This window comes from Spirosoma aureum (assembly GCF_011604685.1).
GTDB classification, from domain to species: domain Bacteria; phylum Bacteroidota; class Bacteroidia; order Cytophagales; family Spirosomataceae; genus Spirosoma; species Spirosoma aureum.
The window spans coordinates 7,323,775-7,554,460 of record NZ_CP050063.1 but is presented as its reverse complement, the minus strand read 5'-3'; the positions used below and the strand labels follow the sequence as shown (position 1 = coordinate 7,554,460).

The 230,686-nt window shown below is 47.2% G+C and carries 208 protein-coding genes, 1 tRNA gene and 2 pseudogenes (2 of these 211 running past the window's edge); 90 read left to right on the top strand and 121 right to left on the bottom strand.

Features of this window, described 5'->3' with window-relative positions; all coding sequences use genetic code 11:
- The 3 genes from G8759_RS30195 to pth form a co-directional block, all read right to left on the bottom strand.
- Positions 1 to 3,021 carry the 5' portion of a putative Ig domain-containing protein gene (locus tag G8759_RS30195; protein WP_167216662.1) on the bottom strand. The gene continues 822 nt to the left of window position 1, outside the view, so the window shows 3,021 of its 3,843 coding nt (coding positions 1-3,021); its start codon is at positions 3,019 to 3,021; its stop codon lies off the left edge, out of view.
- Between the two features lie 812 nt (positions 3,022 to 3,833).
- Positions 3,834 to 4,274, bottom strand: a complete 441-nt coding sequence (locus G8759_RS30190; protein WP_167216660.1) for a hypothetical protein — start codon at positions 4,272 to 4,274, stop codon at positions 3,834 to 3,836.
- Positions 4,275 to 4,515: 241 nt separating this feature from the next.
- Positions 4,516 to 5,079: an aminoacyl-tRNA hydrolase gene (gene pth, locus G8759_RS30185; protein WP_167216658.1), complete on the bottom strand. Its 564-nt coding sequence runs from the start codon at positions 5,077 to 5,079 to the stop codon at positions 4,516 to 4,518.
- A gap of 105 nt (positions 5,080 to 5,184) precedes the next feature.
- On the opposite strand from pth, the gene pyrR reads away from it, so the two are divergent.
- Positions 5,185 to 5,724 (top strand): bifunctional pyr operon transcriptional regulator/uracil phosphoribosyltransferase PyrR, encoded by a 540-nt coding sequence (gene pyrR / locus G8759_RS30180; RefSeq protein ID WP_162387908.1) that lies wholly within the window; start codon positions 5,185 to 5,187, stop codon positions 5,722 to 5,724.
- 121 nt (positions 5,725 to 5,845) lie between these two features.
- Positions 5,846 to 8,419, top strand: coding sequence for a DUF5686 and carboxypeptidase-like regulatory domain-containing protein (locus G8759_RS30175; RefSeq protein ID WP_167216656.1), 2,574 nt, complete (start codon positions 5,846 to 5,848; stop codon positions 8,417 to 8,419).
- A gap of 58 nt (positions 8,420 to 8,477) precedes the next feature.
- On the opposite strand, the gene G8759_RS30170 is transcribed toward G8759_RS30175, so the two are convergent.
- Entirely contained in the window at positions 8,478 to 9,218 is a 741-nt protein-coding gene (locus G8759_RS30170; protein WP_167216654.1) for a class I SAM-dependent methyltransferase, read from the bottom strand.
- Between the two features lie 175 nt (positions 9,219 to 9,393).
- Between G8759_RS30170 and G8759_RS30165 the strand changes: the two genes are divergently transcribed.
- Positions 9,394 to 9,774 (top strand): c-type cytochrome, encoded by a 381-nt coding sequence (locus G8759_RS30165; RefSeq protein ID WP_167216652.1) that lies wholly within the window; start codon positions 9,394 to 9,396, stop codon positions 9,772 to 9,774.
- Positions 9,775 to 9,835: 61 nt separating this feature from the next.
- On the opposite strand, the gene G8759_RS30160 is transcribed toward G8759_RS30165, so the two are convergent.
- The 4 genes from G8759_RS30160 to G8759_RS30145 all read right to left on the bottom strand — a co-directional run bounded on the left by G8759_RS30160 (position 9,836) and on the right by G8759_RS30145 (position 14,628).
- Positions 9,836 to 11,416 carry a tail fiber domain-containing protein gene (locus tag G8759_RS30160; RefSeq protein WP_167216650.1) on the bottom strand — a complete coding sequence of 527 codons (1,581 nt, stop codon included), beginning with the start codon at positions 11,414 to 11,416 and terminating at the stop codon, positions 9,836 to 9,838.
- Between the two features lie 15 nt (positions 11,417 to 11,431).
- Positions 11,432 to 11,911 (bottom strand): T9SS type A sorting domain-containing protein, encoded by a 480-nt coding sequence (locus G8759_RS30155; RefSeq protein ID WP_167216648.1) that lies wholly within the window; start codon positions 11,909 to 11,911, stop codon positions 11,432 to 11,434.
- A 522-nt stretch (positions 11,912 to 12,433) separates the two neighbouring features.
- Positions 12,434 to 13,261, bottom strand: coding sequence for a 23S rRNA (guanosine(2251)-2'-O)-methyltransferase RlmB (gene rlmB / locus G8759_RS30150; protein ID WP_162387915.1), 828 nt, complete (start codon positions 13,259 to 13,261; stop codon positions 12,434 to 12,436).
- Positions 13,234 to 14,628, bottom strand: coding sequence for a GWxTD domain-containing protein (locus G8759_RS30145; protein WP_167216646.1), 1,395 nt, complete (start codon positions 14,626 to 14,628; stop codon positions 13,234 to 13,236). Before G8759_RS30145 ends, rlmB begins: the two co-directional genes overlap by 28 nt.
- A gap of 318 nt (positions 14,629 to 14,946) precedes the next feature.
- On the opposite strand from G8759_RS30145, the gene G8759_RS30140 reads away from it, so the two are divergent.
- Both G8759_RS30140 and G8759_RS30135 read left to right on the top strand, forming a co-directional pair.
- Complete coding sequence (locus G8759_RS30140; RefSeq protein ID WP_167216644.1) at positions 14,947 to 15,729, top strand: class I SAM-dependent methyltransferase; 783 nt, start codon at positions 14,947 to 14,949, stop codon at positions 15,727 to 15,729.
- Positions 15,730 to 15,955: 226 nt separating this feature from the next.
- A complete protein-coding gene (locus G8759_RS30135) occupies positions 15,956 to 17,257 on the top strand; it encodes a sensor histidine kinase (RefSeq protein ID WP_232074004.1) in 1,302 nt (433 codons plus the stop codon).
- Here G8759_RS30135 and G8759_RS30130 read toward each other — a convergent pair.
- Positions 17,229 to 19,520, bottom strand: coding sequence for an FdhF/YdeP family oxidoreductase (locus G8759_RS30130; RefSeq protein WP_167216642.1), 2,292 nt, complete (start codon positions 19,518 to 19,520; stop codon positions 17,229 to 17,231). The genes G8759_RS30135 and G8759_RS30130 overlap by 29 nt on opposite strands.
- A 1-nt stretch (position 19,521) precedes the next feature.
- Positions 19,522 to 20,595 carry an App1 family protein gene (locus G8759_RS30125; protein ID WP_167216640.1) on the bottom strand — a complete coding sequence of 358 codons (1,074 nt, stop codon included), beginning with the start codon at positions 20,593 to 20,595 and terminating at the stop codon, positions 19,522 to 19,524.
- 48 nt (positions 20,596 to 20,643) lie between these two features.
- Between G8759_RS30125 and G8759_RS30120 the strand changes: the two genes are divergently transcribed.
- Entirely contained in the window at positions 20,644 to 21,507 is an 864-nt protein-coding gene (locus tag G8759_RS30120) for a diacylglycerol/lipid kinase family protein (RefSeq protein ID WP_167216639.1), read from the top strand.
- A gap of 102 nt (positions 21,508 to 21,609) precedes the next feature.
- Here the strand turns inward: G8759_RS30120 and G8759_RS30115 are convergent, their stop codons facing one another.
- A complete protein-coding gene (locus G8759_RS30115; RefSeq protein WP_167216637.1) occupies positions 21,610 to 22,596 on the bottom strand; it encodes a c-type cytochrome in 987 nt (328 codons plus the stop codon).
- Between the two features lie 434 nt (positions 22,597 to 23,030).
- On the opposite strand from G8759_RS30115, the gene G8759_RS30110 reads away from it, so the two are divergent.
- From G8759_RS30110 to G8759_RS30085, 6 genes are all read left to right on the top strand, one after another.
- The gene (locus tag G8759_RS30110) at positions 23,031 to 23,483 is read left to right on the top strand and encodes a hypothetical protein (RefSeq protein ID WP_167216635.1); all 453 of its coding nucleotides are present in this window, start codon (positions 23,031 to 23,033) and stop codon (positions 23,481 to 23,483) included.
- Positions 23,484 to 23,896: 413 nt separating this feature from the next.
- On the top strand, positions 23,897 to 24,220 hold the full coding sequence (locus G8759_RS30105; protein WP_167216633.1) for an ArsR/SmtB family transcription factor: 324 nt from the start codon (positions 23,897 to 23,899) through the stop codon (positions 24,218 to 24,220).
- 6 nt (positions 24,221 to 24,226) lie between these two features.
- Complete coding sequence (locus G8759_RS30100; protein ID WP_167216631.1) at positions 24,227 to 24,718, top strand: SRPBCC family protein; 492 nt, start codon at positions 24,227 to 24,229, stop codon at positions 24,716 to 24,718.
- Positions 24,702 to 25,085: a DoxX family protein gene (locus G8759_RS30095; protein WP_167216629.1), complete on the top strand. Its 384-nt coding sequence runs from the start codon at positions 24,702 to 24,704 to the stop codon at positions 25,083 to 25,085. Before G8759_RS30100 ends, G8759_RS30095 begins: the two co-directional genes overlap by 17 nt.
- 72 nt (positions 25,086 to 25,157) lie before the next feature.
- Positions 25,158 to 25,733, top strand: a complete 576-nt coding sequence (locus G8759_RS30090; protein ID WP_167216627.1) for a DUF4256 domain-containing protein — start codon at positions 25,158 to 25,160, stop codon at positions 25,731 to 25,733.
- Positions 25,734 to 25,761: 28 nt separating this feature from the next.
- Positions 25,762 to 26,343 (top strand): YdeI/OmpD-associated family protein, encoded by a 582-nt coding sequence (locus G8759_RS30085; RefSeq protein ID WP_232074328.1) that lies wholly within the window; start codon positions 25,762 to 25,764, stop codon positions 26,341 to 26,343.
- Positions 26,344 to 26,534: 191 nt separating this feature from the next.
- On the opposite strand, the gene G8759_RS30080 is transcribed toward G8759_RS30085, so the two are convergent.
- Positions 26,535 to 27,206 carry a hypothetical protein gene (locus G8759_RS30080; protein WP_167216625.1) on the bottom strand — a complete coding sequence of 224 codons (672 nt, stop codon included), beginning with the start codon at positions 27,204 to 27,206 and terminating at the stop codon, positions 26,535 to 26,537.
- A 5-nt stretch (positions 27,207 to 27,211) separates the two neighbouring features.
- A complete protein-coding gene (locus tag G8759_RS30075) occupies positions 27,212 to 27,718 on the bottom strand; it encodes an RNA polymerase sigma factor (protein ID WP_167216623.1) in 507 nt (168 codons plus the stop codon).
- A gap of 285 nt (positions 27,719 to 28,003) precedes the next feature.
- On the opposite strand from G8759_RS30075, the gene G8759_RS30070 reads away from it, so the two are divergent.
- Complete coding sequence (locus tag G8759_RS30070; protein WP_167216621.1) at positions 28,004 to 28,372, top strand: nuclear transport factor 2 family protein; 369 nt, start codon at positions 28,004 to 28,006, stop codon at positions 28,370 to 28,372.
- A 284-nt stretch (positions 28,373 to 28,656) separates the two neighbouring features.
- Here the strand turns inward: G8759_RS30070 and G8759_RS36505 are convergent, their stop codons facing one another.
- Entirely contained in the window at positions 28,657 to 28,908 is a 252-nt protein-coding gene (locus G8759_RS36505) for a DUF1348 family protein (protein WP_394353336.1), read from the bottom strand.
- Between G8759_RS36505 and G8759_RS30060 the strand changes: the two genes are divergently transcribed.
- The 9 genes from G8759_RS30060 to G8759_RS30020 all read left to right on the top strand — a co-directional run bounded on the left by G8759_RS30060 (position 28,888) and on the right by G8759_RS30020 (position 39,994).
- Entirely contained in the window at positions 28,888 to 29,499 is a 612-nt protein-coding gene (locus G8759_RS30060) for a Crp/Fnr family transcriptional regulator (protein WP_232074003.1), read from the top strand. The genes G8759_RS36505 and G8759_RS30060 overlap by 21 nt on opposite strands.
- 76 nt (positions 29,500 to 29,575) lie before the next feature.
- Positions 29,576 to 29,959, top strand: a complete 384-nt coding sequence (locus G8759_RS30055; RefSeq protein WP_167216619.1) for a DUF4267 domain-containing protein — start codon at positions 29,576 to 29,578, stop codon at positions 29,957 to 29,959.
- 106 nt (positions 29,960 to 30,065) lie between these two features.
- The gene (locus G8759_RS30050; protein WP_167216617.1) at positions 30,066 to 30,677 is read left to right on the top strand and encodes a hypothetical protein; all 612 of its coding nucleotides are present in this window, start codon (positions 30,066 to 30,068) and stop codon (positions 30,675 to 30,677) included.
- Between the two features lie 91 nt (positions 30,678 to 30,768).
- Positions 30,769 to 31,605 carry an MBL fold metallo-hydrolase gene (locus G8759_RS30045; protein ID WP_167216615.1) on the top strand — a complete coding sequence of 279 codons (837 nt, stop codon included), beginning with the start codon at positions 30,769 to 30,771 and terminating at the stop codon, positions 31,603 to 31,605.
- Between the two features lie 84 nt (positions 31,606 to 31,689).
- Entirely contained in the window at positions 31,690 to 32,469 is a 780-nt protein-coding gene (locus G8759_RS30040; protein WP_167216613.1) for a patatin-like phospholipase family protein, read from the top strand.
- A 365-nt stretch (positions 32,470 to 32,834) separates the two neighbouring features.
- Positions 32,835 to 36,110 carry a SusC/RagA family TonB-linked outer membrane protein gene (locus G8759_RS30035; protein WP_167216611.1) on the top strand — a complete coding sequence of 1,092 codons (3,276 nt, stop codon included), beginning with the start codon at positions 32,835 to 32,837 and terminating at the stop codon, positions 36,108 to 36,110.
- Between the two features lie 32 nt (positions 36,111 to 36,142).
- Complete coding sequence (locus G8759_RS30030; RefSeq protein WP_167216609.1) at positions 36,143 to 37,921, top strand: SusD/RagB family nutrient-binding outer membrane lipoprotein; 1,779 nt, start codon at positions 36,143 to 36,145, stop codon at positions 37,919 to 37,921.
- A gap of 73 nt (positions 37,922 to 37,994) precedes the next feature.
- Complete coding sequence (locus G8759_RS30025) at positions 37,995 to 38,675, top strand: hypothetical protein (protein ID WP_167216607.1); 681 nt, start codon at positions 37,995 to 37,997, stop codon at positions 38,673 to 38,675.
- Positions 38,676 to 38,749: 74 nt separating this feature from the next.
- On the top strand, positions 38,750 to 39,994 hold the full coding sequence (locus tag G8759_RS30020; RefSeq protein WP_167216605.1) for a monooxygenase: 1,245 nt from the start codon (positions 38,750 to 38,752) through the stop codon (positions 39,992 to 39,994).
- A gap of 24 nt (positions 39,995 to 40,018) precedes the next feature.
- Here G8759_RS30020 and G8759_RS30015 read toward each other — a convergent pair whose 3' ends face one another.
- Positions 40,019 to 40,387 (bottom strand): redoxin domain-containing protein, encoded by a 369-nt coding sequence (locus tag G8759_RS30015; RefSeq protein WP_232074002.1) that lies wholly within the window; start codon positions 40,385 to 40,387, stop codon positions 40,019 to 40,021.
- A 602-nt stretch (positions 40,388 to 40,989) separates the two neighbouring features.
- On the opposite strand from G8759_RS30015, the gene G8759_RS30010 reads away from it, so the two are divergent.
- The 7 genes from G8759_RS30010 (at position 40,990) to G8759_RS29980 (ending at position 54,573) form a co-directional block, all read left to right on the top strand.
- A complete protein-coding gene (locus G8759_RS30010; RefSeq protein WP_167216601.1) occupies positions 40,990 to 44,259 on the top strand; it encodes a SusC/RagA family TonB-linked outer membrane protein in 3,270 nt (1,089 codons plus the stop codon).
- A 92-nt stretch (positions 44,260 to 44,351) separates the two neighbouring features.
- Positions 44,352 to 45,995, top strand: coding sequence for a RagB/SusD family nutrient uptake outer membrane protein (locus G8759_RS30005; RefSeq protein WP_167216599.1), 1,644 nt, complete (start codon positions 44,352 to 44,354; stop codon positions 45,993 to 45,995).
- A gap of 342 nt (positions 45,996 to 46,337) precedes the next feature.
- Positions 46,338 to 49,319 (top strand): SusC/RagA family TonB-linked outer membrane protein, encoded by a 2,982-nt coding sequence (locus G8759_RS30000; RefSeq protein WP_232074001.1) that lies wholly within the window; start codon positions 46,338 to 46,340, stop codon positions 49,317 to 49,319.
- A gap of 5 nt (positions 49,320 to 49,324) precedes the next feature.
- The gene (locus G8759_RS29995; protein WP_232074000.1) at positions 49,325 to 50,728 is read left to right on the top strand and encodes a RagB/SusD family nutrient uptake outer membrane protein; all 1,404 of its coding nucleotides are present in this window, start codon (positions 49,325 to 49,327) and stop codon (positions 50,726 to 50,728) included.
- Between the two features lie 29 nt (positions 50,729 to 50,757).
- The gene (locus G8759_RS29990) at positions 50,758 to 51,684 is read left to right on the top strand and encodes a Calx-beta domain-containing protein (protein ID WP_167216595.1); all 927 of its coding nucleotides are present in this window, start codon (positions 50,758 to 50,760) and stop codon (positions 51,682 to 51,684) included.
- Between the two features lie 20 nt (positions 51,685 to 51,704).
- Positions 51,705 to 52,199 carry a hypothetical protein gene (locus G8759_RS29985; protein ID WP_167216593.1) on the top strand — a complete coding sequence of 165 codons (495 nt, stop codon included), beginning with the start codon at positions 51,705 to 51,707 and terminating at the stop codon, positions 52,197 to 52,199.
- 4 nt (positions 52,200 to 52,203) lie between these two features.
- On the top strand, positions 52,204 to 54,573 hold the full coding sequence (locus G8759_RS29980; RefSeq protein WP_167216591.1) for a M43 family zinc metalloprotease: 2,370 nt from the start codon (positions 52,204 to 52,206) through the stop codon (positions 54,571 to 54,573).
- A gap of 108 nt (positions 54,574 to 54,681) precedes the next feature.
- Here G8759_RS29980 and G8759_RS29975 read toward each other — a convergent pair whose 3' ends face one another.
- Positions 54,682 to 55,233, bottom strand: a complete 552-nt coding sequence (locus G8759_RS29975; RefSeq protein ID WP_167216589.1) for a hypothetical protein — start codon at positions 55,231 to 55,233, stop codon at positions 54,682 to 54,684.
- Positions 55,202 to 57,469, bottom strand: a complete 2,268-nt coding sequence (locus G8759_RS29970) for a type III secretion system effector protein (RefSeq protein ID WP_167216587.1) — start codon at positions 57,467 to 57,469, stop codon at positions 55,202 to 55,204. The genes G8759_RS29975 and G8759_RS29970 overlap by 32 nt, the downstream gene beginning before the upstream one ends.
- 468 nt (positions 57,470 to 57,937) lie before the next feature.
- On the opposite strand from G8759_RS29970, the gene G8759_RS29965 reads away from it, so the two are divergent.
- Positions 57,938 to 59,986, top strand: coding sequence for a PAS domain-containing sensor histidine kinase (locus G8759_RS29965; RefSeq protein WP_167216585.1), 2,049 nt, complete (start codon positions 57,938 to 57,940; stop codon positions 59,984 to 59,986).
- Between the two features lie 18 nt (positions 59,987 to 60,004).
- On the opposite strand, the gene G8759_RS29960 is transcribed toward G8759_RS29965, so the two are convergent.
- From G8759_RS29960 to G8759_RS29950, 3 genes are read right to left on the bottom strand one after another with little or no spacing between them, the layout of a single operon-like run.
- Complete coding sequence (locus tag G8759_RS29960; protein ID WP_167216583.1) at positions 60,005 to 60,577, bottom strand: biliverdin-producing heme oxygenase; 573 nt, start codon at positions 60,575 to 60,577, stop codon at positions 60,005 to 60,007.
- Complete coding sequence (locus tag G8759_RS29955) at positions 60,574 to 61,005, bottom strand: response regulator (RefSeq protein ID WP_167216581.1); 432 nt, start codon at positions 61,003 to 61,005, stop codon at positions 60,574 to 60,576. Before G8759_RS29955 ends, G8759_RS29960 begins: the two co-directional genes overlap by 4 nt.
- Positions 61,006 to 61,008: 3 nt before the next feature.
- Entirely contained in the window at positions 61,009 to 63,246 is a 2,238-nt protein-coding gene (locus G8759_RS29950) for an ATP-binding protein (protein ID WP_167216579.1), read from the bottom strand.
- Between the two features lie 329 nt (positions 63,247 to 63,575).
- On the opposite strand from G8759_RS29950, the gene G8759_RS29945 reads away from it, so the two are divergent.
- A complete protein-coding gene (locus G8759_RS29945; RefSeq protein WP_167216577.1) occupies positions 63,576 to 64,460 on the top strand; it encodes an SMP-30/gluconolactonase/LRE family protein in 885 nt (294 codons plus the stop codon).
- Positions 64,461 to 64,487: 27 nt separating this feature from the next.
- Here the strand turns inward: G8759_RS29945 and G8759_RS29940 are convergent, their stop codons facing one another.
- Complete coding sequence (locus tag G8759_RS29940) at positions 64,488 to 64,874, bottom strand: hypothetical protein (RefSeq protein WP_167216575.1); 387 nt, start codon at positions 64,872 to 64,874, stop codon at positions 64,488 to 64,490.
- 508 nt (positions 64,875 to 65,382) lie between these two features.
- Between G8759_RS29940 and G8759_RS29935 the strand changes: the two genes are divergently transcribed.
- On the top strand, positions 65,383 to 65,904 hold the full coding sequence (locus G8759_RS29935) for a hypothetical protein (RefSeq protein WP_167216573.1): 522 nt from the start codon (positions 65,383 to 65,385) through the stop codon (positions 65,902 to 65,904).
- Positions 65,905 to 66,461: 557 nt separating this feature from the next.
- On the opposite strand, the gene G8759_RS29930 is transcribed toward G8759_RS29935, so the two are convergent.
- Positions 66,462 to 66,674: a hypothetical protein gene (locus G8759_RS29930; protein ID WP_167216571.1), complete on the bottom strand. Its 213-nt coding sequence runs from the start codon at positions 66,672 to 66,674 to the stop codon at positions 66,462 to 66,464.
- Positions 66,675 to 67,095: 421 nt separating this feature from the next.
- Between G8759_RS29930 and G8759_RS29925 the strand changes: the two genes are divergently transcribed.
- The 7 genes and pseudogenes from G8759_RS29925 to G8759_RS29895 form a co-directional block, all read left to right on the top strand.
- Positions 67,096 to 68,487, top strand: coding sequence for a hypothetical protein (locus G8759_RS29925; protein WP_167216569.1), 1,392 nt, complete (start codon positions 67,096 to 67,098; stop codon positions 68,485 to 68,487).
- A gap of 352 nt (positions 68,488 to 68,839) precedes the next feature.
- Entirely contained in the window at positions 68,840 to 69,454 is a 615-nt protein-coding gene (locus tag G8759_RS29920; protein WP_232073999.1) for an RNA polymerase sigma-70 factor, read from the top strand.
- 57 nt (positions 69,455 to 69,511) lie between these two features.
- Complete coding sequence (locus G8759_RS29915) at positions 69,512 to 70,522, top strand: FecR family protein (RefSeq protein WP_167216564.1); 1,011 nt, start codon at positions 69,512 to 69,514, stop codon at positions 70,520 to 70,522.
- A 10-nt stretch (positions 70,523 to 70,532) separates the two neighbouring features.
- Complete coding sequence (locus G8759_RS29910) at positions 70,533 to 73,949, top strand: SusC/RagA family TonB-linked outer membrane protein (RefSeq protein ID WP_167216562.1); 3,417 nt, start codon at positions 70,533 to 70,535, stop codon at positions 73,947 to 73,949.
- 24 nt (positions 73,950 to 73,973) lie between these two features.
- Positions 73,974 to 75,443, top strand: a complete 1,470-nt coding sequence (locus G8759_RS29905) for a RagB/SusD family nutrient uptake outer membrane protein (RefSeq protein WP_167216560.1) — start codon at positions 73,974 to 73,976, stop codon at positions 75,441 to 75,443.
- Positions 75,444 to 75,468: 25 nt separating this feature from the next.
- Positions 75,469 to 76,890, top strand: a complete 1,422-nt coding sequence (locus G8759_RS29900; protein WP_167216558.1) for a sulfatase family protein — start codon at positions 75,469 to 75,471, stop codon at positions 76,888 to 76,890.
- A gap of 204 nt (positions 76,891 to 77,094) precedes the next feature.
- A pseudogene (locus G8759_RS29895) lies at positions 77,095 to 77,355 on the top strand (sulfatase-like hydrolase/transferase); the annotation flags it as partial.
- A gap of 67 nt (positions 77,356 to 77,422) precedes the next feature.
- On the opposite strand, the gene G8759_RS35725 reads toward G8759_RS29895, so the two are convergent.
- The 4 genes from G8759_RS35725 to G8759_RS29880 form a co-directional block, all read right to left on the bottom strand.
- Positions 77,423 to 77,692, bottom strand: coding sequence for a cyclic nucleotide-binding domain-containing protein (locus tag G8759_RS35725; RefSeq protein ID WP_197933056.1), 270 nt, complete (start codon positions 77,690 to 77,692; stop codon positions 77,423 to 77,425).
- Positions 77,693 to 77,704: 12 nt separating this feature from the next.
- Positions 77,705 to 78,004: a Crp/Fnr family transcriptional regulator gene (locus tag G8759_RS35720; protein WP_197933055.1), complete on the bottom strand. Its 300-nt coding sequence runs from the start codon at positions 78,002 to 78,004 to the stop codon at positions 77,705 to 77,707.
- Positions 78,005 to 78,342: 338 nt separating this feature from the next.
- Positions 78,343 to 79,188, bottom strand: a complete 846-nt coding sequence (locus tag G8759_RS29885; RefSeq protein WP_167216554.1) for an SDR family oxidoreductase — start codon at positions 79,186 to 79,188, stop codon at positions 78,343 to 78,345.
- Between the two features lie 140 nt (positions 79,189 to 79,328).
- Positions 79,329 to 79,673: a winged helix-turn-helix transcriptional regulator gene (locus tag G8759_RS29880; RefSeq protein WP_167216552.1), complete on the bottom strand. Its 345-nt coding sequence runs from the start codon at positions 79,671 to 79,673 to the stop codon at positions 79,329 to 79,331.
- A 105-nt stretch (positions 79,674 to 79,778) separates the two neighbouring features.
- Between G8759_RS29880 and G8759_RS29875 the strand changes: the two genes are divergently transcribed.
- Positions 79,779 to 80,522: an SDR family NAD(P)-dependent oxidoreductase gene (locus tag G8759_RS29875; protein ID WP_167216550.1), complete on the top strand. Its 744-nt coding sequence runs from the start codon at positions 79,779 to 79,781 to the stop codon at positions 80,520 to 80,522.
- Positions 80,523 to 80,983: 461 nt separating this feature from the next.
- Here the strand turns inward: G8759_RS29875 and G8759_RS29870 are convergent, their stop codons facing one another.
- The 11 genes from G8759_RS29870 to G8759_RS29820 all read right to left on the bottom strand — a co-directional run bounded on the left by G8759_RS29870 (position 80,984) and on the right by G8759_RS29820 (position 90,828).
- A complete protein-coding gene (locus G8759_RS29870) occupies positions 80,984 to 82,381 on the bottom strand; it encodes an FG-GAP repeat protein (protein ID WP_317166739.1) in 1,398 nt (465 codons plus the stop codon).
- A 306-nt stretch (positions 82,382 to 82,687) separates the two neighbouring features.
- On the bottom strand, positions 82,688 to 82,984 hold the full coding sequence (locus tag G8759_RS29865) for a hypothetical protein (RefSeq protein WP_167216548.1): 297 nt from the start codon (positions 82,982 to 82,984) through the stop codon (positions 82,688 to 82,690).
- Positions 82,985 to 83,635: 651 nt separating this feature from the next.
- Positions 83,636 to 84,457: an IS3 family transposase gene (locus G8759_RS29860; RefSeq protein WP_232074327.1), complete on the bottom strand. Its 822-nt coding sequence runs from the start codon at positions 84,455 to 84,457 to the stop codon at positions 83,636 to 83,638.
- Between the two features lie 17 nt (positions 84,458 to 84,474).
- On the bottom strand, positions 84,475 to 84,771 hold the full coding sequence (locus G8759_RS29855; RefSeq protein ID WP_167216546.1) for a transposase: 297 nt from the start codon (positions 84,769 to 84,771) through the stop codon (positions 84,475 to 84,477).
- Between the two features lie 285 nt (positions 84,772 to 85,056).
- A complete protein-coding gene (locus G8759_RS29850; protein WP_232073998.1) occupies positions 85,057 to 85,698 on the bottom strand; it encodes an IS630 family transposase in 642 nt (213 codons plus the stop codon).
- A gap of 20 nt (positions 85,699 to 85,718) precedes the next feature.
- Positions 85,719 to 86,198: a helix-turn-helix domain-containing protein gene (locus G8759_RS29845; protein WP_167207802.1), complete on the bottom strand. Its 480-nt coding sequence runs from the start codon at positions 86,196 to 86,198 to the stop codon at positions 85,719 to 85,721.
- 30 nt (positions 86,199 to 86,228) lie between these two features.
- Positions 86,229 to 86,417 (bottom strand): hypothetical protein, encoded by a 189-nt coding sequence (locus G8759_RS29840; RefSeq protein ID WP_167216544.1) that lies wholly within the window; start codon positions 86,415 to 86,417, stop codon positions 86,229 to 86,231.
- A 340-nt stretch (positions 86,418 to 86,757) separates the two neighbouring features.
- Positions 86,758 to 89,448, bottom strand: a complete 2,691-nt coding sequence (locus tag G8759_RS29835) for an ABC transporter permease (RefSeq protein WP_167216542.1) — start codon at positions 89,446 to 89,448, stop codon at positions 86,758 to 86,760.
- A 15-nt stretch (positions 89,449 to 89,463) separates the two neighbouring features.
- Positions 89,464 to 89,802 carry a PadR family transcriptional regulator gene (locus tag G8759_RS29830; protein WP_167216540.1) on the bottom strand — a complete coding sequence of 113 codons (339 nt, stop codon included), beginning with the start codon at positions 89,800 to 89,802 and terminating at the stop codon, positions 89,464 to 89,466.
- Positions 89,803 to 90,181: 379 nt separating this feature from the next.
- Complete coding sequence (locus tag G8759_RS29825; protein WP_167216538.1) at positions 90,182 to 90,493, bottom strand: hypothetical protein; 312 nt, start codon at positions 90,491 to 90,493, stop codon at positions 90,182 to 90,184.
- A 17-nt stretch (positions 90,494 to 90,510) separates the two neighbouring features.
- Positions 90,511 to 90,828 (bottom strand): DMT family transporter, encoded by a 318-nt coding sequence (locus tag G8759_RS29820; protein WP_167216536.1) that lies wholly within the window; start codon positions 90,826 to 90,828, stop codon positions 90,511 to 90,513.
- A 423-nt stretch (positions 90,829 to 91,251) separates the two neighbouring features.
- Here G8759_RS29820 and G8759_RS36500 point away from each other — a divergent pair, with 423 nt between their 5' ends.
- Positions 91,252 to 91,503, top strand: a complete 252-nt coding sequence (locus G8759_RS36500; protein WP_167219340.1) for an erythromycin esterase family protein — start codon at positions 91,252 to 91,254, stop codon at positions 91,501 to 91,503.
- Positions 91,504 to 91,636: 133 nt separating this feature from the next.
- Here G8759_RS36500 and G8759_RS29810 read toward each other — a convergent pair whose 3' ends face one another.
- Positions 91,637 to 92,041, bottom strand: coding sequence for a VOC family protein (locus G8759_RS29810; RefSeq protein WP_167216534.1), 405 nt, complete (start codon positions 92,039 to 92,041; stop codon positions 91,637 to 91,639).
- Positions 92,042 to 92,321: 280 nt separating this feature from the next.
- Positions 92,322 to 94,733, bottom strand: coding sequence for an ABC transporter permease (locus G8759_RS29805; RefSeq protein ID WP_167216532.1), 2,412 nt, complete (start codon positions 94,731 to 94,733; stop codon positions 92,322 to 92,324).
- A gap of 891 nt (positions 94,734 to 95,624) precedes the next feature.
- Here G8759_RS29805 and G8759_RS29800 point away from each other — a divergent pair.
- The 5 genes from G8759_RS29800 to G8759_RS29780 all read left to right on the top strand — a co-directional run bounded on the left by G8759_RS29800 (position 95,625) and on the right by G8759_RS29780 (position 101,963).
- Positions 95,625 to 96,491: a helix-turn-helix domain-containing protein gene (locus G8759_RS29800; protein WP_167216530.1), complete on the top strand. Its 867-nt coding sequence runs from the start codon at positions 95,625 to 95,627 to the stop codon at positions 96,489 to 96,491.
- Positions 96,492 to 96,638: 147 nt separating this feature from the next.
- Positions 96,639 to 97,781: an epoxide hydrolase family protein gene (locus tag G8759_RS29795; protein ID WP_167216528.1), complete on the top strand. Its 1,143-nt coding sequence runs from the start codon at positions 96,639 to 96,641 to the stop codon at positions 97,779 to 97,781.
- A 156-nt stretch (positions 97,782 to 97,937) separates the two neighbouring features.
- Positions 97,938 to 99,089, top strand: coding sequence for an epoxide hydrolase family protein (locus G8759_RS29790; RefSeq protein ID WP_232073997.1), 1,152 nt, complete (start codon positions 97,938 to 97,940; stop codon positions 99,087 to 99,089).
- A 662-nt stretch (positions 99,090 to 99,751) separates the two neighbouring features.
- The gene (locus tag G8759_RS29785) at positions 99,752 to 101,119 is read left to right on the top strand and encodes a GAF domain-containing sensor histidine kinase (protein ID WP_167216526.1); all 1,368 of its coding nucleotides are present in this window, start codon (positions 99,752 to 99,754) and stop codon (positions 101,117 to 101,119) included.
- A gap of 451 nt (positions 101,120 to 101,570) precedes the next feature.
- Positions 101,571 to 101,963, top strand: a complete 393-nt coding sequence (locus G8759_RS29780) for a response regulator (protein WP_232073996.1) — start codon at positions 101,571 to 101,573, stop codon at positions 101,961 to 101,963.
- Positions 101,964 to 102,236: 273 nt separating this feature from the next.
- Here G8759_RS29780 and G8759_RS29775 read toward each other — a convergent pair whose 3' ends face one another.
- The 8 genes from G8759_RS29775 to G8759_RS29740 form a co-directional block, all read right to left on the bottom strand.
- A complete protein-coding gene (locus G8759_RS29775) occupies positions 102,237 to 103,808 on the bottom strand; it encodes a TolC family protein (RefSeq protein WP_232073995.1) in 1,572 nt (523 codons plus the stop codon).
- Positions 103,805 to 105,157 carry an HlyD family secretion protein gene (locus tag G8759_RS29770; RefSeq protein WP_167216524.1) on the bottom strand — a complete coding sequence of 451 codons (1,353 nt, stop codon included), beginning with the start codon at positions 105,155 to 105,157 and terminating at the stop codon, positions 103,805 to 103,807. Before G8759_RS29770 ends, G8759_RS29775 begins: the two co-directional genes overlap by 4 nt.
- A complete protein-coding gene (locus G8759_RS29765) occupies positions 105,150 to 106,154 on the bottom strand; it encodes an ABC transporter ATP-binding protein (protein ID WP_167216522.1) in 1,005 nt (334 codons plus the stop codon). Before G8759_RS29765 ends, G8759_RS29770 begins: the two co-directional genes overlap by 8 nt.
- A gap of 710 nt (positions 106,155 to 106,864) precedes the next feature.
- Positions 106,865 to 107,134 carry an outer membrane protein assembly factor BamB family protein gene (locus G8759_RS29760; protein WP_167216520.1) on the bottom strand — a complete coding sequence of 90 codons (270 nt, stop codon included), beginning with the start codon at positions 107,132 to 107,134 and terminating at the stop codon, positions 106,865 to 106,867.
- 112 nt (positions 107,135 to 107,246) lie between these two features.
- The gene (locus G8759_RS29755; RefSeq protein ID WP_167219336.1) at positions 107,247 to 107,540 is read right to left on the bottom strand and encodes an outer membrane protein assembly factor BamB family protein; all 294 of its coding nucleotides are present in this window, start codon (positions 107,538 to 107,540) and stop codon (positions 107,247 to 107,249) included.
- A 573-nt stretch (positions 107,541 to 108,113) separates the two neighbouring features.
- Positions 108,114 to 108,938, bottom strand: a complete 825-nt coding sequence (locus G8759_RS29750; RefSeq protein WP_167216518.1) for a helix-turn-helix domain-containing protein — start codon at positions 108,936 to 108,938, stop codon at positions 108,114 to 108,116.
- Positions 108,935 to 109,738 (bottom strand): alpha/beta fold hydrolase, encoded by an 804-nt coding sequence (locus G8759_RS29745; RefSeq protein WP_167216516.1) that lies wholly within the window; start codon positions 109,736 to 109,738, stop codon positions 108,935 to 108,937. The genes G8759_RS29750 and G8759_RS29745 overlap by 4 nt, the downstream gene beginning before the upstream one ends.
- A gap of 355 nt (positions 109,739 to 110,093) precedes the next feature.
- Positions 110,094 to 110,603, bottom strand: a complete 510-nt coding sequence (locus tag G8759_RS29740) for a hypothetical protein (protein ID WP_167216514.1) — start codon at positions 110,601 to 110,603, stop codon at positions 110,094 to 110,096.
- 440 nt (positions 110,604 to 111,043) lie between these two features.
- On the opposite strand from G8759_RS29740, the gene G8759_RS29735 reads away from it, so the two are divergent.
- Entirely contained in the window at positions 111,044 to 111,433 is a 390-nt protein-coding gene (locus G8759_RS29735; protein WP_167216512.1) for a hypothetical protein, read from the top strand.
- Positions 111,434 to 111,461: 28 nt separating this feature from the next.
- Here G8759_RS29735 and G8759_RS29730 read toward each other — a convergent pair whose 3' ends face one another.
- The gene (locus tag G8759_RS29730; RefSeq protein ID WP_167216510.1) at positions 111,462 to 112,691 is read right to left on the bottom strand and encodes an exo-beta-N-acetylmuramidase NamZ family protein; all 1,230 of its coding nucleotides are present in this window, start codon (positions 112,689 to 112,691) and stop codon (positions 111,462 to 111,464) included.
- A 693-nt stretch (positions 112,692 to 113,384) separates the two neighbouring features.
- Between G8759_RS29730 and G8759_RS29725 the strand changes: the two genes are divergently transcribed.
- Positions 113,385 to 113,747, top strand: coding sequence for a hypothetical protein (locus G8759_RS29725; RefSeq protein ID WP_167216508.1), 363 nt, complete (start codon positions 113,385 to 113,387; stop codon positions 113,745 to 113,747).
- A 1,090-nt stretch (positions 113,748 to 114,837) separates the two neighbouring features.
- Positions 114,838 to 116,763: a glycoside hydrolase family 97 protein gene (locus G8759_RS29720; RefSeq protein ID WP_167216506.1), complete on the top strand. Its 1,926-nt coding sequence runs from the start codon at positions 114,838 to 114,840 to the stop codon at positions 116,761 to 116,763.
- A 589-nt stretch (positions 116,764 to 117,352) separates the two neighbouring features.
- On the opposite strand, the gene G8759_RS29715 is transcribed toward G8759_RS29720, so the two are convergent.
- Positions 117,353 to 118,369: a ligand-binding sensor domain-containing protein gene (locus G8759_RS29715; protein ID WP_167216504.1), complete on the bottom strand. Its 1,017-nt coding sequence runs from the start codon at positions 118,367 to 118,369 to the stop codon at positions 117,353 to 117,355.
- Between the two features lie 82 nt (positions 118,370 to 118,451).
- Here G8759_RS29715 and G8759_RS29710 point away from each other — a divergent pair, with 82 nt between their 5' ends.
- Together G8759_RS29710 and G8759_RS29705 are read left to right on the top strand one after the other, a co-directional pair.
- Complete coding sequence (locus G8759_RS29710; protein WP_167219335.1) at positions 118,452 to 119,105, top strand: acyl-CoA thioester hydrolase/BAAT C-terminal domain-containing protein; 654 nt, start codon at positions 118,452 to 118,454, stop codon at positions 119,103 to 119,105.
- 143 nt (positions 119,106 to 119,248) lie between these two features.
- Positions 119,249 to 119,821: a putative glycolipid-binding domain-containing protein gene (locus tag G8759_RS29705; protein WP_167216502.1), complete on the top strand. Its 573-nt coding sequence runs from the start codon at positions 119,249 to 119,251 to the stop codon at positions 119,819 to 119,821.
- Between the two features lie 207 nt (positions 119,822 to 120,028).
- On the opposite strand, the gene G8759_RS29700 is transcribed toward G8759_RS29705, so the two are convergent.
- From G8759_RS29700 to G8759_RS29675, 6 genes are read right to left on the bottom strand one after another with little or no spacing between them, the layout of a single operon-like run.
- Complete coding sequence (locus tag G8759_RS29700) at positions 120,029 to 120,955, bottom strand: glycerophosphodiester phosphodiesterase family protein (protein WP_167216500.1); 927 nt, start codon at positions 120,953 to 120,955, stop codon at positions 120,029 to 120,031.
- Between the two features lie 48 nt (positions 120,956 to 121,003).
- Positions 121,004 to 121,606, bottom strand: coding sequence for a histidine phosphatase family protein (locus G8759_RS29695; protein ID WP_167216498.1), 603 nt, complete (start codon positions 121,604 to 121,606; stop codon positions 121,004 to 121,006).
- Between the two features lie 10 nt (positions 121,607 to 121,616).
- Positions 121,617 to 123,053 carry an FGGY-family carbohydrate kinase gene (locus G8759_RS29690; protein ID WP_167216495.1) on the bottom strand — a complete coding sequence of 479 codons (1,437 nt, stop codon included), beginning with the start codon at positions 123,051 to 123,053 and terminating at the stop codon, positions 121,617 to 121,619.
- The gene (locus G8759_RS29685) at positions 123,053 to 124,522 is read right to left on the bottom strand and encodes an FGGY-family carbohydrate kinase (protein ID WP_232073993.1); all 1,470 of its coding nucleotides are present in this window, start codon (positions 124,520 to 124,522) and stop codon (positions 123,053 to 123,055) included. The genes G8759_RS29690 and G8759_RS29685 overlap by 1 nt, the downstream gene beginning before the upstream one ends.
- The gene (locus G8759_RS29680) at positions 124,512 to 125,516 is read right to left on the bottom strand and encodes a 2-hydroxyacid dehydrogenase (RefSeq protein ID WP_167216493.1); all 1,005 of its coding nucleotides are present in this window, start codon (positions 125,514 to 125,516) and stop codon (positions 124,512 to 124,514) included. Before G8759_RS29680 ends, G8759_RS29685 begins: the two co-directional genes overlap by 11 nt.
- A gap of 46 nt (positions 125,517 to 125,562) precedes the next feature.
- The gene (locus G8759_RS29675; protein WP_167216491.1) at positions 125,563 to 126,825 is read right to left on the bottom strand and encodes an MFS transporter; all 1,263 of its coding nucleotides are present in this window, start codon (positions 126,823 to 126,825) and stop codon (positions 125,563 to 125,565) included.
- Positions 126,826 to 127,306: 481 nt separating this feature from the next.
- Between G8759_RS29675 and G8759_RS29670 the strand changes: the two genes are divergently transcribed.
- Positions 127,307 to 128,062 carry a DeoR/GlpR family DNA-binding transcription regulator gene (locus G8759_RS29670; protein ID WP_232073992.1) on the top strand — a complete coding sequence of 252 codons (756 nt, stop codon included), beginning with the start codon at positions 127,307 to 127,309 and terminating at the stop codon, positions 128,060 to 128,062.
- A 697-nt stretch (positions 128,063 to 128,759) separates the two neighbouring features.
- Here the strand turns inward: G8759_RS29670 and G8759_RS29665 are convergent.
- Both G8759_RS29665 and G8759_RS29660 read right to left on the bottom strand, forming a co-directional pair.
- Entirely contained in the window at positions 128,760 to 129,044 is a 285-nt protein-coding gene (locus G8759_RS29665; RefSeq protein ID WP_167216487.1) for a hypothetical protein, read from the bottom strand.
- Between the two features lie 127 nt (positions 129,045 to 129,171).
- Complete coding sequence (locus G8759_RS29660; protein WP_167216485.1) at positions 129,172 to 129,708, bottom strand: DUF6252 family protein; 537 nt, start codon at positions 129,706 to 129,708, stop codon at positions 129,172 to 129,174.
- 334 nt (positions 129,709 to 130,042) lie between these two features.
- Between G8759_RS29660 and G8759_RS29655 the strand changes: the two genes are divergently transcribed.
- Positions 130,043 to 130,753: a hypothetical protein gene (locus G8759_RS29655; RefSeq protein ID WP_167216483.1), complete on the top strand. Its 711-nt coding sequence runs from the start codon at positions 130,043 to 130,045 to the stop codon at positions 130,751 to 130,753.
- 596 nt (positions 130,754 to 131,349) lie between these two features.
- A complete protein-coding gene (locus G8759_RS29650) occupies positions 131,350 to 132,120 on the top strand; it encodes an isocitrate lyase/PEP mutase family protein (RefSeq protein WP_167216481.1) in 771 nt (256 codons plus the stop codon).
- Positions 132,121 to 132,220: 100 nt separating this feature from the next.
- Here the strand turns inward: G8759_RS29650 and G8759_RS29645 are convergent, their stop codons facing one another.
- A complete protein-coding gene (locus tag G8759_RS29645; protein WP_167216479.1) occupies positions 132,221 to 133,036 on the bottom strand; it encodes a helix-turn-helix transcriptional regulator in 816 nt (271 codons plus the stop codon).
- Between the two features lie 153 nt (positions 133,037 to 133,189).
- Here G8759_RS29645 and G8759_RS29640 point away from each other — a divergent pair, with 153 nt between their 5' ends.
- Together G8759_RS29640 and G8759_RS29635 are read left to right on the top strand one after the other, a co-directional pair.
- Positions 133,190 to 133,690 carry a hypothetical protein gene (locus G8759_RS29640; protein ID WP_167216477.1) on the top strand — a complete coding sequence of 167 codons (501 nt, stop codon included), beginning with the start codon at positions 133,190 to 133,192 and terminating at the stop codon, positions 133,688 to 133,690.
- 284 nt (positions 133,691 to 133,974) lie between these two features.
- Positions 133,975 to 134,427, top strand: coding sequence for a VOC family protein (locus G8759_RS29635; protein ID WP_167216475.1), 453 nt, complete (start codon positions 133,975 to 133,977; stop codon positions 134,425 to 134,427).
- A gap of 554 nt (positions 134,428 to 134,981) precedes the next feature.
- Here the strand turns inward: G8759_RS29635 and G8759_RS29630 are convergent.
- Positions 134,982 to 135,335: a TerB family tellurite resistance protein gene (locus G8759_RS29630; RefSeq protein ID WP_167216474.1), complete on the bottom strand. Its 354-nt coding sequence runs from the start codon at positions 135,333 to 135,335 to the stop codon at positions 134,982 to 134,984.
- A 75-nt stretch (positions 135,336 to 135,410) separates the two neighbouring features.
- Positions 135,411 to 136,388 (bottom strand): hypothetical protein, encoded by a 978-nt coding sequence (locus G8759_RS29625; protein ID WP_167216472.1) that lies wholly within the window; start codon positions 136,386 to 136,388, stop codon positions 135,411 to 135,413.
- 680 nt (positions 136,389 to 137,068) lie between these two features.
- Between G8759_RS29625 and G8759_RS29620 the strand changes: the two genes are divergently transcribed.
- On the top strand, positions 137,069 to 137,248 hold the full coding sequence (locus tag G8759_RS29620; RefSeq protein ID WP_167216470.1) for a hypothetical protein: 180 nt from the start codon (positions 137,069 to 137,071) through the stop codon (positions 137,246 to 137,248).
- Positions 137,249 to 137,342: 94 nt separating this feature from the next.
- Positions 137,343 to 138,026, top strand: a complete 684-nt coding sequence (locus tag G8759_RS29615; RefSeq protein ID WP_167216468.1) for an MCP four helix bundle domain-containing protein — start codon at positions 137,343 to 137,345, stop codon at positions 138,024 to 138,026.
- A 746-nt stretch (positions 138,027 to 138,772) separates the two neighbouring features.
- On the opposite strand, the gene G8759_RS29610 is transcribed toward G8759_RS29615, so the two are convergent.
- The 10 genes from G8759_RS29610 to G8759_RS29565 all read right to left on the bottom strand — a co-directional run bounded on the left by G8759_RS29610 (position 138,773) and on the right by G8759_RS29565 (position 147,828).
- On the bottom strand, positions 138,773 to 139,687 hold the full coding sequence (locus tag G8759_RS29610) for a helix-turn-helix domain-containing protein (RefSeq protein WP_167216466.1): 915 nt from the start codon (positions 139,685 to 139,687) through the stop codon (positions 138,773 to 138,775).
- A 23-nt stretch (positions 139,688 to 139,710) separates the two neighbouring features.
- The gene (locus tag G8759_RS29605; RefSeq protein WP_162388194.1) at positions 139,711 to 139,983 is read right to left on the bottom strand and encodes an MSMEG_0570 family nitrogen starvation response protein; all 273 of its coding nucleotides are present in this window, start codon (positions 139,981 to 139,983) and stop codon (positions 139,711 to 139,713) included.
- Positions 139,984 to 139,986: 3 nt separating this feature from the next.
- Positions 139,987 to 140,940: a sll0787 family AIR synthase-like protein gene (locus G8759_RS29600; protein WP_167216464.1), complete on the bottom strand. Its 954-nt coding sequence runs from the start codon at positions 140,938 to 140,940 to the stop codon at positions 139,987 to 139,989.
- 3 nt (positions 140,941 to 140,943) lie between these two features.
- A complete protein-coding gene (locus tag G8759_RS29595; protein ID WP_167216462.1) occupies positions 140,944 to 142,209 on the bottom strand; it encodes an MSMEG_0569 family flavin-dependent oxidoreductase in 1,266 nt (421 codons plus the stop codon).
- 40 nt (positions 142,210 to 142,249) lie between these two features.
- Positions 142,250 to 142,834, bottom strand: coding sequence for an MSMEG_0567/Sll0786 family nitrogen starvation N-acetyltransferase (locus G8759_RS29590; protein WP_167216460.1), 585 nt, complete (start codon positions 142,832 to 142,834; stop codon positions 142,250 to 142,252).
- A 33-nt stretch (positions 142,835 to 142,867) separates the two neighbouring features.
- The gene (locus G8759_RS29585; RefSeq protein WP_167216457.1) at positions 142,868 to 143,977 is read right to left on the bottom strand and encodes an MSMEG_0568 family radical SAM protein; all 1,110 of its coding nucleotides are present in this window, start codon (positions 143,975 to 143,977) and stop codon (positions 142,868 to 142,870) included.
- The gene (locus G8759_RS29580; RefSeq protein WP_167216456.1) at positions 143,974 to 144,945 is read right to left on the bottom strand and encodes a Nit6803 family nitrilase; all 972 of its coding nucleotides are present in this window, start codon (positions 144,943 to 144,945) and stop codon (positions 143,974 to 143,976) included. The genes G8759_RS29585 and G8759_RS29580 overlap by 4 nt, the downstream gene beginning before the upstream one ends.
- Positions 144,946 to 144,966: 21 nt before the next feature.
- The gene (locus tag G8759_RS29575; protein ID WP_162388200.1) at positions 144,967 to 145,449 is read right to left on the bottom strand and encodes an MSMEG_0572/Sll0783 family nitrogen starvation response protein; all 483 of its coding nucleotides are present in this window, start codon (positions 145,447 to 145,449) and stop codon (positions 144,967 to 144,969) included.
- Between the two features lie 658 nt (positions 145,450 to 146,107).
- The gene (locus tag G8759_RS29570) at positions 146,108 to 146,626 is read right to left on the bottom strand and encodes a DinB family protein (protein ID WP_167216454.1); all 519 of its coding nucleotides are present in this window, start codon (positions 146,624 to 146,626) and stop codon (positions 146,108 to 146,110) included.
- An 881-nt stretch (positions 146,627 to 147,507) separates the two neighbouring features.
- Positions 147,508 to 147,828: a hypothetical protein gene (locus G8759_RS29565; RefSeq protein ID WP_167216452.1), complete on the bottom strand. Its 321-nt coding sequence runs from the start codon at positions 147,826 to 147,828 to the stop codon at positions 147,508 to 147,510.
- A gap of 136 nt (positions 147,829 to 147,964) precedes the next feature.
- On the opposite strand from G8759_RS29565, the gene G8759_RS29560 reads away from it, so the two are divergent.
- Positions 147,965 to 148,222 carry a hypothetical protein gene (locus tag G8759_RS29560; RefSeq protein ID WP_167216450.1) on the top strand — a complete coding sequence of 86 codons (258 nt, stop codon included), beginning with the start codon at positions 147,965 to 147,967 and terminating at the stop codon, positions 148,220 to 148,222.
- Between the two features lie 7 nt (positions 148,223 to 148,229).
- On the opposite strand, the gene G8759_RS29555 is transcribed toward G8759_RS29560, so the two are convergent.
- From G8759_RS29555 to G8759_RS36075, 4 genes are read right to left on the bottom strand one after another with little or no spacing between them, the layout of a single operon-like run.
- Positions 148,230 to 148,502: an integrase core domain-containing protein gene (locus G8759_RS29555; RefSeq protein WP_232073991.1), complete on the bottom strand. Its 273-nt coding sequence runs from the start codon at positions 148,500 to 148,502 to the stop codon at positions 148,230 to 148,232.
- Positions 148,417 to 148,767 (bottom strand): DDE-type integrase/transposase/recombinase, encoded by a 351-nt coding sequence (locus tag G8759_RS36495; protein ID WP_394353269.1) that lies wholly within the window; start codon positions 148,765 to 148,767, stop codon positions 148,417 to 148,419. Before G8759_RS36495 ends, G8759_RS29555 begins: the two co-directional genes overlap by 86 nt.
- Positions 148,700 to 149,167: an IS3 family transposase gene (locus tag G8759_RS29545; RefSeq protein WP_167209195.1), complete on the bottom strand. Its 468-nt coding sequence runs from the start codon at positions 149,165 to 149,167 to the stop codon at positions 148,700 to 148,702. Before G8759_RS29545 ends, G8759_RS36495 begins: the two co-directional genes overlap by 68 nt.
- 51 nt (positions 149,168 to 149,218) lie before the next feature.
- Entirely contained in the window at positions 149,219 to 149,470 is a 252-nt protein-coding gene (locus G8759_RS36075; RefSeq protein WP_232074308.1) for a transposase, read from the bottom strand.
- Positions 149,471 to 149,676: 206 nt separating this feature from the next.
- Between G8759_RS36075 and G8759_RS29535 the strand changes: the two genes are divergently transcribed.
- The 8 genes from G8759_RS29535 to G8759_RS29500 all read left to right on the top strand — a co-directional run bounded on the left by G8759_RS29535 (position 149,677) and on the right by G8759_RS29500 (position 158,714).
- Positions 149,677 to 150,414, top strand: coding sequence for a hypothetical protein (locus tag G8759_RS29535; RefSeq protein WP_167216448.1), 738 nt, complete (start codon positions 149,677 to 149,679; stop codon positions 150,412 to 150,414).
- A gap of 435 nt (positions 150,415 to 150,849) precedes the next feature.
- Positions 150,850 to 151,434: a DUF4082 domain-containing protein gene (locus tag G8759_RS29530; protein ID WP_167216446.1), complete on the top strand. Its 585-nt coding sequence runs from the start codon at positions 150,850 to 150,852 to the stop codon at positions 151,432 to 151,434.
- Between the two features lie 500 nt (positions 151,435 to 151,934).
- Positions 151,935 to 153,977 carry a PKD domain-containing protein gene (locus G8759_RS36325; protein WP_167216444.1) on the top strand — a complete coding sequence of 681 codons (2,043 nt, stop codon included), beginning with the start codon at positions 151,935 to 151,937 and terminating at the stop codon, positions 153,975 to 153,977.
- 255 nt (positions 153,978 to 154,232) lie between these two features.
- Positions 154,233 to 154,565 (top strand): type II toxin-antitoxin system HigB family toxin, encoded by a 333-nt coding sequence (locus G8759_RS29520; RefSeq protein WP_167216442.1) that lies wholly within the window; start codon positions 154,233 to 154,235, stop codon positions 154,563 to 154,565.
- 1 nt (position 154,566) lies between these two features.
- Complete coding sequence (locus G8759_RS29515; RefSeq protein ID WP_167216439.1) at positions 154,567 to 155,013, top strand: helix-turn-helix domain-containing protein; 447 nt, start codon at positions 154,567 to 154,569, stop codon at positions 155,011 to 155,013.
- Positions 155,014 to 155,437: 424 nt separating this feature from the next.
- Positions 155,438 to 156,001 carry a TetR/AcrR family transcriptional regulator gene (locus G8759_RS29510; protein WP_232073990.1) on the top strand — a complete coding sequence of 188 codons (564 nt, stop codon included), beginning with the start codon at positions 155,438 to 155,440 and terminating at the stop codon, positions 155,999 to 156,001.
- Positions 156,002 to 156,079: 78 nt separating this feature from the next.
- The gene (locus G8759_RS29505) at positions 156,080 to 158,275 is read left to right on the top strand and encodes a hypothetical protein (RefSeq protein ID WP_232073989.1); all 2,196 of its coding nucleotides are present in this window, start codon (positions 156,080 to 156,082) and stop codon (positions 158,273 to 158,275) included.
- Between the two features lie 58 nt (positions 158,276 to 158,333).
- Positions 158,334 to 158,714: a hypothetical protein gene (locus G8759_RS29500; RefSeq protein ID WP_167216434.1), complete on the top strand. Its 381-nt coding sequence runs from the start codon at positions 158,334 to 158,336 to the stop codon at positions 158,712 to 158,714.
- A 208-nt stretch (positions 158,715 to 158,922) separates the two neighbouring features.
- Here G8759_RS29500 and G8759_RS29495 read toward each other — a convergent pair whose 3' ends face one another.
- The 7 genes and pseudogenes from G8759_RS29495 to G8759_RS29470 all read right to left on the bottom strand — a co-directional run bounded on the left by G8759_RS29495 (position 158,923) and on the right by G8759_RS29470 (position 162,007).
- A complete protein-coding gene (locus tag G8759_RS29495) occupies positions 158,923 to 159,309 on the bottom strand; it encodes a helix-turn-helix domain-containing protein (RefSeq protein ID WP_167216432.1) in 387 nt (128 codons plus the stop codon).
- Between the two features lie 12 nt (positions 159,310 to 159,321).
- Positions 159,322 to 159,618, bottom strand: a complete 297-nt coding sequence (locus G8759_RS29490) for a type II toxin-antitoxin system HigB family toxin (protein ID WP_167216430.1) — start codon at positions 159,616 to 159,618, stop codon at positions 159,322 to 159,324.
- Between the two features lie 356 nt (positions 159,619 to 159,974).
- Entirely contained in the window at positions 159,975 to 160,505 is a 531-nt protein-coding gene (locus G8759_RS29485) for an integrase core domain-containing protein (RefSeq protein WP_317166794.1), read from the bottom strand.
- Between the two features lie 63 nt (positions 160,506 to 160,568).
- Positions 160,569 to 161,291, bottom strand: a complete 723-nt coding sequence (locus tag G8759_RS29480) for a transposase (RefSeq protein WP_167216428.1) — start codon at positions 161,289 to 161,291, stop codon at positions 160,569 to 160,571.
- Entirely contained in the window at positions 161,200 to 161,595 is a 396-nt protein-coding gene (locus G8759_RS36060) for a hypothetical protein (RefSeq protein ID WP_232073987.1), read from the bottom strand. The genes G8759_RS29480 and G8759_RS36060 overlap by 92 nt, the downstream gene beginning before the upstream one ends.
- 30 nt (positions 161,596 to 161,625) lie before the next feature.
- Positions 161,626 to 161,841 (bottom strand): annotated as a pseudogene (locus G8759_RS36490) (phage integrase SAM-like domain-containing protein); the annotation flags it as partial.
- A gap of 92 nt (positions 161,842 to 161,933) precedes the next feature.
- Positions 161,934 to 162,007 (bottom strand) — tRNA-Ala (locus G8759_RS29470).
- A 152-nt stretch (positions 162,008 to 162,159) separates the two neighbouring features.
- Between G8759_RS29470 and G8759_RS29465 the strand changes: the two genes are divergently transcribed.
- On the top strand, positions 162,160 to 162,414 hold the full coding sequence (locus G8759_RS29465) for a GIY-YIG nuclease family protein (RefSeq protein ID WP_167216424.1): 255 nt from the start codon (positions 162,160 to 162,162) through the stop codon (positions 162,412 to 162,414).
- 88 nt (positions 162,415 to 162,502) lie between these two features.
- On the opposite strand, the gene G8759_RS29460 is transcribed toward G8759_RS29465, so the two are convergent.
- The 5 genes from G8759_RS29460 to G8759_RS29440 all read right to left on the bottom strand — a co-directional run bounded on the left by G8759_RS29460 (position 162,503) and on the right by G8759_RS29440 (position 167,348).
- Entirely contained in the window at positions 162,503 to 163,132 is a 630-nt protein-coding gene (locus G8759_RS29460; RefSeq protein WP_167216422.1) for a C40 family peptidase, read from the bottom strand.
- A 61-nt stretch (positions 163,133 to 163,193) separates the two neighbouring features.
- Positions 163,194 to 165,317, bottom strand: coding sequence for a Tex family protein (locus tag G8759_RS29455; protein WP_167216420.1), 2,124 nt, complete (start codon positions 165,315 to 165,317; stop codon positions 163,194 to 163,196).
- A 153-nt stretch (positions 165,318 to 165,470) separates the two neighbouring features.
- A complete protein-coding gene (locus G8759_RS29450; RefSeq protein ID WP_018620078.1) occupies positions 165,471 to 165,662 on the bottom strand; it encodes a cold-shock protein in 192 nt (63 codons plus the stop codon).
- A 180-nt stretch (positions 165,663 to 165,842) separates the two neighbouring features.
- Entirely contained in the window at positions 165,843 to 166,073 is a 231-nt protein-coding gene (locus tag G8759_RS29445) for a hypothetical protein (protein WP_167216418.1), read from the bottom strand.
- Between the two features lie 180 nt (positions 166,074 to 166,253).
- Positions 166,254 to 167,348, bottom strand: coding sequence for a Gfo/Idh/MocA family protein (locus G8759_RS29440; RefSeq protein WP_167216416.1), 1,095 nt, complete (start codon positions 167,346 to 167,348; stop codon positions 166,254 to 166,256).
- A gap of 141 nt (positions 167,349 to 167,489) precedes the next feature.
- Here G8759_RS29440 and G8759_RS29435 point away from each other — a divergent pair, with 141 nt between their 5' ends.
- The 6 genes from G8759_RS29435 to G8759_RS29410 all read left to right on the top strand — a co-directional run bounded on the left by G8759_RS29435 (position 167,490) and on the right by G8759_RS29410 (position 173,625).
- Entirely contained in the window at positions 167,490 to 168,362 is an 873-nt protein-coding gene (locus G8759_RS29435; protein WP_167216414.1) for a carbon-nitrogen hydrolase, read from the top strand.
- A 103-nt stretch (positions 168,363 to 168,465) separates the two neighbouring features.
- Positions 168,466 to 170,088, top strand: a complete 1,623-nt coding sequence (locus G8759_RS29430) for a hypothetical protein (protein ID WP_167216412.1) — start codon at positions 168,466 to 168,468, stop codon at positions 170,086 to 170,088.
- Between the two features lie 25 nt (positions 170,089 to 170,113).
- Positions 170,114 to 171,052: an ROK family protein gene (locus G8759_RS29425; protein ID WP_167216409.1), complete on the top strand. Its 939-nt coding sequence runs from the start codon at positions 170,114 to 170,116 to the stop codon at positions 171,050 to 171,052.
- A gap of 228 nt (positions 171,053 to 171,280) precedes the next feature.
- Positions 171,281 to 172,264 (top strand): OmpA family protein, encoded by a 984-nt coding sequence (locus G8759_RS29420; protein ID WP_167216407.1) that lies wholly within the window; start codon positions 171,281 to 171,283, stop codon positions 172,262 to 172,264.
- Positions 172,265 to 172,336: 72 nt separating this feature from the next.
- Positions 172,337 to 172,822 carry a hypothetical protein gene (locus tag G8759_RS29415; protein ID WP_167216405.1) on the top strand — a complete coding sequence of 162 codons (486 nt, stop codon included), beginning with the start codon at positions 172,337 to 172,339 and terminating at the stop codon, positions 172,820 to 172,822.
- Positions 172,823 to 172,911: 89 nt separating this feature from the next.
- Positions 172,912 to 173,625, top strand: a complete 714-nt coding sequence (locus tag G8759_RS29410) for a hypothetical protein (protein ID WP_167216403.1) — start codon at positions 172,912 to 172,914, stop codon at positions 173,623 to 173,625.
- Positions 173,626 to 173,745: 120 nt separating this feature from the next.
- Here the strand turns inward: G8759_RS29410 and G8759_RS29405 are convergent, their stop codons facing one another.
- The 6 genes from G8759_RS29405 to G8759_RS29380 form a co-directional block, all read right to left on the bottom strand.
- On the bottom strand, positions 173,746 to 174,468 hold the full coding sequence (locus tag G8759_RS29405; RefSeq protein WP_167216401.1) for an endonuclease III domain-containing protein: 723 nt from the start codon (positions 174,466 to 174,468) through the stop codon (positions 173,746 to 173,748).
- Positions 174,469 to 174,544: 76 nt separating this feature from the next.
- Complete coding sequence (locus G8759_RS29400) at positions 174,545 to 174,934, bottom strand: rhodanese-like domain-containing protein (protein ID WP_167216399.1); 390 nt, start codon at positions 174,932 to 174,934, stop codon at positions 174,545 to 174,547.
- Complete coding sequence (locus tag G8759_RS29395) at positions 174,931 to 175,638, bottom strand: SIR2 family NAD-dependent protein deacylase (protein WP_167216397.1); 708 nt, start codon at positions 175,636 to 175,638, stop codon at positions 174,931 to 174,933. Before G8759_RS29395 ends, G8759_RS29400 begins: the two co-directional genes overlap by 4 nt.
- Positions 175,639 to 175,708: 70 nt before the next feature.
- Complete coding sequence (locus tag G8759_RS29390; RefSeq protein ID WP_167216395.1) at positions 175,709 to 177,994, bottom strand: glycoside hydrolase family 20 protein; 2,286 nt, start codon at positions 177,992 to 177,994, stop codon at positions 175,709 to 175,711.
- Between the two features lie 210 nt (positions 177,995 to 178,204).
- A complete protein-coding gene (locus G8759_RS29385) occupies positions 178,205 to 178,774 on the bottom strand; it encodes a dihydrofolate reductase family protein (protein ID WP_167216393.1) in 570 nt (189 codons plus the stop codon).
- A 32-nt stretch (positions 178,775 to 178,806) separates the two neighbouring features.
- Complete coding sequence (locus tag G8759_RS29380; protein ID WP_167216391.1) at positions 178,807 to 179,232, bottom strand: VOC family protein; 426 nt, start codon at positions 179,230 to 179,232, stop codon at positions 178,807 to 178,809.
- A gap of 380 nt (positions 179,233 to 179,612) precedes the next feature.
- On the opposite strand from G8759_RS29380, the gene G8759_RS29375 reads away from it, so the two are divergent.
- Positions 179,613 to 180,602: a GlxA family transcriptional regulator gene (locus G8759_RS29375; RefSeq protein ID WP_167216389.1), complete on the top strand. Its 990-nt coding sequence runs from the start codon at positions 179,613 to 179,615 to the stop codon at positions 180,600 to 180,602.
- 158 nt (positions 180,603 to 180,760) lie between these two features.
- Here G8759_RS29375 and G8759_RS36255 read toward each other — a convergent pair whose 3' ends face one another.
- A complete protein-coding gene (locus G8759_RS36255; RefSeq protein ID WP_262890632.1) occupies positions 180,761 to 180,889 on the bottom strand; it encodes a hypothetical protein in 129 nt (42 codons plus the stop codon).
- Between the two features lie 572 nt (positions 180,890 to 181,461).
- Here G8759_RS36255 and G8759_RS29370 point away from each other — a divergent pair.
- The gene (locus G8759_RS29370; RefSeq protein WP_167216387.1) at positions 181,462 to 182,109 is read left to right on the top strand and encodes a carbonic anhydrase; all 648 of its coding nucleotides are present in this window, start codon (positions 181,462 to 181,464) and stop codon (positions 182,107 to 182,109) included.
- Positions 182,110 to 182,681: 572 nt separating this feature from the next.
- Here the strand turns inward: G8759_RS29370 and G8759_RS29365 are convergent.
- Positions 182,682 to 183,110: an OsmC family protein gene (locus tag G8759_RS29365; RefSeq protein WP_167216385.1), complete on the bottom strand. Its 429-nt coding sequence runs from the start codon at positions 183,108 to 183,110 to the stop codon at positions 182,682 to 182,684.
- 179 nt (positions 183,111 to 183,289) lie between these two features.
- Here G8759_RS29365 and G8759_RS29360 point away from each other — a divergent pair, with 179 nt between their 5' ends.
- The 4 genes from G8759_RS29360 to metK all read left to right on the top strand — a co-directional run bounded on the left by G8759_RS29360 (position 183,290) and on the right by metK (position 187,825).
- Positions 183,290 to 184,075: a hypothetical protein gene (locus tag G8759_RS29360; RefSeq protein WP_162386814.1), complete on the top strand. Its 786-nt coding sequence runs from the start codon at positions 183,290 to 183,292 to the stop codon at positions 184,073 to 184,075.
- A 136-nt stretch (positions 184,076 to 184,211) separates the two neighbouring features.
- Positions 184,212 to 185,090, top strand: a complete 879-nt coding sequence (gene lipA / locus G8759_RS29355; RefSeq protein WP_167216383.1) for a lipoyl synthase — start codon at positions 184,212 to 184,214, stop codon at positions 185,088 to 185,090.
- Positions 185,091 to 185,178: 88 nt separating this feature from the next.
- Positions 185,179 to 186,333 (top strand): lycopene cyclase family protein, encoded by a 1,155-nt coding sequence (locus G8759_RS29350; RefSeq protein ID WP_167216381.1) that lies wholly within the window; start codon positions 185,179 to 185,181, stop codon positions 186,331 to 186,333.
- Positions 186,334 to 186,547: 214 nt separating this feature from the next.
- Entirely contained in the window at positions 186,548 to 187,825 is a 1,278-nt protein-coding gene (gene metK, locus G8759_RS29345) for a methionine adenosyltransferase (protein ID WP_167216379.1), read from the top strand.
- Between the two features lie 69 nt (positions 187,826 to 187,894).
- Here the strand turns inward: metK and G8759_RS29340 are convergent, their stop codons facing one another.
- The 11 genes from G8759_RS29340 to G8759_RS29290 all read right to left on the bottom strand — a co-directional run bounded on the left by G8759_RS29340 (position 187,895) and on the right by G8759_RS29290 (position 198,884).
- The gene (locus G8759_RS29340) at positions 187,895 to 188,275 is read right to left on the bottom strand and encodes an HPF/RaiA family ribosome-associated protein (protein WP_167216377.1); all 381 of its coding nucleotides are present in this window, start codon (positions 188,273 to 188,275) and stop codon (positions 187,895 to 187,897) included.
- A gap of 215 nt (positions 188,276 to 188,490) precedes the next feature.
- Positions 188,491 to 189,852, bottom strand: coding sequence for a cytochrome P450 (locus G8759_RS29335; protein WP_167216375.1), 1,362 nt, complete (start codon positions 189,850 to 189,852; stop codon positions 188,491 to 188,493).
- 118 nt (positions 189,853 to 189,970) lie between these two features.
- The gene (locus G8759_RS29330) at positions 189,971 to 190,846 is read right to left on the bottom strand and encodes a glycosyltransferase family protein (protein WP_167216373.1); all 876 of its coding nucleotides are present in this window, start codon (positions 190,844 to 190,846) and stop codon (positions 189,971 to 189,973) included.
- Positions 190,847 to 190,908: 62 nt separating this feature from the next.
- Complete coding sequence (gene xrtN / locus G8759_RS29325; RefSeq protein WP_167216371.1) at positions 190,909 to 192,012, bottom strand: exosortase N; 1,104 nt, start codon at positions 192,010 to 192,012, stop codon at positions 190,909 to 190,911.
- Positions 191,999 to 194,653 carry an XrtN system VIT domain-containing protein gene (locus G8759_RS29320; RefSeq protein ID WP_167216369.1) on the bottom strand — a complete coding sequence of 885 codons (2,655 nt, stop codon included), beginning with the start codon at positions 194,651 to 194,653 and terminating at the stop codon, positions 191,999 to 192,001. Before G8759_RS29320 ends, xrtN begins: the two co-directional genes overlap by 14 nt.
- Positions 194,654 to 194,762: 109 nt before the next feature.
- Positions 194,763 to 195,059 carry a winged helix-turn-helix domain-containing protein gene (locus tag G8759_RS29315; protein WP_167216367.1) on the bottom strand — a complete coding sequence of 99 codons (297 nt, stop codon included), beginning with the start codon at positions 195,057 to 195,059 and terminating at the stop codon, positions 194,763 to 194,765.
- A complete protein-coding gene (locus G8759_RS29310) occupies positions 195,056 to 195,703 on the bottom strand; it encodes a hypothetical protein (protein WP_167216365.1) in 648 nt (215 codons plus the stop codon). Before G8759_RS29310 ends, G8759_RS29315 begins: the two co-directional genes overlap by 4 nt.
- 110 nt (positions 195,704 to 195,813) lie before the next feature.
- Positions 195,814 to 196,185, bottom strand: a complete 372-nt coding sequence (locus G8759_RS29305) for a diacylglycerol kinase family protein (protein WP_167216363.1) — start codon at positions 196,183 to 196,185, stop codon at positions 195,814 to 195,816.
- Positions 196,186 to 196,291: 106 nt separating this feature from the next.
- A complete protein-coding gene (locus G8759_RS29300; protein ID WP_167216361.1) occupies positions 196,292 to 197,014 on the bottom strand; it encodes a DUF1361 domain-containing protein in 723 nt (240 codons plus the stop codon).
- A gap of 252 nt (positions 197,015 to 197,266) precedes the next feature.
- On the bottom strand, positions 197,267 to 197,863 hold the full coding sequence (locus tag G8759_RS29295) for a hypothetical protein (protein ID WP_167216359.1): 597 nt from the start codon (positions 197,861 to 197,863) through the stop codon (positions 197,267 to 197,269).
- A gap of 334 nt (positions 197,864 to 198,197) precedes the next feature.
- Positions 198,198 to 198,884, bottom strand: a complete 687-nt coding sequence (locus G8759_RS29290; protein ID WP_162386800.1) for an ABC transporter ATP-binding protein — start codon at positions 198,882 to 198,884, stop codon at positions 198,198 to 198,200.
- Positions 198,885 to 199,167: 283 nt separating this feature from the next.
- Between G8759_RS29290 and G8759_RS29285 the strand changes: the two genes are divergently transcribed.
- Together G8759_RS29285 and G8759_RS29280 are read left to right on the top strand one after the other, a co-directional pair.
- Positions 199,168 to 199,869: a head GIN domain-containing protein gene (locus tag G8759_RS29285; RefSeq protein ID WP_167216357.1), complete on the top strand. Its 702-nt coding sequence runs from the start codon at positions 199,168 to 199,170 to the stop codon at positions 199,867 to 199,869.
- Positions 199,870 to 200,037: 168 nt separating this feature from the next.
- Positions 200,038 to 201,132, top strand: a complete 1,095-nt coding sequence (locus G8759_RS29280) for a 5-(carboxyamino)imidazole ribonucleotide synthase (protein WP_232074325.1) — start codon at positions 200,038 to 200,040, stop codon at positions 201,130 to 201,132.
- Positions 201,133 to 201,258: 126 nt separating this feature from the next.
- Here G8759_RS29280 and G8759_RS29275 read toward each other — a convergent pair whose 3' ends face one another.
- Genes G8759_RS29275 through lepA form a run of 3 tightly spaced genes read right to left on the bottom strand, consistent with a single transcriptional unit; the run spans position 201,259 to position 203,732 of the window.
- Positions 201,259 to 201,474: a hypothetical protein gene (locus tag G8759_RS29275; RefSeq protein WP_162386797.1), complete on the bottom strand. Its 216-nt coding sequence runs from the start codon at positions 201,472 to 201,474 to the stop codon at positions 201,259 to 201,261.
- Positions 201,449 to 201,940 (bottom strand): DUF6932 family protein, encoded by a 492-nt coding sequence (locus G8759_RS29270; RefSeq protein WP_167216353.1) that lies wholly within the window; start codon positions 201,938 to 201,940, stop codon positions 201,449 to 201,451. Before G8759_RS29270 ends, G8759_RS29275 begins: the two co-directional genes overlap by 26 nt.
- A gap of 4 nt (positions 201,941 to 201,944) precedes the next feature.
- Complete coding sequence (lepA, locus tag G8759_RS29265) at positions 201,945 to 203,732, bottom strand: translation elongation factor 4 (RefSeq protein ID WP_167216351.1); 1,788 nt, start codon at positions 203,730 to 203,732, stop codon at positions 201,945 to 201,947.
- A 489-nt stretch (positions 203,733 to 204,221) separates the two neighbouring features.
- Between lepA and G8759_RS29260 the strand changes: the two genes are divergently transcribed.
- The 4 genes from G8759_RS29260 (at position 204,222) to G8759_RS29245 (ending at position 207,391) form a co-directional block, all read left to right on the top strand.
- The gene (locus G8759_RS29260; RefSeq protein WP_162386794.1) at positions 204,222 to 204,701 is read left to right on the top strand and encodes an Lrp/AsnC ligand binding domain-containing protein; all 480 of its coding nucleotides are present in this window, start codon (positions 204,222 to 204,224) and stop codon (positions 204,699 to 204,701) included.
- Positions 204,702 to 204,854: 153 nt separating this feature from the next.
- Entirely contained in the window at positions 204,855 to 205,394 is a 540-nt protein-coding gene (hslV, locus tag G8759_RS29255; RefSeq protein ID WP_162386793.1) for an ATP-dependent protease subunit HslV, read from the top strand.
- A 97-nt stretch (positions 205,395 to 205,491) separates the two neighbouring features.
- Positions 205,492 to 206,973, top strand: coding sequence for a sensor histidine kinase (locus G8759_RS29250; protein WP_232073986.1), 1,482 nt, complete (start codon positions 205,492 to 205,494; stop codon positions 206,971 to 206,973).
- Positions 206,927 to 207,391 (top strand): response regulator, encoded by a 465-nt coding sequence (locus tag G8759_RS29245; protein WP_167216349.1) that lies wholly within the window; start codon positions 206,927 to 206,929, stop codon positions 207,389 to 207,391. Before G8759_RS29250 ends, G8759_RS29245 begins: the two co-directional genes overlap by 47 nt.
- Before the next feature lie 74 nt (positions 207,392 to 207,465).
- On the opposite strand, the gene dacB is transcribed toward G8759_RS29245, so the two are convergent.
- Positions 207,466 to 208,995, bottom strand: coding sequence for a D-alanyl-D-alanine carboxypeptidase/D-alanyl-D-alanine endopeptidase (gene dacB / locus G8759_RS29240; protein ID WP_167216347.1), 1,530 nt, complete (start codon positions 208,993 to 208,995; stop codon positions 207,466 to 207,468).
- Between the two features lie 143 nt (positions 208,996 to 209,138).
- Between dacB and G8759_RS29235 the strand changes: the two genes are divergently transcribed.
- Positions 209,139 to 210,584: an MBL fold metallo-hydrolase RNA specificity domain-containing protein gene (locus G8759_RS29235; protein WP_167216345.1), complete on the top strand. Its 1,446-nt coding sequence runs from the start codon at positions 209,139 to 209,141 to the stop codon at positions 210,582 to 210,584.
- A gap of 97 nt (positions 210,585 to 210,681) precedes the next feature.
- A complete protein-coding gene (locus G8759_RS29230; protein WP_167216343.1) occupies positions 210,682 to 211,635 on the top strand; it encodes an acetyl-CoA carboxylase carboxyltransferase subunit alpha in 954 nt (317 codons plus the stop codon).
- A 74-nt stretch (positions 211,636 to 211,709) separates the two neighbouring features.
- Here G8759_RS29230 and G8759_RS29225 read toward each other — a convergent pair whose 3' ends face one another.
- From G8759_RS29225 to G8759_RS29210, 4 genes are all read right to left on the bottom strand, one after another.
- A complete protein-coding gene (locus G8759_RS29225) occupies positions 211,710 to 212,786 on the bottom strand; it encodes an AI-2E family transporter (RefSeq protein WP_167216341.1) in 1,077 nt (358 codons plus the stop codon).
- 68 nt (positions 212,787 to 212,854) lie between these two features.
- Positions 212,855 to 214,237: an L-serine ammonia-lyase gene (locus tag G8759_RS29220; RefSeq protein WP_167216339.1), complete on the bottom strand. Its 1,383-nt coding sequence runs from the start codon at positions 214,235 to 214,237 to the stop codon at positions 212,855 to 212,857.
- Between the two features lie 100 nt (positions 214,238 to 214,337).
- Entirely contained in the window at positions 214,338 to 215,147 is an 810-nt protein-coding gene (locus tag G8759_RS29215) for an oxygenase MpaB family protein (protein WP_167216337.1), read from the bottom strand.
- 297 nt (positions 215,148 to 215,444) lie between these two features.
- Positions 215,445 to 216,782 carry a phosphatase PAP2 family protein gene (locus G8759_RS29210; RefSeq protein ID WP_167216335.1) on the bottom strand — a complete coding sequence of 446 codons (1,338 nt, stop codon included), beginning with the start codon at positions 216,780 to 216,782 and terminating at the stop codon, positions 215,445 to 215,447.
- A gap of 380 nt (positions 216,783 to 217,162) precedes the next feature.
- Between G8759_RS29210 and G8759_RS29205 the strand changes: the two genes are divergently transcribed.
- The gene (locus tag G8759_RS29205; RefSeq protein ID WP_197933054.1) at positions 217,163 to 218,086 is read left to right on the top strand and encodes a sensor histidine kinase; all 924 of its coding nucleotides are present in this window, start codon (positions 217,163 to 217,165) and stop codon (positions 218,084 to 218,086) included.
- Positions 218,079 to 218,771: a LytR/AlgR family response regulator transcription factor gene (locus G8759_RS29200; RefSeq protein WP_167216331.1), complete on the top strand. Its 693-nt coding sequence runs from the start codon at positions 218,079 to 218,081 to the stop codon at positions 218,769 to 218,771. Before G8759_RS29205 ends, G8759_RS29200 begins: the two co-directional genes overlap by 8 nt.
- An 80-nt stretch (positions 218,772 to 218,851) precedes the next feature.
- Here the strand turns inward: G8759_RS29200 and G8759_RS36055 are convergent, their stop codons facing one another.
- From G8759_RS36055 to G8759_RS29165, 8 genes are all read right to left on the bottom strand, one after another.
- Positions 218,852 to 219,001, bottom strand: a complete 150-nt coding sequence (locus G8759_RS36055; protein ID WP_232073985.1) for a DUF5989 family protein — start codon at positions 218,999 to 219,001, stop codon at positions 218,852 to 218,854.
- 72 nt (positions 219,002 to 219,073) lie between these two features.
- Positions 219,074 to 221,029 (bottom strand): GDSL-type esterase/lipase family protein, encoded by a 1,956-nt coding sequence (locus tag G8759_RS29195; RefSeq protein ID WP_232073984.1) that lies wholly within the window; start codon positions 221,027 to 221,029, stop codon positions 219,074 to 219,076.
- Between the two features lie 30 nt (positions 221,030 to 221,059).
- On the bottom strand, positions 221,060 to 222,865 hold the full coding sequence (locus G8759_RS29190) for an SGNH/GDSL hydrolase family protein (RefSeq protein ID WP_167216329.1): 1,806 nt from the start codon (positions 222,863 to 222,865) through the stop codon (positions 221,060 to 221,062).
- A 281-nt stretch (positions 222,866 to 223,146) separates the two neighbouring features.
- Positions 223,147 to 224,463, bottom strand: a complete 1,317-nt coding sequence (locus G8759_RS29185) for an enolase C-terminal domain-like protein (protein ID WP_197933173.1) — start codon at positions 224,461 to 224,463, stop codon at positions 223,147 to 223,149.
- Positions 224,464 to 224,582: 119 nt separating this feature from the next.
- Positions 224,583 to 226,769: an outer membrane protein assembly factor BamB family protein gene (locus G8759_RS29180; RefSeq protein ID WP_167216325.1), complete on the bottom strand. Its 2,187-nt coding sequence runs from the start codon at positions 226,767 to 226,769 to the stop codon at positions 224,583 to 224,585.
- A 32-nt stretch (positions 226,770 to 226,801) separates the two neighbouring features.
- On the bottom strand, positions 226,802 to 227,788 hold the full coding sequence (locus G8759_RS29175; RefSeq protein ID WP_167216323.1) for a hypothetical protein: 987 nt from the start codon (positions 227,786 to 227,788) through the stop codon (positions 226,802 to 226,804).
- An 88-nt stretch (positions 227,789 to 227,876) separates the two neighbouring features.
- Positions 227,877 to 229,607, bottom strand: coding sequence for a RagB/SusD family nutrient uptake outer membrane protein (locus G8759_RS29170; protein WP_167216321.1), 1,731 nt, complete (start codon positions 229,605 to 229,607; stop codon positions 227,877 to 227,879).
- A gap of 43 nt (positions 229,608 to 229,650) precedes the next feature.
- Positions 229,651 to 230,686: the end of a TonB-dependent receptor gene (locus tag G8759_RS29165; RefSeq protein WP_167216319.1), read on the bottom strand. The gene runs 2,426 nt beyond the window's last position; 1,036 of the gene's 3,462 nt are visible here — the last part of the coding sequence; its start codon lies off the right edge, out of view; its stop codon occupies positions 229,651 to 229,653.

Below are 230,686 nucleotides of genomic sequence, written 5' to 3'. Positions count from 1 at the left end.
ATTGTTTTCATGGGTATCCGTCTGACAGGAAGCCCGCCAGTTGTAACTGAAACGCGTTTCAGCATTCCCCGCCTGATTAGCTACCAGCGTAATGATTGGATTATCTGTATAGAGTTTTAATGTATAAGGAGCCGGAGCCATTGTGGGGGATAGTTCATTGACCACTGAAAAACTAATCGGATTGGCGTTCCGACCCGCGTACTGGGGTGTAAATTGAACCTGATAGCCACCTTTTGTATCGTCAATGAGCTGGCAGCTGACCATCAGCACCTCCGTAATGGCAAAACCGCTGGGTATGATTTGCAAACTAAGGGGAACAGAAGCTTCACTGGTACAGCTTCCCACCCTACAAGTGGCAGAGAGGGTGTAGTTCCCTGGCTGAGTAATGGAATAAACCGAGCCATTGGCCAGACCATTACCCCCTAATAGAGCCCAGTTGATTGTGCCATCAGGACAGCCATTGGCCGTTACCGAGATAGGCTGATTGGTCATTAGAGCACTGGCTGCTAGTGTCGGAGCCGGAGGAGTGTCCCTCTGATCCTGTACTGTAGCCAAAGCCGTTGCGCTGCAACCCATAGCGATTTGGGCAACAACTGAATAGCTGCCCGGCTGATTAACCGTGGCTGTGTTTAGGTTAGTACTTTGAATGCCTGGGCCTGAAAAGCTGATGGTGGCAGATTCAGCATAGCCAACAGCAGTTAGCGTAACGCTGGTAGTCAGACAATTAAGCGGGCCGCTCACTAGTAAACTTAGCGATTGGGGAGCGCAGGCCGTTATCGATGTAATGGTAAACGTGGTAACGGCCGATAACCCGCCGGGATCGGTCGCCGTAAGAGTGACCTGACTGACTGCACTTGCCAAGGGCGTACCGGAAATGATCTGGGTAACAGGGTCAAAATTCAGCCCATTGGCGGGGTCGATGCTGGCCGAATAGGTTAGGCTGTTGGGTGTTTCTGTGTCGGTGAATGCGTTTGCCGAGAACGAGTAAACCTTACCTACCGTAGCTGTCTGACTGACGATGGCGGTGGGTTGCGGGGGTGTGTTGGCCGGAGCGCAGCTACCTGTACGGTCAGCACAGAAAGCCGCAAAGTCTCCCCCGCCTGGTAATGCTGGATTGTTAGAAAAAGCTGAATTTATATTGTTTATGCCACATAAAGCTGAGAGAGATGCAGGAAAGCACCCACTTAACTGGTTTCTGGATAAGTTAAGGGTCTGTAATTTCGTTAAAGCTCCTAAGCTCTCAGGAATAGTACCGCTCCAGATGCTGGAGCTAAGATTTAGATATTGCAGCTCTGTCAGCGCCCCTATGTTACTCGGTATACTTCCCGGCAATCCATTTTCCGATAAATCCAGGTATTTCAGATGGGTGAGCTCACTCAGGCTAGCGGGTAAGGTCCCACTCAATTGATTAGATTTCAGATCCAGTGAAACGACTCGGCCGTTATTGTCGCAGGTCACGCCAAACCAGTTACACGGGCTGCATCCACTCATCCAATTAGCGCTCCGTCGCCATTTATCACCATTAGTCGCTATGAAAAGTGCTGCTAAAGGGGCATAATCCTGACTGACAGTATTTGGCTCCCCTTGAAACTCATAAGCACCCATATCAATCGTGCGGACCTGGCGCGGATTGCCAGCAAAGTCGGTATCGGGGCCAGTGTAAGCGGCAGTCTCACCGGCATCGATGGCTGCTGAGCAGGACTGAAGTCGCAGGTCGCCGTTGGCCGGATCGACAAATGAAGGACTGAGGCCCGAACTGCCCTGGCTATCAACGACATATGGATAACCTTTGATCAGGCTGTGGCGTGCTATTATAGAACCTTCAAAGACTGGCTTAGGTGGATTGCTGTCTTCGTAGCCCTCTTCCGCTGAACGTCTCCAGACAATACAATTGATTAAGGTTGCCTTTCCAGAATGAACGCTTATTCCCGTGGCTCCACTTGTAAACGGTGCGTTCTCGGCTAAAATAGTGCAATTAGTCAGGATAGGCGTCCCTGTTACTAGTATGCCTCCCATAAACCAGGCGGTATTTCCTATGAGCGTGCAGTTTGTTAGCGTTGGACTTCCTCGCCCAAGACTCATCGCTCCCCCTGTAGTTATGGCATCGTTGTTAAGGAAGCGACAGTTGGTCAGAGCTGGACTTGCATCCTGGGTATACATCCCACCACCCTGACAGCCATCGTAGTTAGTGCTGTTTTTTATGAAATTACAGTTAATCAGGGTCGGGCTACTTTTCTGCATGGCCAGCCCTCCTCCGTGACCGCCACTCTTATTTCCTATAAAGTTGCAGTTAGTCAGAGTTGGATTGCCGTTCAGAATTGCCAGCCCACCCCCGCCAAAGGAAGCCGATGTCTGGGCACCGCCAGCCACGTTTTCTATAAAGTTACAGTTCGTGAGGGTTGGACTGCCGTTCAAAATATACAACCCACCTCCCGAAGCTAGTATTACGTCACCAATGTAGGCCTTGTTTTTTATGAAACTACAGTTAATTAGAGTTGGACTACCATTCCTGATGAACATCCCAGCCCCGTTACCGTAATTAATTCCATCGCTAATGGTCAGGCCATCGAATCGAGTTTGATTGGTTGCCCCATCAGTTGTGCTGACCACATGGAACTCTTGTTGATAAGGATCGGTAATAATGCTATTGGCACCACTCAATGTGGTTGATGAAGGTTGGTCGGTAGCGATGGGCGGACGCTCCGCAATCGTCGATTCTGTTCCTTCAAAACCACCGTATAGCCCCACTCCATTCGGCACTTTAAAACCAGCCTTTAGGTTACTTTCGCTCAGTGGTGCAGGCATGTATATCCCTTTAGCCACCCACACCTGCTCAACACCTGGCACATCCAACATAGCCTGTAAATTGCCTGAGGCATTTTGCCAGCTCGTGCCGTCACCCGTTGCGCCTTGTTTGACCCACCGGATCGATTGTGCCAGTGTAGGGGTAATGAGACTATAAATTAGTAGCCCTACGGCCATTAGTCGCCAAAGGCGTCGGAAGTAAAGATGAGAAGCCAATGTAGAAATATTTTTATTATCCCGCTTTTGTTACTATTATCGAATAAATATAAATATTATGTTTAGTATATTTCTTTAATATGAGAATTTTTCTTAATAAATTAATAGCTCGTAGTATGTAATAGGGCCAGGCGATCGAACTGAAAGGTAGTATGGGAAAATTAAGAAGCTGATCTTGCAACGTATGGGTCTAACTAACAACTTGACCGGCTCGTGACTTAGGTTAAAAAAAACTGGATTTCCGGTCTTCCATGTGAAGGTTTCAAGGCTCTGGTTGAAAAACGGATAAAGGCGAACAGGGGAGATGTAGCAGGTATTACCTGTACTAATCAACCAAAGAAATAAATGGAGAAGGGGACTGGCAAATAACCGCAATAGCCGGATTGGCGTCCTGACTATTGCGGATTATGCTGCAATTTTAAGTTAGGTTAAGAAAACGCGAAAGTCATGCTCTGTTTGTTGTATGGCTTTTTTTGTTATCTGCCAGTAATATACAGCGCTGTTCGCATATTTACCAAAATCTATTCTACCCGGTTAAAATCTGATCGAGTCAGATAGGATAGCTGGAGAAGCGATTTCGACTGGCTCCCTTTGGACTGAAAGGTCATCCAGCAAACGGCGCTTGAACGCAAAATCTATACGACAACTGCCTAACCAGAAGCTCCGTAGGCTATAAAAAAAGATAAGGTTCCCTGATCTTAGCAGAGAACCTTATACTGACTATTCCTAAACCCTTAACCTTTTCTACATGAAAAACTAACTTTTACCCTTTTCTGTTCCAAATACTCGACGAATTCAGTATTTAATTTAACTTACTGAATGTCAGAGTTTTCGCTAAGAGACTGATTCGCGTTCCAGAGGAAGTTGATCATCCGGGCCGTATGGTTGGCCTGGTTCATCCAGCGACTGGCTTCAGCATTGTTTTGCTTAACCAGTTGAGTATTGACTTGAGCGGCTGCTTCGTTAAACTTAGCACGGTCGGCGGGGCTGAGATTCAGCACAGCGGCCGGGCTTTGGTTGTAAAGCGAGATAACGCTCATAAAATTTTTCCAATTGGTGTTGCGCACCGACTTGGTAATGTGTTGTTCGTAATAAGAAGCAAATTGCTTTTCCGAACCATTAACAAGCAGGGCACTTGCCGGCTTGGTGGCTGCCGGGCTATCATCAGTGTTGGTGGTGGTAGCCGCGTCTGCCTGAGATGTCATCAATCCTAATCCAAGAATCAACGACGCAAAGATAACACGCGATTTCATTGTTTTGTTCTATTTTCGTTTCAGTTAATCAACGCACAAATGTCCGTAGAAGTTCTGAAAGTGCAAAACATATATAGGGGGCTATTCGGAATATTATTCCGAATTTACTATTGTTTAATTTTTAATTTATCGTTTTTGACTATTAGAATCTAATCGGAGCGGAATTATATTTGCATGTTTTGGTGGTAAAGACATAGAAAATATTCTTTTGAAAAAATGCAAAATTCTTTAAAAATTTATACTATTGGTTGTAATTGTTCATAGCAAATTGTATCCCCATAGTACAAAAAGCAAGCACTGCATTGCCGGCACGGTCCAAATAGTCGGGTAATTGAATCATTTCGTCTTCAGGAAACTGCCCCAATACGAAGTCAACCTGCTTTCCTTTAGAGAAACTATTGCCTATTCCTACCCGTAAGCGGGCGTATTCCTGGGTAGCCAACACTTCGTCAATATTTCGCAATCCATTATGACCGCCCGGCGAACCTTTAGGCTTCAAACGCAGCTTGCCAAAAGGCAGGTCTTTATCGTCAGTCACAACAAGAATATTCTCGACCGGAATATTTTCCTGTTTCATGTAGTAGAGTAACGCCCGCCCACTTAGGTTCATGTAGGTTGTCGGCTTTATGAAAAAGATTTGTTTTCCTTTGTGTTGCCATTTGGCCGTATAGGCCAGACGAGTCATTGTAAAGTCAAAATCATGTTGAGCGGCCATTCGGTCCAGAACCATAAAGCCGGCATTATGCCGGGTTAGTGCATATTCAGGGCCAATGTTGCCAAGGCCAACGATCAAAAATTTAGTCATTCGTTAATAACCCGTAGGCTTCTATAGTATAACGCCCACAAAAATAGTGAGCTAAAACCAGTGAGGAACGGCTGATGACTGCTAACTGAAGACTATTTTTACTCCATGAACCAACAACGCCTGATTCTTTCCAGTCCGCTGCTCGAAATTGTGATCAGCCGACTGGCGCAGCAACTAATCGAAAATCACCAGGATTTTGCCGATACGGTTATTTTGGGGATGCAGCCACGAGGTATCTATTTTGCCGAACGCGTCGGACGTGAGCTGAACCGAACACTGGGTTTTACTGTACCACTCGGTTATCTGGATGCAACTTTTTACCGGGATGATTTTCGTCGGCGCGATTCTCCATTGCAGCCTAATGCAACCCATGTGCCCTTTATTATTGAAGATAAGCGCGTAATTCTGGTCGACGATGTGCTGGCAACGGGCCGAATGGTACGGGCTGCCCTTGATGCGATGACCGCGTTTGGAAGGCCTCGAAAAGTGGAACTACTGGTTCTGATCGACCGGCGCTATAACCGCGATTTGCCAATCAAACCCGACTATACCGGTAAGCGCGTAAATACGCTTGAATCGCAACGTGTATTGGTCGAGTGGACCGAGCAAGGGGCCGATGCAGATCGGATTTGGCTGGTGGGCTGAATCTCTGTATCCAGTTAATAACAAGCTTTTGACACTTAGCTACTTATTTATGACATTTGAACAATATGTATGCTCCGGATTGGCGGGATTTTTGTAATTTCGCTGTCCGTAATTATACGTAATGAAACCTCTACAGAAACTACTTATACTTTTATTCTGCTTTATACTTGCCAGTAACCATAAAGAGGCCAGCGCGCAGACCATTTATACCGTTACCGGACTGGTTACAGATGCCCGTACGGGCGAACCTGTGCCGTTTGCCAGCGTCGCTCTTGTGGGCCGTCGGGTTGGGTCGCTAACCGACGAGCGGGGCCGATATACCATAAGCGCCAAGATCCTGACCGATTCGATTGCTGTAAGCTCCCTTGGATACGTTACCCAGCGCCAATTTATTGATCGCGAACGAACAACGCAGGCTGTTGACATCAAACTGATATCGGGTGGTGCCTCGCTTCAGGAAGTAACCGTCCGTGCTGGTGAAAATCCGGCGTTTCGCGTTTTGCGGCAGGTACGCAAAAACCGCGTTATCAATGATCGTAAGCGGCTGCTGGCCTACGAAAGCGATAATTATGTTAAAACACAAGTTGCTCTCAGCCACGTTTCGGACCGAATGCGCCGAAATCCGTTGATCAAGCGGATTAACGAATCGCTGAGCAAACATGATTCCATCATTGATAGCGAAGGCCATCGATTACTGCCGATTTTAGTCTCGGAGTCGGTGTCGCGTTATTACTACCGGGATAATCCGCAACGCAAACGCGAGGATGTGCGTAAAACCCGGATTAAAGGGGTGGCCGTCGATGATGCCGGACTGAGTTCGCAGTTGCTGGGAGGGACTAATCTGGTCAGCCAGAATTTCTATGACAACTATATTCCAATTTTAGGAAAGGATTTTGCTTCGCCCATTGGCGATAACTGGAAAAACTGGTACGAGTTTTTTCTGGCCGATACAACACAGATTGGTGATCATATCTGCTATGAAATTCAGTTTGACCCGAAGCGGCCCGAAGATCTTGTGTTTACTGGGAAAGCCTGGATCGACACGACTACGTTTGCCTTGTGTCAGATTGAAACACATATTGGTAATGGAGCTAACCTGAACTATGTGCGCAGACTGACCATTGAGCAGGAACTGGAGCCAACAATGGATACGACCACCGGGTCGTCGGGCATGGCTGGCTGGTTGCCTACTAAAATCCGGCTGCTGGCCGATTTGACGGGCGTGGGGAAGCAATCGCTTGGTTTGCGGGCCGAGGTGACACTTCGCAGCAGTAACATAGTCGTCAATAAGCCACACCCGATGTTGTTCTATGAGCAGCCCATCGAGCCGAGCGATACGGTGGCTACTGCCAATGAGGCCTACTGGCATGCCGTACAGGGCAGCCTTGCCGGTGCCGATTCGCTCAATAAAGACGATCTGAAAGCCCGCGAGATAATCGATAAACTCAGAGCAGTACCTGCCGTGAAAACCGCCGAAGGTATCGGTCAGGTTCTCGTGACCGGATTCTATAAACTCGGTGGCATCGATTTAGGACCCTACCCGTATCTGTTTGCTGTCAACACCGTTGAGGGATTGCGGACGAGAATTGGTTTCAAAACAAACGATGACTTTAGTCGTAACTGGATTTTTCGGGCTTACCTCGCCTATGGTACCTACGATCGCCAGTTTAAGTACGGTGGAGAAGTCAATTATCTCTTTTCGCGCCAACACTGGACATTAGCGGGCGTTAAGGTTGCCAATGACCTGGAGCGTTTAGGACTAACACCCGAATTAATCGGTGGAAATCGAATCTTCTATGCACTGAGCCGCTTTGGCCGTTATCGGGGTGCTTACCGGAGTATGCAGAAAGAGTTGTTCTTTCGCACCGAGCCTGTTCGGGGTATTTTACTGACCGCTACGTTAGGGAGCCGGACGTTTGATCCTATTTTCCCGTTTCATTACCGCATTGATCCCGATATGGGTGACCTGTCGCCCCTAAAATCGACTATTTTCGATGCCTTCTGGTCGATTGAAGCCCGGTTAGCCCGGAAAGAAAAGTACATTATGGATGGGAATGACCGAATTACACTCGGAACGAAACGGGCTCCTGTTCTAACAATTCGTTATACCCGAGGACTCAAGTCTTTAGGTGGCGATTTTAATTATGACCGGCTCACCCTGCGGGCGCAGCAGTCGTTGCGGCTTGGGCCACTTGGCCGGATGACGTACTTGCTGTCGGCTGGATTTACGCCGTCGACGCTGCCTGCACCGCTCCTGTTTCCACATATTGGCAACCCTACACCATTGTTGACGAACAATACGTTCAACAGAATGCAGTTTTATGAATTCGTGAGCGACCGATTCGTTGCCATTCATATTCAGCATAAGTTTGAAGGGTTATTGTTTAACCGGTTGCCGGGAATTCGGAAGCTCAACTGGCGATTGGTAGCCAATATCGATGCATTATGGGGTAGCCAATCGAAGGAAAACCAAGATGTTGAGACGTTTAAACCTCTGCCAGGAGGCATGAAGCCCATTCATTTTGGCACGCTCGATGGCGCTAAACCGTATCTGGAAGTTGGCTATGGAATCGATAATATTTTTAAACTGGTCCGTATTCAGGCCATTCACCGGCTAACTTACCTCAATGGTGGTCCTAATGGAATACCTATTAGTCCATTTGCCTTAAAGGCTTCTGCTTCGATTAATTTTTAATGGGAATAAGCTGTGTTTCGCGCCAATATTCGTGAAACACAACTTATTCTCTAGGGTATTAATTGACCTGGCCAATTCGTAAAAATACGGGGAAGGTAAGCTCCCGTTCGACTTCGCCCCAGATCGGCTTCAATTGCTCGCCAAAATCGGTTACAGGATCTTCTTCATTTTCGTGAATATACTGTCGTACGGCCGACCACGTTCGCAGGTAGTTGAGGAAACGGTCCAGTGACCACGTTCGATGGATTATAAATTCTTTGTATTGCGCATTCGCAAAGGGGAAGGGTAGGGTTCCATACGAATTATCGATATGAACCCGCTGCGGGTCCCAGTAGGGGCCAATACGATTCCGGTAGAAATCAAGTAAGATTGGGTCAAGGTCTTGGCCGAGTTTAACCAGGCCGTATCCCCATTCGGCGAGTATCGCGCCGGGTTTAGAAACGCGCCTGACCTCCTGGTGAAACGTATCGACCGAAAACCAATGCAACGCCTGGGCTACAGTAATGAGGTCGAAGGACTGATCGGCAAAGGGCGTTTGTTCGGCCTGGCTAAGCTGGTACCGGATATTCGGCTTCTTCACGGCCAGCACCAATTGCGTTTCGCTGATGTCTGTTGCTTCTACCTGCTCGAAAAAATCAGCCAGTACACCCGCTACCTGCCCGTTTCCGGTTGCGCAATCCCAGGCCAGGTGCCGCTCATTAACAGATGAGAGTACAAAATCATAGAGATCAGGAGGATAATCGATTCGAAACTGAGCATAGAGATTGGCGTGTCCCGAAAAGCGGTCGAGGGGCATCATACGGATTTTGTTTTAACAAATTTTAAACGTTTTTGAAGAACAATTGTCCAACGATTGGTTTAGTAGGAAAAACCGAAGCAAAATTGGGTTATAACCAGGAACCGTCTATTTTTGCGGGGTTGGTCTATAGCCGGTTATCAATTTGTTCCGTTCATTTATCGCTTACCCGATTCTCATGAAAAAATCGTTTGGATTTCTCTTTGCTGCGGCTGCCCTGGCCCTGGCTTCATTCGATGTCAATGCTCAGGCTCCGACCGCTGACATTCCAGCGGATATGAATGCCCTGATGAGCAAATATACGTGTATTGCCTGCCATCGCCCTAATCAAAAACTGGTTGGCCCTGCCTACGTAGATGTAGCTAAGAAGAAGTATTCTAACGAGGAAATCGTTAAACTGATCTACACGCCTGTACCGAGTCACTGGCCAGGTTACCCTCCAATGGCTCCAATGACACAGGTTCCTAAAGAAGATGCGCTGAAGCTGGCTACGTGGATCAATTCACTCGATAAGACCCCCGCTAAAAAAGGCGGCAAAGGAAAAGGCAAGAAAGCCTAACGCAAAAAAGCACCGGCCGAAACCCGGTGCTTTTTTATTGCCTTACATCTGATCGCACTATTTATAGGCCAGGCAGATCTACAGCCTGTAAAGCTGTAGACCTGGCAATGCTCCTTTTCTGGATCGTATTAGATTGAGTGCGATTTGGGTTCCACCGGCTGAAGGCATTAACTGCACTCTGATTCCCTTCGAGCCGGGTCAGTCGGGAAGCGAGTTGGCGAATCTCCTGCTGCAACGTTTTATTTTCCTTTTCGGTCTGTTCCATACGCTGCAACAAGGCTTGTGTGGCACTGATGTTTAGCATCGAGAGGGCATCATAATCGACTACCCGAAAATCGTCGACTTCCCGACCATATACAAAAAGTTTATCCGTCGATTCGATCCCACGTGCCGAAATACAGAAGGTTTTTTCATCAATAAGTTGACTGACTTTTTCTATGAATTCACCTCGCTGAGCATGAATCAGTTTTACTTTATCCCCTGCTTTTAACCCATGCGTTTTTTCAAGTTTTAAAATGAAGCCTGAAGGCGATTCATCGACTCTGGCTACCGCGTAAATATCGGGTATAAAGTCAGTTCGTTTCTGGACAGCCTGCGGATAAACACGCTCTACTTGCTGAGCAATTACTTTCTTCTGCGGGCTGTTTCCCTGTTTTACCACATCTTTGAAGGTATAGTTGGTCACGTCAATCTGACGGAGCGTTTCTAAGTCCCGTTGTTTATTGGACGTCCCGACAATGTTTTTAATACGGGCGTCTGACGTAGTAACTGTTTGCGTTGAAACAAGGGTATTGTTGGTTACGACATCATTTTCAACAAACAGTCCCATTCGATAACCATTTCCTGAGGCAAGCACAGTTGAGGCTGTGTTATAATTGAAAAACCGGGCGGATGTTGTAAAATTATACAGGGCTGATCCTGCCACATGCAGCGGGGCTTTCGGTGAACTGGTTCCAATACCCAGGGTCGCCGATGTAGTAAAAATTCCATTGGCTCCTACCCAGGGCGATGCATCGCCTTTAGGCCCCTGCGGTCCGGCAACGCCTGCATCCCCTTTAGTGCCTTGGGGTCCGGCAGGTCCAGTTGGACCCGGATCACCTTTTGCGCCCTGAGGACCAGCATCTCCTTTGGGACCGGCGGGTCCAGAATCACCTTTGGGGCCTGCCGGACCTATTGCGCCCGTATCGCCTTTAGGCCCCTGTGACCCTACATCACCTTTGGGACCAGTGGGTCCAGGAGTACCACTATTTACGGCGTAAAGGGCAAAGGGAACACTCTGTAACTGACTGACGCCCATATTCTGGTAATTCGTGGAGCCATCGAAGGCCACATCTACGCCCATAAACTTGAGACCGCTGTTCCAGGTAATGTCTTTAAAGGCTCCTTTCTCCGCGTTTCCTGCGCCAATTGTGAGCGTAAACAGACCAAAGGCATTGGTTGAGGCTTCCTGCGACTCCGTATACTGAACAGTGCCGCTGGGCGTACCATCAATGATCGACAGCCGGACTTTAATGGCTTTGCCTGCCAGCACATCGCCAGTAGCATTTCGAGCGACGGCCTGATAGCTGAAGCCCTGAGGTGGCTGTGCCTGGGCAACTAGTGTTAGAAATAGCCAGAGTGAAAAAAACGTAATGGTTTTCATTGCAGAATAGTGTGGTTAGCGTTGTAACACAATTCGGGTTGACTGGTTAATCTGAGACGTCTGGACATGCAGCAGATAGACGCCATCGGCAAAATCGTGCAGGTCAATCAAGAGCGGTTTGCCATCACTGCGACCCTGCCAGCGGGGTCGGCCCAGCACATCTGTTAGGGTTAGTATTGCAGCCTCGCCTTCAATCTGGAGATAGGCACGGGTCGGATTAGGAAATATGCGTAATGCAGAAGCCGGCAAAGGGCTAATAGCCGTTATCACATTGACGACATTGACTTTAAACGACTGCTGGAAACCCTGCGACAGAGAGCCACTCGCCCCGGAGAGCATGGTGGCTATGGGCTGCCCTACGGTGAATGCAAGACTATTGGTACTTACAGAAGCAAATCCACCAGCTGAAGCAATCAGTTGAGGGCTAAGGCTTTGTGCCTGAATAGCGTTAGCAAAGCCTACAAGGAACAGGAATTTGAAACCAAAGTGATACATAGGCGTAAGCATTAAGAAAATATAGTCTGATAGCTTACTTCTCGCCAAATGAGTCGTTTTAAGTCGTCCGAGAAGTTACGTGCTTTTGATTGGCAAGAGCATGTACAGTTAATTCTTTGATTTCAATGTATTCGACGTCAATCGTTAACAGACCTTCTGCCGCGCTCTAACCAAGTATTTTTCTATGCGATTTTTCAAAATCTATATCCAGAACCTACTATCATCGTGTTGCGCACGATTACGAAATAATCGGAACGCTATCGGGGTGTTGCTCTGGTTCTTAATATTCCCTCTGTCTATACAAAACTATTGCATAACTATAAATACGAATTACCGATAACTAAATGATAGTCAGTATATTGAATTAAAATTTAATTAATGGCCGAAACGTATTGATTGGGCAATTTCAGGCATACTAAAAACCCCGCCATGTCGACATAGCGGGGTACGGATTATTGGTTAGTCAGAGTTGTCTCAGACGGAATTTGAACAGGATTTGGGTAGCTTGGCGATTAGTCCTACTTACTCGTTAGCAGCCACAATCAGGCTCCGTTGCCGAACCGCTTCGTACAAGACCACGCCGGTTGCTACCGATACATTCAGTGAACCAACTGCACCGAGGAGGGGAATTTTGACGTGATTGTCGGCCATGCGCAACAGTTCGGGCGAGATGCCATCTTCTTCTGATCCCATAATGATCGCTAACGGACCCGTTAGATCGGTACTGCGCTCATAAAGATCGCGACTTGATTTTTCCGTACAGGCGACCACAGTAATGCCCGATTCCTGCAAATATTTTACGGTCTCCGATAACTCTGGCTCGCGACAGACAGAAATGTGGTTAAGCGCACCCGATGACGTTTTCATGGCATCGGAGTTGATGGCCGCTGCTCCGCGACCAGGAATCACAATGCATTGAATACCCGTGCACTCGGCCGTTCGTGCGATAGCACCGAAGTTCCGAACGTCGGTAATCCGGTCGAGAAGTAGAAAAAAGGGCGTTTCGCCCCGCTCATAGACATCGGCGATGACATTAGACAATTTAACGTACTGAACCTGAGAGATAAGGCAAACAACACCTTGATGGTTTTTTCGGGTCAGCCGGTCAAGTCGTTCGACGGGAACACGCTGGATGGTAACTCGTTTTTGAAAGGCCAGATTCTGGATGTCGGGATTACTTAATCCCTTTTCCATGTATAGTTTATCAATCTGCTGATCAGACTTGAGTGTCTCGATCACGGACTGAATACCGAACACCATTTCGTCAGGCTCCGGGCGGAATTGAGGTCTTGAATTGTTATTTCGGGTATGATTCGGGCGATTTACTCGCGGATTGCGCCGGTTCTCCATGCTTCGACAATCGGGTACCAAATCGGCTGATACTCAATGTAGCGCACCAGTTCGTAATGATCCTCGACAAATTGATTCGGTTTCTTCGTAAAGGTAAAATTAACTTCCGAGACGTTAGCCCGGCGATTGTAAACCCATACTTCGCGCTCGCGGTTCCGTTGCACACGATCGGGCGCACCCAGTACGATGTAAATCATACCTTTATCGGTCTTCCAGCCTTCTTTATAACTCGTAAACAGTCGGTTCGCTTCTTCTACGCGATCGAAATACGCTTTAAGTGTTTTTCGGGCTACTTCCTCATTGCCCGACATCAGACTTAGCCAGTAACGATCAAACGCTTTTTTTGTATCCTGAGCCTGGTTGAGTTCCCCAATCTCAGTGCTGGTACTCATATACAGCACTGGCTTAATGAGCTTTTCGGGGCGAGTCATTTTCGGAAAGCGTTTGTCGGCTACAACCAGACCAATACCCGACTCGGCCGTTGTATCTTCCACAAAATAATAAAGACCTTCGCGGGGAATGATAAACGGCTGGTTTGTGGTAATGGTCAGGGTTGAATCGACAGTTAGGGATTTAGGCGTCGGTTTTGCCGAAGTATTCATCGGCGACGAAGCTGCGTCGAAATCATGACGGTAACGAAAACCGAACAATGGTTTGCTGGTACCATTAACATCCCGAATAATAATAGTATCGCCAACGTTGGCGTAATTTCGCAATTGAGGTTTCTTGCCGGTTTTATCAAATAGCGAGAACCGGTCGCTTAGCTTTGCTGCTTTAAAGCGTAACGATAGGTCATTACGCGCTTTGGTCCCAGTATTTGTTTCCGTAATCTCCGTTAACAAAACAGCGTTAGCTACCTCTTTTGGCCGTTTTACCTCAAATGTGAGCGTCAGATAGTCGCCTTCGACACTAACGTTTTGTGTTGTCAGCTGAATATTCCCATACCCTAACCGTTCGCGGTTGTTGTAGTCGGGATACATGACGTACGCGATCTGAAAATGCTCAATAAAATCGGTCGGATTTAAAACGGGCTCACCTTTGGGCGTCTTTGCGGTCAGGTTCATATAAACCTGAACGGACGTGGTATCGGTAGCCAGAAATTTTCCTTTAATGGATGTAACGACCCATTCACCAACCTGTTTGGGACCCGCGTTAGGAGTCGTACCTGGTGTAGTGGCCGGGCCATCGTTTATTTTGACCGGTGCAGCGGTGGCTGGTGCTGCCGGACGGGAATCCCCCTGAGTTGAATTGCGCCGGGCTTCGGTACGAGCCTCATAGGCAGCAGTTGCCCGGTCCTGCTGCGTTTTTTTACTGGTTGAGCAGGCCGACAGAAATGTAATAAGCAGTAAAGCAGACAGAATACGCATAAACAATAGTAATCTCGCGTGTTTCGGATAGGAAATTCTTCAGATCACAGGGCTTTTAATTACCCGCTATAAAACGATTCTCAACCGTTCGAATGACATGTTCCATAGCATAAAGCAAAAAGCTTGTCGTTAATAACGAAAAAATAGCAGCGTTTGGGTTACGGGAACCATTCATTTTTCTTTACTTCATTACAAAAGACTAATTTTGTCGATTGAATTGCAAACGAAGATGCTGGATAGCAGACATTAGATACTGAATTTACGATCAATAAAGACAGTCTGATAACCCAAATTCACAATCCAGTATCCTGAAACGATATGTACAAAACCACCGAAATCACCTCTGCTGAAATCGCATCCGACAATCCCGTTCACCAGCGATTGTTGTTTCCGTACGTTGAAGCGGCTACCCTAGTGAGCGGTAAAGTGCTCGAAATCGGTTGTGGCTGGGGCCGGGGTCTTGAGTTGCTCACCCATGCCGCTGATCACTACACAGGTATCGATAAAAATACTGAGCTGATCGCTGCGCTTAGTGCAGAATATCCATCATCAACATTTATTGCTGCCAATATTCCGCCCCTCAAGGGTGCTAATGGCCTACCGCTTCCTGACAATACGTTCGATTACATTGTAACGTTTCAGGTGATTGAACACATCGAAAACGACGATTTGTTTATCCGGGAGGCCCATCGCGTTCTGAAACCCGGCGGTAAGCTGCTGCTGACAACCGTCAATAAAACGTTTTCGCTGACCCGCAATCCCTGGCATGTTCGGGAATATTACGCGGATGGATTAAGAAATCTTATTGGGCGATACTTTCCAAAAGTCGATGCCAAGGGCGTTCACGGAAACGGCAAAGTAATGACCTATTATGAGCAGAATAAAGCATCCGTAAAAAAATTGACACGGTTCGATATTTTTAATTTACAATACAAATTACCACGGCGGCTTTTGCAGGTTCCTTATGACCTGATGAATCGGCTAAACCGTAACCGGCTCCTCAAAGCCGACGGTATTGCGGCCGAAATCAACTATACCGATTACCTCGTCAGCACCGATCCTGCCGGAAGCCTCGACTTCTTTTATATCGCAACGAAATAAAAGCGAGCCGTTTCTGGAATTTACGTTTAAACAGCCTGAGGCATCAACTTAAGTCTTCTAAAAGGCTACATGAGTTGATGCCTATAAGCCTTACCAAAGGGCTGTGAGTTCTTACCTTTACTCAGAATAACGTGCCGTTGCAGGCCAGAGCGGGAAGCGTTCAATCGGGTAATATCTAGCAAGGTGATTTTATGACCTTTGATATTTGGGGTTATGTTTTGCCGGAATGGTAACATCCATTTTACTGCTGAACATTATCCAATGGATTACGTACAGAACGCGCATCTATGGGTTATACACCCTGTATATGCTGGCGTGGTTTTTACGAGTGCAGACATTTGGCGATTGGCTGCCACCCCAGGTATCTTATTTTGTACGCGCTACGTCATCGATGATTGCCTTCTACATTTATTTTGATTTTGCGGATGCCTTTCTCAACATTCGGCAACGGTTACCTGCTCTGTACAGGTTGTTTGAGTACATTAAAAGTTGCCTTCTGGTTTATATTGGTTTTCAGGCTGTTATATGCTTTGTACTAGCTGATTGGCACCCCGCTATTTATGAGGCTGCCTTCTCGATCATACGGGCACTTCTGGCCATAGCTGGCTTTTACGCTATCTATGAACTGCTGAAATTGAAGGATATCGTTTCCCGTTATTTTGTAGCCGGAACGCTGTTCATCCAGATCGGTTCGCTCATCAGCCAGGCATTCTCATTAATCAAACCCGTTGATGATCTTACGGGGCCGTTCTGGACCATTTCGCTGGCTTATTTGCAGCTTGGTGTTGTATTGGAATTGATCTGTTTTTCGCTGGGTCTTAGCTATGGGCAACGCCAGATAGCCATCAGGCATGCCATTATGGAGCAGGAACTGGCTCGTGAGCGCGAACAACGTCGTCGCGAACACCTCGAAGCCGAGTTGTCGGTCCAGCGTCTGGAGCAGGAAAACACGGAAGTCCATATCCGGGCCTTACAGGTACAGGTAAATCCACATTTTCTGTTCAACAGCCTGAATGTCCTTGATTCGCTTATCGACGATGACCCGGAGCAGGCTCGCGTCTTTCTGGAAGAATTGAGCACGGTTTATCGATACCTCCTTCGCTCCAATAAGGAACAACTGACCGATCTGGCCAGTGAACTGGCGTTTATTCAGTCGTATTTTAACTTACTCAGAACCCGACACGGTAGCGGATTGCAACTCTCGGTACAGGTTGATGAAGCGTATCTGACCTACCAGCTCCCTCCATTGACACTCCAATTACTGGTCGAAAATGCCGTCAAGCACAATAGTGTACTGCCCGATCAGCCACTCGTTATCGCTATTGCTACTGACGAAGAGGCTCAACTGTCGGTGCGCAATAACATTCAGCGTAAAACAATACGGGTAGCCTCCAATGGAGTAGGGCTGAGCAATATTCTGGCTAAATACCAGATGCTTGGCCAACCGGTACCGATTATTCAGGAAATCGATGGGCAGTTTGTGGTCACACTGTCGTTGATCAGTTCGTTGGAGTTACGGTCACAATAATTGATTTCGACGTTGGTGTGTGGCTCTTTTCGGCAACCGAATCGATCGGGATCAATACGTTTGTTTCGGGAAAGTAAGCCGCTGTACAGCCACGGGGAATGCTGTAGGGAACAACGATAAAGCGATGAGCTGTCCGCTGTTGACCACCATACTGGCTGTGCAGATCTACAACCTGTTTTTCCTGTAAACCTAAGTTGGCAATATCGTCGGAATTCATAAACAGTACCCGCCGTTCATTATAAATACCCCGGTAACGGTCATCGTTGCCGTATACGGTTGTATTGAACTGGTCGTGACTACGGACGGTCATCAACAGCAATTCGCCGGGTTGTAGCTCGTGCTGCGTGGGTGTATTGATCGTGAAATGCGCTTTGCCGTCTTTTGTCTTAAACGTCCGGACTCGTGGCCCGTTTGGAATATAAAATCCACCCGGTTTGCGAACCTGTTCGTTATACTTGTCGAAACCTGGAATGGTCTGCTCGATGAGGTCGCGAATAAGGTCATAATTTCCAGAAAGGCTGTCCCAATCTACAGTTGATTTGCCGTTCAGTGTTGCCTTCGCTAATTCGGCCACGATCGCTACTTCGCTTTTTAGGTGAGTCGAAATTGGATCAAGCACCCCGTGCGACTGTGCTACTACGCCGGTTGTACTCTCGCAGCTAATAAATTGCTCGCCGGTTGCCTGCCTATCGCGGTCGGTGCGACCAAGGCAGGGAAGAATCAGGGCCGTTTCGCCATGAATCAGGTGACTGCGGTTCAGTTTAGTGGAAACATGAACCGTTAGCTTACATTTTTTCAGGGCTTCGGCCGTATAGTTTGTGTCTGATACGGCCATCGAGAAGTTTCCGCCCATACCGAAAAATACTTTTGCCTTTCCTTCATGCATGGCCTGAACGGCAGCAACCGTATCATACCCATGCTGACGAGGTGGCTCAAAGTTAAAAACCCGTTGTAGCGAGTCTAAAAATTCGGGTTTGGGCTTTTCCCAAATACCCATCGTACGGTCGCCCTGAACATTACTATGGCCCCGAATCGGGCTGGCACCACCCCCTTCAATACCAATGCTGCCCTTCAATAACAGCAGGTTAATGACCTCATTGATCGTATCGACGGCGTTGCGATGCTGGGTCAGCCCCATTGCCCAGCAGATGATCAGCTTTGGCGTATATTTAAATAGATCGACCGCTTCCTGAATCTGGCCGACGGTTAGGCCACACTGGGCCGCCAGCTCGCCCAAATCGAAATGATCCAGACTCTTCACAAACGCGTCATAGCCTGCTGTATATTGCTTAATAAAGTTCTGATCCAGCACTTTTCCGGGTGCCGCTTTCTCTTCCTCCAGCAGAATTTTGCACATGGCCTTCATCAAAGCCAGATCGGAATTGATGCGTACCTGAAGGAACAGATCGGTTAATTTTTCTCCGCCAAATAGCACATCCCGAACGCTTTGCGGGTATTTGAAAGCTAACAGCCCTGCCTCATGCAACGGATTGACAGCTATGATTTTGCATCCGTTTCGTTTCGCCTGTTCCAGCGGGGTGAGCATTCGGGGAGCATTGGTGCCCGGATTCTGGCCGATTATCATAATGACATCCGCCTTCTCATAGTCATCATATTTGACCGATGCCTTTCCCAGACCAAGGGTTTCGGCCAGGGCTACACTGGTCGATTCGTGGCACATGTTCGAGCAGTCGGGCATGTTGTTGGTGCCAAACATCCGAACAAATAACTGGTAGAGAAAAGCCGCTTCGTTGCTGGTGCGGCCCGATGTATAGAAAATAGCTTCGTCGGGAGAATCGAGCGCATTGAGCTGATTACCGATTAGCTGAAAAGCATCTGTCCAGCTAATTGGGGTATAATGAGTCGCTCCCGGACGGAGAATCAAGGGTTGGGTCAATCGGCCCTGTTGCCCCAGCCAGAGGTCATTTTTTTCGAGCAACTCAGCCACTGAGTATCGTTGAAACAGCACAGGCGAGGCTGTATGTTTGGTCATTACCTCATCGGCAACCGCTTTGGCTCCACTTTCGCAATACTCGGCCACGCTGGACCGCTGACCGTCGGGGTCGGGCCAGGCACAGGAGGGGCAATCGAATCCATCCTTCTGGTTCAGATTAACAAGGGCTTTCCAGCCACGAGCGAGGCCGGTGCCTTGCAGAACATGCTCAAACGATTTGACGACAGCCGGTATACCAGCGGCTTCCGTATAGGGTTTACCGATTTCGAGGTCGCCGGTGAGTTCTTCGGGGGGCGTGTTCGGGTTCATATTAAGAGGGAATTAATCCAATTTTTACGGAATGCTGATGCGCTTCGCTACTGTTAGAAAAATAGCAGCAGGATACACCCATCGCTTCAATTTTATCGACAAGAGCCTGTGTCTGAGGCTGTTTTTTAGGACGAATTCGCCGAATATATACACAACGGATCTGTGCCGGAAAATGCCTTACGATCGACTCATAAATTACCGGGTCCTGCTGCGAATCATCTCCAAGTAAAATAAACTGTTGAACCGGATATGTTTCGATAATTCGCACAATTCGTTCAAATTTTGTCAGATGTTTGGTTTTTCCAGTTTGTAATACCTGCGCTAATTGCTTGAGCTGGCTCAATAGATAAACTCCTTCGGGAAGGCCGTTTTTTCGGGAAAACTCCAGTATGTAATCGTATAGATTCCATTCACTGCTCGACACATAAAAAAATGGGTTTGTGGCTTCAGGGCCGCTGTCCGCTTCGCCCAATAACTGGTAATGAGCCACAACGCCCTCAAAAGGCTCCCGGCTGTGTGCATTTTCGGTCAGAAGTACCATCAGCCGCTTGGTGATGGTGGCTGAATGTGAAATCAGAAACGTATCGTCGATGTCGGAAATGCAGATGAAACGGGTTGGGTGTGGAATCAGCACTTTGCCATCACCTTCGGCCAGAACTGTTTCGGGCGAAATCATTTGTGACAGCAGTTCTGCCCGAACTGGGTGCCAGCCGGGCGATAGTGGTTGTTGTAAGGGCAGATCGAGCCTGAAATAGCCGTCGGGATCTGTTTGTATCTGAGCCGTCTGCTCTCCATAATGAACCCGAACGGTTGCTCTGGGATATGGTTTTACCAGAAATAACCGGATGACTGCCAGGAGATTCACCAGCGGACTATCCCTGAATTTTTTTCGGGGGATGGCACTCCGCCGAAATACGTGGCCGTGAATTATTAACTTGTGATCATTACCAAAACCACGATAAATCTTCACAACGGGTTGATCGGTTAACCGGAGCCAGGTTAAGAATTGCCGATTTATCTTACCCTTCAGGCTTAAATTTTGTTTACTACTTGCTGGATGTCGATTCCTGTTCATAACGTATCAGTGATACACGCCACTTATAACCTGTAATCTGCTCAGAAGTTGGTCTTTTTATTCGCAATTAATCCAGTTTCTGGTGGCAAAGCCAAAACGGACTGGGAAACTGGTATTAATAATTACTTCACGAATTCATCCCACGATGCTGAACTTTTGTATCTCGATGGAAAAACCGATGAGGATAGATTACGTCAGAAACTTAATCAGCTAAAACCCGACCGTGTGGTTGCGGTGGGTGGCGATGGGACGATTAAATTCGTGGCCGAACAATTACTGGGAACAACAATTCCGCTGGGTGTTTTGCCCGCAGGGTCGGCCAATGGAATGGCCCGCGAACTTGGCATTCCGCCCGATATTGAGGGGAGCCTTAACGTACTTGTTGACGGGGTGCTGAAACCGACCGACGTTATTGCCGTGAACGGTGATATCTGTCTGCATCTGGCCGATATCGGCCTGAATGCACAATTGGTTAAACATTATCAGCAATATAATCTTCGCGGCAAGCTCGGCTACCTGCGTGGTGTCGTGAATGTATTGCAAAAGCGTCGATTACTTCGGGTTGAGATTAACCTGGGCGATGAGTGTATTTCGCGGGCGGCTTTCATGATTGTGCTGGCCAATGCACGAATGTATGGAACGGGAGCCGTTATTAACCCCGATGGCGACCCCTTCGACGGGCAGTTTGAGGTCGTTATTTTTCGGCGTTTGTCCTTCTGGGAAGTCCTGAAATTGTTCTGGCGGTATCAGCCTTTCGATCCGAAAAAGATTGAAATTTTACCGGCTACATCCATAACCATTGCAACCCACCGAAAAGCCTATTTTCAGATCGATGGTGAGTACATTGGCCGGATAACCGAACTGAAAGCTGAAATCCGGCCGGGCGTGCTGACGTTGATTGTACCGGAATAAAAACCGTTAAACGTTGTAAGTTCCGTCCCAATAGCAAGATGCTTTTGGGGCGGAACTTACAACGCAATAGATAGCTTTCTGTCGTCAATCAAATCGTTGTGTTTACTTCTCCGCCAGCTGAACTTCGGCCTGTTTCTGGGCTATGTTATTATTTAGCCGGGGAATGGTTTTTAAATAATCGTAGATGGCCGCTATTTCACGATCGCTTAACGAGAGGCGTGGCACCATAGGGTAGCGAAATATGGTTCCATCGGGCCGAACACCGGTTTTTACGGCTCGAATAAACTGTTCTTTGGTATATTTTTTACCAATTCCGGTCTGCTCATCGAACGTCAGATTGGCTGAAAATATCGTTTTCCCTGCCTCATCGGTAAATTTACTACCTCCGGCAAAATAACCCTTCGTACGTTCCGGATGTACCTTATCGAGGTCTAAATAATCGGCTGAGTGACAGCCATAACAATCAGCAACGGCCGTTGCTACATAGCGACCTACAGCCACCGGTTTTGTGCTGTCGGGCATCGGGATGGACTGGTTCGGAAAATCGCCCGGTTGAAGAATTGTCCAGGCCAACATTTTGGCTACAAAACTATATTCAGCAGGCGGAGCTTCCGTTTTAGAGGCTTGTACAGGAAACCGGTCTGACCGCAACCAGGCCACCACTGATTTCATATCTTCGTCGGCCATCAGGTTGTACTGAGGCATGAAAGCGGTTGTACCATTAGGCCGGATTCCTGTTCGTAAAAAATAGATAAGCTGGCCGTCTGTCCAGTTGCCTATGCCTTTTTCTTTATCCTTAGTGATATTGCGTGAATAAACTTTCCCGAAAATAGCGGGTAACTCATCCAGTCGTTTGCCGGTTAGCCGATTGTTGTTGTCAGCGTGGCAACTAATGCATTGCAGGTGGGCGATAACTTCCCCGCGTTGAATCCTGGCTTCTGTCGATTCGACGTGGATGTTGGGCGCAACAGGTGGATCATAAGTGCGGGGTGGGGTTACAGCGACGTAGGCGCAGAAACCACCAACCAGGAGCAGGATAACACCGAGTCCCTGTCCGATTCGTTTAAGGATTTTTTTAGCCGTTTTCACAAGATGTCAATCGTATTGTTCGATGCCGGAGCAGTTGTTTACTGCCCGAAATTCATGACCGACACTCGTTGGACAAGTGCCATTGGGGCTGAAACGACACGAAAGGCTGACAAAACGAAAAAAAGCTGCCTTAAAACGGACGTATAAATCATCGTCGGAGATTCATTCAATGACTTCGCTCGATTTAGCTAACAGAAACGATAAAAGTTGATTTAACGCTGACCCCAACACAAATGCACCTTTGCATGATAGAAAGGGTATTTGTGTACATGGGCAATAAGTCAGCAAGGGATAAACGGTCATCTTTATAGGCCCGCGTTTTGTCTTTTGTGATTTGAAGCGCGGAGAATGTAGTGCATTTCTGCTTTGTTAATGGGACCATTACTAAATCCAGAAAGACCCGTCTATTTTTTAGCTGTCAGAAATTTGATACCATGAACGTCAAAATTGTACTTAGTGTGATTGGGGCTATGGCCACCTTGTATGCTTGTAATACGAAGGAAACGACTTTGCCCATTGTAGGAACCTGGGAGTTAGTGTCGGCTACGACTACAGAAAAAGATACAACGTTTTCTACGTTTGACCCGAAGCACAAAATGATTAAAATCATTAACTCGACGCACTTCGCTTTCTTAAATCACGCTATAAATCCAGGTAAGGATTCTACGGCTGGTGAGTTTACCGCAGGAGGAGGAAAATACACGTTAGTCGACAGTGTTTACACAGAACATTTGGAGTATTTCAGTGATAAAGCCTGGGAGAATAATAAATTCCGGTTTGCGGTAAAAATTGCCGGGGATACGCTGATTCAAAAAGGCGTTGAAAAGGTTGATAAACTTGGCATCGATCGCATCATTATTGAAAAATATAAAAGAGTTACGGACTAACTTCATCCAATTGCAGGCGACGGAAACTAGTCTGGTTATCAGCGTATAAGCTTAATAAGGCTGTTCGGCAACTATAGACGTAAACGTCATTAATACGTAACAGGCTTATTCGCGAGCCAATGTAAGCCGGTAGGAGCGACCCTGCTGGCTTATTTATTTAAATCATTAATCCATCGAGACTCCAACCTGGTTCTGCCGAAACAAAACCGGCTACTCTACTTTTGACCTACAGGAGAGTTTGCCGAATCATAACTTGAACGCGGACTAAACGTTCCAATGATTGTTGTGATATAATTATCTGATTATCAGATATATTCGTTGCTGACGTCACAAAAAATATCTGGTGTAAAAATCGCAGAAAAATTTGCGTAGTTAAATGACTACGCTTATATTTGTAGTCAAATAGCTACGCAATGAATTTAAGACGAGATGTATTCCAGGCCATAGCGGACCCGACAAGAAGGGCTATCCTTGTGTTGGTTGCTTCGCAATCCATGACAGCAGGCGCCATAGCCTCAAACTTTGACACGGCAAGACCGACAGTTTCAAAACACCTGCAAATACTCACCGAATGCGAATTACTCAAACAAGAGCAAAACGGCAGAGAAATTTACTACCACTTAAATCCAAAAAGGATGAAGGAAATAGCAGATTTTATTGAGCCATTCCGAAAAATGTGGGATGATCGGTTTAATAAGCTGGAAGCAGTAATGGAAAAATACAAATCAAAAAAATAGAATGCTATGGGCCAAAAAACAAAGATTAATGCCGAAGATGGCAAACAGGAAATCGTAATTACAAGGGAGTTTAATTTGCCATTGGAATTGCTATTTAAAGCGTACGTTGAGCCCGAAATTGTCGAACAATGGATGGGGACGAAAGTGCTGAAACTTGACAATAAAAAGCACGGAAGCTGGCAATTTGAAACAACCGATGCGCAGGGAAACGTGGTCTTTCGCGCCAATGGGGTGATCCATGAGTTTAGTCCGAACCAGAAAATCACGCGGACATTCGAAATGGAAAATACGCCTTTTCCGGCCCAGCTTGAATTTCTGGAATTCGAAAAACTCACTGATGATACCAGCAAACTCACGATACATGTTGTCTATAAAACGGTCGCACTCAGAGACCAACTGCTGCAATTGCCCTTCGCTCAAGGCATAAATATGGCTCATAACCGCTTGCAGGACGTTGTAAGCAACTTAACAATAACACAGAATGACAAAGAGAAATAAAATCATCTATTGGATTTCAACCCTCTGGCTTGCCTTAGGAATGACATCAACCGGAATAGTACAGTTATTGAAAATGGATGAGGAAGTAGATAAAATGACGCATTTAGGCTACCCTGTCTATTTTTTACCAATAATTGGTATCTGGAAAATTTTGGGCGTTGTGGCCGTACTTATTCCTAAGTTCACTTTACTTAAGGAATGGGCTTATGCCGGGTTTTTCTTTAGCATGTCGGGCGCTTTATTTTCGCATCTCATGTCGGGCAATTCCATGAATAAACTATTCCCTCCATTGTTACTACTAACCCTGACTGTAGTATCGTGGTATTTCAGACCCGCGGATAGAAAAGTCATGTCGGTTTATCAATAAATAAATGGAACGATTTTTACGACTGCTTTTGAAATAATTTCAAGCTAAATACTTAAACAACAAAGTGAAATCATGAACGACATTAATAGCAATCAAATGGAGTTGGCAGAAGAACAATGTAAAGCACTAATCAGCACGTTGAAAGCCCGATTCGAAAAAAACATGAACCGACATAAAGGCATTCAATGGGCTAACGTTCAGGCAAAGCTGGAAGCAACTAGTGAAAAACTGTGGTCGCTCAACGAAATGGAAAGAACTGGTGGTGAACCGGATGTTGTTGGTCTTGATAAAAAGACGGGTGAATACATTTTTTACGATTGTTCAGCCGAAAGCCCTAAAGGTCGCCGAAGTGTTTGTTACGATCATGAAGCGCTGGAGGCAAGAAAAGAACATAAACCAGAAGATAGCGCCATCAATATGGCCGCCGATATGGGCATTGAGATTTTAACGGAAGAGCAATACCGGGCGTTACAGAAACTGGGAAATTTCGATTTGAAGACGTCGAGCTGGGTGGTAACACCTGTTGATATTAGAAAACTAGGTGGTGCATTATTTTGTGATCGACGCTACGGCAATGTATTCCTGTATCACAACGGTGCAGATTCTTACTATGCCGCCAGAGCATTCCGTGGCTCGCTTCAGGTGTAAATTTTGCAACACGATAACAAAGGACAGAATGAATCCTGAGGTTGATTTTTATTTTAGTAAAGCCCAAACGTGGCAGAACGAACTGGAGCAATTGAGACTGATTGTTCTTGACTGTGGGCTAACCGAAGTATTGAAGTGGGGATCGCCTTGTTACACATTCCAGAGAAGTAACATCGTTTTAATCCATGTGTTTAAAGAATACTGTGCACTTCTGTTTTTCAAGGGAGCCTTGTTACAGAATGCCGATGGCATTTTGATCCAGCAAACAGAGAATGTGCAGGGGGGACGCCAGATTCGATTCACCAATGTTCGGGAAATAATTCAGCTGAAACCTCTCTTGAAAGCCTATATTTATGAAGCCATTGAAGTGGAAAAAGCGGGTTTGACAGTGAAATTTAAAAAAAGTACTGAATTCGCAATTGCCGAAGAATTCCAACATAGATTGGCTGAAATCCCTGCCTTAAAAACGGCTTTTGATGCATTGACGCCAGGGCGTCAACGAGCTTACCTGCTTTATTTTGCCCAGGCAAAACAATCCAGAACCCGAGAGTCAAGAGTTGAAAAATGCATGCCGCAAATTCTCAATGGAAAAGGCTTGAATGAGGAGTAATTTGATGTAGGAATAAATGAATCAGATTGTGCAATTGTCACAATTAGGTGGCTTCGTTTTTTCGAGCTGTGCCCCGTTTACTATTGACGCGCACGGTAACCCGGGCATGGTTCGAAGTGATTATAAGTTACGCCAGAACAGCCATCTCTGAATCGCAACTCCCTGTGTAAGCAACCCAATCTACTCAGGTATCATAAGCTGGCATTTTCGTTTATCGTCTCATTTTTATAGTCATGAATCTGACTCAACAGCTCCATGGATTTGATTAACGGGTCCCATTCTTTACCCGCAAAAATTAATCTAAACCATTTTTTGTCGCTATTCGCATAGTTGATATTACGGAAAAGCCAAACGGCGAGCAATGCGAAACTACCCGTTATAATAGCTTGAATCAGGTATAACGCAATACTGCCATTTTTCCACATGCTTTCAGTCCAATAAAAAGTGGTCCATACCGGAAGCTGAAGAAAAAGGAAGCGCGTAACCCAAATTGTTGACGATTTCAGTTTCGCTATTTTCTCCTGAGCGGCTACTATCGGTTCATTTATATCGACAAGCTGGATGAGGATTAGCTGATAGACGTAAATTCCAATGGCCAGTTTAGTAAGCAGCACCTGAATGCCTGCTGAAATGAGAAAAAATGGACTGGCGATAGTATACAGATTGATCAGTAAAACATCGACAACACTAACCCATAAAATGCCAATGATTATGGTAAAGATTTTCATTGGCTTCATCGAGGCTAAAAATGATTGAATTTTGATGCTGGTAATAGCTTCCAGGTTTTTTCTGTTTAGCAGCAGGTTTTCTTCCAGTTTTTTATCGTAAGATTTCCAGAGGGATACAAGGTCTCTATCTTCCATGGTTGCTATGCTTTTATGGTTGAAAATTTGCGCTTTAGTTGTTCTTTAATCCGGCTGATTTTTGTGGCTACATTCGATGAAGAAAGCCCCAGAATTTCGGCGATCTGCTGATGACTCCTTTCTTCCAGATAGAGGAGCATCAGTGCCCTATCCAACTCGTTGAGTTCGGCCAAAAATCGCTGTAATAAGTTGATATTGGCTTCAGTTTCATCCGGCTCGGCTTCGTTGAGCGTTAGCAAGCTATCATCTGACATGGGTAGTGCAATCGTCTGCCGGCGGGTATCCTTTCGATAAAAGGATATGGCTACATTCAGCGCTACCCGATAAATCCAGGTTGAGTGCTTAAACTGTTCGTTATACTGATCAAAAGTCTGCCATAACTGCACAATGATTTCCTGTACCAGGTCTTTTCGATTCTCTCCATCCTTGCAATAGGCGTTGGCAACCTTGTAAATAATGCCTTTGTTGGTTTCTATGACCGAAAGAAACCGGTCCTGTTTAGCCAAGATCATTCGCTTTGTGGATTCGTTTCTTCCTCTTTTTGTGGTTTCCTGAACTGTAGACACCTGCCGTTCAGGCCAACTTATTGATTACTTACATCGGATTTCTACCTTAATTATTCGCATGAAGGTCAATAATATCACAACCAGAATGAAAATAATGAATAACAGGCAAGTAGTCAGGTAGATAGATTCTGGAAAGGCACTCAGTTTTATCGACTAAATACCAAGCCAAACTGACTACGATTTAGTGCAAACGAGCCTTCTTTTGTGAGAAACAATTAACGCGATCAGGCAATGAGTACATTAGAAGAGATTCAACTCGTTGAACAAAGGCTACGTGAAGCGATGCTTGGCAGCAACATCGAAGAGCTTGACGCTCTTTTATCGGATGAGCTTCTGGTGACTGGCCCAGACGGTAAACTGGTTGGCAAGGCCGATGATCTGGCGGCTCACCGTACCGGTATAGTTCGTATAGAATCAATGGTACCTCAGGAGACAATTATTAAAATCCTTCCGGAAACGGCTGTTGTCTTTGCGCTAATGGCCATGCAGGGCTTCATACAGGATCAGGCTTTCGCGGGACTTTACCGCTATACGCGCGTTTGGAGCAGGCAGACTGGTAACTGGCAGATTGTTGCTGCTCATATTAGCCCTGCCACCTAATTTACAAAAGCGGAGCGATCGCAACCAAAATTAGCTAACTTGTGTCCCAACTGCCTCTATAGGTATTGGAAGGACATACGAAAATTTAGGAGACCTTGTGTAGCAATAAAGCATAACCTACTGTCCTCAATAATGCGAGCGAAAACAACCTTGGAAACTGCAGAAAATGAGTCTGAAAAAAGGTAAAAAAATCCTCATTACTATCTCGATGGTAATCATTTGGATGGTTACGTTCGGAATGCTCATCAATGCGCCGAGTCTCAAAGGAAAAGTAGCAATCGTGTCTACGGGTTTGCTGGTGAATTGCCTGATGGCGATCTATTATAGTTGCCTTGATCGACGACCTTCCAGTTTGAGAGAGTGGTTAAGGATGTAGCTCGACCGTAGTAATAGAGAAGGCAGTGCAAAATCTGCTGTTTCTGGATTAATTTTCGATCACGCTCTGTGATTGGCAGATCGCTGATGCGAGCAAACTGCTTTTGCATCCACCCATTTTCGGCAAACGCCCCTAACTCATGGCCGTAACTTCTGGTTATATGACCGCCGATAAGACAGTATTAATGAATGCTATTCGCCACTTCGTTCCGGTTACGGACAGCGACGAAGCGGTTATTGATCAGTTGTTTGAACCCTATCGTCTGGAACCGAATGATTTCTTTTTGAAGGCTGGTGAAGTTTGCCGGTATGTTGGTTTTGTCACGACAGGTTTACTGAGATATTACCTGCTCGATGATGGTGATGAGCATACCTACGATTTTTCGTCCGAACAGACGTTTACCTGCAATTACGAAAGCTTTCTGCCGCAAACACCTTCGACACGCTACATTCAGGCAGTTGAACCCACCACCCTGCTTCGTATCAGTTACGATAATCTTCAGGAACTCTACAAAAGACTACAGCATGGTCAGCAATTCGGGCGATTGGTATCCGAACAATTATTTGTAGTCATGCTTCAGAAACTGACAGCCTTTTACCGCGAAACAGCCGATGAGCGATACGATAGTTTTATTCGCCTTTTTCCGGATTTAATCGACCGGCTACCTCAATACATAGTGGCCTCTTACATTGGTGTGAAACCACAATCGCTGAGCCGAATCCGGGCGCAACGGGCCGGTAAGCACTATTGAACGATATTCACATAGGTGAATGCGGGCGTTGAGGCCGAGCCTGACCTTTGCATTGTCAAACTAACCAAACACGACAATGCAAACAGAAAAACTGCCTTTATGGGCTAAAATCGCAGGCTATTTTTTCGGAATCGCTTTACTTTTTATTGGCATTCGGTTTCTGGTACTTCCTGAAACTGCCGAACGGGGCTTTGGCCTGATTTACAACCAACCGACTTATGCCTTTCATTTTATTAAAGGCATTCGTGACTTTTTTACAGGATTGCTCTTAACCAGTTTTACGATTGCCAACTGGCGAAAACCATTAGCTCTGGCTGTGCTGATTGGATCGTTAATTCCCGTGGTTGACATGCTCGTTGTGCTGAATGCCCCAGATGCTGTTCCCGGAACAGAATGGATTCATGGCTCAACAGCGATAGCGTCGTGGATATTTAGCTACTTTCTGTTTCGGAAAAGCTAACTGAGTGTTTTCGTGTATATTTACTTGCGCGACTAAGTGCCTGGTTACCAGTTTGTAATCCTGACCGCCAGTAAGTTGTTGACACCGTCTATCTACTCCATTACTTATGAAAATATACGTCTATTTCGTGATAGGTGGGTTGCTGTTAGGGGCTATTCGGGTTTATGGCCAGGCCGATTATTCGGCTTTATATCCCAATCTTCGTCAGTACGTTGTTAATATACGCTTTACAACGAAAGGGTTGCCAGTGCAATCGGGGGTTCTGTTCGATTTAACCGACTCGACAATTGTGCTGGCTCCCATCCGGAACTTGAAACCCACCCTTAAAACCGTGATGAATCAGCATGGCGGATCAATGCCTGCCACCGATTCACTAAGGACTGTTTTAGCCCTGCGAACCTATCGCTATGCAGAAATCAGCCGGCTGACACTGCACCGGAAAGGGTATGCAGGTAAGGGTTTTTTAATTGGTTTAGGACTCGGTGCATTAATTGGGTTAATCGATGGCGATGATGATAAAGGTTTCATTCGTTTTTCTGCGGGTGAAAAAGCATTGATTCTAGGAATAAGCTTTGCTCCGGTAGGCCTTCTGGGTAGTGCATTAACGCTTAAAAGTGCTTATGCAAACGAGCGGCCAATTGCCACAGAAGCGCAGAAACGATTTCTAAAATTCACCATTATCGAGCAGATAAAGAAAGCAAATCTCTACGCGCCATAAAAATGAACGGCTTACGGCTGAAATCTTGAGCGTTACTGCTACTGGTTGACGGTAATTTTTACCTTTGCCGGTCAACTCTCGCTCGTTTTTTATGACTCTTCAAACCCTCGATACTGGTCTTTTTAAACTCGATGGCGGAGCCATGTTTGGCGTAGTTCCCAAACCGCTCTGGCAGAAACTAAACCCCGCCGATGAACAAAATCGCTGCACCTGGGCCATGCGATGCCTACTCTACGAACAGGGTAGTCAGCTCTTGCTGGTCGATACGGGTATCGGCGACAAACAGGATGCTAAATTCTTCGGTCATTATGACCTTCATGGAGATGCCAGCCTGATCAAATCCATTCATCAGGCTGGGTATTCGGAAACAGATATAACCGATGTGCTGCTTACTCATCTGCATTTCGATCATGTTGGTGGCGCTGTTAAGCGAACAGATGGGCAGCTCAGTCCTGTTTTTTCAAATGCGACTTACTGGACGCACCCCTCTCACTGGAATTGGGCTGTTCATCCGAATCCTCGCGAAAAGGCGTCGTTCCTGAGCGAGAATATTCTACCCGTACAGGAAAGTGGACAACTGAAATTTTTGGCTGATAATCCGTTTCCATATGCCGATATTTCGCTGTTGTATGTCGATGGGCATACCGAAAAAATGGCGTTGCCGATCGTAAAATGGAAGGGTCGCACAGTGGCTTATATGGCCGATCTGATTCCGTCCTCAGGACATGTACCGTTACCCTACGTCATGAGCTACGATGTGCGCCCATTACTGACGATGGACGAGAAAGCTCGTGTGTTGCAACAGGCTGCGGCTGAAAACTGGATTCTGGTTTTTGAGCACGATCCCGTAACTGAAGCCGCTACGGTTGAGATGACCGAAAAGGGCGTCCGTATCAAGGAGAAGGGCAGGTTAGCCGAATTGGTATAGCGCTCACGATTCATGGCTGCGCTATTTTGCGACAAACCAAAAGCTTAATCCTGCCGTTATGCAACCGTACCGTATTGATGAGCAATGAAAATTGGTTTGGGATTGTCGGGTGGCGGAGCACGTGGTATAGCCCATCTGGGGGTGATTAAAGCGTTGATGGAAATGGGCATTGGCTTCGATCAGATTGCCGGGACCAGTGCAGGTGCGATTACGGGGGCCATGCTTGCTCATGGATATACACCCGATGAGAGCCTGAAGATTATTGAATCATCGTCGTTTATGCGCCGGCTGCGCCCTACCTGGAATCGAATGGGGTTGTTACGGCTCGATCCAATTGTTGATCTGTATAGAAAGCATATTCCGCACGATTCATTTGAAGGGCTACAAATTCCACTGCATGTTGTGGCCGTCGATCTGAACGGTGGTGAACAGGTTGTCTTTGAAGCCGGTGAGCTAATCCGCCCGGTGCTGGCGTCCTGTTGTTTGCCCGGAATTTTCGAGCCGTTGCAGATCAATAAAAAGCAGTTTGTTGATGGTGGTGTTCTGAATAATCTGCCGGTCGATGTGATCGAGCATAAAGTTGATTTTCTGATTGGATCGCACTGTAATGTATTAGGGCCACGAAAGCCCATTACGTCTATGCGGGGTGTTATTGAGCGGAGTTTAGTGCTGGCTGTACAAAGTAAAACCAAAGATCGATTTGCGAAATGCAACATCCTGATTGAGCCGCCCCAGTTAGCGCAATATGCGACAACAGATATCAGTAAAGCGCGTGAACTATTTCGAATAGGGTATCAGTATACGCGGTCAATGTCGGATCAAATCGAGAAAAGCCTTAAGGCACCCCCTGTTGAGACATCGTAGTATAGGTGTTTTTAACTAATACAATCGCTGGGCTATGTAGGTCCGGCGATTTTAGTTTATAGACTCCCATTGACTATTGGAATAGGTTGCTCATACACAGCACTTATATGATATTTTTTTTTGTGCCAATTATAGGTTATATTATGTACTTAATTTGTAGCCATAGTGAAATTAATTTTTAAGTAATTATACTAAAGTAAATAAAATATTGAAATTATTATAATGTATATTAAATTTCGTAAATCTATATATAGAAAGAATAAAATATTGAAAAATGAGTATAAATCGGGAAATTTGGTAAGTATATCTCTTTGTATACTTTTGCAGGTAGTACTCTGTTTTTCTTAGCCTAAATAAAAAAATTTATGAGGAGAATTTTACTGGCGGGTATACTTATGGTATGCTCGCTCTGGGTTCCTGCGTGGGCCCAGGAGCGAACCATTACCGGCAAGGTTGTGGCATCGGAAGATGGAACCCTTATGCCTGGTGTATCAGTCGTACTAAAAGGGACGACTAGAGGAGCTAACACAGATGCCAACGGTGCTTACACGATTGGTGTCCCCGAAAAAGGCGGTAAACTAATTTTCAGTTTTGTCGGATCTGCCTCGCAGGAGATAGAAATCGGGAACCGCTCGGTAATAGACGTTAAACTCGAAAATGACTCCAAACAGCTTAATGAGGTCGTTGTAACTGCCGTTGGGATTCAACGCGAGAAAAAAGCCCTTGCCTATGCTGTGACGAACGTAAAGGGCGATCTGCTTCAGCAACGCTCGGAGCCTGATCCATTACGGGCACTCTCGGGGAAGGTGCCTGGGGTAAACATCACCGCGGGCGGTGGTGCGCCGGGGCAGGCCACAAAAATTAACATCCGGGGAAATACATCATTTACCGGTAACAACCAGCCGTTGTTTGTCGTAGATGGCATTCCATTTGACAACTCATCGAATGCGGCTGGTTCTGATTTCAACAGCAATAGTGTCGTCTCGAACCGTGCCTACGACATTGACCCCAACAACATCGAAACCATGACCGTTCTAAAAGGAGCGGCAGCGTCGGCACTTTATGGTTCACGGGCAGCTAATGGAGTCATCGTCATAACCACCAAAGCAGGTAGTAAATCGGCCAAAAAGGGCCTTGAAGTAACCTATAACGGCTCATATTCGGTCGAAAAAATATCGTCGATTCCAGACTACCAGGACACCTATACGCAGGGCTCAAACCAGCAGTATAACGGTGGCTTTATTGGTAACTGGGGAACGGTATTTCCGTCGGAAGTTGATCGGATCAATGCGCAGTTGGGCTTTACGCGGTATTCGAAAACGATTGAGACGGGGGCACCGGAAGGGCAGATTTATAATCCGCTCACATCACCTTACATTTCATATACTTACAGTCGGTATTTAACCGCATTTCCAGATCTGGTCGGAAAAACCGTTCCGCTGCAACCTTATGACATTATTGGCGGATTTTTTCGGCAGGGAACTGTTCTTGAGAATGGCGTAAACGTTAGCTCCACAGGCGATAAAACGACTCTCAATGCGGGCGTATCGCGAATGAAAAACAATGGAATCATTCCGAACTCAAGCACGCAGCGTACGTCACTTAACTTTGGCGGATCGGCCCATCTGGTAAATGGCCTGAACGTGTCGGGGAATGTGAACTACGTCAATACAACCCAGGAGAGCCCACAATCGGGAGCCTCTTACTTTACCGATTATAGCTCGGGGTCAACGGGTTCTATTTATGACCGGCTGTTTTATATGCCCCGGAACTATGACCTTAATGGCTATCCGTTCGAGAACCCGATCGATGGGTCAAATGTGTTCTTCCGCGCACTCGATAACCCACTCTGGACTGCCAAATACAACATTTACAACTCACGGGTAAACCGGGTTTTTGGCAATATGGCCCTGAGCTATGATGTGCTTCCCTGGTTAAATCTGACGGCAAGGGGAGGCATCAATACCTATCACGAAACCCGGAACAATAAAATACGTCCGGGCGGAACGGTTGTTCCGCTAGGTCGCGTAACGCGCACGGAACTGACCAATACCGAAACAGATCTAACCTTTCTGGCAACGGCATCGCACGATTTCGGCGAGCGCTTTTCGGTTCGATTGTTAGCCGGTTTCAATGGCAATGAGCGGTACTATACGGAAGCCGTTGAAACGGGTGACCAGGTGATCGATGCCAACGTATTGACGGTATCAGGGACCCTGAGTCAGAACGCAACCGAGTATAGCCGTAAACGCCGGTTATATGGTGTGTTCGGCGAACTTGGCCTGTCTTATAACGACTTCGCATTCTTAACCGCTACGGTTCGTAACGACCATTCATCGACTTTGCCGGCGGCCAATAACAGCTATTATTATCCGGCTATTTCGGGGTCGTTCATTTTTACGCAGGCTTTCAACATGCCGAAGACGATTCTGAACTTCGGGAAAATCAGAGCCAACTATGCCACAGTTGGTAAAGATGCCGATCCTTATCAGGTATTGACAGCTTATAATATTGGCCGCGACTACGTAAATGGTACTGCCTATTCGTTGGCGACTTTGCCATCTACACTGAACAATGCGCAACTCAAGCCGGAGTTTACGACTGAAACCGAGGTCGGGGCGGAGTTACAGTTTTTCAATAATCGAATCAATATCGATGCAGCTTACTTCTACCGCAAATCGACGGACCTGATTGTATCCCGTCGGATTCCGGCTTCAACGGGTTTCTACAATGAGGTGACGAACGCGGGGCGAATCGACAACAAGGGTATTGAAATCGCTCTAACGATTGTGCCGGTTCGATTGGCCAATGGATTCGAGTGGAATTCAACAGCGGCTTTCACGCGGTTGCGTTCGAATGTGGTTGATGCGGGTCCGGCCAACGAGATCTTTCTGGGTGGTTCCGGTCTGTCGTCGCTCGGGACGATGCACCGGGTGGGTAATCCGTATGGTATGATTTATGGCTCGGTGAATGCACGTAGCGAATCCGGGAAGCTGCTCATCAACCCAAACACCGGTTTGCCCTTTACGTTGCCGCAGTCGCAATTGTTAGGAAACCCAGCGCCTAATTTCACGTTAGGCTGGACCAACACCTTCTCCTTCAAAGGGTTTACGCTATCGGCACTGATGGACTACCGCGAAGGAGGAAAACTCTTCTCGGCTACGGCGGCTTCGCTGTTGCTGCGCGGTCAGTTGAAATCGTCAGAAGATCGGGAAGCTATGCGGGTGATTCCGGGTGTGTTAGGCGATCCGGCTACGTATAAAGCCGTTCTGGAAGATGGCAAGGAAGTGAAAAACACGATTCCGATGACGGCCTTCGCGTTTCACTTTTCGAATGGATTTGGAGCCTACGGAGCCGACGAAACAAATGTGTATGATGCAACGGTAATCCGGTTGCGCGAAGTAACGCTGGGCTATACGTTCCCGAAGGCATTCCTGAAAAAATACACAAAAGTATTTGGTAGCCTGCGTCTGTCGGCTTCGGGCCGCAATCTGTGGTTCTATGCGCCGAATATGCTTAAAGGACTCAATTTCGATCCTGAAGTACTATCGAACTATGCCGATTCCAACATTCAGGGTTTCGACCTCGGTGCGGCTCCTTCGACCCGGCGTTACGGCTTCAATATCACGGCTTCGTTCTGATACGCTCCACCAAACTTCTTTGATCAGACCTTATGAAATTTTTAACTACATATACGCAGAAAGGGTTGCTATCAATAGCCCTGCTGATGGCGATGAGCAGTTGCGAAGTAACCGATCTCGACATCAACACCGATCCGAACAAACCCTTATCGGCTGCCCTGAACCTGCTATTGGCGCCTGCCGAATTAGGGGCCCTGAATATTGGCGTTGTCGGCATTAATAGTAGCAGTACGACCTATTCTCCCGGTAATTTTCGGACCGTTTTGGACAATGCATCGGGCTTTTCAGGCATAATGAATAGCGCCGACAGCTATGGGCTTGATAACAACACCTACAACGGTACCTGGAACACGTACTACCGGAATTTACAGAACGTGGAGCAGATTCTGCGCGTCACTACCGACGGCAAGAATCCATATTATCGGGGTATTGCCCTTGCCATGAAAGCCTATGCGATGGGGAACATGGTCGATATGTTTGGCGATGTTCCTTATTCGAAAGCCTGGCAGGGCAATGTGGATGGATCTGACCGGAACGTAGCGTTTGATAAGGATTCAGAAATTTATGAGGACCTGTTAAAGCTTTGCGATCAGGCCGTAGCCGAATTTGGAAAAGCACAGGCCGTGGCTGTTTCGGGTGATGTTATTGGTGGCGGTAGTGCTGCAACGTGGATTCGGCTGGCGAAAACCATCAAACTTCGACTGTTGATGAACTCACGCAAAGGGCGCGCTACGGGTAATGCTGAACTCAAAGCAGCTTTTGATGCGGGCGGTTACATTACAACATCGGCGCAGGATTTTTACTACCAATATTCCAAGCAACTCTCGCCACAAGACGACCGTCATCCGTGGGCAATCAGCACCTATAATGCGGGGAACGGTTTCACCTACATTAACCATCAGATGATGGGCGAAATGATCCTGAATAAAGATCCGCGCTTTGGGATGTATTTCTTTCGTCAGACGGATAAAGTGCTGGATGCTGGTAACCCAACCGACCGGGGCACCATTCCTTATGGTGGCACCTATATACCAACACGTCCGGCCTTTCTGGCTGAGTACAAGCGTGTATTCTACAACGACAAGCAAGACCCAACGGCCGACGATATCAAGTTTCTGGCAGGCATTTTCGGCCGCGATCGGGGCGACAATACGGGCGCTCCAGCCGACGGTACACTTCGGACTGTTCCGGGAGCATACCCGGCGGGTGGTTTGTATGGCGGTCGCGAAATTCCGGCCAAAGCACTGACTGGTTCCCGAGATGGCGCAGGCGGAAACGGAATCTGGCCGCTTATCATGAGCTGGAATGTGAAATTCTATCAGGTAGAAGCCATTTTGGATGGAACGGGTGTGACGGGTGATGCGCGCGCACTTTTTGAGACGGCCATGCGCGAACAGATCGCTTCGGTGGTCAAATTCGCTCAGGCCGCCGATACCAAAACACCAACTCCGGTGGCCGCTGACGTTACTGCTTACGTCAATGCATGGCTGGCGCTCTATGATGCGGCTCCAACCAATCAGGGTAAATTGAACACGGTGGCCAAACAAATCTGGTTCTGTTCCTGGGGGCAGGGGCAGGAAATCTGGAATCTGATGCGTCGTACGGGCTATCCGGTTCAGGGGCCATTTAAACAGTTTTCGACCGGTATTCAGTCTCCAATCCTAAAACCGGGCCGCCAATATGCCTTGCGTTTGCCCTATCCGGCACAGGAAGGTAACCTGAACAGCAATGCTGCCAAGTATGTCTCAGATATAATTTTTGATCGGGACCCGGTCTTCTGGGATAAGGTTAAAGTAAAATGGGAATTCTAAAACTAGGTGCCGTATGTCGTTTTCTGTTGATGAATCAAGGGAACAACAAACGGCCTCAATACCAGAAACTTGTATGAAAAAGACACTTATATATGCCTTTACTGCCGCTTTCCTGGCACTGATTGGTTGCCGTGACGAATCAATGAACCCCATTCCGGCCTGGGAGCCTGGTGTTCATGGCTTCGGTGTATTTGCTGATATTACCGAAGGCGCGGTTGGCTCAAGCAATAAAGCCAATATTGCCGATTATGGGAAAAATTTTCCGCTTGCTGCACAAAATACGGATGCTGCCAAAGTGAACTTTAAGCTACGCTGGGTTTCGCTAGACAGTAAGCTCACTGTCAGTAAGATCGATGTCTATATCGATATGGTTGAGTCGTATACAGATCCAGACGGAAACCCGAAAACAGCATCGCTGGGTAACGGTGGGGTACTCGCTAAAACACTCACACCTGCCGCTGCCAATCGCCAGTGGAATGCGTTTAGTTTGACGCCAGCCGAAATCTATAATCTGTTCAAGGATGTAACGGTTAAATATGACAAAGTGAACGCTGTTCCTGTCTTTAACAATCCGAAGACACCCCGACCAGCTGGTGCCTGGTTTAACAAAACCGACAAATTCGTAATGACCTGGCGGTTGACCACCTCAGACGGACTCGTATTTAAAACCTGGGAGCCCGGTAGCATCTGCGCTGACCCAACTGCGGTGTCAGAAGCCAGCGCGAACTGTAGTCTGACCTGGGGGGCTCGCTAACACTTTCCGTATCTATCCTAACTGTACTGATAGCGAACCTCGACCGGGGTTCGCTTTTTTTCTATCTTGGTAGAATGAAGCTTGTATTCGGCACTTTTTTGTTGGTTATCTATTGGGCCGATCTGCGGGCGCAAACACCTACCTACATAGCCGATATTCGGCCAATTCTAACCCAACATTGCGCTCCCTGCCATCATGCTGGTGGAGTTGGACCATTTAGCCTGTTAACCTACGAGGACGTAGTTAAGCGGGGTAAGTTTGTTGCCAAAGTGACACAACGTCGCTATATGCCGCCGTTTCCTGCCGATCGCCAGTTTCAGCATTATTCAAATGAGCGGGGCCTTTCCGAGCGCGAAATCAATACGATTCAGGCATGGGTGCAGGGAGGAATGATCCGGGGAGCAGGAGGAGAACAGGGTATCGGGAGTCGGGCGCAAAATACTAGTGAATTCAAGGCTCGAGACAACCTGAAACCTGATCTTGTTTTACGAATGAAGCCCTATGCAATCAAAGGGGATGGGCGTGAAGATTTTCGCTATTTTCATGTGCCCATGAATCTGAAGCATGATATCTGGGTCGAAGGGATTGAATTTGTGCCGGGAAACCGCAAGCTGTTGCACCATAGCCGGTTGATGATCGATTCGACGGGCACGATGGCCGGGATTGACGGCATCAGCGAAGATGACCCACAACTGCGGAATTTCCAGCGGACACCCCTCGCCGATGAATTTCTCTATGGCTGGGTGCCCGGCAATGATCGGGTATTATTTCCAGCAGGTTCAGCCAAATTGATTCGGGCGGGGAGCGATCTAATCCTAAATGTTCATTATTCGCCCTCCTCAAAAGCCGATCAGGATCAGTCGGAAGTTCGTTTCTATTTTGCTAAAAAACCGGCTGAGCGCATTGTCCAGACGCTGACATTAACCGAAAATAACATCACGAACCAGCCATTTAAGCTCCCCGCCAATACGACACCAACATTCTTCATGAATTATGGTCCGTTGCCAGATACAATTCAACTCCTGTCTGTTTTGCCGCATATGCACCGCCTGGGCCGATCGGTGAGAGCGTTTGCCATTACACCCGATGGAGATGCACTCAATCTGATTAAAATTGATGACTGGGATTATAATTGGCAATTGACTTATTTTTTTCAGAAACCGCTCATTCTGCCGAAAGGCTCTACCATTATTGCCGAAGCCCATTACGACAACAGCGATCAAAATCCACTTAATCCGAATCATCCCGCCAAAACGATCGGCTACGGCTGGAACTCGACCGATGAAATGATGAATCTGGTGTTTTATTACATTAAATGATACAAAACGGCGGCATTCACTAGATCACTCGATCAGGCAGCCCACCGCTTCGGTGCGGGCTTCGGTAACGGGCCGCCCATTCAATAAGGCATCGAGGGCACTGTGGAGGTAGGCGTGTGCAGCCTGGGGACGATGTTTCCCCAAATCGACGTACCAATCGTCGATGGCGCCCTGATAGACCACCCGACCATCTGACTGCATAACGACTACTTCAGGCGTAACACGAGCCCGGAACTGCCGGGCTAATCGTGCTTTTTTATCGGGCAGACCCGCAAATGGAAGTTTATACTCCGTCCGAAACTGTTCAATAACGGCTGGTGAGTCGGTTCGAAGTGGAAACAGGGCAATGAACCGAACGCCCGATTTGCCAAATTCCTGATGAAGATCGGCCAACCGTCTGACATACTGCTGACTGATAGGACACTCTGTATTTAAGAAGGCGTAAACGGTTAAACCAGAGGAGTTACTATGATTAGGTTTTTGCCAGCTTGCAAGCAGTATCAAAAGCAAGAACATGCCAACGACCTGATGGCAATTAATAAAACCTCTGGCGATGTCATGTGATCGTGTATGCACGGATAAAACAACAGTACTAAACCTCTGATAGACGATTACGGGATTGTACAAGTATAAGCATATACACTGTGGGAAGCAATTGTTATTTAAATTTGTATCCACTTTTTGTTATTATTTTTTACTTAAAAATATATAAATAATGCGAATAGTGTGTAATTGTATTTTATCGTGAAGAGCTAATTTTATGAGTAATAACCCTATGACGCGTTTCATATTATAAAGTAGATATAATAGTTATAATTACTTATATATAATTTAGTTTGTCTTTTATATACAAAATTATATTTTGGAAATAGAATATTCTATAGAATTTATATTTATAACAGTGAAATTGTACTAAAAATTTGTATTGGTTTTTTGCACCATCTAGATTTGTAGAGAAAGAGTAGTTTCTTTTAAGTATCTAACAACTAAAAACGATGAGTAAAATTCTAACAATCAGCTTCCTGATTGCCTGTCTGCTATGCTCCGAAGCGTGGGCGCAGGAACGCAGGATTACAGGTAAAGTCACCTCTGCTGATGATGGCCTGGCAATGCCTGGTGTATCAGTCGCAGTGAAAGGCACCACACGAGGTGCAAACACCGATGCCGGAGGTAATTATAGCCTCACCGTACCGAATGAAGGGGGTACGCTAGTGTTCAGTTTTGTCGGAACCATCTCACAGGAGGTCACTATTGGTAACCAGTCTGTTGTTGATGTCAAACTGGTTACCGACAGTCGCCAGTTGAGCGAGGTAGTCGTTACTGGGGTCGGGGTAGCCACCGACAAACGAAAACTGGGTATTTCGGTTGAATCCATCTCATCGAAAAATCTACCGCAGACGCCAACCGCTTCTATTGATCAGGCTCTGGTCGGCAAAATCGCCGGAGCACAAATCTCCAGCGGTAACGGTACGCCCGGTGCACCCGTAAACATTGTACTTCGTGGCATCAACACCATCAACCGCGGAACGGCTCCTATTCTGCTGATTGATGGCGTACAGGTTGATGCGACCAATTACGATTCGAACGGAAATATCAACAACAACCCAACCGCTTTGCTGAGCAGCATCGACCCGAATACGATCGAGCGCGTTGAGGTTGTTCAAGGTGCTGCCGCTGCTACGCTATATGGTGCACAGGGTGCCAATGGCGTTATTCAGGTTTTTACCAAGAAAGGCAAGGCAGGTAAATTAAATATCGACTTCTCGTCGGGGATCACGCGTAGCGAATACCTGAACGTAGGCGGTGTTTCTAAAGCGCAGTCGCATGGATTTATTGTCGATGCTCAGAATAATGTGATTGGCACGTCAGGTAAGCCGCTTGAATTCAATCCAAACACGTTGCTCTACAGCGAAAACGTTCAGTATGATCCGCTCAATGTAAACAACAAAGCGGATAAACCGTATACGGCCAATTTGAAGTATCAGGATCACTACAGCTATTTCTTCCGGCCATCCAATACGTATAATAACAGCGTTGCACTGACAGGCGGTAATGATAAAGTAGACTTTGCCGTATCGGCATCGAATAACCAACAGGAAAGTAACGTCATCAACAATGGAAATTATCAACGCAGCAATTTGATGTCAAATATTGGCATACAGCTAGCCAAAGGATTGACATTCAGAACAACAACGCAGCTGGTTTATACCCGAAGCACGATCAAAACGAATGACCGGCTTATTATGTATGCCGTTAATAATGCCCGCCCATTTGCTGATTTCTCAGCGCTTGATCCAGATGGGAATCCTGGTATTTATTACGGTGATGCTGTAGGGGTGAACCATGCCAATCCAAGTTACTGGCAGAAGTACACCGATAATAAGGATAATAAAGTGGACGTAATTCAGAACTTCAACCTGAATTATAAGGTCAATAAATTCCTGGATTTAGATGCTAAGTATGGTGTCAACTATTCGAAGCAGGAAATCAGAACAACCTACGCAAACCAGTCGAAGAACCGGAACGTAATTGCGCTGAACAACAACAATTATCAGAACTATTTCGGTACTGATCCTACGGGTGAAATTGATAACAACAGCCTGACCACTACCTACCAGAACTTCCTGGTCAGTGCTTTTATCAATACCGATTTCCAGAACGATTTTAAATCGAAAATCCCAATCCGGACATCGACACAGCTCTCGTTTGATTATCGGAATCGGAACTTCCATCAGTTTTACACCTATACATTAGGCTTGCCAACGTACGATCCGTTTACAGCGGCTCAGTCGTCAACGTTCCGGGTTCCGGGCGTGAAAGCGCCAGCCGCAGGCCGCGCGGGTTTGCCAGGGGGCGGTGATTATACCGAGCCATTTATCACTTATGGTTACGTTGTAAACCAGCGTATCGATTATGGTGATCTGGCTGGTATTTCGGGCGGTTTCCGGACGGACTACTCCTCGGCCTTTGGTAGCGGTTCCAAACCCTTTACCTTTCCACGGGGCGATGCTTATTTCCGGTTATCGGCGCTCAAATTCTGGGAAAATAGCTCCGTTGCTGGCTTTTTCCCAGAGTTGAAACTGCGGGCTGCTTATGGACAGGCCGGTATTCAGCCAAAACCATTTGACCGCTACCAGGTCCTGAACACCGCATCGCTGGGTACAACGAATTCCTTTTATACACCCGCCAGCCAGCCGAACCCGGCGCTGGACGTAGAGGTATCATCGGAACTCGAAATTGGAACGGATCTGGCCCTCACACCGTCAAAAACCTCGAACTGGTTAAGCAGTATCCGGTTATCGGCTACGTATTGGAAACGGTCGACGGACAATGCTATTTTTGACGTAAGTGCAGCGCCATCGTCGGGGATTAACTCGATCAAAGACAATGCCTTCTCACTGGCGTCGGATGGTTTTCAGGCATCGTTGAACGCCACGATCGTGAGAACGCAGGATTTTTCGTGGAATTTTACGACCAACTTCGGTAAGCAGTCATCGAAGATTACGGCGGTTAAAAACAATGCTGAAGTCGTTGTTCTGTCCAGCGCGGGTAGTTCAAACTACGTGTTGAAAGCAGGCGAGAAAATCGGCCAGTTGTACGGGTATATAACCGTTCACGCAGTCGATCAGAAAGACCCAAACGGTAACTTCTACATCTCGCCCGATCAGCAGTCGCTCTATACCGTTGCGAGCAATGGCATCGTGGTCAGCAAAGCGACCAAGCAGCCCTTCTTCTCGGCCAATAAATACAGTTTTGGCGATCCCAACCCGACCTTCAATATGTCGTTCATCAACGAGTTCACGTTTAAGAACTTCCTGACGTTCGGCTTCCAGTTCGATTGGGTGCAGGGCAGCCACATCTACAACCAGACGAAAGAATGGATGTATCGCGATGGTATTCATGCCGACTACGCCAACCCGATCACCATCGATGGACAAACCGGTGCCTGGACGGCCTTCTACCGGGGTGTTTATGCACAACGGCAGGCAAACGGTACGAAGGATTACTTCTACGAAGATGCTTCGTTCGTTCGGTTGCGGAACGTACAGATTGGTTTTGATCTGAGCAAAATCATGAATGTACCCGTGTTACGTCGCGCCCAATTGGTACTGTCTGGCCGGAACCTGCTGACATTCACCAAGTATACGGGCTTTGATCCTGAAGTTAGCTCGGGTACGGGTAGCTCAGCCTGGGATCGTGGTACCGACCACAACACCATGCCAAACCTGCGTTCGTATCAGGCAGCGCTCAACATTGGTTTTTAATTCATAAGGCAACTCCTGCGAATGATGAATGGCAAGTATAGCCAGCAAATCGTTCGCCAGCGGGTAGTCTTCAACTCTTCAATGACTTATCAATGAAAAAGATACATATATTAGTTGCTACGCTGTTGCTGGGTTTTGCAACGTCCTGTAAAGAACAACTGGACGTAAAAAACCCGAACCAGCCGACGGTGAGCAGTGCCAATACGGAAACAGGTATCCTTAACTTAGCGCAGGGAGCCGCTTATATTAACGGGGCAAAAGAAATCAAGACCGACTTATACGACGGTATTCCCGGCTATTTTTGGTCGGGGGCTGTTGGCTTCCATGAGCTGATGGGCGATGCCATTGGCGAAGAAGCTGCCAACCAGTTCGGTAACCAGATTGGAGCGCCCGATTATGTGATTCTGGATGATGCTTCGAAAGTGTTGAATCCAAACGCACCTAATACGCAGTATGCCCTGATTCGTCAGGCCAACGTCAACGCCAACCAGGGATCAAATCCGCTATTTCATGAATGGTGGTATATGTACTCCCTGAATAGCCAGATGAATAAAGTGCTTCTGCTGGCAGATCAGGTTGCGTTTACGGGCGATGCTAAAGTCAAAAAAGCGACGATTCAGGCATGGGCTTACTGGTGGAAAGGATTCGCTTACTCGCGTTTAGGCTCCATGTATTACGCTGGCGTTATCAACAATGAGGCTAATGGCACCAATGCCAACTTTGTCGCGAAAGAAAAGCTGATTGAAGAAGCCAACGCTAATCTGGATAAAGCGGCTGCGTTACTGACGGCCGGTTCGACCGACTATACCGCCGTGATGACGCAGCTTATTCCTTCGTTTAATCAGGTGGGTAAAGGTGGAGTGCCGACTCCTGATATGTGGAAGCGTTCGATCAATACGCTGAAAGCACGTAACCTGCTGGTAAATACGCCATCGAAGACCATGACAGCTGCCCAATGGGCGCAGGTGCTAACGCTGACGACGGATGGGACAGGGGCAACCGATAATGTATTTACGGGCCGATCGAACCAGAACGGTGATTTTCTGTCTCCACAAACCGGTACGGTAGCGGCCAAAGCAACCGGCGATCCGGCGGGTGGAGCAACCTACAAAATCAGCGAACGGTTGATTCAGGATTTCAAAACAGGCGATCAGCGGTTAGCGAATAACTTCACCCAGCGAGCCACCCCCTGGATTGGCGAAAGCAGCCGGGGGAATGCCTTTAACACACGTTGGGCCTTGGTCGATGGAGGCAAGAAAATGGCCGGTGTTATTACGCTGAGTGATCGGTCACCCGGCGCTACGGAACTGTATCTGGCGGGCAGCTACGAAGAGAATGAACTCATGAAAGCGGAAGCACTGATCAATACCGGTAAAATCGAGGATGGTCTGAAATCGATTGATGCGGTTCGGAAAGCCGAGGGAGCTGGAATAGCTGCAGTAGCAGGTACGGGCCTAACGGCCGATCAGGCTAAAGAGGAACTCCGTCGCGAACGCCGGGTAGGTCTGGCATTCCGTGGCTTATCGTTCTACGATGCCCGCCGGTGGGGTGTTATCGACGACGTATCAAAAGGTGGTGGCCGTAAAGGAGCTGTGATTGTGGATAAAACTGGTAAAATAAGCACCAACGGAACAATCAATTACAATTTCCTCGATTATTGGGATGTGCCTGATAATGAGCTGGTTTACAACAAACCCGCTTCAGGCAGCGCTCCAACGACGAATCCGAAGCAATAAGACCTGGATTCGTAACGCGTAGGAAATGATTTACTAAAGAGAGATGCTACTACCCTGGAAGCATCTCTCTTTTATTTACTGGCAACGATATAGATAAAAATAGCGTACTATATTTAGGAGTGATTGCGACCGCGTTGATAAAATAGATATGGGCAGTTTACCCATGGATTTATACGACGAAATCAATTTTTTCGTTAAAAGCGGTAGCATCCTGATGGATTTTCAGTACATTGTTTTGCCGTCTAGTAAAGTTTCTACCCTAAAAGATTTTGCCTGGATTCTAATCTATACATGAGGAACTATTACAGTATTATTTGCGGAGTCTTATTGGCTATACTGCCCATGAGGCTATTGGCTCAGGGCCAGCGTATAACCGGTAGAGTAACATCAGCGCAAGATGGGTTGCCAATACCGGGTGTCAATATTCAGGTTAAGGGTACAACCACTGGCGCCAGTTCCGACGCTAATGGAAATTACAGCATTACCGCTCCGGGAGGCACGGCAGTTCTGGTACTGACCTCCATTGGTCTGGTAACACAGGAGGTCGCTGTCGGAAACCGTACAGTGGTCAATGTACAGATGCAGGAAGCTATCAATGAGCTGGCTCAGGTGGTTGTAACGGGTTACAATACGACCCAGCGAAAAGATATTACCGGTTCTATTGCTTCTGTCTCTCCCGATAAATTCAAAGATATTCCGGTGGCTAGCTTCGATCAGGCATTGCAGGGGCAGGCCGCTGGCGTGCAGGTGTCGCAATCGTCGGGTACGCCCGGTGGCGGACTAACGGTGCGCATACGTGGCAACACGTCAATTTCGGCCAGTAACCGACCTTTGTTCATTGTCGACGGGGTTCCGGTTGAAGATGGTAACTTGACGGGCCGCGATTTTGGTGGCCAGCAGGACAATGCGTTTTCGCTCTTCAACGCCAACGATATCGAATCCATTGAGGTGTTGAAAGATGCATCGGCAAAAGCGATCTACGGCTCCAGGGCTGCCAATGGTGTGGTACTTGTAACCACCAAACGGGGTAAATCGAATCAGAAAACGGGTTTCACTATCGATGTGCAGCGGGGCATGACCGACGTTGTTCGGCGGCCTGATTTGCTGAACTCGTCAGAATTGCTGGATTTGCAGCGGGAAGCTGTTACCAATGCCGGACTTGATCCCGATAAATTAGGGCTGGTGAAGGGCGTTACCGACGGCATTAGTACCGACTGGGTCGATGCTGTTCTGCGAAAAGGCGTTTACCAGCAGTACCAGCTGTCGACGCAGGGTGGTAATGATAAGACTCAGTTCTACCTCAGTGGAAGCTACCGCGATGAGCAGGGCGTTCAGATCAATAACCAGTTTACCCGCTATACCGGCCAGTTCAAGTTCGATCATAAAGCCACGCAGAAACTTTCATTCGGAACAAACATGACCTTGTCGCGCGCGTTCAACAAGCGCGTCAAAGGCGACAATTTTCTGGATGGGGTCTATTCGGGGGCTATGAAAAGCTTACCCTATTATGCTCCCTACAATGACCAGGGAAAACTGACTGTTCCCAACGATCCCGATTACCCTGGTTTTCCGAACTTTAACCCGCTGGCGCAGGCCGTTCTGCCCCGCTTCAATACGCTTACGGTTAAACTGCTGGCCGGTTTATACGCCGAATACGAAATTATTCAGAACCTTCGCTTCCGCTCGAAAGTCAGTATCGACTACAACAACGTAACGGAAGACAATTTTGAGCCATCGACAACGGCTATCGGGGGCTTTCTGGCCAGCGTTGGCGGTCAGGGGTATGGTGATTTCAGTAACTCGACACTCTCGACCCTGATCAATACAAATACCCTGAATTATAGCTTTCAGGTTGCCGAAAAACATCGATTCAATGCGTTGGCCGGACTTGAGATATTACAGCGTACCGAGCGTTCGGGTAATGTTCAGGGGCGTCTGTTTCCAAGCGATGATTTTACGTACATCACCTCGGCCGGTATTGTCGACCAGGGTACATCCGGCATTGTCAATAACAGTTTACTATCGACATTTGGCGAAGTTCGCTATGATTACGACGAAAAATATCTGGCCACCATCACGGCCCGTTACGATGGTTCGTCACGGTTTGGCCAGAGCAAGCGGTTTGGCGCATTCCCTTCTCTGTCACTGGCCTGGCGCGTTTCCAGCGAGCATTTTATGGAGAATTTTCGCTTCCTGAGCGATCTCAAGTTACGGGCCAGCTTCGGATATACGGGAAATGAACGCATTGGGGACTATCAGTTTCTGGGCACCTGGGCATCGACCACCTATAGCGGAGCAACGGGCGTAGGGCCAGCGGCATTGGCTAACCCGCTGCTGCAATGGGAGCGCACCCGCGAAGCAAACGTTGGTTTGGATGCTTCGTTTTTTAGCGGTCGGCTTAATGTAACGGTCGATGCCTATGATAACCTGACGGACAAGCTTCTCTTTGCGCAACCCATTCCCCAGACCACCGGCTTCAGTACCGTACAGGGTAATATCGGTAAGGTAAGCAACCGGGGTGTAGAATTGACAATTTCGACCGTAAACATCAATAAAGCGGTTCGCTGGAGTACCGATTTGAACCTGTCGCACAACGAAAACGAGGTCGTTGAACTGGCTAGTACCGAGCCGCTATTCCGGGGTTATACCGGAAATGGGGTCGGAGGTACCAATGTCATTGTGCAGGGGCAACCCTTAGGTACGTTTTGGGGTCTGAAATTCCTGGGCGTGGACCCCGCCACGGGTAATTCGATCTACAACGATAAAAACGGTGACGGACGCATCTCGCCTGATGATGGTCAGGTAATTGGTAATGCTCAACCGAAACTGTATGGTGGATTGACCAACCGTATTTCCTGGAAAGGCATCGATGTGAGTGCCCTGTTACAGTTCTCGTACGGCAATAGCATCCTGAATCTTTCGAATTCCACGCTGGTGAATACGGGTGCCGACATTCAGAATAACCAATCCCGGCAGGCCTTAAAGCGCTGGCGTAAAGAAGGCGATATTACCAGTGTTCCGAAGTATGTGTATCAGGATACATATAATAACTATTTGAGTAGTCGGTTTCTGGAAGATGGATCGTACCTGCGTTTGAAAAACGTATCGCTGGGCTATAACTTCCCGAAAAAATGGATCAGTAAATATAAAGTTGGCAACGCCCGACTCTATGCCTCGGCCACGAACCTCCTGACCTGGACGCGGTATTCGGGCGCTGATCCGGAAGTTAGCACACTCGATGGGTCAACGTCTGCACAGGGTATCGACTTTTTTACCTTCCCACAGGTAAAAACTGTGTTGGTCGGATTAACACTCACTTTCTAATTCGCATGGCTTCGACAGGTAGCGCAACGTTCAATATGATTCGCTTCGTACGATATAGTTTAGTAATAGCAATACTTGGTTTAGCCTCCTGTGAGCAGGTGCTGAACAAGGAGCCGGTAGCTCTGTTAGTTGACGATCTGGTGCTTAACGAGCCAAACGACGTACAACCCGTCCGGATCGGCTTATACAGTGCATTCCGGGGAATGGCGTCGCCTAACATGATTGCCGGTGACTTTACGGCTGATTACATTCAGCACAATGGAACGTTCACCGATTATCGGGAGCTGGGAACTAAGCAGATTACGGCGACCAATGGGGCCATCGACGCTTTATGGGGCGGTATTTACAACACGATCTATATTGCCAATTTTATTCAGGAAAAACTGCCTCTGGTGAGTGGCGTTTCTGAGGCCACGCGCAAGCAGGTAACGGCAGAAGCCAAGTTTATGCGCGGGTGGGCTAACTTTATTGGCGCATACACTTACGGCGATATTCCGAATGTAACAACTACGGATCAGCCTACAAATCGGAACATTGCCAGAACCGCCAAGGCAGATATCCTGACCGCCGTGTTGGCAGACTATAAGGCCGCGTTAACCGATTTGCCTTCTGTCGCATCCGGGTCTACGGATGTAACGACCAATGCCACCTACATGAATAAGATCAATTGCCAGGCAGCAATGGCCCGTTATTATCTGTACATGAAAAACTGGGCGCTGGCCGAACAAACGGCAACCACTGTGATTGGTTCAGGCGTGTATACGTTACAAACCAATTATTCCGATCTGGTGCTCCGGGATTTTACGGCTGAGTCGATTCTTGAAGTTGGTTATAACCTGTCTGATGATCCGGGTACGGGTAATTTTAGCTTAAATAACCTGTTTGTAAGCCGCCGGGAGGTCATTCCTTCCAATCAGGTTGTGGCCGCGCTTAACTCGACGGAGTCGGGTACGCGTAATTCCACAATCGGATTTAGCATTCAGAATCTAAAGGGCAACGACAATGGCTGGACCGTGCTTAAGTATGGCACCGCTTCAGAAGACAATAACAATATTGTATTGATTCGGCTTGCCGAGATGTACCTGATTCGCGCCGAAGCACGTGCTCAGCAGGGAAAGCTGACGGGCGCGAATGGGGCTGTTGCCGATCTGAATGTGTTGCGGACTCGCGCCAAGGCACCCGCTGTTTCGGTTACGGCTCAGGCCGATGTATTGCTGGCGGTTGAGCGGGAGCGTGTGTATGAACTGGCTTTTGAAGGACAGCGCTGGTACGATCTGGTTCGGACGGCACGCGCACAAGCGGTTATGTCGGCCTTTTCGCCAAACTGGAACAGTCGTTATGAAGTCTGGCCAATTCCACAACGCGAAATCCAGCAGAACCCAAGCCTGAAACAAAATCCCGGTTATTAGCAGAACATTGATTCAGTGGAAGCTACAAGATGAAAGATCAAACTACTTATAAACAATCCGGTCTGGAAAGACTAAATCCAGGCAGGCAGTGGTTAATCACCCTGCTGCTCGTTGTGGTCGTTGGCTGGATTGCAGGCGCCTGTCAGGAGGAAGACGTAAACCGCACCTTTGAGGGGCCATATTTTGTTCGGTTTACCGATTCAACGTTAACCTATAAGGAAAGCTACAGCAAGCCCATTGCGGTGCGGGTTCATAACGTTGGGCCGATCCTGAACCAGCCGATTACGGTCAATTATACCGTTAGCGGCACGGCTCGCGAAGGAAAAGACTATACCATTGTTGGTACGAAAGGAACGGTTATTATTCCCGCTAACAAGAGTTTCGGGGAAATTTCGGTACAACTGATCAACAATGCCAACAATATTCTGGATTCGCAGTCGCTTACGTTTGCCCTGACGGGTGTTCAGCCCAGTTCATTGCAGGTTGGGTTTGGTACTGGCGAAGTGCCTCTCGGTAAAACATTTACCCTGACCATTAAAGACGATTGCCTGTTTGGAGGAACCTATACAGGGAGTGGCGTTGTAGCCGGAAAAACGGCAACGGCGTCGGGCATAGAAATAACCAGTACCGATTGTAAGCTGTACACCCTGAGCAACTGGAATATTGGACTTATCAATTATGTGGTGGTGGGCAATAGTACGTTGTTTGGCTTTAATGCTGACAAACCAACGCTAACCTTTACCGATAATGGCGATAATTCACTAACGGTTCCGGCGCAGACCAATGGGGCCCTCGGCACGAATGGTTCACTGAGTGGCAGTGGCGCCTGGAATCCCCGCAATCGCCAGATTACATTGAATCTTCAGGCAAAAGTTCGCATTCAGATGACTCGGGATACAGTTGTAACATTCCGGGATACAACGCTTCTTTTTACACAGACATATACGCCCCAATAATCTGACTAATACGCTGAATTATGCGCCAATTTATACGCTTACTGCTGATTCCTGGTATAGTCGGGTGGCTGCTGGGAGGGTGTTCCGAGAAGCTTGAACCGAAACCAACGACCTATAGCCAGTTACTGACGGGCACTGATAAAAAAACCTGGAAGATGGTTTCGTTTCAGATTTTTGACGACGGTACTGGATCTGCTGTGATACCGGTTAATCAAAGTGGTATAGACCCCTGCATTACGGACGATCTGCTTACTTTTTATGCCAATGCCGAGCACAAACTGGAAGCAAGTGAAGGAGCCACCAAATGCGCAGCCAATGCGCCGGATATTTACCTGACTGATAGCTGGGATCTGGTCAATGCGAATGCAACCCTTGCGTTTTATATCCCTGTGCTGGATGGCAAGTATCTGGCAACACTTAAAACGCTGACAGCAAACGTTTTGACGATTGAGCTGTATTTTCAGGATATAAACGCCAGCTATCGGTTTACGTTCAACTCTGTTACTACCAAATAGGCGTATGTTTCGATTATTACTCTGCCTGTCAGTCGTTGTGATTCTTGGTCAATCCGTACAGGCGCAAACGTTGAAGTCAGGCCAGTGTGCGACTATGGAAATGGATAGTGCGCTTCGGGCAAGATTTCCACAGCTTGGCACGCTCAACGATTTCGAACGGGAGTTACAGCTCAAAATGATTGAGATCAAGAAGCGGATGGCTTCCAGTCGGCAAACGGCAACGGTCATCACCATTCCGGTAGTTGTTCATATCGTGCATAATGGAGAACCTGTCGGTAGTGGGCGAAATATTAGTGCCGCGCAGGTACAGGCGCAGTTGGAAACACTCAATGAAGATTACCGTCGTAAGGCCGGAACGCCCGGCTTTAATAGTAATGCGGTAGGCGCCGATATTGAAATTGAATTTTGCTCGGCTGTGGTTAACCCGCAGGGCCAGAACATGGCCGAACCGGGTATTGATCGGTATAATGGCAACCGGGCTAACTGGAATACCAGCGATATTGATGGCGTATTGAAACCCAGTACCTACTGGAATCCCGATAAATATTACAACATCTGGGTTGTTGACCTGAATGAAGTCGTTGCAGGTGGTGGGCAACTGTTGGGGTACGCACAGTTTCCGAGCCAGTCGAATCTGCCGGGTATACCTGCTGCCAGTCCGGCTAGCACCGATGGCGTTGTCATTGATTACCGTTCGTTTGGGAATGCCAGCAAAGGTAACTTCCCGACTATGCGGCCTACCTATAATCTGGGCCGTACGCTAACCCACGAAACAGGTCACTGGCTTGGGTTGCGGCACATCTGGGGCGATGCCAACTGCGGTGATGATTTCTGCGCCGATACGCCCCCACAGGCGTCGGCCAGTAGTGGATGCCCAACCGGTCGGGTTAGTTGCGGAGGAGCTAACATGGTGCAGAATTACATGGATTACTCCAATGATGCCTGCATGAATATCTTCACGCTGAATCAAAAAGACCGAATTCGGGCCGTTATGGAAATCAGCCCGCGACGAAACAGTCTGCTGACCGCCAACGTCTGTGGCACACAGGTCGTTACCCGCCCTACATCGAATTTTCAGGCCAACACCCGAAAAGTACTACTCGGGGGCCAGGTGCGGTTCAGCGACCTGTCGGGTGGTTTTCCGACCAAGTGGGAGTGGACCTTTGAAGGGGGTACACCGTCTACCTCTACCGAGCAAAATCCAACGGTTACCTACGCTCAGCCTGGCAAGTTCAAAGTAACACTCGTGACAACGAATGCAGTCGGCCAGTCGGACCCGCTGGTTCGTACCGAGTATGTCGAAGTCCTGAATCAGGGACTTTGTGCCGAAATTACCAACTTTAGTGGGACACCTACAGTAATACGGGAACCGGGTGGAACGGGCTATCTGGCCGGTCAGAACAGCAAGAAAGCGCAGGCTGTTTCCGAGTTTTTCGATAATACGCTGAGTTATAATAACCTGGCTGGGGCATCGCTGAAATTTGGTGTGGCTAAAGCAGCCAAAGGAGCAGCTACCGAGTCGGTTGTAACAGTGACCGTCTGGAACGGTCGCGGTTTCCAGAATGGCCCCGGTGCTATTCTGGGTCAGAAAGACGTTCCACTCCGGGTCATTCTTGACGACGTAGCCAACAATCGCCCAACAACGGTAACGTTCGACAGGAACGTACCGCTTTTCGGATTGTCTTACCACATTGGTATTACGCTGCCCTACGCTGCCGGAGATACCGTTGCGCTCGTAACCTCTAAAAATGGTGAATCCTTATTTGCTACCGCCTGGCGGCAAAACCAGAAAGGCGACTGGCTTCGTTATGCTGATAGCCTGGGGATAAACGTTTCGCACAACATTACCGCCCGCATTGGCATGAAGCCATCGGTGCAGGTAGCGTCCTCTTCGGTGTTTATCGATCCGGGTCAAACCGTTACGCTGAGCGCCACGGGAGCCAGCGTTTTCAACTGGACAGGTACGGGCCTGAACACAACCTTGGGACCACAGGTCGTAGCACAGCCAACACAAACCACTTCCTATACGGTGTCTGGCTCGGGTGTAGATCTGTGTACGGCGCAGGCCGTTGTGCAGGTGTATGTGCGGGCGGGCACCGTAACGGCCAACAACCCGCTGGTTGAGCAGGCCCTCTCGGTAACACCTAACCCAAGCGATGGGCAGATGACCGTCTCGTTCAGCAGTCCGCTCAAGGGCGCTTTGGTACTGGCCGTACGTAACCTGAATGGGGTTGAAATTGTCAGGCAGGCGCATCAGAAAACCGCCGATACCTTCGAACAATCGCTCAATCTGCAATCAGCCTCGGGCGGAGTTTACTTTGTGGAAGTCCGAATTGGTGATCAGGTGTTCAGGAAACGGGTCGTGAAGAATTAGGCCATAAACCAAACGGAGCCGAATTAAAATTCGGCTCCGTTTGGTTTATGGCTTTGTTTTTAACCATTGTAAACAGGTTAGGGCAGCCTTGTCTAGCTGCCCCGTTACTTATCTCATTTTAATCGCATAGATGGGAGCCAGCAACCATTCATTTGGTGCTATTTGTAGTTGTTCATCTTGATTATTTTTAAACAGATTATCCCAAAAACGTATTGACTGGCTGTAAATTGGGTTATTCGGGCAGGGAGTTGCGGTAGTATATGCTACGTAAACCGGTAGCGTAAACCAATGCCCCTTCGTCTGTGTGCAAGTCGTACAGAGCCAGTATTTTTGGCTCTCCAAAATTTTATTTTCGCCCAGTTTCTTTAACTCCTCACGCAGATCACCATTGAATGCAACACTATCTATTTTCCCCGTTTCAGCCAGGTGAAAACGAAAGTAGCCCATCGCAAAATAACAGCCGGCATCAGGCACGTTAGCCCTTAATGCAAAATCGTCCAGAAAATAACTAGCCGATTTCTGTTTACCATTTCTAGGTTCAGTATAGAGAAATCGTACTGGTTTTTCGGTTTGCGCTTGGGTAAATTCCAGAGAAAAAAGGAATAAAAAATATACCCAGGACCACTTATTAACGACAATCTTTTTTACCCAGTGAGCCATTTTTATAATTTGTATTCGTTAGTATAATTCTATTTTGTTCTGATGGTGATAAAGCCTTAAACTGGGGCGTAGCCCCTAATCCTCCCCAAGCTAAATCTATAGCGTCTTGTTGAGGCATACCATATAACCCCACTAAAGCCTGGGCCATTGGTTGTACATAGTCTGATGCCATATTGTTGTGATCAGCATCGTTGTCAAGTGGTTTACTATTTATTTCATGATAGTATCCATGTACGAGTTCATGAATCAAGGTAGCCGCAATATACTCTTCACTTGCTTGGCCTAATGCATTTGTATTATAGTTTAATTGGCCGTTTCCACTTGATGGTAAATACCAGCCATCAAGTCCTTTGTCAGCATCATATCCCTGTTGTAAGAATATTTTCTTTTGGGTGTTAGACGACATAAGATTTATCATCATCTGGCCCACTTTCTCACCAAAGATTTCAGTGCCTCCACTTGTCATATTAAATACAAATTCGGTAACCGCTTTAAGGCAAGGGTCGGTTAAATTGACTTCAATCTCATTAATATAGGGTCCTAGTTTAGTAGAAGTAAATTTTAGGATTTGCCCACTCCCCGAACCAGTCCCTGTACCTCCGGGATTGGTATTACCTCCAGGATTGTTACCACTACCATCATCTGAGCCCGTATTTCCCGAATCGCTGGAGCCGCCGTCACTGCCCTCCCAATCTCCCGCCGGCTGGCCATTATCACGATATTTTGCTGCTTTTACAGTTACCTCCTTAAGTAGAACGCACTCTTCGCATGGCTGTTTTCTAGCTCCTGGACTTGAATCAGAAAAACTTACCTGCTGACTGGCTAAAACCGTATTGGTACCGCAGATTTTAGCGGTAATGGTATAGGTATTTGGCCCTTCTCGGTTGTAATCCCATTCTGCATGAAAACCATGATAACGGGCTGCTGGATTGTTACCAAAAGCAGGGACTAAGTCCGATCGATCTTCCCGTGCTTTGCCCGAAGCCACTTTAACTCCATTGATATAAATATCGATTATCACGGTTTTATTCAAATCGCTTCCATCTAATGCCCAGCCCCAAATCCCTGTGCTGGTTAGGGCATCAACATGGCCTTGAGGGCTAGCTACTGAACAATCACCACTCGCTGGTGGATTTGTTGTAGTTGGCGGATTTGTTGTTCCTCCAGTCGGGTTGGCTTTTGGGTCCTCTTCTGCAAAGCAACTGGCTTGCCCGTAACTAACGGCTTCGAGCCAATGGCGGGGTTTGAAATTTGATCCGTCAGCATAGGCGGCATACCAGTACCCATTATACTGATGTGCGTAGATTACTTCTCCCCAACTGGTCGTTAACAAATATTGACCCTGGTTGAAATTGCACCCTCCGGTAGGCGGGTTTGGATTTGTGGGCGGATTAGGAGTAGACGAGCAGTTAACAGCAACGACCGACGAATTGACTTCATTGGCATCGTTGTTGACCTCCCGCACTTTGGCATTGTATGAACCACTGCCACTCATCGAAACGGTCTGACTAAAGGAGGGACCAACCAGATCATTGATTGCATTCACAATAGCATTATCCTTAAAAACCAGAATACTTATGCGATTGCTGTTACTGGTTGTTAAAGATCCGCTGATAGATAGGTTAGATCCTTCACAATTAGCGGTTAAGACGATGTTGTCACTTGCTACCCTGGCAGCAGCTTTATAGCTATTGGTTTTGATGGATAAGCGAGCTTTCTCCACAAACAGACTAGCTGCATTAGCATTTGCCTGTCCACGCAGGAGTCTGAATGCTGAGGCTTGTCCTGCTTTCGTAAAATAGCCTTTCAAAGTATAGGTTACACTGGGGTTGGTAGGCGAAAGCTGAGTACCAATGTAATCAGCATAGTCCCCGCCGGTTTGTATAAACCCATCAGGAGTTAGAATTTTTATTGCAAATGCATTTGATCCGGGAAGAATAAACAGTTGCGAAGAAAGAATGTCGAGATAGTGAGCGGTTATGGTAAGTTCCATTTCTTCGCCCGGAGCGACTGTCTGTTTGTTGGCCCGGAGGGTAAATCGGATGGGGTCATTATCAAAGCGGCTGTTTTGGCCTTTACGGGCTGGCGAAACAGGGACAGGCAGTTTTCTCTTGCTGACTGACAGTGTGGGCATGTCGACCTTGTCGACAGGTTCATCATTCGCAAATCCACTGGAACTGATCGACAGAACAGTTATGAATAGCAATGTGTAGTGTTTAAGTAATCTTAAGTTCATAATTAGGCTATTAATTTGCGGCAATAATAATAAAGGCTAACCGAAAAAAACAGTCTTATTATATAGTTTTTTATTTTTAGATTATTTAAAAATATAATTTATTGAAAGAATAGATTACTTTTTTGTTAATATACACTTGTGGGGGTTTCGTCTTAGTGTAAAAAGAAACCACGCAGTAAGGTATGTTCAAGTAATCTGGAGTCAATTAAACGGCTTGCGTTTGTATATGAAGCCGCTTATCAGATTCAACTGTTTGATTGAACAGCGAGAGGGGATAAGGTCCAATGGGCGAAGATGACTTTAATCCCAAAGATGATTACGCTTCAATGTTTGAGGCTGAGGGGAAGGCAATTACTGCCTGAACTATTGTTGACCTTCAGGATTAGTCTATTCTGACCTGCCAATTGTTGATAACTAAACTTATTATTTACTAGTTTAGTAAATCTATTCGATACAAGCCACTGACGCATGAATCAGCCTGTTGCTGCTCAGCCTAATCCACACCCACCAGAAGAACATGTATTGCTTCGTTCGTATGATCAATTGCAGACTGCCCTTAGTATAGGGCTGATTGCAACCTGGTTCTGGGATATTGGCAGCGATAGAGTTTATGGCGATTCAAACTTGTTTGAGCTTTTTGGCATAACTGATACACCAGAGGCAAATGGATTGCCACTAAGCACGTTCACCGACAATATTCACCCCGATGATCGGCCCCATGTCACGCGTCTGATCGATGAGGCCATGCATCTGGATCGCAGTTTCGAAGCCGAATATCGAATTGTTGTCGATGTTCTTGATCCAAAATGGGTTCTTGCACGCGGACGATTGACCTATGATATAACTAAACGACCCGTGACGTTCTCCGGCGTATTGGTCGATGTGACGGATCGGAAACGCGCTGAAATTCGTGCTCAGGAGGTTGAAGGACGGCTACGCTTAGCGATTGAATCGGCTCAATTAGGAACCTGGAACCTGAATCCATTGACCGGAGAACTGGTCTGGTCGGATCGCACGAAAGAACTTTTTGGACTACCACCAACTGCCCAGATAGATTATGCTGTGTTTTTGCGGGGAATTCATCCCGATGACCGGGCGCGAACCGATGAGATTGTGCAGGCTGCCCTGAAACCAGGAAGCAATGGGCGTTATGATATTGAGTACCGGACAGTTGGAATTGAAGATGGCAGGCTTCGCTGGATTCGTGCCAACGGCCAGGCTTTCTTTAATGAACAGGGGCTCGCCAGTCGATTTACGGGAACCGTCATTGATATTACAGCCAGTAAACGCACGGAAGAAATACTGCAGGAGCGGGTCAATGAACAAACCAGGGATCTGGAACAACAGACGCACCAGTTACGGACTACGCTGGATGCTTCGCTCAATAGCATTATCGCCATGACCGCAATGCGTGATGAGGCCGGTATGATCATTGATTTTATGATGAATACGGCCAATGAAGCGGTTGTCAAAAGTAACTTTATGACGCCTGATCAGATTATTGGCCGGTCGTTATTGACAGTATTTCCTGGAAATCGTGAAAACGGCTTTTATGACTTGTATGTGCGGGTTGTCGAAACCGGGCGGGCTGAAGGCAGTATTCAGTATTACCAGGACGAATTTGGACTGGAGGGATGGTTTGAAGTGTCGGCCGTTAAACAGGGTAGCGATGGCGTTGTGGTTACCTTCAACAACATTACCGACCGGAAAAAGGCCGAGCTGGCGGCTTTACAGCAAGCCGCCGAATTGAAAGAGGCTGTTGCCGAATTAAAACGCTCGAATGAAAATCTGCAACAGTTCGCTCAGATAGCCTCGCACGATTTGCAGGAGCCACTCCGGCGTATTCAGTCGTTTAGCGATATGCTGAAGAGTCAATTTATGGATAGCCTGTCAGATGGTGAGACCGATTTGATCCGTCGTATTCAGAAGTCGGCCCGGCGCATGCAGATGCTGATTAAAGATTTGCTGACGTATTCTCAACTCACAACACAGCGAGAACCCTTCCTGCCAATTTCGCTGACCAATGTACTGACGGATGTTATCAGCGACCTTGAAATGACGATTGCCGAGAAGAACGCCATTATTGACACGGTGCCATTACCGATTATATTGGGTAGCGCATCGCGGCTTCGACAGCTTTTTCAGAACCTCATTGCCAATGCACTTAAATTTGCGCAATCGGGCCAGCAGCCCCTACTACAGATCCGTTTTCACCCGGCCCTGACCGACGGACTTCCCCCGAAACTTCAGGATCAGTCCGGGCGAACTTTCTGGCTGATTACGGTTGCCGATAATGGAATTGGCTTCGACGAAAAATACAAAGACCGTATTTTTACACCGTTTCAGCGGTTACACGATCAAACCATTTATAGTGGAACGGGTATCGGGCTGGCCATTTGTCAGCGCGTGGTCGAGAGTCACGGTGGCGCTATCGATGCTACCAGCCAGCCGGGTCGCGGATCAACATTCAACGTGTTTCTGCCCGTTTTTGAGTCTTTACCGGGCAAAATTCAATAAACCGCCAGGTGGTATTCATCAGGATTTCGTTCGCTGGAAAACAGTTTGGTAGGCAATAAATGTTTGTTTGGCTGCTGCAACAACTTCATCGGGATTGTCGGCACCTTTTCGAACCAGAAAAGCGCCGAAATCACGCCAGCGATGACCGGTTTCTGCCCCATACCCTTCATAAAAACGGGCTTTTGCCAGCAACGGCTGTACTGCCTGATTTTTCTGGAGGAGTTTCCAGATAACCGTGCCGCCCAGCATTGAACCTTCGCCAACATAGGCCGCTCCTAACAAAGCACCCGGCGACCAGCCCGCAAACAAGGCAGGCATTGGTTGAGGAAGGGGCAGCGACAGATAGGCCAGATCGGCCGTTAACCACGTTGTTTTTTGTCGGGTTTTAGGTTCATATTCCTCAAAGAAAGCAGGATGTCGGTCGATGGCTGATTCTAAAGCCTGATGAAATGCCAGATGGGTGCGAAGCAGATGGCCGTATTCTGCGGCCGATAGGGTCCCATTTCGAAGCGCTTCGGTATAGAAAAGCTGCTCCGTTTGCTCATGTAGCGTTCGGGTTTCGTGTCGGAGCCGTTCGGGTAAAGATGTCATTTGTTATCGATTCGGGTGTTGTTTTCAAGCCAGAAATCATACAGACGGCTCAACAATTTTCCGGTAGCCTGATAAGTACCCGGCTTTACAACATAGGCGTTGATCCCTGCTTCGTAGGCAGATCGGATATCGCTGGGGTTATCGGATGTGCTGAACGCAATGATTGGCAGAAATCGAGTGCGGTCGAGGTTGCGGGCGCGCTGTACGACCTCAATACCACTAAAACCGACCAGATTAAGGTCCAGTAACAATAGTTTAGGTAATGGAGCGACCTGCTTTTGGTATTGACCCTGGCCTTCCAGATAATCGACTGCTTCGGAACCGCTGCTCAGGATGGTATAGGTGATGGGGCGCTGTAACTTTTGCATCAGCCGGCTGAATATATCCGCATCATTCGCATTATCTTCAATGTATAGAACATCTGCCATACGTTATAAGGTAGTCGCTATCGGTAAAGAAACGTAAAAAGTTGTTCCCCGGTTGGGTTCGCTGTGATACCAGATCTTACCCTCATGCCGGTTTATAATTCGTTTAACAATGGCCAGTCCAACACCGGAACCTTCAAAAGACCGGGCATTTTCTAATCGTTTGAATAAATCAAACATCTTGCCCGCCTGTTTCATATCGAAGCCGATACCATTGTCTTCTACTGAATAAATGACTTCGCCGTCAGTTTGTTTTCCCGTGACATGAATAATGGCTTCCGGAGATAAGCTCGTATATTTAGCTGCGTTACTAAGCAAATTTGTAAATAACTGAATGGCCATCGTTTCATCGGCCACTATGGGCGGTGTGTCGCCAATGTCTATTGTTAAGGACCGGTCTTTGGCAGTAACCAGAATCTCTTCCCGAATACCCTCCAGCAAATGACGCATATCAATTGGCTCGGTATTCAACTCAGTACGGCCCATTCGTGAATAGTACAAGATATGCCGGATGAGGGCCCGCATTCGCTCCGTAGAGTCAATAACTTTCTGGAACAGGACGTGGGCATCCGGTGGAAAGTCCTGACCGTATTCTTCAAGCAGAATTTCCGAATAACATCGAATTGACGATAAAGGCGTACGCAAATCGTGCGAGACGGTGTAGCTAAAGGCATCCAGTTCATCATAGGCCAGTTGCAGCCGCTGGTTCAGGACCCGGATTTCGTTAGCCTGTTTGGTAATTACCTGCAAAACATCTTCGCGTAGCTTGATGACCGCCGACACTTCGGCCTCCGACCAGGGTTCCGATGTGTTCCGGACGGTTTGTGTCCAGGCTTCAAAACTTTTTCGGGGACTAATGCGCTCCTGCCCATTTTCGCCGACTGTTACGGGCTTATCCGGGTTTCCGGCCCACGTAACTTGCTGAATTTGTTCGGGTTTAAACCAGAAAACATATTCATTTAGCTCTTTTGACAGAACAGTGGCTAAAAGCCCTGATCCTAGGTCCCGAAACTCTTCGCTGGGTGGATACAGCGCAGCGAGTTGACTCGTCTCCAGAAACGTTTCGGTATCGCTGGCTTTAAGCCAGTCGGCCAGTGCACGAATGTCAGTCTCGCTGGGCGTCTTGCCCAGTCGATAAATGTGGTTATTGAACAGAAGGGCCGCTCCGGTGGCTTTTGTCAGATCCAGAATAGTATGTGATCGTTTCGTGAGGGCCTGCACTACATTCTCATCGATCAATAATTGCTCATGAATGTACTGGCCATGCTGACGATAGAGCAACAAATTACTCTGATCTTCTTCGTCCTTCCGAAATTCAAGCGCGGTCGATAGCAGCTGGCTCACAAATTTGGCGGCTTGCCGCGCCGGATAATCGACAAAGCGGGGAATCGTGTTGTGGCATGAGATTAACCCCCATAGCTCACCCCGATACAGCAGCGAAATACTCATGGACGCCTGCACGCCCATGTTGTTGAGGTATTCAATGTGAATGGGTGATACCGCTCTGAGTACGGAATGGGTAAGGTCTAATGGACGATCCTCCGGCCAATCTGGCTGCGATAAGATACGGGATGGTGTACTGGTGGCATCGGCAATCAAACGTACCAGATTAACTTTATATAATTCACGAGCCTGACGTGGTATATCGGATGCCGGATAATGCAGCCCCAGATAGGGTTCCAGATGGGGTTCTTTGGCTTCGGCAATAACATGCCCGTGCCAGTCGGCCTCAAAACGATAGACCATAACCCGGTCAAAGCCAATGATCTTTTTTACCCGCTGAGCCGTATTTTGTAATAGATCCGTGAGGGTTCGACTTGCCTGAACCTCCGTCAGGGCCTGCGCAATCAGTTGCTGATTCCTGAGCGGATTATGGTCGCCAACGGGTTCCCATTCCAGAATAATAAGCCCGTTATGTTGATGAGTGATCAGGTTCCAGGCTTTTTCGTTTATAACGAATTGATGTGGGTTCATACTATCCCAGGAACCGCTTCGCCGGCCTACGTTCAGCAGTTCAACCAGCGCATTGACCGATAAATCAGTTTTGGCTGGTATCGAGCCAAGCGGTTGCCCCAGTATCTGGTCAGCAGAAATGCCAAATAGATCGGCAATATTGTCACTCGCATGAACGATCGAATAAGTATCGGGCAGAATGGCCAGTAAATAGCCGTAGGATTGAATGGAGCCGAGAATGTGGATCGGCTCTCGTTCACAGTTAGTTAGGTCAACGTTTGAAAGAGTCATTCAACGAGAATAAGTTCGCAGATTGCCTGGTATAAACAGATAAAAAACACAATGACGGTTTGCAATATAAGCATAGACGAAATCTGTTTTATAGAAACCTATCGATGGCGCTATTGTTTTCTATGAGTAACTTTCAGGCCTCTTTCTGTCAGCTAGTTAGTGAACTGGCGGTTACATTATTCGTATGCTAAGGGAGTACTTTTATGGATCCGTTGGCTAGCTGATTAATGCCGAAAACAGTAGAACCGCTGATAGCTCCGTCTTCTCTATATCTAACGTTTTTATTGTTTATGAATAACTGTTGCAACGCCATATTTCAAGTACTAGTAATGCTGCTGACAGGCTTCCTGATCGTTGGCCATAGGGTTAATGCCCAGGCCGTTGATTCCGTAAAAGTTGTTGCGCCAGGAGCTACCCTTCGCCAGATTTCGAGCCAGTTCGCGTTTACTGAAGGGCCAACTGTCAATAAGAAAGGAGACATTTACTTCACCGATCAACCCAACGACAAAATCTGGACGTATGATACAGGCGGAAAACTGTCGGTTTATATGGATAAAGCTGGTCGTTCCAATGGATTATATTTTGATAAAAAAGGTAATCTGATTTCCTGTGCCGATGAAAAAGATGAATTGTGGTCGATTAGCCCGGGAAAGAAAATTACTGTCCTCCTGAGTAATTTTAAGGGTCTTCGGCTCAATGGCCCCAACGATTTATGGATTGACCCCAAAGGCGGTATCTATTTCACCGATCCCTATTACCAGCGCGACTATTGGGAGCGAAAAAAACCGGATATCGATGGGCAGAAAGTTTATTATCTACCCAAAGATGCCAAAGAGGCCATTGTCGTCGATAGCGATTTGATGCAGCCAAATGGTATTGTCGGCACTCCCGATGGGAAAAGCCTGTTTGTTGCCGATATTCGGGCCAGTAAAACCTATAAATACCAGATCAATCCGGATGGAAGCTTAACAAATCGACAACTCTATATTGCGCAGGGCTCAGACGGTATGACCCTTGATAATCAGGGTAATTTGTATCTGTCAGGAAAGGGTGTTACGGTCTATGATCCTGCCGGTAAGAAGCTGGGAACAATTCCGGTGCCTTCCCGTTGGGTTGGCAATATTTGTTTCGGAGGTAAAGATCGGCGGACACTGTTTATTACAGCGTCGGAGTCTGTTTATACGCTTCAGATGCAGGTAAAAGGCGTAGAATAATAGACTGACTGCATCTACAGGTGGTTACTAATCGCATCCGCAAAAGCAGGCTAATTTCGCCGGACCGGATGTAAGCCTGTAAGTAACAGGCGAAGAGTTGAGCGAGTAACCAATGGTCAGTTCGTTGCCGTTGGATGTTAGCTGGCCTGTTATCTGGATCGGAACATTACTAAAGCCCGCGCCCGTAAAGGCATGATAACTGCCAGTGACAGTAAATGATCGATCTTGATTCAGTTCAATTTTTGGAATTAACAGATAGGCGCAACACATGCCGCTAAGGCGATAGGCCCCCTGATAGGGTCCTAATTCAACGCACCCTTCGGACCAGACGCCCGTTGGTAAAACATCTGTAGTAGAACGGCATTCGATCATCATCATAGCTATGATGATCAGAAAAAGTAGGTTTTGTTTCATACCCTGAACGATATATAGCCATGACTCCAGTAAGGGGGGATTCGTTGGAATAGATATCCGGAAAAAGTAGGGTTATTAGTCAGGTTAATAAAATGCTTACCGGTCAGTCATACAACCTGGGCCAATAAAAAATCAGGCAGCCCCATTGGAGTAGCCTGATCTAAAACGTTGTAAGCTTCTTTTCAGAAGTACATACGACAGGATTAGGCTATTGGATTTAGCCGTTTTGGGCAGATATGCACAAAGCTGGTTTTCTGGCTTAAAACGTATATCCCTATTAGTGATCGATTCGTTTATAGCCGCCCTTTAGGGAACTGGTCTAACCGAACAATTAGAGATGTGCTGTAAGGGATTTGGTGCCTGAAATGGCCTTCTCTGTTTATTAATGGTACAAAAAGTGGATATTTTCTTGCTGAAAGGATATTACCATCCGATATTTAAACACTAATGCCGGGATCATCGTAGCGAAGATCTATTAAAGCTCGGAAAGAGGGTTAAATAGGCGACTATGAGCATACAGATAACACTGACGGCGAAAGAGCTGATTTTATATCTTGGCCAGGAGGTACAGATCAATGCGATTGATCATGCTAAACATGGGGAAGTTGGTATCCTTAATTATGTTCGTGACAGGATAGATGGTAATCCGCTGACACCAACAGCCGGTGTTTGCTTTCATGGAGAATCATTTACGCGTACAGTGCCTCTGCATAGTGTGCGTTTACTACTTAGGCCGTTGCCAGGGTTGACCGAATCGGAAGCGAAACAATGTTTTCGATTGGGCTACCCTTACTGGGACCAACGCGAGGAGGTAAGTTTGATCCGGAGCGAAACCCAGATTGAAATAGTGTCGGGCCCACTTAAACTGGTTATTACAACCCTGGGTATTGTTTCGTCAGAGCGTTGGCTTGATGGAACAGCTAGCCCGGCCCGCGTTAGCGTTCTGGCGTTGATGAATTATCTGGATAGCCTGTTTATTGATACACGCGGCTACATTGAACGAGGTCTTGCTTATGCCCGTGATGCCTGACCCGAGTAAAGGCTTTAACTAAAAAAATACCGGTCTCATTTGGACCGGTATTTACCGTTTTCTTAACCTATGAGATATTTCTTTATAGACCGCAAAGATAGCTGGTCTGTACGAGGTCATATGTTAAAAGACGTTAACATAAAAACGCCGGGCCTAATAAGCCCGGCGTTTTTTAACCATCCTCTTTTCCAAAAACCTTCTAAACAAAGTTAAGCAGTTAGTATAGGCGCTGGGGTTAAAAGATGGTTAAGGTGAAAACCAAAAGCTGAGAAAAAGCAGTTACAAGTAGTAATGTTCAGGAAATAAGTTTAATTGACGTGATTATAGATGAGTCTTGAAGAACGGTTTGATGAGTAATTTGTTAGTTGGCGCAAAAAACAGCCCGGTTCAATCGACCGGGCGTTTTACTTCATCTTGTTCATATTACCTATTCGTTTGCCTATACGCCATCCATCGGTTAACCGTTGCCATCGATCAAAAAAACTAGGGGCCTTAAAGCGGGGATTTGGAGTCCACTATTTGCTTCTTGCGCCAAAAGGGAAGGGTTGTTTTTATGATTAAGGGAAGTTTAATGCGGAGACGTTGAGAAATCCGTATGCATACACTCCTGAACGGAAAAATGCCGATGGACTGGTGTAGGTCTGACCATCATAACGGATGGCTGTTGGATTGATCTCCGGCGAAGTGTTTTGACGGCAGGTAGACGCATCGGAACAACTGGTGATGACAAAGCAGACCAGGAGAAAGAAAAACAATAGAAATCGTTGCATGAGAAAGCCGGGCTACGCAAGTTCTTATTTCATGACTATCAAATAATCATTGCGTCATTCAGTGTATAAGGCCTAAAGGGGACTACATTAAAATGAGTTATCCTCCTATTGACACTATATGATCAGCAAATAAATAGCCTTGAAAATCTTGATTAGTAGACAACGTTAGCGGTTATTGCTCTTGGAATGGTAGATACTGTATTACCTTTGTTCATAACGCCTTGGCCTATACGCTACGAGATAAGCACAAGTGATTAATGTATACAACATACCGAATAATAACTACATTTTGCTATGCCTGCTATAATCTGTAAAATTAAGCCGCTAAACCAACTGGTTTAGGGAGAGTCCACTCCAGTCCTTTATCTTTTCCCGTATTACAACACTCATCGATAGCCAGAAAAGGCTGCCATCACTCGTAATGATTCGATTTATAAGGAACAAATACCGAGTTCTAGCCGGTATTTATTGGCTATGTCTGCCGCTTTCCATAACTCTGCCCACAAAGGCACAAACAGCTCAACCTCCTGCCATTCAATGGCAACGCATACTCGGCCCCGCCTACACTGCTTATCCCTTACAAATTACCCGGGCCAGTAGTGATGGCTATGCCATCTCTTACGGCAGTGTGATGAGATTGTCGGAATCAGGCAGTACGCTGTGGCAAACTTCTATTCCTCCCTCACCTGAGTTTCCATCCAACAGTAATACACCCACCTATATAACCGCTACTCCAGATGGAGGTTTTGCTGTTCTGGTTTACAGCAAGTATAGATGGTCGCTGGTACGTCTGAACGCTGATGGCGTAATTCAATGGATGAAATCATTTGTAGATTATATGGATATCACAAGTTCGCTGACTCGATCATTCGCTGATCTGATTTATACTTCTGATGGCGGTTTTTTTGTATTAGGTTCTACCCAGTTTGGGCGCAACGGTACACAATGTGATGTCTATAAGTTTGATGCTTATGGGAACAATACAATCACTAAGTCCATAAATAATGACTATGGAAATAGTACGAGTCCCATAACAATAGCAAAGCGAGTTATTGAGACTGGCGATGGGAATTATTTGCTGGTGGGGTCAAATAGAGGAGCTGATCTAACTATCACGGCCTTCGCTGCTAAACTGAATCAGCAACTTGATGCGGTTTGGAAAAAAAATTTAGGTGGAAATGTGTTAGATGATGTTATTCGTAATCCCTATGCAGGCGATTCATTTATAGCTATTGGACCATTAGCGCCGACAGGAACACGGACAATTATAATCGGGCCCACCGGAGAAATAAGCGATGCTTTTAACCAGTCAGATCGAGTCAGTAGTACGAAATCATTTATTGTGGCAGGCTTAGCTAACCATACCATCATTGATGTGGTAAATGAACGGGCCGGCGATTTACGGTTACAAAATCTAATGAATCAAAATCAGGGCTGGCTTAAGAAGTTAGGTGGCTCATCGTCAGAAGTTATCAATAGTGCGGTTGCCAGTAACGATGGAGGTTATTTGCTGGTTGGTACCACTAATTCCACCGATGGCGATGTGCAGGGGAAAACGAATACGGACCTTTCTGCCTGGATCGTTAAGCTTGGCCCAGTCTGCACGGGAGAGCTTTACTCGGTTCATGATGGCAACTGGAATGATCCATCAACATGGTCGTGTGGGCAGATACCGACCAGCGCTGATATCGTACACGTAAAACACGAAGTTGTTTTGCCACAAAACGTTGTGGCCGCTGCCCGTCGGATTATCTATGATTTACCTGTTCAACTGAAATGGCAGCAAGGAGCTAGTCTCGAGTTAAGTCAATAAAAGTAGCTTACCAACACGCCAGGCAAAAGCTGAAAGGAGTCTGTAAATTGATCTGACTGGCTCTATTGTTCGATTTTGGTTGACGTCATTGAGATACTTTCGATTGCATGACCTATCAAACACTTTTATAAAATTCTCTTACAGCAACATTTAAAGGCTTATTTATAATAAACTCGTCATAGGGTGAAAATTTTTACTGAAAATATCCTGTTTGTCTTAAGGGTTTTGGACGGGCAAATGTGTCATTAAGTTAGAATGGTTATTAGTGAGCATACGATTAATCAAATAGAACATGCAACTAATCAGTACCTGGCAAACTTACGCAGTGACCGAATCAGTACCTTTATCGACTATGGACGCATCATCACCAGATGAGCTGAAGCCGTTGGCTACCGATAAAGAGCTGTTTATCCGCCGAACGTTCAAAACCGATGCCCGGTTGGGTTGTGAGTTGCTTTTTCGGCAGCATTATGTCGCCCTTTGCAGCCATGCTGTGCGTTTTGTGGGGTCAAAAGCTGTTGCTGAGGACCTGGTCGCAGATATGTTCTGTCAGTTTTATGAACAACAGATTTTCAGTACCATTACCACTTCTTACCGGGCTTATCTCTATAAAACCATTCGGAATCAGGCCTATAATTACATTCGGCAGACATTCCAACGAGATGTATCGCTGGAGGAAGCTCAGTATCAGGCAACAAAGGAGGACCAGCAACCAGATGCCATCACCCAGTATGATGAACTCTATCAGGATGTAGAAAAAGCGATCGAGTCCTTGCCTGTACAGCGTCGACGCATTTACCTGATGTACCGCTTCGAAGGAAAGAAATACGGAGAAATTGCCAGTGAGCTTAGCCTTTCGGTGCGAACGATTGAAGTACAGATCAGGCTGGCCAGTCATTCGCTGCGGGAGTCATTGAGAGGTCGCTGGTTTCTCTTGAGCATCAGTGTATTAGTTGATTTTTTCTAATCTGTATTTAAGGGTTTTCCAACACCAAATGTGTCATCCTACTAAATACACCTGGACATGAATCAACTCGTCAATAAACAACTCATTTTCGACTCATTTGCGGGCAAGGCAACTACCTTGCAGCGGAAGCTGATCGATGAATGGTGTGAAGATCCTCGCCATGAAGAACTATTTTATGAATGGCTCGAAGAATGGGAGCAATCTCATTTGCAGTACGTAGCCGATCAGCAAAGCGCGCTAACTAGCTATACCAATTTTTTAACCACTGATCGCCCAGCGGACGTGCAAGCAGGTGAAGCTATACGTATGACGTTACCTACGCCTACACGCCGAAACTGGCTGCTTTGGGCAGTAGCGGCCTCCGTAGCCATCATGGTGGGCAGCTTTACGTTTCGGCAGCAACTACTGAATCAAACCTACGAAACGGCGTATGGTCAGACGCGCGTCGTTCAACTGGAAGATGGCAGTCAGGTAACGCTCAATGCTAACTCCACATTACGAGTACCCCGGTTTGGTTTCGGACGCGAAACCCGCCAGGTTTGGCTGGATGGTGAAGCTTTATTTTCGGTTACACACATGATTAACAATCAACGCTTTGTGGTCAAAACCGGCAATGGGGCCGATGTTGTCGTGCTGGGTACAGAGTTCACATTGTATGCCCGACCTCGGGGGACGCAGGTTGTGTTGCAGCGAGGGAAGGTTGAACTTCATTATCAGCAGGCAGGCCAGGGCGAACAACAGGTAACCCTGAAACCAGGTGATCTGGTTAACCTGAAACGCAATGGGGTTGCTCGTCTGAAGCCAATCCCGCAACCCGCTAACTATGCGGCCTGGCGGGATCATCGGTACGTCTTTGAGGAGACTTCACTCAAGGAAATTACGTATCTGTTCCAGGAAAATTTTGGTATGAGTCTGGAAATTTCCGATCCTGAAACGGCAGCACTGACCTTATCAGGAGCCTATCCAGCTCAAAGCGCGGATGACTTATTGTCCATTATTGCCGAAGCCTTAAACATTCGGATTACCCGGCAGGGCGACAAAGTGCTGCTGGCTCCCCAACCTATTTAACCCTTCTTTTATGCTTTCCTGTTTTACTGGCCTACCAACTATGGGGCTGGTAGTTTGTCTGACCTTATCCGGTCAATCAGCTACTGCTTTGCCCTTTTCTGCCCCGCAGCCGATTCATTCGCCTGCCAGAGCTACCGAAAATACGACACGATTATTAACCGACGCCCTGAAAGATCTCAAACAACTTTTCGGGGTAGATATCCTGTATGGCGATCAGCTCGTACGGGGCCTGGTCGTACCAACTAACATTATCGATCAGAAAGTCGATCTGGAAGAAAACCTGAAAATGGTTCTCAAAAATACCGGGCTCCGTTATCGTAAAGTAAAAAACGGCGCTTATTTAATAACCGGGCATCGGGTAGATAAAAGTTTGTCTACGAGTATAATTGGCTTGCCAGGTGTAAGTGCCACAGGCTCACTGACCAGTCTGGAGGCAACAGATGTCAACTCAAAGCCAGGCCTAATTAATGTAGTCTCGGAGCGGAATCTACAAGCAACTGACCAGGCCATTGGTGGGCAGGTAATCGACGAAAACAAGGCTGGACTACCGGGTGTCAATGTGCTCTTGAAAGGGACAACCAGGGGAACCACAACGGACGTCGATGGGAAATTTAAACTGAATATTCCGGAAGGGGGGAATGCTACCTTGGTTTTTTCGCTGGTGGGATACATGTCTCAGGAAATCGCTATCGGTACGAAGTCGACGATCGATATTCAATTAATACCCGATAATAAAACCCTTTCTGAAGTCGTCGTTGTGGGATATGGAACTGTGAAGAAAAGTGACATTACTGGCTCGCTGGGTTCGGTGTCGGCCAAAGAATTGACGGCCTATCCAACCATTAATGCTGTTCAGGGACTACAGGGGAGAACTCCTGGTGTACAGGTCTTACAGAACTCGGGCGAACCCGGCACAACCCTGAGTGTACGTATCAGGGGCGGTAACTCACTGCAAGGCAGTAACGAACCGCTGTACGTCGTGGATGGCTTTGCTTTGTCGGGTGCGCCAAACGCCATCAGTCCAAACGATATTGAATCAATGGAGGTCCTGAAAGATGCCTCGGCAACGGCTATCTATGGCTCCAGAGGGGCGAATGGCGTTATCATCATTACGACCAAACGCGGTAAAGCGGGCAAAACCCAGATATCGCTGGATAGTTATTATGCCGTGCAGCAGGTGAACAAAAAAATAAACCTGATGAATGCTCAGGAGTTTGCTACGTTAGCCAACGAGCGGGCCACCAATGATGGCTTTCCTGCCTATTTTACCCCTGAACAAATTAATTCATTCGGTCAGGGTACAGACTGGCAAGATGTTATCTTCCGCAAAGCACCGATGCAAAATCATACCCTGTCGGTAACGGGAGGAAATGAGAATACGCAATATGCGGTGTCGGGCAATTATTTTGGGCAACAGGGCATATTACGTGGATCGAACTACCAGCGGGAAAATTTCCGGGTCAATCTGAATCAGAAACTGGGCGACAAAGTCCGCCTGTTCTATAATGCGGTACTGACCAATACGGATCGCTCTCAGTTGTTGAATGACAACGGACAAAAAGGAAATACGGTGATATCGGCTGCGCTGGGCTCCCCGCCCACTATTGCCCCCTATGATAATGTGGGTAATTACAGTTACGTGAAGCCCTATGCGTTCAGTCCTAACAGCCTGGAGAATCCGCTGGCGCTGGCTGAAGCTCGGCACCAGAAAAACAACGAAGTCTATATCCTGACCAGTGCCGCGGTTAGTTATGAGCCCATTAAAAACCTCACTCTACGCTCATCGATTGGTATCGAGAATAGCTCGATCCGGGGCGATTTTTATTCCCCGGCTGTAATTTCAACGACACCCGCCGGTTCAGCAACTATTACCTACGGCAGTCGGGCCAATATCCTGAATGAAAATACGGCTACGTATATCCCTAAACTTCCAGCCAATCACGAGTTAACGCTATTGGGGGGTATTACGTATCAGCAGGAAAAAAGCCGTTCGTTTGCAACCAGTTCCACCGGCTTCAATTACGAAGGGCTGGAATCGGAGAGTATCGGCGTAGGGAGCAATCCAGGTATACCAATCAGCACATCCTACAAATGGGCACTTTTCTCCTATCTGGCCCGCGCCAACTATTCCTATAAAAGTCGGTATCTGCTCACGGGCAGTATTCGGGCAGATGGTTCATCCCGCTTTGGCGTCAATAACAAATGGGGCTACTTCCCCTCAGCGGCCTTTGGCTGGCGCATCATCGATGAGCCATTCGCCCAGAATTTACGGACCATTTCAGACCTAAAACTTCGTCTTTCTTACGGGATCACAGGTAACACCGCTCTTTTGCCCTACCAGACGCTATTTACTTTAAGCCCCGTCAATACGGTCTATAATGATCAGCTTTATGTGGGTCAGTTAACAGGTTCTTTGCTGGTCAATCCAGATCTGAAATGGGAATCGACTGGTCAATTTAACGCGGGTTTGGACATTGCCATTTTACGAAACCGGTTCTCCTTGACCCTCGATTACTACCAGAAAAACACGCGTGATCTACTGGCCACCGTACCGCTTCAACAATCAACCGGTTACACCAGTACCATCCAAAATATCGGACAAATTCGTAACAGCGGCATCGAGTTGGGGTTAAATGCCAACCTGATCAATACAAAAGCCATCAAGTGGGATTTAAACGTCAATTTTACCCGGAATCGCAACGAAGTAGTACAACTCGCAGGCGGAAGTGATGTGTTTGGCACACTCCTGCAACAGCCACTGTCGGTAGCCGTTAACCTGATCCGCGTTGGCCAGCCCGTTGGAGTTTTCTATGGGTATCTGGAAAAGGGGCTGGACGAAAAAGGGGCTATTAAATACCAGGACCTGAATGGGGATGGGGCCATTACCCTGGCCGATAAGACCATTATCGGCAATCCGAACCCCAATTTTTTGTATAACTTCAACACAAACATTTCCGTCAGGGATTTTACCCTTACAATGTTCTGGCTGGGGAAACAGGGTGGGGATATTTTCAATGCCAATTTGACCAGTCAGGCCAGTAGCATGTATTTTGGCGAAAACCAGATCAAAGAAGTCTTCGATAATCACTGGAAAGCGGCTAGCCCTGATCCCAATGCCAACTATCCGAAGATCAGCGCCAGTACATCCTTTAAGGAGTCGAATCGATTTGTGGAGGATGGGTCCTTCCTGCGCCTGAAAAATATCCAACTGGCCTACAACCTGCCAACAACCAAATGGAGTTTGAAATGGCTCCGCAGTGCGCAACTCTACGTGAGTGGACAGAATCTGCTCACCTTTACCAAGTACTCCTGGTATGACCCGGAGGTCAATACGTTGGGAGGGGCTTCCTCTATTTCGGTAGGCATCGACCAAACCGGCTACCCCTCCGCCCGTGCCTACACGATTGGTGCCCGTATTGGTCTCTAAACGCAATTTTTCTGCAAACAAGCCATGAAAAAAAATATTATATTCTGTTTACTCAGTACGAGTCTGCTGACTTTTTCCTGTAAGGAAATACTAATCGAAAAGCCCGAAAGTTTGTTGGCTACAACGAACTTTTACAAAACGGCTGCTGATGCCAACTCGGCAATCAGTGCGGTATCCAGTACGCTCCATACCACTACGTTATACGGTTTCCGGTATCTGGCTCATACGACCGCACTTGAGGATTATGCATCCGGGCAGGGATTTTACATTCCTATGTCGCAGTATCAGATTACGACACCCATCATTGCCGTAACGGATCAGTTTTGGGCGGGCTTTTACAAAACCATCGATGCGGCCAACCTGGCACTAAAGTACATTCCCGCTATTTCGATGGACGAAACGCAAAAGAAACAGTTACTGGGTGAGGCCTATTTTCTACGGGCGCTGGCCTATTATAATCTCGTAAAAAACTTCGGTGGAGTCCCTGTTCGGACTCAACCAACGCAGGATCTGATGGCTGTTGGTGGCAAGCGCGAAGCCGTCGAAACTGTTTATGCCCAGATTATTGCCGATTTGAAACTAGCTGAGACCAGCCTGCCCCTGACACAATCGCTTGCCGGTAAACCTACCTCTGGCTCGGCAAAAACGATGCTGGCGGATATTTATTTAGTGCGGGAGCAATGGGCTAATGCCCGCGATAAAGCCGAGGAGGTTATTGCGTCGGCAGCTTACTCACTGGTTACTATAAAGCAGTCTGCTGATTTTGAGAACATTTTTGGCGCTGGCGTTGTCACCACATCCGAAGAGATTTTCTCCATTAAATTCCAAAGGAGTGTAGCCGCCGGCTCCGCGCTGCCGCAATTTTATCACCTGCCCACTAGTCTCTGGGCCATAAACGGTTTCGGTACGTTCTTTGGTTTTCCAACCTACCCACTCCTACGGGACTGGGCTGATGCGGATTTACGGAAAGGGTATAATCTGTATACGGCTGGACCTAACAAAGCAGGTACTATTGTCGCCAACAGCGCTTCCCAACCGATTCGATTTGGTAAATTTAAAGATACCGGAGCGCCTGCCTCCCAAGCCAGTGGCAACGATTTTCCAATCTACCGCTACGCCGATGCCTTGCTAATTTATGCAGAAGCGGCTAGCCAGGCCAGTCAGGACCCAACAGCGCTGGCGCTGGAACGACTGAATATGGTTCACCGAAGGGCCTATGGCTTAGCGCCGGGAAGCCCTTCACCGGTCGATTTTACATTAACTGGTCAGACAACGGCCAGTTTTCGGGAGTTAGTCCTCAAAGAGCGGGCTTATGAATTTATTGCGGAAGGTAAACGCTGGTATGATCTCGTCCGTACGGGCACCGCTAAGTCGGTCATTAAAGCAGCCAAAGGTATCGACATCCCAAATTCGGTCTTGCTGATGCCGATTCCCAAGCAGGAGATTGATAACAATCCGGATATTGCCCCGGAAGATCAGAATCCAGGCTATTAAACACCACCTTAATTTACTTCAACACATGATTCATCGTCTTAACGTACGTTTTTTTGGAAGCCTTCTCCTGGTACTTTCGGGCTTTCCGATGCTGGCTCAATCGCAGAAAGCCCCTAATATTATTGTCATCCTGGCCGACGACCTAGGCTATGGCGATTTGGGGTGTTATGGTCACCCAACTATTTCGACGCCCAATCTGGACCGAATGGCCGTCGAAGGCATGCGCTTCACAGAGTTTTACTCCGGAGCCGCCGTTTGTACACCCAGCCGGGCAGCCCTGCTCACCGGTCGGCTTCCGGCTCGCACGGGTGTGTACGGTAAAGGGGATGTATTCCGGCAGAATTCGGCCAGTGGATTGCCTCTGAGCGAAGTAACCGTCGCCGAGATGCTAAAGGAGAAAGGCTATGCAACCGGATTGGTTGGTAAGTGGCACCTTGGCCATTTGCGGGAGTTTTTACCGACCCGGCAGGGCTTCGATTACTGGTTTGGTACGCCCTATTCCAATGACATGGGGAAAGTCTTTACGACAAGTAAAGCGGGCGTTTATGGCATACCGCCCGGTCCTCGTGCAAACGCTCCGGCTTTGCCCCTGTACAAAAATGAAACCATCATTGAAGAAGAGCCGGATCAGCATTTTCTGACTAAACGCTATACCGATGAGGTCATTCAATTCATCAAACGGAGCAAAGACAAACCGTTCCTGATGTATTACGCCAGTAACTTTCCCCATACGCCCCTGTATGCCTCGCCCGATTTCGAAGGGAAAAGCCCTCGGGGTTTGTATGGTGATGTTGTTGCGGAATTAGACTGGAGTGTGGGGCAAATACTGAAGACACTGAAGGAACTTAAACTGGATCAGAACACGCTTGTTTTTTTCACCAGTGACAATGGTCCCTGGCTTGTGCAAAAGGATCACGGTGGCTCGGCAGGGCTTCTCTTTGAAGGTAAAAATTCCACCTACGAAGGCGGAATGCGCGTTCCGGGTATTGCCTGGTGGCCAGGCAAAATTAAAGCAAACGTGACCAGTACAGCCCTTATGAGCAATATGGACCTGCTTCCTACGATTGCTGCGGTGGCAAAAGCAAGTTTGCCCAAAGATCGGATACTGGATGGAATTGACCAGTCCGGTGTGCTATTTGGTCAACAAGAAAAGGCTCGGGAAATGCTGCCGTATTACCTGAATGAGCAGGTTTTTGCGATCCGTAAAGGCTCCTGGAAAGCCCATTTCCTGACCCACGCATCCTATTCACCAGCAGCCCCAGACGTACACGCGACTCCGTTACTCTACAATATTGATAATGACCCCAGTGAAAAATACGACCTGGCCAAAGACTATCCCGACATTGTGGCGGATTTGACCAAAGAATACGAAAAGCAGAAAACTTCCTTTACCCTTCCGCCTTCAGAAATTGAGAAGGTTCTTCCCAGTCCGCAAAAGCAGAATTAAGAGCCGTATCGGATAAAGACCGTTCGCTAAAGGAAACAGGTATGGGTTAGGAAAGGTCGCTTTGTTTCGAAAGCCGCTTGAGTTTCAATAAAAAGCCCTGATCTAAGTGAATTAGGGTTTTTTTCTCTTTTAACGCTCCTTTTACGTGTGATAGTTATGCAGAAAACAGTGATTGTCATCCTGTTATTGAGTGAAAGCCTGGCGATGTCGTTTATGAAACGTTTAGCCTATCAATCTGCGCCAACTCAACCCAACATTCTCTGGATTACCTGCGAGGATATGTCCCCTCACCTCAGTTGTTACGGTGACAACGAAGTCAAAACTCCTAATATTGACCAACTGGCAGCCGAAGGCATTTGCTATACCCATGCCTATACGACAGCGGGTGTGTGCGCACCCAGTCGCTCGTCCATCATTACGGGGATGTACCAGACCTCTATTGGTACGCAGCACATGCGAACACTTCAGGCATCGAAAAAAAAGTAGACCTGGGTGTACTATAATTGCATGTGAATAGTTGAAGTATAGTCAGTTAGTACTTAACGTGCTTGTTTTTTAGGCGGCTCAACGTGTCCTTAGTAAAGCCAACATAGGAAGCAATGATATGTTGAGGGAAACGTCCCAGTAGTTCTGGATAACAGGCTGCGAACTCCCTATAGCGTTTCTCTGCCGAGGCACCGATTGCCGCGGTGATCCTGCGCTGGTTGGCCATGTTGTTCTTTTTGTCGAGTTGATGCAACATATGGCTGAAGCCTGGTATTGTCGACAGGTCAAGTGCATTCTGCCTGCTGAGCAGGAGCATTCCGGTATTTTACTAGGCATCTATATTATAAACGCTCGGCGTGTTCATTACATAGCTTTCCCGGTCGCCCATCCACCAGTTCTCGATGCCAGGGCGGACGCTATGTTCGGCACCTTTCTCGTCAATGGTAAACTGCCTCATGGCCCCTTTGATGATAAATGCGAAGGAGTAACACCGATTGCCTTCCTGAAGAAAATATTGCTTTCTTCTTAGTTTGAATGGCGAAAAAGCGGCTCTGTACCGCTCTTTCTCGTCCGCTGTAATCGGTGCGGAATTGAACTGTTGAATGTAGGAAAAAAGGATATCATACATGGGAGCCTCCCGGATCTTAGAATCTAATCAGGTAATCAAAAACAGTTAGTAGGTTAAGCAATACAGAACTAAATTGACGTCCTTCGCAAGGATTGCCGAGAACTGAATTTATGCCCCTGAAGTCTGTTATCGCTTGCGATTGGTAGCATTGGACAGCTAGTAAAAAGCATTGTCTTATGAATCGCTCCTGGAAATGAATTAAGGAAGCATTTACACAGTGTCCTTTGCACATATACCCCCTTTGTTTTAAATGCTGGAAGTCCCTGGCCACTAGTCCGCTTGCTCTATCCATTATCGCCTTCCATATGGATCGGAAGTCGGCCTGGATCACCAGTGCGCTAACTACCGTTGTTTTTACCCGCACTCAGCGTGCCTAAACTAGCTTCCTGATCCGAAGCAAAGCGGCTGGCCACCTCCTGCCGAAAGATTTCAGGGCCAACGCTTAGCCGGTGCGCGTAAGTAGCTATCGCGTCAGCTCCAGCTGGGTAACGGAGTTGGTCCGTCTGATCCGTGGCAGCCTGGTAGATTACTTCAGCAATCGCTTCGGGAGAGGAGAACTGCACATTAGCCTGGCCACTTAATAGCTTTTGCAAGAGAAAGCGATAAGCCTCATGGTCGGCCACCACCAGCGAGCGGCCGGTGAAATCGGTGGCTATGCCGCCGGGTGAAACCGTTTTAATCTGGATGTTATGCTGTGCCAATTCAAAGGACATACTCTCGCTCCAGCCTTCAACGGCCCACTTGGTGGCGTGGTAAATCGAGTAGAGTGGGAACGCAATCAGACCACCAATGGAGGTGGTGTTAATGATACAGCCGGATCTTTTCTGCCGCAAGTGCGGCAGAAAGGCTTTGGTAACCCGGATTACGCCCAGCAGATTAGTATTAACCAACTGAGTTATCTGTTCGTCGGAGAGTGCTTCCAGGGCGCCGATGAGGCCATAACCTGCATTGTTGAACACGACATCGACTGCAGACAAGCTAAGCGCGCGTTGCACAGTCGATTCAATGGCTACCGGATCGGTTACGTCGAGGGGCAGCAGGTGAACACCGGGCAGTTGTGTCAGCTCGGTTTCCTCTTCGGGATGACGCATGGTTGCTATAACCTGCCAGCCCCGGGCGGCAAACAAGTTGGCGGTAGCTTTACCCAAGCCTGCTGAAGCACCGGTTATAAAAATAGTAGGCATGAGCCAGGAATGATGGTTAATGGAAATAAATTGACAACCAGGCTTCCCAGGGGGAAGGTTTCTCGGTACCCTAAACCTGTAGAGGGCTAATTAAGTTGGCCAAGCCTTGGTAAAAATCAATTGTTGCTAAAACCCTGGGTTTACACCGCGCTGAAAATGACCTCACGGTGTTTTTTTCCCCAATCGGCCAGGTAATTAATCAGGCCCTGTAACGACCAGCCGTATTCGGTTAGGGTATAGTGAACCGTCACAGGCTGGGTGTCTAACACGGTCCGTTTAACGAGCTTATTCAGCTCCAGTTCCTTCAATTCCTTGCTTAGTTGTTTATTCGAAATTCCAGTAAGGTCATTTAGGATTTCAGAAAACCGTCTCTCTTCGTAATAGCACAAGGTGGAGAGAATGGAGATTTTCCATTTCCCATTCAAGATATCCATGGCGTCATGGATAGCCATCAGATCCCGTTTGTGGCATTTTGCTTCCATCATCAGTTACTTAGTTACCTCAAATATACTGTTACTTTTGGTAACAAAGTAACGAAAATAAACCAACAAAGGCTATGTTTGCGGAGTAAATAATAAAAATTATTAACCATGAAATTCGCAAATAAAAACATAGTTATAGCCGGCGGAAGCCAGGGAATTGGCTTGGCAACGGCCAAAGCATTTATCAAAGAAGGGGCCACGGTATGGATTACGGGCAGAAACGCAAACAAATTGCAAGAAGCGGCTGAGCAGATCAACAGTCCAAATTTAAAAACTGTCGTATCGGACACCTCAAGCCTAGAAGGCATTGCCGTGCTGGAAAAGGCGGTTGCGGAAAGCGAAAAAAAATTGGATGTTCTGCTGCTGAATGCGGCTACAGCCGTAGTGGCACCGATCGAATACATCACGGAAGCGGATTACGATGCCCAGTTCAATACGAACGTGAAAGGACCCCTGTTTACGCTTCAAAAGTTGCTGCCCCACCTAGCGGATGGCTCGTCGGTGACGTTCACCTCATCGGGTGTCGCTTCAGCCGCCTTCGCCGGCAACAGTGTGTACTCGGCTACGAAAGCTGCCCTCAATAAAATCGCCGACATTGCGGTCAATGAGTTGGCAGAGCGAAAGATTCGGGTGAATATTGTTAGCCCGGGGCCTATAAAAACCCCTGGTCTGGACTCGGTAGCTCCTGAGGAAACTCAAGCCTACCTAGCCTCGAAGAATGCCCTTCAGCGCTTAGGTACGGCAGAAGAAGTTGCCAGCACGGTGCTGTTTCTGGCATCCGAAGCGGCCAGTTACATCAATGGAGCCGATATCGCCGTTGATGGAGGCTCCTTGCAGTATATGCTAAAGTGAGCTAATGCTGGCATACATTGAGAATGCCTTTCCACCTAATTCGACATGGCCGGAGGACAAATAAGCTTCCGGCCATTTTGTGCTAACCGACCAAACATTAATCTCAAAATACGCTCCTACTTGAGACGAAGTAGTTTTTATGTATCTGCTTCTTAAATGGGGCGTTTAAAGCGACACAGCCTACCTTTCGTACTATGCCAGGAAGTACGAAAATAAATCCATGGCAAAATGCCCAAATAGTGGGTTTCAAGGGGGGGCGGAAGCCTAAACTCGTGCCGATTTTTGTACTTCAAATAAAAAAGTACGAAATGGCAGAATAGCGATAGTACATCACAAACCAGCATTTACTTAGTATCAGCCTTAATTGAGAACGACCCTTCCTGGTTAGGCAAACCAGTGCCGATTGCTTCATCAACGCTCGCCTTCGCTGAACACCAACCCAGCAGCAACCTCACCAGCCATCAGTTGACCGTGCCAAAACTAACCTTACCTTGTCCGCTCTGATACCCATACCCCCCAATAATAAACGTCCCGTTAGACAGACCAACCGAATAGCCATTATAGGTATTAGCTGGGCTGCTGTCGGTAACCTTCTGCTGTTGGGTCCAGCTACTGCCCGAGCGCATAAACACATAGGCCGCCCCCTGAGCCGATTTACCATCAATGGTTTTTTGATACGCCCCCACGATGGCATAATCCCCTGAGATGGACACACTATAGCCGAAGCGGTCAGCAGCCGCCCCATCGCTGGCCACCAGCCGCTGCTGCTGGGTCCAGCTACTGCCCGAGCGCATAAACACATAGGTTTTGTTCTGCCCCCCCACGATGGCATAATCCCCCGAGATGGACACACTAACGCCGAAGTAGTCAAAATCCACTCCATCGCTGGCCACCAGCCGCTGCTGCTGGGTCCAGCTACTGCCCGAGCGCATAAACACATAGGCCGCCCCCTGAGCCGATTTACCACCAATGGCTTTTTGATACGCCCCCACGATGGCATAATCCCCTGAGATGGCCACGCTATAACCGAAGAGGTCATAAATCGCCCCATCGCTGGCCACCAGCCGCTGCTGCTGGGTCCAGCTACTGCCCGAGCGCATAAACACATAGGCCGCCCCCTGAGTCGGGGTACTGCCAATGGTTTTGTTCTGCGCCCCCACGATGGCATAATCCCCTGAGATGGCCACACTAAAGCCGAAGTAGTCATTAAACGCTCCATCGCTGGCCACCAGCCGCTGCTGCTGGGTCCAGCTACTGCCCGAGCGCGTAAACACATAGGCCACCCCCTGACCCGAGTTACTGCCAATGGTTTTGTTCTGCGCCCCCACGATGGCATAATCCCCTGAGATGGCTACGCTAAAGCCGAAGTAGTCATTAGTCGCCCCATCGCTGGCTACTAGCTGCTGCTGTTGGGTCCAGCTACTGCCCGAGCGCATAAACACATAGACCGCCCCCTGAGCCGCGTTACTGCCAATGGTTTTTTGATACGCCCCCACGATGGCATAATCCCCCGAGATGGACACGCTATAGCCGAAGCGGTCATTAGCCGCCCCGTCACTGGCTGTCCGGCTGGTAGGGGGTAAGGAGTTGGGGCCGGTAACCAGTAAGGGCAACCAGTTCTGACCATCATAGAGATACAGCGTGTTTTTATCCAGGTCATAGACCAAAGCGCCCACTTGGGGAGCAACGATGGCCAACCGCTGGGCCGTGCTCAGGCGAGGGGGGTAAAAGGCTTTATCGTTATTGGGGCTGCTGAGATCCAGTACCGCCGAGGAATTAGGGGTGCCGCTAATGCCAAACTGAGCCCACAAGGTAGCTGGGAGCAGGAAAGCCAATAAAAGGTAAAGGGTACGCATCATCGAGGGTTGGTTTTACGTAGTAATCTCCTAAGATAAGGATTAGTCCTTTCTGGCTCTACGAGTAGGCGGTTTTTTTGGGAAAAGGTAATGGGGTCGAGCTATAGCAACGGTACACGTCGCTATGGTGGTAAAATTCGTTTCGTACTTTGGGAAGTAAAGCATGAAAGTTGATAGCCAGCAAGTGTTTATTGACTTCATCTCAAAAAATGCTCCTACTTGAGAATAAAAGGATTTAGGTGATATCCAGATCGTTTATTGTCGGATATGCCATTATTCCTTGTTTAAGAACAGGTGAGCCCCTGATTCTTACCTTAATCGTCCGCTTGAGGAATAGATCAATTGGTTAGCCTTGGCCTGATAGGAGGCAGGAATCGTGATCATATGGTGTAAGGATACCCTATCCTGACTGGTAGGAATGCGACCGCAAGACCAGCTACTGGCTTCACTCCAAACCCCCGCCTGGACACTCATACAGCTTGGTCCCGCCAGATTCCGGATGAAACCACCGAAGGGCTGTCCGGTACAACTATTGATCGTCGTTTCAGCCTGGGGCGAGCAGACATCACCAAACAGAATGGGATCTGCTAAGCGGACGGGGGGCATATCCTCCACCTCATCATTATAGGTATCACTCGGACAGGTATAGGTAATTGAACCGGGAGAAACCGGTATTGATTCATCATAAGGATGCTTAAGAAAGAGTCAGTGCCCCATCTCATGGGACACGACCGGATTGCCAGGGTCAGTGGCCCAAATGATCAGGTCGACGCTTCGGTGCAAATGGAACGAGATGATTCCTTTATCTGTAAGTGATTTGCTATCCAATTAGCTTTTATAATTAATCCCTGGCAATAACTTTTGCGTAAACTGATAATCTTAGTTAAGGATTCTCATGAATCACTCCTTCGTAAGACGAAGAGAGTTTTTAGGGGTCTAATACGTCAATAATCGAGCATTTTGTGCGATGGTAATCTAATCCAATGGGTTAACCAAAGAGCCAGGTGAGCCGAGCCGCCTTTTATTACAGGTGTGATTATGAGTGAGAACACCGGAGACAGTCTACATATTGTAAAGATGATTTGTTGACGATGTATGACGGTGTTACTATAGAGGTAGTTGACGCACGGAATAATTAAAACCTAATGGCTTTTAGGTAAGTGGGGTGGTCCCGTTTGGCCGGACACTTCACTTATGAGAGTTTAATAGAAACAGTTTGATAATAGTGGTTTTCAAAGTCAATCGGTGAACGGTAGCCTAACGATGAGTGTAGCCTACGGACGTTATAATACCCGCGCCACGGTGGCCTTCAATATAATTAAACAACTCAGCACGGGCATCTTCTAAGCTGATAAAACATCCATCTTCCAGCAACTCGGCTTTTAAGCGGCCCCAGAACGACTCGGCATGAGCATTTTGGTAGGGATTATCAGCTTCCGCCATGCTTTGTAGACACCGCCATTTAGCCAGCTGCTGCCGAAAAGAATGACCGAAATACTGACCACCCCGGTCCGAGTGGACGATCAAACCCGGCTTCGGTTGACGTTGCTGGAGGGCCTGATCAAAGGCCTGCACAATCAGGCTTTCTTTCATGTGCTTGTCGACCCACCAACCCACGATCCGACGAGAAAATAGATCCATCCAACTGGCTAAATAAGCCCAATGTCCATCAGTCAAAGGCAGATACGTAATATCGCCAACCCACGCCTGATTCGGTGCAGTAGGTTTGCCAAACTCGATTAAGCGGTTGGGGCAAGCCGTTAAACCATGATTAGAATTAGTCGTTTTGGGTACGAAACTACGGGGCTGAATGGCCCGCCAGTCCTGCTCTTGCATCAAACGACGTACCCGATGTCGACCAGCCTTTACGCCCTGTTCTTTCAGAACTTCCAGCACGCGACGGCTGCCATAGCGTCGGGAGTTTTCCCAGAAAATCTTGTCGATTGCTATGGTCATGGCTAGATCGCTTTCTGACGGAGTGAACTTGGTTCCATTACGATATGTGTAATAGGCAGTCTTGCTGACATTCAGTACTTTACAGAGTAGTCGTACTGGAAAATTGGTTTCTTCAAACTGAATAAACTGGTAAGTCAGCGTCAGGTTTGTCGGCTGAAAATAGCCACAGCTTTTTTTAGGATCTCGCGCTCCATCTCCGATTGCCGCAGTTGCTTACGTAGGCTATCGACTTCTTGTTGAAGATTTTGATCGGTTTTCTTTTCCCCCGCTTCGGCGGACCGATTGTCATTGGCTTTCCGCCAGGCGTGAATTAGACTGTCGCTAATCCCCATCTTACGGGCAACGGCCATAATAGGTTCACCATTGGCGACTAGCCGCAATACATCGGCCTTAAACTCGTCGGTATACTTCCATTTGGGGCGTTGGGATTGGTTCATGGTACACGAAGTTAAGTAAGTTTCGTGTCCGGGTATTCAGGACCATATCAAAGGAATTCCCTGCTTTTGCAAAAGCCACATCGACTTTGAACGGGAATGTTGATGGTGCCAGGTGTCGTCATCTGATTTGCACCACCCACATATCATTATTCCCCCGGCTGGGATCCGACTTATTGCCATCCTGACCGGAGTTTGAATAGCCACCTAGCAGAAAACCGCCATCCGAGGTGGCTACCGTAGTGTATAGATAATTAGTACTAGTACTCATCCAATTTAATCCTTACATCAATCTACCTTATTAGCTGGATTGACTTGCTCATACCACCGATTGAGTTTATCCTCAGCCGTAGCTGGGGTAAAACTCCAATGCACCTTAACGGCACGTTGATTGCGCTCACTGACCCAAAAGCTGACCTGCCGCTCCAATTCCTCCAGACTGCCAATGCGCCGATTCAAGCACTGGCGGGCCAATGCCGAAAATTCGATCTCCGCTGCGTTCAGCCAAGAGCCATGCTTAGGGGTATAATGAAACACCAATTTGCGACTCAATAATCGGGCTTGGGCTAGCGGTAAATGCTCATAAAAGGAACCATATTTATGGGTATTCAAATTGTCCTGCACCAAATCAATGTATTCAACATCAGCATAGTAAGTTGTCACTATCTGATGCATGAACTCTGCATAATCGGCCTTTGTGCGCTGCTTGCGCACTTGAGTGTAGCGTTGACCTGTGTCCGTATCATAAGCTAATAATACCACACACGTTCCTTTTCTGACATACTCATTATCCTCTTTAGCGGATTTTCCCGGCTGAATGGGTCGGGCTGCTATCACCTCATCCAATAATTGACACGGTCGTTCATCAAAGCATAACCGCGCTCGGCCTGGTGGAGTTAGCTGGTTATAAACGGCCAAAACGTTCTCCATTTTGGCCAAGTATTCACCATCTACTTGCCCGATGCACCGCCCGGCGGCCCGGCATTGCTTTTTGAGCCATGGCTTGAGCTTACTTTTTTTAGGGCTAAACGTACCGACTCGTCATCAATGTGGATCTCGAGTTTGACTAAGCGTTCATTAATCAGACTTGCTGTCCAGCGAGTACGCCCATCAGGAGCCTCACTACAGGCGATTTGAGTGATATGAGCCTCCACTTGGGGGGTCACTTTGCGGGGTTGGCCGGGTCGGGCTTTCTCACCAATGGCTCTTTGCAAACCCTCTTGCTGAAAGCGTTTACGCAAGTTGAAGACCGTGGCCAGACTGATACCCAACGATTGGCTAATCTGTAGTGGGTGTTGCCCCTGATGGGAAAACTGCAAGGCTCTGGCTCGGGTCAACTTACGGGCAGCGTCTTTCCCTTTACGAACGAGTTGGTCAAGCGTTGTGAGATCGGCTTCCGACAGCACAAACGGTTTAGCGATTTGGCCCATGTCGGAAAGGTAGCTATTTTTATCTAACCATTAAATTGGAAGAGTACTAGTACCACCAAAGGTTTTATCCCACACTTTGGTTGGTGTGGCCGAGGAGGAACCCGTAGGGGGTTGCATCATGTCTTGGGGTGATCCGTTCTTGCAATACACGAGCAGCCCCATTAAGCAGACCAGTAGGATAAATCGCTTCAGATAGTTGAGCAGGTAAACAGATTTCATCGAGTGTTTATAGATTGATTCACCTGCATAGATACCCGTCAAGGTTTAGAGGTAACAGATTTACTACTTCATTTTAGTTAACGCAGGCGTTTTTACAAAAAAGCAACCCCAAAGACCAGGGTTGCTTTCCGCTTGTATCCAAACCCTACGTTTATGACGGATTGGGTTTGACAGCTATTAAAGGTATCGGCCATCGAGTCACTACTCCGAATTCTCAATAAAGGCTCCGGCTTGAGAGTTACAGGCTAATCGTTTCCTGAACCTTATATACGTCTGTAAGCCACCAAAGACACTAACTCTAAATTAATTCCGTTGGTGGTTGAACGATACTAGTTGTCCATTATTCTCTTCGTAAGCTCTTCACGGGATTCATCAAGGCCGCTTTGATACTTTGGTAACTAACCGTCAGCAAGGCAATGGTGAGGGCTATTAGACCTGAAAGTGCTAACATCCACCATTCGACCTCGATCCGATAAGCAAAATCCTGCAACCAGTGATGCATGGCATACCAGGCAATAGGCGAGGCAATCACAACGGCAATAAAAACCAGCCGGACAAAGTCCTTTACTAGCAATTGCACAATACCCGGTACGGAAGCCCCCATCACTTTACGAATACCGATTTCTTTGGTACGCTGCTCAATGACGAAGGCCGACAGTGCAAACAACCCAAGACTGGCAATTATAACGGCAAGCAACGCAAAGGCTGAGAATAACTGCTGGGTGCGTTGTTCGCTGGCATAAAAGGTGGCAAACTGTTCGTCCAAAAAGTGGTACTCAAGCGGTCCGTTTGGGCTAAAAGCCTCCCATTGGGTCTTCAGATCGGCCAGAAACCCAGGCACATCCGTGGTTTTGATTTTCAGCACCATACCGCCCGCATTTTGGCCCATTAGCAGCATGAGTGGAGCCACTTTCTGCTTGACTGATACATAATTGAAATCCTTAACGACACCGATGATCTTAAACTCCTGATTTCCCGAACGAACCACCGACTTACCGATAGGATTGGTCCCTTTCCATCCTAGCTCATGAACCGCCGATTCATTGATAAGCACGCCCGAAATTGTATCAGTCGGAAAGTCTCGGGAGAAATTTCGCCCCTGTACCACTTGTATACCCAGGGTGTGCAGGTAATCATAGTCAACGTGAAAAATATTGGCGTGAATCTCGGCACCGTTCGAGGTTTCGTTTTTCGGGTAAATCTGCGTCCCGTCCATCATATTTCCACCCGGCGTATATCGCGACAGGCTGGCCGCAACAACATGTGAGTTCTGCGCCAGTTGCTCTTTAAAAGCCAGTTGCTTAGCACCTAGTAAACGGGTATCGGGCAGGGCAATCACCTGGTCTTTATCGTAACCCAGCTTTTTAGTCTGCATGTACTGCAACTGCTTATAGACGACGATGGTAGCAATCAACAGGATGGTCGAAATTGAAAACTGGAATACAATCAACCCACTATGCAGCGGTTTTTTCTGTGAGCTATTTCCAAAAAATGCGCCTTTCAATGTGTTAATAATGCTGAACGACGACAGGAAAAATGCCGGATAAGCTCCCGCCAGTATACCCGATAATAAGCTCGCCAGAAAGAGGGTGAGAATAGACTGATAACTCAGAAAGAAAGAGAAGCTGATCTGTTTATTGGCCACCTGATCGAAATAGGGTAATAGCAGGAACAACAAGCCATAGGCACACACCATTGCCAGCAGTGTCAGCAGGATCGATTCGGTCAGAAACTGGAAAACGATCTGATTCTTGATCGACCCCATCACCTTCCGAATCCCTACTTCCCGGGAACGTTTTGCCGCTTGTGCAGTCGAGAGGTTGGTAAAGTTGATGCAGGCCAGTAACAGAATAAACAGCGCCAACGCGGAGAAAATATACACATATTTAATATCGCCATTCGGCTCCAGTTCATACTTTGTATTTGAGTACAGATGAATATCGGTAAGCGGTTGTAATGAAAATCGAAATGTTTCGACCGATTTCTGAGCCTGGGCCAGGCTAACGCCCATATCCCGCTGTACTTCCGGCACCACGTATTTGGCCACCAGTTGTGGAAATTTCGCTTCCAGTTTTTTCGGATCGGCTTTGTCGTTCAGTTCCAGATACGTATAAAAACCAACGTTGCTCCAGGTCGGATTGGCAATATGATGGGTCGATAAGCTTAGAAATGCATCGGTATGAAAGTGTGAATTGTCGGGTACTTTATCGATAACTCCCGTCACAGTAAATGCTGTCCGTTGTGTACCCACTGCCAGGGACTTCCCTATCGGTTCTTCATTACCAAAATATTTCTGGGCAAACGCTTTCGAAATAACAATACTATTGGGCGCTATCAGAGCCCTTGCCGCATTCCCTTTGAGGAATGAAATCGAAAACAGTGACAGAAAATTGGAATCGGCAAAAGCCAGGTGTGCTTCCTTAAACTGATTTTCTTTATACTGAATATAGTCGCTAACAGGCATAAACCTTGTCGAGGCTTTCACTTCGGGAAACGCCCCTTGTATGCCCTTGCCCACCCCCGCATCGACATTGGGGTAAACAACCACATCGCCATTGCCAGCTACCGATACCTGTACTCGGTAGATGTTTTTGGCATCGGTGGGGTATTTGTCAAAACTCAGTTCATTGTCGACAAACACCGCGATGAGCATGAAACAAGTCAACCCTATGGCTAACCCCACCATATTGATAGCTGTAAAGGCTTTATTTAACATTAAATTCCGCCAGGCAATTTTCAAAAAGTTCCGCAGCATCGTCGTATTGGTTGGTTTAAGGTATTGCGAATAGTATTGATCACGCTCACGGAGCGAGTTATGGAAAAACGGAGTCAGACATTGCAACACCGCCCAGACATACTCGCTTCGGGCCTGCGCCCGGCTTACCTGCTGACTACGCTTGTGGAATAGCTCATGCAAATCGCCCTGCAGGTACTCCAGCAAGTGGGGAGCTACGAACCACCTCAAGAGCCAATCGGCCCAGCGGGGCGGTGAGGAGCGTTCAGGTTGAGTAGAAGGAAGCTTTCGAGCCATGACTGTAGAAAAAGCTTATAGGCCTAACAGTTGAAACTTACCCTCTGGAATGGCCTGCCAGAGTCGAGTGCGCATTTGCTGAATCTCCCGCAGGACGTTTCCTCCTTCGGCCGTCAGGGCAAACAGCCGCTTGCTGCGGCCTCCTCGCTCGGCCGTGGCTCCGCCTACTGAGGAGGCCAGAAAGCCTTTTTCTTCGAGTCGGTACAGGGTGGTGTGCACGGCGCTGATGGTGAAGCTGCGCCCGGTCTGCCGTTGGAGCTCTTCCAGGACGGGTACGCCATATACATCCTCGGTACTGGCGGCCACCACCAGTAGCACCAGTTCTTCGAGTTCTCCCAATACCGTCTTTTTCATGGGAGGTTATCTGGTTTAATTAGATACAATATCTTAGATCAAATAAGATGCCGAAATTGAAAATGCCTTTTAACGGGCTTTAAACAAGGTAATGGTTGTTGAATCTGTCCAGAAACGGACAACACGCTGTCCATGATTGGACGGTTACTGCTGAATACAGGATAAGGCCGTCAGGGGTAAGAATTCGGATAAATGGACAAAAGCGTGGTTATAAACAACCTACGTTATTTCATGATAAAAATGGCGAAAAGGGGGCTTATTATAACGTTGTCACTCAAAGTTACTTCCTCTCATAAATCGCTTTCATAGGATGAATCCGTATTCGGGCGTTTATTGAGATTACTTGTTTGCTTCCCGCTTGTCGTGTGAATGAGAAACGCTAGTCCAACACTTTTTTCATCATCACATCAATTTCAAGGGCGGTTTCATCCTGTAGCTCGGTCTGGATCTGGCCCGTGTTGACCTTTAAATAACCAATGGGCATTTGGCCTTCCCAGGCAATGTAGAACAGTGAATCAGGATTACTCAATTCTGCCGAAACTTTCGCATGGCTAAAATTCTCTTTTAGATACGTTTGCATGTCGGCTTGGGTATTGGCAGCAGCAAAGGTTTCGAAGAAGGTTTCTCGTCCAATTTGTTGAACCGTGGCCACATCGTCCAGTGTGGCTTTCCGAATCGTGATTGTATCCATACCCATTAGGGTTAGTTTTAATGGGAAGAAAGTTTCATCAGGACAAGCCCCGTGACGATCAGCAAAGCAGCGAGTATACGGGTCATGTTGACCGGTTCGCCGAGCACGAAGATGCCAAGCAGGAAAGCGCCAATCGCTCCGATACCTGTCCAAATCGTGTAAGCTGTTCCTAAGGGTAGGGTACGCATAGCCAGAGCTAGCAGGCCAAAGCTAGCCAGTAGGGTAACAGCAGTAATTAAGGAGGGAACAGGGCGGGTAAAACCCGCGGACTGCTTCATAGAATAGGCCCAAACGACTTCCAATAGGCCAGCAAACACGAGATAGATCCAAGACATGGCATTGACCTGGTTAGGGCGGGCCGTCCCGAACCGGAATCCCATTATGGGGGAGGTCGTCCTCCTAGTTTGAGAATTCCCCTTGCAAAGGGAGTGTAAGCAACTACACGACAAAAATAATAGTTCTTGCCATTTCAGTCAACTGGGTTTTTAATTCTGTCTGGTCAGCTGGTTTGTAACCCGCACTTTACAAAATCTCATGATCGCTCCTATTTGAGACGGCACTCCATACTTTAACGTGAAGAATCATTTTTCGAAATAAATAGACACCGACTCAAAATTCTAGGTGTTTGAAACTACTGTCATGGTACTTGATGAACCATATCATACTAAAAGATGAAATACACGAATTTCAAAAGAGTTATAGAAAGTAGATTTATAACTCATGAAATGGATTTGGCAACTATCTAATATGGGTCGGAACTGTATTATGAGGTTCATCCTCCTTACGTTGGCACCTACGAATATTTCTTTTCAAAAAGCGATTACCCCAATTTTTTGCTGGATCTAAGAAAGACGGAAAGGATTCCAATCCTGAACCAGTCGGCCGGTTTTCGGTCCATCGGCTCAAGACCACAGGAAACGACTCAGTTTGCAGACATCAATATAAAGAATCATTTTGACCTAATCGTTTATCAGGCAGAATCGGTGCATACCACTTATTTGACCAGGTAACCAAATCAGCATCAGCATCAGCATAATCATACTAGTCACGACTTCGCCTGAAAGATTGATTATTCAATAGGAACCTGTAGCTGGCAGTTCCTAACAGGGCATTCATATAACGGGTCAAACAAGGGTTAAGACACTATCCATCAAACTTTTTAAGTGCTTCTGGTGAAATCGGCGTAAAGAAGTTCACCAGATTGCCATCTGGATCTCGGAATAGTAATGAACGATTACCCCACGGCATTGTAGTCGGCTTCTGAATGATCATGTCACCTAAAATGTCGACTAATTTTTGATACTCCCGATCAACATCCTCTACCCGGAATTCGATAATGGCGGAGTGGTTACTAGCGGCCTTGGCGATATGGTCTCCTCCGAACAGTTGCAAGGTGCGTGTGCTACCGATGGCCAATGTGGCCGAAGGCATCTGTAATTCAGCAAAATCATCCGTATACTGAGTCACTGACTTACCCGTGACCCGCTCATAAAACCGAACCAGGGGCTTGATATCCGTCGTGATAATCCGAACTGAGGCAAAATTCATAGAGTTTGTGCGTTTATTGGCTAACACAAAGTTGACTGGGTCTACTGACAACTGTATGTCAGTAGAAAATACTATCTACTCGTGTGTTCTCATTCTCTTCAAACACTCCCCAATTTGAGACGTAGGAATGTTCAAATTGGGGAGCGTTTGCTTAATAGACGTTTTAAGAGACGGTTAGCCAGCACGAAGTTAGCTGATGAATTATCGGGTGAAGTCGTAGCTATAACAGGCTAACTAATGAGCAACTCCAACAGACACGACAACCAATTAGCTATAGTTACTAGTCACTTCGCAAACTCAAGGCCGGATTGAGTAAGGCCACTTTCATACTTTGAAGACTAACCGTCACTACCGTGATCAGGAAAGCAAACAAACCTGCCCCGGCAAACAGCCACCAAGGCATCGGGCTGCGGTATGCGAAATTTTGTAACCATACCCCCAAGATCCAGGCTGCCACGGGAGATGCGATAACCACGGCCAGCAGCACCGGTTTTATAAAATCGCTAACCACCAGAACAACCAGTTCGATTACGGTTGCCCCCAGCACTTTCCGTACCCCCAGCTCTTTGGTTCGCTGCTGACTCGCCAGCCGAGCTAAACCGAAGACGCCCAAACCGCAAATCACCAGGGCTAGTAGCGTGGCATAGCTCACCATGCGCTGCCATTTCTGGTCCAGTTCATATGCTTTCGCGTTCAGCTCGTCAAGAAAACCATATTCCAATTCCACCTGGGGAAACGCTTTCTGGTACGCTTTCTTTAAGACGGCTACGGCTTCCTGCTGGCGATTGAGGGCCACTTTAAGCCAAACGCCACTCGACTGGTCCTCTTGCACAAACATCACTAAGGGTGGAATGGGATCCCGGAACGAACTGACATGAAAATCCTTAACAATCCCACTAATGGTCAACGGTTTAAGAGTATAGTTGTTATGCAAACGAATTCGCATGCCTACTGGATTCGATAAGCCGGCGGCCTTGACAAAGCGCTCATTGACTAAAACAGCGTCCGTCTTATCGGACACAAAAGAGGCTGACAGGTTGCGCCCGGCCTTCAACTCAATGCCCAGTACCGACAAATAGTTTTCATCAATGTACTGGTAGCGACTCTCAATCGTGCGGGACCCTACCCGGGTTGCATAAGTTCCGGCTAATTCACTACCGAACGACGTTTGCAGGATGGACGGTTGGTTGAGTAGCTCGGCACGTAGCAACGACTGGACGCTTTTTAGCTCACCGTAGGGCAGGTGGCTATGGATAACCTGGTATGGATTATACCCCAGATCTTTGGTTCGAACGAAGTCCATCTGGATATAAACCATCAGGGTCCCAATCAGCAGCAGAACCGCCATGGAAAACTGGATCATCAACAATCCCTGTCCTAACCAACTTCGTCCGCCCAGCTGAATTTTATGATAAAGTACCTGGGTGGGTTTGAAGCGGGACAACACGAAAGCAGGATATAATCCAGCGATCAGCACATTGGTAATGAATAGACTAGCTGTGTAGAGCAACGGCTGACCATCCAGGATCTGGCTAAATGCGATCGTTGTCTGGGCCAGTTGATTAAATACGGGTAGCAGGAGTAACGTGGCTAAAAAGGCTAGCCCGAGTGCCAGCAAACAAAGGATAGCAGATTCCCCCAGAAAGTGAATCAAAATCATCCATTGACTACTGCCCGTGATTTTGCGAATTCCAACTTCGTTGGTCCGTTTGAGGGATTGCGCTAAGCTTAGATTAATAAAATTTATGGAGGCCATCAGCAGCATAAACCCTGAAATTCCTAGAAACAGGTAGGCATACATCGGATTATTCCCCTTCATAATACCGCCCTCCCGACTCTCCCCCAGCCTATAAAGTGGATTTAGGTGCATATCCCGGACGGATTGTAGCCCGTAGCGGATCGACGGGTCGAAACCGTACCTACGTCGGTTTGCGGCCACCTGCTCCCGGGCTAGATGGGCATAAACAGCCTCGAATTTGCGAACAACTGCCGTTAGATCGGCCTGGGGATGGATTAAAACAAACGTACTCAGGTAAGCACTTAGCCAGTTGGTATCCTCGAACGAAGCCTGCATAAATTGAAAGGGAAACAAGGCATCGAACTGGATCGAGGAATTGGAGGGTGGATCCTGAACGACCCCGGTAATGATCGAGGCTCCCAGCTTGTTTCCCGAGGGACCGTCTTCCAGCAGGGTTTTTCCGATGACATCAAGACTATTGAAGAGTTTTCGAGCTGTGCGTTCGGTGATGACTACAGTATTCGTTCCCTGCAACGCAGTCGTTGGATTCCCGCGGATCAATTGGAAGGAAAACACGGCAAAAAACGAGGAATCGACAAAATAGGGGTTGAGTTTAACGGCCTTCTGATTGGCTACAAACATGCCTGAAATGTCACCCCCCATCACCCGGACGTATTCCTGCACCTCAGGCACTTTCGCCTTAAAGGCAGGCCCCTGTACCTGGCCGGTTCCCCCGGATTCTACCGGCTGTCCCCCCCGGGTTTCTAGTTGTGTACTGGTAATGCGGTACAGATTGGGTTGATGAAATGAATCGAAGCTGTGTTCCTCGTTGAGGTAGAGAATAGCGAACACCATCGCTGTTAGGCTAGTGGCCAATCCAAGCACATTGAGGAACGAATAAAGTCGGTTTTGCCACAAACGGCGAATTGTTATTCGGAGGTAAGTACGAAGCATGTAGACAAACAGAGTGTTTCTATTGACGAACAAACACAGGGGCAACTGTCAGGACCCATTGATCGGCCCCAAGGCACCCCGGCTTTAAACCTACGCAGTTGAGCTGTAAACTAGGGCTTGATGCTTGTAAAAGATTGTAAACGATTAGTAAAGAATGGGTAAGTGTAGGTGGGCACAATTTATTGAGGATTGAGAAACAAGAGTAGGGTACATTCGTAGACTACTTGCCTTAAGTTGTGAGCAATTGGCCTTCGGTTTGGGCTGACCAACTCCCCTTCGTCCTGGGGTTGCCAAAAGCCAACATGATCTTGACATCAGACGATATTTGTAAGTGGCTCAAAATCCGCTCGGATGGACTATCAGGGTTGAAGTATCCTTACCAGCATCGATTTCTCAAACGTTGCTGGAACATTGTCTCTTTAATCGATCCTAATTGAGATGAAAGAGGCTAACGGTGATGCCTCAATTTTCGGGCGTTTGAGATGACGCTATCCTACAATCTATTCAACGCTTATTATGGGGCATTACCAAACAGGCAACCGGCCAGCTCCAGCGTACTGGCAGTCGGTAAAATTCCGAGTCCAGCAGAGAACGGTCACTGCGGTGGGCCGTATGTATTCAAAAAGTAGATGATGGGACTTAACACAAGAAAGGTGAGCTGAAAGAATTATTGAATTCAATCAGTACAGCCTATTCGCAGATTCACTTGATATGTCAACCCCCAGAACCACCTCTGGAATTAGGGGTGGGTCAGACTATGTCATAAACGAATAAGACAGTTTAGGCATCGTCATTTCCTCTACTTCTTTAGCTTAATAACGTCGATTCAGGAGATATTCCGTAGATTGTTCGCTAAGCTGGTACTAAAATCTGGCAGCTGAAGGAGAACGAATGAATAAAAAAATGGACCTCGATTCGTTTGATGTCTATGCCTACATCACAACAAATCATACAACTGATGCCGACAAAGGCTACATCCTGGTTGACCACCTAACCTACCACGACGCGGCAATACGGTTTCCGTTCCGCACTTTCTTTTATGGCATTGGCCTCACCTACGCATCGGGCAGTTCGTTCGAGGTCGGTAGTCGGCAGTATCCAATGCAGCAGGGTTCGTTGATCACCATCGGGCCTGGCATCGTTTCGCAGTGGAAATATGACACGCCTGACATACCCGCCGATACCATTCTGTTCCGGTCCGAGTTATTGACCCCATTGGGCAATACTTCACTTTGGGCTTCGTTGCCCTTTTTCCTGCCCGGCGGTAACCATGTCACTGTCTTAGACGACGAGAACATCGATAAAGTAAAAGGGCTTTTTCGGGTCTTGAAACAGTTTAGTGATGAGTCGGATATCGTGGCAAGTCTTACTTACTCATTGTTGCTGTTGGTTCGTAAGATTCACGAGCGAGAGCAGGGGAGGCAGAGCCCGACTTTGTCGGCTGCGGACCAATTAGTGCAGGAGTTTCACCGGCTGGTTGCTCAGGAATTTCTGGTAAAAAAGGAGGTTGCCTACTATGCGTCCCGGCTGCATATCACCCCTAAATATCTCAGCGAAGTGTTGCTGGCCCAAACCGGCCGGTCGGCCAAGACCATTATTGAAGATACCGTTTTTCTGGAAGCCCAAAGCCTGCTTCGCCAGACCAGCATGAATGTTCAGGAAATCTGTTACTACCTAGGCTACGCCGATACGTCGTACTTCACGAAAGCGTTTCGGAACCGGGTTGGGATGACGCCGTTAGCGTACCGGAGGCAGTAAATGGTAGTGAAAACCTATTCGATTTTTGAAACCTTACAGGACTGGGGAAAAAACTACCAGTTTAACCGACATTACGCCACTTCTGTCCGCCTGAGGGCTGTGTAATTTGCATCCGATTGCAATCCTTACCCCATACCCTTCTCACCTGTGCAAAACGTACATCCATTAAAGCTCCAAGTCTCCCAAACCGCCCTCGCTGATCCGCACCAACGCCTTGACAACACCCGATGGCCGAATCAGCTTCCTGTTGATGACTGGAGCTGGGGCGTCCCAGTTAGTTACGTAAAGGAACTGGCGGCTTATTGGCGGTATTCGTTTGATTGGCGCAAACAGGAAGCCGACTTGAATCGCTTTTCGCAGTTTGTTACCCAGATAGACGGTCAGGATATTCACTTTATTCACGTTCGGTCGACGGTCCCTGATGCGCGCCCCCTTTTGCTGTGCCATGGCTACCCAGGCTCGGTGGTTGATTTTTTTATCAAGGTCATCGAGCCATTGACGAATCCGGCAGCCTCGGAACCGGCATTTCACGTTGTTGCCATTTCGCTGCCGGGACTTGGGCTGTCACCTACTGTGACAGAGGTCGGGTGGAATCTGATGCGCACGACCCACGCGTTTGCCGCTCTGATAAGTCAGCTTGGTTACGAACGGTTTGGTGTGCAGGCGGGTGATGCCGGGGCTGGGATTGCCTCGCTACTGGGCGTCCTGTATCCGAAGCGCATCATAGGCATTCAACTGAATGGTCCTGAACCGACTGCTGAGAAGTTCGACATCCTGGCCAGCGCCAACGACCTTTCGACGACGGATCAGATTCGATTGGAGCGGATGAATGCGTTTACTCGCGAAGGAACCGGCAATCAAGCGATCCAATCCACGCGGCCATACACTATTGGGTACGGCCTGCATGACTCGCCGGTGATGCAGTTAGCCTGGATTGTAGAGAAATATAAAGAATGGATCGATCCTCGAAAAGCGCTTCCCGAAGACGCCATTGACATTGATCAGATGCTGACGAATGTGAGTCTATACTGGTTCAAGGCCAACGGAGCCGGAACGGCTAATTTCATCTATGAAAACATGTATCCGGCCCCGGCTGCCGCTAACCAGGATTGGTCAGCCGGTGGCGATGGGAGAAGTTCGTGGACATCCACTGAATCTGAGCGGCAGGTGATTCCGATGGGAGTAGCCATGTTTGCTGCTGACAAGACCATTCGTTGGTTGGTCGACCGGGATGGAAGCATGTCTCACTGGCCTGAGTTCGACAAGGGCGGGAACTTTGCTATGATGTAAACCCCGAACGAGTACGCGTCGGATGTGCGGAAGTTTTTTGGTCAACTTAACCCGTAACGCTACATAGCAGTAGCATTTATTTTCTGCTTCCCAGCAAGTTCCTGCTGACATAGGGCTGTCACAGTCGGCCCGTATCTTTAATCTATAACAATCCTCATGAGCATGGCCCAACTTAATCCGTTTACCATTCAGGTTCCCCAGGACGTACTGGACGATCTTCAGCAGCGGTTGACACGTACCCGGTGGACCGATGAACCCCAAAATGCGGACTGGAATTACGGCACCAATCCTCAGTGTCTGCGTGAGTTGGTGGCGTATTGGCAAAACAACTTTGACTGGCGCAAACAGGAAGCGGCCCTGAATGAACTGCCGCAGTTTACAACGACCATTAATGGCACCAGCATCCATTTCGTCTACGCGAAGGGTAAAGGTGAAAACACTAAACCGTTGATCCTGAGCCACGGATGGCCGGATAGCTTCTTTCGTTTCTACAAAGTCATTCCGATGCTAACCGACCCGGCGTCTCACGGGGGAAATCCGGCGTATTCCTTCGATGTGGTCGTGCCGTCGATTCCGGGTTTCGGGTTTTCCGATCGCGTCGCGCTCAACGACGATGCGACAGCGAATCTGTGGGCGAATTTGATGACGGATGTATTGGGGTATGACACGTTCGTCGCGGCCGGTGGCGATCTGGGCATGGGCATTACGAAATCGTTGGCCAATCAATACCCAGACCGTGTACAGGCCATTCACCTCACCGACGTGGGTTATCCGATGGGCACCGAAGACTGGTCGACGATGTCGCCCGCTGAGCAAGAGTTTGGCCAGTTCATTCAGCAATGGTGGTATGCCGAAGGGGCATACAATATGATTCAGTCGACCAAGCCGCAGACGCTTGGCTACGCGCTGAACGATTCGCCGGTGGGGCTGGCATCGTGGATTGTTGAAAAATTTTACGGTTGGAGCGATATTCAGGGTAATCTGGAAAACAGCTTCACGAAGGATGAACTGCTGACCAATATCATGATTTATTGGGTCACCCAGACGATCAATACCTCTATACGAACGTATCGAGAAGGAATGCTGGCCGCTTATTCAACCGAAGGGGGGCTCAAATCAACTCAGTACGTAGAGGTGCCTACCGGCGTGGCCATCTTCCCGGCGGATGCTCCGACTCCCGAAGACTGGGCAAAACGGATGGTGAACGTAAAGCGTTTCTCGAAGATGCCGAGGGGAGGACACTTTGCCGCGCTGGAAGAGCCGGCCTTATGGGCGAACGAAGTCAGGGCTTTCTTCTTCGAGGACTAGATTTCGAGGTCAATTAAGCGTCTTCTCGCGCCCAGCCGTCCGGTGTGCTAATCAGAAGCCTGATGAACAAAACTTAGCGTTCCCTAGAACGCTAGGCAGGGTGTTTAATGAGGTAATTATACCAGCACGCTTTTCATCGAGTTTAAGCCTCGTCCGTCCAGCTTCAACGGACGAGGCTTTTCTGTCAACAGATTATTTCTATACAACACTCGCCTAAGACACTCTATTGATTTTTTGAATACAAATGGTCCCGTCATAACCGTCGCCGACTGGGCCGCCAAAGGGGTCGGAAATTTTCCAAAGCGTCGGTAGGGCGACAGGGGCTAGCCACCTCTTTTTATGATTATACCCAACAGTCTTACATGAATGCTTCTCCTTGGGACGAAGGAGCGTTCATGTATTATTTCAGCTAACCGGGCTTTAATTGGCTGGCTTGGTTTAATACCTGTTAACTACTACCCATAGCATACTGGCCAGCAGTCGGCTTTTAGAAGGCACAAATATCTCGAAATATGGGTAAGCTACGGGTCGGCTTCGTTCGATCCGCCCTTCAGAAACGGTATACCCTGGGCAAAAAACCATCTTTACCTGAACATACGTTTTCACCCACGGGTTATTTAGGAGCAGTTACTTTCACGTTGCCCTAAGGGCTACTCATACCGATGCTACCTATCCAACCTGACCCAGAAATCAACCGGCTGCAAGCCATTCGAAGTTATGAGATTCTGGACTCCTTACCCGAGGCCGACTACGACCATATTACCAGTCTGGCTGCTCAAATCTGTCAGACTCCGATCTCCTTGATTAGCCTGGTCGATGAAAAACGGCAGTGGTTTAAGTCGGCCCTAGGCTTTGCCGTTCGGGAAACACCCCGCCAGTTTTCTTTTTGCGCCCACGCCATCCTCCATCCAAACCAGCCTTTCCTGGTCCCCGATACCCGGCAGGATGAACGCTTTGCCAGTAATCCGTTTGTGACGGGTGAACCCCACGTCGTTTTTTACGCTGGCATACCGCTGATTGATGACAATGGCTTCCCCCTGGGCTCCCTGTGTGTGCTGGATGACAAGCCCCGGCAATTGAGCGAGGCTCAACTGGGAGCTTTACAAACCTTGACTAATCAGATAGTCAATCTGCTTACCTTACGAAAAGCCAGCAAGGCTTTACTGCTAAGTGAACAGCGATATCGAACGCTGACAGAGGAACTGGAAGAGCAGGTCCAAATACGCACCCAGGCCCTCAAACAAGCCAACGATGAGCTTCACCATGCGAATAAATTACTACGTCAGGCTAATGATGCGTTGCACGAATTTGCTTCGGTGGCTTCCCATGACCTGCAAGAGCCCCTGCGAAAGATTCAATCGTTTGGCAATCTCTTGCAGGCCCAGTATGCCGACCAATTGGGCGAGGGGAAAACTTACCTGGACCGGATGCAATCGGCGTCCAATCGCATGTCATGTCTGATTCAGGATCTGTTGAGTTATTCTCGAATTTCCGCCCTCCATGAGCGTCGTCAACTTATTTCGCTCTCCGCAGTTGTGCAGACGGTTCTTTCGGATTTAGAGTTGGTGATTGCCGAAACGGGTGCACTTGTGGAAGTGGATGCCTTACCGGAGGTGCTGGGGGACTCGATTCAGTTAGGCCAACTCTTCCAGAATCTGTTCAGTAACGCCCTCAAATTTAGCCGGGCAGCGACATCCAGCCAGGGAACGTCAGCCATCTCGAAGCCTCCACGGATTCAGATTCGAGTTCAAACGCTGCTGGCCAAGGATTTACCTCCATCGGTAAAACCGGCCCTTTCCGCCCCGCTCTACTACCGGATCGATGTAATTGATACGGGCATTGGCTTTGAGCAGAAGCATGCCGACCGCATCTTTCAGGTCTTTCAGCGACTCCACGGCAAGAGTGAGTTTGCAGGCACAGGCATTGGGCTGGCCATCTGTGCGAAAGTGGTGAGTAACCATGGGGGGGCTATTCGGGCGACTAGTCAGCCCGGTCAGGGAGCAACCTTTAGCGTCTTTTTACCCAACTAGCCTACTCCCTGGAGGCTAGCCCGTGGTGGAAATCAGTGTTGCCCTGCTTAATGGCCGATGGGTCTCACCGGTTAATGTGGATAGGATGTCAGCCGGACTGATGGACAGCTGAGCCTTATAGGAAGGGCCAACTGGGCGTTTATCCCACAGAATTGAGCAAAAAAATCACCGGTGTTCGTTAATACTCGCGCCAATACGTATTGTCAATTGGGTGACAGTCAATGAATTATCTACCTGGTCAAGGGTTGGCATGATTTGAGCTTATTAGTAAGCGGACGGGTTTTTATCTTCAGTTGTTCGCTGCCTTCGTGCAGCCTTACCATAGATCGGCATCGTTTCACTCAACGTTAAGAAAAAACAAAACCATTGGAAGCTCGGTATTGAACCGAGCTTTTCGTTTAACCGTATTGTAAAAGCCAGGTAGCCATGAACGGGTACCTCATGATCTTTATTGACGCCGATCGCAGCGGCCGGTCCGCAGGTGCGGCACCGTGACGATGATCCTGATATTTTTAAACTGGCCATATCGGAATTGGCCCTGCCACATCCAGTCATCGTTTTTTTCAATGGTCAAACCGCCCTGAACTACCTGAAGTCGACATCAGAGATTCCCTTTTTGATTATTTCCGAAATCAGTATGCCGGGAATGAGTGGCCTGGAGCTTCGGAAACAAATCGATCAGGATTCGGGGCTGCGCAAAAAGTGTATTCAGTTCGTGTTCATGACCCATCCCGTTGAAGAAAAACTGGTCGAAGAAGCCTATGAATTAACCATTCAGGCATTATTTGAAAAGAAGTTCTCCTTCGCTTCCTGGAAAGCGCAGTTAGGGTTCATTATTGCCTAGTTGACCGAGTGCCATCATCCCAAACGCTTTAGCCAGTAACGGGCCTTTCCGGTAGACACATGCTGACGCTAGAAGGATTTCAATAAAATTTGCCTGACCACGGGCAAAAGCATTTTCATGATGTCGACCGAAGTCTTGATTTCCATAACAACTCGTGAATTACTGGTGACAGCTGATATGGCTTCACGAAACTATAGATTTAAGACGCCAAATTGGGGATGCCTATACTGATTGACCTGATACCTTCCGAATTTACCGCATATTCATTATTTTTTAGCGATGACCAACATTAGAGCCGGCTGCGTACCATAAATTAGCCAAGGCTTTCTGATGCTTAGATCGTAACTCTTCCAGCTTTATCTGGTAATCAATAAGCTTGGTTTCCCGGCTATTGATCAGAAAGAGGGAACTCTCCCCCAACTGAAACTTATCCAATTCGGCACGCACCAGAACCTGCTGATTAGTAGTCGTTTGTTGCTGGGTGGCAATCTGCTGTCCAAGGGCTGACAGTTCATTCCACGCACATTGCACGTCGTTGACAATATCTCGGCCAGTTTGTTGCCACTCTAGGCCCAACTGCTGGTTCTTAAGCTGAACCTGCCGCAGTTTCCCCCGTTCAGCACGCAGAAACAGAGGAAACGCCAGATCAACGCCAATCTTATGGTTATCAGCCTGAAAGCCATAATAATCTGTTCCGTCGTAACTTGCTTCGGAGAGTGGACCTCGGCTTACTAAGCTAGCCTGGAGGTTCACTTTAGGTAGCAGTAAGGCGCGTCGGTAGCGCTCTTCAACCGTTACTTGTTGTTGCTTGCTGGTAAGTTTAAGAAGCTCAGGATGGCGTTCGCTCGCCCGGGAAAGCAGCTCCTGAAGCTGCAGTTGGCTGATCTGATCGGAAGGAGCGGCCTGTGGCGCAACGTTGGGAGGTAAATCAATCGGTTGAGGAGTCGATTCAGCCGTACTGCTCCACAAAAACGTACTTAGGGTCAAGCGCGCATTTTGCAGGCTAACCCCTGCCTGTTGAAGCTGCACCAGCCTATCCTGAACAGTTATCAGGGCTTCGGTAGTGTCGATAGGAGCAGCATCACCGATTAACGCCCGCTGTCGAACAGCCACAAAACGCGTCTGTGCCAGTTGATATCCCTGATCAATCCAGCGGAATTGCTGGAAAGCCATGTACCAGTCCCAGTATGCTTTGGCGGCCTCCAGAAGCGTCTTATTGATGAGTGACAGCCGTTCAGCATCAGCCAGATCAACGGCTAATTGAGCCTGCCGGAGCGTATTTCGTCGGGCGTCAATAAAAAGACCCTGAGTAACGGGCACACTTACTCCTACGCCGATCAATCCGGTTGATGGTACAAAGTTCTCAGGATTCAGGTATTTGCCGGTACTTCGATCATACGTCATTTTCACGTCAAGACCGCCGGGTAACACCGGTACAGATAAACCCGATTGCCATTTATCATAATAGAGCGTATTGCCGAAATTCTTCTTCTGATAATCCGTGAACAGCTTAGGGTCAAATGCACCACGAGCCTGCTGCACCTGGGCCTGTGCTTCCTGGTTTAACAGAGCTGCCTGCCGCACAATTGGATTATGCTGAAGAACAGCCTGGTAAAACTCATCGGCCGTAAAAACAGGCAATGTATTCGGTGTGGCTGCTCTCGCAGGTAACGTAGCGACAGTGCCTGTCGATGTGCCCGAAACGGAAATGGCTGTTCGGGATAAAACGTCTGTTGGAATGGGTTCTGGTTGTCTGGTAATTGGAGCAGGAATCGCTTGTCCACAAAGCGATCCTGACCAAAGTACTAAACTCCAGAACCAGAAACATGAATGCATTAACTTCATACTTTTTCTTTAATCTGGGGTTCTTCTTGCAGACTCGGCGGAAATCCGTTGAGCTGGCGCCATATCTCATACCAGATTGGTACATCGTCAAGCATGACCCAGCCCACAACACCGGAACCCACGCGAAGCTGCTCAGGCCAGGGCTGATCGCTGGGCATGGCTTCCGGTCGGACTAATAAACGGTATTTGCCATTCGTGCTGCTGACGGCGTCAATAACGACCACTTTACCGCCGAACGTACCAACGGCTACCGCTGGCCATCCTGAAAATTGAATGGCTGGCCACCCGTCAAACTGCAGGCGTACCATGCGCCCCCGTTGAATCAACGGGACGTCCATCGCCCGTACATATAGCTCGACGGCCATGGTTGGGTTGTCGGGCTGTAACGTAGCAATGGATTCACCTTCTTTAATGGTTTCGCCAATCCCGGCTTTCAACGCGCGCACGATGTAGCCGTTTTGTGGTGCCCGTATGATGTAAAGGCCGCGTCGAACATCGACGTTACTGATTTTATTTCGCATAACGGCAATCTCATTGTTAGCACTGGCCTGGCTCGAAACGGCCGAACTACGGTCCGACATTGTTTTAGCAACTTCCTGCTCATATTTAGCCTGAATGAGTTGTAGGTTAAGCTGCGCATTAACCAACGACTGTCGCGATACACCAAGCTTGTTGTCCTGCACTTGAACTTTGGCATAATCCTGCTGAAGCGTAAGCCGCCGACCTTCCAGATCGGTCAGCGAAAACAACCCATCCCGATATCCTTTCTCGTAGCGTTCGAGCCGGGCGACGGCAATCTGGTAATTACGCTGGATAGCAACCAGATCCGTACTGTCGATCCGGACTTGCAACAGGCTCTGCTGCACCTTGTTTCGGGCGGAAGCAAGGTCCACTTTAACGCCAGCCGTTAAGGCCGAAATTTGTCCATCCAGCGCTTTAATTTTGGCTTCTGTGGCGAGTCGGCTGCCTTTTTTAGCGGCTAATTGCTCGTTCAGTCGCTGAGGAAGGTTTGGATCAAAATAGTCGTCCTTAATTTCCGAAATAACCAGCAACGTATCGCCTTTCCGAACGTATTGACCTTCCCGAGCGGACCAGCGTTCAATCCGACCAGCAATCGCATTCTGAAGGGATTGAGGGCGATCCTGCGGAGTCAGGGCGGTTATCGAGCCCGTACCACTTATGTTCTGACGCCAGGGCAGAAACAGTACGACTATGGTAAGAAATAGAAAGAAGAGCATCCAGCGGCCAAGCTTACGGCTGCTACGAGGCATAGGCAACGCCTGTAACGTTTTGAGTGGATGATCAACAACCATCTGCTCGTCAATCTGTTGATTCGATAAGTTAAGCATGGGTTGGTGTATCGGTTTCGATGGGTAAGTCGGTTACAGCGCCAATTTTTTCGACGCTGGTAAGCATGTCAAAAACGGTGTCTACACTGGTAATCAACTTATCGACAGCGCCGGTAATCAAAACAATCACCAGTTCAGAAGCGACGAATTGTCCAAGGGACATCTCGCGGCTCACGACCAGGGACGTACCAATAATCAGCAGCCCCCCGGTCACCATCGTTTTGAATCCAACAGAACTATAGTAAAAGCGTTTCAACACGCTGAAATGATCATTCCGGTGTTTGATATAGCTGGCCAGGTACTTGTCAATTTGATCAATTGGATTAGTTCGTTCATCGAAAGCATGGGACTCCGAAACTTTCAGTGAATACTGTTCGAGCCAGTCAACAACCTTGTATTTATCACTCGATTCTTTAATGCTGGTACGAGTTCCTTCAGGTCCGAACAGTCGAATGACCACATAAATGACCAGTAATGTAATGAGGCCAAATCCGAGGAATACGGGGTGATAGAACGAAAGCAGAATCGTACCAAACAGAATCTGCACCGCAGCGGCTGGCAGATCGATCAACACCTTCGACATGCCTTTCTGAAGCGTCACTACGTCGAAGAACCGGTTCATTAGTTCGGGCGGGTAGTAATCGTTTAAGGCCTCGGGTTGAATGCGGGGCAAACGGTACGTAAATTCAAAAGCCGCCTTCGCAAATATTCGCTGCTGAATAATTTCGACAAGGGTAAACTGCACAATAGTCAGTAATCCTCCGGCCAGTACACCGACAATTACTAATCCGATCATGACGTAGACCGAACTAAACAGCATACCGCTGGATACCAGATTGAAGACCGCCTGAATACCCAGGGGAAGTGTAAGGCCGATAAGCCCTGTGATGATGGCAAATAAAAGCGTGTAGACAATATCTTTTCGTTCAGTGCCTAATAACCGTAACAATCGCTGAAGAGACGAAGGAGGTGGCTGCAACTTGGTATTCACGGCCATAAATTCAATAAGCAGTTAACATTAAAATGGCATTAAAAACACTAACTATTTAACTGCCCAATCTGCTTTTTGGTTTGGTACAATTGGATGAAGGAATTGTAAGAAAATTTAATTTTAATCCTATTTAAGAAATTTTAACTTATTAAGAGACCGGTATACTACAATAGGAGAATTTAATTGTCTGCCTATAAAGTTTACTCATTAATTCGTTTTTAAGGGAGTTATGTGGCTTGAATTGATCCGAAGTCAATATGGTTTCCCCAAGCCAGTGCACTTGACTCTCAGAATATACTTGCACAGTATACACTCACCTGGCGCTTACAAGTAAATTAACGCATGGCTTACCCATGTAGGAAGATACGATTATTTGCGGGAGGATCTGATAGCCTGGGACAAGAACAACGGCAACTTTTATGGATTTGAAACCCGTGACGCTGCGGGTGTCAATTCGAAGCAGGCAACTGGCTATAATATCGAAGGTATAGAATTGGCGCCCAATAGCACGACAACTGTTTACATCTGTTTTAGAGCACCGCAAGTACCCACCAGTTCTCGGATAAGGGCACTAATTGTTCCAGTCACCAATTTCACCAGTCTGCTTTCGGCTACAGGTGGTACGAAGGGTTCAGCTCAATTTGGTGCACCTATTGAGCTGGATTTGGGCAATCGGGGTATTCAAGAGATTCGCAAAAACAGCAACAATGAGTATGTCATTGTTGCTGGACCTCCGGGCGGGCAATGCAACAGGCATCGTTACTTTTTACATAAACAATTCCATCGGCCACCGCTGGGCTCGAGTTGATGATATTTGCCGTCGCGAATTCCCATTTCTTTACGCCTGTCTGTACATCCAGCGCATACACCATTTTATCGAAACTGCAGGCATATACCATTCCATTGGCTATGGCCAAAGTTGAGTTGACGTAACCAGCCGGATTGCTCAAGGCAAAGCGCCATTTCTGAACACCCATTTGGGTCAAAAATGCAAAGACCGCATATCCGCTGCCAATGTAGAGTATTCCATTTAGGACTGCCAGACTCGACTCAACTCAACTGAAGTTTGGGTAAAAAACGTTCTGGTTTTGGCGCCCGTTAGTGCATTAAAGAAAGCACATCTTCTGTACCATCACCGATGTATAGTATTCCATCGGCAACAGCGGGGCTGGACGGCACAAAGAAGCCACCGGTTACACTGGTATCCCACTTTTTGGTGCCAATCTCGGCATCCAGCGCAACAAGTTTCCCTCCGGTTCCACCCGCATAAACCAATCCATTGGAAACGGTAGGGCTGGTATTAACTTTCTGGCCTGAAGCGATGGTATAGTCCCATTTTTTTGCCCCATTCCGGGCGTCAAGGGCATATAATTTATCATCGCCACTGCCAATATAAACGGTTGTATTTGATTGGGCCTTTACTTACCAGAAACTCACTAATAGTACTAGACTGCTGATCAGTAGGTTTATTTTCATTGTAAATTTAACGAACGAGACAGGTGTAGAATGAAGATAGCAGGCGAGAAAATGCCTTTCCAAAGATAGCAACCGTAACGAGTAAAGTTGATCCGTTTAAGGGTAATTTTCTGAATTCGGGCAGCTAAATGGGCCAATCTCTTCTAGAAAAACTACCCGTTGGAAAACAGTGCTGGAAAAACCAACTGGCCTTATCCTCATTCAGGGATTTTGGGCATTAGCTCCATACCTGGAAATCAGGATCAGGCTCTGCGAGTGATTTATTCGCCAAGGGGGCGTCTGTTGATACGTGTCCATAGTCGGTTGCGGCTGGGCGGTGATTAGCGCATCTCCCTCTCGTATGATAAAGCCATGTATTATACTTCATGACGCGGAGTGAAAACAACTAAAAGACTAAATTTCTAGCTTAACTTATTCATCAAATATCCGCTATATGAAGTTTCTATTGCCTCATAGAACACTCATCTATGAGGCAATAGAAACTCGTAGTCAAAGATTCACGATTATCTCGGGACGTTGGGCATATTCTTTCATCAGCAGGTTCGGCGTGACATTGGCAAACTGCTTGAAATCTTTAGCCAGGTGGTCATAATCGGTATAGCCAAATTCAACAGCTACGGTCAACCAATCCTGGTCAGGATGCATTTCTTTATAGTTTATCGTTTGAAAGAACCGGCTGATTCGACTATAGAGCTTGGGGCCGATGCCAATTCGCTCACTAAATTTCCGCTCAAATTGACGGGGACTTAAATTGGCTTGATCGGCCAGCCAATCCAAGGAGAAAGGCATTGGGTTATTAAATAATAGCGTCCCAATTCGGTCAATGGGATGAGCCTCCCGTTTGACTTTTTTTAATTTACTTAACATATACTGCTCAACCCGCTCAATCATCTCAGTATAGTCTTTAGAATTAGCCAGTTTATCATTTACGGCCTGTAGTTCCGAATTTAGTACCGATTCTCCGTCACAAAACACGCCGGTCAGTTCCGTACTTGGCATACCTAATAAACGATAGAGGGCTCCCGGTTGAAAAATGACCTGCACCATCAGGAAGTCGGCCTTCACAACGCATTGGAAATCAAGCCGGGACACTTGCTGGCCAAATAGAGCATTAGGGGCGATTGGAACCGTTTTCCCAGTTAATGGATCATGGGATGTAATAAAGCCACGGACGAAAAATATCAGGGCTTGCTCCAGACGGGCTGGATAAGGCGTTTTCGGAAAATCAGCTGGATGATAAAAAAGATTGACCAGTAGATAATTCTTTATATAAGGCTGTAACGCTAGGCAAGGACAGAATTCGCGGAAGATCATAGCGCCTGAAGGATAGCCACCAGTTTTTCTGGCATCGAGAAAAACGGTGAATGACTACTGGCCAAGGTATACATTTTTTGGACAGCTACGTTTTTAGCTATACTACGTTTATCCAGATCTTTAGCCTGGGTACAAAGGATATACACTTTCGGAATAGCACCATATTGAGCATCCGTTACATGTACCGGTGTACCCAGACATGCCATCGGCTGAGGCCCAATATGCGCTTTTACATAGGCTATGTCGTCGGCCGAACAATCCTGATAGAATAATTGGCCAACCCGATCTGGATCGACCACAGAAGTCTTTTTGTCATCCGCCAGCAGGAGACACTGACTGAGCGAGGGTCCAGGAGTTGGTTTGCCAGCGGCTTTATTCAGAGCTTCCGCTTTGCCTGCCAGCGCAAAAACAGACTCGCCATTTTTAGGCATAAAGGCATCCAGAAATACCAGTTTGGCCACTTTTTCTTTGCCTAATACCTCAGCTGCCTGCGCAATTGCAACGCCCGCCATCGAGTGCCCAACCAGAATAACTGGACCTGTTTGGGCAGTGGCGACCTGAACTACCTTTTTTGTATAATCATCAAGGGTAACCGTAGCGGGGGAAGTTTTGTCATCGCCATGCCCAGGCAAATCAAGCGCCACTACCCGATTGCCATTAGCTTCCAGCAAGGGTACTACCTTTTTCCAGCACCAGGCTCCATGCCAGCCTCCATGAACCAGCACATAGGTTTTCGATTGAGCGTGCGAAACCGTTTGAAATTGTGCTGCAATTAGCAGTAAAAGAAGTCTGATTGTCATGATTGTAGCAGTTTAATGTCTGCCACAAACCTATCAGCCTCTAATCAAATACAACAAGTAAAAAATCGACATCCATTCCCCTGTAGTACAATCATTAAAGATCGTACATGTCTTGGCAAAAGCCTTTGATACGACGGTCGAAGCTTTATTCCAATTGGAGGATATTGAGGCCGTCCTTATTGATGAGTCGGAAGCCTCCTCTTCTTAACAGAAGGAACCTCACCGACATATCCGGCTTAACCTCGAATGGTAAACCGGATACGCTGTTGGCCACTTACCGGTGTTTTTTTACTCTGGCCATTGGAAAAGCACATAAATTATTTCACAAATTTATTCAACTGTTCATCAATCACGGTTAAAAGGTTCCGGCCATCATGGACATATAATAGTTGGCGCAGTGGATGCAAGTCAGCAGTAGTAGTGCTTTATTGGATAAAGAGGCAAACAGATCGGTTGTTTGGATCAAATATTCATAATTCAGGGTGCTCCATTTCACATCAGGCTTCATGACGACTAGTTCAGTTTCTTCCTCGTCAAGGAGGATAAATGACTCCTTAAAAACACCCCGGTGCTGAAAAAGATAGTCTTTCTCAATGGCATTAAAATAGGTCTGTAGGGCAATACTGCCGTTCCAGTTCATGGAGAAAGTCAGTAGCACCGTGTCGGCCTCTTTGAGTTCAATGGTTGCCCCCCAAAATCCCTTTGGAATAAGTTGATAGGTCGAATGGTTTGCCAGTTCGATTGATGCCCTAAACTGAAACCAGTTTTTGTATGAAAGTTTTCCAATCAATTCATCGCCCTGCCTCAACTCAAATGATAATGAATTGATGGATGTTGCCTCATAGTCGGCCGTAAGCGTTTTCATTGTCGAACGTGTTTAGTTAATCTGAGTAATGGAAAGGGTTAAGGCAATCACCACAAATCCCAAGATAGCTTCCCGCTGTTTGGGTATGAAATTTCCATTAATTTTAATTGTAAAGTCAAGGTGCATCGTTGTTTAGTTGTCTATAGTGCTGCTTACACAGCTGTTTTTGTCGATTGTAAAGTGCGTAATCTTTCTATTTTCGGCGCTTCTTATCGGACGTGACTGTTGATATAATTTGTTGTATAGTAACCGACCGTCTACTAGTTGACGAACTGTGGAACGAAGCCCTGCGCCAGTATTTTAGGGAAGAATTAGCGATGGTGTTCTATGATCCGAAAAAACCACCGGCACCCATGAACTAAGCGTTAGGCGCCATGTGCAATATCAAAATGGGAGGAACTATGGGCTAAATTTAGCCCTCCTATCTGGGTAAAAATCGATTGCCGGACTACATCTCCCTGAAAACAGAACACCGATTCCGTGGCAGTGACTACCGGAATCACTATGATAATCTCATTAAGAAAAAGGCCGATATCAATGCGACTCCGGAGTTCTTTCTGGCAGTGCCCAAAATGCTGGGGTATCCGGATTTTAACGCCTGTAAAAATGGCTATGAGTTAGCCCTGAATGCCGGACAGCATGAAAAAGAAGTTGTTGGTACAGACGCTAAACGGGCCATTCAAAGCCAAACGACAACCAATCAACGTCTCCGGGTTCGGGAACGTTGGCTGAAAGCGATGATCATCGGAACAATTGGTTTGCTGGTGGCACTAAGTTGGCTATTTTTTACTAAAGAGCCCTTTTCCCTTCAACAAAGGAATCCCCTGTAATATTATGTCAGGTTTAGAACATGACAAATTAATCCGGATATAAAAGATACTTTGCCCGAGTAGTTTTAAACTTCTTCAAGCCTGGCTCCCAGCTTTTTCTGATTTCAGCCTCAGCAACTCCCCCTATTATCTGCTTTCTAAGTTGATCGGTACCTATTCGTAAATCAAAGCTGGATACATCGTTGGTTCTGCCCGGATTAAAGAAATTACCTTTGTCAGGATACGCATTATAGAGTTCAATTACCCATGATAAATTAATCTGACGACTCTTCCGCAAATGGCTTATATCATAGTTACGCAGATCGAGCCCATAACAAACAGAGTCTTTGTGATTTGGTCTCTCGCTCATTCCGGGAATACTGACCGGTTTGTAGGAAAACGAATACTTGCCCTTCAAAGCGGGCGCACCTAAAATAGTAAATGGCATGTAAGTTCCCCGGCCTTCATTGATAGCTGTTCCTTCAAACATGCATAAGCTCGGAAATAGCATCACTGCTTGCTGTGTGTTTAAATTTGGTGAGGGATGTACGGGCAGTACATAGGGCATGTCATGATTGTAATTGGCAACTTTGATAATCTTTATGTTACATTGTTTCTTAAGATATCCTTCACCGTTCAGGTATTGGGCAAACTCTCCAATTGTCATACCATGGGTCATTGGCGTATAATGGATCCCGATAGCGGATTTAAATTTATCATCAGTCATTACTGGCCCGTCTACCACATAAGCGTTAGGATTGGGCCTGTCAAGAATGAGTAGCTTTTTGTTGTTTTCTGCACAGGCTTCCATCACGTATTCCAGCGTATTGATATTCGTATAGTAGCGGCAGCCAACATCCTGGATATCAAAGACCATAAGGTCGATATCTGCCAGCTGTTCCGGGGTTGGTTTCTCATTTTTACCGTACAATGAGATGATTGGAATGCCGGTTTTTGTATCTTTCTCATTGCCTACCGCAGCTCCATTACTGGCATTGCCTCGGAAACCATGCTCAGGTCCAAATACTTTTACAATTTTAATGCCTAGGCTCAGTAAACTGTCTACACTGCTTTTCCTGCCGATTAGTGAACTCTGATTAGCAACCAGGCCAATACGTTTTCCTTTGAGGTAAGGCAAATATTTTTCTATCTGGTCGGCCCCTGTAATAATTATGTCCTTCTTGGATGAACTTTGGTTTGCCGATTCAATTTGTGTGGGACCTTTCCTGTTGCTAATCGCCAAAAGCGTAAAAAAAAAGATGGCCGAAAATCGTATCATTTTAGCAGGTTTTTACTTTCTCTATTGTGATTGAGTGATGCAGGATGTCTCTAAGTCAAACGGGCCAATTTAGTTAATTTAGCTAAAGTATCATCATTATATTGCTGCGGGTTGTATACTAATTAACGAAATCTGTCGGAGATAGATGTGCTGTCATTTCTGTTAAAAAGGAAAACGTATAATCAGACTAGAGAATGATTAATTCAAGAACCTATCAGCTAAATTGGCGCCAGGCTGCCTAAAACTGTTTATCATCAGGCGAAAGTAGGCGGGCGGATGGGGTTGACGATAAACAGCTTTAGGACTTAGTGACAAGCAATTGGGTTGCCGATGCACGGATCAAATAAACACCCGATATCAAAACCTGACAGATAAACGCTCATTCGTCTCACATAGGAGCGTTTTAGTGAAAATAAGTAAATCGTGACTACAATTCCAGGAAACCATCAATTGCCAGGTAAAGCCTAACTAATACCGTTGGGAAACGATCGATGTGTATCAAGAAATACCCTGCTTTAAGTAGATACAAGCTAGCTCTATCATAGATCATTGGAAACTACTCAAGTTAGGAAAAGCCATTACAACTACAATATAGTCAAGGAAGAAAGGCACATATATTTTATCATTTACGCCTATTTTTCAAAAACAATCCGGTTATCGGCTCAGTTTATAATATAAATAAAATATAGCGTTATGAAAATTACTGTTGAAAAAGGTCAGGATAAATCACTCCTGGCCGATGGTCGCCAATTGGTTACCATTACCCATATTGAAGAGGGAAAAAGTGAGCACAAGGGCATTCCCTTTTTTGCAGTCCGCTTTGAAAACGATGAGGGCTACGTATCGCACCGATTCTATGAATCTCAGGCTGGCATGCCTGCCATTGTTAGTCTATTTGAAGAGGTGGATTTACCCGTTGAGTCTGGAAAGGAACTGGATACTAAACAATTGCTGGGTAAACAGCTCACCATTGAGGTAGGTGAACGTTCTTACACGGATCCGGAAAGCCAGAATGAACGCACGCTGAAGCAAGCTGTTAATTTTCTGGTCAGTTGATCGAATTACATTTCACATCTTATCGGTTAATCAGGCAATAGCTAAAGTCGAGCCTGATTAACCGATTCATTAGTTAATATGATTCCCTCTTACTTATTGGTTGATCTATTTATAAAAAGCACCACCGGCGAGTGGTTTAATTGTTGCTATACAGTCCTTTTCTAAATACGCACGGCTTTTGTAGAAGCCTATTCGTCTTATTCTGGGGGTACTAAATGGTGAAATTACTCGCTTATAGGACTGTATGCTTAAGGTAACTTAGCTCTAAACGCTCCGTTTTTTAAATTGACGATTTCGGCAGCATCTGACAGAAAAAAATAGATTATTAACAACTACACTGCACCACTTGTAGAGGTGGATTTGCTTTCCCTTAGCCTGTTGTTTTTGTACTTTGGAAAGTAAAGTACAAAAACAGTAAACCTGTAACTAAGCAAACGGCTTTATTTCAGTCTCAAAAATTGCCCCTATGAGATAGGAAGGACTATTCATCTATCTGCTGCTTTGATAGGGCATTAAAAGAGACGGCTTGAGTTAACCTGTTGGGTTAAGTCCTGAATAGTGCAAGTATAAATCCTGACAGACTGCCTTCCAACATTGAATTTGAATCCAATAGCAGCTGCTTTGAACATATCCTATCTATGACTACTAGATATCCTTTTGTCTGCTTAATGTGGGTAGATATGATGAGTATTTGCATCGCTAAAAAGCCGATCGCTTATCCAAACCTGACCCTAAAAGATGCGGCCAGATTTTGTGCCTTTAAACAGCAATAGATTTGGCTCTACGAATAGGGGACAATGCCTTCGATGCCCAACCAATCTCTAAGCTGGCCTGTATGGAAGGCTTAGAGACAGCCTGCCTGGAGGAGCAATTAAAGTTGGTTCTTACCCAATGCACCTGGTGATTAACTAACAGTGATTAATTTTTAAAAATGTGAACAATGACTACTGTGTAGTTTATACTTTGAATAAAACATTTAGCCTACAATTCTTAATAAACCCTCTCTCTGATGAGAATAAGTACTTTTCGTTACAAGCTATGTTTTTTTAAGGGCCACCCCGCGTTGGTACAAAGAACCCCTGTCAGTAGAATGAGAGATGGATTGATTTACAAAATTCTTCCCTTCTTAGCCGGAGCCATTTTTCTGTTTAGTGGCTTTAACGCAGCCAGCCAATCGATGGACCTGAGTTCAAGGCTTGGATCAAATAAAATTACATTGTCTTTGACCAAAAATGGAGAATTGAAGTACAGGGTAACACGCCGGGGAAAAATCATTATTGCCGATTCTCCGCTTGGCCTCAATTGTGACGATCAGGATTTTACGGCTGGACTCTCCCTGGTTACCGTTTCACCCATTGAAGTCAGAAGGGAGACATACGAATTGAAGGTGGGTAACGTCAAAACGATAAATCATGTTTTTGACACGAAGAGTATAACGTTTAAAAATAGGTCCGGCGCGCTCATGATTATTGATTTGGTGAGCGGACAGGAGGGCGTTGCTTTCCGCTACCGGTTTCCGGATCAGGCTAAAAAATTACGGGTGATCAACACCGAAAACACAGGCTTTCAGATTGAAAAAAAAGCGAAGGGCTGGTTGCAGCCTTATAATAAAGCAGGAAAGGTCACCCCAGGCTATGAAGATTTTTACCTCAACATACACCCTGGAGACTCAATCCGTAATCCCCGTAATCCGTCTGTGGGGTGGTGTCTGCCTGCCCTTTTCCAGGTAAATGAGGGCAAAAACTGGGTTTTACTGGCCGAGTCCGGAACGGATGGATCCTTTCCAGGCTGTCATTTGCAACCCGATTCACAGGGTGGCCTGTATAAAATTGCCTTTGCGGAAAAAGACGAAAAATATACCCTCCCCTTGGGCGATAATAATCATCCCGCATCCAATCTTCCCTGGACGATGCCCTGGCGGGTGATCATCATTGGTGAGAAGGCCGGGGACATTCTGTTGTCAAGCTTGATTACGGATTTGGCTCCTGCCTCTAAACTGGACGACACGTCCTGGATCGAACCGGGAAAAGCCACCTGGTCTTGGTGGTCCCATCCCGAGGATCGTTCCCCTGAAATATATAACGCATTTACAAATCTTGCTTCCTCTTTCGGTTTCGCCTATACGCTGTTTGATGCTGGCTGGGAGAAAGCGAATACAGAAGGGGGGATTATTGCCAAGGCTACTGCCAAGGGTGTCAAGCCAATGGTATGGGGCTATTCGGCTGCGTACTTCGACGCAGAAAAAAGAAAAAAGCGTTTTAAAGAATTGGCTGCAATGGGCGTCAAAGGGGTTAAAATCGATTTCTGGTGCTCAGACCGGCAGGAGGTGATGGCCTGCTTGCAGTCACTTTTTGAGGATGCCGCCAACGAACATTTACTCGTCAACCTTCATGGCACAACCGTTCCCAGAGGCTGGCATCGAACCTGGCCAAATTTCATGACTGCCGAAGCGGTTTTAGGAACGGAACATTATTTTTATGAATCCAGATATCCGGATCTAGCTGCCGAACAGAATACCGTATTGCCATTTACCAGAAATGTAGCCGGCCCTACTGACTACACCCCGTTTGCCCTAACTATCCGCAAATATCCCCGGTTGAACACGGCAGTTCATGAACTGGCTACAGCTATGATCTATACGTCCGGAATTATTCATTTTGCGGATTCAAAAGAGATGTTTGATTCACTGCCTGTGCCAGTTCGACAGCTATTGAAAGACATGCCTGCTACTTGGGATAAAACGGAAAGTATTGTGGCTGAACCAGGGGAACAGATCATACTCGCTCGTCAGAAGGAGAGCCTTTCCTACATTGTGGGCATCAATGGTACAAATAAAGTAGTACCTGTCAATCTAAATCTGGCCAAGTATGCAAAAGGCTTTTCTAAGTTTAGAGTCATTACGGAAGGCGGAAATTCGTTGATGAGTTTTAAAACGGAAACTTATCCAATCACGTCTACCTGGCAGTACGCTTTTGCACCTAAAGGCGGCTTTATTATCCAGTTTGTTAATGAGTAAGACCGGTCGAGTCAGGCAATTAACCCTCACGATATATTCATCAAAAAAAACGCTTTTTTTTTGACTCCCCGTTTCTAATATCTGTCAACTCAATTTCGTCACCTGAGGCCGACTCATTCTTCATGATAGCCATACCAAATGAGGAAATGAAGCCGTTCTTGTTTCAGGGTTTAACAACTATATGCTAAAGGGTGAAAGCCTATACGCAATTAGTATGAACAGGAATTTTTTTTTAAGATCCCTCTGGATCATACTTATAAGCTTATTAGTAAGTTACCTGACTGTTTCTTCTGTAAGTGGCGACTGGAATGTGTTTGAATGGAAAACCCATTTGGTCGAGAGCTGGAAATTTATGGGTGGAGCCGTCCTGGTAGTCTTCTTTATACTCTTTCGGAAAAAGCTTAAGGGGGATTGATGTCGGGGCAGTTATAGGTCCTGTAGGGTATAGTGTATACGACTGAATGGAGTGAAAAGGAGAAATAGACACCGTTCAAAATAATTCTCCCAAGTGAGATGACAACCCACCTTACATCTGCTACTTAATTCGGGCATTTAAAGAATTAACGATAGTCAATATTTTTAACCCTGTTTACCTCTTAAAGTCGGTAATTGTATTGCCATCATACCGATATACACCATCAACGGCGCCCAACCAAATACGGCCATCAGTCGCTTCTAAAATCCCAAAAAGCATGCTTCCTTCCAGTGGATCTATTTCGGTTACAGTAGGCTTTGTACTGGACAAGGACTTTGCCTCATAACGGGCAAGCGCCCAACCCCAGTTCGTTTCTGAACTAGTCCAAATGTTTCCTGTTTTATCTTCGTAGACATACCCAACACCTTTCTGTGTGAAATTGGTAAATGTACTGCCGTCATAGCGCCAAAGGCCGTCACTGCCACCGAGCCAGATATTGCCTTTTTTATCTTCAATTATTGTACGAACATTCGTAAAAGGTTTGCCTTTATGGGTGAGAACGGTAAATGTTTTTCCATCATAAATGCAGGCATTGCCCCTTGTGCCAAACCAGAATTTCCCTGTTTTATCTTCAATAATAGAATTAACGTCATTATGATCATTGAGGAAGAGTCTTTCTTCCGCTGTAAAATTTAGACCTTCATTCATCCTGTAATTTTGGAAGGATATTCCATCATAACGGCTGGCTCCGCTTAGAGTGCCGAACCAAATAGCACCGGTTTTATCTTCATAAATATCAATAACCTGATTATTGGCAAGCCCCTCCTTTGTTGTAAACTGTTGAAAGGATTTCCCATCGTAATAATAAACTCCTTCACCAACCGAACTAAACCAAAAATTTCCGTTCCTATCTTCCAAAACAGAATAAAATCGGGCCGAACTCACCTTACTGGTCACATTGGTAAACGATTTTCCGTCGTATCGAAAAACACCCCCAAATGTTGCTATCCAAATGTTGCCCTTTCGATCTTGCTTGATCGTACGAGTGGTATTGCTAGGTCTGTAGGATGTGATTACGTCTTTAGCTTCGGACTTGATCGTATCTTTTGATAGTTCAGTTTTGTTTTGTCCTTTACAGGAAGTGTAAAAAACAAACACCAACAACAAAGCATATATGGATGCGTATTTCATCGTTATTTCTTGTTATGGCCCTATAGTTTCGGTAAATCTACTCGTTTATGTTCGGAGATTTTGTTAAGGGTTTGTTAACGAGATCCAATCAACGGGCAGTTTTAAATCGGCTACTTCGGCTGATTTCGTCACGGATGTTGAATGCGCAATCGCTTATTTAACGTCCAGGAAAGAAGTTAACAAAACCAAAATTGACTTAATTGGGCATAATGAAGGTGCCATCCTTGCAGCACTCGTTGCTGCCAATTGTGTGGATGTTGCCTTTATGATGATGCTGGCAGGGGCTGGCCTAAAAGCGAGCCAAGCCATAGTGAGGCAAGAGGAAATGATGTCAAAGGCTTTAGGCATATCGGAAGCGCAAATACTTCATTCGACCCGAGACAAGGCAAAAGCCTATAGCCTGATTGTCCAGGCTAAAGATCAAACCGTTTTAAAGACACAACTCAGTAATTACCTCAAGCAGTATGCCGGAAGTATAACGCGGATGGTACCAGAGGGAAGGAGCCGGGAGCAAGTGGTATCCGCTAAGTTAGACGAATGGACATCGCCTTGCTTTCAATACTTAATAGCCCTTACTTTAGTCAACGTACGATACCCGTTTTTAGCTTTGAATGGTTCGAAGGACTTGCAGGTGTCGGCAAAAGAGAACTTAGCGACTATCGCAACGGCCACCCAAAAAGGCGGGAATAAACAAGTTACTACGAAGGAGTTATCGAATCTAAATCATTTTTTTTAGGAATGTAAAACAGGTTCGATCGATGAAGACGCCACCAGTGAACAAACCTTTTTCCCCATGGCCTTAACTGAATTGACGGATTGGATCTTGAAACAAGTAAATTAACCCATGTCTCCAAACATCCTGCTTTTTCAACAACGTCTATGCAGCTCAACCTTCTCTGGACCGGACGCGAATACCACTCACTGGAAAACTGTTTGTTCAAAACAAACCGGACAGGGGCGGAAATTACGGCCAAGATCATCGGCCACTATCAGACCAAAATATATCAAGTAGAGTACCGCATTCAAACGAATCGGCGCTGGCAAACCCTGCTCCTTGACATCAACAGTCGGCATAGCAATAAAACTCAGCAAATTCGGTTGGAGGGCGACGGAAATGGGAATTGGGAGCTGAACGGCCAACCAGCTGATGAGTTTGCCGGGTGTATCGATGTCGATATCCCTCTGACTCCCTTGACCAACACCCTGCCCATCCGCCGACTTGGGTTAAGGCAAAATCAGGCGAAAGAAATTCGGGTTATTTACTGCGATTTGCTGGAAGGACATATAAAGCCGGTTTGCCAACGATATAATCGGCTGTCAGCCAGCCACTATCAGTATGAAAATGTGCCAAATGATTTTGAAGCCATCATACAGGTTGACGAATATGGGCTGGTAGTGGATTACCCGGCCTTGTTTATTCGAACCGCGGCCTTGAAGACTACATACCGATAACTGTCCCCATAGCCTCCCTAAAATACTTGCCTCCCTCGACCTAGTTACAGCCTTCTGGCGAGACGTACCTGGCCTAGGCACCCGAAAATTACACCTACTGCTGACCGTTTAGTATCAGGATCGTACAACGGTCAACAATATTTAGGATGGGCCACTTCTATAATTTGAGTAGGTAATGGCAATTATCGCACCGTAGGGAACCCGTTTTTACTTGGGCGAACCCGATCGAACGGATTGATCTGGTTTTAAGTCTTTAATCGCTTCCGCTACCTCAATGGGCCGGTCAGACTCCAGAATACTGGCGCCATCGTTTATGATGGACTTATACGCGGCAGCCCGTTCTTCTGGACTTGACAATTTATCGTAGGATGATGCGGCCGAAATCATGCACATGATGCCTTTGGCGTTGAGCAATCGATACAGTTCCTGGTTTTCCGGTTTAACCGTCGGACCGATGTAGGCAATCATGTTGCCCGCGGGAATACCCGCTTTTTCGTAAGCGTCCAGTTCCTGCCTGTTTTTTATAAACACGGAGAACATCCGGTTTTTGTTGTCATCGTAATAATACCGGGCTTGCTCGGGGGCATGAACAGTGAGCATCATAAACGCATCGGCTTTATGTTTTCGGAGAATAGCTGTCGTCATGGCAAACGGTACATCTTTTCGGTCCAGATTCAAAACGGTTTTCCCGCGGGCCCAGTCAATAGCTTCTGCAAGAGTAGGAATGCGGTGTTCCGTTACGTTCCCGTCCGCATCTTTTAGGTGAAGCTTTTTTACTTCTTCCCACGTATAATCCGACAGTTTGCCGGTACCCGTTGTTGTCCGGTCCAGCGTAGCATCATGCAGGAGTACAATGACACTGTCTTTGGTCAGGCGCGGGTCAATTTCAAAAAAAGCGGGTGTATGTTTGAGCGTATTTTCGAACGTAGCGATCGAGTTTTCTGGAAACCCCTTGACCATTCCGCCCCGGTGACCGCTGATGATAGGCACCTGCTTACCCGTCCAATGAAAAAAGGTACGAAGATCCTGAACCGTCTTGATCGGCAGGCGATTCAGCGATTGCGCGTTTACAATACCGATCTGGCTGATTACCAGAAGTATAAGCCATGTATTGAAAATCCGATTTGATTTCATGATTACAGATATGAACCTTTTAGGAATATCGTCCCATATAGGGCAATCTTAACGACAGTTCAGCTTTAGCAGGCTAAACTCGCCCATCTCATCCAGGCTGAACAGCGTAATGGATGAATTTTCCTGGATTAGTTTTCGGTAATTTTTTAACGGCATCCCCAGCTTCCAGGCCATATAAAACCGATTGACAGCATTGTGCGCCACGACCAGAATCGTTCCGGATGGATGTTTTTTTGCGATTTCCTGAAAGAAATCGTTCAACCGATCCACTACCTCCATAGCTGTATCGCCGTTTCCTCCCGCTCGTGTGTGGTCTGGAGACAGGCACCATGCCTCCCAAAGTGCTGAATTTTCAGCAATAAACTCGTCTTTGGTTTTTCCCTCCCAGTCACCAAAATTGGCTTCGATCAGCCGATGATCTTTAATGACCTCTAGGGTCGACTTACCCGATGCAATCTGAGCTGTGCGGAAAGCTCGCTGCAACGGGGACGAATAAATAGCATCGAATGAAATGGATTTCAATACGTTAGCTGCCTGATGAGCCTGCTGAACTCCTTTGTCGGTTAAGCCTACATCGGTAGCGCCACAGTAGCGATTTCCATCTGCATTCCAGAGCGTTTCTCCATGCCGGAGCAAATACACAGTTAGCATTGTTCTGTTCTTAGGTCAAAAATCCTTTTTCCTGTAGCGTCTGGATAAACCGTTGGTAGTTTCGATCATAGGCCAGCATGAGCTCTTTTGAAGGCTGTACCTCTTTGTCAATCTGCGTAAGCATTTGAGCGGCCTGTGTCAGCGAGTGAAACTGCGTTTGCGAAGCGGCCAGAATAGCCGCGCCAACGGAACCCGTAACCTGAGTGCATTTGTAAACGGGCCGCTTCAGGACATTACTGCGTATGGTTAGCCAGGTATCGCTGTTACTGGCTCCTCCGGCTGTATAAATAGCTTTCACCCGTTCGCCCGAGAGGCTTTCGATCAGTTCATAGGCGTAGCGTTCGATGTAGGCAACGCCTTCCATATTCGCCGTAAATAATTCGGCATCCGAGAGGCCATCCGGCGCGAAACCACGGGCAATTGCCGAAATAAACGGAAATCGTTCGCCCTGTTGTCGCAATGGGTAAGCAATAAAGCCTGTCGGAATGAGGTTCGCAGCCGCCAGATTGAGTTCAGCAAGATGCTCCTTAAAATGGGCCGTTATCCAGTCTGCACCGATATTGCTGGCTCCGCCCGGCATCCAGAATCCTTCCGGATGGCGGTGGCTATATAGTCGACCTTCCGGGTCGTTCAGTTCCTGTGTCGTCACACCTTTGACAACCAACGTAGTGCCGATGGTCGTGTTCCAGTCACCAGGCCGAACGGCTCCCGACGCGATCTGAGAAGCACAACCATCGGTCATTCCGGACACGATCGTCAGTTGGGATAAGCCTAATTCGTTCGCTAATTCAGAACGTAACTCACCAATCGGTTGGCCCGAAGGCACAACGGTCTGCATCCACTCCCGTTTTAACGGAAACTGTTCAAACAGATAATCGGGCCATTCATCGTGGTGAACATCATAACCCGATTTCAGTGCATTCGTATAATCCGTTACCCGAAAATTACCGCAGAGCATCCCGCTGATGTAATCGGCCGCGTGAATCCAGGTACGTATCTGACTAGCCTTCTCGGGAAACTGATTGACAAACCAAACTATTTTCGATAAGCCACTGGACGCATTGAAGCCGGTATACCCATCTGCATGATACTGTTCAGCAACCGCCTTACAGTACTTACCTTCGGCTGCTGGTCGTGGATCACTGTACATGAGGGCGTCATGAAGCGGCTCATTCCGGCTATCCAGCGGAATCACGGTTCCTGAAGTCGAGGTCACTGCTGCGGCTTTGACTTGCTGCAAATCAATAGTTTTCCTGAGTGGATGCAGCATCATTCGTAGGCAATGCAGGCAGGCCGCCCACCATTGCCGGGGCGATTGCTCTTCCCGGGAGCGGTCAGTTAATGGAAAGACCTCTTCCTGGTTTCCCTGAACCGTGCCGTTCTCATCGATCAGCACCACCCGTACCCCCTGTGTCCCCACATCGATGCCTATAAAGTATGCTGGCATCACTTCAGGGATTTAAAGGCGAGTCGTGCGGCCTTCCATTCATCATACCGAGCCTTCATGGTTTTGTCCGTTTGTGGGATGACCTTTTCGAGAATCGCCTGCTCAACACTGGGTAAACCAAGCGCGTCGTTACACACAAATACGCCCCCTATTACAGAAGCCTGCCGGTATGTATCCCGAACGAGAATTGTCTTCTGGGTCAAGTTGGCTATAAACTGACGGAGTGTCCGGCTTTCGACGCCCCCACCGCAGGCCCAGATATAATCGGGCTGGTGGGGAGAAACGGCACACAGGCTTTTGTAATTCTCAACGATGCTGCAGGCAATATCCCATAGGGTTGCCAGCACAAAACTGCTTCGGGTGAGCTGGTGCGAAACGGGCGTATTGAAAATAAACCCACCCCGAATAAGGGGCGCTTTTTCATCGGCCAGCAACGAGCCCAGTGCCGCTACGCAGGGCGATTGTATTTCTTCGGCTAATTCCTCCTCAATGACTTCATACGCTTCATTCGGGTAAAAAATTTCCTTAAGCCGCTGGTAATTTAGGCCTGTAACGCCCGCATTGGCTTCGAGAATGAAGCTCGTTTCGTCAACGTGACGACTGGTCCAGGTACGTTGTTGTTCGTCTGTGATATACCGGCCAACCAGCTTGATGATCGGCGTTGTCGTGCCCGATATGATCACCAGATCGTCGATTGAGGGTTGCATGCTTTTGATCGCGAGTTGGGTATCCGAGCCACCCACAACGACAATGGCTTCTGGCGAAATCGCCAACTCGGAAGCTACCGTCGGCCGAACGGCTCCCAGGATTGTTCCCGCAAACGCCAGCGGAGGCAACGTTGCGTTGTCTATATCAAAAAGAGCGCACAGCTCCGCTGACCATTGCCCGGCCGCTACGTCATAAAGCAGGGTTTCCGATGCCTGCGAATGTTCGTAGCGGGGTACTCCACTCAGTTGATATTGTACCCAGTCGCTGATGCTCAGGAACGTAACGAATTCCTCCCAGAGATTCGCCCGACGGTGGCGCAGGCCCACTAGTTTCAAGGCGGAAAACAATGAGGTTGGGTACCGTCCTGTTAGTTCATAAACCCGGCTTTTATCAGAAATCATGCTTTCCCATTCGCGTCCCCGATGATCGATGTTGGGCATACCAATCAGGGATGCTCCGCTTTTGCCCAGAACTACGATCCCTTCCCGCTGACTGGTGGCGGTAATGGCCCGGATGACTACGTTGCCACTGTTGGCCAGTGCTGTTTTGGCCAGTTGTAAAATTTGCTGCCAGAGTTGGCCTGGCTCGAAGTAAATTGATTCCGGATACTGTTCATCGCGCGCATACTGCATGTTTTCGCGCTCTACACTCAGCATGGTTCCATCGGGTTGCGCGACCGCTACCCGGACGTTTCCCGTACCGACGTCGATAATCAGATAGGCCTCTTTTATGATCATATCCGACTGAAAATTAGGCTTCATTGGTTACTAATACCGACGGATTTACGAATTGCCGGATGTCTTTTTTTTCCTCGACAAAATAGCTCCGCAGTGCCTTGTTCATAATGTCGGCATGGTGATCTTCCACCTCAAACGTTGCCCCGGCGATGTGCGGAGTGGCCAGTACGTTGTGGTGGTGAATGAGTTTGTAGTCCAGGGCATCGGGTGGCTCATGGTCAAATACGTCCAGAATGGCACCCCGAATCTGATTTCGTTCCAGCACATCCAGCAGAGCCTCCCGATTGACGACAACAGCCCGCGCGGTGTTGACAAAAATGGCGTCGGGCTTCATCAACGACAACAAGTGGCCGTCGATAAGTCCTTTCGTTTGCTCATTGACCGGCAGATGAATCGATACGACGTCGCTGGTTTTGAAGATATCATCGAGCTCTACTTTTATATAGTACGGATCGTCGGACGTATAAAACGGGTCGTAGTATTGAATCTGTGCCGGGAAGTGCCGCACCAGTCCGGCAATGGTTTGTCCTACGGCGCCGAATCCCACCATACCGATGGTTTTCCCCGCAATTTCATTCCCCTTGAATTGAAGATACGACGTGTGAGCACCAGCTTCCCAGTTTTCGCCTTCCAGCCAGCGAATTCCCGCGAGCGTATTGCGCATCAGCGTAACCAGATTGGCAATGAAGAATTCGGCTACGGCCTGTGCGTTGCGGGCGGGGGTATTGAAAACCGGAATACCTTTTTCGGTTGCTACGTTCACTGCTACGTTGGACGGCGTTCCGCGACAGACACCGATAAACCGAAGTTTCGGATAAGCGTTAATTACCCCCGCCGTTACCTCGTCGTGTTCGGTAATCAGCGCATCGGCCTGAGTTGCCTCCAGTAAATGAATAAGTTCCGGTTCGGCATAGGCTCTTTCCTGTAGTTTCCAGGGTCGGTACACGATCTCGCCGAATAGGTCCGTCAATTCATCCTGGGCCTTCTGGTGATAAGGCGCTGTGATTAGTATCTTCATCGTGGTTGTTACTCAGGTATTGACAATCATACGTTGTGATAATACCTCAGAGCGATTGAGCTGTAAGGGATTCTTGGTTAACCGATATGGACTCTTTGGGCAATGTAATGAAGCGAGTCAGTACGGCACTAATGAAATATAAACCAGCCAACACCCATACTACGCCTTCGCTTCCGATGGTACCGATAAAAAGCCCAACAAGAGCCGGGCCGACAAACACGGGTAAACCGGCACCCAGGTTTAAAATAGCCATGGCTGCTCCTTTATCTTCCTTCACCAGTGATGGAACCAGTGCCGTGAGTGGTACGTAACCCGCCAGCAAAGCCCCCCAGAGTACGCCACACAACAGCACCATCCCATAACTGCCCGCAAACAAGACCGGCGAATAATAAAATAGCAATGTCGTAATGCCGCAACCTACGCCCCCAAACCACATGATGGTATTACGCCAGCCCAATCGGTCGCCCACAAAGCCGAAGATCAGGTTGAAGATAATATTGCTGGTAAAAATGGTTCCCCATATCTGTAACCATTGAACGGTGCTAAATCCATGCGTTGCCAGGTAGATGGGCAGGAAAACCGGAAAGGCAAACTGAGCCGTGGTATTGATAATCCGTACAAGACCACCGATCAGCACTTTGGGTTCTTTCCTGATGATCGTAAGGCCGCTCAGCAGATCCTTCGTTTTCGTTTCGGTAGTAGCCGCCGATGGCTTAAATTGATCACGGTTCAGGATCAGGGCAAAAAAAGCGCCCAAGGCTACCCAGAAAATGGACGTCCAGAGTGTGTTTTGGTACCCTAACCGCTCGATGGCCCAACTGGAATACCAGGCGCCAAATACGTTCAGGCCGCCGGTAAACACAAACCAGAACCAGCCCACCGCCCGGCCCAGTTGATCCTGTGAAGTACGATACGTAATCCAAACTAAAAAGGAGTAGGCAAATAAAGGATAACCAAATCCACGGATGGCGTACGTAAAGAGCATAACCGGAAAGCTAAGCCTGACCATGCCATAACCTACAAAACCAACCGTACCGATGATGTATAGGAGCAATCCGACCAGCATAGCCTTACGCGGACCATACCCTTCGGCAAGTACCCCCGAACACCACGATGAGATAGCAATCGTGACGCCATACACCGTAAACATAAGAGCAGACTGTTGAATACTCATACCATGTTCGATCAGGTATGGACTTAGCCAGCCCTGCTCAACACCATCGCCCATCATAAAGATCAGGATGCCCATATAGCCCCAGGCTAATGGTTTTGGCAGGCCAACTTTTTCAAATACGGATGGTGAATTCATGGTATAGTAAGCGGTTTAGGAAGTAAGATCAGGAAGGCTGACTTCACTAAGTTATACCGTCACTGCCGATGGGGCAGGCTGAACTATTCCGTAAGGAATACCCAAACGCCTTAGATAGTAGAACACAGTGAGCTTTATATTTGGATTTTAACAATATTAACTATCCACAAACAAACAAATTTGTCATCTTTGAAACAAATAAAAACTTAATTAAATTTTTTGAAAGTACTAATGTAAAACTTTGATACATTGATAACAGTAATTAGCCTGCTTCTTAGGTACGAACTGACCGTTTGTAGAGTAGTGACGTGGTAATGTCGTGGATCAAAGCAATATCCTGGCGTTATGAAATTCCTGAGCCGGTTTCGTAAGCGTTTTATTGATGAGAAAGCGTATTTAAAGTAATTTCAACCATCATTAGTGCTTTACACAACACAAATCTGCACTTGCTGCAAGGCGTAACTTTATGGTAATGAGAAGTATGGCTGAAAGACATCAGCTGATTCTGCAACAATTAAAGGAGTATGGGCGGGTAACTATCCAGGAGTTGAGTGACCTGATGGACGTGTCCGGCGTAACGATTCGAAAGGATTTGAAAGTCCTGGAAGACAAAAGTCTTATCTTTCGAACGCGGGGTGGTGGCTCTCTTGCCAATCCGTATGCCTACGAAAAGCCCGTTGATGAGAAAGCCTTGATTAAGGCGGAAGAAAAGCAAAAGATCGCTAAAGCAGCTCTTACGCTTATCAACCCGCATGATTCAATCATTATTGGGTCGGGTACAACCGTTTTTGAACTGGCTCGATGTTTATACCCCAGCAAGCCACTAACGGTTATCACGCCAGCGGTAAAGGTAGCCCAGGAGCTTAGCAACCGGGCTCATGTAGAAGTCTTACAGTTGGGTGGACTTATTCGCCCCAACTCATACTCCGTGGTTGGCTCACAGGCAGAACGTATGCTGGAAAATTTGTCCTGTGGCCTGTTATTTATCGGAGTTGATGGGATTGATTTCGACTTTGGTCTATCAATCAGCAACCTGATTGAAACGAGTTTGAATCAAAAAATGATTGAAACCGCTCAGCATGTAGCGGTAATGGCCGATTGGTCGAAAATAGGAAAGAGGGGCATCGGTAAAGTTGGTGACCTGGACCAGGTACACTATTTTATTACTGACTCGGGTATTTCATCCGAAACAGTACGGCTTTTAGAAGATCGGGGGATCAAGGTCCTGATCGGTTAGCGCTTTGACACTACCTTTCCAGGTAATTATTAAGGGATTCTGACCCGTGCATTTGGCCAGTATAACCCTGAGCCATATCGAAAACGTTTTCTAACGTCCGAACGGTTGTATTGGATTCATTATCACCGGAATGAAAATAACATAGCCCGATAATTAAAGGGAAGCCCAGTGGTAGCTATGGATCAACTTCGCTATTTTATATCGTAATGGATTCTACCCTAATCGATTTAACAAGTAAAACGAGAAAGAAAACAACTGGTAAAGTCCGAACTGGAGCGGTTAAGTAACGATGCTCAGTATCAATACATGGTCAGCCTGTATCAGGAAGATGACGAAGAATAATTACCAGATTCAGGGTTATATGTGAAATTAGACGTAAAAATCGCGGTAAACTGAATCATGAAAAAGCGACTAAGGTACAGTTGTCGTTTCGTATGGCAGTGGCACAGTAGGCCGTCAGGGGACTGTAAAATCCGTCAATTGCCTTTAAAGAGTGTATGTCACATGAATGGATCGTATATTGATATTCCGTGACTTTAGTATTCTGAAAATAACATTAAATGTAGTCCATTGAGCGTATTACTTTCGATTGTCATGTCTTTGAATATCAGGAAAATTATTCATGGAAAAGCGCCAGTCCCTAGCCGCTACGAACACCGCTTGGACTGGCACTTTTAAGACAAGGTCAATATACTACTTATCGAAAAGTTCGAATGGAGGCAATCATAGCGTTCTTGCTCTTACCTGCAAAATTTAAATAGAGCTTGCTCGCGTTTATACTCCCTACATAAAGCCCATCTTTGTAAACAATGTATTCGCTTCCTTCCTGGCGAATATCAAACAGTCCAAGTGGGTCCATATAGGGCATACCCCAAGCGGTTCCTTTCCGAAGAATGGAAATCTGATATTCCTCCAGCTGGGTTATTTCTACTTCTGATAAACAGGCTACCTGCGGCACCTTACCAAACCAGGCGGTTACCATTCACAATAAGGTAATGATAAGTCGATCGGGCTTATAAGCAAATTACCCCAGAGAAAGAGCCGACTTACTTCGACCGCTTTTCGCTGGAGTAATCTGGATAAAAATCTAACCACTTACTGCAAGTCGATTATTTAAAGGCCACGTTGAAACTCCCTTCCGTTAAAGTGCCCTTATACAGACCCGATGCATCATAAGCCGTAAAGCTAAACGTGCCAATCACGTTGGTGGCCGTCTTTTTGGTAATCGTCACCGTGCCTGTGCCCTCATTGCGGGTCGAGTAATCATAGTTGTTCACCGTTATGATGCCCATATTGACCTTATTAATGGGGAACGTCCCCTCACCTACCGTTTTGGGTAAGAGCAGCGCCACCAAATTTCCCGTTTTACTGTCGAGCCCATAGATGCCGAAGTAGTCCTTATCGGCGGGGGAGTTCGTCAGCGCATAATTCAAGTCAGGCGTATAGAGATACCCATCCACTTTGACCTGAAACCCACCAAGGGCCAGCGTTGTAGATTGAGCCGGTGTTGTCTGAGATGTTACCGGTGCCGTTGGGGATGTGTTTGTGGTTTGAGCAGGCATCACATCGTCGGACTTTTTGCTGCATGAGCAAAGGCAAAGGGTAGCAGAAACCGTGAGTAGGAAAACCAGATTAGCCGTTTTCATGTCGGAGATAAAGTTGTTTTTGTTTCGATTGATGGATCAAAGCTACAACCAGCCAAAGGGTAGGCTAAGGCCAACTATACAGAGGGTGGGTTTAACTTTAAAGTCGGCGGAAATGAGGGTAAAAGTGGTTACTGGCGGAAGTTCGCCCATCTGCCTGTGGAACTTATAAAGCCAGCCAGAGCCGCGTATTTGCCTTCACTGTTAGCTAAAAGAAGAACTTTTAGGCGAAACACCGATTCTGAAAATGCTCCATTTTTCCAAGGCGGCATGTTAAGACCCGTCCTGAAAAGCGGTGACGTTGTCCAATGTGTTATATAATTTACTACGCTCAGCTATGAAACTTCTATCGTTCGCTCGTTTCCTGTTGATTGGTATCCATGCTATCGTTGCTGCTCAAAGCAACCCATATGTCCGTGTCAAAGCGGGGGAGAACCTAACTAATTCCGTTTCATTCAATAAACGCTACCAATACCCCGAATTTACCCTGGGGCGGCTTGTGTATGCCTCCAGCAAGTCGTCAGCAGCTAGATTTAACTATAATCTTTTTTTGGGTGAGATGCATTTTATTATCAACTCTACCGGCGATACACTGGCGCTGCAAAACGATCCCACCGTTCAACTCGTGGTTATCGGCCCCGACTCGTTCTACTACGAATATCCAAAGTCCTATTGGCAGCTGGTGTCTACCTACGGTTCGGCTGCATTGCTGATTAAACGAACCATGGTTTTGATTGACCGGGAAAAAGAAGGGGGTTATAACCAATCAACGGGGGCCTCAGCGATACGAACCACCACCACCTTTTCGGGCACGAATGGCTCATTAGCCCGCCTAGATGCCCACAGTGATATGCTATTTACCAAAAAAGCTGAGTTTAAAATACGGGATAATAATGGCAAGTTTCATATGGCAACTCAATCCGGTTTCCTGAATTTATTCGCTAAACACAAACAGGCTGTTAAACAATACTTAAAGGAAAACTCTATTAATTTCAATCAGGAAGCCGATCTAAAAAAATGTCTTGGCTTTTGTGCTACTCTTCCTTAAGTAAGCAGGAAAAGATAGTATCTATAAATTCTTTATAACTAGTCGCCAACGATTTGTTTTTTAATGATGTTGTCCGTTTCACCAAACGCCCCATTTCATAATCAGATACAGGAAAACTTTGTAATCTCACTTTGAGTAGCCTTTTATGAGATGTAGTTATAAGGGATGCTTAACAGTTCTTCCGGGTTTGATTCGCTCGTTAACACGGTGACTGTTGGGCTATTTTCTTCGTTATGGGGCAAGCGGCCTGTCGTCACAAATGGGCCCAAGAATAGCTGATATATCGCTTCAATCAGCTACCTATTCTTCCTAACCTGACTTATGGATTGAATACAGCTTATCGGGACTATCTCGTCAAAACAAGCAAATAAAGCTTTGGTAAGTCGTTTAGTTGGCGTTACCCAACCAACGGACTAGGACTCCGTTTTTGAATACTACATAGGGCTGCTGTGGATTTCTGTATTACTCCGCTGGTGAGGAATGACCCTCCGCCTTTTCAGAACCTGACTAACAAGGCGTTCCGATTTGTACAATTTCACCCCATTGCTCAACCTTACTTTTGCTTGCCAAAACAGGTTTAACTCTTTAAGAATAAGATGAATTCTTACGAAACATTTAAGCGATTGCACTACAATTCAACCCCTTTTTTACTGGGTAATATCTGGGATGTACATAGTGCAAAACTAGTTGAGACTAAACAGTACCAGGCCATTGGTATTTCCAGCTACGCCTTATCTAATGCCTTGGGATACGAGGACGGGGAGAATCTTCCGTTCGATATTCTGCTTCAGGTAGCTAAAAAAGTGGTCGCAGCCGTCAACATACCATTTACTGTTGATCTGGAAGCAGGCTACAGCCCGACTAAAGAAGGGATCATCGGGAATATCAACAAGTTGGCTGATATCGGCGTAGTTGGCATCAATCTAGAAGATACAGTTCCGGGGCCATCTCGCCAGTTTCAGGCTGCCGGGCAGTTTGAAAGCAACTTGTCCGCTATTTCAGATCACATCAGTCGCAACAACGTGCCCATATTTGTGAACGTCCGGACAGATGGCTTTTTGTTAGGTCTACCTGCCGCACTTGAAGAAACCCTTACCAGGGCCAAAGCTTATGAAGAGGCTGGTGCCGACGGTATTTTTGTTCCTGGCATCACCAATCCCTCGCATATTCAGCAGGTTGTCAAAACAACGGCACTCCCCGTAAATGTAATGTGTATGCCCGATCTGCCCGGATTTGCCGAACTTGGCTCTTTAGGCGTGAAACGGATCAGTATGGGACCCTTTTTATTTAATAAGGTGTACGAATACGCAGCCAAACTGGCGAATGCAATCGAAAGAGACCAGAATTTCCTGCCGCTATTCGCCTGATCTATGCTGTTATACCAGCACTCTGCCCACTAGAGAGAAATGCACGGCCTACTTACTTCAGTATATTAAATTTGTACTGAAGTAAGTAGGCCGGAGCCGATTACCCGTTGCTCAATGCCACTGAAACGGGAAACGACTCGGCCAGAAAATCGGATGGCGTTAAGCCCGTAAACGATCTAAACTCACGGATAAAATGAGACTGGTCGAAATACCCGCATTCATACGCAATGCTGGTCAGGGAGACTTCATGCCTGGTGACCAGTTTAAGGCTTCGTTGGAAGCGGTTGAGTTTATGATAAACTTTGGGGGTAACACCCGTATACCGTAGGAACAAGGTTTGCAGATAACGCGGTGACAACGCGTACCGCGAGGCAATGGATTGGATATCCTCGCAAAGTACATCCGACTGAAGTTCTCTGATGATCTGGCCAACTAAATTGGTTTTGATACCCGGCCCTTTCGATTGGCGCAACCGGCTCAATAAATACTGTTCCACCAGGTCAATACGATGTGTCAGCAAAGGCGTATCCAACAATCGCTCATGCAGGTGGTAAATAGATTTGCCGAAGAAGTCGATGGCATTGCAAACCTGATCATTCAGCTCCCAAATTTCTTCCCTGAAGAAAGAAGTGATGGCGTGCGTATAGAAACGCACGCCCAGCATTTGATTTTTTCCTTCCGACCGGATAGGTAGCGGTTTAGTCAATTGGCCCCACAATTCGATGACAGGAGTAGGCCTATAAAGACCTTGAGAAGCCGTCTTCCATACGCCGGATCCTAGGTTAAAGATTACTTCCATACTTCCACCCGGAAAGACAATATCATCAACGCCTGTCAACTGATCCGACTCGAACAGATAGATACATTGGACATAAGCACTAAGTCTCCCGGTGGGTGTGAATTCCTGGTACTTCATAAACCGATTCATTAGCCAGGTTCAAAGTTAAATCAAGCCAATCATTCTTTCTGTTCCGTTTTGTACAATCCTACCCTGGACTGATCAGCTACTTTTGATGTCATCATTCAGTAGACGGCTGGCCACTATCCAGCTACCTAAATTCAGTCTGTTATGAAAACCTATCCCAGAAAAAACTCAATCCGCCAATCGGTACGGATTTACTTTGTCACAATCCTGATTTTGTTGATGAGCTTTTTGTCAACGCCTGGAAGGTGTCAATTGCTGATGAGTTCCTCATCTCCCCATATCCATTGGCGTACCCATCAAAATCCAGATGCCTATGCCCATAATACGCAACCCGTGCAACTGTCCAACGAACCCGACTTTCAAGTCTTTCTGTATCCAGCCAAAAATCGATTATTACTTAAATTATTGATTGGTAGTCGACATGGGCTCTACTGGAAGCTACAGGTAAAAACGGATCGGAACGACATCCTTTACAGCGAGACCAAGCGGACCAACTGGGAATGGCAGCTATTGAATCTACAGGATTTGCCGGAAGGTAATTACCGGCTCGTCTTTTCGGCTGGGCCTTACTCTACGGTTCATCAGTTCAGCATTGCCCGCGCGGACTTGCTGGAGGTGATCACCAGCAAAACCATCACGTTTTGACGTTGCCAGGGTGTAAACTAACGTGCACTAAAATTTTATTCTCATTTTAGTCATGTAAGGGTGTAGTTGTTTTGTAGGGAAGATCATCGTATCCATTTTGGCATCACAATCGTTTAGCCCTTAGGCAGACAGCAAACCAGTAGTTACACGATGAAGGAACGGTCAAGGACACAAAAAAAGGGTATTCGAAAGAGAATGGCCTCAAAAGTTAAAAGAGCGAATCTCAGCGGATTGCCCTTCATCAAATACAAAACCTAAGTTAATTCATAAAACATACGTACGTTATGGGAAAAAGTAAATTACTCCGAATGGACAATATCGGCATCGTGGTCGAATCCCTCGATGAGGTCGTCTCTTTTTTTATTGAGCTGGGTCTGACGCTCGAAGGGCGAGGCATGGTCGAAGGCGAATGGGCCGGGCGAGTCACCGGACTGGGCTCCCAGCGCGTTGAGATCGCCATGATGGTCACCCACGACGGTTACAGTCGGCTCGAGCTCTCCCGGTTTATTACCCCGCCTACCGTCGCCGATCATCGGAACGCTCCAGTGAACGCTCTTGGCTACCTACGGGTCATGTTCGCTGTGGAAGACCTTGACGAAACGCTCGCCCGTCTCCGTAAGTTCGACACGCAGCTGGTTGGCGAAGTGGTTCAGTATGAGGACTCCTATCGGCTTTGCTACCTCCGTGGTCCTGAAGGACTACTTATCGGACTGGCAGAACCACTTGGTACTAATTGAGTAGGGGATGGTTTATAAAAAATTTTGAAGCAGGATTTTTTCACCACTGCTATTTTCAACGGTTGGGTGATTTTTGACTAGGATGATTATAAGTTATTTTGCATCAATTGACCATCATCAGCAGCTCCAACTATTTTTCTTATCCATGCTTAGCTGCGACAGAGCAGTCGGCGACTTGACAACCAGTTAGTCTTTACTTTTTTTACCAATACTGGTAGTCAATTGGCAACGAAATTTTTAGACTTCCAGGGCTCAACTTTAATCGACTATAGAACAAGCATATCAAATCCAAGGCAGGTGCTCCTGATTTTTATGCTTGTTCTATAACATTTTTGACTGGCTATATTGGACAGCTACTAAAATGGTCTAAGCAGCTTAAGTAAGAATAAAAGGATTTCCACAACGGTTATGTAAGGTATGATGCGTTCAATACTTGTCATCGGAATCAACCAGTTAAAACTATCCAGGGTAAGTCGTCAAGCAGCTTTGCCGGAGATTGTTTTGCGACAGCAGTCCAAAACAGGTTATTGGTTGAAAGTGAGTTGTTTATCAGATTAGATACGTTGCAGTTCCCGCCAAAAATGACGAATGAAGGCCCGTTCTTCCCGTGAAATTCCATCGTGTGCCCGCGCCACACGCAGCAGAATAGTTACAAACCGTTTTTTGGTTTCCTTCGTGAGCTCGACCCGCTTGGCTGCCATCCGGCGTAGGCCAAACGCGCAGGCCTCCTCGGCGGGTTCGCCCACATTGTCCCGTAAGAACAGCGCGCCAATCGCTAAATCACTATAGGGCCATTCGGCCAGCAGCTCACAAGCTACTTTAGTCGCTTGCTGGTGGAGCCGGCCGTCGAGTTTACACAAGGCATAGATGATACTGCCTAAACTCATCGCTACATCAGGAGAATACATAATCGGTCGAGTTAAGTGGTTGGCTATAATTTTAGTTTCATGCCTGGTGGGTGTCGTGGAGTGGATTTGTTAAGTTCAGGCATATGCCTGAGCCGCCAGATGATGAAACACGCGCTCGTCCAGGCGGTATCGGTCATTGAGTGTCAGGCTGCTGCGGGCCGTAAACAGGGCGTAATTGACGGCGTTGTACAACAGCCAGCAGGAAGGGGTCGAATTTAGCAGCCGTTCTTCCAGCCGCAGCCGTTCGCGCGCTTGTTTGATTAACTGAACAGGTAAGGGTAAGTGTCGAAGTACGTTTTCATGAGTGCCAGCCATGTTTGTCTGCTGGAAGTGGTCGTACACGGTGGCCGTCAGGGTAGAGCCGGTGGTCAGGTGTTCAAGCAAAAGCGTATGCAACTGCTGCTGAAACCGAGGAATGGTAATGGCGCTTTGATGGAGTTTACGAATGTCAGCCGTAGACCGCTGCGGGCGGGTGGGGGCGGAGGGAGTCCTGGTGGCTGGCGTTTTCTGCGGCCCCTTCGCCCACTGCCCCAGCCAGGTCTGATAGGCAGGAAGGTCCGTAAAGGAATCAGCCCAACCCAACAGACCATTCTGACAAACGTTTCGGTACACACTACTGCCTAAATGCGTCAACGGATCCAACAGGGCTGTCAGCGATTGACCCTGAATGCCAAAAGGCGTTTTGCCATTGTAGCTGTTGGTAATGGTTAGGCTCCGCTGAAGCTGTTCATTGCCGACCGACACCGACGTGGGCAGGATAATACTAATGCTGAACTCACCGGTATTCGTGTGTTTAATCAGAAGCTGGTAATCCGGAATTAATTCGTCGACTACTTCCTGAATGGCACGATTAGGAATGATGGTATAGTCGGCACTCTGAATGCCAAATAGCGTTTTACGTCCCCCTGGCAGTTGACCAACGATTAACTTCTGTCGGTCGGTAGCAATAATATCATAATCGGGTAACAGATCACTTAGTAGCAGTGGCTCTACGGGGAAGCATATGTCGTCCCAGGTCGTTGATAATTCAGGTTGAGCACTAATGTAGGTCATAAGTTTGCATTTGTATTTTTACAGTTGTAAATTTACACCTATATAACAACATAACCAAACTTAATGAATATGGACTATCACATAGAGCACCCCATTTTAAGTAGCAGAGGCTTGTTAATCAGTCTGCTGGTTGGCATTAGTGCCCTCGTGAGCTATACCTATTGCTGGTCTTTTCTGAAAAACAGGGTTTAACGTCAACGCTGAATAGCGATTACCGGCTCGATTGGCTGGGGGTATAGCCACTTGGGATCGACTGGACTAATAGCAAGCTAAAGCTGTTACCAACCGAACAACAAACCATTGTTGTGTACAGGAAGGATGAATCATTAATCTAATATCTAGACGGGAGTAGTATGCAGGCTCTTCATTTAATGTTCTCGCATGAACAAAGGGACTCCAGTCGCTGGCTACCAGTATGCTATCTACTTTTTTTTGGTTTAGTAGTACTAGTTAGCCTGTTGGCTGAAATTCATCGGCAACGACAACCGACGGATGCTGAGCAAATGGTCTGTCCCTGGGTTTACTTCAAACGCCCGTCTCCATCGACATTGGACATGCCCAAGATACGAGCCTTGCCGAATAACCCGTCACAGTAAAGGCAACACCGCTTTTAAACCCATGATTTGTCAATGTAAAAGCCTGATCTGAACTCAGTACCAATTCACTAAACCCCTACTGAAATGACCCGGTATGCCTATAGCCAATGCGTTCTACAGAAAGTAAGCTTTGACAAAACACTCTTCCGTAAAGAACTCCGTAAGCTACTTTACTATCTGTCGCCACGGGAGCGAATCCAGTTACTGCGCTGGTGCCGGTATCACAAGCCCTGGCAACAAGCTTCTTTTTCGCTACCGGTATAAACCGGTATAGTCAGACTGGCGCACTAAACGTGCAGTTTAGGTCGCTGAACAGCAATACTTTCAATTAAATATCTCTTCTCAAAAGATAAAAATCATGAAATGGTCGTTCGTTCTTCAACAAAAACTCAAAGCCGCCGGGCTCTTGCTGAGCCTGATGCTGGTTATCTTATTCACTGCCATAAGCCTAAATAATGCCCTGAAGGACTTGGACCAAACCATGGCTTCCCTTTATAGGGACCGTTTACAGCCCGCTGTTGATTTAGTACTCATCAGTGAGAGTTTACACGCCAAGCGGCTGGTGCTGGAAAATCAGTTGATGAACCAATCAACCCTGTCACCGGCTGCCCTCGCCGGGCAACTGGGGTTGTATGACCGGCAAATTGCGAACCGGATCCGCCACTACGAAAAAACGAAATTAACTGGAGATGAGGCCATCTTGTTAAGATCCTTTAAACAAAACTGGGATCAGGGCAAACGCATTGAAGGGTCTATTCAGCAATTGATCGCCACTGATCAGCGGACAGTAGCCAGTCAACTATTCAGCCAAAGAGGGGCTATCCTGTTTAGGCAAAGCGTTCAATCGATTCATAAACTGGCTCAGATCCAGTCTGATACGGGGCAAAGTGCGGTAAAGGAGGCTCATCGGATGGCTGCTGGCGGATCGCTTGACGCGACACTGTTAACAGCCGTTTCACTCCTTGTTGGCCTGGTGATTCTGGGCCTACTCCACAACGCCAGGGTAGTGAGCCATGAATTAAAGTCATTCCATCTCAACTAAGAGCCCCATTAAACGGACTCCATTCCTGAAAAGTAACCCGCGATGAACTCGGTCCAGCTGCCGGTCACTGTCGTCCAGATGCATTCAGAGGTGAGCCTGGAATACGTCGAAACGGGCTGAAAAATAGAGGTTTGTCTATCGATGAGGCCAACACCCATTGATGACTTTGGCAGATCAAACATCATCTAGAAGATGGAGTGGACCTACAAGAAGGTGTTTCCGAAAAGTCTGCTTCGCGACTGATGGGCACTAGTAATAAGTCAATTCGCTACCTCCAAACGACTCCCTTCCCGTCAGTGGGGCAGTGTTGTATCAGTCATTGCGCTGACCTTGTTTTTACTTCAACTCATTGTTCCCTAATTCAAGCAGGTGGAAATAGGACGGTCCCCGTTTATTGAGTAAACTGCTTTCCTAAAACGGCAATATGGAAAGCACAGCCTTTAGAGATTTCGATTAATACGACCTTCTAGTGGTTTTCATGGTTTACTAAGTTAAATGAGCTTAACTTTCTTAATGTCCAGCCAAATGTAGCAGCTCCACATAGCGCTTGCTTTCTTTTATTGGTCACAAGGCACACCGAAAAATCAGCTAGCGGGTTTTCACGTTATAGGTAACCGACCTCCTTCTAAAAAATTATATAATAACTTGTTCGAAAGGGAAGCGGCTTCAATTTTAACGATTGTCAACGGTTAATCATAGCCAGCGGAGAGTCCTTAAAACCTACGACTGTATTCCCGCAAATTTATTCAGGTGATTGACCCAAGCCTGCTGTTGACTCGTTTGACCCGCTTAATTTCTGCTTCACGAAATTCTTTCGGTGTGACACCTGCTTGCTTTTTAAAGAATTTGGTGAAGTAGGATGTATCTTCAAAATTAAGCTTGTACGCGATTTCAGCCACGGTCAAATCCAGATTTACCAGTTGCCGTTTGGCTTCCATGACGATTCGGATTCGGATGACCTCGCCAGATGAGACACCCATAAATTGGCGGCAAATGGCATTGAGGTAGTTCGGCGTTATAAAGAGTTTTCCGGCATACTCTTTTGGTAATCGTAACGTGTTGTAATTAAGCTCAATAAGCTTTTGGAAATTTTTGAAAATAGTATAATTGTGAAGGGATGTCTGTTCGCTTTTTTCGGCGTCATTGAGCCGGTTTATCGTGATGAATAATTGGATCAAAATAGCCCGAACCATGTCCAGTCCGAACGTAGAATCGGCAGTGCTTTCGTTTAACAGATCATCAAAATACTGCTTTACTTTTGATTGGATTGCCTCCGGGATATCAACAACTGAATCGTTGACAATGCCATTAAAAAACACGAACTGGCTTAAAAAATCTGACCGGACCATAAAGGAATGGAAGAAGGAGCCGGAGAAATTGATGACATACCCATCTACATGACCTTCAAAACTCCAGCTATGAACCTGCCCTGGAATCATAAAGTAAATCTGGTAAGGACGTACCGGAAACGTATGAAAATCAATATCGTGCGTGCCGCCACCTTCCAAAAACAGGATCAGGTGATAAAAGTCGTGCTTGTGAGCTAAATGCAGGTTTTTATGAACAGCCAGATAAGGAGCAAACCGACTGATCTGTATATCCTTTTGTTTAGAAAGAGATAGCGTGTCGATAGTGTATATCGGGATGTCCTTATTTGTCATCAATAGCTTCCGGTTAGAAGGAATTAAAGAATTTTTATCAGCTGATTTTTATCATTGATCGATGCCATTCGTGCTTTTAATCGGGCTAACTCGCCCATTGCCGAGGTGCACTCGAACCCATAACGTTCATAAACGCGCTGGCTAGCCAGTTGTAAGGCCTGTGAGATTCGTTCGTCGAAATCCTGGATCGATAAAGAATCCCCTGATTTTATATATTGAAGGAGCACAGTCGATGGGGAATAAATACTATCCTTCTGTTTATCTGGCCATTCAATGGTTACATTCACTTCAGGCATGATTTACTGATTTAAGTTTATGAGTGATTTCTCCTTGTCTAAATATACAATTATGTTCTGATTTTCCGTGATATTCCCGATTGTATTGCATTGAATATGGTGTGATTTGAACAAATCAATGCAGGCATTTTCAGTACCTGGTTTACACGTAAACAGGTAGCCAAAGCTGGGAAAACTGATCAGCCATTTTTCCCAGTCAACACCATCAGGCTTGGGAATCTGTTCCAGATGCAATTCTGCGCCAACGCCAGAGGCTTTCACGAACATAGCAAGTGTACCAATGATCCCGCCCATACTAATGTCTTTGGCCGCAGCCGAAAGTCCCCGATTGGCCAGTTCGTACATGAGCGACAGGTTAGCCCGGAGGTGAACTGGATCAGCCGTGGTCGACGCATTCCAGAAGGGATAATTCTGGTAATAACTCCCATCCATATCAACGGCCATCAGTAAGGTTTCGGATTGCCGGGCGGCTTTACTTTCCAACAATTTTTTGGCTTTACCAAGAATGGAAACCGCCAGATGACGGCTCTCGGTATGGTAACAGGTATGCCCGCCGACGATCGGTACTCCGTAAGCCGCCGAAGCCGCCATCATACCCTCCCAGATTAGGGTGCCCTGGTCCCGGTCTCTCAACCAGATAACATCCGTTACCGCCATGGGCAGACCACCCATCGAGCAGATGTCGCTGATATTGACCATAATGGATGAATAACCCGCAAACCAGGGAGCTGCCTCCAGAAAACTCGTAATGATTCCCTCGGAGGAAAACAGAAGATGATCGCCGTGGCCATCGGGAATTACAGCGCAATCGTCGCCGAGGAAAATCTGGTGCGACTGCTGATCAAATGGGTCCTGGTAAGTAACATAATCGCCAAGGGTTGAATACGTCTGATCAATCGTAAGTTTATCGCTTACCGAACGTTGAGCAAGCACATGCGCCAATATGTTTTGCAGCATAGTTTACGCATCCGTTGAATCCAGTGCCGAAACGGTCGCTGGCAGGTTTTTCTCGATACTTTCCAGTAAATACTCGGCGTCTTTGCCCACCCCCGAGAAACGGGCTGAGCCCCAGGTATTTTGCCAGGTAAGGCCCAGGAAATACAATCCATCTACTTCCGTAACTCCCCGTTGATGAACAGGATGTCCCCGTTCGTTGAGTACCGGTAGTTTAAGCCAGGAATAATCCATACCAAAACCAATGCACCAGACTACAGAGGTGATATTGGTATTTTCAAGTAGTACAGAGGTCACTTCGCTGGCGGGCGCCCAAACCGGAACATAGGTCGGTTCGGTAGCCGCTTCGATCTGGTTGTCGAGAATGTACTGGTCGATTCGTTTTTTGATGTTTTCCGATACTTTGTCGGCATAGTCAAGGTGTTCTTTTAGATTAGGAGCAAAAACCAGTTCTGAATCGCTTACGTCATTAAGCACCCCATACAGTTTCATGCCTTCAAGGGCGAACTTGCGCAGGTCTATTTCGCGTCCGCCATCGCGCCCGGTTACGTAGTGATTGGTTTTATCGCGTACGTTCTCACCTTCCGGATGTTTGTCGACGGGGATATCATAGTACTTCATCATATCAAGCCATTCGACAACATCTTTTCCCCGATACAGCCGTGCACACCGGGGCGCTTTACCCACGCACAAGTGTACATTACGCCCTGCCAGATGAAGATCTTCAGCGATTTGCGCTCCCGACTGCCCGGTGCCCACGACCAGCACGTCGCCCGCAGGCAAGCTTTCTGGATTTTTGTAATGGGCAGAGTGAACGTGTGTTATATACGTCGGAAATTTTTCGGCCAATTTAGGTAAGGGAGCCGAGTGAAAATTACCAATGCAGACAACCACCTGACTGGCGGTATAGATGCCTTCATTGGTCAGAACGGTGAATGAATCGGTCAGTGGTTCCCTGGAAACGGCCAGCACCTCAACACCCTCTTTTACCGGTGGATCAAAACTGGCAGCATAACCTTCCAGAAATTCCACAATTTCGTCTTTGACCATAAACCCATAGGGATCATTACCAGAGTACGAATAGCCGGGCAGATTACATTGCCAGTTGGGCGTGACTAAACAGAACGTGTCCCAGCGGTAATTTCTCCAGGAGTCGGAGATTCGTTTCTTCTCGAACACGACATGGTCAATCCCTTTCTGTTTGAGTAAGTAGCTCATGGAGAGGCCAGCCTGTCCCGCTCCAATGACGATTACCTCATATTGGTTTTTCATACTGGTACGTATTTTCAGGTGATTCAACGCGTAAGAAATCTCAGCGCAATTGCAATTGGTGCAATGATTTTTGCGAAGGGGTATAGAATTCGAGCTGACATTTCATGTGGTAATGCAGTTTCCCGAAAACGTACTTTGGCTCACCGGATTGCCAGTGCATCCGGTTAAAAAACGTTACGTTCTGCTCCTGCACGTAGGCATAAAATTCCCGGCAACCTAGCGAAAGTGCTGTCGATACAGCCTTGAAAATCAGCGATCCGCCTATGGTCTGGGTAAACGGATAAATCGGGTGCTGATCGTTGAATAGGCCCGAGGTCTGAAACCGGGATAGCTTTCGATACGGTTTTGCCACCCCTAGTCGGCCGCCCCACCAAACACCTGGGCTGCGTTCATCGATGCGGACAATGCCAACAACCTCATCCAACTGACCCGAATAACTGCTTTCGGCAATGATTGGCAACGCCCTTTCATCGATTGAGTCGCGGTCCGATGCGTCAAAAATGCGTTGCTCGTTGCAAAAAATCTGTCGTCGCAAGTTCCAGTATTGGTTGATTTGCCAGGCATCTCGGGCAAAATCAAACGTTATATGACTTGCTCTGTACGCGATCGGTTTCTCAATAATCATGGGAACGGCAGATTTGAGGTTAAACGTCTATCCTTATGCCAGAGCCATCGTTTTGGCCATTTTCTCAAACGATTTCAGGGTCGAACACGCCCCACATTTGGCACAACCCGCTTTCATTTTTGTCGAAGTAATCTCCCCTTCGGCAATGAGGCTACCTACCTCGGAGAGGACTCGTTGCATGAAGGCGTGGTCTGGGGCTGGGTGGTTTTCCAATGGTGTTCCACTTACGGGAACAAACGGTACTACAAACGGATAAACCCCAATATCGACCAGCTCACGGCTTATACTAATTAGCGCTTCTTCGGAATCGCCCAGTCCTGCCAGCAGATAGGTCGAAACCTGACCTCTGCCAAACACGGCTACCGCTGCTTTGAAGGCATCCATGTAGTAGCTGACAGAAACCTCAGCTTTACCCGGCATGATCCGTTGACGAACATCTTCTTCCACTGCTTCCAGATGCATCCCCAGTGCGTCGGCACCGGCCTCTTTCAGCCGTTCGAACCAGATGAAATCGGCGGGCGGTTCACATTGTACCTGAATCGGAATATCAACGCTTGCCTTAATGGCTCGAACGCTTTCACAAAGCACTTTAGCTCCCCGGTCGGGTGTTGAGGGTGTACCTGTGGTTAAGACAAATTGCTCAATACCATCGAACTCGACAGCCGCCCTGGCCACTTCGGCCAGCTGAAACGGACGCTTGTAGGAAATGGTCCGTTTCTGTTTTAACGACTCGCCAATAGCGCAAAACTGACAGGAGGTGCTTTTGTCACCGTAGCGCACACAATTCTGGAGAACAGTTGTAGCCAGTACGTTATGGCTATGAAGTTGCGCTATTTTCCAGAACGGAACGCCGTCGGACGTAGTGTACGAATAGAACTTAGGCTGTTTGGGAAATACGATCATCCCAACGAACGTTTCGTTTTTGAATAGTTTCGAAACGCCCAATAAATTCGGTTCTTCGGCTGAATAAGGCGATCGTAAAGAAGCTGCATTATGGACGGGTACCATAATCGTGGTGTCTCCCAGCCGAACCGCTTTATGATCGGTTGGGCCCGCTCCCCCTTTTCGACCACCCTTGTCGGAGAATCCATCCAACCGTAACCCATACGCCTGCAGTTCAGTCAATAACTCTGGAATGTTCATAGCTGGTCAATGTTTTCCTTGATGACAATGCTCTTATCACTGACGTCAATATGTCTGTAAGCTGTTTTGTCGATTACCAAAGACAGTAACTCAGGTCGGGAATAATGACCAACCGAGTCCATCATCCGCTTGCGTTTATCAATCAGCTTCATATCGAGGTCTGCATACAGAATACCTTCACCCTCGGTTAGCGGAGTTGCCAGATGCTTCCCCTCCGGTGAAATAATCATGGTATTGCAGCCCCCTCGGAGTGCTTTTTGCAACTTATCATCCGATGTAATTGATTTAATCTGCCCGTCGTCCAGCCAGCCCGTTGCATTGATGACAAAACAGCCACTCTCCAGAGCATGATGGCGCATGGTAACCTCCATTTGGTCGGCGAAGATTGGCCCCACGAGCGAGCCAGGAAACTGACTACAGTGAATCTCTTCATGATCGGCCATCAGGGCATACCGGGCCAGCGGATTGTAATGCTCCCAGCAGGCCAGCACCCCGATTCGGGCAATCGTCGTATCAACTGCTTTCAGCCCACTGCCATCGCCTTGCCCCCAAATCATTCGTTCATGATAGGTGGGCGTGATCTTTCGACGTTTGAGCACAAGCTGGCCATCCGTATCAAAAACAAGCTGGGTATTGTACAACGTACCATAGTCCCGCTCATTCACGCCTAATACGACGACGATTCCACATTCTTTTGCTGCAGAGGCAACAAGTGCCGTAATGGGCCCAGGTATGACAACTGCTTCGTTATATAAGGCCAGATGCTCGGGCCCCTGTAGAACAGGCGGGAGGATGAATGAAAAGTACGGATAATTCGGTACGCATGTTTCAGGAAACACAATGATATCAGCCCCCTGAGAAGCGCTTGCGCGAATCATGTCACAAATTTTTTCAGTGGTGGCAACGCTATCATTCAATACCGGTTTCAATTGAGCAGCCGCAGCTTTGATAACAGACTTAAAGGCCATAGGAGAGCTGTTTAACCGGACTTATAATGTCCAGGTGTCGAAAATGAATGCGCTTTCTTTGCGGTGCAGAAGTTGAATGTCAAGCACGTCAAGCGGGCTAATGGGGATAATTCCTGGCAGTAAGTTCGGCTCACCCATGCCATATAGTGCTTGTAGAGCAAAACGACAGGCGTATATTTTCCCACCCTCAGCAATGAATTTTAGTAGCCTGTCGGAGTAAGCCATATGACCGGGAAACGCTTCATCGCCAATTTTCGGAAACCCCCGTTGTACACCCAGCAGAACGCCAGGACCATACAAAAGAATAGACGTTTCGAAGCCTTTACGGAGCAGACGAGTGGCCGTCAGAATGTTAACCAGACCAATAGATCCTTCAAAAGCGACGGTGTGGAAAGTTACCAGCGCCTTTTGACCGGGCTCGGCCTTCACATCCTCAAACACCTTTTCTTCATAGTCGACAAAGAAATCTCCTGTCTTATGTTGGGCAATATCAACATTGGGCATAACAAAGTGATTAAGTTCGATTTTAAACTACTTTTTGTAATTTTCTCAAAATTAATCCCTAAAAAGATTTGGTTTTAAAGATATTTATGGAGGTTTTTACATAAAAACTGGAATTTATCATTGAAAATAAACCAGTTTTATAAAATCTATAAATTTTACAATACAGATTTTAGGCAGTCGAAATGCATTTATGGGTGAAATACCTTTATGGATGGTACAGAAATAGCCCATGTAACTTGGGTTCCGTCAAAAAGTGAACTATTTATAAAGCCCTAAGTACTGCCATTTGATAAAAAACGCGGCACTTAGTTAGCAGGTTTGTGAGTAGAAAGTACTGATACTCACGAAAGCATGGGCATAAGTCAAAGCCAATTTATGGCAACCGAATAATGCCGTTTACTTTGCCGATGGCCTCCGGCGTACAGACCGTTGCGATCATTTACTTAAAGTAATCTAAACAGCTATCGTACGAATAGAGGATTTCATGAAACCCTACTTTACTTAGATTGAGGGGCGTAACTACGGTTGCCACAACCTGTGAAGCCGATTTGGCCACTAGATTAATAGCCGCGAGCACGACACAAAAAAGCCTCTGCCAATCATACTATCGGCAAAGGCTTTTGTAAAACGGCTTACCACTTGAGGGATTTCGGGTGGACTATACCTGGGGGCGATCCCAGAAAGCGGGCGGTTCTACGCCCAGGGTGCGTAGGTAGACATAAGCCTGACCCCGGTGATGAATTTCATTATCGATCAGGTAGAAAAGAAACCAGTAGATAGGTCCTTCATACAGACCAAAAGCCTTGTCGACCTCTTGGAAACGCGAGAGTGGAATCTGTGGCCAATAGGCATTAATCTTTTCAGTCACCCGATCCCACTGCGCTAGGACCTTCTCTTTTGTCGTAGCTTTGGGTGGGGTCTCCGCACCATCCCCAAATGAAGGCCACTCGCCTGAAATAACGCCCTGCATGCTCTGGTCGGCCATCTGCAGTACTTCATCAATCAGCGCCGAACAAGGTCGCATGCCGCCCAGAGCATACGAAAAAAAGTGCTCGTCGGGGTAGGCTTCAATCAACCGGCGGGTGAGTCCCCGGTGTCCCTGCCAATGGGCAAGAAGTTGCTCGGGTAAGATGACGATCTGATCCATCGTTTGGCTAAGTTGCGCTGTGTTTTCCATGGCCTGCTATTGTTTGACGTTGTCGATTAATTGATAACACAAAGAAAAGCCAGGGTAGTGACAGCCGTATGTCAGTAGTGAACGCCGTCGACAGAAACTAATCAACCTCAGCAATTGGTTTTGGAGTTTTCGGGCCTAATTAGAATCGCCTTTGATTTGATGTCAACTACTTTCAATAGCCGAACCTCACGACCAGGATGGGCAAATAGGTAGTGTATCATGTTGATATAAAGCAATAACCAGTAGTCTCACTTTTCTAATAATTAAGGCTGTTTGCTCCTAATTAAAAGGTTCGTGCATCTCACTGTCGTGTTTTGGCAGCCGTTCGATGTTGGCGGCTGGACTAATCCTGTATCGCTCCCAGCCCGGTTTAGTAAATTGAGCAAAGAACGTTTTCATTTAGCCGATCTCTTTATTCCGGGTAATTGGATCTGAATGAATTTTAAGAATATACCGTTTATTGCCTTCACTAATGTGGAGTATTACGGACTTTGTATGTATAAGCGTTAGCTGGTTAATCTGTAGATAAGTCTTGAACTTTTGCCCAAAGAGCCGGTAGACTTTAAAGCAACCGGTTTGTAAATATGATCCTTTGTATTCTAGGTATTCTTTAAAATCATTCAATAAATTTGTACTTTTCTCATTTGTGGAAAGATTTTTAAATCTTGGAATAATTAAACGCGCAAGGCCGCTCCAGGAAACTGAAGCGGCCTTGCTATTGGTAATGTGTAACACTGTGGAGAATATCGGATTCTTTTGACATTCTCTACCGTATCGCTTCAAAATAGCGGCACTGGCCTTGCTATAGACCAAAACGACCCTAAACACTGTTTCATACCCTTAGTGTTTAAAGTGTAACTGTGAACTTGTTAACTATTTTGTTAAGCCAGTTGTGCCGCGTTCGGAAAAAAACGCTCCTGTAAATCAATGTACTTACGCTGCCAATAGATAATCTCTTGTTGTAGCTTTTCGATCTTAGTAGGTTCATCTACTATACTTTGTGTATGTATTGATTCATAGAACTCATCTACATTAAAATCTAACATATAAGAGTACTTCAATAATACTTTTCTGGAAATATTGGCTGCCTTAAAGTTTCTTTCGACGGCTACCCTCGTAACATTCAATTTCTCTGATAACTGTTTGATATTAAAGCCTTTCGCTAAAGATATTGCCTTTAGCTTCTTTCCGTGATGCTCCATGATTGAGAAAAATGTTTGTTTTAAGTATTGATTGTAACAAGAATACTACATATCCTTATGCCGTTACAGCGGCAAGTTATACCGTTATAACGGCACTTTGCAAGTTAAATCCTACTAAACATTATACCTTTTTACTATGCATAAGAAAATAGTTCGCAGTAAAGGTTTAATCGGTCGTTTGTATGAATCCGCTAAACCCTTTGAAAAGCAGATGTTCCGCGCTGAATTGCTAAAAGCGCAAGAACAATACGGAAAGAACTACCCCAAGTTATTCCGTGATCACTACCAGTACTGCGAAAACGCTGCTGATGTGCTGTCTATCTACATTGATTCGGCTCGTAAGTACTTAGGCTATGTTGATGAGCAGCCGTTGACGACTACGCTAATGTCTTAGCCCCCTATTAGTTGGACAGATTTTCTGAAAAGGCGGCCGCCGCTGCGGTTGTGTCATAAATCACCGTTGCCTCCTCCCATTTTTGCTGGGGTGTAATGAAGCCAATGGAACGGTGAAGCCGATGCTGATTGTAATGAAAAAAATAACGCGTCAACATTTCTTTCGCTTCATAATAGCTGGCAAATTCATTGCGATCAATGATGTCGTGCTCTAGAATGCTGTGAAAGGCCAGCGCCGGCTGCCCGGTCAATGTAGGAATTCTCCTCTGGGGTAGCCACATGAGTGAATTCCTGTTTAACCTCCGAGTTTTTCAAAAACTTACGCACCGAATGGGCAATGAATTGGCTACCATTATCATTGCGCAAAATGACGCCTTTTAACTCATAGCCCTGATTTACTCGTCGAAGCAGATTGATTAAGTCCATTTGACGAATGCTACCTTGGAAGACCCAGTCCAGAATTTTGCGGCTGTAAACATCAATGACGCTTAACAAATAGCGGCCCGCCGCAGCGGTAATTCCGTCGTTCACCCTGGACCCAGACATATTTGATATCCCAGCATAGGTATTCCAAGGGTTTGGTCGCTTCGATACGTTTGAATTTAACGAACTCGCGTTTACCCATCGTCGGATAGATCATCTTGCCTAAGAGTAAGTTATGCTCCTGCATGAGCCGATACACTTTTTTCTTATTGATGAAGTACTCCTTTTTCAACTCATAGGTAATGTATTCATAGCCAAGTGCATTGAATTCAATATCCAGTAAGTGTCGGATACTCGTGACTACCTGTTGATTATCAACCCACGATCCGTCCAGCTTCATGGTCAATTGGCTAGGCCGGGCTCCAGGTCTGCCGAATTGGGGTTGGTAATAATACACACTGCGAGGCAGGTCAAGCCACTGACATAGCAGGGTGCGATTGGCGCGGGCTTCAAACTGTTTCATGAGGGCTAGCTTCTCCTGGATTGAATAGCGGACGCCGCGCGGGCGTTTTTTTTAGCAGCTCGCTCTTGAGTGGTCCGCCACCGCGGTTCCAATTCTAAAGCCTGTTTTGCTACAATTCGCCGCATGGGCGGTCCCATTCAGACGTTCATTCTCCTCTTCGAGTGCTCGCAGTTGAGGGTCAACGCGTGGATAGGAATCTTTCAGGCCCTCTCTGCCTTTGCTTAAGTACTTCAATCGCCACTTGCGCAGCAATGAAGGGGATAAATTGTACTTGCGACAGGTCTCGGCATGGCCGTCACGAATTGCTTCTTGGACAATGGAATAGCGATCTTCGGGGCGGCCGCCGCGCGGGAGAAACTTCGCCTGATTTTGCTCATGATTTCTGAATGTAGTAGGACTAAACTGTTTTTACAATTTTGTCCAACCATTCAGGGGGCTAAGACACTAAATCGAAATGATTTATTGCCTATCTTACTCTGAGAAATGCCTAACCATAGCACGTTACTGAATTGAAAGAGCCTAACCAAGACCATTTCACATCTACGCCACATAAACAGACGCTGCTGTATCCCAATGCCCCTTGGTATTTTGGGCTGGCCGTAATCATAACCTGGCTGGGATTTTCCCGGTCTTATTTTTCCCGACTCACCCAAACTGACCTCTATCATCATCTGCATGGAGCTTCCGCCGGATTATGGATGGGTTTGCTGATTCTACAACCTATTTTGTATCGACGTGGGCAATTGGCTTTGCATCGAAAACTAGGTTGGATTGGCACGATTGTGCTTGTGCCTGCCCTGCTGATTGGGGGAGTCAAGATGATGCACCTGATGCTCCAGGCAGCCGATGAGTACCCGCCCGGAGCTGTTTATCAGCTTTCTTTTATCGATGCGTCCTCTTTGCTGCTTTTTTCCTTGTTTCTGGGCTTGAGTTTATGGAATGGGCAACGATTGGCCCTCCATGCCCGTTATATGGTTTGTACCGTACTCATCATTCTGCCGCCCGCTATTACCCGCCTATTATTTTTCATTCCTTGGTTTGACAGTTTCGCTAAAACACTGAATGGTAGCTTTGTCGCCATCGAAGTGGTATTACTGCTTCTGCTGGTGGACGATCGACGAATGGGTCGGCTACAGCCCTCGTACCCGTTGGCCTTAGGGCTCTTTCTGTTATTGCATCTGACGATGAACTTGGCGGGTCAGTGGTTATGGTGGCACACACTAATGGATCACTTCGCTAGTCTGTAAGTAAGTTGCTCATAGTCTTTGTGCCATTTTGTAGTTTACCTGAAAACCTACGAAAAAGGGGTTTACCTGACATAACATCGAATTTCTTAGAATAGGGCGAAAAATCGGTTGCGTCGTCGTAAACGCCCGAAATTTGAGGCATTGCCTATAACCTATTTCGTCTCAGGTGGGAGCGTTTTATGGAACAATTATTCTTCCATAACTGTCACCTTCAGTCAGTCGTACCCGGCAGAACTACCCAAATTCTGAAAGTTAGCTTTTCCCTAGATGAGCCAGGGACTGGGATTCCCTCAATTAATAAGTCGACCTTTCCCTCAGCCACATGGAGATAAACCCAGGTCGATTTTTAAATTTGATACCGGAACCGTGTTGCGCTTAGTATAACAATAGCTTGCCGAGGGGTTCCAATTGTCAAACTAACCAATTGCGCTCACCATGACAAATCTATGGGTGTATGGGCTGCTGCTGATAGCAAGCCTGACAAGTTGTACTAAGAAGGAGGCTGTCAAACCCGCCGAGAACCCAATCACTACCCTGCTAAGTGAGCAGGCCCAGACGTTGAAACTCGTGGTGTCTCGGAGTAATTCGTTCCGGGAGTCGGGTGTGGTCTTTAGCAGTGCCGTTGCGGGTACACTCACCCAAGTGGGTAGCAAACTGCCGGACGCGGGTATATACGTTGTCACGGTATGGGACTTTGATAGTGGACAGCTCTTACGACAAAAAACGGTGGAGCAGGAAATCGACGACAAACTTACGCTGCTTGATGTTGACCTGTTACCGTTGACGATCAACAAGAAATATGTAATCAGTGTCAATAACCGATCGGGCCAGCGCAGCCAAGGGGCCTACACTCAAGCCTTTAAAGCCAGCGGGGGCGATGTGTTGCCCACCACCAAAGGTAGCCTCACGCTGCATGCTAGCCGCTCGGGCAGTGGCAGCACGGTTAGCTTTCCAAGCTCCTCCGTCAGTCAGTTCAGCTTACTGACTGGCTTTGCCGACTTTACATTTATCGCCGACTAAGCCGCTGCTTACCACCTGGTTTTGCCGGAGGTATTAACAACGACCGATAGCCGCCAAACCCGCGTTTTGGCCGGTTTGCTATGCCGACCCATGTTGTTCTCCGGCGGTTGGCCGGGCTGGTCGAGCAGGGAGATAAATTGGAACAGGAATGGAAATTTTTCGGCTATTGGACAAAATGCCCTTTGAGTCTTGGCCGGATCCCAAATCAGGCTTTGAGCCGTTTCAAGAAACGCCCGAATTATTGATACGCAAATCTCTATTCGTCTCAGTTGGGAGCCATTATTGAGAATTCGTAGTAGCGGCTCGATTGCCGATACAGTTAAGAACTGTCAAGCCCAAGCAGTCATAAACCCAAGGTGTGGATACAAGCAGAAAGCAACCCTGGGCTTTGGGGTTGTTTTTTTGTCAAAACGCCTACGTTAACTAACATGAATGATGAAAACTGTTACCTCTAAATCTTGACGGGTATCTATGCAGGTGAATCAACCCATAAACACTCGATGAAAGCTGTTTACCTGCTCAACTATCTGAAGCGATTTATCCTACTGGTCTGCTTAATGGGGCTGCTCGTGAGTTGCAAAAACGGCTCACCCGAAGACATCATCCAACCTCCTACGGCTTCCTTCACCGTAACCAATGATGGCTGCACAGCACCCTGCGCACCGACCTTCACCAGTACCTCTCAGAACGCCACCTCCTTTGTTTGGGAAATCGACGGCAGCCAGGTATCGACCGATGCCAGTTTCTCCCGGCAGTTTACGACGGCAGGCACCTATGCCATCAAACTCACAGCAACCAACAAAGCTGGCAGCAACAGTAGCCAGAAGACCATAACTGTCAATAAGCCGGGGACTCCGGTGGCTGATTTTGGGTTTACCGGGGGCGACTGTATGGCCCCTTGCGAGGTCAGTTTTACCCATAAAGCCACCGGAACTATTACTAGCTATCTGTGGGACTTTGGTGATAAAACCCCCACTTCAACCGAAGTGAACCCCAAACATACCTATCAGCAGGGAGGTACCTTCACCGTTACGTTGACGGTGAGTGGCCCTGGTGGTAGTAGCCAGCCTAAAACCCAGTTAGTAACCATCAAAACTGGTATGACAACAGGTATACCTACCATCGTCTGGGATAAAACCTTTGGCGGCAATGCTGATGATTATTTATCTTCTATGCTTGCCACCTCGGATGGCGGTTTTCTGCTGGGGGGCTCTTCTGACTCCGATAAGGAAGGGAATAAGTCCGATCCCTATCGAGGTAGTAGTGATATGTGGGTGGTGAAGATCGATAGGAATGGAACCAAAGTGTGGGACAAAACTTTTGGCGGCACAGGTGCTGATAATATATCCTCTATGCTTGCCACCTCGGATGGCGGTTTTCTACTGGGGGGTTCTTCTTCCTCCGGTCAGACTGGAAATAAGTCTGATCCAAACCAATTTGGAGCAGAGGATTACTGGGTAGTGAAAATCGATGGGAGTGGTAACAAGCTGTGGGATAAAACCTTTGGTAGCAGAAGTTCTGATAAATTATCCGCTATGGTAGCCACCTCAGATGGCGGTTTTCTGCTGGGGGGCACTACTGGCCAATTTCAGGATGGCAATAAGGCTGCTCCCACCAAAGGAGGCTTTTTTGATTACTGGGTGGTGAAGATCGATAGAAATGGAACCAAAGTGTGGGACAAAACTTTTGGCGGCAATGCTGATGATTATTTATCTTCTATGCTTGCTACCTCGGATGGTGGTTTTCTGCTAGGAGGCTCTTCTCCCTCCGATCAGACTGGCGACAAGTCCGAGCCCTCAATTGGAATGGGTGCTCGTGATTACTGGGTGGTGAAGATCGATGGGAGTGGCAACAAAGTGTGGGATAAAACCTTTGGTGGCAATAGACATGATAATATATACTCTATGGTAGCCACCTCGGATGGTGGCTTTCTACTGGGAGGCCTTTCAGAATCCGGTCAGACTGGAAATAAGTCCGATCCAAACCAATTTGGAGCAGAGGATTACTGGGTAGTGAAAATCGATGGAAATGGAACCAAAGTGTGGGATAAAACTTTTGGCGGCAGTGGGGGTGAATTAATTTACTCTATGGTAGCCACCTCGGATGGCGGTTTTCTGTTGGGAGGGCCTTCTAACTCCGATAAGGATGGTAATAAGTCTGATCCCAAGCAAGGAGATACTGATTACTGGGTTGTGAAGATCGATAGGAGCGGCAACAAATTGTGGGATAAAACCTTTGGCGGCAGAAGTAGTGATTATCTATTCTCTATGCTTGCCACCTCAGATAGCGGTTATCTGCTAGGGGTTATTCTGACTCAGGCAGCAATGGGAATAAGTCCGCTTATGCCATTGGAGGTAAAGATTACTGGGTTGTTAAAATCAACTAGCGAAACAGAATCAGCATTCCTATCTATAATCGATTGGATTTATTGTGCCCGATTGCTTTTACAACAAAAAAGGGAGACTCAATCAGTCTCCCTTTTTTGTTGTAAAAGTGGAGATTTCAGTGAAACTGACCACCTGATTCCGAAGTCGGCTGACTAGCTGTTTCGCGTCAAACTGACCACCTTAATCCCCTTTCCAACAGAGAGTTAGTGCTAAATTAAATAAGAGCCATCAGTGGTCAAAATGCTACGGAATCCACTGGTCCATGCTTCTGAAATCTCCACACTAAGGAAGAATTTAGGGTAACTTCAGCTATAAGAGTATCACAAATCGTTCCCAACTGAGACAACTTTCTATGGATGCACCTTAAAGGTTCACAAAATGTGAACCTTTCTTGTATCTTTACAGTAGCTTATGAAGGTTCATCTAATCAGAAAGGAAACGATTGAGGCTTACACCGAAAAGAACGCTCGCAGTAAAAGCTCGTTTAAGGTCTGGCTCACTGTAGTCAAGTTTGCCGATTGGCAGAGGCCTGAGGCTATCAAAGATACATTTGGGGCAGCTGATTTGCTAGGTAATGGGACCAACCGTGTTGTATTTGATATTGGTGGCAATAACTATAGGATGATCTGCAAATACGCCTTTGGTAAGAACCAAGTTCATCTCTTTGTTTGCTGGATTGGAACCCATGCTCAGTATGATAAGCTCTGTAAGCACAACGAACAGTATACCGTAAATCATTATTAAGATGGAAGCACTCAGATATAAGATAATCAAATCAGAGAAACAATATAATGACTACTCTACGGCTTTAGAAGAGCTAGTGACTGGAAGCGACCAAGGAGAAAATACGCAGGATGAAATTGAGCTGCTCACTTATCTGATTGAAAAGTGGGATGCCGAACATAACTCATTCGAGGATGTAGATCCCATTGAGCTACTCACAGCCCTGATGAGCGAGAAATCGCTTAAAGCGAAAGATATGACCCAGATTTTGGGCGTGAGTAAAAGTCTTGTTTCAGATATTTTGCATTATAAGAAAGGGTTGTCCAAAGAGATCATTCGGACACTTTCAAGCTACTTTAGCGTTTCTCAAGAAGCGTTCAATCGGCCCTATAAATTAAGGGTGCCCGAAAATAGCCACTTCAAAAATGCTAGTGTTATGAACACCAGAAAAGACCTACAACTGGCTTAGTATCAATTTACGATAGCATTCAACTGCAACAGGTGTTAAGTTTTACTGATAAAAACCCTGACCTCATCATTATATACTTTCCAGCCGTCTGAGAATATCTAAAAAAGGGCATTTTCTGAGATTACCAAAAGTGACATCTAGTAGTCACAAAAAAACCTTAAAGTAGGTCAAACTTCTATTTAGGCCTGCTGTTCATGCACGAAGAATCGCCTTCAGGTTTATTCGTGCCGATGCGCCCTGCTGCAAGTTTGTAGCAGCTAGAAAGCTACTCAAAATCGTCAGGAAAATTTGTTAGTAAGAATATTTTCCCCTTCCTTTGCTATGGAAAATATAACAAGATTAATATTTTCCATAGTAAGCTGTTATGAAGAATGAAATTTTGCAAGCATCATTGAACATGTGCTTACAGTATGGTATACGGCAAATGTCCATTCAAAAACTCGTTGAGTCGCTAAACATCTCCACGAAAACGGTTTACAGGTATTATAGAAATAAAGAAGAACTCTTGGAAGCGGTTCTGTATCGCTACCACGGCGAGCAGTATCAATTGCTGGAAAACCTCCCGGCTGGGGAAAACGCGGCTTGTCTCTTTTTCACGATCTGGCAAACGGCCATTGACAAAGAGTACCAGATTAATAAAGTCTTCTACGAAGATCTGCACTATTACTACCCCGAGCTGGAACAGAGCGTAAATGCCGTAATTGGGCCAAAATTTGAGCAGTACTTTCTCTCCGTCATTCACCAGGCCATGGACGAGGGGGCCTTTCGAGCCGATATTCTTCCCCCGGTTGCTTTACAAAGTGTGCTGGTGATTCACCAGGCTGTCGTTCGGGGCGGGGCGTTTAATCGGTTTGGTTTATCGGCCCAGGCCTTAATGATCCATACGATCGGCCAGTACATCCGAAGTCTCTGTACGCCCAGCGGACTTAAAGCCCTTGATGAGCATATACAAACGTTACTGGCAACGCCCGTCGCGGTAACCCAGTAAAGGCGTTGCCCCTATGAGCAACCGGTCTCTAATCTTTTCCCACCCACTGGATAGCCCCTTTAACCCAATGGTAAATCGATGAAATCAGTCTCTATTCAGTCGTTCCGTTTTCTTCCCGTCGTGATTTGGCTGATGACCGCTTCTGTGTCCCTTGGTCAGACACCAACCAATTTGCCCCAGCAAAGCGCGGCACTCGCTAAACTATACACCACCCAAGACACGCTGTTTAAAGCACCGTATGTGGATGTGGATGAGTGGCGGGATAAGCCGGTGCGCCACCGATACGTACATGGGGGGTTTACGGGAACCGATGCTCGTTTCTCGTTTTACTTTCCACCCAAAGAAACCTACCAGGGCCACTTTTTTCACTACATTACGCCTTTTCCGGACAATGAAAATTTGTCTCAGGGTGCCTCTGGCGAGGAAGACAAGATTGGCTTTTCGGTCTCGCATGGGGCCTATTTTATTGAAACCAATGCCGGCGGCAAGATCGATTTTGCCAGGCCACAAGCCCGGGATGCGAGCATTGGTGCCTACCGGGCCAATGCCGCATCGGCTCAGTATTCCCGGGTGATCGCGGCTCAACTCTACGGGGGTAAGCGTCCGTTCGGCTATGCCTTCGGGGGCAGCGGGGGGGCTTACCGGACGGTAGGTGGTGTCGAGAATACGGAGGGGGTTTGGGATGGGGTCGTGCCGTATGTGCTGGGTTCACCCATGGCCATTCCCAACGTCTTCACAGTTCGCATGCATGCCATGCGGGTCTTGCACGATAAATTCCCTCAGATCATCGATGCCCTCGAACCCGGTGGCAGTGGCGACATGTATGCGGGGCTGAATCCCGAAGAAAAAGAAGCCTTACAGGAGGTCACCAAGATGGGCTTCCCGCCCCAGTCCTGGTTTGGCTACAAGACGATGGGTATCCATGGGTTTCTGGTACTCTATCAAAGTATTGTCGGCATCGATCGCGCCTATTTCGAGAAGGATTTCTGGAACACCCCCGGCTATTTGGGGGCTGCCGCCCCGGCCTCCCTGCTGAAAGCGCGTATTCAGCAAGTCAGTACCATCAAGGCCGGGGTCACCAGTGATCAGGCCGTGGCGTTAGGCTTAACGAAGGCGATGTCAGCCCAGGACCGGGGCACGGCCGATGCGGCCTGGAAAAGTTTGGGTGGGGTGGAAGGAGCCATGCCCGTTGGGTTTCAGCTGCAAAATGAGTTGCCCAATATAGACTTTTTAGGCGGAGACCTACGTATCAAAAGTGGGGCCGCAGCCGGTAAGACCCTTCAGCTGACTAAAATTTCGGGGGACAAAGTCGTGCTTGGCCCGGTCGATCCGGCGCTGTTGGCTCAGGTAAAACCGGGTGACAGCGTACAGGTCGACAATTCGAACTTCCTGGCGGTACAAACCTATCACCGGCATCAGGTCCCCGACAAGACGTATCATGTATACGACCAGTTCCGGGATGCCGCCGGAAAACCAATCTACCCCCAGCGCCCCATGCTCTTAGGGCCCATTTTTACCCAGGGAGCATCTGGCGTATTGCCGACGGGTAAGTTCAAGGGGAAGATGATTTTACTCGAATCCCGCTGGGATCGGGAAGCGTTCGGCTGGCAGGCGGATTGGTACCGGGCCCGCGTGCAGGCGAACTTGGGTGACCAAACTGATCAGAATTTTCGACTCTGGTACACTGACCATGCCCTGCACGGCGATGTGGCCATTGAGGATGACCCCACCCGAACGGTGAGTTATCTGGGCGTGCTGCAGCAGGCGTTGCTGGATTTGAGCGCCTGGGTGGAGAAAGGAATCGAACCAGCCGCCACGACCCGCTATACGATTGCCGACGGACAGGTTGTCATTCCCCCTACGGCAGACGAGCGCGCAGGTATTCAGCCGGTGGTCAGCGTACTGGCCAATGGCGGCAAACGGGCCGTGGTGAAAGTGGGGCAAACGGTTCGCTTCACGGCCGAGGTAGCCGTGCCCAAAAACAAGGGTAAAGTCGTGAAGGCGGTCTGGAATTTTGAGGGGTTACCAGGTGACTTTGCTATCAGTGATCTTCATGGCTGGAACTTTGACAGCTCGGATGTCTTCCCCGTATCAGCTCAACTTAAGCCATCTGATAAAACCGGTTCCTATGCCCGGGTGACGTCTACCTACACCTTTACCAAACCAGGTACCTACTTCCCCACCCTTCGCGTCGCGGCTCAACGGGAAGGCGATGCGAAAACTCGGTTTACCCGCATTCAGAATCTGGACCGGGTCCGGGTCATTGTTGAATAGATACGCTCCCCTTTACGTAAGAGAATTAACTGTAGAACACTTTAACTTTAAAACTGACATGAAAAACGTACGTATCCTTCTTCTCTTCTTATTTATCGGGATGGCCCAGGCCGGGTTTTCACAAACGGTGACCCCGCCGGATTTCTTTGCGGGTAAATGGGAAATTAGTGCCGTAGGAACCCCCGTCGGCGATGTGAAATTTACAACGGATTTAGTCCGCAAGGCGGGCAAACTGACGGGTGAATTGACGAATGCCGCTGATCCTGGTCAGGCCAATCGCCCTCTTATCCGGGTCGAGGAGAAAGGCGATAAAGTGGTAATGTACTTTGAGTCGTCTCAGGGCGGGGAGGTTCCCATTGAGCTCACCAAAGTGGATGACAATAACCTGAAAGGTACCTTGTCGACGTTCGATGCGACCGCTAAACGGTTGAAACCCTAACGAAAGGTTGACTTGAAGGGGCGGTGACACCCCTTCAAGGACGAACCATTCAGGCCCTACTTTCTTAGGGTAATGCCTGATCAAGTCATCGGTAAACCCATAAAAAACATGGTAGTTTCTCGCAAAGCGTATACGGCGGATAGGGTTGGACAGACATTAAAAAATAACTGTCTCCCCAAATGCCCCTAAAATTGAGATGGCTGTGAGCTTAGGCGTATTCCAAAATAAAGTCAGCATCGATCTTCAATTTGGTGCGTAAGGTCTTGGCCATAGCTAAGTTAACCCGGCGCTTACCCCGCAGGATTTCCGATAAACGGGTTTCGGGTACTTCTAACAGCTGAGCCATCTCGCGTTGTTTCATCTTCTTTTCGTACATCTTGAACTCAATCATTTCTGGAATAGATTGAGGGACCTTGATCGGCATCAGCGGAATGCTATCTTCATAAGCTTCAGCCCACTCTGAGAGTTGGGCCAGTTTTGTCGCTTCGTCGGAGTTCAACACCGCAAAGCCCCCGCCCGCTGTCACTTTTTGAAGGAGGGTTTCAATCTGAGCCATTAGTTGCTGATAGTCGGCGTAGGTGGTTGGCTGTTGCATGAGTGTTTAAGATTAAATAGTTGAGCAGTCAGGTATTTTATCATACTGGGCATGGGTGCCCACAAAACGAATAAATAGAGTTCGTTTATCAAAGAAAATCATCGCTATTAATCGGTAATGATTTCCCTTAATGTTGAAGACATAGTGGTCGTTGCCCACGTAATCGACGGAGTTGAAGGTTTGCTTCACATCCGCCAGCGATTTCCAATCAGCGGCCTTGACGATTGCGTACCATTCATTGAGAGCCGCAGCCGCGCCGGTATGTTGAAGGCCAAACTCGTTGAGAATGGTTTTGGTGATAATGACCATTAGTGTCTGCTTGACTACAACCTAAAGATACTGCTTTGTTTTTACATTATCAAATATAAACTTACATATTATGTAAAATCATATTAATAGATCAGCTTTCTAAGAACCTTCACCATTTGCGTAATTCTATTGTAGGAATGTGAGATTCAGAGGATGCTTCTATATAAGACGAATGAACGTTCATGTGCTTGCGTCATAAATGGGGGGATTAAAGAGACGTTGAACTAGCTGACCCGTCCTGGAAAGTGTTGACCGTTTGTCCGATCCTGAAAATAAGTTGTCAGTTTTGGGGTCAAAAAATATTGGCTCATCTTAATCCTGATATAGCATTGTCAAAGTAGATAAAACGGATGGACTTACCCAAATTGGCCTTGGTCTCGGACAACCTTAGACCGTTTATATACCTTGGGCTTCCAGTGCTTTTTCAGCGGGTGCTCGCTCTGATGAGCCATCACTGGAGTCAGGTATCCACAGCTCATGTGGGGACGCAGATGGTTGTAATTATAAATACTTTTTTCAACCGCCTTCTCAGCCTCCCCGAAAGTAACGAACACTCGGTTCAGGCGGAAATCCGTCTTTAATATTCCATTCACCCGTTCAGCGATAGCGTTTTCATAAGGGTCGCCTTGCTGAGTCATACTAATCAAAATATTCGCCCCTTTCAACTTGCGAACGTAGTCAAAACTACAATATTGGCTGCCTCGATCGGAATGATGGATCAGTTCTTCTTCCCTTTCCAAATGGGTTGATAGAGCCATATCTAGGGCCTTTAGACTGCCTTCCGCCGTCAAGAATGGATGAAGACAATAACCTACAATCAGCTTTGAATAAGCGTCCGTTATTAACGATAGATAGCCAAAGCCCAACCCAATATACAAGTACGTAATATCACTAACCCAAACCTGTCTGGGAGCTGTTATTGTCCTGTCAATAAGTAAGTTAGGATATCGTTATAAACGGTGATTAGAATCAGTTGTCTGGGGTACCTGTCGACCCTGACGGATAACCATTGCATGATTGTACAAGATTTTATGCAACTTGTCACGTCCTAATTTGATGCCACTTTTGGCTAAGGGTTCTGCCAGCAGAAGATGTAATTTCCGGGTTCCCAAGCCAGGCACATCTCGCCTGAGCGCTGTCACCAAGTCCAGTATTAACATCGCATGGCTCACTGATCTCTGGGAGCGTTGTTTTCTGGCATGAAAAGCTTGTCGGCTCACACCAAACAGTCGGCAAAGGCTTCCGACACTCACCTTTGCTATCTCGTTCTCACGAAGGATTAAGACCGTTTGGTTCGGACCGCCGATGCGGCCAGACTTTTTTCTGATCGGCACATTTAGTTCTTTTTCAGCGGTCTCAATCATCGTGTTAAGAGCCAGGATCAACAGATTAGCCTGCTGCAGAGTCTGTTCCAGCTCCTCGTTGCGCTGTTTGAGAGCTGCCATGTCGCGTTTTTGTGCTTGCTTCATGGCGGGTAAAGTTAACAGGCCCGTCTTCATCTTCTGACGATAAAGTTGCACCCAACTACGAATCGTATAGCCACTGTGAATGCCTAAATCTTCCATCACCTGGCTAACTTCTTCACCGCCAAAGAGGATGCGAAACACGGCCGTCTCCCGGAGTTGTTCGCTGTACTGAAAGCGACTCAGCAGGTCTCGAATGTGGTCTTCCATAGTTGTCAATTTTTGATGAAAATTGACAACCTATATCAGGACAAGACAGTTTAAGATCACCAACTTTTAGTAGCCTTACTTCACGACCGGGCCGGGCAAACGTGTAATGGATAAAATAGATGTATAACAACAGGTAGTAGTCTTTCTTTTCCAGTATTCGCCCAATGATTTCGGCAGTCTGCACCTCATTATATGGTTCGTGCATTTCACTGTCTTGTTTTGGAAGCCGTTCGATGTTGGCGGCTGGACTAATCCTGTATCGCTCCCAGCCCGGTTTAGTAAATTGAGCAAAGAACGTTTTCATTTGGCCGATCTCTTTATTTCGAGTAATTGGGTCCGAATGAATTTTAAGAATATACCGTTTGTATTTCTCGCAAATGGCAGGCGTTATTTTTTTTGTTGGTAAATGGGCGAATCCATTCGCAGCCAAAAACCTTTTGAATTTAAACGAAAAAAGCCGGTAGACTTTAAAGCTACCGGCTCTCAGATAAGACTCTTTATACTCTAAATATTCGTTTAAATCACTAATTACGGTGGCTTTTTCTTTCATTTTATAAAAAGTAGTTGGACTAGGAATAGTACAAACGCACAATGCCCATACGGACTCGTATGGGCATTGTAACTTGGAAATGTGCAGTACTGTGGAGAATATCGGAGTCGAACCGATGACCTCTTCCATGCCATGGAAGCGCTCTAGCCAGCTGAGCTAATCCCCCATTTTGTGGGTGCAAAGATGAACAAAAAAATCAGATTCTGCCAACTTATGCACTAAAAAAATTAGGGCGTCTTGTCTACGAAGTCGTTAGATAAAACAATGTTTGTTTTCTGTTAACAATTACGTAGCTTTGATAATAGTCTACGACATCGTATGCATACTGTTTATATTATTTACAGCCCCTCGACCGATCAATATTTTATTGGTCAGACTAAAGATCTGAAAATCACGCTGTGGCAGCATAATGCTAAAACAAACCCGGCTACGGCTGATGGTAAACCGTGGGAAGTGAAATTTACGCGGCCGTTTGACACGCGAAATGAAGCACTGAGTTTAGAAATGAAACTGAAAAAAAAGGATCGGGCTTTCTGGGAGGAGCTAATTGGCAATCCACTACCTACGATCTAATAAACCGCAAAAATGACAAAGCCGCTTCAGAAGCGGCTTTGTCATTTTTGCGGTTTTAATCATATACGCCTATTGCTCATGTTTTCGCTTAAAAAGGCCTTAGTGCTTTGACAAACCTGCCCTTGAAGTAATCCGTATACAGATTGTCTTCTCGAACACCACGCGAAGAGGATGCATGAATGAAACGAATATTATTGTCGCCATTTACTTCGGTGACAATGCCGGTGTGAGAGACATAGCCAGCCTGGCCTTTGTCGGGTACAAAGAAAATCAGATCACCCGGCAGAATATCATTTACCTCCACTTCCCGACCCACTTCTGATTGCTGCCATGAAATGCGGGGCATTTTCAGGCCTACCGTATTAAAAACGGCATAGACCAGGCCAGAACAGTCAATTCCATCCGACGTATTGCCTCCTGAGCGGTAGGGCGTTCCGGTATAAGTCCGGGCAATTTTAACGACTTCCGGTACATACCGATTTTCGTACGTTCGGCTATCGACAACTTTACCCGTCGACTTGGCCGGTACTGAAGGGGGCCGGGCGGGTACCTTACCCGTTGACGTTCGGCGAGCTACCGAGTTTGACGAAGATGGGCGACGACTGACCGAATGGGTTGACCCGGAAGATCGAAGAACCTCACAGGAGGTTAACACAGAAAGCAGGCAAGTGCTTAGCAGAACGGAGCGCCATAAGCCCCGTGAGCAGCATTGTTGCATACAGATGGGATTAGGGTTGCATGTGTATCGTTGTTTTCAGGAACGATACACATGCAACTTATTAAATTTTCATAGATAACGCAATTCGTTTGCGAGTCGTATCCACTTCCAGCACTTTTACTTTTACTTTCTGGTAGACTTTAACGACTGTTTTGGGATCTGAAACATAATGATTGGCCATCTGCGAAACGTGAACCAGACCATCCTGCTTGACGCCAATGTCAACGAATGCACCAAATGCAGTAATATTGGTTACGACCCCATTCAGTACCATTCCTTCGTGCAGATCGTCTACTGAACGAACTCTGGTATCATATTCAAATACGGATAGCTGCTCACGCGGGTCTCGTCCGGGTTTTTCAAGTTCGGCCATAATATCGCGAAGCGTAGGCAAACCAACTGACTCCGTAACATATCGCTCGGGTTGGATTTGCTTACGGAGCTCTGATTTTTGCACCAGATCAGCCACCGTACTTTTCACATCGGCTGCCATCCGTTCCACCACCGTATAACGTTCTGGGTGAACAGCACTGTTGTCAAGTGGATTTTTGCCGCCTTCGATGCGTAGAAAACCGGCGCATTGTTCAAAAGCCTTCGGACCAAGCCGGGGTACTTTTTTTAATTGTTCGCGAGACGTGAATGCGCCGTTTTGGGCGCGGAAGGCCACAATATTACCCGCTAGCTGCGGACCAAGCCCCGACACATAGCGCAACAGGTAAGCACTGGCCGTATTTAGGGATACACCAACCTGATTAACGCAGCTTTCAACGACGGTATCCAGGCTGTTTTTCAGATCAGTCTGGTCGACGTCGTGCTGATATTGGCCAACCCCAATTGATTTAGGATCAATTTTGACCAGCTCGGCTAGTGGGTCCATCAGACGTCGCCCAATACTGACTGCTCCCCGAACCGTGACATCACGGTCCGGAAATTCTTCTCGGGCTACTTCCGATGCTGAATAGATGGAGGCCCCCTGTTCGCTAACCATGAAGATCGGTTTTCCCAGATCCAGAGTCTGAATAAACTCTTCGGTTTCGCGTCCGGCAGTGCCATTGCCAATGGCGATTGCGTCAATTTTATACTGGGCAATCAGTTTCTGAACCGTTTGGATGGCCTGCTGCTTTTGACCTTCAGACTGAAACAGGTACAACACGGTGTCGGTCTGTAGATTACCCTGCGCATCGAGACAAACGGTTTTACAGCCAGTACGATAGCCGGGGTCAATGGCCAGTACACGTTGTTGACCTAAGGGCGGACTAAGCAGAAGCTGGCGGAGGTTATCGGCAAAGATTGTGATGGCTTCAGTATCCGCTTTTTCTTTTGAGCGGTTGTCGAACTCTGTTTCGAGCGAGGGTTTGAGCAGGCGTTTATAGCCATCCCGAATCGCTAACCCAACTTGTTCCCTGCAGGCAGTCGTAGACTGATTATAGAGAAACTGTCGTTCAAGCCGTTCAAGGGCGGCTTCTTCGTCAGGGCCAATGCTAACCGTCAGAAAGCCTTCTGTTTCTCCCCTTCGTAGTGCCAGCAACCGATGGGATGGTACGCGTCGGAGCGGCTCTGCAAAGTCGAAATAATCTTTATACTTTACGCCTTCAACATCCTTTCCTTTTTTGACGACAGAGCGGATAATTGCTTCCCGCTCAAATAGATTCCGAATACGCTGACGGGCATCAGCATCTTCACTAATTCGTTCGGCCAGAATGTCGCGGGCGCCTTGCAATGCATCCTCCACAGTTAAGACAGCCTCGGTCAGGTAGCGTTGGGCAACTCGATCAAGGTTCGTTTCCCGCTGAATAAGAAGCAGGTTTGACAGTGGCTCAAGACCGCGCTCTATGGCGATTGTTGCTCTGGTTTTACGCTTTTGTTTGTAAGGCAAATACAGGTCTTCGAGTTCTGTCAGCGAATCGACCGATTCAATTTTCCGGCGCAGATCGTCGGTTAACTTGTTCTGCTCATCAATTGATTTCAGAACCGCATCCCGGCGTTTGTCGAGGTCGAGTAGCTTCTGGTATGTCTCTTTAATTTGTCCGATTTGTAATTCATCGAGTTGCCCAGTGGCTTCTTTTCTGTATCGGGCAATAAACGGAACGGTAGCACCGCCCGTGAGGAGTTCAATCGTAACGGCTACCGATCTGGGATTCAGGCCAAGGCGTGCTGCTGTACGTTGTTCGGGTGATTGGGGCATTGATAATGGGAAAATCGATACTTGGTTGAGTGAGCAATTTGGCAAAAAATCTAGTTACCAATTACTCATTTGACCACCTATCAGCGGAATTAGGGCAAAAAAAAACATGCCTAGTGGCATGTTTTTAACAACGGGTGTCTTTATATCTTACAATTAAGCTATTTCGACATTCACGGCATTTAAGCCTTTCTTACCGCGTTCGACATTGAATTTAACTTTGTCGTTTTCACGGATTTGGTCGATGAGGCCAGAAGCGTGTACAAATATGTCTTCGCCACCTTCATCGGGTTTAATGAAGCCAAACCCTTTGGTTTCATTAAAGAATTTTACAGTTCCTGTTTGCATTGCTTGTTTAAAATTTAAGCGAAGGACGGCACAATAAAATTTATTTCCAAATGTATATGAAGTTTTTCACCTTCATTTGAAAAAAAAATCAGCCAACAGGTCAGTTTATGAGTTTTTGGGCACAAAAAGTTCTTCTAAACGGGACATTTTCAACCTTATAAGGCTGAAAATGTCCCGACACTACGCCAAATAAGGCAGGTAAGGTTCTAGTTTATCGGTATTCCGGAACGCCGTAACCTGATGTAACTGGCTGTTATATGCATCATAACGCAGTTCGACATAAAAGTCCCGAAGGTTATAAAGCAGGAATATATTGTCACCTTCATAGCGGTTCGCAAGAATATCACCTGCAAAGTAGAGGGTGTCGAGCTGCTGCTGGGCAGGGAGACTGGTAAAATCGGCGGGTTGCATAATCAGACGGGGTTGACAGGCGAAGTAAGCAAAAACCCAACGATCAGCCAAATAGCCGCTCCGACTTTATATGTTTTGGTTGGAATGTATCTGTAGTATAGTTGAAATAGTGTATATTCTAACTCGCTACAAGACAGGAAGATTTTTCGGATCGACAGACACTGCCGATCCGAAAAATTATTAACTGATTTTTACCTCTCGTCCGGAGTGGGCAGCGGCATAGATCGCTTCTACAATTTTAATATCACGCAGACCTTCTTCGCCCGGTGCGAGTACTGGTTTATTGTTCATGATAGCTGCGGCATCGTCATCCATTTGTAGGGTCTGCTGCCAGGGCACTTCGTAAGGATGTTCAATGGAGCCACCGCTCCAGATGCCCTTTTGTCCATTATAAGCCGAGTACGGCTCTATTCTCATTTTCCCTTTTGAGCCCGTTACATCCAGAAAATTCATGTTCATCCCGTAGCTGGTTTGCACAGCCGCCCGCGCTCCGCTGGGGAAGAGGAGTTGAGCCATCGAAGTTTCATCAAGGCCATTTTTATAGACATCAGGGCGAGTCGTATATTGCTGGGCCGTTACGGCTATCGGCTCTTCACCTGTTGCCAGCCGGGCGCCCTGAAGTACATAAACGCCCATGTCATACATGACGCCACCACCCATTTCTTTTTTCTGTTTCCAGTGATTGGTGCGGGCATCATAATAACCGGCCGAGCAGCTTACCATCAGTATTTTTCCGATTTTTCCATCGCGGAGCACCTTGACATATTCCTGCGTATTCGGTTCATGATGGAGCCGATAACCAACGGCCAGCGATCGTTTGTTTTTCGAACAGGCATCGATCATGTTCTGGCATTCTTTCGCGGTAACCGCCATCGGTTTTTCGACCCAAACGTGCTTGCCGGCCTTAGCTGCCCTGATCACATATTCTTCGTGCATGGATGGCGGAAGAACTACATATACCACATCAATGTCAGGGTTATTGGCGATCTGATCGAACGTTTGATACGAATAGATATTCTTGTCGGGAATGTTATACTGTTTCTTCCATTTTTCGGCTTTTTCCGGCGTACCTGTCACAATACCGGCGAGGTAGCAATTTTTGGTCTTTTGCAGGGCTGGAGCCAGCAGGTCAGTGCTGTAATAACCCAGGCCAACCAGGGCAACACCAAGTTTGTCTTTGGCAGATCGTGTCGCCGACCAGAGCGCATTAGGCGCAATCGTCGCGGCCACACTTGTAAGGGCGGCTGTATGCAGGAAATTTCTGCGGGAGGTCATGATCAGTGCGATTTCGGTTTAAGAATTGGAACCCTAAACTACGAATAGGAAGCGCTAAACTGCAATTTATTGTCGAACCCACCCGATAAGAGTTTTGTTGGATGTAGGCGTTGACAATTCAGAACGCCCTACTTTTGTATCATGTCTAAAAAAGTCAATATTGGTTTAGTGCAGATGAGCTGCTCAGCCGATGTCGAAGCCAACATCCAGAAGGCTATTGATGGCATTCGCGAGGCTGCCCGGAAAGGTGCTCACATCGTTTGCCTGCAGGAGTTGTTTACGTCGTTGTACTTCTGCGATGTAGAGGATCACCACAATTTCAGCCTGGCCGAAGCAATTCCCGGACCCACAACCGATCGGTTAGGGAAACTGGCGGGCGAATTAGGGGTCGTCATAGTGGCATCGTTGTTTGAAAAACGGGCACAGGGATTGTATCATAATACAACCGCCGTTTTAGATGCCGATGGAGCCTATCTGGGTAAATACCGGAAAATGCACATTCCTGACGATCCGGGTTATTACGAAAAATTCTATTTTACTCCCGGCGATCTGGGCTATAAAGTTTTCGACACAAAATTTGCTCGGATTGGTGTCCTGATTTGCTGGGATCAATGGTACCCCGAAGCAGCCCGCATTACGGCGTTGATGGGAGCTGAATTGCTCGTTTATCCAACGGCCATTGGCTGGGATACCAACGAGCCTGACCCCGCACAAAACACCGAACAATACAATGCCTGGCAAACGATCCAGCGTAGTCATGCGATTGCCAATGGCGTTCACGTCGTTTCTGTTAACCGCGTCGGGCGCGAGGCTGATCAGCAATTCTGGGGTGGTTCGTTTGTTTCAAATCCGTTTGGATCATTGCTGTACCTGGCTCCCCACGATCAGGAAGTGGTTCATGTGCAGGAAGTGGATTTGGGGCTGTCCGAAAAATACCGGACAACCTGGCCTTATTTTCGCGACCGGCGAATTGACTCTTATCAGCCGATAACGAAACGGTACATTGACGACTAAACGTAGTCCTGCGTTTGTCACTAAATCTAAGTACGGGATATAATCAACGTGTGACGCTGCGATAAATCAGCGTCCTATTCATTAATCCATTGTGAAGCCCACTATGAAACTCGCGGCATCCTGTTTAGTTGCCAGTCTGGCGGGACTGGGGTTCTGGTATACGCAGCCAGCCCGGCCTGCTGACCCGATTGCGGTTGAATTGAAAGGCCCATTGCCCGGTCAAACGGCAGTGACGCCTACACCGCGCGCATCGTTCACGCCAGCTACACGCAAGGGTTACTACAACATTGATGTTGTCGGCGATTTTTCATTGCCTTCAACCAAAACAGTCACATTTTGTGGAGCAGGTCGTAACCTACATGTTCAGCAGGATCGGACAAAACTGTTTCGTCGTGGTTTTTCGGCTATTGAGCAGACCCGGATGGTTCCTAATGTTGAAATATGGATGGATGGTGATCCGGCAAGAAACTGGAAAAGCAGCCTCCAGCAAAGCCAGCGCTCGTTAATTATTTACCAGGATTATTTTGCCAATGCATTTGGATTGCCCTGGGCTCGTAACAGCGAACTGGCTCGGGATGTTTTATATCGTACTCCACCTGGTGCCCGCGCAACGCGGAATACACTTTTCCAGGCATCGACAGAACTGGGTGGCGGATGTTATGGCTTCGGCGACTGTCCGCCGGGTACGATGAAAAGTACGTTTGGCAAAATTTTTCTCGATATTGAAAACGACGGAACCAGTCGCGGAAATCAGCAGGAGCAGGCCAATCTGTACACGTTCATGGTGAAGACGCTGAAAGATAACGTCAGCCCACAGACCGAGATTGGCTCCATTGCGCCGGTTCCTCACAATAGTTTCGGTAATTCGAAAGCGGAACACTACATGGTCAATCCTGACTGGCTCTGGAATACACCTGCCCGCCAAACGGCGACCAGCAAACAGCGCGGAATGCCGGATGATATCATGGGCAAATCGTTTGCAGATTACATTGATTTTCAAATGCCGGGGACTTATTACCTCTATCCTGATTTCGATTATTCGGCCCGGCATACCAGTGATGGCGATCGACACTGGTTAGCATCTCTGCTGGCGGAGCAGGAGGTTAACCGGAAGCTGTCGCCCAAAAAGCGCATCGCCTGGCATTGGGTCTTCAATACGCAAAGTGGCGATTTTCCAAACAGTGGCAAAGCTGAACATGCGGCTCCTCCTGCCGTTGCCGAAGGAATGGCTATTTTCTACTGGTTTACCGGGGCCTACGGGGTGTTATTCTGGGATGATCACAAAGATTTGGTTCCAGATCAGCCATCGCCGAATGATCCGCAGCAGAAGGGGCTTGGCAATGATCGGAATTATGCCTGCTATGAACATTATATCCATGGTCTCTGGCGACTGTTCAAGCATCACAGCGACCTGTTCAATGGCCGGGAAACCTACCTTAATGAAGCTACCGAGTGTTCGTATGATGGTGGGAAAACATGGGTAGCCTACAATGCCAATCAGATTAAAACCCGCGACCTTCCTTTTGTTCGGGCTATTGTCAACGGTGATCAGATTCTGGTGGCGGCTACCAAAGCTTATGCCCGACCTGAGCAGACGACCCCGGTTATGGTGCGTTATATTCAGAACGGATATAATTTTTACACAACCCTTTCGCTCAAAGGCGATGAAATATTTCTGGGTCGATCTACAATGGCTCGCGGTGCTGGAGGCCGGCGGGGTAATTAAGCAGTAGGCATTAATCATAAGTTGCATGAATCTTGGTATTGAAATTGGAGGCACTAAACTGCAGTTGGTAACGAGCGATTCGACGGGTCAGATTGTTGAGCGTTTTCGCTATACGGTCGATCCAGCGCAGGGAGCGGAGGGTATTCTGGCTCAAATCGAAGCGACGCTACGCCAGTTGAACGAACCCCCTCAGCGAGTCGGTATTGGTTTTGGCGGCCCGCTGGACTGGAAAACGGGTCGTATTGCCACATCGCACCAGATTGGCGGCTGGGCCGGAATCGACCTGGCCGATTGGCTTCGTGAACGCATTCCGGGTGTGGTCGTCCGAATTGATAATGACGCCAATGTTGCAGCTCTGGGCGAAGCGAGTAGGGGAGTGGCTACCGGCTTTAATAATGTGTTCTACATAACTCTCGGTAGCGGAATCGGCGGAGGATTGGTGCAGAATGGTCGGGTTTATCACGGAGCTACACCGGGCGAAGCGGAGATTGGGCACTTATGGCTCATACCACCCGATGAATCAGGATCTCCCGGACAAACGATCGAGCAGACAATCTCTGGCTGGGCCGTTGATCAGCAGATTCGTGACTTATTGCCTCAGTTGCCCAATGATTCCGTCTTGAAAACGCTTGTTGAACAGGCGCATAAAGCCAATGCCATTGGTGGAGAAGCCCGTTTTTTACATCCGGCCTACGAAGCCAGTGATCCCGTTGCAAAGATGCTGATCGAACAGATTGGCTCGGTTGCGGCTTTAGGTCTGTCGCATGTGGTTCACCTGTTTCATCCCGATGCTATTGTGTTGGGCGGAGGGTTGTCATTGATTGGCGAGCCGCTTCGGGCCGCAGTTCGACAGGCGCTCCCCCAGTTTGTTATGAAAGCGTTTCACCCCGTTCCTGTACTACTATTGGCAAAACTTGGTGAAGATGCCGTTCCGGTTGGTGCGTTGCAATTAGCCCATACCTAGCGTTAAAGTAGAGTATGATTGATGTAAGTCTATAGGGATAGCCGCATTGCGAAAATTTCTCATTGTTACAGTGAAAAAGCTGGTCTAAAACGACCAAAAATGTTGACAATCTTGCATTTATATTCCTTACTTGTATTTTTGGGCAGTCACTAAGCGAACCAGACAGGTCGCCTGATGGCCGTTTAACCTAAATCCTAAAGGTTCTCCCCGCTTAACCTCTATAACTTTATGTTCGCCAACAAAACCCCCTGGATTGTCCTGTTAGTGCTATGGATGATCGGCTCAACCTGGTGGCATGTCTGCAAAATCAAGCAACTCTGTGCTAATGATGCTCAACCGGCAGCTCAGGCAGTTGCTGTAGAACCCGACCTTGAAACGACGCCATCCGACGCAGATGGATACACCATTGCCGACGGTAGCCTGTTCCGGCTTGAATTGCCCGGTAATTTCAGTTTTGCCAAATCCGGTGCCAACGCTAACATAAATACACTTGGCGGTTCGCTGGAGTCGCTGGTAACCTATCTGAAGGCCAATCCGGACCGAATGCTTGACATTACGGGCTACTATTCACCCTCAGAAACGAATACATCCACCTTTGCTAACCTGGGACTGGCCCGCGCCGAAGGAATCAAACAGTATCTGATCCAGAAGGGTATATCAGCCGCGTCGCTAACAACGAAAGGAGTTGAACGTAATCTTTCGTTTACGCCTAAGGGTGACTCACTCCGTGGTGGGCTCGATTTTGCCTTTAGTGGAGCAGAGCCCGCCAGGGCTGCTACGGAGTCGGTAACGACTACATCACCTGCCCCCATCACCCTGACCGCGCCTACAACGGAAGCCGATCTGGCTGCATCCGTAAAATTTAAATCAGTTTTTGAGCCGATCGATTTGTATTTCCCCCTTGGTGAGGCCAACTACATTAAAACGCCCGAAACGAAAAAGTTTTTCGACGAAGCTGCCAAGTATCTTACCGAACACAAAGACAAAAAACTTCGACTGACTGGCTACACCGACAACTCCGGCCCCGACGATGTGAACATGCGGCTCTCCCACGATCGGGCCAATGATGTAAAGCTGAAACTGCGTAAGTCAGGTATTAATAATGAGCAAATTATTGTCGAGGCAAAAGGCGAGGCTGATCCTAAAGCAGACAATAGCACCATATCGGGCCGTAAAGCCAATCGGCGCGTAACGGTAGTTGTCATTCAATAATGTAGTTCAACAGGGTTGAGGTTTGCAGAAAAATCTGCAAACCTCAATGACAACCTACAAACTCCCTAAATCATGTTTGAATTAAATCCACTTAACCTACCCGATGCTCAGCTTCACCATCTGATTATGGCTGTTGTTACGCTGGTATTGGGTTTCATTATCGGTTACTCATCCCGCCAGCGGCTTATTCGCCAACTCGAAGGTGATCTGGCCAGCACACAACGTGAAGTAGATGATTGTCTGCGAGTGCCTGTTGTTACGGCGGTTAATGAGGAAGATATTGTGCTTAACCGGATTCGGAACCGTGCGAACGAAATTCAATTTAGCCGGATTGGGTATGCCGTTGCTTCGGACGCCGACGACTTGAAGGACATTGTTGGGATTGGGCCGTTTTTAGAAAAGAAGCTCCACGCAGTTGGTATCTATACATTCCGTCAAATTGCCAGTTTTACCAAGGAAGATATCGATCTGGTGAATGATATCATCGAGTTTTTTCCCGGCCGTATCGAACGCGACAACTGGGTAGGTCAGGCAGCTGAGCTAGCCAGAAAGAAATAAGTCTTTGCTTTTCTGGTTGTCGTTTTGGTCAATAGCCAATGGCTATCAGTTAAAACCCATAAACCTGGACTATAAACTACAGACCCATCATGTTTGGATTAGATCCTTTAAGTCGCCCGGTAGCTGTCATCGAAATACTATTGCTGCTGGCGTTTATTGCTTTTGTTGGCTGGTTGCTTGGTCGGCTGGCGTTAAGCGGCCGCATTAGTTCACTACGTACAGCTATAGCTGATCAGGAAGCGGAACTGGAAGAATGCCGCCGTTCGAAAGCCGCCGGTGGTGTTCCGGGAACAATTGCCCGCACCGCTAATACGCCGAAAGCTCCGCCAGCTTTTGTTCATGCAGACCCATTATTGCCAGCCATTGCCCCCGACGACACGCCCGAACTGATTGATGCAGAACCGGAACTTCCTGCAGTAGCGCCTGTTGCTGACGTGCAACCGGTTATGCCGCCTGCACCGCCAGTTATACCAACACCTGGCTTGCCTGCTACCGGAAATTCAGAAGCTGCCGTATTGAGCCGGATTGCGGCCCGTTCCGGCGAACTGAATTTCGATCGGATTGGCCGGGCTGTTGCCCTCGAAGCGGATGATTTGAAAGATATCGTTGGTATAGGGCCTTTTCTGGAACGTAAACTACATAGCCTGGGAATTTATACATTCCGTCAGATCGCTAACTTCACCAAAGAAGACATCGATAAGGTGAACGAAATTATCGAATTCTTCCCGGGTCGTATCGAACGCGACAATTGGGTAGAGCAGTCGAAAAGTTTTTATGAGCGGAAATACGGCTCAAAAAACTAAGTCTCCAGGTTGTGAGTAAAAAAAACGCAGCTGTTCGCGACTAAAAGCAGAGAATGCTTTCGAGAACAACTGCGTTTTTTTAATACCTGCATTTGCCGAATCAATCGTTGGCCAATAAGTCTATTTTGCTTTAACCCTGACAGGTGTACTGCTCAAGACCATTTTTCCTCCTGCCTGAAAAAAATCGCACTGTTTTTGTAAAATGCATTCATTGCATTTGGGGTAATACCAGGTGCAGACGCGTTGCCCATGCCAATAAAAATGCTTGTGAAAGTTAAATAATACGGTGGCATCCTGTGGCAGATAAGCCAACAGAATACCATGTGCTTTTTCGGCACTTACTTTCGGCCCAATTAAACCAAGCCGCTGTGTTACCCGATGAACATGGGTATCTACAGGTAACACTGGCTTTTTGAAATTGAACAATAGGAGTAATGTTGCTGTTTTCAAGCCAATACCCGGCAGGTCGGTGAGCCATTTCATGGCTTCTTCGGTAGTGAGGTTAGCCAGAAAATCAATATTGGCTGCACCTGTTTCACGAATCAACTGTTGCAACAGATTCTGAATATAGGGGGCTTTAACTTCCGGATAATTGGCCGTTTGTATGGCATCGATCAAACTGGGAAGTGGTGCATCCCGAACCGCTTCCCAGGTGGGAAAACGTTCGCGCAGGGTGCGGTAGGCCGTTACTTCATTGGCGTGGGTCGTGCGATGCGAAAGAATGGTACTAATTAATTCATGCAGGGGGTCAGTCCGTCCATAAATGGCCTGTATGCCATAATAGGCATTTAGTTGATGATGTATGGCAAGTGTTTTGGCAGCTAGGTCGTCGGCGGGATGCATAAAAACACAAACGTTGAGTGTTCGTGTTGAACCCGGATTGCCGGGAAATGTTGCCCCTATTTTATCCAGTTGCCACCTACTTTACTACTGGCAGCCCGGCTTGCTGCCAGGCCTGAATCCCACCGTCGAGATGCCTGACATTCTGAAATCCGAGTTTTTGCAGAACTGGTAGCGTTTTCGTGCTTCGGCCACCGACCGCACAATGGACCAGATAAGGTTTTGAGTGGTCTAATTTAGCTAACTGCTGCTCGAAATCAGCGGCTTTGTAGTCTATATTAACCGCGTTTTTGAGGTGACCGCCCTGAAATTCAGCCGGTGTACGGACGTCGAGAACAACAATACCTTTGTCGGTTTGTAGTAACTGAGCCGCTTGCTGGGCATTGAGATTTTTAGGCGCATCCTGTGCCCATGCAGCGATGTTGATCAGTAACAGAAAAAAAGCGAAGTAAAAACGAATGGTTTTCATGATGTACGAGTAGATTCTATGAGTTGATCGGCTAGTTTAGTAAGACCAACCGTAGCAGGCTCTACTATATAAGTTACAGTTGATCGTCCATGAACATCAGGGCTATTAGGATCGACAACGTAGATCGGAACCTCTTTACCAACAGCGTAAACCAGACCGGCGGCCGGATAAACATTCAATGAGGTACCGACAACGATAAAAATATCGGCCTCATGAGTAATGTCTAAAGCAACATCCATCATAGGCACCGCTTCACCAAACCAAACAATATGCGGGCGAAGTTGTGAACCTTTTGCGCAAAGGTCACCTCGTTTTAACTCCCAACCGTCAATGTCATAGATCAGATTTGGGTCTTTCGTGCTGCGTGATTTGAACAGCTCCCCATGTAAGTGAACAACGTTCGAAGACCCGGCTTTCTCATGGAGATTATCCACGTTCTGCGTAATGACCGTCACATCGAAATAGTCCTCGAGCTTCACCAGGGCCAAATGGCCGGCATTCGGCTGAACGCTCAGCGCCTGCTTTCGGCGTTGATTGTAAAAATCCTGAACCAGATCCGGATTGCGCTGCCAGGCTTCGGGAGTAGCCACATCTTCAATCCGGTGATTTTCCCAGAGACCATCTGATGCACGGAAAGTCGGAATTCCACTCTCGGCACTAATTCCTGCACCGGATAAAACGACTATTTTCTGACGGAATTTCATACTTACAAGATACAGAAATAAATATTGCTTTTTGTCCTGCTGACACTGCCTGCGTCAGCAGGACAAAAAATTATTCTACCACAATTTCATCAGTAGAAAAATAGGTTTTCTCACCAGCATTGGGGTGCCCAGTGGGACATACGCCCGCATTCTTTGCCCGAATGCGTACGTAACGTGCCCGTGCTGTTTTGAAGTCAGCCACAACCGGTAAAATATCCCATGGTCCGGTCAGTTCGTATTTAATCGGTTGATCGATAGCCTCCTTGTAATCCTGACCATCGCGCGAGATCGCGATCGAAACCGACGTTGGCGGGAAGCTTTTGTCTAAAATAACCTTCAGGAAATTTAGCGATACTTTCGTTACGCTCGTTACATCGCCAAGATCCAGCGTAATGTCCATATCACCGAAAAAATTAACCCACTCCCGACGGCCACGTGGCGTGTCACCCCGTACACCATCCGTGAGCTTGGTCGTTTTTGCATCGCTGTCGTTTCCCGTTTCAATGGCGTAGGTATAGGGCTTATTTTTGCCTTTATGCAGCGTAAAGGTTTGGGTTAACCGCCCACCGGTGGGCGTCATGGCCCGAATTGTTGTTGTCTTGGTCAGTGTAATCGGACCAATGTATTCAGTTGTGCGCTCGTTGGGTTCTTTACCATTCGTTGTATAAAAAATCTGGCTATCGCTGTCCAGTTTAGTAAGCCGGACCTGTATTTGCCCCTGCTCGTTTGGTTGCGTAGTGGCGGTGATATCGAACAGGCGTTTGGCGTAATTAACGGACATCGCGTTTAGCCGTGGCAGATGATTTTTGAGCCGTTGTGCAAAGTCTTCGAAATTCCGGGGCCCTTTGGGTAACCAGGCAATTTCGGCCAGAGCAATAGCACGGGGGAAAACCATATACTCAACGTTTTCGGATAAGGGCATATATTCAGTCCAGACATTGCCCTGGACGCCCAGAATGTAGTTTTGTTCGGCGGGCGATAAGTCGGCAGGTGTTGGTTCATAGGCATAAACCTGATCGAGTGGGAGGTAACCACCAATAGCCAGCGGCTCAGTGGCTGGGTTGCCCTGATAATGATCGAGGTAGCAGGTTTCGCCGGGCGTCATGATAACTGCGTGTTTCTGCTTAGCAGCAGCGATACCACCGGCTGTACCCCGCCAGCTCATAACAGTGGCGTTGGGGGCCAGACCGCCCTCCAGAATTTCGTCCCAACCAATAATGGCCCGACCTTTACTATTCACGAATTTCTCGATGCGCCGGATAAAATAGCTTTGCAATTCGTGTTCGTCTTTCAGGTTATTTTTCTTCATCAAATCCTGGCAGAACGCGCTTTGTTTCCAGGCAGTTTTCGGGCATTCATCGCCCCCAATGTGAATGTATTTTCCGGGGAAAAGCGTCATAACCTCGGTAAGTACATCCTGCAAAAAGCCGAACGTTTTATCGGAAGGGCAGAAAACATCGTCAAAAACACCCCATTTGGTCGCTACCTGATATGCTTTTGTTGGCTCGCAGCCAAGCTCGGGGTAAGCCGTCAGGGCGGCCAATGCATGACCGGGCATTTCAATTTCAGGAATAATGGTCACAAACCGACTCTGAGCATAGCGCACCACATCCCGAATTTCTTCCTGCGTGTAGAAGCCACCGTGAGGTTTTCCGTCAAACTGTTGTGGGTAATTCTGGCTATACTGACCAATGAGTGTCTCAGCCCGTTTGCTACCGAGTTGAGTTAATTTCGGATACTTCTTAATCTCAATACGCCAGCCCTGATCGTCGGTTAGATGCCAATGGAAGGTGTTTTGTTTATGCATCGCCATCAGGTCGATGTATTTCTTGACAAATGCCACAGGCATAAAGTGCCGCGAAACATCGAGGTGAAGCCCCCGGTAGCCATAACGCGGTTTATCGGTAATGGCGCAGGCAGGCATCGTTATGGTTGCCGACTGACCAACCGGCAATAGTTGGCGTAGGGTCTGGGTTGCATAAAATAAACCCCTGGCTGTGGCAGCTTCAGCAACTACACGGGTTGACGTAACGGTTAGTTTATACCCTTCGTCGCCCAGCGCCAGCTTTTTATTAAGTGTCAGAAGGATGTTCGCTCCTTTTGCCAGAACAGGGCTGGTCGGTGTGACTGCAAGCGCTAATCCGTTGGCGGATTTTACCTGATTAACAAATGTTTGCGCTACGCCCCGAACGGTCGCATCGGTAGCCGGAGACACCACAACGCGGGTGTTGGCGGTGAGCGTAAACTGCCCGTCCTGACCGCTAAATCGTGCCGGAAACGGAATCAGATTATATTGGTTGTTGGTTTGGGCAAATGCAGTGAAGGAAAATAGAAGGCAAAAAAGCAGATATTTCATGCGTTACAAATGGTTCAGCCGGCAAAATAGTGATGATTTTGCAAAGGGCACAAAACAAACGACCTTCCGGTAAGAGAAGGTCGTTTGTCGGGTAAGCAGCTAGCCAGCTAGTACACATTGTTTGGCCTATTTAAAATAAGTTGCAGGTTGTTTTGCCCAAACTAAACGAATAATAGCCTTGCCAACTGGATAGTAGCCGTAAAAATCGACTCAGTCACGTTGAGGTTCGTAGTAAAGCGCAACGATACCGCAGCTAAACAACTGGCTTTTTACTGCTTTCAGGTTTAGCTTATTTGTCAATGCATGAAATATTGGCAGCCCATTCCCTAAAAGAACCGGATTGACGAAAAGGTGGTATTCGTCGATCAGATTATGCTGTATAAAGGCCGATACTAGTTTGGCCCCACCATACAGAATTATATCCTGACCCGGCTGTTGTTTTAGCGCATTAATTTCTTCGACAAGGTCTCCTTTAACCAGCGTTGTATTTTCCCATTGAGTCTCGCTCAGCGTTTTGGAGAAAATAAACCGGGGTAGATCATTCATTTTTTGAGCAAACGCATCGGCCGTTTCTGGATTTTCGACTCTGGAGGCCCATGCCGGAATAAATCCTTGTGCAAGTACCCGACCAAGTAGAATTGTGTCTACAGATTCGGTTAGCGCACCAACATACTGTTTTAACTCCTCATCCCAATTCCAGACCAGCCAGTCCATTTCGCCGTTTGGGCCGGCCACAAAACCGTCCAGAGTGAGTTGCATTTGCAATTTTACTTTTCTCATGATGCGTTCTTTTCGCGTTAATAAGCCAATGTCTACTGATTATAATCGTAACTGATCATCCACTGAACGCCAAATTTGTCGGTGAACATCCCAAAATAAGCATTCCAGAATGTCTTATCGAGCGGCATCATAACTTGACCACCGACCGACAGACCATTAAAAAGGCGTGTTGCTTCTTCTTCGCTTTCGGTATTGACAGGTACGTAGACATTAGTGCCAATTATGGCTTTGCCATAGGATTCCGGGACGTCGCTACCCATCAGCGAGCCTCCCTGGCCGATAGGATACCCAATGTTGGCGATTTTCTCGGCTTCGTTTTCAGGAACTGGATTTTCTGAAGGAGCATCCTTATAACGCGTGATACTTGCGAATTCGCCACCAAATACGGATTTGTAAAAAGTGAAAGCTTCTTCGCAATTGCCGTTGAAGTTCAGATAAGGGGGATTTAACGTTGCCATGATTCTTTTTATGTTAGTTAAAATGTGAACTTTACTCTGGACGTAAAAAGATTACGTTTTCTCTTCTGCAAATTGCAGTCAACAAACAGTGAATGGATTTTATACATCATAGACCCCGATCAATTTCCATTTTCGGACTTAAAAAAGTTTCTTAATAGATCGGTTTTTGGTAGTTAAATTCAACCAGGTCAGCAATTATTATAAGAACTCACTCTGATAAAAATAGCTGCTTTATTTTCGCTGTTTATTCACTATTTTATCTATGCAAATTTACCATACTCCACGAAGGAATATAGGGGGTAAATCCGGCAATATAAGGGTTGATTACGACATTGTTTTTCTTTATTTTTGAACTAATTGTTTTTCTTTATTTTTGAACTATGAAACACGTATCGATTATTGTTCCGCATGGGCATATCAGCCTGACCAATATTGAGGGAACTCACCAGATACTAGCTGAGGTAAATGAGTTTCAGAAAGCGATGGGCAAGGCACCCTTGTTCACGATTCAGCTGGTTGGGTTGTCCACAGAAACAAGACAACGAAACGGGTTATTTACGGTGACCCCAGACCTGTTGATCGGCGATGTGCTAAAAACAGACCTGATTATTATTCCGGCTTTGTTTGGTGATCAGAAGCAAATTCTCGCTCTGAATGAGGAGTTAATTCCCTGGCTTATCAAGCACTATAAGGCGGGTGCAGAGATTGCCAGTTACTGCATAGGCGCTTTTTTTCTGGCCGCTACGGGCCTTCTGAAAGGGAAGCAGTGTGCAACGCACTGGAGGCTTGCCAACGAATTTAGGGCCATGTTTCCAGACGTGAATCTGGTCGATGACAAGATCATGACCGAAGAGGATGGCATTTACACCAGCGGAGGGGCTTATTCGTATTTGAATCTGCTTCTATACCTCGTAGAAAAGAATGCAGGCAGAGATGTGGCTGTTCTGATTGCCAAAGCGTTTATGATTGACATCGACAAGAATAGCCAGTCGCCCTTTATTATCTTTCAGGGGCAGAAAGCGCACGAAGATGAATCTGTAAAAAAGGCTCAGGATTTTATTGAAACTAATTTTCAGGACAAAATAACTGTCGACCAGCTAGCTGATTTATTAGCCGTTGGACGCAGAAGCCTGGAACGCCGGTTTAAAAGTGCTACGGCCAATACCGTGACTGAATACATTCAGCGTGTAAAAATAGAAGCAGCGAAAAAGGATTTGGAAACGGGCCGGAAAAACGTTAATGAAGTAATGTTCGATGTAGGTTATTCGGATACAAAATCATTTAGAACTGTATTTAAGAAAATTACGGGATTGTCGCCAATTGAATATAGAAATAAATATAATAAAGAAGCTTTAGTTCTGGAAATGTAATAAGCCTGAAAATTCTCAGAATATATTTTATCTTGGAATGATTTGAGTAAATTATATTTACTATACTCTTTTATTTTACTGGTATTATTTTTTTACAAAAAAATAATACCAGTAAAAGTTTTAATTATTCATGTAAAATATTCTTCTAAATAGTTTTTCTACTCCTTTGTTCCGATGCCAATAAAATCGAACCGTTTAATGGTTTCAGCCAAGCCCGTATCACTATCGCCATTGATTAAAATAGCGCTCTCCAGAATAGCATAGTTGCAATTTTGTGATTCGTTCATCCTAAATGAAAGATGGTAGTGACTAGCTATCAATCCGTAAAAGAGGGCCTCCCATTGGACGTGTTTGAATTGTTTTTAATAGAGAATAGCCAATCTAAGCGGTAACAAAGTAGGTCAATGGGCAGTTGCTAAAAGCAAGGATAAGGGGGACCGGTAATAATTGTACGCCCAGATTGCCGTATTGTGCCGAGTCGGGATTGGCGTTTGAGAAAAAGACGCTGTTATTCCGAGAAGCTTGGTGTTATGCAAAATGTATATTACCTCTTGAGGCTGATTGAAAAATTGTCTGCGCTAACTGACCGTCTAATTTGTCATAGCACGTTCAGATAATCATGAACACGGTCTTGGCAGTGAACACGTGACTGTAAGTAGCTTTAATACCAATCCGCCGGTGCGGTCCCATTTTGTAAACTACAGATAATTAGGATAGATTGGCAAAACTAATCCCTTGGAGAAATTCTTTGCTCATTCATAATAAGGAGCACTTGATCAGAAAATAGCATAAATAAGGGATATTATTGAGGAAAATCTTTTGGCGCATACTAGTTTTGAACTAAAAACAAGATGAGTTTATGAATTTATACGAACAGGTATTCAGTCACAACAAAGAATGGGTACAGAAGCAACTGCAACTCGATCCCGCCTATTTTTCAGACATGGCTAAAAGCCAAGCTCCCGAATTTCTGTATATTGGTTGTTCGGATAGCCGGGTATCGCCGGATGCTTTTATGGGGATTAAGCCTGGAGACGTGTTTATCCATCGCAATATCGCCAACTTAGTGCCCAACAACGACATTAGTTCACTGGCAGTATTGCAGTATGCTGTCGAGAACTTGCAAGTTAAGCACGTTATCGTTTGCGGACATTACGGATGCGGTGGTATCAAAGCAGCCACCACCCATGATGATTTTGGCTATATGAACACATGGCTACGTAACATCCAGGACGTTTATCGGATGCATCGCGATGAGCTTGATGCCCTTGAAGATGCTGAATCCAGACATCGGCGACTAGTCGAGTTGAACGTGCGGGAGCAGTGTCTGAATGTGATGAAGCTGTCGTTTGTCCAAAAACGTTTGTTTGAGAGTCAAGATATTAAGGTGCATGGGTGGGTATACGATCTTGCTAACGGACAACTCAAGGATATGCAAGTTTCGATTGCCGATCTGGAGCCAAACCTGGGTATATATCGATTTAAACATGCAAGTGCTAAGAATTAGATGCATGAGTTGAGGTGTTTCACATCGACTCACTGATAGCTATGCCGCAGGCTGTGAAAAAGTGGTAACGGTGAAGTTAACACCGAATCCCGACGAGCCTGAGTTCATGGATAACGCATGCAAAAGGGGCCACCAGACAGATGTAGTACTGGAGATAAAACAATAGTATATCGCGCTCGACAATATCCTTTTGTCAGTTGCTGTCGAGCGAAATACAATTGACAAGTACTGCTTCATTAAGGAGCTGTGTGAGGTTAAAATAAACGCAGCGGGGCCATTGCCGGCCCCGCTGCGTTTATTTTAATTCGTTTTCTATAAATTCTACAATTCGTTTCTCAATAGCTTCATATTGCCACTTGGCTTTACGAAAAAGACTGTTATTGAAGACTGATAATATTGCAAAGGATACATACAACTCAAAAGCCAGTTTACTGAATGTAATTGATAAACAAGCTAAGAGATTACGACTGACACTAATATGAAAATCGAACTACCCAATCACGGTTTTAAGTCGCAATAACTACATAGTGTACTCACCGGTCAGAAGAACACATCAATAGTTAGCGTACGGATTAGGCGTTTACAGTTTCTTCCCACCGAATAGTTACGGCTTGCTCAAGATCGGGATGGAGGCTGATGGCTACAGGGCAGGTATGCGCGATTTTCTCAAGGCGAGCCCGAGTGTCATCGTCGGGGAGCACTTCGGTGCGAAGAGTAAGGTCAATCTCAATGCGGGCGATGCGCCGGGGAGGTTGGCTGGTCATGATTTTCGTTACCTCCAGTTCGCTGCCTTTTAGTTCGATACCATCGCGTCGGGCAGAAATAGCCATCGTTGTAATAATACAGGTGCCTAGTGCATTAGCAACCAGATCGGTTGGGGAAAACGCTTCGCCCCGACCCTGATTGTCGGTGGGTGCATCGGTATTGATATGAGTTCCCGATTGCAGATGAGTGCAGTCGGTTCGTAAATCGCCAAGATAATCAATGTGAATCGTAGCCATGAATTAAAAATGAGTTGTGAGTCAATAAGCCTGCCGAATAAAGGGTAAAATAAGTTGGTTGTTGATTTTCAGGCTAATTTGCCTAAACATAAAAAATATCAGTTGGTTACGCTAATGTGGCCGATAATTTTAGCGGGAATTAATGGAAATTGTGTAGTTTTAATCAAGAATTAGACAAAATGCGAACTATATACAAATTGAAGGCAATCGCTCTAACGAGTTGGTTGTTAGTTAGTGGTAATGTCTGGGCGCAAAATACTGATTCGGACGATGAAACGTATCGAACCATTACGACCTATGGCATCACGTCGAACACTAATTCGGGTGTGCTGGGAGGCCTATCATTCCGGCAGGCTAAACTATTGTCGAATAGTTTTTTTGGAATGCCGCAATATCGTTACCTGAGTATCGAGATCGTTAATGTAAAGCATCCCAAAGAAATTCAGACGACAAGCAATTTTGCCAGCTCGCGCTTTATTTATGGCAAAGAGAGCTATCTTTTTGCGCTTCGGGGGCAATATGGCCGCGAAATCAAGCTGTTTGATCGTAGCGCCGATGAAGGAATTGCCGTAAGCGGAATTTTCGCGGCAGGGCCAACACTCGGTATTATCAAGCCCTATTACGTGAAAATTCAGGAAGGAAATCAGACGCGCTCTGTGCCCTATAGTTCGCTAAATCAAGGCTCTGGTAGCCCACAGGGTGCACCGATCGGGTCGGGAGGATTCTTTCAGGGCCTGGGCGATTCTAAATTGACGGTAGGTCTGAACGTAAAAGCAGCATTGAGCTTTGAATTAAGTACATTTCGGAACAATACAACCGGTGTTGAGATTGGATTTCTGGCCGAAGTTTTCCCGAATAAGGTCATTATTATTCCCAATCCTGGCCCGAATGGAACGCGTGAAGACGGTAATCGCAGCTTCTTCACCTCTGGTTATATAACCTTGTTTTTTGGAAATAAGAAATAAACAGGATTCTAAAATACAGAAAAGGGAAGAGCCGGAATGATGGAATAGACCATTGCTCCGGCTCTTCCCTTTTCTGTGTTTTTTTCCTGAACTTTACGGGCAAAAAACGAATTCTGTTGGAAAGGATTGAGGAGCCATGATTGAACTACCCGTAATACCCTCCGAACAACAACGGAAAAAACGTCCCGACTGGCTGCGCGTTAAACTACCCATTGGTCCTGAATACGCCAAAGTCCGGAAATTAGTGGACGAACATAAACTCCATACGATCTGCGAAAGCGGCAACTGCCCCAACATGGGCGAATGCTGGGGCGCTGGTACGGCTACGTTTATGATTCTCGGGAATGTATGTACCCGAAGCTGCACATTCTGCGCAGTGGCAACGGGCCGTCCAAACGAATATGATGCGGACGAACCCCGTCGTGTAGCCGAAGCCATCGTGCTGATGAAAGTGAAGCATGCCGTAATAACGTCCGTTAATCGTGACGAATTGAAAGATCGGGGTGCCGAAATCTGGCACCAGACCGTACGGCTAATTAAAGAATCGTCGCCTGCAACAACCATAGAAACACTGATTCCTGATACGAAAGGTAATTGGGAAGCACTCGAACGAATGATCTCTGCTGGTCAGGAGGTTGTTTCGCATAATATGGAAACAGTTGAGCGGCTCTACCGGCGCGTTCGGCCACAAGCTCGTTATGAGCGTAGTCTGGAGCAGACTCGCCGGACCAAAGAGTACGGCAAACGTACCAAATCAGGTATCATGCTTGGTCTTGGCGAAACGCACGATGAAGTGTTCAAAGCCATGGACGATCTGGTTGCCAATGGCCTCGATGTGTTAACGTTGGGCCAATATTTACAGCCAACCAAAATGCACCACGAAGTTATTGAATGGATTCATCCGGAAACATTCGCGATGTATAAGGAAGAAGGACTGAAGCGTGGTATAAAATACGTAGAATCGGGTCCGCTGGTTCGGTCGAGTTACCATGCTGAAAAACACGTGAACGTGTAAAGTTTACGGGCATATTTGCAAACAATTCAGTATCCCTGTTATTTAGTATAAAAGTCCGGGCGGCTCGTCCGGACTTTTTGTTTGCTGCATGAAAAAATACGACTTCATCATAGCGGGGGGAGGTATGGCAGGCTTAAGTCTGGCTTACTACCTGACACAATCTTCTCTACGCGACCGTTCAATACTGATTCTGGACCGTGATAGTAAAGATCGCAATGATCGAACCTGGTGCTTCTGGGAGCGAAATGCCGGCCCGTTCGAATCAATTGTGTTCCGTAAATGGAACCAGGTCAGCTTTCATGGGACTACCAACGCCGGAGCACTCGATCTGGGCGGTTATCAATACAAAATGCTGCGAGGAATCGACTTCTACGAATTTATTCAGAAGGAGCTCGAAAAATACCCCAATATTGAGCGCCGACAGGCAACGATCAATCGTGTTAAGGAAACTCCTCAGGGTGGTTTTGTGATCGCCGATGATGAGCCATACATTGCCGATTATGTATTCGATAGCACGTTTGCCCTGAAGCTCGATCAACCAGAAAATCATAACCTGTTACAGCATTTCAGAGGGTGGGTAATCAAAACCAAAAAATCCTGTTTTGACCCGACCTTACCCGAAATCATGGATTTTCGCGTCGAACAGGGCGGTGATTGCCGGTTTGTATATGTGATGCCATTTGATGATAAAACGGCTCTGGTGGAGTTTACACTCTTTAATGATAAGCGCCTGGCTGATGATGAATACGAAACAGAACTACGCCACTATATCGATCGGTTTTTAAATACCGGCACGTACGAAATCTGTGAAGTTGAAACGGGTATAATTCCAATGAGTGACGAGCCAACACAGGAAAATCCTTCCGAACACATTGTGCGAATTGGCACGTCAGGCGGGCACACAAAACCGTCAACAGGTTATACATTCCAGCGGACGCAGCGTTACTTACAATCAATTGTTACAAATTTGGCGGAGGCAGGTAAGCCTAATCGGAAATTCCCCTGGTCAAAAAGTCGATTTAAATTATATGACAGTATATTGTTGAATGTTCTGGAAAATCATCGGTACCCCGCCGATGACTTATTTACCCGGCTGTATACTGAAAATCAAGCGGTGAGTGTCTTTAAGTTTCTGGATGAAGACACCCGCCTTATGGATGAAATCCGGTTGTTTTCGACAATGCCCTGGTGGCCATTTACAGTGGCTTTCTTCGATGTGATTCGTCGGAAAATGTTTGGATAAAGAAAAATAAGCAGGATTATAGGGTGAGTGTATCAGCTTGCCCTTCGTTATTAAGAGCCAATAATTGCCTGTATAGTCAAGTTGACTATTTCGATAAAAGTAAGTAAAACAAAAGTGTTGATCCTGCCCAATAAGAGCCGCATCGGATCTGTTCCTTGTCCCTTGCGAAATATCTCGTAGATTTGTTATTCAAACCAAGTCATACAGAGCAGTAATGCCTTATCTCTTCACTTCCGAATCTGTTTCTGAGGGACATCCCGACAAAGTCGCGGATCAAATTTCCGACGCACTAATTGATAATTTCCTGGCTTTCGATCCATCGAGTAAAGTAGCTTGCGAAACGCTGGTTACGACCGGACAGGTCGTTTTGGCCGGTGAGATCAAGACAGATACCTATTTAGACGTTCAGAAAATTACCCGCGATGTGATTCGTAAGATTGGATATACCAAGAGCGAATACATGTTTGAGGCCAATTCCTGTGGTATTTTCTCGGCTCTTCACGATCAATCGGCTGATATCAATCAGGGAGTTGACCGGAAAGCGGTTAGTGAAGATTTCGAATCGCGTGCCAACGCTCAGGGAGCTGGTGATCAGGGTATGATGTTCGGTTACGCGACAAACGAAACCGATAACTACATGCCGTTGCCGCTGGATCTGGCGCATGCAATCCTGCGTGAAATGTCAAACATCCGAAATAACGAAAACGAATTAATGCCTTATCTGCGGCCCGATGCCAAGTCGCAGGTGACCATTGAATATTCGGATGATCACCAGCCAATTCGTATCGATACCATTGTCGTTTCGACCCAGCACGATGATTTTGCTGATGACGAAACGATGCTGGCTAAAATCAAAGAAGACATCATTAACATTGTGATTCCGCGCGTCAAGGCAGCACAGAACGTCGAATTGCATAGCTTGTTTACGGATAACATCACCTATTACATTAACCCAACGGGCAAATTTGTAATAGGTGGTCCTCACGGTGACACTGGTCTGACCGGCCGTAAGATTATTGTCGATACCTACGGTGGTAAAGGGGCTCACGGCGGTGGTGCTTTTTCGGGTAAAGATCCCTCAAAAGTGGACCGTTCGGCGGCTTATGCAACGCGTCATATTGCGAAGAATTTAGTAGCTGCTGGTCTCTGCGATCAGGTTTTAGTACAAGTCTCTTATGCCATCGGGGTAGCAAAACCTTGTGGTTTGTACGTAAACACCTACGGCACAGCCAAAGTAGATTTACACGACGGTGAAATTGCTACTAAAGTTGAAGAGCTGTTCGATATGCGCCCATATGCTATCGAACAACGACTCAAGCTCCGGAACCCGATTTATTCTGAAACAGCTGCTTATGGACATATGGGCCGCAAGAATGAAATCGTGAAGAAAACATTTGGTTCTAACGGACACTCAAAAGAGGTAGAAGTAGAACTATTTACCTGGGAAAAGCTTGACTTTGTTGATAAGGTCAAGGAAGCCTTTGGCTTATAATTGATTATTATCAAAAAAGCGAAAGCCACTCCTGCAGGAGTGGCTTTCGCTTTTTTGATGGATTACGATCTATAACTCATCGGGTTCAAAGACCTCTTCTTCTTCCTCTCTCATCCGGGTTTGTGCTTCGGTAATGGCCGGACTAAAAATGTCATTCCTTTTTTGTTTGCAACGAACCAGTTTATCTTTTAAAACCTCAAGCACCCTATCGGTTGCGCTCTCGAAACTTTTGTCGTGTTCTTTCACGAATAGCTCCTTGCCGGGGATTGTGAGTCGAACTTCGATCACTTTCTCTTTGATTTTATTAGAATCGGCCCCGTCTAACTTGAGGAACACCTCAGCACCGATAATACGGTCATGAAAAGTGTCTAATTTGTTCAGTTTGGCCTGGACAAAGTCTAACAGGCTCTGATCTGCCGTGAACCTCACGGCGTGAATTTGTAGTCTCATTGTGTCGCTTTTAAAAGTGAATTGAAACAAGAACATCAATGGACTGTCTAAGTTTGGGTATCTCGACCACAATGTCAAGGCCTGCTACGAAAGATGCAATTGTGTTTCACGGAATACAGTCGAGAAGTGTTCCTAACTCTTTAGAGTGAGTGATTTAATGATTATCGTGGAACGGTTAAATACAAAGATTCTTCAGAAAGTATAATTTGTGTGTGTTAGTCGAGGTAAATATGCACAGCCTGCTTTGGGCGAAGTGTAATGAGGGGCTGTGTTTTGATCCGTAAACCCGACATAGGACGAAGATCAAAACGATGCAGCAGAACGGTTAGCAGGGCCTGCATTTCCATGAGCGCAAATTGATTGCCTATGCATAACCGTGGGCCTCCGCCAAAGGGTAGAAAGGCATATGGGTGTCGATCTTTACTTTGCTCAGGTGCGAAGCGATCGGGGTTAAATCGTTCTGGATCAGGCCAGCTATCAGGATCGTGATGCAGGACGTAAGGGCTAACCAATACACCCCGATTTGGTTCCAGCACGTAATCGCCGAATCGGTCAGGACCGAGCGACAGGCGGCTCATAATCCAGGCTGGTGGGTAAAGACGCAACGATTCACTAATGATTTGCGACAGGTAGGGCATTGCCCGTAAATCATCGGCCGAAGGACGGTCGCGTTGGCCAAGAACGGCATTGATTTCGACTTTTGCCCGCTTTACAACCTCAGGGTGTTGTGCTAACAGATAAAGTGTCCAGGCCATCGAGGTGGCTGTGGTTTCATGGCCTGCCGTGAATAGCGTCACCATTTCGTCGCGAAGTTGCGCGTCCGACATTCCTTCTCCGGTTTCGTCGTCGGTGGCACGGAGCAACATATCCAGCAGATCGTCACGAGTTTCGCCCGTCTGGCGTCTTGATTCGATAATGCCGAAAATCAGGTTGTTTACTTTTTGGGTCGCTTTCTCAAAGGAGCGATTATCGGGTGTAGGAACCCATTTCGGCAAGCGAATTGGATTAATGACCGCATTATTGGCTACATGATTCAGGTTCGCCAATGCACTCGACAGGCCATCTAACTGGTCGCCTAAACTACTGCCAAATAATGTCCTCGTTACAATACGGAGCGTAACATCTGTTGTTGCCGCTGAGAAATTTACGGGTTTAATATCCGCTGATTTCTCCAGGCGATCTACCCATGCCACCGCTTCCTCAATCATAATCTCGGCCAGAATTGCCAGCTTTTGCCGGTGGAATGCGGGTTGGGCCAGCCGGCGCTGCCGACGCCAGAAATCGCCTTCGCTAGTCAGTAGACCATTGCCCAAAAATTCCCGCAGAATGGCGAATGACTTTCCACGGCCGTAGTTGCGGTTATTTTCCTGAATGACCTGCTTGGTCTCTTCGGGTTTGAGCATAAGGGTTGTTATACGCCCACCAACGTTGATGCAAACCATTCGTTGGTGCCCATAGTCTCGTTGCAGCCGGCGAAGAAATGCCAGCGGATCGCGTAGATATTCGAGCGTATTGCCCACAATGGGTAAGCCCGGATGTATGGGAATAGGACGAGAAGGAGAGAGCGTAGTTTCCATAAAAACGACTTAAACGGTCTGGGTGGGCCGCCCAAACAAATTTACGGTGTTCTACTGATTTGCCCGTTCCCTAAGAAGCCCCTCGTTCGGGTAATAATTGACAGGGGCTTCTCTGAAACTACCGTAGCAGTTTATAGTTGCGATATTCGCCCATGCGCCACCCGGTTATTCGCTCGATGAATGTCTTGAAACGGTTTTTTAACGAATATTTTTTTTCACGGATATTAAAGTCAAACTGCCAGTTTTGCGCGTTGATGCGAGGCTGCATAATGGCTGGCTGAGCATCTTTAAATTCGGCCAATGCATCGATAGTCCCATAGTCGAAATGATCGAGTGTCTGGCGGGCCTGCATAATTTGCTGGTCATCGTTCCAGAAACGCTGCGTAGCGGCTAGTTTGGTTTTCTGTACCTCGGGTGGTTTTACCCAGCCGTAATGGTAGATGTAGGCATCAATTAATTTAACATGGAGTTTCTTGTTGTCTTTTGTTCGGAACCCCTGTGCATCCCGATAAGCCGTTACGTTGTCCGAATAACGAATAATCCGAATTTCACGCCGGTACCATTGGGGCGAATCGCCTACATAGCGATAAGATCCGTAAAAGTGCAGGTAGTTGAACAGCAGCCCTTCCACCTGAGGGTGATCGAGATACTGCTCCATGGCCTGTCTGACAACGGGTAGGTATCGCTCATGCAGGACCTCATCGCCCTGGATGTAAAACGCCCAGTCGGTGTCTGGTGAGATGGCTGCAAGGGCTTTGTTCGTTTCTACGGCCAACACTTGCCCCCCCGCCCGTAGCGAATCATCCCAAACGGTTTCAATAATCCGAATCTTGTCAGAATCGATGCTTTTGATCAGGGCCAGTGTGTCATCTTCAGAATTGCCTACGGCCACCACGAACTCATCGCAAAGTGGTAAAACAGACTGAATCGCTTCGAGAATGGGGTAATCAAATTTGATAGCGTTTCTGACAATACTGAACCCGGTAACTTTCATAGTGTATAAATGGCGATGAGCGCAAAGATACATGTCATCAGGCGGACCGAATCTATCCAGGGTTAAATCTTATCCCCCGAAACAGTTACATTGACCAGAACAAAGCCCGTTTCGCCTTGGAGTATTTGCCTGCGCATGGTTAGCTGGCTGATCGTTGTCGTTCTACCGTTACTAAACCACCAGGCCGTATGAAGCACTTTGTTTTGTCGATGTAATTCACCAATATAGGCTGGATGGCCATCCAGCATCGTTTCCCGAACTTGCCGGAGTTCATAGCCATTTCCCCGCCAGCAGGTAACAGGACTGTGGTCGGCGCTAAACCAGTCGGGTTGAGGCTTTAGGTAGATTAGTACGCCCGGCTTCGTCAGTTGAACAAAACCATTGCTTAGCGTTTTACCCGTAAAATTCGCATCATACCGGATGCCATAGCGGGTATAAATTTCTGATCTACATAGATTTTCTGCCGAATTTGGCGCTTCTGCGGCATAGGCTCTGATAGCTAGTCCAGTTGCTACCAGGCCTATCCCCCATGCGGCCCTGATGATAAGCAGTTTTGCCTGAACTATCGTTGCTCGTTTCTCCTGTACCCATTTCTCCTGTACTCCAAATTTATGCACCAGTGATTGGGCCAGGCCCCACGACGGGAGCCAGGCGTAAACGGCAACGCAAAGTAAACCCAGTGCTTCATGGGCCCATGTTCCGGGCATAGCGGCAAACAACACCAGAAAAATAATCCGGAACAAATTGCATATAATGGTTAGCCCAAATGTGATTAATCCGTAGGCCATTACCCAGCCGACAGGGACTCGTTTGTGGTGTTGATTTTCATGCCATATTAACAAAAAAAGAGCAACCAGAAGAGACACGCCGGTCATTTGTAGGCCCATGCAGGCCGGGTCGACGGCCATCTCTATGCCGTTATAGACAAGAACGTTTCCCTGAGTTTGTACGTCCAAACCAGCCCCCTGCAAAAGTGAACCGGCCCAGCTACTGAGTTGTAGCCGGATTGGAAATGTAAAGAGGGTTGAAAAATACCGTAACCCTGGCGAAAGCAATAGTAGCGCAATGATCCGTCCGATCCAGTGGCCCGACCTATTCTGGCCGGGCCACCCCACAAACAGAAGCAAGGCTATGGTAAGAAGGGTTGTTAGATCAAGCAGTAGCATACCGTTTTTTCCAGATCAGCCAACCAATAAATCCTGCCAGCATCGCCAGAAGCGCCCATTCGTGGGGTTCAGGCACGGCCCCTTCCTGCTTTAGTGTGGCGTTTTCAAGCCCTGATCTGTCTTTTTTTATGCCAAATCGCTCATAATCATTAGCTGTTTCCAGAACGATCAGGCTTGATAGGGGAGAGACAACGTGAGCCATCTGTGCTTCATGTATCAATGTGTCGGTCTGATAATTGGGCGTGAAATAGTGTCGACCGATTTGATGTAGTAGATGGTTATAGGCAAACAGCCGCGCCAGGTGATCAGGCGCGCTGGACTTTCTTAAAATAGTTGCCGTCGGCTCTGGCCGGGTTATTTCCTGAATATTAACCCCTGCTTCAGGCAGAGCAATCTGGCCTGGCTCATTCAGTTGTTTTGGAAATTGGTGTTGAGCGATAACCTGGTGCGATAGATCACTAATTGCTCCGGATGTCACGTTCAGAACACTGAGCTCTGAGAGTGTTTTGAGGTATGGCGATAAGGTATTGCCGAGGCAGAACGTTCGGATGGGTTCTGTTTGCCGGCCCGTTTGCTGCATCCGTTCTGCAAAAACGGTATTTTTTAAGTCGCTCAGCGTCGGTGACGAAAGGGTTGCTTTTGTAATGAGTAAGGCCGTTGCTGGTTTTTGAATCCTGTAGACGGGAAATAGGCTGAATTGCTGTGCCGAGAGCCTGTTGTATGTAGCCTCCAGATCCTGTTTGGTAAGCTGTTTAAGCCCATCGTCGAATAACCATACATGGCTTTTAATCTGGGTCGCAGCGTTGAATACAGCTATGAACTCATCTTTCGTCCAGGCTGCATTCACGTCCAGATACACGTCAGTAGGTACAAATGAGTCCCATGTTGGTTTATAAGGGATCAGTTGATAGGCCAGGTTGCTGTCTGGCATCACAAAGGCGTCGGGCGATAAGGCCGGAGCCTTAAACCGGAGCGACCAGTTAGGCTCGTAGCTCCCCTGATGGGTTAACTGATTGCCAGTTAGCTTATCCAGCAACCACGGTGACTCTAGACTTTGGGGCGTCTGGTCAAAATCAATGTTGATTAATTCGGTGGCGGAAATGGCGTTCGGGCCTTCGAAATAGGCGTTTTGATAGACTAACTCGTTTCCTGCTACTGCCAACGGCGATGTGATGCCCAGTTTTACGCGTCTGTCTTCATTTGCCCGACATGGGAACACACGAATTGTTACCCGGTTGCCTTCCTGCCAGAAAACTACTGATGGATCGCGGGCTGAGATTCTTGATTCGACCCCTACAATGGTACGATAAACCGAATCAGCCTTGGCAACGGTTGTTAGCCGAGCTGGTTCTTCACGACCATTCACCCATAAAGACATGGATGATACAACTGAGCCGGACGGCAAATGGAAGGTAAGTAGGGCTTCTTCGGTTGTTATCGAGGCCCGATTATGAATACGAATTGTCTTTTCTGTGTAACTCAGTCGAAACTGCGGCCAGATGCGTACCTGCGAAACCACATCCGAAATAGCCAAATGACGTCCTGTCCAGAATTTTTCTTCTGTAATATGACGTTCATCATGGATTGTTTTCAACAGCCTCAGCTTATCTGAGGCTGTTAAGCCGTCAGTGGGATACAGATTTGACGCAATCACAACCAGCGGATCGTGCTGACGGGCGTCATCCAGCCCCGTCTGTGACGGAAAGAACCCGCTGCTATTGCTGAAGAAAGGCCCAAGATCATACAATTGACCGGCAAGAAGCAACCGGTTCGTGATCCAGTCGGGTTTTAGTTGTTGGGCTATAAGAACCCATTCGGGTAGATCGCTGGTTTGGCGAATTGTACTTTCCCGCCGGATCCGATCGATCCGATTTAAATCACTTACCCACCCTGTTAGAAAGATTACCAGCGCCACAACCGGAATAGCCGCTCCAAGAACTACGCCTGGTCGGAGGTGTTCGTTATGCCTGCAATCATACCATAATCGTCTGCCAAGTGTAATGGTAAAAGCCAGTGGGACAAATGTATGACAGGATAAACCAAGGCCAATTAACAGGGGTACACTTACGATATACCACTCAACCATATAGACAGCCATATAAGCAAAGACCCAAAAGCCGAAGGCAAGCACCGCGTACAGTAGTTGCTGGATGCGTACCGAAAGCATATCGAGCCATGCATAGCCTGTCATCGCAATTCCAACTAAAGTTAATGCCCAACACAGCCATTCTGTTGATTGCTGAAAAACAGGTAGGTCCCGATTTAGGGCATAAGCACTGATTAGCCACAGCAAAAGACCCAGCCATCTGACTGGACGATGCCGACTGGTATCTCGTATTTTCAGATATCCGCTCGTCCACAACATGAGCCCATAGATAATGAATAGGCCATAATGGAGCATAATCATCAGGCTATTATAGGTTCCCGTCCGGCCGGAATCATTCAGGAGGTCGTAAAGCAGGAAGGCCCCGGCTGATAGGACCAACATCACCAGCCCTATGCCAAATAGTGGCTCCTGAAAAGGCTTCAGCCAGGGTAGAGGTGGAGTAGTAGACGCATGGTTATTACTATACACATCTGAACGTTCAGTCTGTTTGGGGATTTCTGGTAGCTGGGTAGTAACTCGGCTTTCTATTTTCATAAAAGTACTTTGTTTTACAAAGTAAAAAAAGAAAAAAATGGACACAATGAAGCATTACGGATTATTCAATCCGTTTTTTATTCCTACCGTAATCGTTTAGAAGCTGTTTTTATAGATTTTTGATAAACTCTTCCAGAGCGTTGAGGTGATCGGAAAAAGCCTGCCGTCCGGCATCGGTAGCTGAATAGGTTGTATTGGGCTTACGGCCAACAAATTGCTTCTGCACAGCGATATAGCCCGACTCTTCCAACGCTCGCAGATGGGTAGCGAGGTTACCATCGGTAAGGCCGAGCAGCTCTTTAAACGCGTTAAAACTCATGGCGTCATTAACGATCAGAACCGACATGATGTTTAACCGCGCTTTACTCTCAAAGGCTTTATTGAATTGAGCCAGTAGGTCTTTCATGCGGTATTGCGTTCGTATTTAAAATACATGGCCAGGCCGTAAACGATATGTAGAACCCCGAAACCAACTGACCATGCCAGCAGGTTGTAGCCTGGCCAAAATAAGGAGAGTAATCCAAGCCCAATTTCACAATAACTGAGCGATTCGACATCGCGAACGGTGTATTTGCTGCCATTGAGCAAAGCTAATCCGTAAAAAATTAGGGTTGACGGAAAAGCCAGCCAGATCATATTATAGTGTAATAGGGCTAAACAAAATATACCCCCGGCTGCCAGTGGAACAGCCAATGACCAGAGCAATCGTTGCGACGACGAGTTCCAGACGCTTAATCCTTGTCGCCGTGCTTTTCGAATGGTAAAATAACTGCCACTCAGTAAAGCCGTCAATAAGACAACAATAGCCACTGTAACCAAAAATTCGCGAATAGCCTGGTGAGCAGTGTCGTTGTAAAGTTCGATTCGCTGGTAGCTCAGTGCCTGAAGCAGATCAGTTCGTAGGCGAACATAAACAACAGTAGCCCCTATTAGAGCAATAATGCCCGCTGATACGCCCGATAAGCCGCTCAATGACAGGAATTTGGAAGAGCGTTCCATCAGGCTGCGGATCTCAGTCAGCGTCTGTAGATGTTCGCGCGATTCGTACATGGAAAAGAGTTTCTTTTTAGCGTTTAAGGTATTCGGTTTATTGCGGCCGTCGCTTTGGCAGTTTGCTACCGCCGTTTTTGTTCAATACATGGGCAATTGCTACGGATAGACTACCCATTAAAAATTGCAAGTAATTTACTGCCTAGAATAAGTAGCCCTACGAGTACGGCTGTGACTGCAAGAATCAATACTGCACCGGACGATAAATCTTTGATCGCTTTTATTTGCGGATGCAGGCCCGGAGAGACAAAATCGCAGATCTTTTCAATCGCCGTATTGAACGCTTCGGCAGCCCAGACGAGCCCAACTTGTGTCAGAATAATGGCCCACTCTACCCGACTAATCTCCAGCCAGAACCCGGCAACGAATACGAGTCCTGCGATGAGCAAATGTACTTTGGCGTTGTTCTCGTATCGAAATAAATCAACGATACCCTGTCGCGCAAACCCAAAACTACGCCAGACTTTACGGAAATTAATCATGTGGCAAACATAGCATTAATTGGTCGTTGGGTAATTTAGGTAGCTAAGGTAATAGCCAATGATCGTTATAGCTCAACGTAGCCGTGCGTTCGTATTGCTGTTAGAACTACAAAAAAGGCCTTTTTAAGTTGGATTGATCGCGCTCATAATCGACATACCACCAGAAAGCCACATACAGAACGGCCAGTACAAAACCATAGGCCAGTGTTAATTTCAAGCTTAGGTGATTGCTGCTTGCTCCGGCAATCGCATCGAATAAAGCCAGGGGGTTTGCTAATAAATCCCAGCTATTCCAGCGGCCAAATCTGCCCAGATAAATCCCGAAGCCAGATAAAAGCTGACTAGTCAGCAAGGCGATCCAGGTCAGTCGTGCACCAATGAGCGGACGGACCATCCGATGGACGATCAGGGCAGAATATAAGCCAGCCAGCAAACCCGTTTGGGCAAACAGGAAGAGGGTTATGGTATCGAACCAGAGCAGCGGCTTATCAATATTTTTTATGTGATAAAGGTCCGTAATGATATAAGGTGCGTTGGGTAAGAACACCAGCCAGATCGCCAGTCCAATCCAAAGCAGCCAACGGTTCATAATACCGGCTGTCCGCAGATCGCGCAAAACGAGGACAACGCCCAGCGGAAAAAACGCCAGAAACAGATTCCAGGTTAACATGATGAAAAACCACCAGTTATTGGTCAGTAATCCACGAGTGATCACAAGACAAAGGCCCGCGACTGTTAGACCCGCTAAGGCCATCAGACCCTTGCTGGTTTTCGGCTGACCAGATCGGTCGATGGGGTGAGGGCGGGGGATGTAAAGTAATTGCTGCATATTTAAAAGTACTTTGTTTGGCAAAGTAAATAAATTAAATACAGCTTTGTCAAGTTTTCTGTGGAAGAAAATTTAATTGAACGAAAATAAATTTACAGATTTGACCAGAACGGGCTAACTAATGTTTGTTCTAAACCTGACGCTACCCCGCGCTATAAAGAAAATTGCCAGTCTAGTTGACTGGCAATTAATTACTACCGGACTACTTTAAACCGTATTCTGAAGATTGTCTACAGACAATTCTTCTAGCACTTACGAGGCTGCATGGCTTGCGCTGTTGTTGTCGTTGCTATAAAACAGGCGTAACAATTTTCTGGCCTGGTCGGCTGGTTTGTTGCCTAAATCGTCAATAGTATCGAAAACAGCTGTTTTATCGGCCTGGTCGTAATAAATATCCTTCAGGTTTTCGCTTGTAATGAGGTGAATAGGTGAGTTGGCTTCCCGGCTAAAGTAATATAATGTTGCCGGGTAGGCTGGTCCACCACCAGTCAGCCACGAATTGGCCGGTTTACTGTAAATAAAAATACGATCAGTGTGTTCAACGCGATAGAAATCACCCTCAAAGCTTCGATAATCAACGCCTTGTTTACGTTCACCCCATAAATCAGTGAGCGGGATCTTTGCTTCAGGGGCATTAGGCTGATCAATCTTTATTCCTCGTTGAAACGTTTCATCACGCAGCCGATAACCCGGTTGGCCGTCGTCGAAACCGTCGGTTAGTTTGTGGTTCGAGAAGTCGGTACCTGATAAGTATACGCCATTATCGGCAAATGGAGGGAATTTATCAGCCTGTTGAGCAAAGGCTGAAAATGGCAACGCAGCGATGGCGGCCAGAACTATGGTTTTCATAACAATCGAACGAATTAGTGAAACAAATTTGAAAGAGTTAAACAGGCAGACTCCATGATAATTTCCTGAATCTGACCTCGTTCCCGTAATTGTGTTTCATTCGAATTGATTGCGTTGCGTTGTTTGACGGAGCAAACTTGGGTGGACGAGATTATAATGAGTTAATTTTTTAATTAACAAGTCGTTAAAAATCAATTGTTTATGATTTTAGTGAAGGAAATTGTTTGAATTATTCAACTCTTTGGTTGTGAATCGTTAAAAGCGACCAATGAAAAAGGGAATTAGCAACGTTAGTGCCAATTCCCTTTTTCATTGAGCTATTATGTATGGCTGATCAATGCGCTTCTTTCGCCACTTCGGGCTCCAGCCAGCCGTCTTTCAGTCGTACGATTCGTGTTCCATAAGCTGCATTCGCTTCAGAGTGGGTTACCTGCACGATCGTGACACCATCTTTTTTATTCAACTCGCTAAATATTTCCATAATGTCGCGAGACTGATCGGAGTGGAGATTGCCGGTTGGCTCATCGGCGAAAATGACCGATGGCTCAGCCGCAAGGGCGCGTGCAATACCGACTAGTTGCTGTTGACCACCCGATAACTGAGCCGGGAACAGGTCTTTTTTGGCAACAATATTAAAGCGGTCGAGGAGTTCGGCAACCCGGCTTTTGCGTTCTGATCCGCTTAGTCCTTTGTAGAGCAGCGGAGTTTCGATGTTTTCATAAACGGTCAGTTCGTCGATCAGGTGATAAGCCTGAAACACGAACCCGATTTGAGTCCGGTGAAGCTCGGTTCGTCTTTTTTCAGAGAGTTTCTGAACCGGCTGGTCTTCAAATAGATACTCGCCTTCCGATGGTTCTTCGAGCAATCCCAGAATATGGAGTAAGGTAGACTTTCCTGAGCCTGACGGACCCATGATGGATACAAACTCTCCCTGTGCAATGTCGAGACTTATATTGCGCAATACATAGATTCGGCCAAAGCCAGCAGGGTAATATTTAGAGACGTTGTTAAGCTGAATCATAATCGATTATCTTTGAAATGCGTTAGTTAAGGTTCTAGAATCAATACGCCCTATGCCTAATTCCTACCTGCTCTAGGCGAACCTGGGTTCGTTCTTGTGTTGGCTCAAGTGTCGTGCCAGTTTTGTAAATCATTGTTTATGAGTAATTTGTAGTCATAAGCCTTTGTTTTTCCGTCCGTTAGCGGACAGAGCTGCCATTGAAACCGGACAGAATTTTCGGACGATTATGCAACATAACGACCATTTCCTGCATCTTCACATAAATCAACTCTTTTCTTAATATATGAAAACGATAGTTTTATCGCTAATACTGGTAGCCTCAGGAGTGAACTCCGCTACGACTGATTGGAAAAAAGACCGCCCTGTTTCGAATTTTACGGGATTAAGCGTTAGCAGTGGTATCGATGTTTACCTAACCCAGGGTGGTTCTGAAAAACTAACGCTCGAAGTTAAAGGAATTGACGAAGACGAGGTAAAATCTGAAGTCAAAAACGGTGTCCTAAAGCTCTACATTGACCGGAAAGGGATGATGAACTGGAATTTTGGCCGTAATAATTACGTAAAAGCGTACTTAACATTTAAGCAGTTAAGTAACCTCCAGGCATCGGGTGGGGCCGATGTTTTTGGCCAGGGCACCCTGTCGTTCAAGGATTTGCACCTTGAAGCATCGGGAGGATCGGATGTAAAATTGGACCTCAAAGCCGACGAACTGAACGTGTCAGCCTCGGGTGGGGCAGATGCTACCTTGCAGGGTTCGGCCCGCACGCTCAATGCAAGCGGTTCTGGTGGCGCCGATCTAGACGCGCGTAAACTGACCGTAGAAACCTGCAATGCCAACTCATCGGGCGGGTCCGACGTATATGTCAACGCGACTAAAGAGTTAAGTATGAAGGCATCGGGTGGTGCAGATATATACTACTACGGATCAGCTAAAGTGCTGGCCAAGAGCGAGTCGGGTGGTGCTGACATTAAGCGGAAAGATTAACGAATCGACAAGGCAGGTAATTAAGGTAAGCCGGTAATTAGGGGAATTGGTTGATTGAGGTAATTTTGCAGTTTAGTTGCTCACTCGACTAATTACCCAGTTACAATTCAACCAATTACTCTCTTGACACCTACCATTGGTATTCTTGGCGGGGGGCAGCTTGGCCTGATGCTACTGCAAGCCGCCATAGACTGGAACCTCCGTGTTCATATTCTCGACCCCGACGCCGAAGCGCCCTGCCGTAATCTATGTACGCAATTTACCCAGGGTTTGCTGACCGACTATGACACGGTTTACCAATTTGGGCAGTCGGTCGATGTGTTGACAATCGAAATCGAGCGCGTTAATGTGGATGCACTCGAAGCGCTTGAGCGGGAAGGGAAGAAAGTGTTTCCGCAACCCTCTGTTATCCGGATTATTCAGGATAAACGACTCCAGAAACAGTTTTACCATAAGCATAATTTACCCACGGCTGATTTTATACTAACCGAAAATCGCGCTGATGTAGCCTTGCTGGAAATTCACCAGCCCGATTTTTTTCCGGCTTTTCACAAACTTGGCCGGGATGGTTATGATGGTCGGGGAGTTCAGCGGATCACATCGGTAACCGATGTTGGTAAAGCGTTCGATGCACCAGGTGTTCTCGAAAAAGCCGTCGATTTTGAGAAAGAACTAGCTGTGATCGTTTCCCGTAACGAACGGGGCGAGGTTCAGACTTTCCCAACGGTTGAGATGGTATTCCATCCTGAGCTGAATCTGGTCGAATATTTATTTGCACCGGCCGAAGTTTCTGAATCGATCAACCAGCAGGCGCAGGACATTGCCCGTCGAACTGCCGAAGCATTCGGAATTGTGGGTTTGCTGGCCGTAGAATTATTTCTCGACAAGTCTGGAAATGTGTTGATTAATGAAGTGGCACCGCGCCCACACAATAGCGGTCACCACACGATTCGGGCTAATGTCACCTCTCAGTTTGAGCAGCACTGGCGCGCTATTCTTAATTACCCACTTGGCGATACAACATCCTATCAGCCAGCGGCTATGGTCAATCTACTTGGCGAAGATGGCTTCACGGGTCCAGCAATTTATGAGGGGCTGGAGGATTTGCTGACTATGTCGGGCGTGTTCCCGTTCTTTTATGGGAAAGCGATCACGAAACCGTTCCGCAAGATGGGGCATGTAACCGTTATGGACGATTCGCTGGCTGTTTTACGAGAGAAAGTGGCTGAGGTAAAAGCAGGAATTCGGGTAGTAAGCCAATAAAGCCGGGCAAAAGCCATGTAAAAAGCCCCACCGATTAACGATGGGGCTTTTTAACTTAATTGATCTTCAATACGGCCATAAACGCTTCCTGCGGGATCTCGACGTTGTGCCGACCAGATTTTAGGTTTAGGCGGCTTTAAGATGTATTTCTGCCTTGATGTTTAAGGAGGCCAGTAGCTCTTCCAACTGGTTTATATATTGTTCGCGTAGCCGTTCATAGCCTTCTACCGTCAACGTATCAACAAGTGGTTGTTGCTTATGTAATTGAACCAACTCATTAAGCCGCTCAATCCGATTGAGAACGTCAACAATTTCGCTATGTACGTTGGAGCGCCGATTCATTGTTCCAAATTAGTTGTAAAAAGCCTTTTGGAAATTTCCGTCGTGTAACCCGATCCGGCTTGGTCATAGTAAATTGGAATAGCCACTCCGCACGGTCTGAAACATAGAGGAAGTAATCGGGTTCTTCTTCACTTATCAATCGCACAAAATATATATCTAAACCGTCAAACTGCTCCCTTAATGTCCTTAAATGCTTTTCAAATTGTCGATATATTGGTGTTGGAAGAACAACTACGGCATCAATATCATTCGGATGTTCTTTCCGCGTAACGAAACTTCCGTCAATCCATAAAGTAAACTCATTGATAGATAGATCATTAAGCTTATTTAAAAATGAATAGAACAGCTCAATTAATGTATGACGGTGATCGTTCCAGCCGAATGTATCAGCGAATGGCTTCCATTCTGTTTCAATCAGATCATAGGGAAAGAGATGCCCCTGAGCATCAAAATTAAGTGTATTCAATACGTTAATTGATCTTCAATACGGCCATAAACGCTTCCTGCGGGATCTCGACGTTGCCAACCTGGCGCATTCGCTTCTTCCCTTTCTTCTGCTTTTCGAGCAGTTTGCGCTTCCGGGAAATATCACCGCCATAACACTTCGCCAATACGTCTTTGCGAAGGGCACTCAGCGTTTCGCGGGCAATGATTTTCTGGCCAATAGCAGCCTGAATGGCTATTTCGAATTGCTGGCGGGGAATTAACTCCCGAAGCTTTTCGCACAATTTCTTCCCCCATTCATAGGACTTCGACCGGTGAACGATGGCCGATAAGGCATCGACTTTATCACCATTGAGCATCACATCCAGCTTTACCATGTCGGATTCACGGTTGTCCATAAACTCATAATCGAGGGAAGCATAGCCGCGGGAGATCGTCTTGAGCTTATCGAAAAAGTCGAACACAACCTCCGCCAGTGGCATTTCAAACTGAAGTTCAACCCGATCAGCGGTCAAGTAAACCTGGTTTTTGAGAATGCTACGCTTGTCCATACACAAGCTCATGATGCCGCCAACATACTCGGCCTTGGTAATGATCTGCGCCCGGATAAAGGGCTCTTCAATGTAGTCGATCAGGTTCGGTTCGGGCATTTCGGCTGGTGCCGACACCTGAAGTTCCTGACCTTTGGTGGTCAATACCTCAAACCGTACCGACGGTACAGTGGTAATAACGGTCATATCGAACTCGCGTTCCAGCCGTTCCTGTACAATCTCCATGTGGAGCATTCCCAGAAAACCGCACCGGAATCCGAAGCCCAGAGCCGCCGACGTTTCGGGCTCCCAAACCAGTGCTGCATCGTTCAACTGGAGCTTTTCCATGGCGTCGCGCAGGTCTTCAAATTCGCTAGTTTCTACCGGATATATGCCGGCAAATACCATTGGTTTAACCTCTGAGAAACCCTGAATGGCACTACTGGCGGGATTGTCGATGGTGGTAACGGTATCGCCCACCTTCACTTCTTTCGCTACTTTAATTCCCGAGATCAGGTATCCAACGTCGCCACATTCAATGACGTCTTTAGGTTCCTGGGTCAGGCGTAGCGTTCCGATTTCGTCGGCAAAGTACTCTTTGCCTGTGTTCATAAATTTTACCTTGTCGCCCTTGCGAATGCGGCCGTTCTTGACCCGGAAAATAACCTCAATACCCCGGTAGGAGTTGAAGTGTGAGTCGAAAATCAGCGCTTGCAGCGAACCGTCAGGATCGCCTTTCGGTGGGGGAATCCGCTCGACAATGGCCGCCAGGATTTCGGGAACGCCAATACCTTCCTTACCCGATGCCGGAATAATGTCGTCGCGATCACAACCCAGCAGGTCGACCATCTCATCCTTAATTTCTTCGGGCATAGCGCCGGGCAGGTCAATTTTATTCAGAACGGGAATAATGACCAGATCGTTGTTGAGCGCCAGATAGAGGTTGGAAATGGTTTGGGCTTCTGTACCCTGCGAGGCATCAACGAGAAGCAGCGCACCTTCGCAGGCGGCAATCGACCGCGACACTTCATAGCTAAAATCGACGTGTCCCGGCGTATCAATCAGGTTTAATGTGTACAACTCACCGTTGTACATATAGTCCATTTGAATAGCATGGCTCTTGATGGTAATACCCCGCTCACGTTCCAGGTCCATGTCGTCGAGCAACTGAGCCTGCATATCGCGGGACCCTACAGTCTTGGTAAATTCCAGCAGGCGGTCGGCTAGTGTACTTTTGCCGTGATCAATGTGGGCAATAATGCAAAAATTACGAATATGTTTCACGTTATAAAACGGAGGAGTCTTTACTGATAAACTGCAAAAATAAGCAAAAAAGTCCGCGTTTTGGTCAGATAAGGACGGGTACAAAAAAACAAACGCCGGACTCATCGTGGAGCCGGCGTGTTCAATTACACTTCATCAACAAACTAAAAACCAAATGCTGTAGGAGGGGGACTCGAACCGCCCACGGTGCAGTTAGCCACAGTACAACTCTGGTGGTCAACCCCAGTCGCCCTTGCAGGCGGCATTATGCTGCGTTTATCCCTTATCACCACCCCCGAGACAGGAGGGCACGTCTGCCAATTTCGACATCCTACAGTGTGAGGAAAAATATCAAGAAGACCGGCGTGTGACCCCGCTCGATCAACTTGACAATACAAAGATAATGGATGGGCCTGATTCATTGCAAATTTTACATGAAAATTTCGAAAAATTTACATCCTATTCAAAAATTAGGTATTATTGTTGATATTTATCAAAAACAAACTAAAAATGACCGAGAAAAATTTAGAAATTGATAATACAGACCTTAAAATTCTAAACTTACTGATGAAGGATGCCAATATGGCGTATACCGAAATTGGTAAGCAAATCTTCGTATCTGGAGGCACCGTGCATGTCCGTATGAATAAACTCAAACAAATGGGCATTGTCCGCGGATCGCAACTGGTTATCGATCATACCAAGCTTGGCTGGGATATCAGTGCATTTCTGGGTATTTACCTCGACAAGAGTTCGCTCTACGGCGAAGTTTCTGAGCAATTGGAAAAGATTCCGGAGGTTGTCAACGTTCATTATACAACTGGGATTTACAGTATTTTTGCTAAAATCGTTTGCCGGGATACCCAGCATCTTCGCGAAGTATTGCACGATAAAATTCAGAAAGTTGCCGGTATTCAGCGTACTGAAACGTTTATTTCCCTGGAAGAAAGTGTTAATCGTCCCATTCCATTCGCCGAAGTTCAGGAATAAGCGTATGGCTATATAGGTTGTTATTTACACTTTTTTGCTGACTGACCAGGATAGGTAGTTTTTACCAGTCAGCTACTAAACAAACCGCGGGTAACATAACGATGAACCGTAAACGGTCGTTAGTACGTTATATAAGCTGACAATTTTTATTTCATGCAACCCAACATTCATGCCACTACGGTGGTTGGTATTCGGCACAATGGCCATGTCGCGCTTGGCGCCGATGGCCAGGCCACCATGGGCAACACAGTTGCCAAAAGTAACGTCCGTAAAGTACGCGTTTTGATGGGCGGTAAAATTCTGGCCGGTTTTGCCGGTTCAACCGCCGATGCGTTTACCCTTATTGAGCGATTTGAAGAGAAGCTAAATGCGTATGGCGGAAATCTGAAGCGAGCCGCCATCGAACTGGCTAAAGACTGGCGTACTGATCGGTATCTGCGCAAACTGGAAGCGATGTTGATTGTAGCTTCTAAAGAAGATCTGTTGATGATATCGGGTACGGGTGATGTGATTGAACCGGATAACGATATTGCAGCTATTGGGTCTGGTGGTGTCTATGCGCAGTCGGCCGCTGTAGCGCTCAAGAAACACGCAACGGCGCTATCTGCCGAAGAAATGGTCCGGGAAAGCCTGCACATAGCGGCAGATATCTGTATCTATACAAACCATAATCTTGTTGTTGAAACACTGTAAGAATTGCGGCTTTTTCAGGCCAGGGCACACCTACCTCTAAAGGCAAGTTTGCCCATTTCTTTATTTATATTTGCAGTGTAAAGAGTTCTTCGACGTCATGAAAATTCTTCATCAGGTTGCTCCAAAGATCATGAATCGACGCATTGCGTTCGGGTTCTTTGTGGCAATGGTTTTAATTGCGTCGGGCTTTACATTGTCATTCTACAGTTATAATCAGTATGGGAATGATACAGAACGAGTTCGTCATACCTATGAAGTGGTCGGCTCGCTGGAGACTATTCTATCACTGGTGAAAGATGTTGAAACGGGCTCACGGGGCTATGTTCTGACAAATGATACGACATACCTGGAGCCTTACAAAATTGCGCTGACCCTATTACCGGTCCGATTGAAGCAATTGCACGCGCTCATGGGTGATAACGCATTGCAGGTTCAGCGAACTACCTTACTCGATCAGTTGGTGGAGGCTAAGCTGGAAGTCTCCCAGATGCGGGTCAAAAACAGAATGGCTAAAGTTCCGATTGTGCTGAAACTGAGCACTGAGGGCCGGTTGCGTATGGATGCCCTTCGGCGCCATGTAGCCATCATGGTCGATACGGAACGGACCCTGATGGAGATGCGAAATCGGCAGGCCGCCCGATCGTTTCGTAATACGCTCATCATTATTTTTACGCTTTCATTACTCACGTTTCTTTCACTGGTAATTTCCTATCGTTTACTGGAGCAGGAACTGGCGAGTCGGCAACAGAATGAAGATCAGCTTCGAGCCTATGAGTCGCGACTTAAAGAGCAGATTCGTCAGTTAGAAGCGTCTAATGAAGAATTGGAACGATTTGCCTTCGTTGCCAGTCATGATCTGCAGGAGCCGCTCCGGAAGATTCAATCCTTTGCTAATCTGATCACAGATCGATACGGCAACCTGTTCGATGGCGACAGCCTCATGTTTATGGACAAAATTGTTCATTCTGCCGAAAGGATGTCGAAATTGATTAAAGATCTCCTGAATTTTTCTCGGATCTCGAATCACCAGGAAGAGTTTAAGCCTGTTGCCTTAGCTACGATTGTTCAACGGATATTAGATGATCAGGAGCTACGGATTAAAGGGTTGGACGTTCGGCTAGAAGTTGGCCAGTTGCCAATGATTCAGGCCATTGGAAGCCAAATGGATCATTTGTTTACGAATTTGATTTCCAATGCGCTGAAATTTACAAGGGCAGATGTACAGCCTCTTCTCCGAATACAGGCTAATCCCATTGATGGGTCGACATACCCTGAATTAATTTCCGGCCGACTCTACTTCGAGATCACCGTTGAAGATAATGGGATCGGCTTTGACGAAAAATATTTAGATCATATTTTTAAAGTTTTCCAACGATTGCACGGCAAAAGTGAATTTGAAGGCACTGGCATCGGGCTCGCTATTTGTAAACGAGTTACTGTTTCTCACCACGGCCATATCACTGCCCGAAGTCAGCCAGGAAAAGGAACAACGTTTATCGTAGTCCTGCCCGAAAGCCAATCACTATACGATTATGACCGATCAAACCCCACAGAAAACTATTCATATTCTGCTAGTTGATGACGACGAAGACGATCGTTACCTAACCCGTGAAGCTTTTCATCAACATTATCCTGCCAGCCGGATTTCGTTTGCCGAAGATGGTGAAGATCTGCTCGATTTCTTAAATTATAAAGGACGGTATGTTGGCTCATCACATACGCTCCCTGAGCTGATTTTGCTGGACCTGAATATGCCCAGAAAAGACGGCCGGGAGGCTTTACGCGAAATTAAAGCCAGTGAACAGCTTCGTCATATTCCCATTGTCGTTCTGACAACCTCCGATGCTAAAGACGATATTGAAACATCTTATTTTAACGGAGCCAATAGTTTTATCACCAAGCCACCAACGTTTCAACGGCTCAGTGAAGTAACAAAAGCCATTGGCCAATACTGGTTTAATGTCGTTACCGTGTGCGACCACGAAGATGACGACTAAGTTTGCCAATTCGGTTTATGGTAGTAGGCAGGTGAGTTTACCTGCCTACTACCATAAACCGAATCCCGATTTGCTCACTTCCCGCTCAACCCAACCAGTCCCACAAAAATTTTCTCTAGCTCCGTAGTTACCGCGCGGTTCTGGCCTGGGGTAAATTTATTGACCAGGATGCAAAAACTCATACGCTCACCGTCGGCAGCGGTGAAGTAACCCGCATAAGCCCGGACACCTTCAATTGAGCCACTCTTAGCCCGAATGTTACCCGTTGCGGCTGTACCTCGTGCCAGTGTTTTTACGGTGCCCGTCTGCCCAACGATTGGAATCGTTTCATAGAACTGCGGGAACGCCTTCTCGCGTCCCATTGTACTAAGAATACTGGTCATGTTGTCGGCGGTAAGGGCACCCACGGCCGATAATCCACTCCCATCCCGAATCCGGAAACCATCGAGGTTTATTCCCTTGGTTCGCCAGAATTTGATCAATTCATCAATACTGGCGCTGGTCGAACGAACCGTTTTGTTTAGGGTCAGTGCCGTGGTTCGAAGCAATGCTTCGGCGTAGAGATTAATGCTCTGGAAGTTCGTTTGCAGAACCAGTTCGACCAGTGTGGGGGAGCGGTGTTGATTTAACACCGTTCGTTTACCCATAGCCGGAAAGGAATTGGGTAAGCCACCGCCCACCGAACTAGGTGAACCACTGACAAGTATAGTATCCTGCCCTAACTGACTATGGAGTGCGAAAGCGGCAAAAAAAGCTGGATCGGGCAATGAGCCCTTAACACTAAATTCGTTTGCCGGTTCACCAATCGGAACCTTACCGGTCAGCCACTGTTGATTCATGAATGGCGTACCGTAGATATTGACCTGATCGCCCGTGTTGGCTGCATCAGTTACGACCGTATTGCGAAAAGCCAGGTAGGGTATGGCAGGGTCGGTACGTAAAACGCTGGCTGGAACATTGACGGATTTACCTGTTTTAAAGAAAACCCGATATAAATTTTCATTGATATTAAGCGCGCTCAGACTGGCCCCGTAATAGTTGCCTAAATCGCCAAACGGCCAGGTGTCGGGCGTTGTTAATTCATCGTATAGGCTGGCATCGCCCACTACCGTTCCCTGTATCCGGCGAATGCCAGCTGCTTTAACGGCTGCTGACCAGTATTTAAGTAAGGCACTCAGATCATAATAATTGGGAAATCGCCAGCTGCCAAGCGACGGATCTCCCGTTCCCCGAATGTACAGATTGCCCATCAAGGTGCTGTCTTTGATCGTACCATCATATTCCAGCGTTGTTGTATATGTATAGTTACTGCCCAGTACGGCCATTGCTGTAGCGGTAGTAATGAGTTTTAGTGTAGAAGCCGATGGTAAACTCTGATGTGCATTATAACCAATGAGTTCGGTTCCATCGCTCACCCGGCGAACCGACAGGGCTATTGTACCGTACCGGGCAGCAGGCCCTGACTGAAACGCTTCAACTCTGGCCAGAAGACGCTGGGTTGCCAGCGAATCGGCAAGGAGCTGGTTATTCGAAATGGGATTTGCCTGCGTGTAATAACCGAATAAATAAGTGATTGAAAAGACAAATGAGAGCAAGCGAGGCATAAAGTGCGTTTAGAGACAGTTAGGCGATTCGGGGTCTATTTTGTACTTTTGCAAACTTACATAATACTCACCACCTAGCTTGTGTTAAGTCCCACCCTTTACGAGACATCAAACAAACGACATCGGATTTTTAAGCTGTACGCATGAAATTATCGTTTCTGGGGGCGGCCCGGCAGGTAACAGGCAGCATGTACCTGCTGGAACTGGAGGATGATTACCGCATCCTGATTGACTGTGGGTCGGATATGGAGCGACCTAATTCCAACGGTCAGGCTGGGTCACAGGAGACCGCCCCAACTACTCCTCATCTGGGATTTTTTCCGTTTGAGGCTTCAAGCATAAACTTAGTGTTGCTGACCCACGCTCACGTAGACCATTCGGGCAATCTGCCTAACCTCTTTCGGGAAGGTTATGAAGGGCAGATTCTTTGTACTGAGCCAACATTTGCACTAACTAATGTACTCCTGAAAGATGCTGCTTCCCTGAACCAAAAGCGGATCAACGACCTGAACGCCAGTAAAAAACAGCGTGTTCGAGATCGCCAGATTCAGATGCAGAAAGATCTGTTCCTGGACAGACAGGTTCGGGAAACAATGGAAAATGTAGTGCCCATTGCGTTTAATCGAAAATTCAGGGTGGCCGATGGCGTGGATGTTACGTTCATTCCGGCGGGCCATTTACTCGGCGCGGCTCACATTGTTATCAATGTGGTTGAAAATGGTGAACGGAAAAGCATCTGTTTTTCGGGCGATATTGGTCGAAAAAATTACCCCCTGCTGGTTGATCCGGAACCCGTTCCAAAGGTTGATTACCTCATCTGTGAAAGTACCTATGGTAATCGGCTGCACGAAAATATGATGTCGCCCGAAGATGCGCTGGCCGATATTATTCAGCGGACCTGTATTGACATTCCCGGACGACTTATCATTCCTTCGTTTAGCGTTGGCCGAACCCAGGCGTTACTGTACACGCTGAACCGGCTCTATACCGAACGGGATTTTCCGCCAATCCGGGTATTTTCAGATAGCCCGATGGCCTTTGAGAGTTCTAAAATTTACAATCAGCACATCAAAATGCTGAACCGGGAAGCCCGGGAATTCTACAAAGAGAACGAAGCCCTGTTTGACTTCCAGAACTTTCAGTTTCTGGAATCGTCGAAAGCCAGTAAGGCAGTATCGAATTATGGCGAACCCTGCATCATTATTTCGTCGTCGGGAATGGTTCAGGGCGGCCGTGTTGAGTATCATGTTGCCGAAAATATCAGCAACCCCTATTCAACAATCCTGATCATCGGCTATTGCGCCGAAGGAACACTCGGATGGCGGTTACTGAACGGCCAGCAAACACTCAGCATTAAAGGGAAAGACCATCAGGTACTGGCCAATATTGAAAAAATCGACGTATTCAGCGGCCACGGCGATCGGAACGATCTGATAAATTTTGTTGGCATGCAGTCGCCGGAAACACTTAAAAATATTTTCCTTGTCCACGGCGAATACGGAAGCATGGAGTCCTTTAAAGCCACACTCGCTGAAGAAGGGTATCCACAGGTCATTATTCCGAAAAAGGGCGAGAGCTTTGTATTATAAATGATGAACTATAAATTATGAATCATGTGTGATCAATGACGAATATCCCCACGGGTTGGCTGGTATTCATCATTCATTACACATTTTTCATCATTCTATGAGAACATACCTCGATTTTGAAAAGCCTATTGCCGACCTCGAAGCGCGGCTGGAAGAAACCAAACGATTGGCCCAAACCAGTAACGTAGACGTTAGCGAAGCGGTCAATATACTGGAGCAAAGTATCGACAAACTACGTCGGGAAATATTCCAGAATCTTACCCGCTGGCAACGGGTTCAGCTGTCTCGTCACCCCGACCGGCCCTACACCCTCGATTACATTTCGCTGATGTGCGATCAGTTTATCGAGCTACACGGTGACCGTACCGTACGCGATGATCCGGCAATGGTTGGCGGTTTTTGCGAACTTGGTGACCAGACGGTCATGATTATTGGGCAACAGAAGGGACGGAATACTAAACAGCGGCAACACCGAAACTTTGGTATGCCCAACCCGGAAGGCTACCGGAAGGCGTTGCGGCTCATGAAATTAGCCGAGAAATTTAATAAGCCGATTATTACGCTGATCGATACGCCGGGTGCATTCCCGGGTCTTGAAGCCGAGGAGCGTGGACAGGGAGAGGCAATTGCCCGTAACCTTAAAGAAATGTTCATGCTGACCGTGCCGGTTATTTGTATTGTCATTGGCGAAGGGGCATCGGGCGGAGCCTTGGGAATTGCCATCGGCGACCGTGTGCTGATGCTCGAAAATACCTGGTATTCGGTGATCTCTCCTGAAAACTGTTCGACCATCCTCTGGCGTAGCTGGGATTTTAAAGAACAGGCCGCTGAAGCCATGAAGCTGACGGCCCGCGATATGGAACTCTACAAATTGGTGGATGGCATTGTCGAAGAGCCGCTTGGTGGAGCCCATAACGACCACCAGGAAATGGCCTATCTGCTCAAAAAAGTCATTCTGAAAGCCCTGACTGAACTCAGTGCTATCGATCCGCACGAGCGAATCAACCAACGCATCGATAAGTTTTGTTCGATGGGTGTTGTTATCGAGTAAGGCTGATCCAATATTGTTCATAAAAGAAGCCGCTGAGTTATGCTTAGCGGCTTCTTTTATTTTTTGCTATCCAGTTACTTTTTTGCTATTGCTTTTTCTGCTTTATTTTCCAGCCGTTCTTCATCTTTTACGACTTCTTCTTCCTGCTTTTTATTCTCACGCTCAAATACATGAATCAGAACGATGAAATAAGACAGCAACAAAGGGCCGACAACCAGGCCCAGAATGCCAAAAATTGGTACACCAAGGACAATACCGGCCAGCGTAATGAGCGGATGGATATCGCCCATGCGTTTGGCCAGCATAATCCGGAGCAGGTTGTCAATATTGATAATAACAATGACACCAACCAGCAAAATACCGACGCCCTCGCCTGTATCGCCCTGAGACAACTTGATTAAGCCAGCCGGACCCCAGACTAACGGCGTTCCGAGGACAGGAACAAAAGCCATAAAAAAAGCCACAACTCCCCAGAAAGGCGCATCCGGCACATTGAAAATCCAAAGTGTAGCCCCCGTTAATACACCCTGTACTAAACACACCAGCAATTGGCCTAGTACATTGGCGTTTACGTTATTTTTAAGCGATTCACCCAGCTCCTGCTGCGTGTCGCGTTTGAAGGGCAGGTATTTGCGTAGGCCTTTCAGAAAGTCTTCCTGCTGTACGAACATATAGTACAACGTGAAGAACAGCACGCCAAGAATAACGATAAAGTCTAAGGCCCCACCTGCCAGAGAGGGCAATAGCTTACTGGCGTAGCTCGCTGCCTGCTGTGTAATGGATCGTATATTTTGCGGACTCGTAATCTGATAACCAGTCAAATCCTCAGCCTTTTTTACTAAATTCAGAATATCGTCCGTATGCTGACTATAGTACTGAATCCGGCCGATCAGTAACAGGCTCAGGGTTAGAAAAGGCAGAATAATGACAACCAGTGAGAAGATAATCAACAGAGCAGTCACCAGCGAGCGATTCCATTTTCGCTTTACAGTCAGAGCTCTGAACCACGGCTGGAAAACAACGTAAAGAATTCCGGCTCCCAGAAACGCTGATACATAGCCGCTTAGCCCCACTACAATAAAACCGCCAATAATAAGCAGGCTGGTAATAAGCAGAACCCGTTGTTGCTGGGGAGTATAGATATTTGTCATAGAGAAATAACGTGCTCGATTTCGCACTTTATTAAAAATACCTTAAGCCCATCAATTGTTTAACTTGATCAGCATTCAGTTGCGCTCAGAGCCAGTCCAGCTTCGGAAGTCTCTTTGTATTTTGTTGACATATCGCGCCCGGTTGCCTTCATAACTTTGATGACCGAGTCGAGGGAAATTTTCTGGAACGAAGCTGCTCCGGAAGTCGCCAGCAGAAAGGCATTATAGGCTTTGACGGCTCCCATCGCATTTCGTTCGATGCACGGAATCTGAACGTAGCCACCAATGGGGTCGCATGTCATACCGAGGTGATGTTCGATGCCAATTTCAGCAGCCGCTTCAATGGCACCAATAGTTCCATTGGGTTGAGCACAACGCGTCAGGAATGCAGCCCCCATGGCCGATGCGGTTCCTATTTCGCCCATGCAACCCATTTCTGCACCGGAGATGCTGGCGTTGTGTTTAACGAGAAAACCAATAGCGGCAGCGGCCAGCATACCCGACCGAAGGGTGGCCTTGTCGTAGTGAAAATGATGTTTTGCCAAATAGGTTAATCCCGGAATAACGCCCGATGCGCCTGACGTTGGCGCTGTAACAACAATACCTCCCGCTGCATTCTCCTCCGAAGCGGCTAAACAATAGGCATTCAGGAAAATCAGAAAGCTGTCCGACGACTGGCTCATGCCTTTGGCCTGCTGAAACAGAATGGGTGCTTTTCGACTCAGTTTGATAGATCCGGGCAAGATACCTTTGTGACGTAGACCTCGTCGGACGGCTTTGTGCATGAAATCCAGAATCTGGTCGAGCCGTTGGTTGATCTCAGTTCGATTGCGACCCGTCAACGCGGCTTCATTGGCCAGCATCAATTCATCCAGGGTAATCTTGTGCGTTATAAGTTGAGCTTTTAGCTCCGTCATGGTCCCATAGGGATAAGGCACCGACAAACTGCCAGGTGCTATTTCTGGTTCGCCTTTACGAATAATGAATCCGCCCCCCACCGAATAATATTCTTCCGAAAACAGCGTATCGTCGCCGTCTGCCAGACGAAGTACCATGGTGTTGTGGTAGGGTGAGTCGTAACGAACACGCTCAAAATGAATCTGCTGGGGGCCAATAGAAAGGGTACGATTGCCAACTGGAATGGCATATACCTGTGCTGGGTCGCGAAGAAGATCGAGAAGTTTATCGGGATCGGTGGTTTCGGGTTGCCAGCCTAGTAATCCGGCTACAACAGCGCGGTCGGTGCCGTGGCCTTTGCCCGTTGCGCTGAGTGAACCATAGAGATGAACATGAATCGCATCGGCCTGTTGCTGTAGATCTGTTTGTAAATCGGTCAGCCGTTGCCGGAAATCGAATGCGGCTTTCATTGGGCCAATCGTATGCGAACTCGATGGGCCGGGACCAACTTTAAAAAGGTCAAATACAGAGGTTGTGATCGGTGCGCTAACCATGTTGATGAAGAATGACGAAGGGACTGGGCAATTGAGTAACTAAAGTAATGGGTAATTGTGGTAACTGGTTCGATGAATCGTCAAATACCAGTTTACCCGGTTACCGAACATCTAAGCTACGAATTTGCTCCAGATAATTCGTTGGCAGCAAAGCCCGCTGCACCATCGATCGTAGCCCAAGTGTATTCAGAATTTTGTACAGGCCAATGGTATTATTCAGCCACGGTTTTTGAGGTAAGTTGAGCAATGATCGTACTTGCTCAGGCACCAGCACCGCCTGTGCCTGACGCAGCAGATTATAGCGCCAACTGCCTAACTGCTCGCGGTATCGCTGAAAGAGTTTGTCTGTGAAATCGCTCCGGACCAAATCCCGATTAAGGTGGGCTTCCCGATCTGCTCGCCAGTCGGCGTAGGTATCCGGTAGTTTCGGCACATGCATACCTGCACCAACTTCCCGAAAGGTATGAAACAACTCTTCGCGCTCAGAATCGGTGAGCGGTTTGTATAAGGTTTCATAAGCGCGCTCCGAATAATCGATCAGCATATACAGCACATCCCGATACGCCCAATCCGGAATCTGGTAGCCGCGTTTTTGTTCGACACCGCCGTGAATAGCGCCCATGCGGGCAATGGCCTGACGGGCCTGCGTTTCGGGAGCAAACACGATTTCCTGCGCATAACGAACCGTTGAGAATAGGCGCGCAATAGGATCGGCGGGCAGTTTACCCGTAAAAAACAGCCAGTCTACCGCCCGATTCAGGGCAAATTCAGCAGCCGATCCGGCAAAGACCAGCAGAATAACATCGGCGTCGCCCCAGATTTGCCGAACTATAGAGCCCGGTTTTACAAAAAAAGCCGTTTGACTGTGAGATGGTGAACGATTGATGTACGTCCGGTTGCTACTGCTCATACAACTAAACTAACGTATTTTTTATGGAGTTGAGCGTATAGTTTTCTCGAATATATGGGTCTTTATTGGGTAATTCAGAATAAGTATAGATGGTTCAGTATAAAAGCGATCCAGTATGAGCAGAAACCAGTATAAATGTTGGTGATCGATTCAGCACGTTGAGCACCTATAAAAGCTAATGAGAGTACCATTTACGATCGCTGTAGATCGTTAAACGGAAAATGGTCAGCCAAGGCAGTTTCTCATTCCATACTGGTGCTGGAATGAGAAACTACCCTGGCTGACCTTAGTGTCTGTCTATTTTTTCTTTGCCAGCATTAATTCCTCGTCGGCACCATCGGTTCTTACCTTCTGAATAATTTTCTCGGCTACCTTCCGGCCCATTTCCAGACCAACTTCATTGTCGGTGCGGAAATGGATGCCCGCCTGGAAGCGGGATTCTGCCCCTTCTTTGGCTTTCTGCTGGAAATAAGCGCGTTCTGCCGGAAAGAAATACGAATACAATTCTCCCATTACACTACCGATAGCGGCATGTCCCGAAGGGTAGCCTGGAAAAGGCGGAGTAATTAGCAGTGGTGGCTGGTAGGTAGTATCGTACTGATCGGGTCGAATGCCCCAGTAGGCATACTTGGCATCCCAACAGGCGACAAATCCATCGTAGACGCCAATGGCCGCGATGGCATACAATCGCGCGGCACGGGGCGGGTCCAGGTGAAGGTTGTATTCGAATATTTTTTTGTGCAGCAAATCTTCCCAGAAGGGTTGGCTCGCAAAATTAAACGCATTGGCCATCGAGCGAAAAGTGGGTTTGAAGCTTTTCAGTTCTGCCATATCTTTTGCAAAGTCGGGTGGTGGGCCGGGGCGAAACTGACTACTGCTGTCCAGTACCACTGTTTTACTAAGACCTGCCAGTGGTGACGCAGGCTTTTTTCCGTTCCAGATGCCCGGTTGCTTCGGCCTCTTTCCGTCCCAGGCTGTTTTAGGCGTAAACCCTTTCGTATAGGCCAATTCTTTTTCGGCAATCTGTTTGCCCAGTTCAAAGCCCGCGCGGGTATCGCTGGGAAAGGCAATGCCAGCCGCAATTCGTGATGCCATGAGTTGCTGCGCCAGCCGATTGACAGACTCAGCCATAGAAGGGTAGAAATGAGTGATGAGCGTCACCGCTACGCCAGCCGCTACCGAATGTTCGCAGGGATAGGAGGGGCTATCGGGCTTCGGTCCGTGCACTTTGATCCGACTATCGACTGCAAAAGGCCGAGGTCGTTTATAGGCATATTTCGTATCCCAGGCCACGATCGTAGCGTCATAGGTGGCGACACTTAGCAGCATATTCGCCAGAGCGCCATTGTAGGTGGTATCTGTCATCCATAATCTATACATTAGTGTCTGCCATCGGTAACCGGGTGCCCCTGCATTCCAGTATAGAATCTGCTGCCAGCCGGCAGAATCCAGATCGTTCTGTTTAGAGAATACCTGTGCCGTTTCCTCCTTGTAGGAAGTGGGAGGAGGTAAGCGGTAGGTCTTCGGTGATGTAATAAACCAGGTTTTCCAATTGCTGGCCATTGGCTCCATCTGGGCCTGTAGGTGAACGGCTATCATCAGCATAGCCATGAGAATGGGTAGACTCTTTTTCATATCCTGCGAATTTTTAACAAGATTATCGAATAGAGTAAAGCGCTAAAAGAGAGTGTCAATCAACAACGGGTTATGGTAAACAGATAACCCGATTAGGCCAACCGCTGAAACGAATAAATAAAAAACCTATAAGCGTATCTTTAGTGAATGTCGATGTATTCTATTGACTTTTTTCGGGGTTTGGTAGATAATAAAACTCATTCTGTTGACAGTAGAACAAAAAAGAAGGATTTGTTGACTTTTATAGTTTATCTAGCAGAATGGAAATATCAATCGATAGGGAGCGGTTTAAGTTTTTTATCCGGGTTGGGGGTGCTTATTTATTGTTCCAGCTGTTTGTCGATTTAGTAAGCCATCCTGAGACATTTCTAAAACGAGTAGTGAATAATTGCTGGCTGGTTGGCTATCTTATTGTTATTAATTTTCTGTTTTTTGAGTATGTTTTGCCATTTATAAAATTAACATGGAAACGAATTGTTATAGCACCATTTATTTTATCCGCTAATCTTTTTTTATATTCTTTCGGTTTTTATTTCTGGCGATATATTGGTATTAAATTCGACATTTATTTTCCACTTAAAATATATTCTTCGGCGTTGGAAGGTGTAGGTAATCACTTTCCTTATAGCGCTTTTTCGATTATTTTCTTCGGGATTATTCGGTATTCGTATGATTATAGAAAACTAAAAGAAGCGGCTCAGCAACTGAGAATTGAGAAACAGGAAGCAGAATTAAATTACCTTAAATCTCAGACCAATCCACATTTTTTATTCAATACGTTGAATAACATCTATTCACTGGCAAGAGATAAATCAGACCTGGCCCCTGAGTCTATTTTGCGGCTTTCGCAAATACTGCGCTTTATGCTCTACGAAACCAGTGGCAACTATATTCGTATTGAACAGGAACTGAAAATTATGGCTGACTATATTGCCCTTGAAAAGCTGCGGTATGACGAATCTTTATCCGTCGATTTTAAGTATGAAATTGAAGATATGGCTCAGGTCTTACCACCTCTTTTACTAATGCCCTTAGTGGAAAATGCCTTCAAACATGGCGTTTCAGAAACCAGGGATCGCCCTTTTGTCGATATTCATCTTTCCGTAAATAAGCAGCTGCTGGCTTTTTTAGTCAGAAATTCTACGGAAGAATTTTTAGAGGGGTTACCTGTTAAAGAAAACATTGGACTTTCGAACCTTAGACGGCAACTGGAGTTGCTCTATACCGATTTCAACTTATCGGTTCAGCAGGGTGATTCTACATTTACCGCTACGTTAACCATCAATCTTGCCAGCCATGTCTAATATAAAGTGCATTATTATAGAGGATGAGCCCTTGGCCGTAAAAGTTTTATCGGATTATATCCGGCAAATACCATTTTTGGAGTTGCGTTCGGTCTTTAAAGATGCGATTCTTGCCATTGACTATTTACGACAGAATGCAATCGATCTGATGTTTCTTGATATTCATCTGCCTACTTTAAAAGGAATGGATTTTTTGAAAACACTGACCAATCCTCCTGCGGTAATTATTACAACGGCCTATCATCAATACGCTGTAGAAGGATTTGCGTTAAATGTGACAGATTATTTACTGAAGCCCTATGAATTTGAGCGATTTTTAATAGCTGTCAACAAAGTAAAAGCGGGAAATCCAGATAGGTATAAACAAGCAGAAAGTCAGGAAGTAAAAGATTTTATTTTTCTAAATGTGCAGAAAAAGAAGGTCAGGATTTTATTTTCGGAGATTGTTTATATCGAGAGCCAGCGAGAATATATCAGGATTGTTACGACGAAAAAAGAGTATATTTCAAAAATGAGTACGCACGAAATTGAAGCACTTTTGCCCGTAACTCTCTTCAAGCGGATTCATCGATCATTTATCGTTTCAATTAGCAAGATTGATTCCTATACAGCAGAGATGGTCGATGTTAATGGGTCCACTATTCCGATTGGAAGAGGCTACCGGGATATTTTGGAGAATCTGTAGCTTTATTAACGAATTGTTTCCTGCCGAAATAAAGCACCAGATTACTACCGGCCGCCATCGAATCGGACTAAATCAGATTTTTAGAAAATAGAGTAAATAAACGGAGCTAATGCTGAGCCTGTCGTGAATACAGTTAATAGTCCAAGTAGCAGTAAAATAATGAATAGCGGTATTAGCCAGTATCGCTTGCGTTCCCGCACGAATAGCCAGAAATCCTTTAAAAACTCCATCAGTAGTTCGTTTTAATATGCCGTTTAATAGACTGTTATAAGCAGGTACTTCACCTGCGGAAGACCACCTGCCTATTTGCTGAGCGCCTGAATCTGCTTATTTAACTGTAACGCATCGGCATTGTGACTGTCTTGTTGCAAGGTTTTTTTTACATACTTGGCAGCCGCGCTGGCATTCGCAAATTTAAGATAACCAGCGGCCAGTTGATTGCTCAGAATCACATTGTTGGTGTCTTTGGCGTATTGCTTTTTGAGCTCTATCAGTTGCTCAACAAACGTCTGTAGTTCGTTTAAGTTGAACGTAGACGTATTGTTGGCTGATGCATACCTCAGGTAAGGCAACGCTTCTTCCGGCCGATCCAGCTTCAGGAATGTGATAAACAACTGCTGAGCTTTTTCGAAGGTATTTTCTAATTGAAATGCTTTTTTTAAGTATAGAACCGCCTGATCGTTCTGATTCAGAGTGGCGCAAAGTTTGCCAGCCTGAGCGTATAGGGTTGGATCATTTGGATATTCCAGCGATAACGCTTCGGTCACCTGTAAGGCTTTAAGCGGATTTTTCTCTTTGGCATAATAAGCGGCCAATTGATTCATGGCATCGCGCCAGGACAATTGCCTGACGACTAAAGCTCCTGCCAACTGTTCCTCAACCGTTTTTGGGCGATTTTCCTCCGGCGGCATTGGTTCATTAAATGGCCAGCCCTCTTTAAGAATCATCATTTCGTAAGCTCCCTGAAGCGAGTCTACAGCCGTGATCGGCATTTGCTGCCTTAACTGCGCGAATGACATTTCTTGACTGCCTTCAGTAGCAATCAATTTACGCTTTTTCAGTGCCTCATAAAACGCATCGGAAAGCAATGCATAACCGAATAAGTTGGGATGTACATGTTCCAGTAACGTTTCTTTGCCCAGAATGCCATGGGCAGACTGTTTTTCAAAGTAGGCTTTGGTATCAACGATCGTCACGTCGGGGTAGTGGGTAGCTATTTCCCGAATGACCTGATTCATGGCTTCAGGGGCCCGAAAACGTAATAAATCCAGCTCCTTAGCCTGCACATACGCTTTTTTTGCCGTAGTAAAATCCCCTGTTTTATAGGCCTGGCTGGCAAGCTGGTATTGCTGTTGAGCCGAATTGGCCAGATTTTCTGATGCGCTGATAAACGGTTTCAGATCTTTTTCGTTGCTGACCAGATTGCTGATAAAAACGGGAATCTTCTGATTCGATAACAGTTGACACAGATCGTTCAGATTGGTTTTATACTGCTCGATTCCTTGCTGATACACCTCCGATTGATAAGGAATCTGTTGGTCGGCTGCCATCCGTTTCATCAGGTTTTCCCGCAAATCTGGTTGCTGACCGGATAGCGCTTTCCGAATTCCGGCTAAAGCATGTCCAATCAATTGCATGAACCGAAACTCACGAAGTTTAAGTACAAATCGAACCAGCGATGGATTCCGGGCAATTGAATTCGTTGAGCCAACGCCTAAAGCACCATAGTATTCATTATGACCGGTGTAAATCAACACAGCATCGGGTTGGTAGGCAGCCAGCTCTTGCGCGAAACCGAACACCGTATAGGAGTTTACCGCTGTCAAGGCCAGATTGATAATCTCGAACTCTTTATCCGGAAAGGTATGCGTGAGTCTGTATTGCAGCCAGCGGTGAAATGACCCATTGTGCATGTATGGGTAGCCGATTGTTGTTGATTCGCCCAGGACAAAAATCCGCAGTGTACCGTCGGGTTTGTGTTTGTGAAAGGGTTCAAAATTACCGATGGTAGCATTGTCAGTTTCTGTAAAATACTTTTCTGAGGCATGCTGGTTCATAACCAGAAAGCCCGATTGCTGCGGATCATCGACAAAAAGGTGCAGATCATGGCCATAATTGAACAGTCGTAGAACACCCTCCAGTAAGGCCAGAAGCAAAAAAGGCAGCAGTAAGGCAACGCCCTTAAACAGCCACAACTGCTTGCTGCTCATCCGTTTTTGGTCGGCTAAGGTTTGCGGACTGGATGCTGTTTTCTTCATGAAGAATGCGATTGTAGCGCTAAATGAGCACTACCGTTTTTGTTTGTTGCTCTGCTCGACTGGCTTCAGAAAAGGAGTGAGTTTGCCGACCAGTTTTTGATAGCCTTCTGCGTTCGGGTGAAGACCGTCGGTGAAAAACGTTTCATCAATTTTACCATCTTCCTTCAGAAAAACAGTGCCTGGGTCAGCGAAGGTTACGTTTAATTGTCCCGAGGCCTGTGCAATTCCTTTGTTGAGTTCAAGAATTCGGGCTTCTCCCTGACGACGTGGCAGGATACCCAGTAAGAGTATATCGGCCCCCGGCTGACGGGTTTTGATGGCACTAACCAGAAATTTCAATCCCTCAATGATTTCCGTATCGGAGTTCAGTTGCAGATTGTTTGTGCCGATCATGACAACGACCTGTGCGGCTGCATAGCCATCGAGTTCATCGTGATAGACCCGCCAGAGTACGTTTTCAATACGGTCCCAGCCATAGCCAAAGTTTTGCGTCCCCAATGGAGCTAAGACGGTATTCCAAGAGTCGCTTCCCCGGCTGATGGGTGCCTGTGGCTGGCCGCCCCAATAGTGTGTGATGGAATTCCCCAGAAAAATAATGCGCGGGGGTTTTGCTTTGGCTAACGATACCATGTCCCGGTGTCGGGTTTCCCAGTCATAAATCGCGGCATCCCGAAATTGCGTACAGGGTTTTGTCGTACTGTATTGGCCAATTGGCTCATTGAGAATCGTACGGATGCTTTTTTCATAGGCATCAGCGTAGTGTTGCATGCCCAGATCGGTCGGGTGCGTACCATCGACCATATCGTCCATTTCCAGATTAAGTGCCGTTTTGGGGAGAAGATAGATCTGGTTAATTCCTTCCGTTTTCAACTGAGCAAATGCCTGGCGCATCAGTTCATTGGCATCCGTATAGAATTTTCGACGGGTGGCATTTAGCGATCCATCGGTATAGCCTGCGTGTTCCACCAGCAGAACAGGAATGGCCGGGCGTTTTTGCCGAAGTGTTTTTACCGACTCCATGATCCTGTTTTTGATCTCTTCAGGAGCAATACCTACCGAGGCAACCAGATTCGGCAAACAGTCCAGCACGTAGAGTTTGGCATCGATGTCGGGTAGTAACTGAACAACCTCTTTCTCCAGTCGGCCATTACCCGAGAACCCCAGATTGATAACGGGCCGGTCAAGCTTTCGCCCCAGAATAGCGGTCCAGGCCATACCCGGTCGCGAGGCACAGGCTCCCTGCGCAATCGAGGTGCCATATACGACGATTGGCTTTTCGATTCGGGTTGGTAACGGCGTAAACGAAACACCTTTTGGGACGCCTATTTCCAGCCATTTAACCGAATTGTAAAGGGGCAGGTACAGCCGGTACTCACGCCCTTTCTGATGGTATTGATCGTTCGGCTCCAGATTCGTAAACCGGTATTCAATTGTATCCTTAAAGGCATATTTCCCAGTGCACCACCGCCAGTCGCCATCGCTGTTGAGGGCGTACAAATCTACTCCGCTCACCCCCGTTGCTGGCATGTGCGGCAGGGCATGGGAACCGCTTACCGCATAACGCACAACGAGCTGATCGGTACTGGCTTTAAACCGAATCAGCAACCCCGCCCCATTATGCGACAGATTCCAAACCACATCCCTAACGCTCTTTTCTGCCTGTGCCGGGAGCCGGTCATACGGATTTTTGACATCCTTCGGCCACGCCTGACCTTCGATAACCGGAAATTGATTTTGAACCGGATTCCACCAGATGTACTCCGTTGGATTTTGCGCAAAAATAATTGGGTGCTGAACACAGACAAACAGGACAAAAAAGAGCAGTTTTCGGGTCATGGTCAATCGGGAGGCTTGGGTGTCGAACCTGTTCAACACAAAGCGAGCGAAAAAATAGCGGTTGTCAATCGTTGTGTTTTCAGGACTTTCGCTCAGTTCAGAATCGTGCCACGGTTATTAGTAACAGCCATAGAAACCGTGGCACGGTTCTGAACTGAGCGAAAGTCCTGGACTTCTTTGGGCGCTTTGTGTTCAGAACAAATTTGCTGACAAATAACCAAAGCAGCATTGAACGCTGTAGCTACTTTCAATTTTTACGCAGCTTGCGGAAATTTCCAGCCTTACGGTCTGATAATAGTGCCATCCATCTTGCGCACCTGCCAGTTCGACTTGGTGCTGATGGGATACTTGGCAGCCTCCTTCTCGTTGATGTCTACCCCCAAACCCGGCACCTCATTGACCGACATGTACCCCTTGTTCATCGTCGGACAGCCACTGAAGACCGACTGCGTCTTCTCCGAAAACTGCACCGCTTCCTGAATCCCAAAATTCCACACCGCCAGATCGATGTGCGCATGGGCCGCATGACCCACCGGCGAAACATCCCCCGGACCATGCCAGGCCGTGCGGATGTTGAACCATTCCCCCAACCGGGCCACCTTCATGGCCGGGCTGATGCCCCCGATCTGGGAGACGTGAATCCGGATGAAATCGAACCACTGATTGACCATCGGCTCCTTGAACTCGTTGATGTTGTTGAACAACTCCCCCATCGCAATGGGCACCGAGGTAGCCTGCCGCAACTGGGCAAACCACTTCATGTTCTCGGGCGAGAAGGGATCTTCGATGAAGAACGGCCGGAACTCCTCCACCCGCTTGATCATGTTGATGGCATCGATGGGCTGCACCCGCTCGTGGATGTCATGCAACAGCTCGATCTCCTCGCCACATTCCTTACGAACCACCTCAAACATCTTGGGCACCGATTTTAGGTAGAGCCGTTCATTCATGTAGTTGTCGGTCTCGCCCCCGAAGTTGGCCACTTTGAAATCGGGTTTATCGGCCGTAGCGCCGACGGCACCATAGCCACCCTGCTGGATGCGGATGTATTTGAAGCCATCGGCCATGAATTTTTTGACGCTGTCGGCGGCTGCTTCGGGGGTATTGCCTCCGGCATGGGTGTAGCAGGGGATGGCGAACCGGACTTTGCCGCCCAGGAGCTGGTAGACGGGCATGCCGGCTCGTTTTCCTTTGATGTCCCACAGGGCCTGGTCGAGTCCGGAGAGGGCATTGTTGAGGACGGGTCCGTTTCGCCAGTAGGAGCTGACATAGGCGGCCTGCCACATATCCTCGATGTTATCGACGTCTTTACCGACGCAGAATTCGTTGAGGTAGGTGTTGATGGCGACGATGACGGTGGCGGCTCGTTGGGTGAAGGTGGCGCAACCGAGCCCATAGAGACCGGGTTCGGTGGTTTCGACCTTAACGACGATGAGGTTGGAGCCTTGTGGGGCGGTGGCGATGGCTTTGACGGCTTTGATTTTGACGGGTGCTGCCCCCACGGCGTATCGGGGGGTGGCTAGTTGTTCGCGAGCCTGGGCCGTGGAGAGTCCGCCGAACAGGCTGAGGAGTCCGGCGGAGGAGCCCATACCCAACATTTTCAGGGCATCTCGACGACTTTGTTCTGGTTGATTTTCGTGCAATTCACGGGCTGTATTCATGGAAAGATGGCTTGAAGGATTACTGAATTTGTTTGTTTTTTCTGGTAAAGACATCATTAAGGAAGGGCAAATGCGATGTATGAACCACCCGGTTTGTGGCCGTTCTTGACACCTCCGGCGGCAATGACGATATACTGCTTACCATCGACCTGATAGGTAATAGGCGTGGCAAAGCCACCCGCCGGAAGCTGGTATTCCCAGACAACTTTTCCCGTTTTGCGGTCGAAAGCCCGAATTCGTTCGTCGTACGTAGCCGCGATAAAGACCAGGCCACCTGCCGTAACGATTGGTCCGCCATAATTTTCAGTACCGGTTAGGGGAACTCCCTTTTTGGTCAATTCCGGAAATTCGCCGAGCGGAACGCGCCATAGATACTCTCCCGTATTGAGGTTAATCGCGTTGAGCGTTCCCCAGGGTGGTTTTACGGCCGGATAGCCATCGGGGTCGAAGAAGCGCGTGTAGCCATTGTTGATATAAGGAGGTATGTACGGGAATTCAGATTTTTCGGCAACCGCTGTTGGGGCCGCAGCTGAATGGTGATCGCCCGTTTCGCTGGCTTTGGCTTCGGTATTGAGCAGAAAGCGGACCAGTGTGCTACGGTCCTGATCGGAAATGTGCTCGAACGAGGGCATCCGACCCCGGCCCGATTTCAGAATGGCCTGAATATCCTGTCCCGATAATCGGTTGCCAACATCAACTAAGCTAGGGTAAGCCTGTCCACTGCCTTTCCGGTCAATTCCATGACAGGCCGCACAGTTGGCTTGATACAAGGCATTCCCTTTTGTTTTTAATTCAGCCGTTCGGGCGGCCATGTCCATCATTTTCAGATCCCAGACCATCTCGTTGGCATTCTGATAAAGAATACCATCCGGATCAGCCGCATTGCCGCCCCATTCGGCTCCGCCACCAATGCCAAATAGTAACGTACCTTCCAGACTGGGTGGCATAAACTTATTGCCGGAGCGTGTTTTCTGGAATCGTTCTTTCACGAAGGCATGGGCTTCGGGCGTACGGTCAGTAATATCGGCTTCGGTAAATAATTGCCGGGAAAAGGGGGCCGGTTTCAACGGGAATTTCTGTTTAGGCCAGGGTTGTTCGCCTGGAAGACCAGACGTTGGAACGGCCCGTTCCTCAACCGGAAAGAGCGATTCTCCCGTGTCGCGGTCGAGCACATAAATCAATCCATCTTTGGTGCTCTGAGCCACGGCATCGACCATCCGGCCGTTATGCTTCACCGTTACCAGATTGGGCTGACAGGGTAAATCGCGGTCCCACAAATCATGCTGAACCGTTTGATAGTACCATTTCAACTTGCCGGTTTCTGCATTCAGGGCGAGGATACAGTCAGAATACAGATTTTGCCCCGCCCGACTGCCACCGTAGAAATCAACCGCTGGCGAACCCGTTCCGAAATAGACCATGCCACGTTTTTCATCGAGCACCATGCCAGCCCAGTTGTTGGCTCCACCTATTTTTTTATAAGCATCTTTAGGCCATGTTTCGTAACCTGTTTCACCGGGTTGCGGTACCGTGTGGAAAATCCAGCGCATGGCTCCCGTTCGAACGTCGAACGCCCGTACGTGACCCGGCGCAGCATCCCCATATTCGGAAACGGCTGAGCCAATGATCAATAGATCGTTGTAAATCGTTCCCGGACTGGTTGCGGAAACAGATAGTTTTTTGATGTCGATTTTGGGATCAGCGATCAGGCCCTCCCGTAAATCGACCTCTCCGTTTTTGCCAAACTGAGCGACAGGTTCACCCGTAAGTGCATTGATGGCGAAGAGGGTAGGACCAGCCGAATAAAGAATCCGTTTGTCGTTGCCATCTTCCCAATACATAATGCCCCGATTGGGGTTGAAACGGGCCTGCCTGTCCTTAAATGGATCAAATAGCCAGCGTTGTTTGCCCGTACTGGCCTCTACCGCAAATAATTTCAGCTTCGGTGTTGTGCCATACAGGATGCCGTTCATGACGATGGGTTGACACTGAATCTCTGGCTGACGTCCAGTTTTGCTATCGTTGGCAGCCGCATCGTAGGTCCAGGCTACTTTGAGGTTTTTGACATTACTGAGGTTGATCTGATTGAGGGGTGAGTAGCGGTTCCCGGCTTTATTGCCGCCATAGTTGGGCCAATTTGAATGGCCCGGCTGGTCGATGCTGGCTTCGTCACGAGTTGGATGAACGGCGGCAAAGAGCAGGTACAACAAGCCGATCGATCCAAGTGTTGTCGTATAGTTCATGGACTCCTGAAGAAAATGACGTTGTTATAAGGCTACTTCGAAGCGGCTTGTGGAAGAGTGTAGTAGTCGTAGGTGATTTTCCAGGTGAATTCCTTCCCCGGCTCGGCCTTTATCCGGACATACGGTTCGGGGCAAACGACTGTCGCTATCGACCAGAAGGCTAATTGAGCAATGGGTTGATCGCTGGTGATATGCACACCTGCGCCGGTTTTGCGATTTTCTATCCGGATATTGTAATCCTGTGCTGTGTCGCCAAAACCGGTCAGGTAGCAGTGAGTGCTTTCGCCTTTGGTAAGCTCCCGCAGGTAGGTAATCTGGTTAGTACGGGTCTCGAACAACGTTCCCAACCCTCGGGCTTTTTCGTTCGTTTGCAATTTGAATGGAAACGTCACCGAAAAATCTGGCCCGGTCGGTTGATTATCGATTACGTAGAAGTTGTGATCGTAGACTGTTGTTTCAATCGGTTTACGGCCTGTGTTCTTCAGCGAATGTTCGAGCACTAACGTCGATTTTCGGCGAAGCAGTTTCAGCGTCTTCCGATAGAGATACGAATAGCCCGCAGCATCGGTCAGTTCATGGGTGAATTCAATCTCATCGACCTTTTTCTTTACAGACCATTTGCCCGGATTGATGAGGGGGTAGGGGGTGGCAAACCGATACGGTGAATCGGCCGACTTACGAAGCGAACCGACTCCGATTTTAAGAAAGTCGTCTCCGGGTTTGGCTTCTTCATAACCGATCGGCGTAAACTCTTCGACCGGCCCGCTAATGGCATCGTGCAATTTTGGATCATATTTCTCGAACCATTGCCCAAAATAACTATGTCTGTTGCAGGTTAGGCTGGCAACAACGCCCGACCAGTCGAACCGAACGCCCTGATAATAGCCCTGGGTGGAATCTGGCAGGTAAATTTTCGCCTGAATTACCCCGTTGGACAAGTCCGTTTGTGGAAACGGAGGCAAAAAAATGGCACTGGCCATACCGACTAGCAGGCCAAGGGCAATAAATACCTGTTTCATGAGATCGCTGCGAGAAATTGGTAGAGCCAGTGAATGGGAAGTTGGATGGTGTCGGACGATTTCGTCCGACACCATCGCATCCTGCTGCTTAATAGCCCGCGTTTTGCTTTATATTAACATTAGACGTGATCTCATTGATCGGAATGGGTTGCGCGTAGTCGGTAGCATCCCACTGAATGGTTCCACCACGAACACGCTGATAATAAGCCGCTTCTTTATCCCCGATTTTCCATCGGCAGACGTCGAACCACCAGTGCCCTTCGCCAAATAGTTCGGCCCATCGTTCATACTTGAGCGGATCATTTTTGAGTACGGCATCGGGAGCGCTGGTCTGATCGGCCAGGCTTTTGTAATCAACGGCCGACGGCGTATTGACGGCATACCCGTAGGCTCGTCGCCTGACTTTGTTGATGTATTCCAGCGCAGTGGCATTGTCGCCACTATGGGTCAGCGTTTCGGCATAAAGCAGGTAAACATCGGCCAAACGTAGCCAGAGAATATTGTCGCCATTGGCCATGTTCACTTCGCCTTCTGCACCGCCCAAGTAGATGTATTTCCGGAAACTCCAGGCTTCCATATCGATTTCCGAGATGTCCAGATAGTGAGAGATCGGTTTTTTAACCCCACTGACAATCATGGAATCGACATAGGGCTGCAAACAGGCGACCCACAAGCGGGGGTCAACGGTTTTATTGGTTCGGGCGGCCACCGAACGCGTAATGTAGGATTTGTCGACATTCGCTATGTTCGCCGTAGCGGTTCCGGCCGGGAAATAGTGCCCCAGATTAAAGCCAAAACGGGCAATGTTTTTGGCATGAGGAAAAACGTTCGACCAGGCCGATGCCGCCTGTGCGCCATTGGGACCAACATAGGTTGGGGCAATCACCATGCCGATGCTGGAACCCATTGAGCGGTCGTCCGTGCCCCGATAGGTCATGTCAACGTTCAGATTGAGTTCGATCAACGATTCGGAGTTGAACTCGTTTTGCCCATTGAACATCGTTTTGTAGGTATCGAATGAAACCAGCGATTTACCACTGTTGGTCACGACATCACTGAGGTATGTTTTCGCATTCGCCCAGTCCTGAACATACACATAGACCTTACCCAGAAAGGCTTTAACACCCCATTCGCCCATTTTGTACTTATCGGTGGCACCCGTCCAGCTCTTTCCTTTCAATAGCGTTTCAGCGGCTTTCAGGTCGCTGATAATGAAGTCCCAGCACTGTTTCACTGTTGAGCGGCTTATTTGGGTTTCGGGCAAACTCGTAGCCGTTTTTGAAACAAGCGGTACGCCCTGTTTATCTCCGCCCTGTCCGTCAACGATAAAGCTTTCACCCCATAAAGCTGTCAGATAGAAATAATACCAGGCTCTCAGGTAAAGCGTCTGCCCTTTTATCAGGCTGATAGCAGCGGCATCGGAGGCCGCTGCTTTGGGCGCGTAGGCCTCAACGCCGGCCAGTAGCGTATTGCAACGCTGGATTCCCCGCCACAGATCCTGCCAGGTACCTTGCAGAAAGCCGTCATTGACCTGCGAATTATTCTGCGCCAGTTGAATCCAGGTCGTTGTTCCCTGCCAGCTTAAATCCGTTGTATGATCCCAGAGGTAGGTATTTTTGGCCAGCATGTTATGCCCGAATATATTGGGCGCATGTTGTGTAGCATAAGCACCTGCCAGGAGCTGTTCCAGATCGGCAACCGAATTTGGATAACTGGCCGTGGAAATGGCGCCAGGATTGTCTACGTTAACGAAATCCTCTTTACAGGACGCCATACTCAGGAGTAAGACAAAGAGGGAAAATTTAGCTATTATCTTCATGATGGACGATCTTTTTTGAATCACGTAATTCCGTGAAAAGTGGTTAGAAATTGACATCGACGCCTACGGAAACAAGTGAGGTACGAGGATAAGAGTAAATCGTATCGATGCCCCGTCCGGTGGTGGCTGCATTGGAACCACTACTACGGCCCAGTACTTCAGGGTCAAGCCCTGAATACTTGGTGAAAGTCAACAGGTTTTGCCCCTGCACATACACCCGAAGACCCGACATTTTCCATTGTTTCATCAGCGAGGCCGGTAAGGTATAGCCAATCTGAACATTACGCAGTTTGAGGAAAGCTCCGTTTTCGACAGCGAAATCCGAGATCCGGGTGTAGTTGGCATTGGGGTCGCGGACGTAGTTTCCGGACGGATCCGTATAGCCTACCCGAGGCAGGTTGGTGAGTCCGTTGCCATTGAAAAAGGAGGTGTTGAAAATGTCTCTGGTCGTGTTGTAATCACCCACAAAAATCGATGTATAATATTTGTTGGCATTGAAAACATCGACCCCGGCAATGCCCTGAAATAAGGCCGAAAAATCCAGCCCTTTCCAACCCATACTGAGCGTAAAACCGTACGTCATTTTCGGCCACGGATTACCAATGAAGGTTTTATCGGCGGTGGTAATTTTCCCGTCTCCGTTTATGTCTTTGAATTTCAGATCACCGGCGCCCGTAGCAGCTGCCTGGTAGTAAACACCAGTTGCCGTTCCACCAGCCGCTTCCTGCGCCTTTTGGTTGAGGGCAGCTACCTCGGCATCACTCTGGAAAATTCCATCCGTTTTATAGCCGTAAAACTGTCCCAGCGGCTGACCGGCCTGCGTACGGGAAACCACACTTTCCAGATAATCTCCGGCCGGGCCGTCATTAATCGGATTGTTGTTCGTGCCGTCCAGTTTTTTTACCAGGTTGCTGTTAAAGGCGGCATTGGCGGTAATGCCATAGGTGAAGTCGCCTTTTTTGCCCCGATAATCGATAGCCAGTTCAAGCCCTTTGTTGCTCATCTGACCGATGTTGGTGTAAACCGTCGAGCTGCCAAAACCGGTAGACATAGGCACGGGAACCTGATAAATCATATCG

Excerpts from the sequence above, each read along its gene's own strand:
- G8759_RS30190 (WP_167216660.1), bottom strand. The coding sequence starts at position 4,274 with ATGAAATCGCGTGTTATCTTTGCGTCGTTGATTCTTGGATTAGGATTG.
- pth (WP_167216658.1), bottom strand. The coding sequence starts at position 5,079 with ATGACTAAATTTTTGATCGTTGGCCTTGGCAACATTGGCCCTGAATAT.
- pyrR (WP_162387908.1), top strand. The coding sequence starts at position 5,185 with ATGAACCAACAACGCCTGATTCTTTCCAGTCCGCTGCTCGAAATTGTG.
- G8759_RS30175 (WP_167216656.1), top strand. The coding sequence starts at position 5,846 with ATGAAACCTCTACAGAAACTACTTATACTTTTATTCTGCTTTATACTT.
- G8759_RS30170 (WP_167216654.1), bottom strand. The coding sequence starts at position 9,218 with ATGATGCCCCTCGACCGCTTTTCGGGACACGCCAATCTCTATGCTCAG.
- G8759_RS30165 (WP_167216652.1), top strand. The coding sequence starts at position 9,394 with ATGAAAAAATCGTTTGGATTTCTCTTTGCTGCGGCTGCCCTGGCCCTG.
- G8759_RS30160 (WP_167216650.1), bottom strand. The coding sequence starts at position 11,416 with ATGAAAACCATTACGTTTTTTTCACTCTGGCTATTTCTAACACTAGTT.
- G8759_RS30155 (WP_167216648.1), bottom strand. The coding sequence starts at position 11,911 with ATGTATCACTTTGGTTTCAAATTCCTGTTCCTTGTAGGCTTTGCTAAC.
- rlmB (WP_162387915.1), bottom strand. The coding sequence starts at position 13,261 with ATGGAGAACCGGCGCAATCCGCGAGTAAATCGCCCGAATCATACCCGA.
- G8759_RS30145 (WP_167216646.1), bottom strand. The coding sequence starts at position 14,628 with ATGCGTATTCTGTCTGCTTTACTGCTTATTACATTTCTGTCGGCCTGC.
- G8759_RS30140 (WP_167216644.1), top strand. The coding sequence starts at position 14,947 with ATGTACAAAACCACCGAAATCACCTCTGCTGAAATCGCATCCGACAAT.
- G8759_RS30135 (WP_232074004.1), top strand. The coding sequence starts at position 15,956 with ATGGTAACATCCATTTTACTGCTGAACATTATCCAATGGATTACGTAC.
- G8759_RS30130 (WP_167216642.1), bottom strand. The coding sequence starts at position 19,520 with ATGAACCCGAACACGCCCCCCGAAGAACTCACCGGCGACCTCGAAATC.
- G8759_RS30125 (WP_167216640.1), bottom strand. The coding sequence starts at position 20,595 with ATGAACAGGAATCGACATCCAGCAAGTAGTAAACAAAATTTAAGCCTG.
- G8759_RS30110 (WP_167216635.1), top strand. The coding sequence starts at position 23,031 with ATGAACGTCAAAATTGTACTTAGTGTGATTGGGGCTATGGCCACCTTG.
- G8759_RS30105 (WP_167216633.1), top strand. The coding sequence starts at position 23,897 with ATGAATTTAAGACGAGATGTATTCCAGGCCATAGCGGACCCGACAAGA.
- G8759_RS30100 (WP_167216631.1), top strand. The coding sequence starts at position 24,227 with ATGGGCCAAAAAACAAAGATTAATGCCGAAGATGGCAAACAGGAAATC.
- G8759_RS30095 (WP_167216629.1), top strand. The coding sequence starts at position 24,702 with ATGACAAAGAGAAATAAAATCATCTATTGGATTTCAACCCTCTGGCTT.
- G8759_RS30090 (WP_167216627.1), top strand. The coding sequence starts at position 25,158 with ATGAACGACATTAATAGCAATCAAATGGAGTTGGCAGAAGAACAATGT.
- G8759_RS30085 (WP_232074328.1), top strand. The coding sequence starts at position 25,762 with ATGAATCCTGAGGTTGATTTTTATTTTAGTAAAGCCCAAACGTGGCAG.
- G8759_RS30080 (WP_167216625.1), bottom strand. The coding sequence starts at position 27,206 with ATGGAAGATAGAGACCTTGTATCCCTCTGGAAATCTTACGATAAAAAA.
- G8759_RS30075 (WP_167216623.1), bottom strand. The coding sequence starts at position 27,718 with ATGATCTTGGCTAAACAGGACCGGTTTCTTTCGGTCATAGAAACCAAC.
- G8759_RS30070 (WP_167216621.1), top strand. The coding sequence starts at position 28,004 with ATGAGTACATTAGAAGAGATTCAACTCGTTGAACAAAGGCTACGTGAA.
- G8759_RS30060 (WP_232074003.1), top strand. The coding sequence starts at position 28,888 with ATGGCCGTAACTTCTGGTTATATGACCGCCGATAAGACAGTATTAATG.
- G8759_RS30055 (WP_167216619.1), top strand. The coding sequence starts at position 29,576 with ATGCAAACAGAAAAACTGCCTTTATGGGCTAAAATCGCAGGCTATTTT.
- G8759_RS30050 (WP_167216617.1), top strand. The coding sequence starts at position 30,066 with ATGAAAATATACGTCTATTTCGTGATAGGTGGGTTGCTGTTAGGGGCT.
- G8759_RS30045 (WP_167216615.1), top strand. The coding sequence starts at position 30,769 with ATGACTCTTCAAACCCTCGATACTGGTCTTTTTAAACTCGATGGCGGA.
- G8759_RS30040 (WP_167216613.1), top strand. The coding sequence starts at position 31,690 with ATGAAAATTGGTTTGGGATTGTCGGGTGGCGGAGCACGTGGTATAGCC.
- G8759_RS30035 (WP_167216611.1), top strand. The coding sequence starts at position 32,835 with ATGAGGAGAATTTTACTGGCGGGTATACTTATGGTATGCTCGCTCTGG.
- G8759_RS30030 (WP_167216609.1), top strand. The coding sequence starts at position 36,143 with ATGAAATTTTTAACTACATATACGCAGAAAGGGTTGCTATCAATAGCC.
- G8759_RS30025 (WP_167216607.1), top strand. The coding sequence starts at position 37,995 with ATGAAAAAGACACTTATATATGCCTTTACTGCCGCTTTCCTGGCACTG.
- G8759_RS30020 (WP_167216605.1), top strand. The coding sequence starts at position 38,750 with ATGAAGCTTGTATTCGGCACTTTTTTGTTGGTTATCTATTGGGCCGAT.
- G8759_RS30010 (WP_167216601.1), top strand. The coding sequence starts at position 40,990 with ATGAGTAAAATTCTAACAATCAGCTTCCTGATTGCCTGTCTGCTATGC.
- G8759_RS30005 (WP_167216599.1), top strand. The coding sequence starts at position 44,352 with ATGAAAAAGATACATATATTAGTTGCTACGCTGTTGCTGGGTTTTGCA.
- G8759_RS30000 (WP_232074001.1), top strand. The coding sequence starts at position 46,338 with ATGAGGCTATTGGCTCAGGGCCAGCGTATAACCGGTAGAGTAACATCA.
- G8759_RS29995 (WP_232074000.1), top strand. The coding sequence starts at position 49,325 with ATGGCTTCGACAGGTAGCGCAACGTTCAATATGATTCGCTTCGTACGA.
- G8759_RS29990 (WP_167216595.1), top strand. The coding sequence starts at position 50,758 with ATGAAAGATCAAACTACTTATAAACAATCCGGTCTGGAAAGACTAAAT.
- G8759_RS29985 (WP_167216593.1), top strand. The coding sequence starts at position 51,705 with ATGCGCCAATTTATACGCTTACTGCTGATTCCTGGTATAGTCGGGTGG.
- G8759_RS29980 (WP_167216591.1), top strand. The coding sequence starts at position 52,204 with ATGTTTCGATTATTACTCTGCCTGTCAGTCGTTGTGATTCTTGGTCAA.
- G8759_RS29975 (WP_167216589.1), bottom strand. The coding sequence starts at position 55,233 with ATGGCTCACTGGGTAAAAAAGATTGTCGTTAATAAGTGGTCCTGGGTA.
- G8759_RS29970 (WP_167216587.1), bottom strand. The coding sequence starts at position 57,469 with ATGAACTTAAGATTACTTAAACACTACACATTGCTATTCATAACTGTT.
- G8759_RS29965 (WP_167216585.1), top strand. The coding sequence starts at position 57,938 with ATGAATCAGCCTGTTGCTGCTCAGCCTAATCCACACCCACCAGAAGAA.
- G8759_RS29960 (WP_167216583.1), bottom strand. The coding sequence starts at position 60,577 with ATGACATCTTTACCCGAACGGCTCCGACACGAAACCCGAACGCTACAT.
- G8759_RS29955 (WP_167216581.1), bottom strand. The coding sequence starts at position 61,005 with ATGGCAGATGTTCTATACATTGAAGATAATGCGAATGATGCGGATATA.
- G8759_RS29950 (WP_167216579.1), bottom strand. The coding sequence starts at position 63,246 with ATGACTCTTTCAAACGTTGACCTAACTAACTGTGAACGAGAGCCGATC.
- G8759_RS29945 (WP_167216577.1), top strand. The coding sequence starts at position 63,576 with ATGCTGCTGACAGGCTTCCTGATCGTTGGCCATAGGGTTAATGCCCAG.
- G8759_RS29940 (WP_167216575.1), bottom strand. The coding sequence starts at position 64,874 with ATGAAACAAAACCTACTTTTTCTGATCATCATAGCTATGATGATGATC.
- G8759_RS29935 (WP_167216573.1), top strand. The coding sequence starts at position 65,383 with ATGAGCATACAGATAACACTGACGGCGAAAGAGCTGATTTTATATCTT.
- G8759_RS29930 (WP_167216571.1), bottom strand. The coding sequence starts at position 66,674 with ATGCAACGATTTCTATTGTTTTTCTTTCTCCTGGTCTGCTTTGTCATC.
- G8759_RS29925 (WP_167216569.1), top strand. The coding sequence starts at position 67,096 with ATGATTCGATTTATAAGGAACAAATACCGAGTTCTAGCCGGTATTTAT.
- G8759_RS29920 (WP_232073999.1), top strand. The coding sequence starts at position 68,840 with ATGGACGCATCATCACCAGATGAGCTGAAGCCGTTGGCTACCGATAAA.
- G8759_RS29915 (WP_167216564.1), top strand. The coding sequence starts at position 69,512 with ATGAATCAACTCGTCAATAAACAACTCATTTTCGACTCATTTGCGGGC.
- G8759_RS29910 (WP_167216562.1), top strand. The coding sequence starts at position 70,533 with ATGCTTTCCTGTTTTACTGGCCTACCAACTATGGGGCTGGTAGTTTGT.
- G8759_RS29905 (WP_167216560.1), top strand. The coding sequence starts at position 73,974 with ATGAAAAAAAATATTATATTCTGTTTACTCAGTACGAGTCTGCTGACT.
- G8759_RS29900 (WP_167216558.1), top strand. The coding sequence starts at position 75,469 with ATGATTCATCGTCTTAACGTACGTTTTTTTGGAAGCCTTCTCCTGGTA.
- G8759_RS35725 (WP_197933056.1), bottom strand. The coding sequence starts at position 77,692 with ATGCTCCTGCTCAGCAGGCAGAATGCACTTGACCTGTCGACAATACCA.
- G8759_RS35720 (WP_197933055.1), bottom strand. The coding sequence starts at position 78,004 with ATGTATGATATCCTTTTTTCCTACATTCAACAGTTCAATTCCGCACCG.
- G8759_RS29885 (WP_167216554.1), bottom strand. The coding sequence starts at position 79,188 with ATGCCTACTATTTTTATAACCGGTGCTTCAGCAGGCTTGGGTAAAGCT.
- G8759_RS29880 (WP_167216552.1), bottom strand. The coding sequence starts at position 79,673 with ATGATGGAAGCAAAATGCCACAAACGGGATCTGATGGCTATCCATGAC.
- G8759_RS29875 (WP_167216550.1), top strand. The coding sequence starts at position 79,779 with ATGAAATTCGCAAATAAAAACATAGTTATAGCCGGCGGAAGCCAGGGA.
- G8759_RS29870 (WP_317166739.1), bottom strand. The coding sequence starts at position 82,381 with ATGATGCGTACCCTTTACCTTTTATTGGCTTTCCTGCTCCCAGCTACC.
- G8759_RS29865 (WP_167216548.1), bottom strand. The coding sequence starts at position 82,984 with ATGCCCCCCGTCCGCTTAGCAGATCCCATTCTGTTTGGTGATGTCTGC.
- G8759_RS29855 (WP_167216546.1), bottom strand. The coding sequence starts at position 84,771 with ATGAACCAATCCCAACGCCCCAAATGGAAGTATACCGACGAGTTTAAG.
- G8759_RS29850 (WP_232073998.1), bottom strand. The coding sequence starts at position 85,698 with ATGGAGAACGTTTTGGCCGTTTATAACCAGCTAACTCCACCAGGCCGA.
- G8759_RS29845 (WP_167207802.1), bottom strand. The coding sequence starts at position 86,198 with ATGGGCCAAATCGCTAAACCGTTTGTGCTGTCGGAAGCCGATCTCACA.
- G8759_RS29840 (WP_167216544.1), bottom strand. The coding sequence starts at position 86,417 with ATGAAATCTGTTTACCTGCTCAACTATCTGAAGCGATTTATCCTACTG.
- G8759_RS29835 (WP_167216542.1), bottom strand. The coding sequence starts at position 89,448 with ATGGCTCGAAAGCTTCCTTCTACTCAACCTGAACGCTCCTCACCGCCC.
- G8759_RS29830 (WP_167216540.1), bottom strand. The coding sequence starts at position 89,802 with ATGAAAAAGACGGTATTGGGAGAACTCGAAGAACTGGTGCTACTGGTG.
- G8759_RS29825 (WP_167216538.1), bottom strand. The coding sequence starts at position 90,493 with ATGGATACAATCACGATTCGGAAAGCCACACTGGACGATGTGGCCACG.
- G8759_RS29820 (WP_167216536.1), bottom strand. The coding sequence starts at position 90,828 with ATGTCTTGGATCTATCTCGTGTTTGCTGGCCTATTGGAAGTCGTTTGG.
- G8759_RS29810 (WP_167216534.1), bottom strand. The coding sequence starts at position 92,041 with ATGAATTTTGCCTCAGTTCGGATTATCACGACGGATATCAAGCCCCTG.
- G8759_RS29805 (WP_167216532.1), bottom strand. The coding sequence starts at position 94,733 with ATGCTTCGTACTTACCTCCGAATAACAATTCGCCGTTTGTGGCAAAAC.
- G8759_RS29800 (WP_167216530.1), top strand. The coding sequence starts at position 95,625 with ATGAATAAAAAAATGGACCTCGATTCGTTTGATGTCTATGCCTACATC.
- G8759_RS29790 (WP_232073997.1), top strand. The coding sequence starts at position 97,938 with ATGAGCATGGCCCAACTTAATCCGTTTACCATTCAGGTTCCCCAGGAC.
- G8759_RS29785 (WP_167216526.1), top strand. The coding sequence starts at position 99,752 with ATGCTACCTATCCAACCTGACCCAGAAATCAACCGGCTGCAAGCCATT.
- G8759_RS29775 (WP_232073995.1), bottom strand. The coding sequence starts at position 103,808 with ATGAAGTTAATGCATTCATGTTTCTGGTTCTGGAGTTTAGTACTTTGG.
- G8759_RS29770 (WP_167216524.1), bottom strand. The coding sequence starts at position 105,157 with ATGCTTAACTTATCGAATCAACAGATTGACGAGCAGATGGTTGTTGAT.
- G8759_RS29765 (WP_167216522.1), bottom strand. The coding sequence starts at position 106,154 with ATGGCCGTGAATACCAAGTTGCAGCCACCTCCTTCGTCTCTTCAGCGA.
- G8759_RS29750 (WP_167216518.1), bottom strand. The coding sequence starts at position 108,938 with ATGATCTTCCGCGAATTCTGTCCTTGCCTAGCGTTACAGCCTTATATA.
- G8759_RS29745 (WP_167216516.1), bottom strand. The coding sequence starts at position 109,738 with ATGACAATCAGACTTCTTTTACTGCTAATTGCAGCACAATTTCAAACG.
- G8759_RS29740 (WP_167216514.1), bottom strand. The coding sequence starts at position 110,603 with ATGAAAACGCTTACGGCCGACTATGAGGCAACATCCATCAATTCATTA.
- G8759_RS29730 (WP_167216510.1), bottom strand. The coding sequence starts at position 112,691 with ATGATACGATTTTCGGCCATCTTTTTTTTTACGCTTTTGGCGATTAGC.
- G8759_RS29725 (WP_167216508.1), top strand. The coding sequence starts at position 113,385 with ATGAAAATTACTGTTGAAAAAGGTCAGGATAAATCACTCCTGGCCGAT.
- G8759_RS29720 (WP_167216506.1), top strand. The coding sequence starts at position 114,838 with ATGAGAGATGGATTGATTTACAAAATTCTTCCCTTCTTAGCCGGAGCC.
- G8759_RS29715 (WP_167216504.1), bottom strand. The coding sequence starts at position 118,369 with ATGAAATACGCATCCATATATGCTTTGTTGTTGGTGTTTGTTTTTTAC.
- G8759_RS29705 (WP_167216502.1), top strand. The coding sequence starts at position 119,249 with ATGCAGCTCAACCTTCTCTGGACCGGACGCGAATACCACTCACTGGAA.
- G8759_RS29700 (WP_167216500.1), bottom strand. The coding sequence starts at position 120,955 with ATGAAATCAAATCGGATTTTCAATACATGGCTTATACTTCTGGTAATC.
- G8759_RS29695 (WP_167216498.1), bottom strand. The coding sequence starts at position 121,606 with ATGCTAACTGTGTATTTGCTCCGGCATGGAGAAACGCTCTGGAATGCA.
- G8759_RS29690 (WP_167216495.1), bottom strand. The coding sequence starts at position 123,053 with ATGCCAGCATACTTTATAGGCATCGATGTGGGGACACAGGGGGTACGG.
- G8759_RS29685 (WP_232073993.1), bottom strand. The coding sequence starts at position 124,522 with ATGAAGCCTAATTTTCAGTCGGATATGATCATAAAAGAGGCCTATCTG.
- G8759_RS29680 (WP_167216493.1), bottom strand. The coding sequence starts at position 125,516 with ATGAAGATACTAATCACAGCGCCTTATCACCAGAAGGCCCAGGATGAA.
- G8759_RS29675 (WP_167216491.1), bottom strand. The coding sequence starts at position 126,825 with ATGAATTCACCATCCGTATTTGAAAAAGTTGGCCTGCCAAAACCATTA.
- G8759_RS29670 (WP_232073992.1), top strand. The coding sequence starts at position 127,307 with ATGGCTGAAAGACATCAGCTGATTCTGCAACAATTAAAGGAGTATGGG.
- G8759_RS29665 (WP_167216487.1), bottom strand. The coding sequence starts at position 129,044 with ATGGTAACCGCCTGGTTTGGTAAGGTGCCGCAGGTAGCCTGTTTATCA.
- G8759_RS29660 (WP_167216485.1), bottom strand. The coding sequence starts at position 129,708 with ATGAAAACGGCTAATCTGGTTTTCCTACTCACGGTTTCTGCTACCCTT.
- G8759_RS29655 (WP_167216483.1), top strand. The coding sequence starts at position 130,043 with ATGAAACTTCTATCGTTCGCTCGTTTCCTGTTGATTGGTATCCATGCT.
- G8759_RS29650 (WP_167216481.1), top strand. The coding sequence starts at position 131,350 with ATGAATTCTTACGAAACATTTAAGCGATTGCACTACAATTCAACCCCT.
- G8759_RS29645 (WP_167216479.1), bottom strand. The coding sequence starts at position 133,036 with ATGAAGTACCAGGAATTCACACCCACCGGGAGACTTAGTGCTTATGTC.
- G8759_RS29640 (WP_167216477.1), top strand. The coding sequence starts at position 133,190 with ATGAAAACCTATCCCAGAAAAAACTCAATCCGCCAATCGGTACGGATT.
- G8759_RS29635 (WP_167216475.1), top strand. The coding sequence starts at position 133,975 with ATGGGAAAAAGTAAATTACTCCGAATGGACAATATCGGCATCGTGGTC.
- G8759_RS29630 (WP_167216474.1), bottom strand. The coding sequence starts at position 135,335 with ATGTATTCTCCTGATGTAGCGATGAGTTTAGGCAGTATCATCTATGCC.
- G8759_RS29625 (WP_167216472.1), bottom strand. The coding sequence starts at position 136,388 with ATGACCTACATTAGTGCTCAACCTGAATTATCAACGACCTGGGACGAC.
- G8759_RS29620 (WP_167216470.1), top strand. The coding sequence starts at position 137,069 with ATGACCCGGTATGCCTATAGCCAATGCGTTCTACAGAAAGTAAGCTTT.
- G8759_RS29615 (WP_167216468.1), top strand. The coding sequence starts at position 137,343 with ATGAAATGGTCGTTCGTTCTTCAACAAAAACTCAAAGCCGCCGGGCTC.
- G8759_RS29610 (WP_167216466.1), bottom strand. The coding sequence starts at position 139,687 with ATGACAAATAAGGACATCCCGATATACACTATCGACACGCTATCTCTT.
- G8759_RS29605 (WP_162388194.1), bottom strand. The coding sequence starts at position 139,983 with ATGCCTGAAGTGAATGTAACCATTGAATGGCCAGATAAACAGAAGGAT.
- G8759_RS29600 (WP_167216464.1), bottom strand. The coding sequence starts at position 140,940 with ATGCTGCAAAACATATTGGCGCATGTGCTTGCTCAACGTTCGGTAAGC.
- G8759_RS29595 (WP_167216462.1), bottom strand. The coding sequence starts at position 142,209 with ATGAAAAACCAATATGAGGTAATCGTCATTGGAGCGGGACAGGCTGGC.
- G8759_RS29590 (WP_167216460.1), bottom strand. The coding sequence starts at position 142,834 with ATGATTATTGAGAAACCGATCGCGTACAGAGCAAGTCATATAACGTTT.
- G8759_RS29585 (WP_167216457.1), bottom strand. The coding sequence starts at position 143,977 with ATGAACATTCCAGAGTTATTGACTGAACTGCAGGCGTATGGGTTACGG.
- G8759_RS29580 (WP_167216456.1), bottom strand. The coding sequence starts at position 144,945 with ATGGCCTTTAAGTCTGTTATCAAAGCTGCGGCTGCTCAATTGAAACCG.
- G8759_RS29575 (WP_162388200.1), bottom strand. The coding sequence starts at position 145,449 with ATGCCCAATGTTGATATTGCCCAACATAAGACAGGAGATTTCTTTGTC.
- G8759_RS29570 (WP_167216454.1), bottom strand. The coding sequence starts at position 146,626 with ATGGAAAACACAGCGCAACTTAGCCAAACGATGGATCAGATCGTCATC.
- G8759_RS29565 (WP_167216452.1), bottom strand. The coding sequence starts at position 147,828 with ATGGAGCATCACGGAAAGAAGCTAAAGGCAATATCTTTAGCGAAAGGC.
- G8759_RS29560 (WP_167216450.1), top strand. The coding sequence starts at position 147,965 with ATGCATAAGAAAATAGTTCGCAGTAAAGGTTTAATCGGTCGTTTGTAT.
- G8759_RS29555 (WP_232073991.1), bottom strand. The coding sequence starts at position 148,502 with ATGTGGCTACCCCAGAGGAGAATTCCTACATTGACCGGGCAGCCGGCG.
- G8759_RS36495 (WP_394353269.1), bottom strand. The coding sequence starts at position 148,767 with ATGTCTGGGTCCAGGGTGAACGACGGAATTACCGCTGCGGCGGGCCGC.
- G8759_RS29545 (WP_167209195.1), bottom strand. The coding sequence starts at position 149,167 with ATGAAACAGTTTGAAGCCCGCGCCAATCGCACCCTGCTATGTCAGTGG.
- G8759_RS29530 (WP_167216446.1), top strand. The coding sequence starts at position 150,850 with ATGACAAATCTATGGGTGTATGGGCTGCTGCTGATAGCAAGCCTGACA.
- G8759_RS36325 (WP_167216444.1), top strand. The coding sequence starts at position 151,935 with ATGAAAGCTGTTTACCTGCTCAACTATCTGAAGCGATTTATCCTACTG.
- G8759_RS29520 (WP_167216442.1), top strand. The coding sequence starts at position 154,233 with ATGAAGGTTCATCTAATCAGAAAGGAAACGATTGAGGCTTACACCGAA.
- G8759_RS29515 (WP_167216439.1), top strand. The coding sequence starts at position 154,567 with ATGGAAGCACTCAGATATAAGATAATCAAATCAGAGAAACAATATAAT.
- G8759_RS29510 (WP_232073990.1), top strand. The coding sequence starts at position 155,438 with ATGTCCATTCAAAAACTCGTTGAGTCGCTAAACATCTCCACGAAAACG.
- G8759_RS29505 (WP_232073989.1), top strand. The coding sequence starts at position 156,080 with ATGAAATCAGTCTCTATTCAGTCGTTCCGTTTTCTTCCCGTCGTGATT.
- G8759_RS29500 (WP_167216434.1), top strand. The coding sequence starts at position 158,334 with ATGAAAAACGTACGTATCCTTCTTCTCTTCTTATTTATCGGGATGGCC.
- G8759_RS29495 (WP_167216432.1), bottom strand. The coding sequence starts at position 159,309 with ATGCAACAGCCAACCACCTACGCCGACTATCAGCAACTAATGGCTCAG.
- G8759_RS29490 (WP_167216430.1), bottom strand. The coding sequence starts at position 159,618 with ATGGTCATTATCACCAAAACCATTCTCAACGAGTTTGGCCTTCAACAT.
- G8759_RS29480 (WP_167216428.1), bottom strand. The coding sequence starts at position 161,291 with ATGGAAGACCACATTCGAGACCTGCTGAGTCGCTTTCAGTACAGCGAA.
- G8759_RS36060 (WP_232073987.1), bottom strand. The coding sequence starts at position 161,595 with ATGAAAACGTTCTTTGCTCAATTTACTAAACCGGGCTGGGAGCGATAC.
- G8759_RS29465 (WP_167216424.1), top strand. The coding sequence starts at position 162,160 with ATGCATACTGTTTATATTATTTACAGCCCCTCGACCGATCAATATTTT.
- G8759_RS29460 (WP_167216422.1), bottom strand. The coding sequence starts at position 163,132 with ATGCAACAATGCTGCTCACGGGGCTTATGGCGCTCCGTTCTGCTAAGC.
- G8759_RS29455 (WP_167216420.1), bottom strand. The coding sequence starts at position 165,317 with ATGCCCCAATCACCCGAACAACGTACAGCAGCACGCCTTGGCCTGAAT.
- G8759_RS29450 (WP_018620078.1), bottom strand. The coding sequence starts at position 165,662 with ATGCAAACAGGAACTGTAAAATTCTTTAATGAAACCAAAGGGTTTGGC.
- G8759_RS29445 (WP_167216418.1), bottom strand. The coding sequence starts at position 166,073 with ATGCAACCCGCCGATTTTACCAGTCTCCCTGCCCAGCAGCAGCTCGAC.
- G8759_RS29440 (WP_167216416.1), bottom strand. The coding sequence starts at position 167,348 with ATGACCTCCCGCAGAAATTTCCTGCATACAGCCGCCCTTACAAGTGTG.
- G8759_RS29435 (WP_167216414.1), top strand. The coding sequence starts at position 167,490 with ATGTCTAAAAAAGTCAATATTGGTTTAGTGCAGATGAGCTGCTCAGCC.
- G8759_RS29430 (WP_167216412.1), top strand. The coding sequence starts at position 168,466 with ATGAAACTCGCGGCATCCTGTTTAGTTGCCAGTCTGGCGGGACTGGGG.
- G8759_RS29425 (WP_167216409.1), top strand. The coding sequence starts at position 170,114 with ATGAATCTTGGTATTGAAATTGGAGGCACTAAACTGCAGTTGGTAACG.
- G8759_RS29420 (WP_167216407.1), top strand. The coding sequence starts at position 171,281 with ATGTTCGCCAACAAAACCCCCTGGATTGTCCTGTTAGTGCTATGGATG.
- G8759_RS29415 (WP_167216405.1), top strand. The coding sequence starts at position 172,337 with ATGTTTGAATTAAATCCACTTAACCTACCCGATGCTCAGCTTCACCAT.
- G8759_RS29410 (WP_167216403.1), top strand. The coding sequence starts at position 172,912 with ATGTTTGGATTAGATCCTTTAAGTCGCCCGGTAGCTGTCATCGAAATA.
- G8759_RS29405 (WP_167216401.1), bottom strand. The coding sequence starts at position 174,468 with ATGCATCCCGCCGACGACCTAGCTGCCAAAACACTTGCCATACATCAT.
- G8759_RS29400 (WP_167216399.1), bottom strand. The coding sequence starts at position 174,934 with ATGAAAACCATTCGTTTTTACTTCGCTTTTTTTCTGTTACTGATCAAC.
- G8759_RS29395 (WP_167216397.1), bottom strand. The coding sequence starts at position 175,638 with ATGAAATTCCGTCAGAAAATAGTCGTTTTATCCGGTGCAGGAATTAGT.
- G8759_RS29390 (WP_167216395.1), bottom strand. The coding sequence starts at position 177,994 with ATGAAATATCTGCTTTTTTGCCTTCTATTTTCCTTCACTGCATTTGCC.
- G8759_RS29385 (WP_167216393.1), bottom strand. The coding sequence starts at position 178,774 with ATGAGAAAAGTAAAATTGCAAATGCAACTCACTCTGGACGGTTTTGTG.
- G8759_RS29380 (WP_167216391.1), bottom strand. The coding sequence starts at position 179,232 with ATGGCAACGTTAAATCCCCCTTATCTGAACTTCAACGGCAATTGCGAA.
- G8759_RS29375 (WP_167216389.1), top strand. The coding sequence starts at position 179,613 with ATGAAACACGTATCGATTATTGTTCCGCATGGGCATATCAGCCTGACC.
- G8759_RS36255 (WP_262890632.1), bottom strand. The coding sequence starts at position 180,889 with ATGAACGAATCACAAAATTGCAACTATGCTATTCTGGAGAGCGCTATT.
- G8759_RS29370 (WP_167216387.1), top strand. The coding sequence starts at position 181,462 with ATGAATTTATACGAACAGGTATTCAGTCACAACAAAGAATGGGTACAG.
- G8759_RS29365 (WP_167216385.1), bottom strand. The coding sequence starts at position 183,110 with ATGGCTACGATTCACATTGATTATCTTGGCGATTTACGAACCGACTGC.
- G8759_RS29360 (WP_162386814.1), top strand. The coding sequence starts at position 183,290 with ATGCGAACTATATACAAATTGAAGGCAATCGCTCTAACGAGTTGGTTG.
- lipA (WP_167216383.1), top strand. The coding sequence starts at position 184,212 with ATGATTGAACTACCCGTAATACCCTCCGAACAACAACGGAAAAAACGT.
- G8759_RS29350 (WP_167216381.1), top strand. The coding sequence starts at position 185,179 with ATGAAAAAATACGACTTCATCATAGCGGGGGGAGGTATGGCAGGCTTA.
- metK (WP_167216379.1), top strand. The coding sequence starts at position 186,548 with ATGCCTTATCTCTTCACTTCCGAATCTGTTTCTGAGGGACATCCCGAC.
- G8759_RS29340 (WP_167216377.1), bottom strand. The coding sequence starts at position 188,275 with ATGAGACTACAAATTCACGCCGTGAGGTTCACGGCAGATCAGAGCCTG.
- G8759_RS29335 (WP_167216375.1), bottom strand. The coding sequence starts at position 189,852 with ATGGAAACTACGCTCTCTCCTTCTCGTCCTATTCCCATACATCCGGGC.
- G8759_RS29330 (WP_167216373.1), bottom strand. The coding sequence starts at position 190,846 with ATGAAAGTTACCGGGTTCAGTATTGTCAGAAACGCTATCAAATTTGAT.
- xrtN (WP_167216371.1), bottom strand. The coding sequence starts at position 192,012 with ATGCTACTGCTTGATCTAACAACCCTTCTTACCATAGCCTTGCTTCTG.
- G8759_RS29320 (WP_167216369.1), bottom strand. The coding sequence starts at position 194,653 with ATGAAAATAGAAAGCCGAGTTACTACCCAGCTACCAGAAATCCCCAAA.
- G8759_RS29315 (WP_167216367.1), bottom strand. The coding sequence starts at position 195,059 with ATGAAAGACCTACTGGCTCAATTCAATAAAGCCTTTGAGAGTAAAGCG.
- G8759_RS29310 (WP_167216365.1), bottom strand. The coding sequence starts at position 195,703 with ATGTACGAATCGCGCGAACATCTACAGACGCTGACTGAGATCCGCAGC.
- G8759_RS29305 (WP_167216363.1), bottom strand. The coding sequence starts at position 196,185 with ATGATTAATTTCCGTAAAGTCTGGCGTAGTTTTGGGTTTGCGCGACAG.
- G8759_RS29300 (WP_167216361.1), bottom strand. The coding sequence starts at position 197,014 with ATGCAGCAATTACTTTACATCCCCCGCCCTCACCCCATCGACCGATCT.
- G8759_RS29295 (WP_167216359.1), bottom strand. The coding sequence starts at position 197,863 with ATGAAAACCATAGTTCTGGCCGCCATCGCTGCGTTGCCATTTTCAGCC.
- G8759_RS29290 (WP_162386800.1), bottom strand. The coding sequence starts at position 198,884 with ATGATTCAGCTTAACAACGTCTCTAAATATTACCCTGCTGGCTTTGGC.
- G8759_RS29285 (WP_167216357.1), top strand. The coding sequence starts at position 199,168 with ATGAAAACGATAGTTTTATCGCTAATACTGGTAGCCTCAGGAGTGAAC.
- G8759_RS29280 (WP_232074325.1), top strand. The coding sequence starts at position 200,038 with ATGCTACTGCAAGCCGCCATAGACTGGAACCTCCGTGTTCATATTCTC.
- G8759_RS29275 (WP_162386797.1), bottom strand. The coding sequence starts at position 201,474 with ATGAATCGGCGCTCCAACGTACATAGCGAAATTGTTGACGTTCTCAAT.
- G8759_RS29260 (WP_162386794.1), top strand. The coding sequence starts at position 204,222 with ATGACCGAGAAAAATTTAGAAATTGATAATACAGACCTTAAAATTCTA.
- hslV (WP_162386793.1), top strand. The coding sequence starts at position 204,855 with ATGCAACCCAACATTCATGCCACTACGGTGGTTGGTATTCGGCACAAT.
- G8759_RS29250 (WP_232073986.1), top strand. The coding sequence starts at position 205,492 with ATGAAAATTCTTCATCAGGTTGCTCCAAAGATCATGAATCGACGCATT.
- G8759_RS29245 (WP_167216349.1), top strand. The coding sequence starts at position 206,927 with ATGACCGATCAAACCCCACAGAAAACTATTCATATTCTGCTAGTTGAT.
- dacB (WP_167216347.1), bottom strand. The coding sequence starts at position 208,995 with ATGCCTCGCTTGCTCTCATTTGTCTTTTCAATCACTTATTTATTCGGT.
- G8759_RS29235 (WP_167216345.1), top strand. The coding sequence starts at position 209,139 with ATGAAATTATCGTTTCTGGGGGCGGCCCGGCAGGTAACAGGCAGCATG.
- G8759_RS29230 (WP_167216343.1), top strand. The coding sequence starts at position 210,682 with ATGAGAACATACCTCGATTTTGAAAAGCCTATTGCCGACCTCGAAGCG.
- G8759_RS29225 (WP_167216341.1), bottom strand. The coding sequence starts at position 212,786 with ATGACAAATATCTATACTCCCCAGCAACAACGGGTTCTGCTTATTACC.
- G8759_RS29220 (WP_167216339.1), bottom strand. The coding sequence starts at position 214,237 with ATGGTTAGCGCACCGATCACAACCTCTGTATTTGACCTTTTTAAAGTT.
- G8759_RS29215 (WP_167216337.1), bottom strand. The coding sequence starts at position 215,147 with ATGAGCAGTAGCAACCGGACGTACATCAATCGTTCACCATCTCACAGT.
- G8759_RS29210 (WP_167216335.1), bottom strand. The coding sequence starts at position 216,782 with ATGAAAAAGAGTCTACCCATTCTCATGGCTATGCTGATGATAGCCGTT.
- G8759_RS29200 (WP_167216331.1), top strand. The coding sequence starts at position 218,079 with ATGTCTAATATAAAGTGCATTATTATAGAGGATGAGCCCTTGGCCGTA.
- G8759_RS36055 (WP_232073985.1), bottom strand. The coding sequence starts at position 219,001 with ATGGAGTTTTTAAAGGATTTCTGGCTATTCGTGCGGGAACGCAAGCGA.
- G8759_RS29195 (WP_232073984.1), bottom strand. The coding sequence starts at position 221,029 with ATGAAGAAAACAGCATCCAGTCCGCAAACCTTAGCCGACCAAAAACGG.
- G8759_RS29190 (WP_167216329.1), bottom strand. The coding sequence starts at position 222,865 with ATGACCCGAAAACTGCTCTTTTTTGTCCTGTTTGTCTGTGTTCAGCAC.
- G8759_RS29185 (WP_197933173.1), bottom strand. The coding sequence starts at position 224,463 with ATGTTGGGTATGGGCTCCTCCGCCGGACTCCTCAGCCTGTTCGGCGGA.
- G8759_RS29180 (WP_167216325.1), bottom strand. The coding sequence starts at position 226,769 with ATGAACTATACGACAACACTTGGATCGATCGGCTTGTTGTACCTGCTC.
- G8759_RS29175 (WP_167216323.1), bottom strand. The coding sequence starts at position 227,788 with ATGAAACAGGTATTTATTGCCCTTGGCCTGCTAGTCGGTATGGCCAGT.
- G8759_RS29170 (WP_167216321.1), bottom strand. The coding sequence starts at position 229,607 with ATGAAGATAATAGCTAAATTTTCCCTCTTTGTCTTACTCCTGAGTATG.